219 protein-coding genes, 3 tRNA genes, 1 other RNA gene and 3 pseudogenes (2 of these 226 only partly in view) are annotated in these 225935 nt (G+C 64.8%); 127 read left to right on the top strand and 99 right to left on the bottom strand.

Annotated elements, in window-relative coordinates:
- The 10 genes from tatC to dgt all read right to left on the bottom strand — a co-directional run.
- Window positions 1–758 carry the 5' portion of a twin-arginine translocase subunit TatC gene (gene tatC, locus ACETII_RS17180; RefSeq protein ID WP_472786325.1) on the bottom strand. The gene continues 31 nt to the left of window position 1, outside the view, so the window shows 758 of its 789 coding nt (coding positions 1–758); the start codon lies at window positions 756–758; the stop codon falls past the left edge of the window.
- The gene (locus tag ACETII_RS17175; RefSeq protein WP_472786324.1) at window positions 755–1258 is read right to left on the bottom strand and encodes a twin-arginine translocase TatA/TatE family subunit; all 504 of its coding nucleotides are present in this window, start codon (window positions 1256–1258) and stop codon (window positions 755–757) included. Before ACETII_RS17175 ends, tatC begins: the two co-directional genes overlap by 4 nt.
- 96 nt (window positions 1259–1354) lie before the next feature.
- Window positions 1355–1585, bottom strand: coding sequence for a twin-arginine translocase TatA/TatE family subunit (locus tag ACETII_RS17170; RefSeq protein WP_363347962.1), 231 nt, complete (start codon window positions 1583–1585; stop codon window positions 1355–1357).
- 144 nt (window positions 1586–1729) lie between these two features.
- Window positions 1730–2482: an SMC-Scp complex subunit ScpB gene (gene scpB, locus ACETII_RS17165; protein WP_472786323.1), complete on the bottom strand. Its 753-nt coding sequence runs from the start codon at window positions 2480–2482 to the stop codon at window positions 1730–1732.
- A gap of 15 nt (window positions 2483–2497) precedes the next feature.
- Complete coding sequence (locus ACETII_RS17160; protein WP_363347958.1) at window positions 2498–3307, bottom strand: segregation and condensation protein A; 810 nt, start codon at window positions 3305–3307, stop codon at window positions 2498–2500.
- 140 nt (window positions 3308–3447) lie between these two features.
- On the bottom strand, window positions 3448–4041 hold the full coding sequence (locus ACETII_RS17155) for a Uma2 family endonuclease (RefSeq protein ID WP_472786322.1): 594 nt from the start codon (window positions 4039–4041) through the stop codon (window positions 3448–3450).
- A 9-nt stretch (window positions 4042–4050) separates the two neighbouring features.
- Window positions 4051–5055: a beta-N-acetylhexosaminidase gene (gene nagZ, locus ACETII_RS17150; RefSeq protein WP_472786321.1), complete on the bottom strand. Its 1005-nt coding sequence runs from the start codon at window positions 5053–5055 to the stop codon at window positions 4051–4053.
- 93 nt (window positions 5056–5148) lie between these two features.
- Window positions 5149–6540 (bottom strand): SPOR domain-containing protein, encoded by a 1392-nt coding sequence (locus tag ACETII_RS17145; protein ID WP_472786320.1) that lies wholly within the window; start codon window positions 6538–6540, stop codon window positions 5149–5151.
- An 80-nt stretch (window positions 6541–6620) separates the two neighbouring features.
- Entirely contained in the window at window positions 6621–8402 is a 1782-nt protein-coding gene (argS, locus tag ACETII_RS17140; RefSeq protein WP_472786319.1) for an arginine--tRNA ligase, read from the bottom strand.
- An 83-nt stretch (window positions 8403–8485) separates the two neighbouring features.
- A complete protein-coding gene (gene dgt / locus ACETII_RS17135) occupies window positions 8486–9802 on the bottom strand; it encodes a dGTP triphosphohydrolase (RefSeq protein ID WP_472786318.1) in 1317 nt (438 codons plus the stop codon).
- Window positions 9803–9901: 99 nt separating this feature from the next.
- Between dgt and erpA the strand changes: the two genes are divergently transcribed.
- The 4 genes from erpA (at window position 9902) to ACETII_RS17115 (ending at window position 12767) form a co-directional block, all read left to right on the top strand.
- Window positions 9902–10243: an iron-sulfur cluster insertion protein ErpA gene (gene erpA, locus ACETII_RS17130; protein WP_363347946.1), complete on the top strand. Its 342-nt coding sequence runs from the start codon at window positions 9902–9904 to the stop codon at window positions 10241–10243.
- Between the two features lie 92 nt (window positions 10244–10335).
- Entirely contained in the window at window positions 10336–11241 is a 906-nt protein-coding gene (locus tag ACETII_RS17125) for a PfkB family carbohydrate kinase (RefSeq protein ID WP_472786317.1), read from the top strand.
- 85 nt (window positions 11242–11326) lie between these two features.
- Window positions 11327–11402, top strand: a tRNA-Asn gene (locus ACETII_RS17120).
- Window positions 11403–11594: 192 nt separating this feature from the next.
- Window positions 11595–12767, top strand: coding sequence for a tyrosine-type recombinase/integrase (locus ACETII_RS17115; RefSeq protein WP_472786316.1), 1173 nt, complete (start codon window positions 11595–11597; stop codon window positions 12765–12767).
- A 60-nt stretch (window positions 12768–12827) separates the two neighbouring features.
- Here the strand turns inward: ACETII_RS17115 and ACETII_RS17110 are convergent, their stop codons facing one another.
- Entirely contained in the window at window positions 12828–13055 is a 228-nt protein-coding gene (locus ACETII_RS17110; protein ID WP_472786315.1) for a hypothetical protein, read from the bottom strand.
- A 231-nt stretch (window positions 13056–13286) separates the two neighbouring features.
- Here ACETII_RS17110 and ACETII_RS17105 point away from each other — a divergent pair.
- A pseudogene (locus ACETII_RS17105) lies at window positions 13287–13478 on the top strand (GDCCVxC domain-containing (seleno)protein); the annotation flags it as partial.
- A gap of 617 nt (window positions 13479–14095) precedes the next feature.
- Here the strand turns inward: ACETII_RS17105 and ACETII_RS17100 are convergent.
- The 8 genes from ACETII_RS17100 to ACETII_RS17065 all read right to left on the bottom strand — a co-directional run bounded on the left by ACETII_RS17100 (window position 14096) and on the right by ACETII_RS17065 (window position 20058).
- Window positions 14096–14344: a hypothetical protein gene (locus tag ACETII_RS17100; protein WP_472786314.1), complete on the bottom strand. Its 249-nt coding sequence runs from the start codon at window positions 14342–14344 to the stop codon at window positions 14096–14098.
- A 60-nt stretch (window positions 14345–14404) separates the two neighbouring features.
- Entirely contained in the window at window positions 14405–14914 is a 510-nt protein-coding gene (gene ssb, locus ACETII_RS17095; RefSeq protein WP_472786313.1) for a single-stranded DNA-binding protein, read from the bottom strand.
- Window positions 14915–14924: 10 nt separating this feature from the next.
- A complete protein-coding gene (locus ACETII_RS17090; protein ID WP_472786312.1) occupies window positions 14925–17108 on the bottom strand; it encodes a ParB/RepB/Spo0J family partition protein in 2184 nt (727 codons plus the stop codon).
- Window positions 17109–17158: 50 nt separating this feature from the next.
- On the bottom strand, window positions 17159–17440 hold the full coding sequence (locus ACETII_RS17085) for a hypothetical protein (RefSeq protein ID WP_472786311.1): 282 nt from the start codon (window positions 17438–17440) through the stop codon (window positions 17159–17161).
- Window positions 17441–17449: 9 nt separating this feature from the next.
- Complete coding sequence (locus tag ACETII_RS17080; RefSeq protein ID WP_472786310.1) at window positions 17450–17611, bottom strand: hypothetical protein; 162 nt, start codon at window positions 17609–17611, stop codon at window positions 17450–17452.
- 9 nt (window positions 17612–17620) lie between these two features.
- Window positions 17621–17857 carry a hypothetical protein gene (locus ACETII_RS17075; protein ID WP_472786309.1) on the bottom strand — a complete coding sequence of 79 codons (237 nt, stop codon included), beginning with the start codon at window positions 17855–17857 and terminating at the stop codon, window positions 17621–17623.
- 579 nt (window positions 17858–18436) lie between these two features.
- Window positions 18437–19222 (bottom strand): sulfite exporter TauE/SafE family protein, encoded by a 786-nt coding sequence (locus ACETII_RS17070; protein ID WP_472786308.1) that lies wholly within the window; start codon window positions 19220–19222, stop codon window positions 18437–18439.
- A 128-nt stretch (window positions 19223–19350) separates the two neighbouring features.
- Window positions 19351–20058 carry a helix-turn-helix domain-containing protein gene (locus ACETII_RS17065; RefSeq protein WP_472786307.1) on the bottom strand — a complete coding sequence of 236 codons (708 nt, stop codon included), beginning with the start codon at window positions 20056–20058 and terminating at the stop codon, window positions 19351–19353.
- A 42-nt stretch (window positions 20059–20100) separates the two neighbouring features.
- On the opposite strand from ACETII_RS17065, the gene ACETII_RS17060 reads away from it, so the two are divergent.
- The 10 genes from ACETII_RS17060 (at window position 20101) to ACETII_RS17015 (ending at window position 28926) form a co-directional block, all read left to right on the top strand.
- On the top strand, window positions 20101–20421 hold the full coding sequence (locus tag ACETII_RS17060) for a helix-turn-helix domain-containing protein (protein ID WP_472786306.1): 321 nt from the start codon (window positions 20101–20103) through the stop codon (window positions 20419–20421).
- A gap of 240 nt (window positions 20422–20661) precedes the next feature.
- Entirely contained in the window at window positions 20662–21051 is a 390-nt protein-coding gene (locus ACETII_RS17055; RefSeq protein WP_472786305.1) for a hypothetical protein, read from the top strand.
- 21 nt (window positions 21052–21072) lie between these two features.
- Complete coding sequence (locus ACETII_RS17050) at window positions 21073–21495, top strand: winged helix-turn-helix domain-containing protein (protein WP_472786304.1); 423 nt, start codon at window positions 21073–21075, stop codon at window positions 21493–21495.
- A gap of 201 nt (window positions 21496–21696) precedes the next feature.
- Complete coding sequence (locus tag ACETII_RS17045) at window positions 21697–22116, top strand: hypothetical protein (RefSeq protein ID WP_472786303.1); 420 nt, start codon at window positions 21697–21699, stop codon at window positions 22114–22116.
- 12 nt (window positions 22117–22128) lie between these two features.
- A complete protein-coding gene (locus ACETII_RS17040; RefSeq protein WP_472786302.1) occupies window positions 22129–23355 on the top strand; it encodes a DUF7146 domain-containing protein in 1227 nt (408 codons plus the stop codon).
- Window positions 23352–24974, top strand: coding sequence for a primase-helicase family protein (locus ACETII_RS17035; RefSeq protein ID WP_472786301.1), 1623 nt, complete (start codon window positions 23352–23354; stop codon window positions 24972–24974). Before ACETII_RS17040 ends, ACETII_RS17035 begins: the two co-directional genes overlap by 4 nt.
- A gap of 302 nt (window positions 24975–25276) precedes the next feature.
- Window positions 25277–25855: a transcription termination/antitermination protein NusG gene (gene nusG, locus ACETII_RS17030; RefSeq protein ID WP_472786300.1), complete on the top strand. Its 579-nt coding sequence runs from the start codon at window positions 25277–25279 to the stop codon at window positions 25853–25855.
- 254 nt (window positions 25856–26109) lie between these two features.
- A complete protein-coding gene (locus ACETII_RS17025) occupies window positions 26110–26727 on the top strand; it encodes a hypothetical protein (RefSeq protein ID WP_472786299.1) in 618 nt (205 codons plus the stop codon).
- Window positions 26728–26746: 19 nt separating this feature from the next.
- Window positions 26747–28783: a terminase gpA endonuclease subunit gene (locus tag ACETII_RS17020; RefSeq protein ID WP_472786298.1), complete on the top strand. Its 2037-nt coding sequence runs from the start codon at window positions 26747–26749 to the stop codon at window positions 28781–28783.
- Entirely contained in the window at window positions 28774–28926 is a 153-nt protein-coding gene (locus ACETII_RS17015; protein WP_472786297.1) for a phage head-tail joining protein, read from the top strand. The genes ACETII_RS17020 and ACETII_RS17015 overlap by 10 nt, the downstream gene beginning before the upstream one ends.
- A gap of 32 nt (window positions 28927–28958) precedes the next feature.
- Here ACETII_RS17015 and ACETII_RS17010 read toward each other — a convergent pair whose 3' ends face one another.
- Entirely contained in the window at window positions 28959–30239 is a 1281-nt protein-coding gene (locus tag ACETII_RS17010) for an IS256 family transposase (RefSeq protein ID WP_472785725.1), read from the bottom strand.
- Between the two features lie 205 nt (window positions 30240–30444).
- Between ACETII_RS17010 and ACETII_RS17005 the strand changes: the two genes are divergently transcribed.
- The 29 genes from ACETII_RS17005 (at window position 30445) to ACETII_RS16865 (ending at window position 52804) form a co-directional block, all read left to right on the top strand.
- Window positions 30445–31974 carry a phage portal protein gene (locus ACETII_RS17005; protein WP_472786296.1) on the top strand — a complete coding sequence of 510 codons (1530 nt, stop codon included), beginning with the start codon at window positions 30445–30447 and terminating at the stop codon, window positions 31972–31974.
- A gap of 14 nt (window positions 31975–31988) precedes the next feature.
- Window positions 31989–34064 carry a prohead protease/major capsid protein fusion protein gene (locus tag ACETII_RS17000; protein WP_472786295.1) on the top strand — a complete coding sequence of 692 codons (2076 nt, stop codon included), beginning with the start codon at window positions 31989–31991 and terminating at the stop codon, window positions 34062–34064.
- Window positions 34065–34143: 79 nt separating this feature from the next.
- Entirely contained in the window at window positions 34144–34758 is a 615-nt protein-coding gene (locus ACETII_RS16995) for a DUF2190 family protein (RefSeq protein ID WP_472786294.1), read from the top strand.
- A gap of 9 nt (window positions 34759–34767) precedes the next feature.
- A complete protein-coding gene (locus tag ACETII_RS16990; protein ID WP_472786293.1) occupies window positions 34768–35124 on the top strand; it encodes a head-tail joining protein in 357 nt (118 codons plus the stop codon).
- The gene (locus tag ACETII_RS16985) at window positions 35106–35768 is read left to right on the top strand and encodes a DUF6441 family protein (RefSeq protein WP_472786292.1); all 663 of its coding nucleotides are present in this window, start codon (window positions 35106–35108) and stop codon (window positions 35766–35768) included. Before ACETII_RS16990 ends, ACETII_RS16985 begins: the two co-directional genes overlap by 19 nt.
- The gene (locus tag ACETII_RS16980) at window positions 35765–36229 is read left to right on the top strand and encodes a hypothetical protein (RefSeq protein ID WP_472786291.1); all 465 of its coding nucleotides are present in this window, start codon (window positions 35765–35767) and stop codon (window positions 36227–36229) included. The genes ACETII_RS16985 and ACETII_RS16980 overlap by 4 nt, the downstream gene beginning before the upstream one ends.
- The gene (locus ACETII_RS16975) at window positions 36229–36438 is read left to right on the top strand and encodes a hypothetical protein (protein WP_472786290.1); all 210 of its coding nucleotides are present in this window, start codon (window positions 36229–36231) and stop codon (window positions 36436–36438) included. Before ACETII_RS16980 ends, ACETII_RS16975 begins: the two co-directional genes overlap by 1 nt.
- A 16-nt stretch (window positions 36439–36454) precedes the next feature.
- A complete protein-coding gene (locus tag ACETII_RS16970; RefSeq protein WP_472786289.1) occupies window positions 36455–37426 on the top strand; it encodes a phage tail tube protein in 972 nt (323 codons plus the stop codon).
- Window positions 37423–37974, top strand: coding sequence for a hypothetical protein (locus tag ACETII_RS16965; protein ID WP_472786288.1), 552 nt, complete (start codon window positions 37423–37425; stop codon window positions 37972–37974). The genes ACETII_RS16970 and ACETII_RS16965 overlap by 4 nt, the downstream gene beginning before the upstream one ends.
- Window positions 37971–38183 (top strand): hypothetical protein, encoded by a 213-nt coding sequence (locus ACETII_RS16960; RefSeq protein WP_472786287.1) that lies wholly within the window; start codon window positions 37971–37973, stop codon window positions 38181–38183. The genes ACETII_RS16965 and ACETII_RS16960 overlap by 4 nt, the downstream gene beginning before the upstream one ends.
- Window positions 38183–40696: a phage tail length tape measure family protein gene (locus tag ACETII_RS16955; RefSeq protein WP_472786286.1), complete on the top strand. Its 2514-nt coding sequence runs from the start codon at window positions 38183–38185 to the stop codon at window positions 40694–40696. Before ACETII_RS16960 ends, ACETII_RS16955 begins: the two co-directional genes overlap by 1 nt.
- Entirely contained in the window at window positions 40693–41361 is a 669-nt protein-coding gene (locus ACETII_RS16950) for a hypothetical protein (protein WP_472786285.1), read from the top strand. The genes ACETII_RS16955 and ACETII_RS16950 overlap by 4 nt, the downstream gene beginning before the upstream one ends.
- Window positions 41361–41954, top strand: a complete 594-nt coding sequence (locus tag ACETII_RS16945) for a hypothetical protein (RefSeq protein WP_472786284.1) — start codon at window positions 41361–41363, stop codon at window positions 41952–41954. Before ACETII_RS16950 ends, ACETII_RS16945 begins: the two co-directional genes overlap by 1 nt.
- Entirely contained in the window at window positions 41951–42298 is a 348-nt protein-coding gene (locus ACETII_RS16940; protein WP_472786283.1) for a hypothetical protein, read from the top strand. The genes ACETII_RS16945 and ACETII_RS16940 overlap by 4 nt, the downstream gene beginning before the upstream one ends.
- Window positions 42291–44252, top strand: coding sequence for a hypothetical protein (locus ACETII_RS16935; RefSeq protein ID WP_472786282.1), 1962 nt, complete (start codon window positions 42291–42293; stop codon window positions 44250–44252). Before ACETII_RS16940 ends, ACETII_RS16935 begins: the two co-directional genes overlap by 8 nt.
- 15 nt (window positions 44253–44267) lie before the next feature.
- Window positions 44268–45107: a hypothetical protein gene (locus ACETII_RS16930; RefSeq protein WP_472786281.1), complete on the top strand. Its 840-nt coding sequence runs from the start codon at window positions 44268–44270 to the stop codon at window positions 45105–45107.
- A gap of 78 nt (window positions 45108–45185) precedes the next feature.
- Entirely contained in the window at window positions 45186–45743 is a 558-nt protein-coding gene (locus ACETII_RS16925; RefSeq protein ID WP_472786280.1) for a hypothetical protein, read from the top strand.
- Window positions 45744–45784: 41 nt separating this feature from the next.
- A complete protein-coding gene (locus ACETII_RS16920) occupies window positions 45785–46084 on the top strand; it encodes a hypothetical protein (RefSeq protein WP_472786279.1) in 300 nt (99 codons plus the stop codon).
- Window positions 46085–46090: 6 nt separating this feature from the next.
- Complete coding sequence (locus tag ACETII_RS16915; protein ID WP_472786278.1) at window positions 46091–47410, top strand: phage head spike fiber domain-containing protein; 1320 nt, start codon at window positions 46091–46093, stop codon at window positions 47408–47410.
- A 4-nt stretch (window positions 47411–47414) separates the two neighbouring features.
- On the top strand, window positions 47415–47900 hold the full coding sequence (locus tag ACETII_RS16910; protein WP_472786277.1) for a hypothetical protein: 486 nt from the start codon (window positions 47415–47417) through the stop codon (window positions 47898–47900).
- A 3-nt stretch (window positions 47901–47903) separates the two neighbouring features.
- A complete protein-coding gene (locus tag ACETII_RS16905) occupies window positions 47904–49178 on the top strand; it encodes a hypothetical protein (protein WP_472786276.1) in 1275 nt (424 codons plus the stop codon).
- Window positions 49179–49184: 6 nt separating this feature from the next.
- On the top strand, window positions 49185–49493 hold the full coding sequence (locus tag ACETII_RS16900) for a hypothetical protein (RefSeq protein WP_472786275.1): 309 nt from the start codon (window positions 49185–49187) through the stop codon (window positions 49491–49493).
- A 30-nt stretch (window positions 49494–49523) separates the two neighbouring features.
- Window positions 49524–50534, top strand: a complete 1011-nt coding sequence (locus tag ACETII_RS16895; RefSeq protein ID WP_472786274.1) for a lysozyme — start codon at window positions 49524–49526, stop codon at window positions 50532–50534.
- Window positions 50535–50984 carry a hypothetical protein gene (locus ACETII_RS16890; RefSeq protein ID WP_472786273.1) on the top strand — a complete coding sequence of 150 codons (450 nt, stop codon included), beginning with the start codon at window positions 50535–50537 and terminating at the stop codon, window positions 50982–50984.
- The gene (locus ACETII_RS16885) at window positions 50929–51168 is read left to right on the top strand and encodes a hypothetical protein (RefSeq protein ID WP_472786272.1); all 240 of its coding nucleotides are present in this window, start codon (window positions 50929–50931) and stop codon (window positions 51166–51168) included. Before ACETII_RS16890 ends, ACETII_RS16885 begins: the two co-directional genes overlap by 56 nt.
- On the top strand, window positions 51165–51524 hold the full coding sequence (locus ACETII_RS16880; protein WP_472786271.1) for a hypothetical protein: 360 nt from the start codon (window positions 51165–51167) through the stop codon (window positions 51522–51524). The genes ACETII_RS16885 and ACETII_RS16880 overlap by 4 nt, the downstream gene beginning before the upstream one ends.
- Window positions 51525–51530: 6 nt before the next feature.
- Entirely contained in the window at window positions 51531–51671 is a 141-nt protein-coding gene (locus ACETII_RS16875) for a hypothetical protein (protein WP_472786270.1), read from the top strand.
- A gap of 125 nt (window positions 51672–51796) precedes the next feature.
- The gene (locus tag ACETII_RS16870) at window positions 51797–52048 is read left to right on the top strand and encodes a hypothetical protein (protein WP_472786269.1); all 252 of its coding nucleotides are present in this window, start codon (window positions 51797–51799) and stop codon (window positions 52046–52048) included.
- A gap of 222 nt (window positions 52049–52270) precedes the next feature.
- Entirely contained in the window at window positions 52271–52804 is a 534-nt protein-coding gene (locus tag ACETII_RS16865) for a c-type cytochrome (protein WP_472786268.1), read from the top strand.
- A gap of 1270 nt (window positions 52805–54074) precedes the next feature.
- Here ACETII_RS16865 and ACETII_RS16860 read toward each other — a convergent pair.
- Window positions 54075–54314 (bottom strand): hypothetical protein, encoded by a 240-nt coding sequence (locus ACETII_RS16860; protein ID WP_472786267.1) that lies wholly within the window; start codon window positions 54312–54314, stop codon window positions 54075–54077.
- A gap of 591 nt (window positions 54315–54905) precedes the next feature.
- On the opposite strand from ACETII_RS16860, the gene ACETII_RS16855 reads away from it, so the two are divergent.
- From ACETII_RS16855 to ACETII_RS16840, 4 genes are all read left to right on the top strand, one after another.
- Entirely contained in the window at window positions 54906–55211 is a 306-nt protein-coding gene (locus ACETII_RS16855) for a hypothetical protein (protein WP_472786266.1), read from the top strand.
- Between the two features lie 117 nt (window positions 55212–55328).
- Window positions 55329–55664, top strand: coding sequence for a hypothetical protein (locus ACETII_RS16850; protein ID WP_472786265.1), 336 nt, complete (start codon window positions 55329–55331; stop codon window positions 55662–55664).
- A 61-nt stretch (window positions 55665–55725) separates the two neighbouring features.
- Complete coding sequence (locus ACETII_RS16845; protein ID WP_472786264.1) at window positions 55726–56118, top strand: hypothetical protein; 393 nt, start codon at window positions 55726–55728, stop codon at window positions 56116–56118.
- A gap of 468 nt (window positions 56119–56586) precedes the next feature.
- Window positions 56587–57591: a sensor histidine kinase gene (locus tag ACETII_RS16840; protein WP_472786263.1), complete on the top strand. Its 1005-nt coding sequence runs from the start codon at window positions 56587–56589 to the stop codon at window positions 57589–57591.
- Here ACETII_RS16840 and ACETII_RS16835 read toward each other — a convergent pair.
- Window positions 57588–57788, bottom strand: coding sequence for a hypothetical protein (locus ACETII_RS16835; RefSeq protein WP_472786262.1), 201 nt, complete (start codon window positions 57786–57788; stop codon window positions 57588–57590). The genes ACETII_RS16840 and ACETII_RS16835 overlap by 4 nt on opposite strands.
- A gap of 224 nt (window positions 57789–58012) precedes the next feature.
- Window positions 58013–58132 carry a transposase gene (locus tag ACETII_RS16830; RefSeq protein ID WP_472786261.1) on the bottom strand — a complete coding sequence of 40 codons (120 nt, stop codon included), beginning with the start codon at window positions 58130–58132 and terminating at the stop codon, window positions 58013–58015.
- A 178-nt stretch (window positions 58133–58310) separates the two neighbouring features.
- Here ACETII_RS16830 and ACETII_RS16825 point away from each other — a divergent pair, with 178 nt between their 5' ends.
- Window positions 58311–58805, top strand: coding sequence for a YqhA family protein (locus ACETII_RS16825; RefSeq protein WP_472786260.1), 495 nt, complete (start codon window positions 58311–58313; stop codon window positions 58803–58805).
- Between the two features lie 87 nt (window positions 58806–58892).
- On the opposite strand, the pseudogene ACETII_RS16820 reads toward ACETII_RS16825, so the two are convergent.
- The 3 genes and pseudogenes from ACETII_RS16820 to ACETII_RS16810 form a co-directional block, all read right to left on the bottom strand.
- Window positions 58893–58988 (bottom strand): annotated as a pseudogene (locus ACETII_RS16820) (IS5/IS1182 family transposase); the annotation flags it as partial.
- Window positions 58989–59418: 430 nt separating this feature from the next.
- Window positions 59419–59745, bottom strand: a complete 327-nt coding sequence (locus ACETII_RS16815; RefSeq protein WP_472786259.1) for a hypothetical protein — start codon at window positions 59743–59745, stop codon at window positions 59419–59421.
- 148 nt (window positions 59746–59893) lie between these two features.
- Window positions 59894–61033, bottom strand: a complete 1140-nt coding sequence (locus ACETII_RS16810; RefSeq protein WP_472786258.1) for a helix-turn-helix transcriptional regulator — start codon at window positions 61031–61033, stop codon at window positions 59894–59896.
- Between the two features lie 332 nt (window positions 61034–61365).
- Here ACETII_RS16810 and ACETII_RS16805 point away from each other — a divergent pair, with 332 nt between their 5' ends.
- The 3 genes from ACETII_RS16805 (at window position 61366) to ACETII_RS16795 (ending at window position 64835) form a co-directional block, all read left to right on the top strand.
- Entirely contained in the window at window positions 61366–61707 is a 342-nt protein-coding gene (locus ACETII_RS16805) for a hypothetical protein (protein ID WP_472786257.1), read from the top strand.
- A gap of 76 nt (window positions 61708–61783) precedes the next feature.
- On the top strand, window positions 61784–64219 hold the full coding sequence (locus ACETII_RS16800; RefSeq protein WP_472786256.1) for a TonB-dependent receptor: 2436 nt from the start codon (window positions 61784–61786) through the stop codon (window positions 64217–64219).
- A 154-nt stretch (window positions 64220–64373) separates the two neighbouring features.
- A complete protein-coding gene (locus ACETII_RS16795; protein ID WP_472786255.1) occupies window positions 64374–64835 on the top strand; it encodes a TlpA family protein disulfide reductase in 462 nt (153 codons plus the stop codon).
- 4 nt (window positions 64836–64839) lie between these two features.
- Here the strand turns inward: ACETII_RS16795 and ACETII_RS16790 are convergent, their stop codons facing one another.
- The 3 genes from ACETII_RS16790 to ACETII_RS16780 form a co-directional block, all read right to left on the bottom strand.
- On the bottom strand, window positions 64840–65490 hold the full coding sequence (locus tag ACETII_RS16790) for a MotA/TolQ/ExbB proton channel family protein (RefSeq protein ID WP_472786254.1): 651 nt from the start codon (window positions 65488–65490) through the stop codon (window positions 64840–64842).
- 23 nt (window positions 65491–65513) lie between these two features.
- The gene (locus ACETII_RS16785; RefSeq protein ID WP_472786253.1) at window positions 65514–66305 is read right to left on the bottom strand and encodes a hypothetical protein; all 792 of its coding nucleotides are present in this window, start codon (window positions 66303–66305) and stop codon (window positions 65514–65516) included.
- A 191-nt stretch (window positions 66306–66496) separates the two neighbouring features.
- Window positions 66497–66877 (bottom strand): hypothetical protein, encoded by a 381-nt coding sequence (locus ACETII_RS16780; protein WP_472786252.1) that lies wholly within the window; start codon window positions 66875–66877, stop codon window positions 66497–66499.
- A gap of 172 nt (window positions 66878–67049) precedes the next feature.
- On the opposite strand from ACETII_RS16780, the gene ACETII_RS16775 reads away from it, so the two are divergent.
- Window positions 67050–67865 (top strand): 2-keto-4-pentenoate hydratase, encoded by an 816-nt coding sequence (locus ACETII_RS16775; protein ID WP_363347900.1) that lies wholly within the window; start codon window positions 67050–67052, stop codon window positions 67863–67865.
- Between the two features lie 505 nt (window positions 67866–68370).
- Window positions 68371–69876: a DUF1236 domain-containing protein gene (locus tag ACETII_RS16770; RefSeq protein ID WP_472786251.1), complete on the top strand. Its 1506-nt coding sequence runs from the start codon at window positions 68371–68373 to the stop codon at window positions 69874–69876.
- A gap of 36 nt (window positions 69877–69912) precedes the next feature.
- Here the strand turns inward: ACETII_RS16770 and clcA are convergent, their stop codons facing one another.
- From clcA to ACETII_RS16735, 7 genes are all read right to left on the bottom strand, one after another.
- Window positions 69913–71289, bottom strand: coding sequence for a H(+)/Cl(-) exchange transporter ClcA (gene clcA / locus ACETII_RS16765; protein WP_472786250.1), 1377 nt, complete (start codon window positions 71287–71289; stop codon window positions 69913–69915).
- The gene (locus tag ACETII_RS16760; protein WP_472786249.1) at window positions 71286–72173 is read right to left on the bottom strand and encodes a transglutaminase family protein; all 888 of its coding nucleotides are present in this window, start codon (window positions 72171–72173) and stop codon (window positions 71286–71288) included. Before ACETII_RS16760 ends, clcA begins: the two co-directional genes overlap by 4 nt.
- Window positions 72170–74686, bottom strand: a complete 2517-nt coding sequence (locus ACETII_RS16755) for a circularly permuted type 2 ATP-grasp protein (protein ID WP_472786248.1) — start codon at window positions 74684–74686, stop codon at window positions 72170–72172. Before ACETII_RS16755 ends, ACETII_RS16760 begins: the two co-directional genes overlap by 4 nt.
- On the bottom strand, window positions 74676–77969 hold the full coding sequence (locus ACETII_RS16750; RefSeq protein WP_472786247.1) for a transglutaminase family protein: 3294 nt from the start codon (window positions 77967–77969) through the stop codon (window positions 74676–74678). Before ACETII_RS16750 ends, ACETII_RS16755 begins: the two co-directional genes overlap by 11 nt.
- A gap of 166 nt (window positions 77970–78135) precedes the next feature.
- The gene (locus ACETII_RS16745) at window positions 78136–79443 is read right to left on the bottom strand and encodes a PAS domain S-box protein (RefSeq protein ID WP_472786246.1); all 1308 of its coding nucleotides are present in this window, start codon (window positions 79441–79443) and stop codon (window positions 78136–78138) included.
- Window positions 79444–79576: 133 nt separating this feature from the next.
- Complete coding sequence (locus ACETII_RS16740; protein ID WP_472786245.1) at window positions 79577–80812, bottom strand: M48 family metallopeptidase; 1236 nt, start codon at window positions 80810–80812, stop codon at window positions 79577–79579.
- 95 nt (window positions 80813–80907) lie between these two features.
- Window positions 80908–81963 (bottom strand): polysaccharide deacetylase family protein, encoded by a 1056-nt coding sequence (locus tag ACETII_RS16735; RefSeq protein WP_472786244.1) that lies wholly within the window; start codon window positions 81961–81963, stop codon window positions 80908–80910.
- 55 nt (window positions 81964–82018) lie between these two features.
- Here ACETII_RS16735 and ACETII_RS16730 point away from each other — a divergent pair, with 55 nt between their 5' ends.
- Complete coding sequence (locus ACETII_RS16730; protein ID WP_472786243.1) at window positions 82019–83158, top strand: GNAT family N-acetyltransferase; 1140 nt, start codon at window positions 82019–82021, stop codon at window positions 83156–83158.
- Between the two features lie 3 nt (window positions 83159–83161).
- Here the strand turns inward: ACETII_RS16730 and ACETII_RS16725 are convergent, their stop codons facing one another.
- Entirely contained in the window at window positions 83162–85249 is a 2088-nt protein-coding gene (locus ACETII_RS16725) for a GumC family protein (protein ID WP_472786242.1), read from the bottom strand.
- 228 nt (window positions 85250–85477) lie between these two features.
- Between ACETII_RS16725 and ACETII_RS16720 the strand changes: the two genes are divergently transcribed.
- The 6 genes from ACETII_RS16720 (at window position 85478) to ACETII_RS16695 (ending at window position 91492) form a co-directional block, all read left to right on the top strand.
- Window positions 85478–86074 carry a polysaccharide biosynthesis/export family protein gene (locus tag ACETII_RS16720; RefSeq protein WP_472786241.1) on the top strand — a complete coding sequence of 199 codons (597 nt, stop codon included), beginning with the start codon at window positions 85478–85480 and terminating at the stop codon, window positions 86072–86074.
- Between the two features lie 115 nt (window positions 86075–86189).
- Window positions 86190–87728 carry an undecaprenyl-phosphate glucose phosphotransferase gene (locus tag ACETII_RS16715; protein WP_472786240.1) on the top strand — a complete coding sequence of 513 codons (1539 nt, stop codon included), beginning with the start codon at window positions 86190–86192 and terminating at the stop codon, window positions 87726–87728.
- A 22-nt stretch (window positions 87729–87750) separates the two neighbouring features.
- Window positions 87751–88125: a DUF423 domain-containing protein gene (locus ACETII_RS16710; protein ID WP_363347872.1), complete on the top strand. Its 375-nt coding sequence runs from the start codon at window positions 87751–87753 to the stop codon at window positions 88123–88125.
- A gap of 92 nt (window positions 88126–88217) precedes the next feature.
- Window positions 88218–88655 (top strand): response regulator, encoded by a 438-nt coding sequence (locus ACETII_RS16705; protein WP_363347870.1) that lies wholly within the window; start codon window positions 88218–88220, stop codon window positions 88653–88655.
- 96 nt (window positions 88656–88751) lie between these two features.
- Window positions 88752–89489: a hypothetical protein gene (locus ACETII_RS16700; protein ID WP_472786239.1), complete on the top strand. Its 738-nt coding sequence runs from the start codon at window positions 88752–88754 to the stop codon at window positions 89487–89489.
- Between the two features lie 86 nt (window positions 89490–89575).
- Complete coding sequence (locus ACETII_RS16695; protein WP_472788182.1) at window positions 89576–91492, top strand: AsmA family protein; 1917 nt, start codon at window positions 89576–89578, stop codon at window positions 91490–91492.
- On the opposite strand, the gene ACETII_RS16690 is transcribed toward ACETII_RS16695, so the two are convergent.
- Entirely contained in the window at window positions 91489–91791 is a 303-nt protein-coding gene (locus tag ACETII_RS16690; RefSeq protein WP_363347866.1) for a hypothetical protein, read from the bottom strand. The two genes, ACETII_RS16695 and ACETII_RS16690, sit on opposite strands and share 4 nt — an antisense overlap.
- Window positions 91792–91894: 103 nt before the next feature.
- The gene (locus ACETII_RS16685) at window positions 91895–92098 is read right to left on the bottom strand and encodes a hypothetical protein (RefSeq protein WP_472786238.1); all 204 of its coding nucleotides are present in this window, start codon (window positions 92096–92098) and stop codon (window positions 91895–91897) included.
- A gap of 459 nt (window positions 92099–92557) precedes the next feature.
- Here ACETII_RS16685 and ACETII_RS16680 point away from each other — a divergent pair, with 459 nt between their 5' ends.
- From ACETII_RS16680 to ACETII_RS16645, 8 genes are all read left to right on the top strand, one after another.
- Entirely contained in the window at window positions 92558–92794 is a 237-nt protein-coding gene (locus ACETII_RS16680; protein ID WP_472786237.1) for a hypothetical protein, read from the top strand.
- A 1484-nt stretch (window positions 92795–94278) separates the two neighbouring features.
- Window positions 94279–95790, top strand: a complete 1512-nt coding sequence (locus ACETII_RS16675; RefSeq protein WP_472786236.1) for a terminase large subunit domain-containing protein — start codon at window positions 94279–94281, stop codon at window positions 95788–95790.
- Complete coding sequence (locus ACETII_RS16670; protein WP_472786235.1) at window positions 95781–96098, top strand: HNH endonuclease; 318 nt, start codon at window positions 95781–95783, stop codon at window positions 96096–96098. Before ACETII_RS16675 ends, ACETII_RS16670 begins: the two co-directional genes overlap by 10 nt.
- On the top strand, window positions 96083–97336 hold the full coding sequence (locus ACETII_RS16665; protein WP_472786234.1) for a phage major capsid protein: 1254 nt from the start codon (window positions 96083–96085) through the stop codon (window positions 97334–97336). Before ACETII_RS16670 ends, ACETII_RS16665 begins: the two co-directional genes overlap by 16 nt.
- Complete coding sequence (locus ACETII_RS16660; protein WP_472786233.1) at window positions 97336–97863, top strand: HK97 family phage prohead protease; 528 nt, start codon at window positions 97336–97338, stop codon at window positions 97861–97863. The genes ACETII_RS16665 and ACETII_RS16660 overlap by 1 nt, the downstream gene beginning before the upstream one ends.
- On the top strand, window positions 97863–98393 hold the full coding sequence (locus tag ACETII_RS16655; protein ID WP_472786232.1) for a hypothetical protein: 531 nt from the start codon (window positions 97863–97865) through the stop codon (window positions 98391–98393). The genes ACETII_RS16660 and ACETII_RS16655 overlap by 1 nt, the downstream gene beginning before the upstream one ends.
- Window positions 98390–99448, top strand: coding sequence for a phage portal protein (locus ACETII_RS16650; RefSeq protein ID WP_472786231.1), 1059 nt, complete (start codon window positions 98390–98392; stop codon window positions 99446–99448). The genes ACETII_RS16655 and ACETII_RS16650 overlap by 4 nt, the downstream gene beginning before the upstream one ends.
- A gap of 457 nt (window positions 99449–99905) precedes the next feature.
- Window positions 99906–100364, top strand: coding sequence for a hypothetical protein (locus tag ACETII_RS16645; protein ID WP_472786230.1), 459 nt, complete (start codon window positions 99906–99908; stop codon window positions 100362–100364).
- 590 nt (window positions 100365–100954) lie between these two features.
- Here the strand turns inward: ACETII_RS16645 and ACETII_RS16640 are convergent.
- A complete protein-coding gene (locus tag ACETII_RS16640; RefSeq protein WP_472786229.1) occupies window positions 100955–101224 on the bottom strand; it encodes an Arc family DNA-binding protein in 270 nt (89 codons plus the stop codon).
- A 117-nt stretch (window positions 101225–101341) separates the two neighbouring features.
- On the opposite strand from ACETII_RS16640, the gene ACETII_RS16635 reads away from it, so the two are divergent.
- From ACETII_RS16635 to ACETII_RS16625, 3 genes are read left to right on the top strand one after another with little or no spacing between them, the layout of a single operon-like run.
- On the top strand, window positions 101342–101533 hold the full coding sequence (locus ACETII_RS16635) for an Arc family DNA-binding protein (RefSeq protein WP_472786228.1): 192 nt from the start codon (window positions 101342–101344) through the stop codon (window positions 101531–101533).
- Window positions 101533–101718, top strand: coding sequence for a hypothetical protein (locus ACETII_RS16630; RefSeq protein WP_472786227.1), 186 nt, complete (start codon window positions 101533–101535; stop codon window positions 101716–101718). The genes ACETII_RS16635 and ACETII_RS16630 overlap by 1 nt, the downstream gene beginning before the upstream one ends.
- Window positions 101719–101721: 3 nt before the next feature.
- On the top strand, window positions 101722–102819 hold the full coding sequence (locus ACETII_RS16625; protein WP_472786226.1) for a tyrosine-type recombinase/integrase: 1098 nt from the start codon (window positions 101722–101724) through the stop codon (window positions 102817–102819).
- Between the two features lie 8 nt (window positions 102820–102827).
- On the opposite strand, the gene ACETII_RS16620 is transcribed toward ACETII_RS16625, so the two are convergent.
- The 3 genes from ACETII_RS16620 to ACETII_RS16610 all read right to left on the bottom strand — a co-directional run bounded on the left by ACETII_RS16620 (window position 102828) and on the right by ACETII_RS16610 (window position 104223).
- Window positions 102828–102901: transfer RNA gene (locus tag ACETII_RS16620), tRNA-Cys, on the bottom strand.
- A gap of 82 nt (window positions 102902–102983) precedes the next feature.
- Window positions 102984–103697, bottom strand: a complete 714-nt coding sequence (locus ACETII_RS16615; protein WP_472786225.1) for an MgtC/SapB family protein — start codon at window positions 103695–103697, stop codon at window positions 102984–102986.
- Window positions 103698–103731: 34 nt separating this feature from the next.
- Entirely contained in the window at window positions 103732–104223 is a 492-nt protein-coding gene (locus tag ACETII_RS16610; protein WP_472786224.1) for a cupin domain-containing protein, read from the bottom strand.
- 104 nt (window positions 104224–104327) lie between these two features.
- Between ACETII_RS16610 and topA the strand changes: the two genes are divergently transcribed.
- From topA to ACETII_RS16575, 7 genes are all read left to right on the top strand, one after another.
- A complete protein-coding gene (gene topA, locus ACETII_RS16605) occupies window positions 104328–107210 on the top strand; it encodes a type I DNA topoisomerase (RefSeq protein WP_472786223.1) in 2883 nt (960 codons plus the stop codon).
- A gap of 275 nt (window positions 107211–107485) precedes the next feature.
- Window positions 107486–109768 (top strand): ribonuclease R, encoded by a 2283-nt coding sequence (gene rnr / locus ACETII_RS16600; protein WP_472786222.1) that lies wholly within the window; start codon window positions 107486–107488, stop codon window positions 109766–109768.
- A gap of 117 nt (window positions 109769–109885) precedes the next feature.
- Window positions 109886–110053: a 50S ribosomal protein L33 gene (gene rpmG, locus ACETII_RS16595; protein ID WP_014892635.1), complete on the top strand. Its 168-nt coding sequence runs from the start codon at window positions 109886–109888 to the stop codon at window positions 110051–110053.
- 503 nt (window positions 110054–110556) lie between these two features.
- On the top strand, window positions 110557–110961 hold the full coding sequence (locus ACETII_RS16590) for a hypothetical protein (protein WP_363347854.1): 405 nt from the start codon (window positions 110557–110559) through the stop codon (window positions 110959–110961).
- Window positions 110958–111713, top strand: coding sequence for a 3-deoxy-manno-octulosonate cytidylyltransferase (locus tag ACETII_RS16585; protein WP_363347852.1), 756 nt, complete (start codon window positions 110958–110960; stop codon window positions 111711–111713). The genes ACETII_RS16590 and ACETII_RS16585 overlap by 4 nt, the downstream gene beginning before the upstream one ends.
- On the top strand, window positions 111710–112573 hold the full coding sequence (locus tag ACETII_RS16580; RefSeq protein WP_363347850.1) for a prephenate dehydratase: 864 nt from the start codon (window positions 111710–111712) through the stop codon (window positions 112571–112573). Before ACETII_RS16585 ends, ACETII_RS16580 begins: the two co-directional genes overlap by 4 nt.
- 19 nt (window positions 112574–112592) lie before the next feature.
- Complete coding sequence (locus tag ACETII_RS16575) at window positions 112593–113027, top strand: HIT family protein (protein WP_363347848.1); 435 nt, start codon at window positions 112593–112595, stop codon at window positions 113025–113027.
- A 156-nt stretch (window positions 113028–113183) separates the two neighbouring features.
- On the opposite strand, the gene ACETII_RS16570 is transcribed toward ACETII_RS16575, so the two are convergent.
- Entirely contained in the window at window positions 113184–114668 is a 1485-nt protein-coding gene (locus ACETII_RS16570; RefSeq protein ID WP_363347846.1) for a DEAD/DEAH box helicase, read from the bottom strand.
- A 276-nt stretch (window positions 114669–114944) separates the two neighbouring features.
- Complete coding sequence (locus ACETII_RS16565; RefSeq protein ID WP_472786221.1) at window positions 114945–115274, bottom strand: hypothetical protein; 330 nt, start codon at window positions 115272–115274, stop codon at window positions 114945–114947.
- 318 nt (window positions 115275–115592) lie between these two features.
- Here ACETII_RS16565 and clpS point away from each other — a divergent pair, with 318 nt between their 5' ends.
- The 6 genes from clpS to ACETII_RS16535 all read left to right on the top strand — a co-directional run bounded on the left by clpS (window position 115593) and on the right by ACETII_RS16535 (window position 123606).
- On the top strand, window positions 115593–115931 hold the full coding sequence (gene clpS, locus ACETII_RS16560; protein ID WP_363351360.1) for an ATP-dependent Clp protease adapter ClpS: 339 nt from the start codon (window positions 115593–115595) through the stop codon (window positions 115929–115931).
- 13 nt (window positions 115932–115944) lie between these two features.
- Window positions 115945–118386, top strand: a complete 2442-nt coding sequence (clpA, locus tag ACETII_RS16555) for an ATP-dependent Clp protease ATP-binding subunit ClpA (RefSeq protein WP_363347841.1) — start codon at window positions 115945–115947, stop codon at window positions 118384–118386.
- A 146-nt stretch (window positions 118387–118532) separates the two neighbouring features.
- Window positions 118533–119768 (top strand): glycosyltransferase, encoded by a 1236-nt coding sequence (locus ACETII_RS16550; protein WP_472786220.1) that lies wholly within the window; start codon window positions 118533–118535, stop codon window positions 119766–119768.
- Between the two features lie 63 nt (window positions 119769–119831).
- Complete coding sequence (locus tag ACETII_RS16545; RefSeq protein WP_472786219.1) at window positions 119832–120725, top strand: class I SAM-dependent methyltransferase; 894 nt, start codon at window positions 119832–119834, stop codon at window positions 120723–120725.
- A 154-nt stretch (window positions 120726–120879) separates the two neighbouring features.
- Complete coding sequence (locus ACETII_RS16540; protein ID WP_472786218.1) at window positions 120880–122163, top strand: lipopolysaccharide biosynthesis protein; 1284 nt, start codon at window positions 120880–120882, stop codon at window positions 122161–122163.
- Between the two features lie 144 nt (window positions 122164–122307).
- Window positions 122308–123606, top strand: a complete 1299-nt coding sequence (locus ACETII_RS16535) for an O-antigen ligase family protein (protein ID WP_472786217.1) — start codon at window positions 122308–122310, stop codon at window positions 123604–123606.
- Here the strand turns inward: ACETII_RS16535 and uvrA are convergent.
- The gene (gene uvrA, locus ACETII_RS16530) at window positions 123603–126605 is read right to left on the bottom strand and encodes an excinuclease ABC subunit UvrA (RefSeq protein WP_472786216.1); all 3003 of its coding nucleotides are present in this window, start codon (window positions 126603–126605) and stop codon (window positions 123603–123605) included. The two genes, ACETII_RS16535 and uvrA, sit on opposite strands and share 4 nt — an antisense overlap.
- A 131-nt stretch (window positions 126606–126736) precedes the next feature.
- On the opposite strand from uvrA, the gene ACETII_RS16525 reads away from it, so the two are divergent.
- Both ACETII_RS16525 and ACETII_RS16520 read left to right on the top strand, forming a co-directional pair.
- The gene (locus tag ACETII_RS16525) at window positions 126737–128047 is read left to right on the top strand and encodes a dicarboxylate/amino acid:cation symporter (protein WP_363347829.1); all 1311 of its coding nucleotides are present in this window, start codon (window positions 126737–126739) and stop codon (window positions 128045–128047) included.
- A gap of 564 nt (window positions 128048–128611) precedes the next feature.
- A complete protein-coding gene (locus ACETII_RS16520; protein ID WP_472786215.1) occupies window positions 128612–129877 on the top strand; it encodes a hypothetical protein in 1266 nt (421 codons plus the stop codon).
- Between the two features lie 51 nt (window positions 129878–129928).
- Here the strand turns inward: ACETII_RS16520 and ACETII_RS16515 are convergent, their stop codons facing one another.
- Both ACETII_RS16515 and ACETII_RS16510 read right to left on the bottom strand, forming a co-directional pair.
- Window positions 129929–130303 (bottom strand): hypothetical protein, encoded by a 375-nt coding sequence (locus ACETII_RS16515; RefSeq protein WP_363347825.1) that lies wholly within the window; start codon window positions 130301–130303, stop codon window positions 129929–129931.
- Window positions 130304–130548: 245 nt separating this feature from the next.
- Window positions 130549–130722, bottom strand: coding sequence for a hypothetical protein (locus ACETII_RS16510; RefSeq protein ID WP_472786214.1), 174 nt, complete (start codon window positions 130720–130722; stop codon window positions 130549–130551).
- 168 nt (window positions 130723–130890) lie between these two features.
- On the opposite strand from ACETII_RS16510, the gene ACETII_RS16505 reads away from it, so the two are divergent.
- On the top strand, window positions 130891–131553 hold the full coding sequence (locus tag ACETII_RS16505; RefSeq protein WP_472786213.1) for a hypothetical protein: 663 nt from the start codon (window positions 130891–130893) through the stop codon (window positions 131551–131553).
- 60 nt (window positions 131554–131613) lie between these two features.
- Here the strand turns inward: ACETII_RS16505 and ACETII_RS16500 are convergent, their stop codons facing one another.
- From ACETII_RS16500 to ftsH (ACETII_RS16490), 3 genes are all read right to left on the bottom strand, one after another.
- On the bottom strand, window positions 131614–132111 hold the full coding sequence (locus tag ACETII_RS16500) for a DUF1269 domain-containing protein (protein WP_363347819.1): 498 nt from the start codon (window positions 132109–132111) through the stop codon (window positions 131614–131616).
- A 369-nt stretch (window positions 132112–132480) separates the two neighbouring features.
- On the bottom strand, window positions 132481–133248 hold the full coding sequence (gene amoC, locus ACETII_RS16495; protein ID WP_363347817.1) for a bacterial ammonia monooxygenase, subunit AmoC: 768 nt from the start codon (window positions 133246–133248) through the stop codon (window positions 132481–132483).
- A gap of 245 nt (window positions 133249–133493) precedes the next feature.
- On the bottom strand, window positions 133494–135419 hold the full coding sequence (gene ftsH, locus ACETII_RS16490; protein ID WP_472786212.1) for an ATP-dependent zinc metalloprotease FtsH: 1926 nt from the start codon (window positions 135417–135419) through the stop codon (window positions 133494–133496).
- Window positions 135420–135601: 182 nt separating this feature from the next.
- Here ftsH (ACETII_RS16490) and ACETII_RS16485 point away from each other — a divergent pair, with 182 nt between their 5' ends.
- Window positions 135602–137056, top strand: a complete 1455-nt coding sequence (locus tag ACETII_RS16485; RefSeq protein ID WP_472786211.1) for a GlxA family transcriptional regulator — start codon at window positions 135602–135604, stop codon at window positions 137054–137056.
- 701 nt (window positions 137057–137757) lie between these two features.
- Here the strand turns inward: ACETII_RS16485 and ACETII_RS16480 are convergent.
- The 4 genes from ACETII_RS16480 to ACETII_RS16465 form a co-directional block, all read right to left on the bottom strand.
- Entirely contained in the window at window positions 137758–138408 is a 651-nt protein-coding gene (locus tag ACETII_RS16480; RefSeq protein ID WP_363347810.1) for an acyl-homoserine-lactone synthase, read from the bottom strand.
- A 126-nt stretch (window positions 138409–138534) separates the two neighbouring features.
- Window positions 138535–139299, bottom strand: a complete 765-nt coding sequence (locus ACETII_RS16475; protein ID WP_363347808.1) for a LuxR family transcriptional regulator — start codon at window positions 139297–139299, stop codon at window positions 138535–138537.
- A 201-nt stretch (window positions 139300–139500) separates the two neighbouring features.
- Window positions 139501–140451, bottom strand: coding sequence for an outer membrane protein (locus ACETII_RS16470; protein ID WP_472786210.1), 951 nt, complete (start codon window positions 140449–140451; stop codon window positions 139501–139503).
- A 237-nt stretch (window positions 140452–140688) separates the two neighbouring features.
- The gene (locus tag ACETII_RS16465; protein WP_472786209.1) at window positions 140689–141663 is read right to left on the bottom strand and encodes an outer membrane protein; all 975 of its coding nucleotides are present in this window, start codon (window positions 141661–141663) and stop codon (window positions 140689–140691) included.
- A gap of 422 nt (window positions 141664–142085) precedes the next feature.
- Here ACETII_RS16465 and ACETII_RS16460 point away from each other — a divergent pair.
- Window positions 142086–142175: transfer RNA gene (locus ACETII_RS16460), tRNA-Ser, on the top strand.
- A gap of 127 nt (window positions 142176–142302) precedes the next feature.
- On the opposite strand, the gene ACETII_RS16455 is transcribed toward ACETII_RS16460, so the two are convergent.
- Window positions 142303–142683: a YidH family protein gene (locus tag ACETII_RS16455; protein ID WP_363347802.1), complete on the bottom strand. Its 381-nt coding sequence runs from the start codon at window positions 142681–142683 to the stop codon at window positions 142303–142305.
- Between the two features lie 127 nt (window positions 142684–142810).
- Between ACETII_RS16455 and hflK the strand changes: the two genes are divergently transcribed.
- From hflK to ACETII_RS16440, 3 genes are all read left to right on the top strand, one after another.
- Window positions 142811–143950, top strand: a complete 1140-nt coding sequence (hflK, locus tag ACETII_RS16450; RefSeq protein ID WP_472786208.1) for an FtsH protease activity modulator HflK — start codon at window positions 142811–142813, stop codon at window positions 143948–143950.
- Complete coding sequence (gene hflC / locus ACETII_RS16445; protein ID WP_472786207.1) at window positions 143947–144873, top strand: protease modulator HflC; 927 nt, start codon at window positions 143947–143949, stop codon at window positions 144871–144873. Before hflK ends, hflC begins: the two co-directional genes overlap by 4 nt.
- Window positions 144874–145021: 148 nt before the next feature.
- Window positions 145022–146500, top strand: coding sequence for a DegQ family serine endoprotease (locus ACETII_RS16440; protein WP_472786206.1), 1479 nt, complete (start codon window positions 145022–145024; stop codon window positions 146498–146500).
- A gap of 105 nt (window positions 146501–146605) precedes the next feature.
- On the opposite strand, the gene serB is transcribed toward ACETII_RS16440, so the two are convergent.
- Window positions 146606–147505 carry a phosphoserine phosphatase SerB gene (gene serB / locus ACETII_RS16435; RefSeq protein WP_472788181.1) on the bottom strand — a complete coding sequence of 300 codons (900 nt, stop codon included), beginning with the start codon at window positions 147503–147505 and terminating at the stop codon, window positions 146606–146608.
- A 27-nt stretch (window positions 147506–147532) separates the two neighbouring features.
- Between serB and miaA the strand changes: the two genes are divergently transcribed.
- The gene (miaA, locus tag ACETII_RS16430) at window positions 147533–148444 is read left to right on the top strand and encodes a tRNA (adenosine(37)-N6)-dimethylallyltransferase MiaA (protein WP_472786205.1); all 912 of its coding nucleotides are present in this window, start codon (window positions 147533–147535) and stop codon (window positions 148442–148444) included.
- Here miaA and ACETII_RS16425 read toward each other — a convergent pair.
- Entirely contained in the window at window positions 148372–149256 is an 885-nt protein-coding gene (locus ACETII_RS16425; protein WP_472786204.1) for an RMD1 family protein, read from the bottom strand. The genes miaA and ACETII_RS16425 overlap by 73 nt on opposite strands.
- Before the next feature lie 133 nt (window positions 149257–149389).
- On the opposite strand from ACETII_RS16425, the gene fdxA reads away from it, so the two are divergent.
- Window positions 149390–149728 (top strand): ferredoxin FdxA, encoded by a 339-nt coding sequence (gene fdxA, locus ACETII_RS16420; RefSeq protein WP_363347789.1) that lies wholly within the window; start codon window positions 149390–149392, stop codon window positions 149726–149728.
- 323 nt (window positions 149729–150051) lie between these two features.
- On the opposite strand, the gene ACETII_RS16415 is transcribed toward fdxA, so the two are convergent.
- Complete coding sequence (locus ACETII_RS16415; protein WP_472786203.1) at window positions 150052–150513, bottom strand: hypothetical protein; 462 nt, start codon at window positions 150511–150513, stop codon at window positions 150052–150054.
- 415 nt (window positions 150514–150928) lie between these two features.
- Here ACETII_RS16415 and ACETII_RS16410 point away from each other — a divergent pair, with 415 nt between their 5' ends.
- A complete protein-coding gene (locus ACETII_RS16410) occupies window positions 150929–151585 on the top strand; it encodes a CarD family transcriptional regulator (RefSeq protein ID WP_472786202.1) in 657 nt (218 codons plus the stop codon).
- Window positions 151586–151664: 79 nt separating this feature from the next.
- Here the strand turns inward: ACETII_RS16410 and ACETII_RS16405 are convergent, their stop codons facing one another.
- The 3 genes from ACETII_RS16405 to ACETII_RS16395 all read right to left on the bottom strand — a co-directional run bounded on the left by ACETII_RS16405 (window position 151665) and on the right by ACETII_RS16395 (window position 154938).
- Window positions 151665–152549, bottom strand: coding sequence for an RNA polymerase factor sigma-32 (locus tag ACETII_RS16405; RefSeq protein ID WP_472786201.1), 885 nt, complete (start codon window positions 152547–152549; stop codon window positions 151665–151667).
- A 114-nt stretch (window positions 152550–152663) separates the two neighbouring features.
- On the bottom strand, window positions 152664–154142 hold the full coding sequence (locus ACETII_RS16400) for a M48 family metalloprotease (RefSeq protein ID WP_472786200.1): 1479 nt from the start codon (window positions 154140–154142) through the stop codon (window positions 152664–152666).
- On the bottom strand, window positions 154123–154938 hold the full coding sequence (locus ACETII_RS16395; RefSeq protein WP_472786199.1) for a thermonuclease family protein: 816 nt from the start codon (window positions 154936–154938) through the stop codon (window positions 154123–154125). Before ACETII_RS16395 ends, ACETII_RS16400 begins: the two co-directional genes overlap by 20 nt.
- Window positions 154939–155123: 185 nt before the next feature.
- Here ACETII_RS16395 and ybgF point away from each other — a divergent pair, with 185 nt between their 5' ends.
- The 3 genes from ybgF (at window position 155124) to ftsH (ACETII_RS16380) (ending at window position 159219) form a co-directional block, all read left to right on the top strand.
- Complete coding sequence (ybgF, locus tag ACETII_RS16390) at window positions 155124–156161, top strand: tol-pal system protein YbgF (RefSeq protein WP_472786198.1); 1038 nt, start codon at window positions 155124–155126, stop codon at window positions 156159–156161.
- 21 nt (window positions 156162–156182) lie between these two features.
- Entirely contained in the window at window positions 156183–157187 is a 1005-nt protein-coding gene (gene tilS, locus ACETII_RS16385; RefSeq protein WP_472786197.1) for a tRNA lysidine(34) synthetase TilS, read from the top strand.
- A gap of 112 nt (window positions 157188–157299) precedes the next feature.
- Window positions 157300–159219: an ATP-dependent zinc metalloprotease FtsH gene (ftsH, locus tag ACETII_RS16380; RefSeq protein ID WP_363347773.1), complete on the top strand. Its 1920-nt coding sequence runs from the start codon at window positions 157300–157302 to the stop codon at window positions 159217–159219.
- Window positions 159220–159460: 241 nt separating this feature from the next.
- On the opposite strand, the gene arsC is transcribed toward ftsH (ACETII_RS16380), so the two are convergent.
- On the bottom strand, window positions 159461–159811 hold the full coding sequence (gene arsC / locus ACETII_RS16375) for an arsenate reductase (glutaredoxin) (protein WP_472786196.1): 351 nt from the start codon (window positions 159809–159811) through the stop codon (window positions 159461–159463).
- 136 nt (window positions 159812–159947) lie between these two features.
- Between arsC and glmM the strand changes: the two genes are divergently transcribed.
- Window positions 159948–161294 carry a phosphoglucosamine mutase gene (gene glmM / locus ACETII_RS16370; protein ID WP_363347769.1) on the top strand — a complete coding sequence of 449 codons (1347 nt, stop codon included), beginning with the start codon at window positions 159948–159950 and terminating at the stop codon, window positions 161292–161294.
- A gap of 22 nt (window positions 161295–161316) precedes the next feature.
- Here the strand turns inward: glmM and ACETII_RS16365 are convergent, their stop codons facing one another.
- The gene (locus ACETII_RS16365; protein WP_472786195.1) at window positions 161317–163608 is read right to left on the bottom strand and encodes an FG-GAP-like repeat-containing protein; all 2292 of its coding nucleotides are present in this window, start codon (window positions 163606–163608) and stop codon (window positions 161317–161319) included.
- A 248-nt stretch (window positions 163609–163856) separates the two neighbouring features.
- Between ACETII_RS16365 and ACETII_RS16360 the strand changes: the two genes are divergently transcribed.
- The gene (locus tag ACETII_RS16360; protein ID WP_472786194.1) at window positions 163857–164711 is read left to right on the top strand and encodes an outer membrane protein; all 855 of its coding nucleotides are present in this window, start codon (window positions 163857–163859) and stop codon (window positions 164709–164711) included.
- 72 nt (window positions 164712–164783) lie between these two features.
- On the opposite strand, the gene uvrB is transcribed toward ACETII_RS16360, so the two are convergent.
- A complete protein-coding gene (gene uvrB / locus ACETII_RS16355; RefSeq protein WP_472786193.1) occupies window positions 164784–167351 on the bottom strand; it encodes an excinuclease ABC subunit UvrB in 2568 nt (855 codons plus the stop codon).
- A gap of 142 nt (window positions 167352–167493) precedes the next feature.
- Between uvrB and ACETII_RS16350 the strand changes: the two genes are divergently transcribed.
- The gene (locus ACETII_RS16350) at window positions 167494–167781 is read left to right on the top strand and encodes a hypothetical protein (protein ID WP_472786192.1); all 288 of its coding nucleotides are present in this window, start codon (window positions 167494–167496) and stop codon (window positions 167779–167781) included.
- Here ACETII_RS16350 and ACETII_RS16345 read toward each other — a convergent pair.
- Window positions 167758–168366, bottom strand: a complete 609-nt coding sequence (locus ACETII_RS16345) for a hypothetical protein (RefSeq protein ID WP_472786191.1) — start codon at window positions 168364–168366, stop codon at window positions 167758–167760. The two genes, ACETII_RS16350 and ACETII_RS16345, sit on opposite strands and share 24 nt — an antisense overlap.
- A 159-nt stretch (window positions 168367–168525) precedes the next feature.
- Between ACETII_RS16345 and ACETII_RS16340 the strand changes: the two genes are divergently transcribed.
- The gene (locus ACETII_RS16340) at window positions 168526–168876 is read left to right on the top strand and encodes a transposase (RefSeq protein WP_036280074.1); all 351 of its coding nucleotides are present in this window, start codon (window positions 168526–168528) and stop codon (window positions 168874–168876) included.
- Complete coding sequence (locus ACETII_RS16335; protein WP_472788180.1) at window positions 168768–169673, top strand: IS3 family transposase; 906 nt, start codon at window positions 168768–168770, stop codon at window positions 169671–169673. Before ACETII_RS16340 ends, ACETII_RS16335 begins: the two co-directional genes overlap by 109 nt.
- Before the next feature lie 124 nt (window positions 169674–169797).
- Here ACETII_RS16335 and ACETII_RS16330 read toward each other — a convergent pair whose 3' ends face one another.
- The 4 genes from ACETII_RS16330 to ACETII_RS16315 form a co-directional block, all read right to left on the bottom strand.
- Window positions 169798–170181 carry a hypothetical protein gene (locus ACETII_RS16330; RefSeq protein ID WP_472786190.1) on the bottom strand — a complete coding sequence of 128 codons (384 nt, stop codon included), beginning with the start codon at window positions 170179–170181 and terminating at the stop codon, window positions 169798–169800.
- A 128-nt stretch (window positions 170182–170309) separates the two neighbouring features.
- Complete coding sequence (locus tag ACETII_RS16325) at window positions 170310–171590, bottom strand: IS256 family transposase (protein ID WP_472785725.1); 1281 nt, start codon at window positions 171588–171590, stop codon at window positions 170310–170312.
- 74 nt (window positions 171591–171664) lie between these two features.
- Window positions 171665–172231 (bottom strand): acyltransferase family protein, encoded by a 567-nt coding sequence (locus ACETII_RS16320; protein WP_472786189.1) that lies wholly within the window; start codon window positions 172229–172231, stop codon window positions 171665–171667.
- A 182-nt stretch (window positions 172232–172413) separates the two neighbouring features.
- Entirely contained in the window at window positions 172414–174306 is a 1893-nt protein-coding gene (locus ACETII_RS16315) for an ABCB family ABC transporter ATP-binding protein/permease (RefSeq protein WP_472786188.1), read from the bottom strand.
- A gap of 122 nt (window positions 174307–174428) precedes the next feature.
- On the opposite strand from ACETII_RS16315, the gene ACETII_RS16310 reads away from it, so the two are divergent.
- Entirely contained in the window at window positions 174429–175025 is a 597-nt protein-coding gene (locus ACETII_RS16310; RefSeq protein WP_363347753.1) for an LOG family protein, read from the top strand.
- 70 nt (window positions 175026–175095) lie between these two features.
- Here the strand turns inward: ACETII_RS16310 and cimA are convergent, their stop codons facing one another.
- The 6 genes from cimA to cysS all read right to left on the bottom strand — a co-directional run bounded on the left by cimA (window position 175096) and on the right by cysS (window position 179786).
- Entirely contained in the window at window positions 175096–176691 is a 1596-nt protein-coding gene (cimA, locus tag ACETII_RS16305; RefSeq protein WP_472786187.1) for a citramalate synthase, read from the bottom strand.
- The gene (locus tag ACETII_RS16300; RefSeq protein WP_363347749.1) at window positions 176691–177191 is read right to left on the bottom strand and encodes a GNAT family N-acetyltransferase; all 501 of its coding nucleotides are present in this window, start codon (window positions 177189–177191) and stop codon (window positions 176691–176693) included. Before ACETII_RS16300 ends, cimA begins: the two co-directional genes overlap by 1 nt.
- Entirely contained in the window at window positions 177191–177325 is a 135-nt protein-coding gene (locus ACETII_RS16295; RefSeq protein WP_363347748.1) for a hypothetical protein, read from the bottom strand. Before ACETII_RS16295 ends, ACETII_RS16300 begins: the two co-directional genes overlap by 1 nt.
- A 126-nt stretch (window positions 177326–177451) precedes the next feature.
- Window positions 177452–177667: a DUF559 domain-containing protein gene (locus ACETII_RS16290; protein WP_472786186.1), complete on the bottom strand. Its 216-nt coding sequence runs from the start codon at window positions 177665–177667 to the stop codon at window positions 177452–177454.
- A gap of 92 nt (window positions 177668–177759) precedes the next feature.
- On the bottom strand, window positions 177760–178113 hold the full coding sequence (locus ACETII_RS16285; protein ID WP_472786185.1) for an endonuclease domain-containing protein: 354 nt from the start codon (window positions 178111–178113) through the stop codon (window positions 177760–177762).
- Between the two features lie 203 nt (window positions 178114–178316).
- On the bottom strand, window positions 178317–179786 hold the full coding sequence (gene cysS / locus ACETII_RS16280; protein ID WP_472786184.1) for a cysteine--tRNA ligase: 1470 nt from the start codon (window positions 179784–179786) through the stop codon (window positions 178317–178319).
- Window positions 179787–180091: 305 nt separating this feature from the next.
- Between cysS and ACETII_RS16275 the strand changes: the two genes are divergently transcribed.
- Window positions 180092–180424, top strand: a complete 333-nt coding sequence (locus ACETII_RS16275) for a hypothetical protein (RefSeq protein ID WP_363347741.1) — start codon at window positions 180092–180094, stop codon at window positions 180422–180424.
- Between the two features lie 3 nt (window positions 180425–180427).
- On the opposite strand, the gene ACETII_RS16270 is transcribed toward ACETII_RS16275, so the two are convergent.
- On the bottom strand, window positions 180428–180958 hold the full coding sequence (locus tag ACETII_RS16270; protein ID WP_363347739.1) for a CreA family protein: 531 nt from the start codon (window positions 180956–180958) through the stop codon (window positions 180428–180430).
- 300 nt (window positions 180959–181258) lie between these two features.
- Here ACETII_RS16270 and ACETII_RS16265 point away from each other — a divergent pair, with 300 nt between their 5' ends.
- Complete coding sequence (locus ACETII_RS16265) at window positions 181259–182374, top strand: DUF2865 domain-containing protein (RefSeq protein WP_472786183.1); 1116 nt, start codon at window positions 181259–181261, stop codon at window positions 182372–182374.
- 130 nt (window positions 182375–182504) lie between these two features.
- Complete coding sequence (locus ACETII_RS16260; protein ID WP_472786182.1) at window positions 182505–183662, top strand: hypothetical protein; 1158 nt, start codon at window positions 182505–182507, stop codon at window positions 183660–183662.
- Between the two features lie 12 nt (window positions 183663–183674).
- Here the strand turns inward: ACETII_RS16260 and cckA are convergent, their stop codons facing one another.
- The gene (gene cckA / locus ACETII_RS16255; protein ID WP_363347734.1) at window positions 183675–186194 is read right to left on the bottom strand and encodes a cell cycle histidine kinase CckA; all 2520 of its coding nucleotides are present in this window, start codon (window positions 186192–186194) and stop codon (window positions 183675–183677) included.
- 303 nt (window positions 186195–186497) lie between these two features.
- On the opposite strand from cckA, the gene ACETII_RS16250 reads away from it, so the two are divergent.
- Window positions 186498–187382: a hypothetical protein gene (locus tag ACETII_RS16250; RefSeq protein WP_472786181.1), complete on the top strand. Its 885-nt coding sequence runs from the start codon at window positions 186498–186500 to the stop codon at window positions 187380–187382.
- A 68-nt stretch (window positions 187383–187450) separates the two neighbouring features.
- Here the strand turns inward: ACETII_RS16250 and dksA are convergent, their stop codons facing one another.
- From dksA to ACETII_RS16230, 4 genes are all read right to left on the bottom strand, one after another.
- Window positions 187451–187867 carry an RNA polymerase-binding protein DksA gene (dksA, locus tag ACETII_RS16245; RefSeq protein WP_363347730.1) on the bottom strand — a complete coding sequence of 139 codons (417 nt, stop codon included), beginning with the start codon at window positions 187865–187867 and terminating at the stop codon, window positions 187451–187453.
- A 128-nt stretch (window positions 187868–187995) separates the two neighbouring features.
- On the bottom strand, window positions 187996–189207 hold the full coding sequence (locus ACETII_RS16240) for an NADP-dependent isocitrate dehydrogenase (protein WP_472786180.1): 1212 nt from the start codon (window positions 189205–189207) through the stop codon (window positions 187996–187998).
- Between the two features lie 146 nt (window positions 189208–189353).
- Window positions 189354–193112 (bottom strand): AAA family ATPase, encoded by a 3759-nt coding sequence (locus ACETII_RS16235; protein WP_472786179.1) that lies wholly within the window; start codon window positions 193110–193112, stop codon window positions 189354–189356.
- Complete coding sequence (locus ACETII_RS16230; RefSeq protein ID WP_472786178.1) at window positions 193113–194333, bottom strand: metallophosphoesterase family protein; 1221 nt, start codon at window positions 194331–194333, stop codon at window positions 193113–193115. It lies immediately after the preceding gene.
- Window positions 194334–194855: 522 nt separating this feature from the next.
- Here ACETII_RS16230 and ACETII_RS16225 point away from each other — a divergent pair.
- Together ACETII_RS16225 and ACETII_RS16220 are read left to right on the top strand one after the other, a co-directional pair.
- Window positions 194856–195428 (top strand): HNH endonuclease, encoded by a 573-nt coding sequence (locus tag ACETII_RS16225; RefSeq protein WP_363347723.1) that lies wholly within the window; start codon window positions 194856–194858, stop codon window positions 195426–195428.
- Window positions 195429–195454: 26 nt separating this feature from the next.
- Entirely contained in the window at window positions 195455–195961 is a 507-nt protein-coding gene (locus ACETII_RS16220) for a hypothetical protein (RefSeq protein ID WP_363347721.1), read from the top strand.
- Here the strand turns inward: ACETII_RS16220 and ACETII_RS16215 are convergent.
- Complete coding sequence (locus ACETII_RS16215; protein WP_472786177.1) at window positions 195945–196553, bottom strand: hypothetical protein; 609 nt, start codon at window positions 196551–196553, stop codon at window positions 195945–195947. The two genes, ACETII_RS16220 and ACETII_RS16215, sit on opposite strands and share 17 nt — an antisense overlap.
- A 130-nt stretch (window positions 196554–196683) precedes the next feature.
- Between ACETII_RS16215 and ACETII_RS16210 the strand changes: the two genes are divergently transcribed.
- Window positions 196684–198018, top strand: a complete 1335-nt coding sequence (locus tag ACETII_RS16210; RefSeq protein ID WP_472786176.1) for a hypothetical protein — start codon at window positions 196684–196686, stop codon at window positions 198016–198018.
- Here ACETII_RS16210 and ACETII_RS16205 read toward each other — a convergent pair whose 3' ends face one another.
- The 5 genes and pseudogenes from ACETII_RS16205 to ACETII_RS16185 form a co-directional block, all read right to left on the bottom strand.
- Window positions 198019–198306, bottom strand: coding sequence for a hypothetical protein (locus ACETII_RS16205; protein ID WP_363347715.1), 288 nt, complete (start codon window positions 198304–198306; stop codon window positions 198019–198021).
- Between the two features lie 167 nt (window positions 198307–198473).
- A complete protein-coding gene (locus ACETII_RS16200) occupies window positions 198474–199571 on the bottom strand; it encodes an ATP-dependent DNA helicase (protein ID WP_472786175.1) in 1098 nt (365 codons plus the stop codon).
- A 115-nt stretch (window positions 199572–199686) separates the two neighbouring features.
- Window positions 199687–199956, bottom strand: coding sequence for a hypothetical protein (locus ACETII_RS16195; RefSeq protein ID WP_472786174.1), 270 nt, complete (start codon window positions 199954–199956; stop codon window positions 199687–199689).
- A gap of 145 nt (window positions 199957–200101) precedes the next feature.
- A complete protein-coding gene (locus ACETII_RS16190; protein ID WP_472786173.1) occupies window positions 200102–200365 on the bottom strand; it encodes a hypothetical protein in 264 nt (87 codons plus the stop codon).
- Window positions 200366–200383: 18 nt separating this feature from the next.
- Window positions 200384–200500: pseudogene (locus tag ACETII_RS16185) on the bottom strand (CHASE3 domain-containing protein); the annotation flags it as partial.
- 230 nt (window positions 200501–200730) lie between these two features.
- Between ACETII_RS16185 and ACETII_RS16180 the strand changes: the two are divergent.
- A complete protein-coding gene (locus ACETII_RS16180; protein WP_472786172.1) occupies window positions 200731–202164 on the top strand; it encodes a DUF1254 domain-containing protein in 1434 nt (477 codons plus the stop codon).
- A gap of 188 nt (window positions 202165–202352) precedes the next feature.
- On the opposite strand, the gene ACETII_RS16175 is transcribed toward ACETII_RS16180, so the two are convergent.
- From ACETII_RS16175 to hemN, 3 genes are read right to left on the bottom strand one after another with little or no spacing between them, the layout of a single operon-like run.
- Window positions 202353–202982, bottom strand: coding sequence for a nucleoside deaminase (locus tag ACETII_RS16175; RefSeq protein WP_472786171.1), 630 nt, complete (start codon window positions 202980–202982; stop codon window positions 202353–202355).
- On the bottom strand, window positions 202979–203368 hold the full coding sequence (locus ACETII_RS16170; RefSeq protein ID WP_363347702.1) for a hypothetical protein: 390 nt from the start codon (window positions 203366–203368) through the stop codon (window positions 202979–202981). Before ACETII_RS16170 ends, ACETII_RS16175 begins: the two co-directional genes overlap by 4 nt.
- Before the next feature lie 34 nt (window positions 203369–203402).
- Window positions 203403–204749, bottom strand: a complete 1347-nt coding sequence (gene hemN, locus ACETII_RS16165; RefSeq protein ID WP_472786170.1) for an oxygen-independent coproporphyrinogen III oxidase — start codon at window positions 204747–204749, stop codon at window positions 203403–203405.
- A 196-nt stretch (window positions 204750–204945) separates the two neighbouring features.
- On the opposite strand from hemN, the gene ACETII_RS16160 reads away from it, so the two are divergent.
- Window positions 204946–205320: an AprI/Inh family metalloprotease inhibitor gene (locus ACETII_RS16160; protein WP_363347698.1), complete on the top strand. Its 375-nt coding sequence runs from the start codon at window positions 204946–204948 to the stop codon at window positions 205318–205320.
- A 103-nt stretch (window positions 205321–205423) separates the two neighbouring features.
- Here ACETII_RS16160 and ACETII_RS16155 read toward each other — a convergent pair whose 3' ends face one another.
- A complete protein-coding gene (locus ACETII_RS16155) occupies window positions 205424–205765 on the bottom strand; it encodes a hypothetical protein (protein ID WP_363347696.1) in 342 nt (113 codons plus the stop codon).
- 144 nt (window positions 205766–205909) lie between these two features.
- Window positions 205910–207451 (bottom strand): acyl-CoA synthetase, encoded by a 1542-nt coding sequence (locus tag ACETII_RS16150; protein WP_472786169.1) that lies wholly within the window; start codon window positions 207449–207451, stop codon window positions 205910–205912.
- A gap of 134 nt (window positions 207452–207585) precedes the next feature.
- Here ACETII_RS16150 and ACETII_RS16145 point away from each other — a divergent pair, with 134 nt between their 5' ends.
- Window positions 207586–209592, top strand: a complete 2007-nt coding sequence (locus ACETII_RS16145) for an acyltransferase family protein (RefSeq protein ID WP_472786168.1) — start codon at window positions 207586–207588, stop codon at window positions 209590–209592.
- Window positions 209593–209628: 36 nt separating this feature from the next.
- Here the strand turns inward: ACETII_RS16145 and ACETII_RS16140 are convergent, their stop codons facing one another.
- On the bottom strand, window positions 209629–210570 hold the full coding sequence (locus ACETII_RS16140) for a ribose-phosphate pyrophosphokinase (RefSeq protein WP_363347690.1): 942 nt from the start codon (window positions 210568–210570) through the stop codon (window positions 209629–209631).
- Window positions 210571–210778: 208 nt separating this feature from the next.
- On the opposite strand from ACETII_RS16140, the gene mnmA reads away from it, so the two are divergent.
- From mnmA to ACETII_RS16120, 4 genes are all read left to right on the top strand, one after another.
- Window positions 210779–212020 (top strand): tRNA 2-thiouridine(34) synthase MnmA, encoded by a 1242-nt coding sequence (gene mnmA / locus ACETII_RS16135; protein WP_363347688.1) that lies wholly within the window; start codon window positions 210779–210781, stop codon window positions 212018–212020.
- Complete coding sequence (locus tag ACETII_RS16130) at window positions 212017–212739, top strand: class I SAM-dependent methyltransferase (protein WP_363347686.1); 723 nt, start codon at window positions 212017–212019, stop codon at window positions 212737–212739. The genes mnmA and ACETII_RS16130 overlap by 4 nt, the downstream gene beginning before the upstream one ends.
- A gap of 42 nt (window positions 212740–212781) precedes the next feature.
- A non-coding RNA gene (gene ssrS / locus ACETII_RS16125) (6S RNA) lies at window positions 212782–212935 on the top strand.
- Between the two features lie 34 nt (window positions 212936–212969).
- Window positions 212970–213557 carry a 5-formyltetrahydrofolate cyclo-ligase gene (locus ACETII_RS16120; protein ID WP_363347684.1) on the top strand — a complete coding sequence of 196 codons (588 nt, stop codon included), beginning with the start codon at window positions 212970–212972 and terminating at the stop codon, window positions 213555–213557.
- Between the two features lie 25 nt (window positions 213558–213582).
- On the opposite strand, the gene ACETII_RS16115 is transcribed toward ACETII_RS16120, so the two are convergent.
- Window positions 213583–214200 (bottom strand): response regulator transcription factor, encoded by a 618-nt coding sequence (locus ACETII_RS16115; RefSeq protein WP_472786167.1) that lies wholly within the window; start codon window positions 214198–214200, stop codon window positions 213583–213585.
- Window positions 214201–214273: 73 nt separating this feature from the next.
- Between ACETII_RS16115 and ACETII_RS16110 the strand changes: the two genes are divergently transcribed.
- The 7 genes from ACETII_RS16110 (at window position 214274) to ACETII_RS16080 (ending at window position 222560) form a co-directional block, all read left to right on the top strand.
- Complete coding sequence (locus ACETII_RS16110) at window positions 214274–215680, top strand: histidine kinase (protein WP_472786166.1); 1407 nt, start codon at window positions 214274–214276, stop codon at window positions 215678–215680.
- A gap of 130 nt (window positions 215681–215810) precedes the next feature.
- A complete protein-coding gene (locus tag ACETII_RS16105) occupies window positions 215811–218216 on the top strand; it encodes a TonB-dependent receptor (protein ID WP_363347678.1) in 2406 nt (801 codons plus the stop codon).
- Between the two features lie 117 nt (window positions 218217–218333).
- Complete coding sequence (locus tag ACETII_RS16100; RefSeq protein ID WP_405044811.1) at window positions 218334–218750, top strand: EF-hand domain-containing protein; 417 nt, start codon at window positions 218334–218336, stop codon at window positions 218748–218750.
- Between the two features lie 64 nt (window positions 218751–218814).
- The gene (locus tag ACETII_RS16095) at window positions 218815–219993 is read left to right on the top strand and encodes an ABC transporter substrate-binding protein (RefSeq protein WP_472786165.1); all 1179 of its coding nucleotides are present in this window, start codon (window positions 218815–218817) and stop codon (window positions 219991–219993) included.
- Window positions 219990–220970 carry a YVTN family beta-propeller repeat protein gene (locus tag ACETII_RS16090; RefSeq protein ID WP_472786164.1) on the top strand — a complete coding sequence of 327 codons (981 nt, stop codon included), beginning with the start codon at window positions 219990–219992 and terminating at the stop codon, window positions 220968–220970. The genes ACETII_RS16095 and ACETII_RS16090 overlap by 4 nt, the downstream gene beginning before the upstream one ends.
- A gap of 13 nt (window positions 220971–220983) precedes the next feature.
- Window positions 220984–221730, top strand: a complete 747-nt coding sequence (locus tag ACETII_RS16085) for an ABC transporter ATP-binding protein (protein ID WP_472786163.1) — start codon at window positions 220984–220986, stop codon at window positions 221728–221730.
- Window positions 221731–221732: 2 nt separating this feature from the next.
- Window positions 221733–222560: an ABC transporter permease gene (locus tag ACETII_RS16080; RefSeq protein ID WP_472786162.1), complete on the top strand. Its 828-nt coding sequence runs from the start codon at window positions 221733–221735 to the stop codon at window positions 222558–222560.
- A 161-nt stretch (window positions 222561–222721) separates the two neighbouring features.
- On the opposite strand, the gene ACETII_RS16075 is transcribed toward ACETII_RS16080, so the two are convergent.
- The 4 genes from ACETII_RS16075 to ACETII_RS16060 all read right to left on the bottom strand — a co-directional run bounded on the left by ACETII_RS16075 (window position 222722) and on the right by ACETII_RS16060 (window position 225488).
- Window positions 222722–223540 carry a hypothetical protein gene (locus ACETII_RS16075; RefSeq protein ID WP_363347668.1) on the bottom strand — a complete coding sequence of 273 codons (819 nt, stop codon included), beginning with the start codon at window positions 223538–223540 and terminating at the stop codon, window positions 222722–222724.
- Between the two features lie 139 nt (window positions 223541–223679).
- Window positions 223680–224207: a translation initiation factor IF-3 gene (infC, locus tag ACETII_RS16070; RefSeq protein WP_363347666.1), complete on the bottom strand. Its 528-nt coding sequence runs from the start codon at window positions 224205–224207 to the stop codon at window positions 223680–223682.
- 187 nt (window positions 224208–224394) lie between these two features.
- On the bottom strand, window positions 224395–225267 hold the full coding sequence (locus tag ACETII_RS16065; RefSeq protein WP_472786161.1) for an alpha/beta fold hydrolase: 873 nt from the start codon (window positions 225265–225267) through the stop codon (window positions 224395–224397).
- Window positions 225264–225488, bottom strand: a complete 225-nt coding sequence (locus ACETII_RS16060; RefSeq protein WP_472786160.1) for an FmdB family zinc ribbon protein — start codon at window positions 225486–225488, stop codon at window positions 225264–225266. The genes ACETII_RS16065 and ACETII_RS16060 overlap by 4 nt, the downstream gene beginning before the upstream one ends.
- A gap of 138 nt (window positions 225489–225626) precedes the next feature.
- On the opposite strand from ACETII_RS16060, the gene ACETII_RS16055 reads away from it, so the two are divergent.
- A protein-coding gene (locus tag ACETII_RS16055; RefSeq protein ID WP_472786159.1) for an acyl-CoA dehydrogenase crosses the window boundary here: on the top strand, window positions 225627–225935 show its start. It continues 1425 nt past the right edge of the window; only the first 309 of its 1734 coding nucleotides appear in the window; the start codon lies at window positions 225627–225629; the stop codon falls past the right edge of the window.

The following is a 225935-nucleotide window of genomic DNA, read 5'->3' as shown; positions in this document are numbered from 1 at the left end:
CGCTTCTTCTCGACCAGCCGCACCGAATAGATCGACGCCTCGTAGAGCAGCATGCCCGGCAGCGCGAGCGCAAGCTGGGAAAAGACATCGGGCGGCGTCAGAATTGCCGCGACGACGAAGACAATGACGATCGCATAGCGCCGTTTTTCGGCGAGAAACTGCGACGAAACGATTCCGACGTGACCGAGCAGCGTGAGAATCACCGGCATCTGGAAGACGACGCCGAAAGCCAGCACCAGCGTCATGATCAGCGACAGATATTCGGAGACGCGGGGCAAGAGTTCGATCTGCGCCCGCCCCGGCTCATTGGCCTGCTGCATGCCGATGAAGAAGCGCAGCAGATTGGGCATCACGAGGAAATAGACGACCAGCGCGCCGATCGCGAAGAAGACCGGCGTCGCGAAGAGATAGGGCCGGAAGGCTGCACGCTCGTGGCGATAGAGGCCCGGCGCGACGAAAGCGTAAAGCTGCGAGAAAACGATCGGACAGGAGAGGAAAGCCGCCGCGAACAGCGCGACCTTGATCTGCGTGAAGAAATATTCCTGCGGCGCCGTATAGATCAGCCGCGCCTCCGCCCCCGCCACCTGCGTATAGGGAATGACGAGGATATTGTAGATGTCCTTGGCGAAGAAGAAGGAGAGGATGAACATCGCCAGGAAAGCGAGCAGCGCCTTGATCAGGCGCTCGCGCAATTCCATCAGATGTTCGATGAGCGGCGCCTTGCTGGCCTCGATCTCCGCCTCGTCGGCCTCGTTCATGGCGCGGCCTTCTTTTCGGATTCGCCCCCAACCTCTACGCCCGCCCCACTGGCGCCCTCATGAGGAGCGACCGCAGGTCGCGTCTCGAAGGATGCGGCCGGAGGGGCGTCGCCTTGCGCTTCCTTCGAGACGCCGCTACGCGGCTCCTCAGGATGAGGCTTCGAGACACCGCTGTGCAGATCCTCAGGATGAGGCTTCCCGCCCTCCTCGACCGCCTGCGTGATCTGCTTGCGCGCCTCGGTCAACGGATCGAAGGCGCCATCGAGCTTCACGCTGCTCATGATGTTGCGGTTGGTCTCGTCGAATTCCTTCTTGAGATCGGCGATTTCGGCCTCGCGCAGGGCGTCCATCAGCTGGCCCTGAAATTCAGCCGCCATGCGGCGCATGCGTCCCGTCGCCTGTCCGAGGGTGCGCAACACGCGCGGCAGATCCTTGGAGGGAATCGCGATGAGCGCGACAATGCCGATGACGATGAGTTTGCCGGCGTCGAAGTCGAACATTTCTCAATCCGGGACTGGGCGTGGCGCCGAGCCCATTCCTCCGTCTCCGGAGAGGGCCCGGCTGAGGGGAAGGCCGCTCGCGCTTCCGCCGCCCTCTTAGACCTTGTTGCCGTCCGGCGACTTGTCGGCCTCGATGGCGCGGCGCTCGACTGTCGTGTCAACTGGCTTCGCGGCCTCGGCCGTGTCGTCCTCGGCCATGCCCTTCTTGAAAGCCTTGATGCCCTTGGCGACGTCGCCCATCACGTCCGAGATTTTGAACTTCCCGCCGAACAGGATGAACACTACGCCGCCGACGATGATCCAATGCCAGATCGACAGACCGCCCATGGCGGGAACCTCCGAATGCGTGAAGGGCCGCGCGGCCCGAAGCTGACGGGGAACCTATGCGGCCCGCCACCCAAAAACAAGGCGAGACGACGCCGGCGGCGGCTTTTTCGGCCGATCCGCTCGCGCCCGCCTCGTGGGCGGCGTTTAACCGTCGTCGTTGAGCGGTTCGGGGACCTCAGGGGCCTCCGGCTCCTCCGGGAACTCCATTTCGAGGAGCTCAGGGGCCGCATCCTCCAGCGGCTCTTCGTCGTCGCGCAGCGCCGTGTCGTCCGAAGGCTGCGGGACGCCGAAGCCCTTTGGCAGGCGGCCGTCGAAGAGGCCCGCCGACTTGAGCTCGTCGAGGCCCGGCAGATCGCCGATCTGCTCCAGCCCGAAATGCATCAGGAACGCGTCGGTCGTGCCATAGGTGATCGGCCGGCCGGGCGCCTTGCGGCGGCCGCGCAAGCGGATCCAGCCGGTCTCCAGCAGCGTGTCGAGCGTGCCCTTGGAGATGGCGACGCCACGGATTTCCTCGATTTCGGCGCGAGTCGTCGGCTGGTGATAGGCGATGATGGCCAGCGTCTCCAGGGCGGCGCGGGAGAGTTTCTTTTCCTCCACCTGCTCGCGGGCCAGAATCCAGTTGAGGTCAGTCGCCGTGCGAAAAAACCATTTCTTGCCGACGCGAGAGAGGTTGACGCCGCGGCCGGCGTAATGGGCGCGCAGGCGCTCGAGCGTCTGCTCGAGGCTGACGCCCTCGGCGATGCGGCGGGCCATCTCCGATTCGTCCAGCGGCTCGGCCGCGGCGAACAGCATCGCTTCGACGATTCGCTCAGCCTCGCGCAGCGCAACCTCGTTGCGCGCCAGCGCCTCGTCGCTGTTGACGTCGAAGAGTTCAACTTTTTCCGCGGGCTGCGCCAATGCGCGTCCTCCTGGTTAGAGCGCGGGGCCCGCCGCCGGCTCCGCCTGCGGCGCACGGCGGCGCACCCACAGCGGCGCGAAGGGCCGGTCCTGGCGAATGTCGAAATACCCCTCCCGCACCATCTCGAGCGAGGCCGAGAAGGAAGAGGCCCGAACCGTCCGCGCCGTCTGCATGTCAACGCAATATTGCAGCAGAAAATCGTCGAGAACGGTCCATTCGGCGGCGACGCCGGCGAGACGCTCCAGCGCCTCGCGCGCTTCGGCCAGCGACCAGACGGCGCGCTGTTTGAGCACGACACGCGACACGGCCGTCTTCTGCCGCTGCCGCGCATAGGCCGAGAGAAGATCGAAGAGGCTCGCCTGATAATTGGCTTGCGAGACGGTCTCCAGCCCCTCCGGCCCGCCCCGCAGGAACATGTCGCGGCCGAGTTGGGCGCGCTGGGTGAGCTTGTCGGCGGCGAGGCGAATGAGCTCCAGCCGGCGCAACCGCTCGGCCAGCGCCGCCGCGAGATCGGCGGCCGAGGGCTCGTCGCCGGTCTTGGGCTGTTCGGGCAGCAGCAGCCGCGATTTGAGAAAGGCGAGCCAGGCCGCCATGACGAGATAATCGGCGGCAAGCTCAAGCCGGACGCGGCGCGCGGCCTCGATGAAGGCGAGATATTGCTCGGCCAGCGCCAGAATGGAGATACGGGCGAGATCGACCTTCTGGCGCCGCGCCAGCTCCAGAAGCAAATCGAGCGGCCCCTCGAATCCGTCGACGTCGACGAGAAAAGCCTCGCTTTCCGCGCGCGGTTCGTCGGACAGATCGAAGGAGAGTTCCTGGGCCATTGATTCTCCGGCGACTTGGGCAGTTTACCATTTATTCGCCCTGCCGGATCGGAGATTGTGCGGTTTACAGCGGGCCCGCAAGCGCCGCGTGGCCATTGGACGCTTCATCCACAAGATAGAGGGGTGGAAAACCGCGTCTGCTACTCTCCGTAGAGGTCGCTGAGCGAAATCTCCAGGCCCGGCGGATCGAGAACAATCGAGCCGTCGCGGATGATCTTCGTCAGGATTGTCGTCCCCTGCCCGCGTGCGTGATGGAAGACGAGCCGCGAATCCGGCGAAACGATGAGATAATGGGCCACGCTCGGCAGCTTGAAATAGGCGGCAAGCTTGCGCAGCGCGTCATTTTTGCCGGTCGAGGGCGAGAGCACTTCGACGACAACGACGGGACTCTCGACGAAGATCGCGTCCGAAGGCAGCTCTGGCCCACAATAGACTTGGGCGTCGGGTTCGAAAACCGTATCGGCCTCGATGCGCACAGCCATGCCGTCGGGAAGCGCGTGGCAAGGCAAGCTCTTGGCTCGAATCGCGTTGTGCAGGGCGAGATAGACCCGGCCCTTGATCTTCGCGTGAGCGGCCCGTTCGGACGCCTGGGCGAGAACCTCGCCGCCCACAAGCTCATAGCGTCCGGCCTGCGTCTGTGACCAGGCGAGAAATTCTTCGACGCTCATGCGCGTGTTCGGAAGGGCGGCGGCGGTCATGCAGGAAGGATAGCGCGGCGAGATGAGGCGCGCCATCGCCTCGCGTTACGCCACCACGCCCATCGCCGCCCCGAATTCGGCGAGGCCCGCAGCCACATCGAACGGCTCAACCGCCCGCGCGCAGTCGAGCGCCTTCTCGGCCCGCGCCAGCGCCTTGCCGGCGAGAAGCGGCGCGCCCTCGGCGACCGGGGTCGCCTCGGCGAGATCGCCGTTGCAATGGAGAACGATGTCGCAACCCGCCGCGATGGCCCGTTCGGCGCGTTCGCGGAAAGAGCCGGTCAGCGCCTTCATGGAGAGATCGTCGGTCATCAGCAGGCCGTCGAAGCCGATCAGGCCGCGGATGACGTCGTTGACGACAGTCTTCGACTGCGTCCCCGGCGCCGTCGGGTCGATCGCCGTGTAGACGACATGGGCGCTCATCGCCATGGGCAGATCGGCGTTGGCGGCAAAGGGCGGGAAGTCCACGGCTTCCAGCTCAGCGCGGCTCGCCTCCACCACGGGAAGCTCGAGATGGCTGTCGGCTCTGGCGCGGCCATGGCCGGGGATGTGTTTCATGACCGGCGCCACGCCGCCCGCCATCAGGCCCTCCGCCGCCGCTCGGCCGAGTTTCGCCGCGCGCGCCGGGTCGGCGCTATAGGCGCGGTCGCTGATGACGGCGTGCGAGCCCTCGGCCGGCACGTCGAGCACCGGCAGGCAATCCACGTCGATCCCGACCTCGCGCAGGTCATGCGCTATCAGCCGCGCGCCGAGCCAGGCGAGGCGTTCGGCCACGGCGGCGGTCGCGCCGGCGGCCTCGAAGCGCGCGGCGCTCGGATAGGCGCGCCAGTTGGGCGCCGTGAGGCGCTGCACGCGCCCGCCTTCCTGATCGACCAGCACGGGCGCGCATCGGCCGAGCGCGCCGCGCGCCTCATCGGTCAGCCGCGCGACCTGCTCCCGGCTTTCGACGTTACGACGGAACAGGATGACGCCCCAGGGCGACGCCTCGCGCAGGAAGGCCCGCTCGTCGGCGTCGAGGGTGAGGCCCTTCAGGCCGCAGATGAAGGCGCGCATGGGCGTATCCGGCGTTGATCGTCATGGTGAGCCCCAAAGGGGCCTTGCCGCCCCGGAGCGCGTCGCTGCGCTCGTCGCAATGGCGGGCTGGCTTCAGTTCCCCGCAACGAAGCAATTGCCGCCGCTGGCTTTCACCTTGTTGCAGACGGCGTTGGCGTTGTCCTTGCTCAGCCCGGCCGCACGGACGCGATAGACCATCTTGTCCCCGACCTTGGCGGGCTTAAAGGTGGCGCGCACGCCATATTTCTGGGAGACGCTCTTGAGAAGCATGCGCGCCTCTTCCTCGCTGCCGGCGGCGCCGAACTGGACGGCGTAGGTCCCGCTCGAGGAAGCGCTCGGCGCAGCGGCGCCGCCGTCCTCCTCGCCGGCTGCCGGCGGCGGCTCGACGGCCGCGACCTTCGGCGCCGGCTTGGGCTTCGGCGCCTGCGCTGTCGTGGCGGGCTTGGTTTGCGGCTTGGGCGTGGCGCCCTTGGGGGCGGCGTCGACAGGCGGCGCCTCGACGTTTTCGACGGCGGCCGGCGGCAGGGGAACGTCGTCCGCGCGGCTGCCGTCGGGGCGCACCGTCACGGTCTTGACCTTGCGCGGCTGGGCGCCGAGCGGCGGCTCGTGCGGCGCGTCCACCGGCCCGTCGCCGAGCGTGACGACCTTGGGCTGAACCGACGGGTCGACCGCCTGCTCCTGGCGAGTCACGACCTGTTTGACCGGGGTCGGCTCCTTTCGGTCGAGCACCGCGGCGCCCTGCTTACTGGGCGCGTCCTCGTCCGTCTCCGCAGTGGGCTTCACCTTGACCGGGCCTTCCGGCGCGGTAATGACAGCGATCTCCTTCGAGCCGCCGACGCCGTTGCGGTGCAGGAAGCCCCAGGCGATGCTGATGACTGCGACGACGCCAATGGCGGCGGCGGCGTGCCAGGGCTTCAAGAAACGGCGAATGCCGCCGGGCGTTTGCTCGGAGTCGTCATCGCCATAATCGAGATATTCGGAGTCATCCGCCCAGCCGCCCTCGGCGCCGCCGTGGTAGCCGTGGCCGTAATCCTCTTGGCCGTAGCCCGGCTCGGCGTAGCCGTGCTCCTGATGGGCCGGCTCCTGGTGCGGCGCATAATGCGCCTGCGCGCGACGCTCGTCCTCATAGTAGCGTCCCTCCGGCGCGACCTGCGGCGCGGCGTCATAGGACCCGCGCAAGGGCGCCTCCCATTGCGGCGGCGCCGCCGAAGGCTGGGGCGGCGGCGGAGCCGCGGGGCGCAGCGGCGGCGGCGGCGGGGCGACAGGCCGGAGGGGAGGCGGCGGCGGCGTCGGCCGGGCCGCGGCGCGCGGATCGGGGAGAATCTTTCCCAGCGGGTCGGCCGCGTTCTCGCCCTGCATCAACCGGGCAAGTTCGCTCAACGGATCGGATGATTTCGGCGCCGGCGGCTTGGTTTCGCGGCTGCGCATGCGCCGCTCGAACTCGCTCAGGTCGATGGCGGGACCTCTGACGGACGATTCACGCATAAAACACCTCGATCGTCTTCCCGGGCTGGAGCAGGCTGCGAGCGCGTTCACGCATGTGACCGAGAGACAGAGGTCGCGCGTCAACGCATTTCGTCGGGGGCGCTCACGCCGAGAAGCCTCAGGCCCGACCCCAGGACAATGCTTAAGGTTAATACCAAAGCAACCCGGGCGCTCGTTAAATCTCTCTCGGTTGCATTAACAAAGCGTAATTGTGGCTGATCTTTGCCGCGGTTCCAATGCGCGTGGAAGACGCTCGACAGCTCGTGCAGGTAGAAAGCGACGCGATGCGGCTCATGGGCGGCCGCCGCCGCCTCGATCACCCGCGGATATTGCGCGATCATGCGCGCGAGCTGCGTCTCGCCCTCGTCACGGAGCAAATCAAGCCGCGCCGAAGCGAGCGCCTCGCGGGAGACGTCGAGATCGGGAAACGCCGCCAGCGCCTGCCGAAGCGCGGATTTCGCGCGCGCATGGGCGTATTGCACGTAAAAGACGGCATTGTCCTTCGACTGTTCGATGACCTTGGCGAGATCGAAGTCGAGCGGCGCGTCATTCTTGCGATAAAGCATCATGAAGCGCACGGCGTCGACGCCGACTTCGTCCACGACTTCGCGCAAGGTCACGAAATCGCCGGCGCGCTTGGACATTTTCACCGGCTCGCCGGCGCGCATCAGCTTCACGAGCTGACAGAGTTTCACGTCGAGCGTCGCCTTGCGGCCGGAAAGCGCGGCGACGGCGGCGCTCATGCGCTTCACATAGCCGCCATGGTCGGCGCCCCAGACGTCGACGAGCGTGTCGAAGCCGCGGTCGATCTTGTCCTTGTGATAGGCGATGTCGGCGGCGAAATAGGTCGGCGAGCCGTCCGACTTCTTCAGCGCGCGGTCGACGTCGTCGCCGAAGTCGGTGGACTTGAACAGGGTCTGCTCGCGGTCTTCCCAGTCGTCCGGAAGCTGCCCCTTGGGCGGCGGCAGGCGACCTTCATAGACGAGGCCTTTCTCCCGCAGCCAGTCGATCGCGGCGTCGATCTTCGACGGCCCCTGCGAACGATCATGCAACGTGCGCTCGGAGAAAAAGACGTCGTGACGGATGTTCAACGCCGCGAGATCGGCGCGGATCATCGCCATCATGGCGTCGATGGCTTCGCTGCGCACGATCGGGAGCCAGTCGCTCTCCGGCTTGTCGACGAGCTCGCGGCCGTGCGCTGCGGCGAGCGCGGCGCCGACCGGCTTGAGATAATCGCCGGGGTAGAGGCCCTCGGGAATCGTAATCGTCTCGCCGAGCGCCTCGCGGTAGCGCAGGAAGGCCGAGCGCGCGAGGACGTCGACCTGGGCGCCGGCGTCGTTGATGTAATATTCGCGCGTCACCTCGCAGCCGGAGAAGTCCAGGAGATTGGCGAGAGCGTCGCCGAAGACGGCCCCGCGGCCGTGGCCGACATGCATCGGCCCGGTCGGATTGGCCGAGACATATTCGACGTTCACCCGTCCCTGCAGCGCGCCCGCCCTGCCCTTTTCGACGCGGCCGAAACTCTCCGGCCGGTTCAGCGCGGCGCGCAGCACCGTCGCAAAAATCTCGGGGTTCAGGCGGATGTTGATGAAGCCCGGCCCCGCCACTTCCGCCGTCGCGACCCCCTCGGACTGCGCCAGCTCGTAGCAGATCTCCGTCGCCAGCGCGCGCGGGCTGGCGAAATGGCCCTTGGCCTCCTTGGCGAAAACCATCGCCGCATTGCAGGCGAGATCGCCCATCGCCGGGTCCTTGGGCGGCTCCACCACGAAACGGCTCAGATCGAGCGCCGGCAGGCGGGCGTCGGCGGTCATGCCCTCGAGAATCGAGGCGATGCGGTCGTGGAAGATGTCAAAGATGTTCATAGAGGTCCGGAAGCGGTCGGAATGGGGTTGGCGGGGGTTTAGCAGAGGCCGCGCGGGCGCGCACCTTCTTCGCGCTCTCAGCCTCAGCGCGGCCCGAACAGCCGCTTGACTTCCCCGAGCGCATAGCGGTCGGTCATGCCGGCGATATAATCCGCCACCACCACCGCCCGCGCCGCGCCCTGCTGCGCCTCGGCGAGGCTCGCCCACTCGGGGGGCATCAGCGCCGGCGTCTCCAGAAACGCCGGGAACAGGCGCGAAATCGCGTCCCGCGCCCGCTCCCACACCCCCATGATGCGCGCGTGCCGATACATATTGGCGAAGAGGAAACGCTTGAGGTCGCGCTCGGCGGCGATCATCTGCGGCGAGAGGGCGACCATCGCCCCGGCCGCCCGGCGTACGTCGGCCGCGCTCCGGGGGGCGAAGCGCTCGAGTCGGGCGCGGGACGTCGCAATGGCGTCCTCCACGAAGCCGGTGATGACCCGGCGCACGAGTTCGTGGATTACACGGCCGCGGTCGAGGCCAGGGTGTTTCCTGTCAATCTCCGCCAGGAGACCCGCGACGAAGGGCGACCCGGCGGCGATCGCCTCCAGTGAAAACAACCCCGCCCGCAGTCCGTCGTCGATATCGTGGCCGATATAGGCGATGTCGTCGGCGAGCGCCGCCGCCTGCGCTTCGACGCCGGCGAAAGTCGAAAGCTCGAGCGGATAGAGCGCGTCGAATTCCAGGATATAGGGCGACACCGGCCGGAAAATGCGCGCCCCGCCGTCACTTTGACGAACCGCCGAAGGCGTCTCGCCCTCATCCTGAGGAGCCGCCGAAGGCGGCGTCTCGCCCTCATCCTGAGGAGCCGCCGAAGGCGGCGTCTCGAAGGAGCCGCCTGCGCCTGCCCCCTCCCGCGCCGCCGCCACAAGCGGCCCGTTGTGCTTCACGATCCCCTCGAGCGCCTCCCAAGTCAGGTCGAGGCCGTCATAATCGGCGTAGCGGCGCTCGAGCAGGGTGACGACTCGCAGCGCCTGGGCGTTGTGGTCGAAGCCGCCATAGGGCTTCATGCAGGCTTCGAGGGCCTCCTCGCCGGCGTGGCCGAACGGGGTGTGGCCGAGATCGTGGGAGAGGGCCACCGCTTCGGCGAGATCCTCGTCGGCGGCGAGCGCCCGGGCCAGCGCTCGGGCGATCTGCCCCACCTCGATCGTGTGGGTGAGCCTGGTGCGGAAATGGTCGCCGTCGAGCGGGACGAAAACCTGCGTCTTATGCGCCAGCCGCCGGAAAGCGGTCGAATGGATGATGCGATCGCGGTCGCGCTGGAACTCGGAGCGGGTCGGCGACGCCGGCACGGCGTACAGCCGCCCGCGGGACCGCGCAGCGTCGCAGGCGTAAGGCGCGAGAGGCAGGCGCAGCGCCACGGTTGGGCTCCAGTCGTTGAAAGGCCCGATCGACGGACCTATGTTGCAGCGCATAGCCCGCAAATTCGGGCGGTTGCAAGAAACGTTTCGGGGGAGAGCATGGCGGAGAGCACGGCTGGCGAAGTGGCGTTGACCGAACAGGCGGCGAAGCGGATCGTCGCGCTTCTTTCCAGCGAGTCGCCGGGCTCGGTCTTTCGCGTCTCCGTGGAAGGCGGCGGCTGCTCCGGCTTCCAGTATCAGTTCGCCATCGACAAGGCCCCCGCCCCCGACGACGCCGTCGTCGAGCGCGACGGCGCGCGAGTCGCCATCGACCCCGCCTCGCTCAATTTCCTGACCGGCGCGAAGATCGACTTCGTCGACGACCTGATGGGCCAGTCTTTCCGCGTCGACAATCCCAATGCGGTGTCCTCCTGCGGCTGCGGAACCAGTTTTTCGCTCTGAGACCTTTTCGTCGCAGACTTGGCTTAAGAAGACTTGGCTTAAGCAGACTTGGCTTAAGGGGCGAGGATCGTCCCTAACGCAGGAGCCCGCCATTGGACGCTCTCATCGTCGGCCACGCCTATATCGACGTCACCATGCTCGCCGACGAGATGCCGGCGGGCGACGAAAAGGCCGTGGCGCGCGACTATGCGGTTAGTTTCGGCGGCAATGCGGTGACCGCCGGTTTCGCCTGCGCCAAGCTCGGCCACGATGTGCACATGCTGACGACGCAAGCGCGCGATTGGCTCGGCCATATGTTCGCGGAGATGGCGGACGCCTATAACGTGCGCCTGCATCCGCGAAAGGTTTCGCGGTCCTCGCTCTCCTTCGTGCTGCCCAATGACGGCAAACGCGCCATCCTGCGGGCGCGCGACGATCATTACCTCCAGCCTTTCATCCGGCTCGACATCGCCCAGGCCCGCGTGCTGCATCTCGACGGCCATATGGCCGACGCCGCGATTTATTACGCCAGGGCCGCGCGCGAGAAAGGCGTCCTCGTTTCGCTCGACGGCGGCGCGCTGCGGCCGCGAATCGAGGAGCTTGTCGATTTCGTCGACGTCGCCGTCGTCTCGAAACAGCTCTGCAAGCAGATGTCCTTCAGCGAGACGGAGATGCTCTCCTGGCTGAAATCGAAGGGCTGCCGCGTGGGCGCGGTGACGATCGGCGAGAAGGGCACGCTCTGGTACGAGGGCGAGGGCGCGCCGCAGCATCTGCCCGCGCTTCTTGTCCCGACGGAGAAGGTGGTCGACACCTCCGGCGCCGGCGACGTCTTCCACGGCGCCTATTGCGCGTCCTTCCTCGAGCGCCCCGACGCTTCCTGGCGCGACCATTTCGAATTCGCCCGCGCCGCCTCCGCGCATAAGGTCCAGCGCCTCGGCAATGAAGCCGGCCTGCCCAGCCGCGAGGATATCGCGCGCGCGCTGGCGCAGTTCCGGGAAGCCCCGGAGCCCGTCGACTGACGGGTTTTCAACAGGAGCGTCACAGGCCGATCGAAGGGGCTTGGCAAATCGCCGCCCGCCTTGTATACGCCCCTCACCACGACGTTCCCCGATAGCTCAGCTGGTAGAGCACGCGACTGTTAATCGCTAGGTCGTAGGTTCGAGTCCTACTCGGGGAGCCATCGTGGTTTTTTTGCGCCTTTCGCGCCTCCCCGCCTCCCCCCGCAAATCCCCGGTAAGCTCCTGATACGTCTACGACTTCCTCCTATTTTTGGCGGATAGGCGGCCCGTCATTCCACGCCTTTACCCGTGGCTACCCGCTGCGTAACGTTGTAAAATCCGTTGTAACAAGCTCGGATTACAACGGGTGCGACATGGCCCTATCGGACGCACAAATTCGAAACGCCAAGACCTCCGACAAGCTGCTCAAGCTCTCCGACGGCCGCGGCCTGCAGTTGTGGATTTCGCCCTCGGGTTCGCGAATCTGGCGGCTCTATACGCGCGTGAACGGCCGCCAGACCGCGACGACCCTTGGGCGGCTACCGGACATGGGCCTCAAAGAGGCGCGAATCGCCGCCGATCGCGCCCGCGTTGCGGCAGTGGAGAAAGCTAATCAAGCCGTCGCCGCTGGCGCGGCCTTCGCCGAGATCAAGGCGCAGTGGCTGGATCAATTCGAGCGGTCGCACGCCTCGCGCCCGACCCAGGAAAAGGCCGTGTGGCTTTGCGGCCTGATGTGGGCGCTCGACCCGCTACCGATCGCCTCCATTAACGCCCCGCAGATCCTGGCTCTTCTCAAGCCGCTCGAGGCTGCCGGCAAGCTCGAAACAGCCCGCCGCCTGCGCGCGACAATTTCGCGGATATTTCGTTATGCAGCCGCCCACGGCCTCGTCCAAAGTGATCCGACGGCGCTTCTCAAGGGCGCGATTATCCCTCCCAAGCCACAGAATCGGGCGGCACTTGTCGACCGGGCCAGCTTCAGCCGACTAATGCGCTCCATCGCGGCTTACGGCGGCGATAGGCCCTCTGTCGTTCGCGACGGGCTGATGCTGCTAGCGCTCACCGCCGCCCGGCCAGGGGAAATCCGTCTGGCTAAATGGCCTGAGTTCAATCTTGACTTGGGGGTTTGGGAGATCCCGCCAGAGCGCATGAAAATGCGCCAGGCGCATCGGGCGCCGCTCTCAGCCCCTGCCTGTAATATCCTGAGGCGACTCGCGGAGGAAAACGGGACGAATCGGCCGGCATCGCCATTTGTCCTGGCGCCACCACGACCCGGTCGGCCGCTGTCCGAGAACGCCTTTAACGTCGCGCTGCGCGCCATGGGCTTCCGTCAAGACGAAGTGAGCGCCCATGGCTTTCGCTCGTCATTCTCGACGCTCGCCAACCAATCGGGGCTTTGGGCCTATGACGCGATCGAGCGGCAGCTCGCGCACCAAGACGCGTCCGACGTGCGCCGCGCCTATCACCGGGCGGATTATTTCGATGAGCGGCGACGCCTCATGGAATGGTGGGGCCGCGAAATCACGGGTTTTGTCGCTGGGGACGCCTAGGTCGTTATTTGGCCCCGCTTTTTACTGTCTGCAAGCTCGGACGTATCAGTTCCGTGTGCGTCAATCGCCAGGGTCTTCCGCCTTACGTCGCAAATAGTCTCGATAGGTGACATATTCCTCTTGCAGCGCTTCGAACAAGCGCAGCAGCATCATTGCTTCCCCTGGATCACAGCCACGGCGCGCAAGCTCCTCAATTAGGCGCCGCTGCTGTTCGATGTGTTTTTCAGCAAGGCTGACATGGCGCTCGGTCTGCGCCAGGCGTTGCTGCAGGGTACGGCGGCGCTTCACGCCTTTCTGTCTGTTTAGGAAAGGCTCCTATTGCAAGCGCGCCGAGACCGGGCCACGCGGGGCTGATTGACGCAGCTCAAGGAACAGATGGCCCCTTGGGGGGAATCTCGAGCCAGCGGCCATCTGAAATCGGACGCGAACCGCCGAGACTGCGCTTCGGCAATCGTTGCGGCAGCCGCAAGCTGGAGCTAAATCGGTCTGCCACTGCTCAGATTTGTTCGGGGTCGCTTTATGCAGTTTGTCTCGACCATCACTTGTCCCGCTTGCAGCCACAGATCACTAGAGAGAATGCCGGCCGACGCCTGTCAAATCGCTTACGATTGCAAGAGCTGCGGCGCGCGCCTCAACGCGAAGGCAGGGGATTGTTGCGTCTTTTGCTCCTATGGCGATGTGCCCTGCCCGCGGATTCAGGAAGCACAGAAGGATTGCGGCGATGCGGAAGCCGTTGCCTCGCCTCTCAAGCCCTCGCAAGACTTTTCCAGGACCACGCCTTCCTTGCAACAAGAGCACGCCGCTAATGATAGCTGCGCAGAAAACGAGCAAGCGCTGTTCGATGTGATCGTTTCGAGGAACGATGCAAAGATTAAGCGTGAGTTCTCTAAGTTTATTTTCGACGTCCTTGCAGACGAGAAATACATTTTTGGAAACGACCTGGATGCGTTGTTGGTATACACAGCAGTATCACGTTATTATTTAAGAGATGAGCGAGCGGGCCTAGATCCGGAGGATGATGCTTTGGGCGGCCTGGCTCTAGCGAGAATTGTGCAAACGACGAAAATTCCCCGTGAGACGGTGCGGAGAAAACTGCAGCTTCTCGAAAGCAGAGGCCTTCTCGAAAGATCCTCGCGCAACCAGTGGCGGGTGGCGGTAAAAGATGGGCAACCAGTCATCAGGACCAAATTTGCCGCCGTGTGGCAAAAGGAAATGTGGAGGATAGTGAAATTTGTCAGGGCTTTGAAGGAATATGTTTAGGCGTCTCAAGTCTGCCGGCGCTGACGTTCGATAGCCTGACCTGGGCGCGAAAGCTGCAAGCGCGCGACTCATTGTCTCTTTCCCTCCCGGGCATTCGGGAGGCGTTCAAGATAGGCGTCGAGCGAGTCGACGAAGACGACGACCTTCGTCGCGCTTATCCGCTTCGCGAAGACCTCGCCTTTCGCGATCAGTTCGTCCATCTTGGTAATGCCGCACCCGATATATTTCGCGGCCTGAGGCTTCGCGAGCACGCGCGGCCGAATGATCACGAGCGCGTCGCTGGCCTGGATGTCGCCCGGCGTGCCATGTGCAGTCATCGTTAGTCTCTTCCCTGCGCGCGAGGATCTGGAAAACGCGTTGAAAACGTCACTTCCTCATCAAAACGGAATGTCGTCGTCCAGCTGATCCGATAGACGCCCGGAGGCGGGCTTATCACCCATCGCCATGCGTGGATCGTCATAGGTCTTTGACTGTTGCGCTGCGCCACGAGTGGACTCAGAGCCGTAGCTTCCCTCTTCCGGCGCCGGCCGCGCGCCGGCGCTGTCCAAGAGGCAGAGCTCGCCGCGGAACTGCTTCAACACGACCTCGGTAATCTTACGGGCGTGACCATCCCGATCGGTGTATTCCCGGGTGCATTGCATGCCCTCAACGTAGACGCGCGAGCCTTTCTTGAGATAGTTCTCGGCGACCTTCGCGAGGCCTTCGTTGAAAATTACGATGTTGTGCCATTCCGTGCGTTGCTTGCGCTCGCCGGACCCCTTGTCGATCCACGTCTCGTCAGTCGCGATCGAGAAGCTCACGACGATTTGCCCGCCCTGGGTCGCTCGCGTGTCGGGGTCGCGGCCGAGTCGACCAACCAGGATTACTTTGTTAACGCTGCCCGCCATTGGCCCCTCGCTATGCCGCCGTCGCCGAAGCGGCGACGCCGCGAAGAGCGATGTTGAGATAATGCACGCCGTTCTTGAGGCGCTTCTTCTCAACGCCTATTTCTGAAACGATGTTGCCGAACTCTCGGAGAGACGCGGCTTTTCGCTTGGCTTGCTCGCAAAATGAAAGATAGGCGTCGTAAAGCTCCGAAGCCTTCACGCGGCCGGCGTCAAGCGCCTCATTCCCGAAGTGCACCTCTTGGCGGAGAAACTCGGCGAGGCCAGGATAGGCCGAGGCGGCCTCCGAGATTTTCTTCTCGTGGGCGTCCTTCGCCCCTGCCCTCGCCGCTTCATCGAGGTCTATCGCATCCCGCATGGCTTCGGCGGTCGAGCGCGTGTCCGGGTCCGGCGCGGCCACCTCTCCGGATTCTCCGCCGAGAGCCTCGGCGAAAACCACAGGAAGCCAAGCGCGGTCCTGGGCGAGGATCGCGGCGCGCTTCGCCAGCTCGGGCTTTTTGAGCTTGCCGGCGTCGCTCGCCGCCCCTTGGCCGTCCATGGCGCGGATGGCGTCGATCGCCTCGTCACGAGGCTCCGCCTTAAAATAGGCTTCAAAATCCATGTGCCGGCGAAGGTCGCCCGCGATGTCGCAGAACCGCGAGCAAACCGCGAGGGAGATGCGGGCCGTGTTGAATTCCGCCGCCCGCTCCGTGCTGACGAGGCCTCCCACGAGCATGGCGAAAGCGACGGGCAGCGCCGCAGGGTCTTCGATCTCGTGTCGCGCGCAGATCGCCAGCGCCTTTTCAAAGCCCTCGTGGCGGATTTCGCCGAGCAAGGCGTTCTCCGGCGCAAAGCCAGATCTAGTCGTCCCCGACGCATGGAGCGGCGAGGCGCCGTAGCCGCAGCCCAAGGCGGCGACCATGAAGAGCATCGCCAGCCGCGGATTGCGGGCGAAAGCGTCTGACAGCGCAGCGGTCGCCGCCTCGTCGAGAATGGCGCGCGTCGTCCGGCCGATCGGCTCGCTGGGCTTCACTGGCGGCGGGGTCGGCCCTGCAGACGTCCTCTCGCCGCGGGTCGTTCCGGGTTCGGAAGATTGATCGCCCTCTTCCTCTTGCGTCCTAGCCGTGCGCTGCCGAAGGGCGTATAAAACCTCGAATTCCCCCTCACCGCCGATTTCGACGAAAACGCCGAGCCTCGCCCGCTCTTCCGCTGGAATGGCGCGTAGACGGGCGCGGCCCTGGATCTCGCGCACCTCCAGATCGAGGCTGGCAATCGTGGCCTCGTCGTCGGCTTCTTCCGCCTCGGCGCAGCGGTCCTCGATTTCGTCGAGACGGGCTTGCTCGTCGTCTGTGAGATCGAAGCGCTCGACGCGATCGAAATCGAAGAACTTCGCTTCACCATAAGACGTCTCGAACCAGCCCCAGCCTTCGGCGGCGCAGAGCGCCTCGGCTCGGGCGACGAGGGCGTCGCGCGCCACGGCGTCGAGAATGGGGAGGTCGAGAATGAGGCTTTCTTCTTCGAACAGCTGCTCGTCGAGACGGCCGCCGGCTGCGACATAGGCGTCGAGCCCAGCGAAGATCACGCGAGGATCGCGGGTTGAGACGTCGTTGCCTGAGAGCGTCCGCGCGATCCAACGCGGGCTCACGGAGCCGTGGAACTGATTACCCTTGAGAAGCGCGTCCTGCGCCTCCTGATTGTCGGTCGCTGAAAAGGCCCTCGCCTGCTCGGCCGTCAATCCCGCCTTTCGCCAAGCTTCGCGAACACTAGACGAAAGGCGGGACAACCGCAGCCTGCCCTTAACGAAAGCGACAGTCTTGCCTGTCCGCGCGGCGATCGCCTGGGCGTCCAGTCCGAAGCGTTCCTGCAATTCCACAAAGCGCTCGAATTCTTCGACCGGGTGCAGATCGCGGCGGTGCACGAAGGAAATCAGTGAGACTTCGGCCGCCGCCTCGTCGTCGCCTTCGAAGAAGGTCACTGGGACGGGATAGGCCTCGCCGTTGGGGAGCCTGCTTTCGGCGACAAGGAAGCCAAGCGCGGCCAGGCGCCGGCCGCCGTCGAGCGCTCGCCAGGCTCCGTCCTCCATTCGGACGGTGAGAGGCGTCGTCACGCCGCGCGCAAGGATGCTCGCGGCCATTTCCTCAATTTCTTGACGATTGGGGGCGTCTTTGCGCGCGTTGAACTTGGAAACGCCGGAGATTTCGGAAAGCCGTAGGGTCATTGCAGTGTCTCGACTGGCGCGGGAGCAGGCTCGCGGGGTGGCCGCCGTTCCTATTTCGGGAGGAAGTAGAGGGCGAGCGCATCGCCCTCGATCGCGATCAGGCCGAAGCCGAGAAGGGCGAGACAGGCAAATTTGTTCGCGCGAGTCTTCGCGCCGCGAAGCGCCTTGCGCGTTTGGCTCAACGCGGTCTCTTGCTGGTCAACCACGCTGCGAAGGTCTCTGTTTGCGTCGGCGAAGAATCCGAGCGTGTCTAGCAGGTCGTCGTCGCTAAGGGTTTTTGGAGCAAGGAATTTAATTACGCTGGCCAAAACTGACATTGCTTTTCCTTTCATGATTTCTGGTCAGATGCTCAGGCTGAATACGAAAGCGCTCACGGCGACAACGAAGACCGCCCAGGCGATCAGCAAAAGGATGGTAGCCTTCCTTGCGTGTCCTTCTCCGTAGGCCGCCCTGGCGCGTTGCAGGACGATGTAGGAGAGCGCGGCGAGTGGGAGCGAGATCATCGCCGCCCTTCAGAACTGCGCCGCTGTCGCGGCTATGTCGAGAATTTGGTTCCGCGGCGAGGGGTCGGCGTGGTCAGCGCGCAGCGTGCGAGCCATTTCGATGATCAAAGGCAAGTCGTCGCCGATCTCAGCGCCGCGGTAGCCTTTGTGGACCAAGGCGAGCGCGACGGCGGCGCGGTCGTCGAGATTGATGTAATCGGGAATGGCTTCAGCCATCGCTGATAAAACGCCTTCGCGAGCATGCATCTCTAATCTCCTTATGTTGAATGCAGCGGCGGGCGCAGAGTGGTCCGCCAGCGCCCGCCGCCTTCGCCTGCTACGCGTGACCTTGCGCAGGCGGTGTTGGGTCAGGCGGCGAGAGCCGCGGATGAGACGAAAGGAAGTAGCGGGGCTGCGCTCGTCGGCGATCGGCGATGCGATGTGGCGCGTGCGCTTGCTGGCGCTGATGAGCAGCCGCCCAGGCGGTTCGGAGGCATTGCGCGAAGGACCAGCCCATTTGGAGCCGCACGCCCTGGCTGAGATGCGCGTCTTTAAGGACGGTCAATTTGAGGGGTGGATATGTCTCGCCCATGCGGAAACTCCATCGCCGGGGTGGCGATAGAAAGTTGCCATATGGCAAACGATGCCGCAAGCGTTTTTTTGCTAATTGGCAACTTCTCTTGCGGTCCCCCCGCCCCGCTATCCTTCGCGCAAGTTGGCGCCCCGCAACTTTAGTGGGCAGCCATCGCGTCGTTTCCTGCTAGTTGTTGTAGTCTGACGCTTGGAACCCTTTTTAAGGCTACGCGGCACGGCTTGTGTGGTTGAAGAAGCGCGGGCGTTTGTCCCTCATCCATGCCGCCAGACTTTGACGGCGGAAATGATGAGGATGGCGGCCAGCAGCGGGAGCAAAATCACGCTCGGCGCGATGCCGAGAAGCCGCCCGCCGATGAACGTCCCGACGATAGAGCCGAGCGCCATGACGAAGACAAAGGAGCGGTTTTGTCCCAAGACCGCGAAACTACGGTCGCGGCTGTAGCGGGTGAAGCCCACAATCATCGTCGGCAGGCTGACCGCGAGCGACAGGCTTCCAGCCACTTTGATATCTACGCCAAACAGAAGGACGAGCGTCGGAATAAGCAGCTCGCCGCCTGCAACGCCAAGAAGCGAGGCGACCACACCAATGATGAATCCCGCCGCCACTCCAGCGACGAGTTGGAGAGTGCCGCTTGCGAGCGCGTGTCCGCCCGCGTCCTGATCGTGGCCGAACAGCAGCAGGGCGGCAATGCCCACGAGCAGTAGAGCAATCACGCGGTAGAGGGTGGCTGATTTCAGGCGGGTTGCCCACCCTGCTCCAAACCATGCGCCGAGAAGGCTTCCCGCGAGAAGGTTGAGAATGACTGACCAATGCGCGGCGACCGCTCCGAATGGAACAACGGCAGCCCGAAAAGGTAGTGCGGAGGCGACGACCACGAGACTCGTCGCCTTGTTGACAATGACTGCTTCGAGCGCAGGGAACCGGAAAGCGCCAATAAGTAGTGGGAGGCGAAATTCAGCGCCGCCTAGCCCTATCAGGCCGCCAAGAGTTCCGATAACAGCTCCGCCGCCGAACGCCGCTGCTTTATTGTCCCGCATGTCCGCCCCTTTCTCGCGCGGTGCACGGAACATGCCACGGCGTCATGGGCGGCATGTGCGGAGAATCTTGCACATACCTCCTCTCCACTGGCATAGGGCTGCCGGTTTTCCGCGGCTCGGATGGCCCCCTAAAACATCCCCCACCTGCCAATGACGAGACCGATAACCCGGACCTCCGTGTCTTCGGCTTCCTTCATATCCGATTCAATTCTGACAACGATCGGCTTAAATTTGGGGTCGGTGGATCTTGGGCAAAATTTGATCATTTTCCCTTGAATTTCGATCTGCTTCACGGTTCTTTCGATGGCGCTGTTTCGCACCCGCTCAACCACGACGATGTCGCCCGCCCGCAGGTCTTCTCTCGCTTCGAAATACGGGACGCAGACGACGTATTCGCTGTCAAAAATACGAAGCGCGTCCATTGAGTTGCCCTTGACCAAATAAGCGAATTGACTCAGCCCCGGCCAAACCCCCGGCACCTGAGGTATAGACACCTCTCCGTGCCACTCATCTTCCCAGTGCTCGAACTCGTTCCACTGCCCGGCCTGCGTAAAGCCCCTGATCGGTATTGTGCGAGAAGAGATTGGCTGGCCATCATGGATCTTGGTTGCCTCTTCATCCTCGCTGGCTTCCATGTCTGAGAATTCCGGATAGATATCCGTAACGCTTACGCTCAGAGCGCCAGCCGCCAGTTTGACCTCATCCACACGCGGACGGCGCAGTCCCCTTTCAATCCGCGAAAGCTGGGACACAGATATCCCCATTGCCTCGGCCAGCTTCTCAAGGGTCATGCCTGGCGTGTTTTTTCTGATCCGTCGAAGGTCGCGCCCACTCATTCCCGGCACTCTCGCCGGTTGGCAAAAAACGTCCAGAGCCATATGGCAAATTCGCTTGACCGTTATCTTGCCATATGGCAAGTTTTGGGAATGACGCTATCCGAGTATCTTGCTCAGCATTCCATCAAAGTCTCTGCCTTCGCGGAAAGAGTCGGCGTTCCGCCATCGACAATCTCGCGAGTAATCAAGCGGCAGCGCGATCCTGGGCTCGACCTTCTCGCAAAGATTATGGAAGCGACGCACGGTGAGGTCACTCCGAACGATTTCCTCGCCACGCCTGACCAACGCGGGCAGTTAAGGCCATCACCTGACGCATCTGTAGAGCTTCGCGCGGTTCACTCCCGCGCGGAGGACGCAGCGTGAAAGGAGTCGAAGACTTTCCCGCTCCGTAGCCCTCCTTGGGCGTTTCCTCCCTTGACTGGCCGGCGCCCCAGCGCCGGCCCTTTTTCGGGGGGTGAGTTTGGTAAGCATGAAACTGTTCTCGTGCTGACTTTTTAGGTTTTGCGTCGACGCGCCCGGTTGCACCCGAAAGCGTCGTTCTGTGTCGGGGTCGTTTGTTGCTCGCCTGTCCATGCTCAGAGGTTGGCATGGAAGGCTTCGGAAATGTCCGAAAAATCGTCGGAGAGGAAATTGACCGCATTGTTCGAGGTCCAGGCGCTTGTTCGGGACATCGCCGGCGTCGAGCCAGGCGACACGATCAAGCGTCAAATCTCCCGGGCGGCGCGGCGCATCGGCTTTATGTCCGCGTCGCGGGTCAAGGACTGCTGGTATGCGGACGAGAGAATAAGAGTTGGCGCCGACGAACTGCGTCGTCTGCGCGAAATCGCCAACGCCAACGAGAAGGCAGAAGAAGCCCGTGCCGAATTCGCCAAACTCGAAAAACGCGTCCAGCTTCTCGAAGCTGCCCTTCGCCTTTCGGACGCGGACGCATATCGCGCTTTGGTTGATCCGCTGTGGGCAGGCACTCGGGAAGATCGTGGCATGGTGGATTGATCCGCGGGGAGCCGCGAAGCGATGATCTCCAACCGCCATCCCCAGCCATGCCCTGCCCATCAGTCGGCCGGCCCGGAGCGGCTGCGCGCGCCGCGCAGCGAAGATCGTTCTACGGTAGAGAGCGAAGCGGATGGCCACTCCGACCTCTATTTCGCGTTCCGCAATCTTCCCTCCGGCCGCCTAACGCATATGGAGGCCGAGATTGCCTCCCTGCTCTACCGGCGCTCGCAGGTTTCCAAGGACGCCCTGCTTGCGGCGACCCATGATCCGAGCAAGGGCGACGATGAGCGGACGGTCGATATCGTCAAAGTCCATATCTCCGCGATCCGTCGGAAGCTCGCCCCCGCGGGGGTGAGGATCGAGACTATCCGCCCGGGGTTTTATCGCTTCGATGCGCAAGCGAAGGCGCGCCTGCGACAGCTCTTGGGAGTCGCCGAAGCATGACGGCCCGGACCCAAAATCACAAAGGCGGGGATCTCTTCGACCGCACTGTTTCCCGCAAGGAAGAAAAGGCGGCGCCAGGGCGGCCCCTCTCTCCGGGACCGCGCCTTTGCGCCTTCTGTGGAAAAGTCGCGCCATTTGGCAAAGGCAACATCCGCGCTCCGGAAGCGATCGTCTGGGCCTGTAGGGAGCATCGCAAGAATCTTGGCTGAGATAGGCGACAAACAGCCGGCTCCGACCGGCCCCGACACTTTCGTTCCGATCGGTGAAGCTGCAAGCCACGTCGTGGGCGAATGCGCGCGCCGCGACAAGCTGCCTCAACGTCGGGGGTCTGAATCGTTCGAAACGTGGTTTGAGGGCCAGCAATTCGTCGTCACCTGCAGCCGGTTCGAAGGCGGCGGGCTCGCGGAGGTCTTCGTCAGCGCCATCAAGACGACGACGCTCTTCGACCATCTCGCCCGCGATACGGGGCTGCTGCTCTCTCTCGCCCTTCAGCATGGCGCTAAGGCCGAAACCCTGGCGACGGCCGTTTCGCGCGACAGCGAAGGAAAGCCGCAAGGTCTCGCGGGTCACGTTCTCGACGTGATTGAGAGGGGCAAAGATGTCGCGCGATTGGAAGGTTGAGAGGCGATTGATATGAGCGTCTCGGAGGATTTCGCCTGGCGCGAATGGATCGACGAAGCGCGGCGCGTGAGAGTCGCAAGCTATTGCGCCGCGCGCGGGCTGAAGATCAGGCCCGGCGACGCCGGGCAGCCCTGCCCCGGCTGCGGCGGCCGCGATCGCTTTTCCGTCAACACCCGGAAGAACGTCTGGAACTGCCGAGCGTCTGGGTTTTCAGGCGACGCGATCGCCCTGGCGCAGCATATCGACGGGCTCGACTTCCTCGGCGCCTGTGAGGCGGTGACCGGCCGCTCGCCCCCGGGCCGTGACGCGCGGGAGACGCCGGAGGAGCGGCGGGAGCGAGAGGCGCGCCTCGCCGCGCGGGAAGAGCAACGGGTCGCTGAGGAAGCGCGGCGGGCTCGGGAGCAGAACGCCTATCGTGAAGCGGAACGCCGCCGCGCCTGGGGCTTCTGGCAGCGCTCTATCCCGATCGACGGGACGCCCGCCGAGGCCTATCTCGAGCGGCGGCGAATCCGGCCGCACGCGACCTCACGACTGCGTTTCGCAGCCGAAATGGAGCTTTGGACGGAATCGAGACGCACGGTTGCGCGCAGGGGTCCGGCGATGCTCGCGGCGATTGAAGGCCTCGACGGCCGTTTCACGGGGGTGCATGTCACCTGGATCGATCTCGACGCGCCAAAGGGCAAGGCGGAAACGATCGATCCCGAGACGGGCCTGATGCTCCCGGCAAAGAAGGTGCGAGGCTCTCTCAAGGGCGGATCGATCCGCATGGTTTCCGGAGGGCAAAAGCCAAAACGTTGGTTTCTCGGCGAAGGGATAGAGACCGTCCTCTCCGTCTACTGGTCCCTCGTCGAGGCGGGCTCCGACCTCATAGAGGGCGCAGAATTTCGCACAAGCGTCGATCTCGACAATCTCGGCGGCAAGGCCAAGGGCCGCGTCAGGCATCCGACGAAGACCTTCGTCGACTCCAGGGGCCGCACCCGGCCGATTATCGCGCGCGACGACACGCCAGTGGACCCCGAGCTTGATTGGCCTGTGATCTTTATCCCGCCCAGCGTCGACGAGCTCGTCCTGCTCGGCGACGGCGACAGCGATCCGTTCACGACCCGTCTGGCGCTGTTGCGCGCGGCCAAGCGATTTTCGCGGGAATATCCCGCTCTCGCCATCAAGGTGGCGATGAGCCGGGAAGGCGTGGATTTCAATGACATGCGGATTGCCGCCTTCGAGGATTTGCCGGCGTGACGGGAAGCGACGAGATCGTCCAGGCCATTGAGGGCGCGGAAGTCGTGATTTTTCCGGGCGTCCGCCGCTTGCCCGCTGCGCAAGGCGAGGACGCGGATTTTCCTGGCGACACGCCTGCGAGCGACGGCGGCGGATCGGGACCGCCTGAAAGCGACCCGCCGCCGCCGGAGGATGATGGCGGCTCTGACGGCGACGTGATCGACGATATGAACGGCGAGTATAGCTTTGTGCTTATGGGTTCGCGCGCGGTGATCATGCGCGAGACGCCGCATGCCCCGATTGAGGACCGCACCCGCGTCCTGTCGATCGAGGCGTTCAAGGCTTACTTTCAAAACCAGCTTCGACCCGTCAAAAAGCGGGAGCGGCAGGAAGATGGGTCATACAAGACTGTCACCCGCCATATGGCGATCGCCCCCTATTGGCTCCGGCACAAGCGGCGGCGCACCTATGACGGGATCGAGTTCTTCCCCGATCCGAAGAACGCGGCCGGAACGCCCGGTTATTTCAATTTGTGGCGGGGCTTCTCGGTCTCGCCTGATGCGGCGACCCGGCCGGAAGAGCGCTGGAAAAAATATTTCACCTTCCTGGATCATCTTAAGGCCAATATCTGCGACAGCGACCCTCAGGTGTTCCGCTGGGTCTGGCACTGGTTCGCGCACATGGTGCAGCGTCCACGCGAGAGGATTGGCACGGCTATCGTGCTGCGCGGCAAAATGGGAACGGGCAAAACGATCGTCGGCGACGTGATCGGCTCGCTTTTTGCCTCCCATTATTTCCTCGTCGACGATCCTCGCTATCTGGTCGGCCAGTTCAACGCGCATATGGCGAGCTGCATCCTGCTCCAGGTCGACGAAGGGCACTGGCCTGGCGATAAGGCGGCGGAAGGGCGACTCAAGGGTCTCGTCACCGCAGAAAAGCAGCTGATCGAAGCTAAGGGCGTCGATCCGATCCGGCTCGACAATTACGTGCGCCTCCTCTTCTCCTCAAACGAGGGTTGGGTTGTTCCAGCGGGAATGGATGAGCGGCGCTTCGCCTGCTTTGACGTCGCGGATCACTGGAAAGAGGACCATAGCCGCTTTGGTCAGCTCTACGCCGAACTCAATAGCGGCGGTAGAGAGGCGCTTCTGGCCGACCTCCTCGCAGTCGATCTTAATGCGCCTGACGCCCCAAATGTGCGGGTAATCCCGAAGACGGCGGCGCTCCTCGAGCAAAAAATCCGCTCACTCGATCCAGTCGCCGCATGGTGGCTGCAAAGGCTGGTCGACGGATCACAAACGCATCGGTCGGCGCGGTGGCGCGACAAGGTGCCCGTGGCGACGCTCTTTAACGATTACCTCCGGACGAACGAAAAGATCGGCGTTCGAAGGCGCAATAGTGAGACAGAGTTCGGTATCGCGATGCGCCGGCTTGTGCCAGCGGTCGAGCGGGTTCGCGCGACGGAAGAAGTCGAAGTGTGGGACGAGAGCTCACACACGACGTCGACGGTCGTGCGTCGGGTGTGGTGCCTGAACTTTCCATCCCTTCAGGAGTGCAGAGACAGCTTCGAGGCGGCTTTGAAGCAGCCTTTCCCATGGGGAGACCCCGCGCCTGACGGCGACGGAGACGACAACCCGGTTTGAAAGTGTCCTACCTGTCCTACCTTCTCGCAGGCGCAGCATAGAGGTAGGACATAGATAACCCACTGAAACGAAAGGCCGTGTCCTACCTGTCCTACCTGTCCTACCTCTTCCTCGCGCGAGGTAGGGGGGACGAGAAGTAAAGCGATCCGTGACCCCCATGGTCGGAACGTCGAAAAAGGTAGGACAGGTAGGACAGGTAGGACAAGCGACGATAGATCAACGTGTTAGTGTGTCCTACCTCTATGTTGCAGTAGCGAAAAGGTAGGACAGGTAGGACAGCAACCACAAAGAGGCCTCCGAGTATGATGGCTTGGCATGTAATCGAGTGCTTCGATGGCAAGGACAGGGAAGTCTATGGCCGCCTGGCGGCGCTTGGATTTGAGGTATGGCGGCCCGTGCTGAAGGTCCGCTCAGCATCGCGTTGGGAGGGCCGGCCGTTAGAGGCCAAGCAACGCCGCTCGCGATACGTCGCGATCTTCGGGCGCTATCTCTTCGTCCGGGTCGACATGAGCGATTCGGTTTACAGCGCCATCAAAGAACAGCCTGGCGTCGATGCGTGGCTCTGCTTCGCAGGGTCGGATGAACCAGCGACGGTGCCTGACGCGCTGATATTGCACTACCGCCAACTAAGGCTGAATCGCGCTGATGTATCAATTGTTTTCACTAAGGGCGACGTGGTGCGCGCGTTGACGGGCCCGTTCGCAACCTTCCAGGGCGTCGTCAGCCGGGTTGACTCTCGAGGCGTGCTGTGTGTTGAAATGAGCATCTTCGGCAGACCGACGCCCATAATCTTTCCAGTCGGTCACGTCGAGCTCGTGGAGCATGGCCTACGGCTTCCGATCGAGCGCGACGTTAAGCAACGTCTGCAAAAGCGGGCGTGATGGCGAAGCCTGTCTAACATCATCTGAGCGACAGAAAGCGGCGCAACGGCGCGCCGCACTGGCGCAACCTGGGCGCCTCTCCCCATAAGATCGCCCAATGGGTGACACCCATTCGGGGCGCTTCCGGGTCCTTCCCGCCACTTACAACCAGGGAGAAGGCAGGGGTCCGGGGGTGGAAGTGTAATCCTTGTTTTCATTAGGGTTCGCAGTAGAGGGGTTCGCGATCGCGCCCCGGTTCGCGATCAAGGTTCGCAATGCAGGCGATTGACGATCAGGATTGGATTGCGGTCGACGCCCTCGCCGACCGCTATGGCGTCTCCAAGCGCGCCGTTCAAAAGCGCGTCGCCAAGTTTCGCGAGGCTGGCCGCTTGAGCGTTCGGCAAGAGGGTAAGAGCTTCAAGGTTCATGGCCCGACCTATGACCAGCTCGTCGCCGACGCCTTCGATCCTGCGCAAGAGTTGCGCAATCGTCACGTCAAGCGCCGCCCCGGCGAGGCGGGCGAGGCGCTCCCCATCGAGCCGCGCCAAGAGACCGCGCCGGAGCCGTCGCGCTTTAACGACGCGGCCGCCCGCGAGAAAAACGCCAAGGCGGAACTCGCCGAAATGCAGCTCGCCCAAAAGCGCGGCGAGCTTATTCCCGTCCGCGAGATCGAGGCGGCGGCGATCGAGACCGGGACCAAGATCACGCAACGCCTCAACGCCATGAAAGCCGTCTCTGGCCGGCTTTACGCCGCCGCCAGGGGCGGCGAAGAGGCCTTGCACATCGAATTGCTCGCCGTCGTCAACGCCGCGATCGCCGCCGTCGGCGAGGACATGGCGCAGCTCGCCGCGCGCGGCGCAACCGACCCCGACCAGGCCCAGGCAAAAAGCTAAAGGCTTTAGACAAGCTCCCATGGCTCCCCGTTACGCCTCGGCGCTCGCCATCATCGCGGGCGCGATCGCTCAAGCCGTCACGCCGCCGTCGACGCTCACGCCGACGCAATGGGCGGCGCAAAAGCTTGTCCTCGTCGAGGGGCCGCGCGCCGGGCAGATTTGGGACCCCGCCCAGGCCCCCTATATCTGCGCCATCCTGGACGGCGTCTTCTGCGGTCCCTACACCAAGGGAACCGTGCGCAAGTCGGCGCAAGTCGGCTATACGCAAGGCTTGACCGCGCTCGCCGGCTGGATCGTCACGCAAAGCCCGGCGCGCACGCTCATTGTGCTGCCGACGAGCGCGATGGCGCTGTCGCTCAACCGCGAGAAATTGCAGCCGGCCTTTGACGCGACGCCCGACCTCAAGCGGCGGCTGGCGGCGACCTCGGCCCGCGCGTCAATGGGCTCGTCGGCGCTCTACAAAGCCTTTCCCGGCGGCTCGATCTCGATTACCGGCGCGAATTCGGCGGCCGAATTGCAAATGCGCACGATCAAATACGCGCTTTGCGACGAGATCGACCAATGGCCGAAGGATTTGGAGGGCCAGGGCTCGCCCATGGCCATGGTCGACGGCCGCCAAATCGCCTTCCACGCGACGCGCGACTATCGCAAATTGCAGGGCGGAACGCCGACCCTGAAAGGCGCCTCGCTCGTCGACGCCGAATTCGAGGCCGGCGACCAGCGTTTCCAGCGCCTCCCCTGCCCGCATTGCGGCGAGCGCATTCGATTGCTTTTCGGCGGCTACGCCGACGAGCCGGGCGGCGTCGGCTTGCGCTTCAATCGCAAGCATCCGGTCGACGCGCATTATGTGGCGCAATGCTGCGGGGCGAAAATCGAGCATTGGCAAAAGGCCGGCATGATCGCCGCCGCGCTCGATCTTCCCGATTATGGCTTCGTCGCCGAAAAGCCGGAGCCGGGGCGCGCGCTGTCCTGGCATATCGACTCGATTTCGTCGAATTTTACGACGTGGGATAAGATCGCCGAGACCTATCTCGCCGCCGGCGACGATCCGCAAAAACTCAAGTCGTTTTACAATCATTGGCTCGGCCTGCCTTACGAGGAAAAGGCCGACATTCCCGATTGGGAGGCGCTGTTTCGCCGACGCGAGTCCTATGCCGAGCGGGCGATCCCCGCCGACGCGCTCATTGTCACCATGGGCGTCGACGTGCAAAAGCGCGGGCTTTATGTCGAAATCGTCGCTTGGACGCCCGATCGGCGCTCTTACACGCTTTTCGCCGCTTATTTGCGCGCCGGGGACGGGGAGCGTATGGGCGACACCGCAGATCCCGACGATGTTTGCTGGAAACGCCTGGCCGAGCTGCATCAAACGCCGCTGCCCGACGCCTTCGGCGGAAAGCGCGCGATCGACGCGACCGCGATCGACTGCCGCTATAACGCGCCCGTGGTTTATGATTGGGTGCGCCGCCATCATAACGCCTTCGCCATTCGCACGGTCGAGGGCTGGGGGCGGCCGGCGCTCTCAGCGCCGCAGCTCGTCGATTTCGACTGGCGCGGGAAGCGCATTCGCAAGGGCGTGCAACAGTGGCAAGCCGGCTCCTATAATCTCAAGGCGCGGTTCTACGCCTATTTGAACCGCGCGACCGAGATCGACCAGACCGAGCAACGCGCCCCCGCCGGCTTCTGCCATTTCGGCACCTTCCTCGACGAGAATTACTTTCGGCAAATCACCGCCGAGCATGTCAAGACCGACGACAAGGGCAACCGGATTTGGAAAGCCCATTTCGACGACAATCATTGGCTCGATTGCCGCGTCCTGAATATGGCGCTCGCCTTCGGCGCGCCGGTTTTCGACATTGGCAATCGCCCGGAAAGCTTCTGGCGCGATCTTGCTTACGAGCGCGGCGCGGGAAGCGCGATCGCGCCCTTGCTGCGGCCGGCCGCGCCGGCGCCGGCCGAGGAATTGCCGGCGACGCAAACTGATCGCGCCGCCGAACAAACGCAACAGCCCGCCGCGCCCGGCGGCGGCTGGGCATTCTCGGGGGACTCATGGCTCTAAGCGACAGCGACGTCGCCGCAATGATCTCGGCGCTCGAAACCGCGCTCGGATCAGGCGAATTAACGGTCGAATACGCGGGCCGCCGGATCACCTATCGCTCGACGAGCGAGCTGATCGCGGGGGGATGTCCCGCTTGCTGTTGAAAAGCGAGCAGCGGGCGTCGCTGGTTGAAAGACTATGCTGCCCTCGCGGCATCAGCAAGAGTTGAGCTGGCTGAAGTGACGTTCAGCTTTCGGGCGGAGAGCGCCGCCCTCAGGATCGGGAGCTGCTTGTGAGCCTTGAGCCGCCGAAAGCCCTTGGCGGCTTCTTGCATGGCTGCGCCCGCCCAACGGAGAGCCATCGACGGGGATCGCCAGTATTTCACGTTCCGGCAGACGCGCCGCAACGTCCCCATCACGTTTTCGATCATGTTCGTGCACGCGAGCGATCGCCGCAGCTCAGGCGGCAGACCCAGCCTCGTGACGGTCAGCATCTCGTCGAGCCCCTCGAGGATCGAGGCGGAAACGCCTTGCCAGTCCTTTTCAAGGCGCCGGGCGAGGTTGCGCAATAGCTTCTCGGCCTTCGAGGCGTCATTCATCTCCCATGCCTGACGCAGCACCCGGCGAACGGACGCATGCATGGATTTCGGCAGCCGGTCCAGGATGTTGCGCGCCTTGTGGATCTGGCAGCGCTGAATGGCCGCCTCGCGCCCGAAGGTCGCCCGGATCGCCTTGGCGAGCGCTTTGGAGCCGTCGATGATGAACAGGCGAGGAACAGCGGGATCGAGCCCGCGCTCGACGAGATTGTCGATCAAGGCCTGCACGGTCGCTGCGTTTTCCGTCGCGCCCTCCACCAGCCCGAGCGGATGTTTGTCGCCGCTTGCGTCAACGCCGAGCGCCGCCACGAGGGTCATGTCCTCGACCATGCGCACGCCGTCGATCTGGATCACCAACAAATCCAGGGCGGAGAGGTCCCGCGCCATCCATTCCCGCAGCCGCGCCGCCGACAGCGCCACGAACCGCCGCGACGCCGCCGATTTCGACAGGCCGGACCCGTTACGCGCCGGAACGTCGCCCTCGGGCAGCCGGACCGAACGCTTGAACCTGCGCGTCGAGACATTGATCAGCATCTGGTTCATCGCCCATTTGCCAAGCCAATCCTCGGCTTGCGCCGCCTCCCAACTGGGTAGCGCCAACTCCTTGCCGTCAAATCCGCGCAGACGCGGACGGTCGATCTCCACCTTGCCGCCATGGAAACCGATCTGGCCCCTCGTCTTACCCCAGCGATGCGCCCGTCGCCCTTTGCCGCGCCCATGCCGAGGGCCGCAGGCCGCCGTCGCGTCGCTCTCCATCATCTCGGCCAGCGCCTCCATGCCCGAGACAAGGCAGAAGCTCTCGAAACTCGCCGTCATGTTGGCCAGCGCCTGCGCCTTCCAGGCGCTCGCGGGAATCGCCGTCGATGTGATAGCTTGGTTCATGGCGTTGCTTTCCTTCTGTGGAATCAGCACCCCGAGCCTACAAGCTCAAGGTCAGCAACGCCGCTCCTCCTATTTCAACATCGTTCGGGACATCGCCGATCGCGGCGCTCGACTATTTTAAGTGGCGACTCAACGGCGTTCCTGCCACTGGCCCGGCTCCGGCGAGCGCCGATCGCGGCTCCTACGCCTCATTCGAGCGGGACTAATGAGCTTCAAGCCCTCCTTTCTCGACCGCGCTTGGCTCGCCATCGCGCCTCAATCCGGCTTGCGCCGCCTTCACGCGCGGGCGGTCGCTTCGCAGCTTATGCGCGCCTATGACGGCGCGTCGCGGGATCGCCGGCTTGGCGGCTGGATCGCGACCGGAAATTCGGCAAACGCCGAGCTTTTTGGCTCGAATGAGCGCGTGCGCAATCGCGCCAGGGACTTAGAGCGCAATAACCGCGTCGTTTTCTCGGCGATTTCGCAGTTTTCCGGGCAAGTCGTCGGAACCGGAATCACGCCGCGCGCCGTCGATCCGCGAAAGACCGTGCGCCAGGCGGCCAATGACGCTTGGGCGCGCTTCGTCGATACATGCGACCCCGAGGGCCAGCTCGACTATTATGGGCTGCAAGCGCTCGCCGCGCGCACGATGTTTCGCGACGGCGAGGTTTTCCGCGTTTGGTTGAAAGATGAAAGCGGCGTCGTCAACGGTCGCATCGTGCTGCGCGAGCCCGACTACCTCGACCAAACCCGCGATATTTTGACGGGCGCGGACGCTAAGGAAAATCTTGTCGTGCAAGGCGTCGAATTTGACGCTTACGGTCGGCGCGCCGGTTATTGGATGTTTCCAATCCATCCGGGCGAGCTGGGGTCAATCGCCATCGGCGGCCTGTTGCGCGGCCAATCCAAACGCATGCCCGCCGAAGACGTCGACCATTTTTACCAGACCTTGCGTCCCGGCCAGACTCGCGGCGTTTCATGGCTCGCGCCGTCAATTGTCGCCTTGCGCGGCCTCGACGACGTGGCCGAGGCGATGATTTGGCGCAAGCGGATCGAGGCCTGCATCGGGCTCATGATCCGCTCGCCGGAATCGCAAGGGGCGGCCCCGATCGTCGGCCAGCAAAAAACCGACGGGCGCGGCCGGATCGAAGAAACGCTGGCGCCTGGCAAGATTTTACGCTTTGGGCCTGGCGAAGAGGCGTCGACGCTCGACCCCTCGACCTCGGGCGACACGATCGACTTTGTTCGCTCGCAACTTTACGCTTTCTCGGCGACGACGGGGATTCCCTATCACGCTATCACCGGCGACGTGAGCCAGGCGAATTATTCCAGCCTGCGCGCCGCGACGCTCGCCGGCAATGTCTTGCTCGACGCCGTGCAATGGCTCGTTTTTGCGCAGAGAGAAAGGCGCGCCTGGCGGCGCGTCATGTTGCGCGAAAGTCTGTTGCGCAATGAGCCGCGCCTCGCCGACGTGCGTTGCGAATTTTCCATGCCGGTCCGGCCCTGGGTCGATCCGGTTAAGGAAATCACCGCAAAAATCATGGAAATTCGCGCCGGTTTGCAAAGCATGCCCGACGCGCTCGCCGAGCGCGGCCTCAATTGGGAGCAACAGCTCTCGGAAATCGAGGCGTTTCTCAAGGCTCTCGATCAGCCGGGAATCGTCCTCGACACCGATCCACGCAAGATCAATCACTCGGGCGCGCTGCAAACCGCGCAGGCGGCGCAAGGCGTCTCCGACGGGAATTCGCAAAACTAAAGCGGGGTTTTTCCATGCAACGCAGTAACGGCGCGGCTGGCCCAGAAGGGTTCCAGCCTGGCGGAACTTTGGCGCGCGAGCTGCGCTTTGCGCCGACGAGCTACGACTCGAAGATGCGGACGGTTCGCGGCGTCTTCGCCGCCGGCTCGCCGGTCAGGCGCTGGGGCTATGTCGAGACGCTCAGCATGGACCCCGCCGCCGTCGATTTGACGCGGGTTGCGCAAGGGCAATGCAAGCTGCTCGACTCGCACAATTCCTATTCGATCGACGCCATTCTCGGCGTCGTCGAAGAGGCGAAGATCGAGGGCGGCCAGCTCGTCGGCGTCGGCCGGTTTGCCGACACGGAAGCCGGCCGCAAGGCCGAGGGCATGGTCTCGCGCGGCGAGCTGACCGGCTTTTCCGTCGGCTATTCGGTCCAAAAATGGCTCAATATTTCTCAAGACGATACAGGGCTCGAAACCTGGCGCGCCGAGCAATGGGCGCTCTTAGAGGTGACGCTCTGCGCCGTCCCCGCCGATCCCGTCGCGACTGTCCGGGCAGTCGAGACAAATGGGCTTAACGCTCCCGGTTCGCAAGAAAGTGAGCAAGATATGACTCGATCCGCCCAGGCGGCGGCCGTTGCGGCGGCCGTCGAGAATGCGCCGTCCCCCGCTTCGGCCAATCCTGCGCCCGCCGCCGCCGCGAGCGAGGCGCGTTCCGCTGCGCCGGCTCCCGCCCCGGCTCCGGCTCCCGCGCCGGCCGCCGAGGCCGACGCCCGCGCGTCGACGCTGAGCGTCGCCGACATTCGCGGCCTCCAGCGGCTTGCCGATGGCGCTGGCGGCGACGCGCGCGCTCGCGTCGACGGCTGGATCGACGAGGGCCTGTCGCGCGCGCAGATTTTCGACAAGCTGACGCAGCATTTGGGCGCGCGCCAGGCCGACGCGCGCGAGATCGTTGTCCCGAACGCGCAAGTGACGCGCGACGAGGGCGACACGCTGCGCCGTGCGATCGAATCGGCGATCACGCTGCGCGCCAATCCGCAGGCGTTTGACCGCAACTCGGCGGAAGGCCGCGCGGCGATCGAGATGGCGAGCGAATGGCGGGGGCATGACTCGATCCTCGCCATGTTCGGCGAATATGTGCAGCGCACGCAGGGCAAGAGCGTCCGCACCTTGAATAAAATGGAGCGGGCGACGTTGGCGCTCGGCATGAACGATCCGGGCGTGCTCTATCGCGCGGGCCTGTCGACCTCTGACTTCGCAAATTTGCTGGCGAATGTCGCGTCCAAGCGGCTGCGCGACGCCTATTCGACCGCGCCGCAGCCGTGGCGCATGCTCGGGCGGCAGTCGAATTCGCCGGACTTCAAGTCGAAATCGGTTGTGGCGCTCTCGGGCCTGCCGACCTTCGAAAAGGTCCTTGAGGGCGGCGAATTCAAATATGGGAAATTCTCGGACAGCGGCGAGACCTACGCGCTCGCGACTTACGGCAAGATCGTCCCGATCACGCGCCAAGCGCTGATTAACGACGATCTCGGCGCGTTCGATCGCATTCCGCGACTGATCGGCCGCGCCGCCGCCGAGTTGGAAAATTCCGTCGTTTGGGGAATTTTCACCGCCAATGCGGCGCTTTCCGACACGGTCGCGCTTTTCCACGCCGATCACAAGAACGTCGGCTCGGCCGGCGACGTGAACGAAAACACGCTCGCCGAGGCGGAGAAACTCATGCTGGAGCAGCTCGACGCGGCGGGCCAGCCCTATTCCGGGCTCATCCCGAAATTCCTCATCGTGACGCCGAAGCGCAAAGTCGCGGCGCAGAAGATGTTGCAAGCCGTCCAGGCTACGGCGACATCGGGCGTCAATACCTTTGCTGGCCGAATGGAGCTGATCGTCGAGGCGCGCCTCAAGCCCGCGGCCGGCGCCGAGCCGTGGTTTGTCGTCGGCGACCCGAATGTGCTCGACACGTTCGAATTCGCTTACCTCGACGGCCAGGAAGGCGTTTACACCGAGCAACGCGTCGGCTTTGAGGTCGACGGGCTCGAGATCAAGGGCCGGCTCGATTTTGCGGCGAAGGCGATCGACTACCGCAACATGGTCAAGAACGCCGGCAACTAAGCGCCGCGCGCAGAACGCACCGCGCCCGCCGCCGACGACGGCGGGCCTTCGATCGGCCTCGAGATTAGGAATCTAAACAATGGCGACGAATAAAATTCAGGAAGGCGACACGATCACGGTCGCCGCCCCTTATGACGTGGCGTCTGGCGCTGGCGCAAAAGTCGGCGGCATTTTCGGCGTCGCGCAGATCGCGGCGCTCTCCGGCGCCGACGTGCCGCTCGCGCGCAAAGGCGCTTTCAAGCTCGCCAAAACCAGCGCCCAGGCCTGGGGGGTCGGCGACAAGATTTATTGGGACAATACGAACAAGGTCGCCCATAGCGTTCCCGGCGGCGGACGGCTGTTTATCGGCTATGCGGCGGCGGCCGCCGATAATCCGTCGTCGACGGGCGACGTGCTGCTCGCCGTCCAGGGAGAGGGCAGTTTGCGCCAGGCCGGCGGCCAGCATACGACCGTCACGGCGGCCGATACGATCGTCACCGGCTTGACGACGGTCCTCGGCGTCGTCGCGACGCTCGACAGCGATCCCGTCGACGACCCGGAATGGGTTTCCGCCACGATCGGCGACCAGGCCGGCGCGCCGGCCGCCGGCTCGATCATCGTCAAGACGTGGAAAAACACCGGCGGCACCGATCCGACGCCGGCCGCCGCGACGAGCTTTTCGAAAAAAGTCAATTGGCTGGCCTGGGGCTACTAAGGGCGCGCCGTGTCGGTTTTCGACGCTCTCGCCGCGAAGACGCTTTCGAGCGTCTTCGACCGCTTTGGCCAGGCGGCGGAATATCATCCGCTCGCCGCCTGGCCGGTTGCCTGTCGCGTGATCGAGAACAAGGCCGACGAGCAATCGGCGATCGGCCGCAATAATTTCGTCGCCGCGCAACGCGTGATCGAGGTTCGCGCCTCGGAAATCGCTGCCCCTGAAAAGGGCGCGCGCTTCCTTGTCGGCGCCTATCACTATGTCATCGTCGATCAGCCGCGCCGCGACGATGCTTCCGGGCTTGTCTGGTCCTGCCTATGCAGCCCCCAGCCCGCCGACGGGTGGACGCGATGGCAGCCCCTACCCTAACCGTCGACCCGAAAGCGGTCGACGCGGCGCTCGACGCCGAATTCAAGGCGCTTTCCAAGCGCGTGCGCGGGGCCATGGAGCGCACCGGCCGCGCGTCGCTGTTGACGCCGGTTCGCGACGCCACGCGCCGCGCGCTCAACTCCAGCAAATTGCCAAACACCTGGCGCGGCCAGCTCGAGCCGAAAGACGACAAGCCGACGCTCGCGCCGGCGTTTTTCGTCTGGTCGAAAGCGCCGAAGATCATCGGGGCGTTTTCGGAAGGCGCGACCGTCGCGCCGACCGGCGGGCGGCGCTATTTGTGGCTTCCGACCGAAAACGTCCCGCGCGGACGCGGCGGCCGGCCGATCAAGCCCGCCGACGTCGAGCGCAAATTCAAGAAATTCATTCTCGCGCGCGCCAAAAACGGCAATCTCGTCGCGCTTGTTATGGCGCGCACCGGCTACAAAAAGACCAGCCATCGCAAGGGCGGCGCCCCGAAAATGGTTTTCAAGCGCGCGACGAAGGCCGATCCGGGGCAGAAAATCGCGATGTTTATTCTTGTGCGGCAAGTGCGGCTGCGCAAGCGGCTCGATCCGAAGGCGATCGCCGAGGCCGCCGGCGCGAGTTACGCCCTCGCCTATCACCAGGCGGCCAATAGCCAATGACTCTCTCTGCGACAGAAACGGCGATCCTGGCGCTCACTGCGACCTTGAACGCCTCGGCCGATCTCCCCGCCGTGCGCCGCAATCCAGTTTTCACCGACGTTTTCGAGCTTTTGGGCGACAAGCCAGAAATCGGACGCGCCTTGATTGTGCGCACCGGCGACCCGGTCGACACGCAACGCACGCTCGGACTGCCGAGCGACGAGCATTTCGAGATCGTGCGCGCCGTCGACGTTGAGTTTTATCTCGGCGGGCCGGAAGGCGACGATCTCTTTGCGCAATTCGACGCCGGCGTGCTGGCGATCTTCGCCGCGATCGAAGCCGATCCGACGCTCGGCGGCGTCGTGACGCGCGCCGAAATCGCCGAACAACCGGAAATCGGCGAGGACGAAGCCGGATCGAACGCCGTCCTCACGGCGCTTATTCGCGTGCAACTCACTTATCTCTCGTCGAGGGCTTACTAATGACAGAAGACAAGAAAACGCCGGCCGCGCCGCCGTCGGCGTCAGATACCGCTCAATCGCCGAGTCATATCGTCATGCTCGACGACGTGGCGGGCTATCGCAAGGGGCAAGTGCTGCCCTACGACCCCGCCCTCGTCGCGAAGCTCGCCGGCAAGTTTCGCGCCGCCACGCCCTTCGATCTCGGCGTCGCCGGGATCATGATACGCTAATAGGAGCTTTTCACAAATGGCGACTCAAGCGATCGCGCTCGGCCAGCTCGCAAGGGCGGCCTTTGCAACGGAACTCAGCTCCTATGGCGCGCCAGCGGCCAGCGGCTACCGATACGCGCATTATTACAAATCCAATTTGCGCGCGACGAAGCCGATCGAGAGCGACCCGATCATCGGCTCCGGCTTGAATAATTACCGCGACAATGGCGCGGTCGCGCCGACCCTGACCGAGCATGGCGGATCGCTCGAATTGCCGCTTTGCCTCAATCAAATTGGCGATTGGCTGCGCCTCGTCTTCGGCGCGCCGGCGACGAGCGGCGCGACCAATTACACGCATGTCTTTTCCTCCGGCTTGACGACGCTCCCGACGGCGACGATCGAACTCAACCCGGTCTCGGGCGATTTCCGCCAGCATGTCGGTTGCGCTGTGCGCGCAATGAAACTCGATCTCGGCGACGCCGCCGGCTATCAGCGCGTCATGCTGGATATGCTCGGCTTTGGCGAAAATATCCTCGGCTCGACGGGCGCCGGAACGCCGGCGGCGGCGAAGACTTACGATAACCAGGCGCGCACGCTCGGCGAGGTTTTGCTCGGCGGCGCGTCGGTCGGCGTCTTGCTCGGCGCCAGCATGACCTATGAGACGGGTCTCATTCAGGATCGCTATATTGACGGCTCGGCGAATTTCGGCGGCGCCGTCCTCGCCGAACAGTCGCAGTTCTCGGGCGAGCTGCGCATTCGTTACACGGGCAACACGCTCGACGCGGCCGCCGTCGCCGGGACGGCGCAGGCCCTGCAGATTCGCTTCGTCAAAGGCGCCAATAACCAGATTTCCTTTGACGCGCCGGCTTGCGTCCTCGGCCGGGCGGGCGTTGCGATCGAAGGCCCTGGCGGGATCGAGCAAACGCTCCCGTTCCGTTGCAATCAAACCAGCGGCGCCGCCATGCTCGCCGTCACCCTCAAAAACCAGATCGCGGCTTACGCAGCATGATAAAGCTCGGCACAGAAAAGAAGGCGCCGCAGCGGCTCCCGCTCGCGGCTGGCGCAGCCATCCTCTACCGCCCCTTGACGGCGATCGAGCGCGAGGCCGCGCTCGCAACCGCCCGGCGCGCTTTTGAGGCGGCGCGCGACGGCGTCGCCGCCTTGGCCGACTATGGGCTCGACGAGGGCGTCGCCTGGCAAGACGACGCTGATCTCGCCTTCGGCGTCGCGACGCTGGCGCAGCTCGTCGAAATGGGCTTGCGGGCGATCGTCGCTTGGGAAGGCATAGTCGACGCCGAGGGCAAGCCGGTCCCGGTCACGCGCGCAAACCTCGCGGCGCTGTTGCGCGACCCGCTGTATTTTACTTTCGTTCAGCAAGCGCTCAATGCGCCAATTCTCGAGTTGAGCGCCGAGGGAAACGGGTCCGCGTCCTCGCCGAATGGCGCGCCGGCGGGGGCGTCGACTACTGCGCAAATTGCGTCCGACTCGGGCTCCCCTGCGCCAGCGGAAAGCGCGGGGGAAACGGCAAGCGCTGTCCCGAACAAGAGCGCCCCTTGACGGCGGAAGGCGAGATCGCGCTCGCGCTCGCCTTTCGCCCGGGCGTTATTCGCCGGGCCGGCGTGGCCGGCGTCGCCGTCGGGCTTGACTATGGCAGCGCGCTCGCGCTCGCGCCCTCTGGCTGCGATCGCGAGGCCTTGAACTTTTTGCTTATGCGCGCCGAAGACGGCTTGCTGGCGGGCTTCCGTAGAACCGAAACGGGGAACTAATGGGCGCGAACTCGGTCACGCTGCGCCTCGGCGTCGAAGGCAACCAGCAAGTCGAGGCGGCGATCAAAAAGATCGGCGCCACGACAAAGCAGCAGTTTGAGGACGCGACGAAATCCGTCGGCCTGGCGCGTCACGAAGTCGTGAATCTGACGCGCCAGCTTAATGACGTCGGCGTGTCGCTGCTTTCCGGCCAGTCGCCCTTTATGGTGCTGATCCAGCAAGGTGGCCAGGTCGCCGACGTCTTCGGATCGCGAAAGGGCGGCATGCGCGAGGGCGTCAAGGCGCTCGGCGAAAGCCTGTCGTCGCTCGCGACAAAAATCGGCCCGATCGGGGCCGTCGGCGGCGCGGTCGCCGTCGCGAGCGCCGTCGCCGTCGCCGCTTTGCTGCGCTGGCAATCGGCGCAAGACGCGCTCACCGTCTCATTGAACGGCCTGGGGCGCGCCTCGGGCCTGACGCTTGCCCAGGTCAACGCCATCGCCGGCGGCTCGGTCGCGCGCGCCGGGCTGTCGGTCAACGCCGCCCAGGGGCTCGCCGCGCAATACCTCGGCGCGGGCGTCTCGGGCGGGTCGCTCGGCGGCGCGATCGGCGTCACGCGCGACTTTGGCCGCAAGTTGGGCCTCAAAGAAGACGAGGCGGCGACGACGCTCGCCCAGGCGCTCGCCGATCCGGCCAGGGGCGCGGCCCAGCTCGCCGACAAATTCCGGCTTCTGACGCGCGCCCAGGTCCGCGAGATCGAGACGCTCGACGGGCTCGGCGACAAGTCGGGGGCGACCGCGAAGCTCGTCGAGGGCCTCGCCAAGGCGCTCGACAAAATGCCCGATCCGACCAGTCGCTTGACCGACGCTTTCGAGCGCGGCGCCGCCGCTTTCGGCGACGCGGTCTCAAAGGTCGGCGAGAAAATCGCCGGGATTCCCGGCTCGCCCTTCGCGCCGATCGGCGGCGGGACGCAAAACGATCAGGCGGCGGCGGAAGCCGAGGCGATTGCGCGCGGAACCGACGCTGCGAAGAAATTCATGCAGCCGTTCCTCAAGACGATTGAGGACGCCGACCTCGCCGCCAAAGCGATCACCGCGACGACCTATGCGCAGCGCGAGGCTGTGCTTATGGAAAAGGCCCGCGTCGAGGCGCTGCGCGATTCCGCCAATGCGCTCAAGATCAATACGCAGGCCGAGGCCGAGCGCACGCGCATGCTCGCCGAGGCGACGGCGAAGGTCGACGACTATGCGCGCTCGACGCAACGCTCGATCGAGAGCCTCGGCAAAACCTCTTTCGAGCGCGCCCGCCAGCAAGTCCGCCAAGAGCGCGACGACCTCTTGCGCCAGGTCCCCGGCGACGAGCCGCCCCGCGCCGCCATCTTGCGCGAAAACGCCGCGCGCCGCGCGCCGCGCGCGGCAAGCGCGACGAGCCGGTCGGTCAACGCGCTGATCGCCGAAGCCGAGCGGCGCGGCCTGGAGCCGACCGAAGAGAATTTCGCGAAACTCGAGGCCGAGGGCGTCGGCGCGTCGCGCATTGGCCGAGGGATTGTGGCGATAGACGACGCGGCGCCGACTCCAGCCGCCGCCCCAGCTACGCCCGCGCGCGGCGGCGGCGGCCTGTCGCGGCGTGTGCGGCGCTCGGCGGCCGACGCCGACGCGGCGATCGTGCGCGAGGCCCAGGCCGCGCCCCTGCGCCAGGCGAAGGACGATTTGGCGGCTTACAATCGTTTGCTCGACGCCCAGGCCGACGCCTTCGGCAAATCCGCCGGCGAAGGGGCGCGGCTGCAAAAAGAGCAAGAATTGCTCAACCAATATACGCGCGAGCATATCCCGATCACGGCGGAAATGCGCAGCGCAATCGGGCAGACCGCAGAAGAATGGGGCCGCTACGTCGAGCGGCTCCAGAACGTGCAAGACAAGAACGCCGAACTTGTGCAAAGCCTCGATCAGGTTCGCGGCGTCGCCTCGGGGGCGCTCTCTTCCTTCGTCGGCGATCTTGTGCGCGGCGAGAGCGCCGGCGCGGCGCTAAATCGCGTCCTCGATCAAATCTTGCAAACCGCCATCAATATCGCCGCGCAGAAATTGACCGAGGGGCTTTTCGGCAAGAGCGGGACCAATGGCGCGGACAGCCTCGGCGGCGGCTTCCTGGGCAGCCTGTTTTCGTCGGCCAAGTCGTTTTTCGGCTTCGCCGACGGCGGCGTCATGACCAGCTCGGGACCGCTCCCCTTGCGGCGTTACGCCTGGGGAGGCGTCGCCTCGTCGCCGCAATTCGCCATGTTCGGCGAAGGCTCGCGGCCCGAGGCTTATGTTCCCCTGCCCGACGGTCGCTCGATCCCGGTCGCCCTCAATATCGGCGCGGCGGGTCCTGGCGGCGACGGCGGCGGCCCGCGCATCTCGATCCAAAACTACGCCGCCGGCGTCACCGTCGAGCCCCGCGTCACGCGCGGCGAAATCCGCCTCATGATCCGCGAAGAGCAAGCGCAGAATAACGCGCGCCTCCCCGGCATGCTCGCCGCTTTTGAGAGGGCGCAGCCGTGAGGGACCCCGCCGTCAAACCCTGGCCCGCCGCGCTCTGCCCGCGCGACGTGACGCCGGTTATGGCCGACGCATCCTTTTCCGGGGGCGCGCCGATTTCGGGCGCGCCGCAAATCGTCGCCTCATCCAATGGCCGATGGCGGTTTATCTATCACGACGTGCGCTTTAAGGCGGAAAACATCTTAACGGCGCGCGCCTTGCTCGCTTATCTCGCGCGCATGCGCAAGATTTACGTCGGGCCGCAAAACGGCATTTATTCGCCCGCCCGGCGCGCCGGCGTCACGACGCCGACCTTGCGCAATTTTGCCAATGGTTTCGCTTTCACTAACGGCTTCGGCTTTGCGCAGCGCACCGCCGATTGCACGCTCGCGGCGGCCGCGAAAATCGGCGCAACTCAGATCCCCGTGACGAATTCCGTCATCGCTCCGTTGAGCGCCGGCGACTATTTCGAGATCGACGGTCGCGTGCATCTGATCGAAGAAATCTCCGGCTCGACGTGGACGATTTGGCCGTCTTTGCGCGCCGACTGCGCCTCGGGAACGATCCTCGAAATTGACGATCCGCGCATGCTCGCCCGTCTCGATCCGAAGAGCCAGGCGCTCGCCTGTCAAATGCAAGTCGGCTGGACCGGCTTAGCGACCTTCGAATTTATCGAAGAGCATTGGTAGTGCAGCCCCCGCTCGCCTTTTCCGACGCCGTGCAAGCCATGCTCGCCGAGCATGTCGTCTTGGCGCGCTTTGGCGTGCAATTCGATCTCGTTTCGGAAACGGTCTATCTCTGCCAGGGCGACAGTTTCCGCGACAATGTCGGGCGCTTCTGGCAAGGCCTCGGGCTCTTCGGCGAATTGTCGGGCCTGCAAATCGCCGCCGAGGCGGCGATCTCGCCCATACAACTGACGCTGTCGGGCCTGGTCGAGGACGATAAGACGCGAGCGAGTCCTTACGCCGCGCTCGGCCGCGCCGCCGCGGACGCCTCGGCCGAAATGATCGGCCGCACGGCTTCCGTCTTTGTGATGTTTTTCGACTCGACGCTCGGCCAGCCGGTCGACCTTCCTTATTTGCTGCAAAGTTACCAGCTCGGCGCGGCGACGCTCGAAATCGGCGAGGGACAAATCACCCTCTCCGTCCAAGGCGATCCGCTCTTCGGCGGAAAACATATCGCGCCCTTAAATCTCGTTTGCGACGAAGACCAGCAACAAAAATACCCCGGCGATCGCGTTTTCGAGCGCGTCGGCTGGCGCAAAACCGTGATTACCGCATGACGCCCGATCCGATCGCTTTCGCGCATGGCTGCGGCGCTAAGGGGCCTTGCGCGCAATATGTGGCGCAATGGCTCTTTGTGCGCGGCGTCGCCCGCGTCCCGTCGCGGCGCGAGATCATGCGCGACTGGCGGCGCTTCGGCGTCGAGGCCGGCGTCGCGCATTGGGCCGAGCGGATCGGCTTGACGCCCTGCCCGGTCGAGCCCTTGGCGATCGCGCTCGCAGCGCAGCCCGACGGCGCGCCCTTGCTCGGCGTCGTGAGCGGCGACGGGCTCTTCGTGACGCGCAGCTTTTCGCGGGTGCTGATCGCCGGCGATCTCGAAATCATCAAGGCGTGGCGTGTCTAAGATCGTCTCCCCCTTGCTCGGCCTCTTCGGCGCGATCGCCTCTTTCGCCGGCCAGCCGTGGCTTGCGCTGGCGCTCTTCGGCGCGAAAGCCGGCGTCGGCTATTTGACGGGCGATAAGAAACAACGCGGCGGCGATCAGCCGATCGCGCATCAATCGCCGCCCCCGGACTATAAGGTCACTGTCGAGCATCCACTTGCTCCGCGCGTCATTTCTTATGGGCGCGTGCAAAATCCCGGCGCGTTCATTTTCAAAGAGGCGGGGCCGGCAAAAAACGTCCTGCTCTACGGCTTCTATATGTGCGACGGGCCGATCGACGGCATAGAGTCGATCACCTGCGACGACGAATATGTCGGCTGGATTCCCGGTTCGCCCTATCTCTCGCCGGTCCCGAGTCAGGCGGGAACGATTTGGGCGCCGGGCTCGGGCGCAAAATGGGTGCAATATTCGGCCGGCGTCTTTGGCCCCCTAATCTTTATCGAAACGATCAGCGCCACCGAAGACGGTTTTCAATCTTACCTCTTGTCGCAGCTCGGCCCGAATGGCGCCGTTAATGGCGTCGTCACCGCCGACACTGGCCTTGTCAATTTTTGGGACGCCTCGCACCTCGGCAAGGGCGTAACGATGTTTTACGCCTGGGGCTATCTGCCGACGACCTATAATGGCGCTAATCGACAAACCTATTGGCCGAACAATTGGCCGCTCTATCAATACGTCTATCGCGGCGCGCCGGTTTACGATCCGCGCGACCCTGGGCAATCTCAAAACGATCCGTCGAGCGGCGCGTTCACGATCTACAATGCGAGCTGGAAATGGTCGGAAAATCCCGCGCTGATCGCCGCCAATTATGTTTCGCGGCTGATCGCCAATGGCCAAACCGCCATCAAGGGCGTCAATTGGGCGGCGATCGCCGAGGCCGCCGACGACTGCGATCGCCTCTGCCCGTGCTTTATTCGAAATTTCGGCGACGGCGGGCTCTGCTACGAGCCGTTCGCGCGCATGACCGCCAATGTCTCGCTCGATCTCGAGCCGCGCGACGTGCTGGCCAAGATCATGGCCATTTGCGACGGCGCTTATGGGCTCGATCAAAGCGGCTTCTTCTCAATGTGGATCGGCAAATGGGAAGCGCCGAACGTCGTCTTTACCGACTCCGACGTGCTGGGGATCACGCAAGAGTTTCAGCCGCCGCTCGCCGAGCAATATAATTATTTTAACATTACTTACACCGAGCCGCGCCAGCGCTATTCGCCCATGCAAGCGCCGCTCTATCAAGACAAGCAATCACAAGCGCGCATTGGCCGCAGGCAACAGGCGATCACCCTGGATTATTGCCCGTCGCCGTCGCAGGCCTGGCGCATGGTGCGCCGTCACGCCATGCGCGAGAACCGCCGGCGTATTACCGTGCGCTTGAAGGCGCGGGGGCTTCTCGCCTTCGCACAGCGCATTGTCGGGCTTAATTGCGAGAAATTTGGAATCATTGGGACGTTCCGACTGTTGCAGATTTCGCCCGGAAAGAACCTCGGCGAGTGGACGGCGCAGCTCGCCGAATTGACCGAAGATATTTTCACCGATCCCGCCGCGCCGCCCGATCCCCTAAAAAATTTCGAGGTTGTTAAAGCGCCGACATTGCCGACGCCGGTTCCCTATCTGTCGGTTGTGCCCGACGCGGCGACAGGCGGCGGCGCGGTTCGGATCGACTATGCGCAAAAGGTTTCGGTTGGGACCTTTCTACCCTTGCCGACCGTCAATCTCGTCGTCGATCCTAATCTTATGTGGGACGCGCATTATTCAACTGACGGCGGCGCGAACTACAAGCAATGCAATGTGCTGATCTCGCAATTTAGCGTGCAAACGCCGGTTCTCCCCAAGGGAACGGCGGTCACTGTGCAGGCCCGCTATATCCCGAACAATGGCGCGCCCGGCGGCTGGGGCTCGTCGGTCTCAATCACGATCTAAGACGAAGGGGAAATCATGGGCGCGCTCGACACGGCCTTTAAGAACGCGTTTCCGGCGGCGGCGGCGGCCGACACGGCCCTGTGCCGGGGGTTGGGCGCGACGATCGAGGGCTATTTCGCCGCGCCCTATAGCTTAAACGCCAACGCCGCGGCGTCGCCGACCTCCGCGCCGACGGGCATGATCTATCGGCTCATCGGCAAGGACGGCGACGCGTCGCAATCGCTCGTCCTCGACAGTTTTGGCGGCGTCGCCGAATTGATCGCGCGGCGCGCCAATAACACCGGCGCGAGCCCGACGGCGATCGGCAATGGCGACATTCTCGGCCGCTATTCTTTCGCCGGCTATTACACCTCCGGCGGCTCGGCCTATTCGGCGCGACCGGCGAGCCTGCGCGCCGAGGCGACGCAAACGCACACCTCGACGGCGCAAGGGTCGCAGCTCGTCTTGGCGACGACGCCGAACAGCTCGACGACGCCGACTGACGCGCTTTGGGTCGGCCAAGATCAATCCGTGCGCGCCAAGGGGCCGCTCGGCTATGCGGCCGGCGTCGGCGCCGGCAATACGGTTGCGCAGGCGATAAACCGCACGACCGGCGTCACGCTCAACGCCGTGACGGGCCAAATTACCCTCGTCACCGCCGCCGGCGCGTCGGGCGGCCAGCAATTCACGTTGACGAATTCCTTTATCGCCGCGACCGACATTCTTGTCGTGAGCGTCTCGGGCGCGCCGACCGGCCTTTATTATTTCGGAACGAAATGCGGCGCCGGATCGGCGCAGATTACCGTTTTCAACCCCGGTCTCAATAACGAATCCGTGACGCTCAATTTCGCGATCATCAAAGGCGCAAACAACTAAGCGCAAACCGATCGCTTTTGTAAGGGCGTGGCGCGTCTGTCTGCAACTCACTAGCGGTCTATCAAGGAGAAACTGAAAATGGAAAAGATTGACGTCGCCGACGCGATCGGCGCGGGCCTGATCGTGCGCCCCGAGCGGGCCGAGGAAATGCTCATCAAGGGCAGATACATTGTCGAATGCCGCGACAAGGACGGCAATCTCAAGTGGAAAGACGAGATCAAGAACCTCGTCACCACGGCCGGCAAGAACGACATGCTCGACAAATATCTTGCGGGCTCGTCATGGTCGACCGGAACCGTTTACATGATGCTGAAAGGCGCGGGATCCGCGGCCGCCGGCGACACGATGGCCTCGCATGCGGGCTGGTCCGAGCTGAATATCTCGGCTTCTTCCGGCGCGCGGCAGTCGGTTGCGTTCTCGTCGGCCTCCAGCGGCTCCAAGGCGACCTCTTCCCCTGTCGCCTGGTCGATCACCGCGGCGGGTCCGACGACTGTCGCGGGCGTCGCCATTGCCATCGGCGGCACAAGCGCCAACGGCAATACGACGGGCGTTCTCTTCTCGGCCGGCGATTTCGCCTCGTCGCGCTCCGTCATCGCCGGCGATACGCTCAACGTCACCTATTCGGCGTCGTTGTAAGCGGGCACTTTGGCGCGCGTGGATCACACCGGAGTCGACAAATGGACATAGAAGCAGCGAAGCGCGCCGGGGAGCTGGCGCGCGGGATCGAACAGCGACAGCCCATGCTCGCCCTTCTCGACAAGGCGATTGCCGAGGGATGGCTGATTAAGGAAGTCGTCGCGGTCAATCCGCAACGGACCGAAGAGCGCTCGCTCGTTTTGTCGGTTCTGGATGAAGCGACGAGCGGCGCGAGTCTGCAATTCATTCGGCAAGTTTATGCGGGCCAAATCGCGGCGCTGGAGGGCGATCTCGCAACAGCGGAAAACTGGACGCCGCCGAATTCCGAGACCGGGGCTTAAGGTTACATGGCCGCGATCGCTCTCACGTCGCCCTCGTCCTCGATCCAATCGGGGACGGTTCCGGCCGACTGGAATTCCAACAGCAATACGGTTCACGGGATCGGGCCGGGGGGCAATGGTTCCGGCCGTCAATCCGCGTCGATCGGCGGCGTCGGCGGCGGGGGTGGCTCCTATGCGCGTCGCGCCAATGTGGGGCTCGTCGCCGGCGAGACCTATTATTATTTTTTGCCGGCCGGCGGCTCTGGGTTGGATGCGTGGTTCAATGATCTCAACTTGCTTCTGCAATCCAATTCGATGGACCAGTGGCCCGCGTGGGATGACGACGGCGCGGACGCATACACGGGCGGGCAAACCGCGCCGGACGGCACCAGCACAGCTTGGAAATTTATGGAGAATGGGGCTTTCGGGTCCCATCGCTTCTTTACGCAATTTACGAAGCCGAACCAAACGCTTCAAATCTCTTGGGTCGTTTATGCGAAGAAAGTAAGCGATCGCCTTCTGCGTTTCATTGTTTATGACTTCGGTAGTGAATGGATCGAGATCAGCATTGATTTATCCACGCTGACCGCGACCCTCGAATCGTCCAATGGGACGCAATTCACATATTCGAGCCTGACGGCGAGCACAGACGATGTTGCGACCGGAGCTGCGGGGAACGGCTGGTATCGGGTGCATCTAAAATTTACAGCCGATGCGGCGGTCGATGATATCTCAATGATCTACGCCCTTCAGCACCCGACGAACGGCGACGACTATCAGGGCGACGGCGCGTCGCACATGATGCTTTGGCACAACCAACTGTATTACGGTTGGGGGTCAAAGCCGCGAGTGCCGACGACGACCGAGCGCCTTTATTCGGTGCTTGCGAAAGCTGGCACGAATGCAACGATCAGCGTTGCGGGCGTCGGCCAGTCGGGTTCGCAGGGCGACGCCACCTATCAAGGCGGAAATGGCGTTAAGCCTGCCTCCGGGTCGAGCGGCGGCGGCGCCGGCGGCGCGGCGGGGCCGAGCGGCGCCGGCGGCAACGCCTCCACGACGACGGGCGGCGCGGCGAACAATGCGACGACGGCCGGCGGCGCGGCGAATAACAATGGCGGCGCCGGCACGGAATTCGGCTCTAACGGGGCTGGCTCGGGCGCCGGCGGGCGTAGTTCGGCGGGCAATGGAATGACCGGCGGCAATTATGGCGGCGCCGGCTCTGGCTCATTTACGGGCGCGGCCGAGACCGGCGGCGCGGGGGCCGGCCCGATTATTTACATCTCCTATAACCCGGCATCGCTCGTCTGGAGTCCGTTCCAGCAAATCCAGCACATGATAGTGAGGTAATCCAATGGGACGCAGATACACTGCCGTCTTCAAGGCGGTCGCGGTAACAGCGGTGCAAGACCTCTTTGAGATCAAGGGGCCGGCCGACGCCGTTACTATCATTCACGGTTGGACGTTGACGCAAAGCACAGAGACCGGCGACGCGCAGGAGGAAATGCTCTTGCTGACGACCAATCGCGGCGTCGGCGCAGTAACGTCGGGCTCGGGCGGCGCCAGCGTGACGCCGCAGCCGATCGAAGACGGTGACCCCGCTTTTGGCGGCACGGTTGAGCGGAACAACACCACGCAAATGGCCGCCGGTTCCGGGTCGCTCGACACCGATCTTGAGGCCTATGCGTGGAACATCCGCGTCCCATTCATGAGGGTTTACACGCCGGAAGAGCGCCCGGTTATTTCGCCTGGCAATACGTGGACGCTGGAGCTGGAAACCGCGCCGGCGGATAGCGTGACGATCAGCGGAACGATTACCTTCGAGGAAATCGGCGGCTAACTGATGGGCCATTTTTTCCGTCCGCCCTGGCGCGCGCCGCCGCCCGTTCAAGACGCCGCGCTCGCCCTCTCTAAAGGGCAGTCGGTCTATAACGAAAGCGTTTCCGAGTCCGCTGCGGCGAGCGAGGCTCAAAGCGCGGCGGCCGCATTCCCCTGCGCGCGGGCGGAAGCCGTCTCGGCGGCGGAAGCGCAAAGCTGCGCGGCTGTCTTCGCCGCATCGGTCGCGGAAAGCGGATCGGCCGTCGAGACGCAAAGCGCGGCGGCCGCCCTAGTCGGCGCGGCGGCCGAAACGGCGGCGCCGGTCGAAGCCCAGGGCGCGACGGGGGCTTTCGTCGCGGCGGCGACTGAATCGACTGCGGCTTCGGACGGCAAAAGCGCCGCGCTCGTCTCGGCGCCGTCTCTTTCGGAAAGCGGTTCGGCGGCCGACGCCGCGTCGGGCGCGCTGATCTCGGCGCCGTCGCGCGCCGAGGCGGGCGCGGCGAGCGACGCAGAAAGCGCAACAGCGATCCTCGGGGCGGCGGCGAGCGAGTCCGGGGCCGCGAGCGACGCCGCGGCGGGCGCGCTGATCTCGGCGCCGTCGCGCGCCGAGGCGGGCGCGGCGAGCGATGCAGAAAGCGCAACAGCGATCCTCGGGGCGACGGCAAGCGAGTCCGGGGTCGCGAGCGCCGCGCAGTCCGGGCTATTGCAGATCAGCGCGGCCGCGAGCGAGGCGGCGACGGCTTTCGATGCTGGCGTCGGCGTGCTGGTCATCGGCGCGAGCGTCGCGGAATCGGGCGACGCGCAAGACGCGTCGACCGGCGCCGTCGCCGGCACAACTTACAGCCGGTCGCTCGACGAGGCCGCAAGCGCCCAGGACGCGGCAAACGCCCAGGCGGGCTTTGTCGGCGCTTGCTCGGAAAGCGCGCCCGCGAGCGAAACGCGGGCCGCGACAGGCGTTTTCGGGGCGGCGCGCTTGGAGGCGGCCGCCGCCGGCGACGCGCAATCCGCAACGGTTGTGGCCGTCGGCGTCGCTTCCGAAAGCGCCTCGGCCAATGCGGGCCAGTCGGCCTCTGTCGGCGGGGCGTCGACGATCGCCGAGACGCTGTCGGCCGTCGCCGCGCAATCGACGCTTGCTCAATTTGTTGCGGCGATCGCAGAAAGCGAAATCATCGTCACGGCCGAGGACACTGTCCAAGAGGCTTTTGTCGGCTGCTTTCATGTCGCCGTTACGGCGGCGGAAGCGCATCTCGACGTGACGGGGGCGGCCGCGCATATCTCGATCGAGGCTTGCGAGGATTAACGCGCCATGTCGACAAAATACGCAGAATTCGAACTCGGCGCCTCGATCAAGTTTTCGGGACCGTTCACGGACACCGACGGCGCGGCGTTCACGCCGCCGGGCGCGACGCTTTATCTGACCTATAAGAAATCCGGCGCGCTCGTCGACGAGACGCACGCCATGACCATGACCGGCGCTTCGGCCTCCTATCTTTGGGACTCGTCGGCCGCCGCGCCCGGCCTGGTTTCTTGGTATGCGGAAACGACGGGGCCAATCAAAGCCAATAAGAGCGGCGCGTTTACGCTCGTCGCCGCGCCGGCAAACCCCAACGCCTAGACGCGCATGCCTTTGAGCCGGGCGCAATTCTTGGCTTGCGCGGCGACGGCGTTTGCGACGGCGCAAACGCTCGACGCTCTCGCGCGGGCCTGGGCGCGCCATGTCGCCGGCGTCTACCCCTGGCTCGCGCCCGAGCTGCGCATCAAGCTCGAAACGCTTCACGCGAGGGCGTTTCTCGCTCTCTCTTTCGCACTTACGGAAAAAGGAAAAGACGACATGAAAATGAGCGCGGCCGGCCGCGCGCTGCTCATACAGCGCGAGGGTTTCAAGACGAAGGCTTACAAGGACACGAAAGGCATTTGGACGATTGGCGTCGGCCATACCGCCGCCGCCGGGCCGCCGTTCCCGGCGCCGGGAATGACGATCGCGCGCGCTGAGGTCGAGGAAATTCTCGCGCGCGATCTTGTGGCCTTTGAGGATTGCGTCGAGAGCGCCGTGCGCGTTCCCCTGACGCAAGGGCAATTCGACGCGCTCGTCTCGCTTTGCTTCAATATCGGCGGAAGCGGCTTCCGCAAGTCGACCGTCGTGCGCCGCTTGAACGAAGGCAATTATCGCGGCGCGGCCGACGCCTTTCTCATGTGGAACAAGCCGGCCGAGATCATGGGCCGCCGGCGCAGCGAATATAAGCAATTCCTCGCGGCGACGTCGAAGAGCGCGGCCGGCGCGCCCGTGCGCTTCGTCGCCGCCGAAGAGATGGAGGAAGGCGAAAGCGTCTCGCTCGACTATCTGCGCGCCGCCGGCTCGCGCACGGTCACGGCGGCCGACAAGATCAAAACCGGCGCCGTCTCGATCGGCGTCGGCGACGCGCTCGACGTCGCCAGTCGGGCCAAGGGCTATGTCGACCAGGCCCGCGACCTTGCCCAGGGTTGGGACGCCGGCGCGCCGGCCTCCGAATTGCTCTCGACCTATTCGCCGCTCTTGCTCGGGATCGGCGCCGGCCTGGCGATCGCCGCCCTCGCCTATCTCGCCTATCGGGCGGCCCAGCATATCCAAAAGGCGCGCCTTGAGGATGCGCTGCTTATGGCCGAGGTCGCCGTCTAAATGGGCGCGCTCGCCATCCTCTCGACGGCCTGGTCGCTCTCCGGCTGGCGCGACAAACTGGCCGCAATCGGGCTTGCGGCGGTCGCTGGCGCGCTTTGCTTCGGCTGGGGCTACTACCAGGCGTCAAGCGCCTGTGCGGGCCGTGAGGCCGCCCGCGAGGCCGCTGCGCTGCGCGCCCAACTCGCCGAGCAAGCGCGCCAGGCGCGGGCCTCGGCGGCGATCGCCGCGCAGGATCGGTTGCGCGCCCAGGCCTCGGCCGGAGCGGCGGCCGCCATGCAAGTCGAAATCGAACGGCTTGGAAACGACCTCGCCGCCGATCTCGCCGCCGCTTCAAAGAGAGAGCCGCCCCATGCGGAAGGAAAAACAAAGACCGTTGTCGTCGACGCTTGCGCTCTTGACGCCGCTTTTGCTCGCCGCGTGCGCCGGCTCGACACCGCCGGAAAGCGCTAGGCCGGCGCTGCCGCCGCTCGCCCCCTCGTGCAAGGGGGCCGAGCTGCCCGAGCCGACGCCTGGAAAAGACGCCCGCGTCTTCGCCCTCCAGAACCGCGCGGCGGCGATCGAGGCCAATCACGGGGTCGAGAATTGCCAGGCCTTCTATTCGGACGTGCGCCGGGATTTCTCGGCGACCCCGTGACCGCTTTAAGGGCGCGCGTCGCCCTGCGCTGGGCGGGGCTTCCGCGCCCGGCGGGGCCGGACCCCCTCGCCGCCTTTTGGCGGGCCTGGGGGCGGCTCGACGAATTGGAGGCGCTTGAGGAAAGGCAAGAAACCATGGCGCAAATGGATGATCTACAGGCGGCGGTCGGGCGGCTCGTCGCGGCAAACCGACAGCTCGTAGCGGTAGTCGGGGCGATCCGCCAGCATAACGGCAATCTGGCGGCGCAGCTCGCCGCGCAGCCGGACCCGGCGGCCGTGCAAGCCCTGATCGCCGAGGCGACAGCCGCGGCCGACGAGGCCGAGCGGGCGCTCGCCCCGGCCGTTGACGCCGGCTGAGCGCGCATGGCGTTGCTCGGCCTCAAGATCGCCGGAACCGCCGCATCGCTGTGGCTGTTTCCGGCCGCCGGCGACTGGCCGGCGCCGCACGCGGGCTTTGCGCGGCTCGCCGCCCTCGTCGTCGCATGGGCGGCAATTTGGGCGTGACGCCCAAGGAAGCGAGACGCGCCGGCGTTTGACCCCGCCCGCGCGTCTCTGGCCGCCCGAATGGATGAAGCAACGGACGGTTGAGCGCAGCCTCAACCAAAACTCTTAACGCATGGTTGGGACCAATGCCGACGCCGCAGCATCATTTGCAGAACGCCTTGGAGACGATCGCGAGTCCCGCCGCAGAGAAGATCGGCTACGTCGTGGCGGGAGGCATGATCACAACGCCCCTTTGGCGGGACCGGTTGCATGAATGGGCGAGTGTCGCGACCGACGTCGCGCCATTCCTGGGCTGCGCCTGGCTCGTCGTGCAGATGATCGCCAAGGTCGTCGAGACCGCCCGGGCCGCGCGGCAAACGGAGGAAAGTGAGCCATAGAGACGCGTCCGGCAGCATAGCCGAACACGCAAAACCCGACGTCAGCCTCAGGCTTAGACCGTCAACGAATATAGCGAGACGATAACCGCAAGTTGAGCGTCATAACAATGGCAAGGCGCGCTGCGCCAAAGCCGGGCGATTTCTTGATCCGATTGACCGAGGCGTTACTTGACAGCCGAAGGCCACACAACCGCGATCCTTGACGCAGTCAGGTTTACGGCCGTGAAATTTATTCTTGGCTACATAACAGCTCTCCTATCCGTCGTCATCGCTGCAGTTATATTCGCAGCCGCTTACGATGTGTCAGCCTCCGCGCCGGAGACGGCGGCAGAAGCGAAGATCCTGCATGCAGTTATGAAAAATTCCGTGAGCGCGCGCGCTGGCGCCCATGAGCGCGAAGCCTGGAGTGATGAGGAATTGCGCAAGGGATTTAAGGGCTATGATGAGATGTGCATTATCTGCCACTCGGCGCCGGGCAAGGAACGCAGGCCCATAAGCAAAGGCATGCGGCCCCAGCCACCGAACCTTGCCGAGGCCTCAAAGCAGTGGACAACGGCCCAGCTCTTCTGGATTATCAAAAACGGGGTCAAGATGACGGGGATGCCCGCTTTTGGGCCGACGCACAGCGACGAAGAAATCTGGAATCTCGTTGGCTTTGTTCGCATTCTACCCGAAATTTCAAGTGATATGTTCCGGGCAATGGAGAATGAGTACAAAGACCCCGGCAAGGCTGAGGAAGAAGGCCATCATCACTAAGCTTTGGCAGCGCATCCAACTCCGCCTCGATCGCGCTTGCAACCCATTTGCTCAGGCTCGGACGACGTATGAATAAGAGCTGACATTGAGGTTGGCAAAAGCGTTGATGTCCGCCTTGTCTCCCACGCAAGGCTTCCCGGTTACGAGTTAAGACTGGCGGCCGTCTAACCCAGTGGGCCTCGGCCGCCAGTCCGGCAATGCGGAGGACAATGCAGATCTGATCTAGATGCGCCCACACATGACGGCATTTGTGGGAAATACGGGGTTGCGCTTGTCTAGCTATCCTCTCGCCTGGCGGCCACCTCCGCAGAACGACGGGACCCGCCGCGAAAAATTTTCCATGCCGCAAGCTATTGTCACAAAGCGAAAGACACCCATCGACAGCACACGCCTGCCCGCTTGTGCGTCCCTGATTCTCCGGAACAAGCAAAAAGGAGCTCGCGTTGGGCGGGTGGCGTTGGGGCTTTGTCCAACATGGGCCTGGTTGACCCTAACCGAGTGGAGTTCTGGCAATGACGAACTCACGCAAGTTTCTTACAACGGCGCTCGCCGCCACCATGGCGATCAGCACGCTGTCAATTTCGACCCCCGCTTCGGCATGGGGCCGCTATGGCTGGGGTCGCCATGCTATGGGTGGTGGCTGGGGACATCGTGGATGGCGTCACGGCTGGGGCTATGGCGGAATGCGTCACGCGTGGGGCTACCGCGGAATGCGTCACGCTTGGGGTTATGGTCGCTGGGGTTATGGCCGATGGGGCTATGGCGCCGGGCTAGGCGGTTTGGCACTTGGCGCGGCGACAACTGGATGCGGCTATTATGGTTCGGCCTATCCCTCTTACGGCTATGGCGGCGGGTGCGGCACTTACGGTTCGGCCTATGGCAGCGGGTGTGGCGTTTATGGTTCGGCCTATGGCAACGGGTGCGGCACTTATGGTTCGGCCTACCCGTCTTACAGCTATGGCAGTGGGTGCGGCACTTACGGTTCGGCCTATCCCTCTTACGGCTATGGCGGCGGGTGCGGCGTTTACGGTTCAGCCTACCCGTCGTACAGCTATGGCAGCGGGTGTAGTTGCTAGTGATTTGGGGCGGCCCGGTCCTTATGGTCTGCGCCGGGCGTAGGCAAAGAGATGCAACCGCACGGAGTGCGGTTGCATCAACCGAGTTTCTCGACGTCACCTTTTCTTTTAGTTTTGCATGACGTCGTCAGCAGCACTCAGTGAACGTAAAAAGTGGAATTTTGTTGATGATGGAAATTCGAAGCGCGCGCTCGCTATGCTGCGCCAGAAGAGGCTCGCGCGCTTTTTAGCTGCCGCTTCAGGTCGTCATGCTGGGCGATCTCTTGGCTGAGCATTTCTGTCAATTTCTTCAGCCTCGCCGCAGCGTGCCCGCTGTCGAGGTCATGGCGCTCGAGCTCTGCAATTTGCCTAATCTGATCGGCGACGTTCATTTCATAGTACGCAACACGCCACTCGATTTGCCCAATTTGAGCTTCCAGCGTTTCGACATCCATGGAGCGCTCCAAGGGCGATAGCCTACCGAAGAAAAAAGCGGCCTGCCGCCCGCACGGAAGTAGACCGCCAAGTTAATCGCGTCCCCCGGGAGTCCCCCGGGCGGGCTGGAAGTAACCAGTTGAATTTCAACGGGTATAGCTGTGGGAAATACGGACCTAGCGAGCCAGCGACGGTCGCGGGCGGCTGCTCGAAGGGCGCGAGAGGCGCCCGCGGCGCGGGGAAAAGCGAGCGGCCAAGACAAACCCCGGCGGCGCTTTGGCGGTCTGTTTCATCGGCTAAACGCCGCGCCTGTCGGGGGCGAGTTGGGGCCGATAAAGTTGCCTTATCGGACATGCCGCTTCGAAGCGCCTCAAAGGACTAATAAGCCTTATTGGGCGTGAGCGGAGTCGGTCGCTATTCGGCGACCTTTCGGGGCACGACATCGTTAGCCAGATGTTGGCAAAAGCATTTCTCAGGAAAACTACTTAACCAATTTGGCTATCCTAATGTGTCGACATTTAGCCGAAAAGGCGCCTACCTGTTTTGCATCGCCAGGATAAATTCCTAGCGGGAGCTAAAAGACTTAGCTTCCTCTTCCTGGAGGGTTTTTTATGAAAAAGCTGCTTCTTGCTTCGGCCGCTGTGGCCCTTTCCGCTAACTTTGCCTTCGCTTATGACCTCAGCCAGTCGCTGAAGCTCCACCAGTCGATCGGCGACACCTCCAAGGGCGGCTTTGCCCTGAACAAGGCGTTCGTCGTGCAGGCGCAGGTTCCGGTCAATACCTCTGGACCGCACACCGACATCACCCAGAAGGCGCACATCGACCAGTCGATCGGCGACACTTCGAAGGGCGGCGACGCCATCAACAAAGCCGTGGTTATCCAGGCTCAGGTTCCGCTGAACTTCGGCGCTCCGTGAGTAGAGATCTCCGGTCTTAGTATGATCGCGGTCAATATGGCCGCGATCTTCATCTCCAAAAGCAATTGCACGGCGGCCTCTCATCGCCATCGACGACGAAAGCGGGGGAATAGAAAAATGAAATATTGGCTTATTCCCGTTCTTGCTTGCATCGGCGTGGGCCAGGCGCACGCGGGCGACTTCATCAGCGTCAAGCCAAGCTTCATCGGCGTCAACTTCGGCAACAATCCGCTCTTGAGCGCCAAGGCCGGGGTGTCGCTGGGGCAACACAACACTGACAACACCACCCAGACCAGCCTCGTCAATTTCTACGGCGTCCAACAAGTCGCCATTGGCAAGGCAGGCAGCTCACTCAGCAACGATACGACGGTCACTCAAGTCGGGAATCAAAGCTACGCGGGCGTCGGCCAGCACATTGAGTCTTTGCCTCCATTGCCATCCGGTCAACCCTAGTTTGCCCGGCGGGCCGATAGACGGGGCGCAGGACACTGACGAGGGCGCGTGGGGGTGGGTCATGGTTGAACCGAATTGGCTTTATGTCGACCATGAATGGCGCAACTCCAAACGTGCGATTTTAGCTTTCCACATAGGAGGCTGGCGCGAAGGCGAGTCGCCGCTAGACGCCCTCGCCCGCGCTCTCGGCGTGCCGATTCAAGAGATTCAATTGGAGTCGGCCGACTCTACGGCCAATGAGCTTGATCACCTTTCAGCCTGTCTGGAGGCGGGCTGGGTTGAGTTTTCAGGGCTTAATATCGCTGAGAGCGTCGCCCTCGTACTATCCGAGCTCAATGAAAAGCTCCGAGTCGTTCCGCCGGAGGTTCGCGCCTTCTTTGACGCTCCGTGCAAGCTCGAGCCCTCACCATCTACCCGTCTCTATAATTACGTGGCGAGCCAAGCGTGCGCCTAATTGGAGTTCGGTTCGAACCACTCCTTGAATGTGACCGCGGCTATCAAGGGGACGCCCCCATCACGCCCGTGCGATGGTGACGCCTCTCAGTCGACCGGCTATGCGTCCATAAGTTGCGTATGGGGACAAGGCGCTCCGACGTCCGAAGGTGCAATAGTCTTTGCTTATCGAACATATCGCCCCTACCCTGAAACGCCCGATAAAATTAAATTATCGGACATGCGCAGCTAGGGTCCGATAGGGTTGCTTTATCGGACGTAGCGCCCCTACCCTCAGCGGGCTGCCGCTAAGACTGGCGACGGTCTCTGCGCCGTCGTTTACGAGGGCCGAGCTTGCTAATGCGCCGCATATCCGTCACGCTCCTCGGCTCTCTCTGGGCGCTCGGCTGGTCTAAGGATTCTTCAAATCACCACTCAGCCTCTCGACCCGCACTATGCCGCAGTGCTCGCGCAAGCGATCGTAGACACTGTGCGCGACCCTTTGCTTGTGCTTGACTGCAATTTTAACATAGCCGCGGCTAGCCGGTCTTTCCTTCGCGACTTCAAGGTCGCTTCCGAAGATGTCGTCGACAATTCGGTCTATGAGATCTTGGGCGGCGGCTTCAATCTTGCCGGATTGGCTGAGCTGTTGGGCAAGGTCTTGCCTGAGCACGCAGGCCCGGAAAACTTTGAAGTCGAAGCGGAGTTTCCGCGTATTGGACGGCGCATCCTGGTCGTTGGCGTGCGCGAAGTGTTCTTCGCCCGCAACGTGCACAAGGCGATCTTGCTGTCTTTTCAGGATATAACGCATCGTCGTTTTATTGAAAAGGAAAAGGAATCTCTCTTAAACGAGACACGTAGGCTACTTCAAGAAAAGCAAGTGTTGCTGCTGGAAATGCAACATCGTGTCTTCAACAGCCTCCAAATCATTGCCAACATACTGATGATGAAGACGCGCGAGACGACGTCGGAAGAGGCTCGCCAGCATCTCGAGGACGCCTACTCTCGCGTTATGTCGGTAGCCACATTGCAACGGCACATCGACGATGCAGCGAAGACGAAAGTCGTTGACGTAGTTCCCTATTTTACGACGATTTGCGACAGCCTCGCGAGCTCGATGATTGGCGGGGAACGACAGATCGCGCTCCATTATAAAATTGAGGATGCCTCCGTGCCGTCGACACAGGCTGTGAGTCTTGGTTTAATCGTAACTGAGCTCGTCATCAATGCCTTGAAATACGCTTTTCCGTCGGATCGTCCAGACGCCGAGATTCTGGTCAAATACGAGACCCAGGGCACGAATTGGCGGCTTACGGTGTCGGACAATGGCATTGGACGACCGGAGCAGGGAACCGGGTCTCTTGATGGCCTAGGCAGCACCCTTGTGAAAGCGCTGACGCAACAAATGAAAGCGCAGATAGAAACGGAGAGCGGTCCGAACGGCCTATCTGTCTCGATCACGCACGCTTCCTTTAGCCCCACGCCAGCTTCTTAAGCGAATTCCGTTCGTACAAGCAGCACTTGAAATTGACGGAAGGCGCGCTGCATTGCGGCCCAGCCTCCGGCCTCGGCGCGGCGATTTATCTCGGGCTTTAAGCGCTCGACACCGCGTGCAGTCGCCTCGGGTAGAGCATTGGCGTCGTAGCCCTTGTCAGCGAGCAGCATGGCGCCCTTCGGCAGATCGGCGATCATCTCCGGCGCGTTTTCAATTTCGCTCTTTTGCCCTGCCTCAATTTGAGCTTCAGAGGCCGGTCTTTCTTATCGACGAGCGCTTGGATTTTTGTCGTGAGGCCGCCTCGGGAGCGACCCAAACATCGATCTCGATCCCCTTTTTGCCGTAGCCCTGCTGATGGACGCGAACGATGAGGTATCGATCATTTGAACGTTGCCGTCATGGGCTTGAATGATGGCAGCCGTCAGGCGATCCCAGACCCAGCATTCCGCCATCGGTTGAATCGGTTATAGACGGTCGTGCGGGGACCGTAGCGCTCGGGCAGGTCGCCCCAGGGCGCGCCCGACCGCAACATCCAGAACATGCCATTTCAGAACACACCTGTCATCGACCCGCGGATCCCCGCGCGGCTTATGGGGGACGCCCTAGAGACCATATTCTCACCAATACGATCCTTCGTGGGCAAGGAATCGCTTTTGCGGATCGCCCCACCTGATACGATGATGTTTAGATATCTTCTAACAGACCGGTAGAGGCATGCTATGCTTAGACGTCTATTCGAGGGTTATATATTCTCCATTCGCTGGTTGCTGCTTCCGTTTATATTGATGCTTAGCATCGGCGTGGTCGGCCTCATGCTGAAAGGGGCGAAAAATACGCTGAGCTTCATTCAGGAAATATACTCTGGAAAAAATGAATACATGAAAGGTGCGGTGCTAGAGCAGATTGACCTGACTCTCATTGCCGCGCTGGTAATCTTAGTTGCGATTTCGGTTTACGGCAATTTTGTTTCCACCCTCAGCCGCGAAGGTTTAGGCGGAAAACCAACCTGGATGACGGATGTGGATTTCACGAATCTAAAATTGAAGCTTCTGACCACACTTGTTGTAATATCGGCTGTAAGACTTCTTGAAGTTTTTATGGACATTCAGCGATTTGACGACCGCGATCTATATTTTTACATCTTCATGCATCTAACCCTCGTAGTTTCTCGGCTAGCCATGGGATTCTCCCAACAGGCCAGTGACAAGGGGTGATCCGGGCAGGGATTTTCAGACTGCGTTTTGCTACACCCTGGGGCGTAGAATAACCTCGCACATAAAGGCACACAGCAACGAGTTTTCCGCGCCCGACCGCAACACCCAGAAATTGCCGTTCAGAACGCACCGGTCATCGACCCGCGGAACCCCGCTCGGCTTATTGGGGAGATCCGGCTCTATCGCTAACCCCCCGCTGCGACTTCATAAGCTTTGCCGTCCGTGAAGTGCTAATCGAAATTGAGCCGCGCTACATCTCGGTCCCAGCGATGAGCATTTTGCTGTAATTTCTCTGTTAAGGATCGCTAAACCCAAAATAAATCAACGTCACTAGACTCCGGCCAGGGGCACCAAGTTCGCCCTCCACCGGCGCGGAAACCCAGTCGGCCCTTAGCGCCGCCAAGTGCCAGCTACCGGACCGAAGTGCGTCGGCTTTTCAAGTGCGACGTTGTACAATGATTGTAAAAGCCACCGAAATATCAGATAAAATCAATAGTCAATCGCTCCTACTCGGGGAGCCACTTCCACGGATTCGCGACACAACCCAAGGCCTCGCGAGAGCGCCTCTCCGGGCGTCATCCGGCCTTGCCGGACCAACTCTCACGGCGTCTCATCACGAGCACTTGCCGTGAGAATCGCAGTGCGTCGAATAGCATTCATAGTACCAGACCGAGTAATCGACTTCGTGGGCGGGGGAGCGACAATCCGGGCTCGCCGGCACGACGCATTTCTTTTTCTTCGGAGTGCAGCGCGCCTCCCAGCAATATCCGACCGCTGGCTGAGCTTTCGCCGGCTCGGAGCTTTCCTGCTTTGACGGGGCCGACGCCTTGTCTTTGTCTTTGGCGCTGGCGGGAAACGTCGCGCTGACGAAGCAAATCGCCAGCGTCGCCAAGAACCGGGCAACGGACATGACAGCCTCCGGCGCCGCCAACTCAGCCACGTCGCGGGCCCGCGCGGCAAGGACCGCTCAGGAACAATCCGCTTCGAAATGTAGAAGCTGGCGGGCAGACGACCAGCGCAGCGGCCGCACGTCTCTCGTTCCGAGCGCCGTTCGCCCGAACGGCGGCGGCCCAGCAGCGTCCCCCACCCTACCGCCGGCCGCTGGCCTTGCGCGACGGGGCCTCGAGCGACGCGGGCTCGAAGGGCGGCGAGAAGGGGGACTCCAGCGCCATGACCAGCTTGACGAGATCCGCCTGCCGGGTGGCGCCGGTCTTCTGGAAGATGCTCTTGAGATAGCCTTTGACCGTGCCTTCGCTCAACCCGAGCGCCCGCGCCGTCGCCGGCACCCCGCCGACCTCGGTGATCGACAGCAGGACGGAGGTCTCGCGCGCCGTCAGTCCGTACAATGCGGAGGCGACGCCGGCGTCGGCGTCGACGCCGAGGGAAAAGCTGCGCACGAAGAGGGCGCCGCCGCCTTGCGGGAATGGCAGCACATGAACGACGCAGCAGCGCTCCTCGCCGCTCTTGAGCATAATGGCCAGACTATCCGCCCGAGCGCTTGCGCCCGCGCTCAAGGCCGCCTGCAGAGCCTCGCGGGCGCGGGGATCGGTCACGGCCAGCGCGCCGTCGGAAACCGAAAGCGCCGGATGCCGCTCCAGCATGCGCTCCGCGCCCTGATTGAGATAGGAAACGCCCATGTCCCGGTCGAGGAGGATGATGGGCGTCGCAAGGCAATTGAAAAGATCGGTCAGTCGGCGAATGAGATCCGACTCGTCCGGGTTCGGGTGCGCGGCGCGGGCGAGGTAAGGCAGGAATTTGGACAAGGTTTCCTTTGTCTGCGCGTCGACCGGTCCGGCTCGAGCGGCGCGCAGCGCAACGAAGATGCAGGCGCCCTTGCGGGATTGATCGATCACCGCTCCGACGATGTCAGCGAGCCCGTAGGGCTCCATCCAGCGCTGAAAGAACGCGCTGTTGCGGAATCGCTCCGGAGAAACGAAGTCGGCCGAAGAGTAAACGCGTCCCACGCCCGTTTTGCACAATACGCGCGCCCGAAGAGGGGCGAGCTTCGGACGATTGCGAAGATACTCGACGAGCCATGCGCCATTCGCGTCGGTGGAATATCTCAACTCGGGCAGAGTTGACGCGCGGTCGTCGAAGATCAGCGCTGCGAATGTCGTGTCGAGCCGGCGAGCGATATGGGCCAAAGCGTCGGGCCAGCGACGGCGATCGCGACCGGCGGCGTCAATGGAAGCGATAACCCTGTCGTCGTCGCGCGTGCTCTCGATCATCTTCTCGCCGCGTCAAACCGCCGCGCCGCCACACGCAGTAACGGCGGCGGCTCGCAAGGCGCAGGCGCTTTTCTAGTAACCCAGGGAAGAAAAAGGCCTACGCCGCCTACGTAGGAAGCTGCAGCTTAGAGAAAGCGTGGCGCGGCTGCAACATAGGTTTGCAATTCGCATACGCACGGCTCTGCCCCTCCCGATCGAGGGGATTTACACTTCGCTGCTCAGCGTATCCTCAGCAAGAATCATGGCGCGTCTCGCGCTGTGGTCCAAGGTACGGAAAGAAAATGCGCGGCGGGATGTGCAGCCAGAAAGGGAAAGCGGGATCAAGCGCCGCGATGCTCGGCGTCTTACTATTCGCCCTCTCGCTTTTCCTGCATCTCGCGACAGCGGCCGAATATGCGGGGCATGGCGACGGCGCGTGGTTCTGCACGCCGCAATCCCAAGTTCATGCGCCGCTCTCCGGCGAAGCGGCCCCTGCGCAGGATCAGGGGCGCGGCGCGACCCATTGTAACGACTGCGCCCCCGGCCAATCGCCGGCGCTGCCCGCGCCTCTGGCGCTTACCGGCTTTACGTCTCCCGCCGCCGTTGCGCCCCGCGTCGCCGGCGGCCGGGTCAATCTACGCGACGCAAGGCGACCCGGCCAAGCGCTCGCGCGCGCGCCGCCCGTCTACTCCTGATCCATCGCTTTGAATTCGCGGCAGGTCGCCGCGCTGCGTTGCACCGCCCAGGAGGGCGGATCGGGAGAATTTTGCCATGTCACGTGTTACCCTTGCCGGAGGCGTCAGCGCCTGCGCCTTGACTCTCGCGCTCACTTTCGCCGCACAGGCGCAAACAGCCCTGCCGCCGCTGACTGTCGGGGCGGCCCGTCCCGCGACTCCCGGGCCGACGACCGCCCCCGCCGCGACGACGTCCAAGGAGCCGTCGCCCGACGAGGTGGTCGTCACCCAGAAGCAGATCGTGCCGGAGAAGCCGCCCCAGTCCGACACCGCGCAGATTCTCGCGCGTGAGCCCGGCGTGAGCGTTCAGACCGGCGGCGGCGTGTCCGGCCTGCCGGCCATCCGCGGCCTCGCAGACGACCGCCTGAAAATCGTCGTGGGCGGAGTGCAGACGACGTCGAGCTGCGCCAACCACATGAATTCGCCACTGAGCTACACGGACCCGAACACGATCGGCAAGGTCGACGTGGTCTATGGCGTGTCTTCCGTGAGCAAAGGCGGCGACTCGATCGGCGGCTCGATTCTGGTCACGCCCAAATCCCCCGTCTTTGCGACGCCGGTCGTCGAATTGAGCGGGTCGCCAGGCGGGAGACCCGCGCCCGCGGCGGCGCCGGTCAGTCCCTATCCGCCCGTCCCCTTCCTGCCGATTCCTGCGCCCGGGACGCTGCGCTTCGGACCCAACAAGGAAGTGCTGGCGACGGGAACCCTCTCCTCCTTCTATCGTGGCAACAACAACGGCGTCGGCGTCTCCGCCACGCTCAATGTCGCCAATGACCATTGGAGCCTGCTCTATAACGGCTCATGGCAGCGGGCCGGGAATTACAACGCCGGCGGCAATGGCGGCCCTGTGTTCTCGACGAACTTCCTGTCGGAAAATCATGCCGCGACCCTCGGCTATCAGAACGACGGGCACCTCTTCACCTTCCGCGGAACCTACCAGAACATCCCCTATCAGGGCTTCCCGAACCAGCGCATGGACATGACCCGCAACCGGGCCTATTCGCTGGAAGCCAATTACAAGGGCAACTTCTCCTGGGGCTTCCTCGAAGCGCGCGCCTATTGGAACCAGGTCTTCCACAAGATGGGCTTCCTCGAGGACCGCGCTTTCCTCAATCACCCGATGATCGCTCTGGGCCGGGACTTCGGCTATTCGCTGAAAGCCGAAATCCCCTATACGGACGTCGACCTGATCCGCCTCGGCAACGAGTTCCACGGTTACCGGCTACAGGACTATTGGCCGGCCGACTGGACCGGATATCCTCGCAACTTGTCGAGGCCCTTCTCGCAGGTCAACATCAACGCCGGGCAGCGCAACCGGATCGGAACCTACGCCGAATGGGAGCGCATCTGGACGCCGCAATGGACGACCTTGCTCGGCGTGCGCAACGATATCGTCTGGATGGACACCGGACCGGGCCTAAGCTACACGCCCTTCCGCTATCCCAACTTTGCGTTCACCAATCTGAGCGCCTTGAACGTCAACGCGGTCACGCTGTTCAACGCGCAGGACCGCGAGCGCACGGACGTCAATTTCGACATGACGGCGTTGGCGCGCTACGCGCCGGAGCCGGGCTCGCTCTACGAAGTAGGCTACTCCCGCAAGACCCGTTCGCCCAATCTCTACGAACGCTACACCTGGCCGGTGGCCGGCGCCTTCACCGCCATGTTCAACTGGTTCGGCGACGGCAACGGCTACACCGGCAACCTCAATCTGAAGCCGGAGGTCGCGCATAATTTCTCCGTGACGGCGAATTGGCGCGACACGTCGGGGGCCAACGCCTGGGAAGCGCGCGTCTCGCCTTTCTTCAGCTATATCGAGAACTTCATCGACGGCGCCCGCACGGGCCTGACCTTCAACACCTTCCCCGTGGCGAACAGCTATGTGTTCCAGATCTTGCAGTTCCGCAATTACAAGGCGCAGCTCTACGGCGTCGACGCAGGCGGCCGCCTGAAACTGCACGATTCCCCCGAATATGGCGTGCTGACGGGCTATGGCGTGTTCAGCTTCGTTTATGGCCGCAATCTCGACATCGGCAATCCGGCGCATTGCGCGCCGGCCAATGGCGTTTGCTCCCTCACCTCTTTCCTCGTGAAGCGGGGCGACGGCATTTGGAACCTGATGCCGGCGAACGCCCGCATCGGCCTCGAGCATCATTTCGGCGGCCTCGAAATGGCGGCCGAGACGCAACTCGTCGCCGCCAAGGACCATGTTTCCGCCAACAAGGGCGAGTTCACGACGCCCGCCTATGCGCTCTTGAATCTGCGTGCGGCCTATGAGTGGAGCAATCTGCGCGTCGACCTCGGCGTCGACAATGTCACAAACGCTCTCTACTCGCTGCCGATGGGTGGTTTCGATCTGACGAATTACGCCCGCACCGCCGCCTTCTTCGGCGCGGGGGCCGGTCTGCTGAGCGTCAGGCAGGTGCCCGGCATGGGACGCAATTTCTATGCAGGACTGACGGTGAAGTTCTAGAATAAGACGCGGCGCGCGACCGGCGCGCCGCGTCGCATTGGAAAACATCCATGAACCGCACGTCGGCATTCTTGCTTCTTGCACTGCTCGCACCCGCGCCGGCGGTGGCGGAAATCCTCGGCGCAAACCCCTCGCGCGCGGTGCAGAAGCGGAGATGAGGGCGTCCCTGAAGGAAATCGCGCTTGCGGATGAAAGCGGCGCGCCCTTCGATCTGCGCGCGGCGATGGCGAACGGGAAACCGACCCTCGTGTCGCTATGGGCGCATTGGTGTCCCAACTGCATTGCGGAGATTGCCGGTTTCAAAGCGATCGCGGCGACCTGCCCCCAGCGCTGGAATATTGTCTTCGTTTCGGCGCGCCCCGGCGATTACGCGAAGGATCTGGCCAAATTCAGCCGTTACCGGCTCCCCTGGCCGATCCACCGCGTCGGCGACGCTGCGAAGTCCAGCCCGGCGCAGGCGAAAGCCGCAAGGGCCTTCTACGGGACGACCGCGGACGGCGGCGTCTCGACGCCCTTGCATTATCTCCTGTCGTCCTCGGGCGTGGTGAACGCCATCGTCAACGGCAGACTGAATTTCGAAGAGCCGGCTCGACTCGCCGCCTTCTGCGCGCTCTAAGCCTTTAGGCGGCCCCCTTGGCGATTGCCTTTTTGGCAAGAGCAATCGCGTCGGTTGTCGCGAACTTCGTGATCCCCTCGCCGGCTTCGGCGAAAGCCGCGCCGATCCGGTTGTAGCCGATCGCCGCCGGAATGGCCGCCGCAAGCCCGTAGGCTGTCGCCGCCAGCGCCTCCGCAATGCCCGGCGCGACGACCGTCAGGCCGGTCTCCTGCGTGTGCGCGATGTTCGAGAAGCTGGACATGATTCCCCAGACTGTGCCGAAGAGGCCGACAAAAGGTCCCACGGAAGAGACGATCGCCAGATTCGACAGCCCGCCCCTCGCGGCGGCGAGGAATTCGCGCGCCGCCCGGTTCATTTGCTTGGAAATGCGTTCTCGCTTCTGAACTTCGGTTTCGCCCGGCAAAGAGACGCGCAGGGCGGCTTCGCCTTCGACGGCGATCGGCCATAAGACCCCGATCGGCCCTCCGGCGTCGGCGGACTTCAAAGATCGCGAAAGGCGAACGAGCACGAAGACGCCGTCGATGATCAGAAACCAGGTCCATACCGAGGCCATGATCAGCACGGCCATCACGACCTTGCTCACGGGCCCGGCGTTCAGGAACATGACCGTCGGCGAAAGCGAATTGACGATCAGCGGCGAAAGCGAATGGTCCATCGAAGTCTCTTTCTTCCGAGCGATTACTGGAAGGTGATGTGCTGGCTCGCATAGGCGGAGGCGCAATTGCCCGGGCCGCGAGAGGCCCCGACGATTCGACGCGCGAGCGCCTCGTGGGCCGGGGACGAGGCGGAGACGGAAATGCCCGAGATGCCGCCGCCAGGATTGACGTAGAAGGTCACATAAGCGGTTCCGGGACCCAGGCTCGTCGCCCCCGGCAGATGCCGGCGAATCGAGGTCGCGACCTGTACGAGGCACGCCGCCTGCGTCGCGGCCGAGCCCTGAGCCCGTCCGCCCGGCAATCCGAAGCGACCGGCGACCCGCGCCGTTCCGGCTCCCTGTCCCGCGCCGCCAGGAACGCCGTAACGACGCTTGTCCAGTGACGCTTCTCGCGATTTGGCGTCTGCAGAAGCGGCGCGCGAGGCGCGCTTCTTTTCCGGCGCCTTGGGCTTCTCTTCCTTCCGCGCGGGCGCGTCCGGAGACGGCTCGGCCGCCGCTTCCGGCTGCATGATGGGCGGCGGCGGAAGCGCCGCTTCCGGCTCTTCGACGGCGACGGCGGGCGCGTTTTCCAGCGCGCTGACGTCGAGCGTGTCGCCCTCTGGCGCGGGGTCGCCCGCGTCGAGCGAGTCCCCCTCCGGGATGAGCTCGGCGTCGATCGTCGCGAGATCCGCCACCTGGGGCGCGGGCCAATAAATTCCGGATGCGAAGAACGCGATGTGCACGAAGACGATCGCCCCTGCGAGGACCGGGTGCAGCCATGCAGGTCTCAGCGGCGGCCGTTGCGGAAAGGGGCTTTGCTCCTTTTCCGATCTCACGCTTGTAGCCAAGTCAACCATTCTTGAAGCCTCTGTCCGCGCCGCGCATGTGGCCTTCGCGCGCGCTATGGACCTTCAGCCGCGCGTCATCGCCTGCCCGCTAAGAAAGGGGATTCGATCGCCGCCCGACATACGTCGCTATCGCCAGCACCGCCTTCTCGCCGCTCGTCGCGCGACGATTCGCAAAGGCGCTAGGAAACGAGCGACGGAGGCGCTCTCGGCGCGTTTGCAGGGTTCCTCGGCGCGGGCGCGATAAACGCCGCGACGCCCGTCCATTCGTATGTATCGGGCGCAGCGAGGCGAGGCGCTGCGCAGCCATCGACGCCCTCGAGAACAATCGCGCCGAGCTCTGCGCAATGCGTCACGCAGCAGGCGTTCATGTGATGCTGGGGAAGCGTCGGAGCGGGCGTTCCCGAGTTCGTGCCATGCAGACAGGAAAGACCCGCCTCTGCGGGCGCCGCAGCGGCAAGCGGCGCGAAGGCGGCGAATGTCAGATGAAACACGGCCAACATGGCGATAAGCGCGCCGATGCGCCCCGCTTCGCCATTCAGCAATGTTCGAAATCGCGCCACTGCGAGAGGCCCTCCCAACCAGCCGAACGCTAGGTTTGATCCGACAGGGGGTCAAGACGGCGCTCGCGGCCTTTGCGAAGATCGCGTCACAAGGCCGCAGATTTCCTGTCTTGGGCCGCACAGCGCCTATAGAGCGCTTGATGGAAAGGAATGTTTCGGCGCATTCTTCGCCATGAGCTCGTACGAAGTCGCAAAGGCCGCCGAGGCCGCGCGTCGCATCTGGTCCTGCTGGCAGGCCGGGGAGACGCTGGGGGAGTTGCCGGCGGAGTGCCGGCCCGCGAACGCATTCGAAGGCTACGCCGCGCAGGCGCAGCTCCCGGAAGTCTCGGGACGTCGCGTGCTGGGCTGGAAGCTCGCAGCGACCAGCGCGGTCGGTCAGGCCCATATCCAGGTCTCCGGGCCGCTGGCGGGGCGCCTGCTCTCCGGCAAGGTCTTCGACGACGGCGCGGAGCTGTCGCTCTTCGGCAATCGCATGCGCGTGGCGGAGCCGGAGTTCGCCTTCCGTATGGGACGCGACCTGGCGCCGCGCGAGACCGCCTACAGCCAGGACGAGGTCATGGGCGCCGTCGCCGATTTGCATCTCGGGCTCGAGGCGCCGGATTCGCGCTTCGCCGTCTTCGAAAAGGCCGGCGAAGCCCAGCTCATCGCCGACAACGCCTGCGCCGGGCAATATGTGGTCGGCCCCGCGGCGCCCGCCGTCTGGCGCAGGATCGATCTCAGCCGGCACGCCGTGACAGGCAAAGTGACGAAGGCGGGCGGGGATTGCTGGACGCGGGAGGGCGTGGGGGCGGCGGTCCTCGGGGATCCGCGTATCGCCCTCACCTGGCTCGCCAACCGCCTTTCGTCGCTCGGCCTGACGCTGAAGGCCGGCGAAATCGTCACGACCGGCACCTGCATGACGCCGCTGGAAATCGAACCCGGCGACGCCGTCGAAGCGGATTATGGGGCGCTCGGCCGCGCACGGCTGCGATTCGCCGCGGAAGCCTGAGGAGCCTCAAAAGCAAAAGACCGCCAGCGCCTCGGCGCTGACGGCCTTTGAAAAACCGGACCGCTCGCTGGGCCGGTCATTCGCTTACCTGGGCGATCAGAGACGCGTCAGGGTCACAGCGGAGATGATGACCATAGCCAACATGCAAGCGGGAATCAGCCAACCCATTTGAACCTCCCTCTGGGGAACGCCATTGATGGCGTCGTTATTTGCAGCTTTACGCGGGACGCATCTCAACGGAGGGGGCGTTTTTTGTCAAGCCCTATCACGCTTCCATCCACCTGAACGACGCGGCGCGGCGATGGGCGCGCGGGCCCCCCACGCCCTTGGGGGCCTGCCTACAGATCACTGAAAAGACGAGGCTTTCGCCCGTCTGCACGGTGTCGCATGCGGTTCTGGAGCCCATGAACATTCAGCCCGCCGATGCGTTCCACGGCATCACCGATCCCAGCAAGCGCAACGGCCGCCCGCGGCGGGCGGCCCCGCTTCCGCCAAGGAGACCGCAATGCGAACAAGGCTTTTTCTCTCGGCGGCCGTAGCGACTCTGTCGCTCTGCCTCTCTCAGGGCTATGCGCAGCAGGCCGGACGCGGGCCATCGGGCGACGACGCCGCCAAGCCAGGCGAATCGACCCGCATGCAGAATGAGAAGGGTGCGACCGAGCAGCGCGGGGAGCGGCGCGACGAGCGGGCGCAGGAACAGAAGCGCGAACGCGGCGCGCGCGAGACAGGGGACGCGTCGGATCGTCCGGGCGCGGCGGCCAAGGACGAGGACAAGCGGGCTGCTGCAAAGGACGAGAGCAAGCGCGGCGCCGCGAAGGACGAGAAGAAGCAGGACGCGACCAAGGCCGAGGAGAAGCACGGCGGCGCCAAGAAGGGCGAGAAGCACGGCGCCACGACGCGGGAGGAGCAACGGGGCGCCGCGAACCAAGATCGCGACCGCGCCCCCACGGCCCAGGGCGGCCGGGAAATGGACCGCCAGGACCAGACCGGGGAAAGCGGGGCCACTCCCGGCGGGCGCACGGGGGCCGCGACCACGGACGCCGAACGCCGCGCCACGCAGGCTGAGGCCGACAAGGCCGGCCGGCCTGGCGAGCGGGCGGAGCCCGGCGCTGCCGACGCCGAACGCCGCGGAACGCAAGCCGAGGCGGACAGGACCGGCCGCGCCGGCCAGATGGAGCGCCGCGGCGAGATGGATCAACAACGCGGCAGGGACGGCTTCGACCGGCAGACGGGCGAAGCGACGCGCGGCGCGGGCCGGCGCGAGGCTTTCGAGGACGCGGGGCGCGACAGGCGGGGAGCCGGCCGCTTCCGGCTGTCTCAGCGGGAAAACACGCGGGTCCGTCAGATCCTGACCCAGCGAAACGTGCAACGAATCTCGCCTGACGTCTTCAGCCCGAGAATCGGCGCCGTCCTTCCCCCGAGCGTGCAATTCTACCCGCTGCCCGCGGATGTGATCGGGATGATCCCACGGTTCCGCGGCTTCAATTACGTCATGGTCGGCGACGACATCGCCATCATCGATCCCGGCACCCGCGAGGTCGTGACCGTTCTGGACGAAGGCGGCCCCGGAGCCGCCTATGGCTACGGATATGGAGACGACGAGCGCTACGGCTACGACCGCCGCAACGGCCGCTCTTATGGGTCGGCGCGCAGAGACGATTACCGCGCATCGCGTCGGGACGCTGACGACGACGATGACGATGATCGCCGCGCCGGGCCAAGGCGCCGGGGCGAAGCTTATGGCTACGCCCCGCGGGTGCGGCTCGACGACCGGCAGGAGCGCGCGCTCTATCGCGGGGTCATGAGCGAGGCTCGGTCGAATCTGCGGCAGGTTTGCGTGCGGGTGGGCGAGCGGGTGCCGGAATCCGTCGATCTGGAGCCGGTGCCGCGCAATATTGCGGCCCAGGCGCCGGACGCCGAGCGCTTCGACTACTTCGTGCTCAATGATCAGGTCGTGCTGGTTGATCCGGACACCCGGATCGTCGCTGACATCATCGAGCGCCCGAGGTGACGCAGGAGGGCGCCGGGGCCCTCCCCCGGCGCCTTTTCACCGGCGTAGCAGTCGTTCTCGCAACGCCTCATAGATCGGCGCCTCGCGCAGCAGCGTCGGCGCCAGCATGGCCGTAAAACAGGCGGCCAGCATCGGCAGCAGCAAGACGGCGCTGCCCGTCATCTCCGTGACCAGAACCATGCCCGTCAGCGGCGCCCGCACCGCCGCCGTGAACAGCGCCGTCATGCCCACCACGGCGAAAGCCTGAGGTTGGATGGCAAGCCCCGGCAGCAGCAGGCCGCAAACGACGCCGAAGAAGAGACCGGCGAGGGCGCCCAGCGCCAGCATCGGCGCGAAGAGTCCGCCGGGCGTCCCGGTCGCATAGGACGCCGAACCGAGGCCGAACCTCAGCATGAGCACGAAGGGCAGGATGAAGACGTCCTGCGAGCCGGAGAGCGCCGCCTGGGTGATATTCCCGCCGCCGCCGACGACGCCCGGCGCAAACCAGGCGAGCGCGCCGACCGCCGCGCCGGTCAGCGCCGCGCGCCATTTGACCGGCGTCTTGTCATAGGCCGCGAGCGTCGCGTACAGCAGCCGATTGTAGAAGACGCCCAGACAGCCCATGAGCGCGCCGAACACGAAGAACAGCGGGCCGATCGCCGGCGCGGGATAATCGATGGGCGCAAGCGCGAACTCCGGCGCGTCGCCGAGAATGAAATGCGCGGTGGCGATGGCGGTCGAGGAGGCGCCGAGCGCGGCGATGGCGGTGCGGTGCTCGAATTTCTGCACCAGCTCCTCGAGCACGAAGACCGCGCCGGCCATGGGGGCATTGAAGGCCGTGGCGAGCCCCGCCCCGGCCCCCGCGGCGAGCAGCGCGCGACAATCCCGCCAATCGCGGCCCGAGGCCTGGCCGACGAGATGGCCGATCACCGCCCCGATCTGCACGCTCGGGCCCTCGCGGCCGAGCGCGAGGCCCGAGCCGATGGCGAGGACGCCGCCGAAGAATTTTACCGGCAACAGGATGAAGGGCGCGGGCGGCGCCTGGCCGTGCAGAACCGCCTCGACGTGCGGGATGCCGCTGCCGGAGGCGTGCGGCGAGAAGCGCCGAACCAGCCAGCCGGCGAGGGCGGCGGCGAGGGCGCAGAGTCCGATCACGCACAAGAGGCCAAGGAGCGCCCTGCCCTGCGCCCATGCGACGATGAGCGTGCGAAAGTTGTCGGCGGCGTCGAGGGACAACCGGTAGAAGGCGCCGACGACGCCGGCGGCGACGCCGACGGCGAGCGCCAGCGTCGCGAGGATGAGGAGACTGATCCGATCGTCCGGCGACGCCGGCGGCTCCCCTTGCTCCCGCCGCCGCCAGAGGCTGTCGTCTCGCGGGCGTCCTTCCAGACGCCCCATGGGAGGCGCGGGCTCTGGCGGGGGCGCGTCGTTCACGACGCGCCGCTCACGGCCTTGATGTCCACGTTGACGGCGAGGGCCTGGCGCCCTGCCCCGACGATGACGCCGTCGATCGGCGACACATCCGCGTAATCGCGCCCGATCGCGACGGTGATGTGGTTGTCGTCGGCGAACATGGCGTTGGTCGGGTCCAGATGAATCCAGCCAAAGGGCTCGCCGCACCAGAGCGCCGCCCAGGCGTGCGAGGCGTCCGCGCCGTCGAGACGCGGCTGGCCGGGGGCCGGCGCGGTGCGAATGTAGCCGCTGACATAAGCCGCCGGCAATGCGAGGCCGCGCAGGCCGGCGATCATGATATGCGCGAAATCCTGACAGACGCCGCCGCGCCGCTCGAAAGCCTCGGCAAGGGGCGTCGCCACATGAGTCGCCTCGGGGTCATAGGCGAAGTCTTCCTTGATACGGGCCATCAGTTCAGCCGCGCCTTCGAGAACCGGCCGGCCAGCGGGAAAGCTCTCGCGCGCATAATCCGTCGCCGGCGGATGGAGCGGCGTCAGGCGGCCGGGGAAGAGCCAGTGCGCGGGCGTGCCCCTGTCCAGTCGTCTCAGGGCGCAGGCGTCGCGCGCGATGTTTTCCCACGGCGGGGTCAGGCCCGGCGCGGGCGGCTCGTCCCAATTGACCTCCACGCGGGCGGTCATCGCGACGCGCAGCCTTGCGTGCGGCTCGCGGATCATCGCCTCGACGACGCGATTGCCGAAGAAGTCGACGCTCTCTCGCGTCGCCTCGGGGACCGGCGTCGCCTCGATTACGCTTCTCAAGACCCGCTGGCCGCGGCCGTCGCGCGGCGTCAGCCGGATGGCGCAGCGCGTCGAGGCGACGCTCGCCTCATAGCTGTAGGTCGTGACGTGGCTGATGTCGTAGATCACGCGAATCTCGAGCGCCTGTCGGCCGGAGCGGGATCGCTGGCGTGAGAGAAATACCGTTCCGAAACGGCGTTGGCGAGCGCCATCAACCGTTGTTCGATCAGCAGCACGCGCTTGCCGTCGATGCGGCGCGCGTCCTCGGCTTCGAGATCGGCGCGCAGCGATACGGCGATGCGCCGCTGCGGCTCCATCATCCCGTCGTCGGCGAGCGCCGGCAGCGCCGCCAGATGCGCGTCGATGCGGCGGGCCTGAAAGGCCACCGAGCGCGGATTGAAAGGATCGAGCAGCGCCATGTCGAGCGTCGGCGCCAGAGCGGCGCCGGCGAGATAACGGGAACGATAGGAGATCTGCGAATCGATGAGCTCCAGGAGCGCGTCGAGCGTCTCCAGCGTCGGATCGTCGTCGGCGAACTGCCGCACGTAGCGACAGGTGTTGATGGCGCGTTCGATGCGCTTGCCGAGATCGATGAAGGTCCAACCCGACACGCGGTTGAAGTTCTCGTCCATCAGACCCGACAGCGCCGCGAGCGTATGCAGCCCTCTTTCGCACATTTCCAGGATTTCTGGTTCGAGCGGCGCGGCGGGGCCATTGAGACGCGCGTCCAGACGCACCAGCAATTGCCAGATGTCCTGCGACAGGCGCTCGCGAACAATCGAGGCGGCGCGCTTCGCCTGCGCGACAATGGCGCGCGCCGAACCGTAGCATTTCGCGTCGCTGGCCGCCGTCAGCGCGATGGCCGCGCTGGAATCGGCCGAATCGACCGGCCCCGCGGCGCCCCAGGCGACGAGCAGCCGCTCGCAGCGGTCGATCGGCTGGCGGCCCAAGATGGCGTTGCTCTGCGGCTCGGTCAGCCGATTGCACAGGCAGCGCACGACGCGCAGCTTGGCCTCCGCCCGCTCGAGATAGCGGCCCATCCAGAAGAGATTGTCGGCGGCGCGGCTCGGCAGGTTGCCGGGCACGCGCACGATGCGCGCGTCGTCGGTTGCGGGCAGCAGCGTCGTCGCCGGCTCGGGCCCGTCGTCGCCGACGACCCAGACATCCGCCGATTTGGCGCCTGCGCCCATCGAGATGGCGCGCGCGTCGCGGCGGTCGGACACGCGGCAAAATCCGCCGGGCATGATCTTCCAGCCCTCGGGCGTCGCCGCGGCGAAGACGCGCAGCGTGAAGGGGCGCGGCGTCAACGCCCCGCCGCGCCAGGCTGGGGTCGTCGAAAGCTGAACGACTTCCTGCGCCACATAGTCCATGCCGCGCCGCTTGATGGCGGCGACCAGCCGCGCGCGATGCTCGGCGTCGAGCTCGGCGCCGATCGCCGCGCGGCCGTCCTCGAGCCCCTCCGCCGTGTCGCCGAAGGCGGCGGCGATGGCGCGCTGGTCGATGTCGCGCAAAATTTCGGCGCGCTCCGCCTCCTGGCCGCACCACCAGGTCGCAACATTCGGGAGACGCAGATCCTCGCCCAAAAGCCGTCGCGCCAGCGCCGGCAGGAAGCTCATCAAGGCGCGCGACTCGACGAGGCCCGCCCCCGGCATGTTGGCGAGCGCCACGGCGCCCTCGCGGATCGCCTCGAACAGGCCGGGGACGCCGAGCCGCGACGCGGCGTTGGCCTCCAAAGGGTCGAGCCAGTCCGCGTCGACGCGCCGCCACAGCACGTCGGCGCGCTTCAGGCCAGCGACCGTGCGCACGTGCAGCTTGCCTTCGCTCGCGACCAGGTCCTCGCCCTCCACGAGAAGAAATCCGAGGTAGCGCGCCAGATAGACCTGCTCCGTATAGGTCTCGCTCCACGGTCCCGGCGTCATCAGGCAGATGCGCGGATCGGCCCGTGTGGCGGCGGCGACCAGCCCGGCGCGAAAATCGCGAAAAAAGCCCGCGAGCCGGCGAACCCGCATCTCGCGGTAGAGGCTCGGAAAGGCGCGCGCCAGAATGAGCCGGTTCTCGACGGCGTAGCCCGCGCCCGAGGGCGCCTGGGCGCGATCGCCGAGCACCCACCACTTGCCGTCGGGCCCCCGCCCCAGCTCGGCCGCATAGAAACGCAGCCAGCGCCCGCCCACGGGCTTGACGCCGCACATCGGGCGGATGAACTCGGGCGAGCCCGCCACCGCCGCCGCCGGCAAAGCGCCTTCGGACACGAGCCGCGCTTCGCCATAAACGTCGCGCAAGATGCAGTCGAGCAGCTCGGCGCGTTGCGCCACGCCCGCCGCAATGTCCCGCCACTCGCTCTCCGTGACGAGCAGCGGCAGCCGACTGAGGGGCCAGGGTCGTTCGCGCGTTTCGCCATGAACGCGATAGGTCACGCCCATGTCGTTGATGCGCCGCGCAGCGGCGGCGAAACGGCTCTCGACTCCCTCTTGCCCGAGACCGGCGAGGGTTTCGAGCAGCCGCGACCACTGCGCGCGCGGGCGGCCGTCCGCCCCGATCAGCTCGTCGGGGACGCCGGGGATCGGTTCGTAGTCCTCGATCCAGGCGGCCAGCCGCCGCGCCTCGGCGCCTGGAATCGTCGCGGCCTCGCGATCAACGGCCAAAGCGCCTCCGTAAATCCAGCGTCAGCGGGAAGTCGTCCGCCGGCTCCTCCAAGGGCGGCTCCACGCGGCCCGGCGTGTGGCCATGGTCCTGGAACCGGGAGAGACGACGCGATTCCGCCTCGTGAAAGTTGACCGGAAAGGTGTCGTAATTGCGCCCGCCGGGATGGGCGCTGTGATAGACGCAGCCGCCCAGAGAGCGATTGCTCCAGCTGTCGACAATGTCGAAGGTGAGCGGCGTGTGCACGGGGATCGTCGGATGCATGCCGGACGCCGGCCGCCACGCCTTGAAGCGCACCCCGCCGACCGCCTCACCCGGAACGCCCGTCGAGTGGAGCGGGACACGGCGGCCGTTGCAGGCGACGACATGGCGGTTCGGCACGAAATGCTTCGCCCTCACTTCGAGACGTTCGACGGAAGAATCCACATAGCGCACCGTGCCGCCGACGGAGCCTTCCTCCCCCAACACATGCCAGGGCTCGAGCGCATGGCGGATTTCGAGCGTCACGCCGCCATGCTCGACAGAGCCGGCGAGCGGAAAGCGGAACTCGTATTGCGCTTTGAACCACTCTGCCTCGAAGGCGTAGCCGGCCCGCGCCAGATCGTCGAGCACGCCGAGAAAATCCGCCCAGACGAAATGCGGCAACATGAACTTGTCATGCAGCGACGTGCCCCAGCGGACGCAGTTCCCCTCCTGCGGCTCGCGCCAGAACCAGGCGACGAGCGCGCGCAGCAGCAATTGCTGCGCAAGGCTCATGCGCGCGTCGGGCGGCATTTCGAAGGCGCGGAACTCGACGAGGCCGAGGCGTCCCGTCGGCCCGTCCGGCGAATAAAGCTTGTCGATGCAGATTTCCGAGCGATGCGTATTGCCGGAGACGTCGACGAGCAGATTGCGGTAGAGCCGGTCGACGAGCCAGATCGGATAGCCCCAATCGTCGGGTCCCGGCGTATTGGCGAGTGCGATTTCGAGCTCGTACAGCGCGTCATGGCGCGCCTCGTCGATGCGCGGGCTCTGGCTCGTCGGGCCGATGAAAAGGCCGGAGAACAGGTACGAGAGGGAAGGATGGCGCTGCCAATAGAGCACGAGGCTCTTGAGGAGATCGGGCCGGCGCAGGAAAGGCGAGTCCGCCGGCCGCACGCCGCCGAGCACTACATGATTGCCGCCGCCCGATCCGACGCAGCGGCCGTCGGTCATGAACTTGCTGGTGGTGAGCCGCGCGAACCGCGCCTCTTCGTAAAGCGTGGTCGTATTCGTCACCGCGTCGCGCCATGAGGCGGCGGGGTGAATGTTGACCTCGATGACGCCGGGATCAGGCGTCACCTTGATCACCTCGAGACGCGGGTCGACCGGCGGCGGATAGCCTTCGATGTGCAAGGGCATGCCGAGATCGGCCGCGGTCGTCTCGACGGCGACAAGCAGCTCCAGATAATCCTCGAGCCGCGTCACGGGCGGCATGAAGACGCAGAGCACGCCGTCGCGCGGCTCGACCGCGAGCGCCGTGCGCACCACGCCCTCGACGATCGACTGGCCGCGAATCTCCTGCCCGATCGCGCGCGTCTCGCTGTAGATTTTCTGAAAATGCGACGGGTCGGGAAGCGCCTCGCGCTCCTCCATCGGGTCCTGATTGTGGACGTAGGGATAGACCGAGGGCGGGACCCACGGCAGCGCATTCAAAGGCAGGCGCAGACCAACGGGCGAGTCGCCCGGCGCGAGATACAACTTGCCGCGCCGCAGCGGCCAGCGTTCCGAGACCCACCGCTGTTCGCCACGCGCGTTCCAGCGCTGCACCGGCAACACATAGCCCGCCGGCGTCGACAGCCCACGCTCGAAGACGCGCACCATGCGCGCCCGCTCTTCCGGGTCTTCGATCTTGGGATCGCTCGGATCTGCGTTGATCGGCAGCGCCCCTTCCTTCAACATCCAATGCGCCGGGTCTTCATAGGCCGGGATGACGTAATCCTTGCCGACGCCAAGCGTCTCGGAGAGTTCGAAGCAAAAGCGCGCGGCGTCGAGGGACTCGGCGGGCGCGGCGTTGCTTCCCATGCCCGAGACGAGCGCGGGGTTGTTCCAGATCGGCTTGCCGTCCTTGCGCCAATAGAGCGCGAAGGCCCAGCGCGGCAGGCTCTCGCCGGGATACCATTTACCTTGTCCGTAATGCAGAAAGCCGCCCGGTCCGAAGCGGTCGCGTAAGCGCCGGATGAGTTCGTCGGCGCGCACGCGCTTCGTCGGGCCGACGGCGGCGGTATTCCATTCCGCTGATTGGAAATCATCGATCGAGACGAAGGTCGGCTCGCCGCCCATGGTGAGGCGGACGTCCTGCGCGGAGAGGTCGGCGTCGACCTTCTCGCCAAGCGCGTCGAGCCGCTTCCAGGCCTCGTCCGAGAAAGGCGCGGTGATGCGCGGCGCCTCGCGGATGCGGTCGACTCGCATCTCGAAATTGAAATTGCATTCGGCGGGTTCGACCAGCCCCGAGACGGGCGCGCAGGAGCGGTAATGCGGCGCTCCGCACAGCGGCAGATGCCCCTCCCCGCAGAAGAGCCCCGACGTCGCGTCGAGCCCGACCCAGCCCGCGCCGGGAATATAGACTTCCGCCCAGGCGTGAAGGTCGGTGAAGTCGTGATCCGTTCCCATCGGACCTTCGATGGGATCGAGGTCTTCCTTGAGCTGGATCAGGTAGCCGGAAACGAAGCGCGCGGCGAAACCGAGCCGGCGCAGAAGTTGGACAAGCAGCCAGGCCGAGTCGCGGCAAGAGCCTGAACGCAGGGCGAGAGTCTCCTCCGGCGCCTGCACGCCCGGCTCCATTCGGATCACATAGCGAATGTCACGCTGGAGCCTGGCGTTGAGATCGACGAGGAAGTCGATCGTCCGCAGCGGCTCGCGCGCAATCGTTTCGAGATAAGCGTCGAAGGCCGGGCCCGCGGGCTCGATTTCGAGATAGGGCGCGAGTTCCGTCTCCAGTTCCGGCTTGTAGACGAAAGGAAACTCTTCGGCGTAGGGCTCGACGAAAAAGTCGAAGGGGTTGAAAACCGCCATCTCCGCCAGGAGATCGACCTCGATTTTAAATTCCCGCGCCTTCTCGGGAAACACCAGCCGCGCCTGCCAGTTGCCGTGCGGGTCCTGCTGCCAGTTGATGAAATGCGTGGTGGGGAGAATTTTCAGCGAGTAGCCGGTCACCCGCGTCCGGCAATGCGGCGCGGGTCTCAGGCGCACGACCTGCGGCCCGAGGGCTACGGGGCGGTCGTATTTGTAATGTGTGACGTGATGAAGCGCGACTTGGATCGACAAAGGGGAGCGCCTTTCGCGAAGCGGCATGGTGCGCCGCGAAAGAATTTAGCGGGAGCACAGGCGGGATCGTCAATCCGATTGGCTGAGAGTTGACGCTTTTGCCAGTAATTCCCCCAGCCTGACGGAGAGTTAGGCAGGCGGCGCCCAAGATGCGTGCGGCTGAGCGTCAGCGGATCGCGTCGAGCGGCAGCCGCAATTCATAGCGCAGCCCGCTGTCGTCGTAGGCCACGCGTCCCTCCCCGCCGAACTGCTTGGGCGAGTCGAGCAGGATGAAGCTGCCAAATCCCTTGCGCGTCGACGGGGCGGCGGGCGGGCCGCCACTCTCTTGCCAATCGAAGACGAGGACCTGCCGCCCGTCGACAGTTTCTATCTCTTTGCGAACGCCGATGCGTCCGCTGGACACAGAGAGCGCGCCATGCTTCACAGCGTTCGTCAGAAGCTCGTGCACGATGAAGGAGAAGGCCTGCCCGGCCTTGGCGTTGACGCGGACGTCGACGCCAGTGGACTGGACCTGATCCTTGAAGCCGCCGATGGCGATCTGGAACAGCCTGTCCAACGAGATATTCTTGAACAGCGATTCCGAGAGCACCGCATAAGCGTCAGCCAGAAGTTGGACGCGCTGCGTCAGAAGCTCGCCCGCTTCGGCGATGCTTCTGCCTTTTGTCAGCGTTCGGCGGATCATCGCCAGAATGACGGCGAACATATTGCCGACGCGATGCTCGAGCTCGCGGGCGAGCACGCCCTGGCTTTCCTCGTGCTGCTTTCGCTCGGTGATGTCGCTGACAACCGCCAAAACGGCTTTTTGGCCAGCCCACTCCATTGGAGTGAGACCGATCTCGACCGGAAATTCGCTGCCGTCCTTGCGTCGCCCGCAGAGATCGCGGCCGGCGCCCATCGGCCGGGTCTCGGGCGCCGCTTGAAAACCCCTGCGCAGCCCGACATGGAGGGCCGCGACAGTGCGCGGCACGAGAATCTCTACCTCACTGCCAATCAGATCGGCGCGGTTATAGCCAAAAAGCCTCTCGCCGCTGGCGTTGACCTCGACGATTTGCCCACTCGGCCCCACGACGACGATGCCGTTCGGCGTCGAATCGAAGAGCGAGCGCAGGTTTTGCTCCTGGATCGCGATGCGTTCGACCGCGTGCTGAAGCAGCGAGACGACAATGGCGATCATCAGCGAAACAAGCAGGAAGGAGCCTAGCGAGACCGCGTCTTTCCCGTCGAGCGCCCATTCATGCGCCGGCGCCAGAAACCAGTACCACGCGATGACCATGGAGCAGGCGGACGCGAACAGTCCAACCGCTACGCCGCCGACGACCGTCGCCACGAGGACGGCGGGGAAAAAGGTGAGGAACGGAACGCCTTCGACGAAGAAATCGCTCGCTTGCCAGCGAGCCCATGCGGCCAACGCCACCGCTGCAAGGGCCACGCCGTAAGCGACAGCAGGCCGTTGCCGCGCAACCATGAACGACATAAGAGCGTTCGTCGCCCTGTCTGACCGCATCGCCTGGCGCGCCTCCAATAAGGCGAAGATAGTGTCGCGCCTAGGCGAAGACGATAGGGCTCTCGACGTTGAAAAAGGCCGGGCCGAGAGCCCGAGCCGTCGTCTACCCGGCGCCCCTTAGCTGCGCCACGCGCACAGGGACCGGCGGGTGCGAAAAGTAGAACTTTGCATAGAGCGGATCGGGCGTGAGCGTCGAGAGATTATCGCGCGTCAATCGCGTGAGCGCGGAAATCATCGGCTCCTTGCCGACAATCCGCCGGGCGAAATCGTCCGCCTCGAACTCGTTCTTGCGGGAGCGCGCGGCGAGCAAGGGGCGCAGCAGATGCGAAAGCGGCTCCTTGGCGAAAAGCAGCGCGATCAGCACCACGCCGGGATCATGCGGCAGGCCGAACCATCCCGCGAAGGTCTCGGATCCAAACGCCCAGTAAAGCGCCGCGAAGCCGATGAAGGCGATGATCGCCGCCTGAAGGATCATCTGCCTGACATGGCCGAATTTGAAATGGCCAAGCTCATGCGCGAGGATGGACTCGATCTCTTCGAGCGTATGCTTCTCCAAGAGCGTATCGAAGAAGACGATGCGCTTGGCCTTGCCGAAGCCGGTGAAATAAGCATTGCCGTGACGGGAGCGCTTCGAGGCGTCCATCACATAAAGCCCCTTGGACTCGAAGCCGCATTTTTGCAGCAGCGCCTCCATGCGCGCCTTGGTCGACCCCTCCGCCATCGGCGTGAATGTGTTGAAGAGCGGCGCGATCAGCGTCGGATAGATCACGGTCATGGCGATGGTGAAGACCATGAAGGCGACATAGGCGAAAAGCCACCAGCTGTTCGGCAAGGCGCCGAGCAGCCAGAACATGCCGTAAAGCAGCGGCGTCGCAATGACGACGCCGATGAGCGCGCTTTTTGCTTCGTCCAGCAGGAAGGTCGGGAGCGTGAGCCGGTTGAAGCCGAAGCGCTCCTCCAGCCAGAAGGCGTTGGCGAGCGAGAACGGCGTTCCGAGGAGATGCAGCAGGCCCGCCACGAGCAGCACGAAGGCGACGCTGCGCGTGAGTCCGGGGTCGATGTAGGAGGCGACGAATGCGTAGACCGGGGCCATCCAGACCGCGAGCCAGAGGATGGAGAGGGCCGCGTCATAGACCGTCTCGACCATGCCGAAACGCGTGCGCGCGATCGTGTAATCGGCGGCGCGTCGGTGCTCTTCGATCGACACCTCGCCGGCGAAATCGGCCGGAACCGCGTCCCGGTTGGCCGCGACCGTGTCGACCTGGCGCTGGCGAAGATAGACCCCGAGCCCCGCCGATAAAGCGATGGCGAGGCAAATGAGAACGCCTATAAGGCTCATGGAGAAAGCTCCCGCTTCTGATCTTGGTCAAAATATACGCACTCTGGCGCAGCTTTGCGAGAGGCCAGGAGCCGCTCCCGAGCGGCCCTCCCCGCTCAGGCCGCGACGCGCCGGCCGCGATTGAGAAGCGCGAAGGGCGCGCCGCTGAGCAGAACGTCGAGAGCGGCGAGACTTTGGAACCTGCCATTGACCGAGAGGCGCGGGAGAGCCTGCAGATGCGCGCGATGCTCGGGGAAGATCAATCCCGGCCGCGTCGTGACCGCGCTCTCGAAGCCAAGCTCGGCCGCAAGATCGAATTCCCGTCGCCCCGCCGAGGTCCGGTCGCCGACCGGGTAGCAGAAATGGCGCGGCGTCACGCCGGTTTCTTCCCTGATGCGCGCCCGGCTCCCGGCCATCTCCCGACGCGCCGCCGCGGCGTCGAGTCTCGCGAGCCGCGGATGGGATAGCGAATGCGCGCCAATGGTCGCGAGGCCATGTTGCGCCAGCGACCGGATGGCGTCCCAACCCAGACAGCCGTGCGTCGCGATTTCGCGCGCGTCGACCCCTGCCCGGGCCGAAAGATCGGCCACGACCGCGAGCAGCGCCGCTTCGTCGCCGTCGCGGATCGCCCAGTAAATCTCTGTAAACGCCGCCTGCTTCTCCTGCGGGGACGCGCAGCGGCTAACGATGCGCCGCTGCGCAACGGTAATGTCGACATGCGAGAGGCGGCGGATCGACTCCTCAAGTTCGAGCCACCACAGCCGCGCGCTACGGTCCGCGAAGCCGGGAGTAAGATAGGCGATGAAAGGCGCGCGATGACGCTCCAGAATGGGCAACGCATGGTCGACAAGGTCTCGATAACCATCGTCGAAACTCAGCACCGCGAAGGGCTGTGCATGTCGCCGTGCGGATCGCACCACATCGAGCGCGTCGTCGAGCGATAGAATTGCATAACCTTGCGCGCGCAAATGATGCAGCAGGAGATCGAGAAACGGCGGCGAAATCTCAAGGCCCGCATTGGGCGCGAAGCTGTCGTGAACGGCTGGCCGGACCCGGTGAAACGTCAAAATGACGCCGCGCCCCCGCGTCAGCGGCGCGGCCAGCCGGTGCGCGCCGCTGACGTGAAGCAGCCGCAATGCCGCAGAAATCGCTCTATTGCGCCAAACGGACATCGATCCCGTCCACAACTCAAGAGGTTTTTTAGGACCGATCCGATAACGTTCTCTTATGCCGCCCTTGCCGGATCTCGCCGATTATTCGACAGTCCACGTCTTCACGCATTTCGAGGACGCGCGCGCCGATTGGCTGGCGCTGTCGCAAACAGCGAAGATCAGCCCGTATCAATCTTTCGAGTTTCTTTCAGCCTGGTTCGACGCCTTCGGGGCTTCGGAAGGCGTGACGCCCTACCTCATCGTGGCCCGCGACGCTGCGGATCGTCCGAGCGCGCTTCTGCCGCTGTGCACGATTCGCAAGGGCGCCGTGACTCTTGCCGCATTCCTCGGGGGCCGCGAAGCCAATTTCAATCTGCCGCTTTTGCGTCCCGATCGACGCCACGACGAAGCAGGTCTGCGCTGGCTCATGCGCGAAGCGGCGCGCCGCGCGCCATCGCCGCCGGATGTTCTCTTCCTACGGAATCAACCACGCCAATTCGAAGGCGCTCGCAACCCTCTCCTTTTCATGGAAGCGCGGCCGAGCGCCAGTTTCGGCTATGCGACGGCTCTGCCCGAGACGATCGAGGAATTGACGTCGCGGCTCTCGAAGGAGACGCGCAAGAAGCTGCGGAAGAAGGAGGCGCGTCTCGCGGAACTTGGCCCAGTCGCATATGAACATCAGATCGCCGGACAACGCGGCCATGAGCTCGTCACTGCCTTGCTCGAACAGAAATCCGCGCGTTTTGCGGCAGTTGGGACGACAAGGCGACGCAGCCTGTCGGCGCTTCTCCACGGTCTTCTGGAAGCTCAGGAGGATGGCGTCCTCGAGCTTCACGGGCTCTCGGTCGACGGCCGCTTCGTCGCCGCTTACGCCGGCGTGCGGCGTAATGGCCGCTTCTCGGCCATGCTCAATTCTTTCGACACGGACGAAGAGATCGCGCGCTGCTCGCCCGGTGATCTGCTGCTGCATGCGTTGATGCGCAATCTTACAGCGCGCCGGATGACGCATTTCGACCTCGGCGTCGGCGAAGCGCGTTACAAGCGCGCCGTTTGCGATGAGACGATACCGCTCTATGACGTCGTCCTCCCGCTCTCCGCGCGCGGCGTCCTCGCGGCTCCGTTGATCTCCGCCTATCTGCGTCTCAAGCGGCGCGCGAAAAATGCGCCCGCGGTCGTCCGTTGCTATTACAGGCTCGTCGCCCTCCTTGGCCGCTGAGCGCTAAGCCGCCAGATCGCCACAGGCCGACGCGTCGAGAAGGTGCGCTTCGACGCCAATCTCCGCGAGGTCTTCGCGCAGCGCCTCCGCCGCTTCGTCCTCGCCAAGCACAAAGGCGAGGTCCACATGCGGCGCAAGGCGCAGCGCCTCATCGGCCGAGGCTGCAAAAATGAGGTAGTCGTAGGCATGAGCCAGGGCGGTGACGAGAAGCGCATGGTCGCCCATGCCCGCGCCGTCCGCCACTCCGCCCGGCAGCACATGCAGCGTCGACGACTTGTCGCGATGGATCGCGTCGCCGTAGCCGGCGGAGCCGCGCGCGAGCTCTCCCATGCCGCAGGGCCGCCGTTCCGACCCGGGACTTACCAGCGCGTCGAACATCGCAGCGCCGGGATCGGCGGCGGCGAGCAGGGCGCGTCCCTGCCCCGCAAGCTGACGCGCGAGACTGACCGCCGTTTCGGCGCGCGGTCCCGTCTCCGAACAGGGCGCCACCAGCACTTTGACGCAGCCCTCGATCGCCCGCGCGGGACTGATCCGGCGCGCGACGACGGGCGTGGCGCGCCACGACGCTTTTTTGGGCGGCTCCTTGTCTTTCGGCGCGTCGCTTTCCTGTCTGGCAAAAATCGGCTCCCGCCGGTCGGGCGTGACGGCGGCCGGCGCCGGCTGCGCGGCGCTGTGCGCCGGCGGCAAGACGCGGGCGCGGCCCGTCAGCAGCTCGCCGGCGAGGATGACGCCGAGCGAAAGGATCAGACCCGCGAGCGTCGCGAAGAGGACAATGGGGACTTTCTTCGGGAAGGACGGGACCTGCGGCGCCAGCGCGCGCTGAATGATGCGCGCGTCAGCCGGCGTCGCCTTCACGCGCTCGCGCGCCACCGCCTCCTGATATTTTGCCGTTTCGCTTTCGAGTTGCTCCTTGAGAAGCCGCGCCGCGCGCTCGAGGTCCCGCAGCTTCACCTCTTCCGCGCCCGCCGCGCCGGCGACGCGCTTCTGATCGTTCAACACGCGCGTCAGATTTTCGACGCGGGCCGCGGCGATGCGCGCTTCATTCTCCAGCGTATGCGCGGCGCGCTCGGCGGCGGCGCGCCATTGCCGCTCCAGATCGGCGAGCTGCGCATCGAGTTCCTTGATCCGTGGATGCATCGGGAGGAGCGTGCGGGACTCGAGCGCGAGTTGCGCCCGCAGCGCGACGATCTGCTCGAAGATGCGCCTCAGCGACTCGTTGCTGGCGATGTCGGGGATTTCGGCGATCCGGTTCTGGCGCAGCATGTCGCGCAGCAGGCTGGCCTTCGCCTGAGAATCGGCGTGAGCGGCGCGCGCCGAGGAAAGCTGGTTGTTCAGTTCGCCGAGTTGCTGCGTCGGGACGATGGTGTTGTTCGAGCCGATGAGCAGCCCTGTCTCCGCGCGATATTTTTCGACCTTGGCTTCGGCCTCCGCCACGCGCGTCCGCAGATCGGAGATCAGCGTCGCCAGTGATTGCGCCGCGCTGCGCGCGATTTCCCTCTTCGCCTCCTGCTGCATCTCGATATAGGCCTCGGCCACGGCGTTGGCGCCGCGCGCCGCGAGGTCGGGATTATAGGAAGTGAACTCGATCGACAGGACGCGAGTCTTGGTCGGCGACAAGACGGAGAGCTTTTCGGAAAATTTTTCGAGAATGCGCTCATCCGGCGGCATGAGCGTCGGGTCGCGGACGAGACCGACGAGCGCCATGAGCCGCGTCACGGGGCCAACCCCATTCGCCAGTGGATCGAATTCGACGTCGCCTTGCAGGCCGATTTTCTTGATCGCCCGGCGCGCGAGATCGCGTGAGGTGAGAAGCTGAATCTGGCTCTGCACGCCTTCGGCGTCGGGGCCATTGGCGTCGACGCGCTCCCCATTGTCCACGCGCGCGTAGAAACTGTCCTGATTTTCGAGAAGCAGCCGCGCATCCGACGTATAGCGCGGCTTGACCAGATTGACGAAAAGGAAAGAGACCAAGAAGGCCGCGAGCGTCGGCCCCAGCACCCACCATTTCTTGACAAGGAGCACGCGGCCCAATCGCGCAAGATCGATTTCGTTTATGTCGGCGTCGATCCTGTCTTGCATTGGCGCATGCATGGCTGCTCCGGGGTGATGCGCCGGGTTTAGAGGAACATGGTTGAGACGCAGTTAAACAGCCAAGTCAAAGTTTGTTAACCATGAGCCAATAAAACAAAGGTGGCGACGAACAGGCGCCAACGTCCCTCGCGCTTCGAGACGGCCCCTCAGCAGGCTCCTCGGCGCGAGGGCTCCCTGACGCGCCAAGGCGATGAAAAACGCCTCTTGTTGATCGAGACGGATCGAAGGATGCCGAGACCCGAGGCCCCAAAGCGGATCGCCGCGACGCGCTTGCTCCTGCCTGTAGCGGCCCTCGCCAGCGCCTTCCTGTCGGCCTGCGCCGCGCCGGGCGATTACCGACCGGAACTCTATGCCGCGTCGACCGCAGAGGCTTATACGCTGTCCGCCGGCGATCGTCTGCGCGTGATCGTTTTCGGGCAGGATTCGCTTTCCAACGCCTACGCGGTCGACGGCGCCGGGCGCATCGCCATGCCGCTGATCGGCTCTGTTCCCGCACAAGGCCGCACCGTTCCCGAGGTGGAGCGTGAAATCGCCGCGCGCCTGCGCGACGGATATGTACGCGAGCCGCGCGTTTCGGTCGAAGTGGAGGCCTTCCGTCCCTTCTTCGTGCTCGGCGAAGTGACGAACGCAGGCCAGTTCCCCTTTGTGGAAGGCATGACGGTGCGCACGGCGATCGCCATCGCAGGCGGCTTCGGACCACGCGGCTATCAAGGCGGCGTCGACCTGACGCGCATCGTCGACGGCGTTCCCGTCACCGGCCGCGTGCCGCTCGACGCGCCGGTGCGTCCGGGCGACACGCTTACCGTTCGCGAGCGGATTTTCTGATTTCATGGGCGCCCGCTTGCGCGGGCTTCTTGCGAGGAAGCCCTTTCTAAACCCTTTGCGCATAATGGCAGGAGGCGCTTATCCCGCGGCTCCGGCAACAAATGGAAAGCGAGACATGGACGGCTTTGGCCTCGACGATCTGAAGAACGTCCCGCCCGATCCCAACCAAGAGGGACAAGGCCTGCACAAGACGCATGCGCTGGCGCCGCGTCTCGCTGAAATCGCCAGCAAAGGCGCGCCCGGCAAGTCCTATTCCACAGTCGTGCTGACGGGCGTCGTCCGGCTTGTCGAATTTTCGATGCTGCTCGCGGCCGGCCTGCTCCTTCATAAGCTTTACGTCGGAAGCTACTGGGAAGAATCGGTCGACTATTACGTCGCGACCCCGGTGATGTCTGCGGCCGCGATTGTCGCTTTCCAGTCTTTCGACCTCTACACAACAGCGTCCTTTCGCGCGCCGGTTCGCCATGGACTGAAAATCGCCGCGGGCTGGTCGATGGTCTTTGTGGCGGCGCTGGCCGCGGTCTTCTTCCTCAAGCTCGACGGCGTCTTTTCGCGCGTCTGGCTGCTCGGCTGGTACGGCGTCGGATTGGCCCTGCTGGCGCTGGAGCGCGCGGCGCTCGCCGTCGTGACGCGCCGGCTCACCCGTTCGGGGAAGCTCGATCGGCGTACGGTCATCGTCGGCGGCGGCGCGCTGGCCGATCCGGTGCTGCGGGCGCTCGCGGCGCAGGATGACAGCGATCTGCGCATCCTGGGGCTGTTCGACGACCGCGCCGACGCGCGCTCGCCCGATGTCGTCGTCGGCTATCCCAAGCTCGGCACGGTCGACGAGCTGGTGGAATTTGCGCGCCACACCCGCATCGATCTCATCATCTTCACCCTGCCGATCTCCGCCGAGACGCGCCTGCTGCATATGCTGCGCAAGCTTTGGGTGTTGCCGATCGACATCCGCCTCGCCGCGCATACGAACAAACTGCGTTTCAGCCCGCGCTCGTACTCCTATATCGGCGATGTTCCGGTCATCGACGTCTTCGACAAGCCGATCGCCGATTGGGACGTTGTAGCGAAATATATTTTCGACAAGGTCGTCGGCGGGCTCTGTCTCGCCGTGGCGTCCCCGATCCTGATCGCCGTTGCGCTTGCCGTGAAGCTCGACTCGCCAGGGCCGATCTTGTTCAAGCAGCGACGTCATGGCTTCAATAATGAAGTGATCGAGGTTTACAAGTTTCGTTCGCTCTACGCCGACGCTCAGGACCCTTTGGCGCAAAGGCAGGTCACCCGCGACGATGCGCGCGTGACGCGCGTCGGCCGTTTCATCCGCAAGACGTCTCTCGACGAGCTGCCGCAACTCTTCAACGTCGTGTTCAAAGGCAATCTGTCGCTCGTCGGCCCGCGCCCCCACGCCATCGTCGCGCGCGCGGGTGATTTCCTCTACAATGAAGTCGTCGACGGCTATTTTGCGCGCCATCGGGTCAAGCCCGGCATTACCGGCTGGGCGCAGATCAACGGATGGCGCGGCCAGACCGACACGCAGGAAAAAATCCAGAAGCGCGTGGAGTTCGATCTCTACTATATCGAGAACTGGTCGATTCTGCTGGACATCTATATCCTCGTCATGACCCCCTTGGCCCTCCTCAAGGTGGAGAACGCCTGTTGAGAACCTCGTCGGAGCGCTCGCTTTGAACCTGCCGTCGATCATCGCAACCATCGCGGCGCTTCAGGGCGCGGCCGGCGTGTCGCTCGCCGCCGCCGCCGCTCATGTCGACGCCAATCCCCTGCTGTCCACTGCAAGCCAATTTCTGCTGATCCACGCCGCCGCCGGCCTCGCCCTCGCGGCGCTCGCCGGCGCCGGGGCGCCGGCGCGCCGCCTTTTCGTCGCCGCGGCGCTGGCGCTTCAGACGGGCGTGACGCTGTTTTCGGCAGACCTTGCGGCGCGCGTCTATTTCGGCGGCAAGCTCTTTCCCCTCGCCGCGCCAACCGGCGGCTCTTTGACGATTCTGGCCTGGCTCGCGCTGGCGGCGTGGGGCGCCATGGGGATCACACGCCGCAGTTGAACTGCGACGAAAAAGCAACAGTCGAGGAGTTGCTCGCGGGGCACTCGCGCATATGCTGGACTTGTCCCAAAAACAGGCTCACCCTCACGGGCATGTCTGTCTCGGACGCGCCCGACCCCCGTTCTGGCGGCGCATCGAGCGATGCGGCGCAACGCCCGGGCGACCTGCTGCTCGGACGCAGGGTGCTTATTGTCGAAGACGATCCTTATATTACGCTCGCGCTCGAGGAAACGCTCGCCGACTTTGGTCTGATCGTCGCGGGCGCGGCGCGCACGATCCCGCAGGCCCTGCGGCTGGCGCAGACCTCGTCCTTCGACCTCGCTCTGCTCGACGTGAATATTGGCCAGGATAGGATCGACCCGGTCGCCGACGTGATCCACGCGCGCGGCATTCCCTTCGTCTTCACGACCGGCTACGGGCGCGCCGGTTTGCCCGAAGCCTATCTGAACCAGGCGATTGTGGAAAAACCATTCTACGTTGAAGAAATCTTGCGCACCCTGCGCGAAGAGCTGGGGAACGCCCGGAAATAGAGGGCTTTTCCAAAAAAAGGCGCGCGCGCCCTTGAAGGCGGGCGCAGGCCGGTCTAGCGTCCCCAATAGTTACGCTTGTGTTAAAAGGGGCGTCCGATGGCCAGCCTTTCCCTCGACCCGCGCGCCCGCGCCGCCAACGCGCGCTCGGCGATCGCGCTCGGCGCCGCGTGCGCGCTGTTCGGCGCCGCGCTGCTCGGTTACGACGCGCCAGTCAGCCAGGCGGCGGGCGGGCTGATCGACGCCGTCTTCAGCCGCTCGCGCCCGGCGGCCGAGATTTATTACAGCTACGTCCCGCGCTATGACCTCTTTCAGCCGCCGCCGCGCCGGCTCAGGCTCGCCAAGCGCCCGCACGACGTGCAGGCCCGCCGACGGCTGGTCGAGCGTCGTCGGTTCGTGGCCCATCGCCTCCCGTCTGCTGTCGCGCAGCGCCGTCCCGTCATGGCCGAGGCCGTTCCGATCGGGCGCAACCCGATGTTTCGCGTCTGGTCTCCTCCGACGATCGCATTGATGCGCGCCGCGCGGCGAGATCGCCCGCTACAAGGCGCGCAGCGGGAAAATCGGCTTGACCGGACGGGGGCGGCGCCTCCGGCTGCGGCGCACGGCGCGGCGGCCCCAGCAGCCGCCTTCTACGCCGATCCCACGCTTCGGCCCGGCGACACGGTGGTGACCCCGGAGGGCGTTCGCGTTCTCCGCTACGGCAGCCACGCCCCCTACAAGGAGACAGATTTCGTCTCGTTGGCGCAGGCCGGCGCGCCGCTCGCCAACAGGAGCGCGCTCAATGAGATCGACCGCGTCGTGAAAACGCCGCTTGGCCGCGCGCCGGCTGATCTCTGAACGCTCCGCCGCCCCGCCACTTTCTCGCCGCGCTTGCCCGCGAGAAAGGATGGGGACTTGGCGTGGGAGAATAGCGCTTGCCCGTCGTGGCCGAAGACCATCTTTCCCAGGCGGGGCGCCGCCCCTCCAGCGAGTCGCGCCGGCCGGCGCGCGGCTATGCGGGTGGGGTGCGGCGCCTGCTCGTCGGCGTAGCGGCAACGATTCTTGTCCTTTTCGGCGTCGCCGCGGGGCTGGCGACATGGCTCTACTCGCCGGCCGCCACGCTCGCGGCGGTCACGCGGCAGATCAATGAGGCCACCGGCCTTTACGTCGCGGCGCGCGAAGGTCCCCGGCTGTTCTTGACGCCCCGCCCGCATCTGGTCATGAGCGGCGTCGCCTTCGCCGACCGCAATAAGGCGCTTCAGATTGAGGCGACCGAGCTTCGGGGCAATCTCAAGCTGCTGCCGCTTTTTGCCGGCAGGCTGGAGCTCGACTCGGCGACGCTGACGCGCCCGCGCGCCCGGGTCGATCTCGACGCCGCGCCCATCGACGCGCCGGGGGCCGCAACGCACGCCGCCGCCGCGCAGGCCGGCAGCATGGCGGCGCAAAAAGCCGACGATTTCCGGCTTGGGCTCGTCCATATCGTCGACGGCGCGCTGCGCCTGCGGCGGGAGGGCGTCGATTACGCCGCCGATCGCATTTCAGCGACGCTCGATTGGCGCAAGGTCGGCGAGCACGCGCTTCTGACGAGCGCGCTCGATTGGCGCGGCGAGCGGCTGCAGCTGGTGTTTTGGGTCGCGCGGCCCGGCATGTTCCTGCGCGGCGACGCTTCCGTCGTCACGGCCCGGATCGACGGCGAAAGCATGCGCCTCGAAGCGCAGGGGGTCGCGCAAAGCGGCGCCAATGCGCGCTTTTCGGGACGGGTCGCCGGCTCCGCCGCGTCGGCGCGGGAGGCGCTGGCGCTCTTCACCGTGGAGGCGCCCTTTCCCGGCCCCTTCGGCGACGCCGAATTTTCGGCGCAGGCGACGATTGCGCCCCGTGAGGCGGCGTTCAGGGATTTGCGCGTGCTCGTCGACGGCAACGCCTTCGACGGGGAGCTGACGGTGCGTCAGGAAGACGGCCGGCCCTATGTGTGCGCCACGCTGAAAAGCGATTTCGTGGCCTTGAAGCCCTTGCTTGCGGACGCGCCGCCTTTGGTCGGGCCCGACGGTCAATGGAGCCCGAAGCCGCTCGACCTGCCCGATCTCACGGGGGCCGACGTCGACGTAAAGATCGCCGCGCGCCATGCGCGGTTCGGGCGGCTCACGCTCGACGGCGCCAGTATGACCGCAGCGCTTCGCGATGGGGCGCTCGATCTGTCGCTGGCCGAAGCCGAGGCCTATCGCGGCCGCCTCAAGGCGCGCTTCTCCTTCAAGCCGGCCGGGCGCGACCTCTCCATGCACGCCGTGGCCCAGACGGCCGGCGTGGACGCCCGCGCCCTGCTCTGGGACTCCTTCGGGAAGGAGGCGGTAGGCGGCGGGCTTGATTCCATGGTGACCGTCGACGCCCACGGCGAGAGCGTCGCCGATATGGTGCGCAGCCTCAACGGGCGAGCGAGCTTGACCCTGACCGACGGAGAAATCGCCGGCGTCGATTTCGACCGGGCGCTGCGCCGTTTCGAAAAGCGCCCCTTATCGAGCGCTCAGGACATTCGTTCCGGCAGTTCGCCGCTGACCCGGGCTCAGGCGACGCTGCTGATCGAAGGCGGCGTCGCGACGCTGGAGGACGGCGTCGCCAGCGGTCCCGGCTTCACCCTGAATTTCACCGGCGCCGCCAATCTCGCCGAGCGCAGCCTCGCCGTCAAAGCCGCCGCCCGCGAGGCCGACGCGATGGGCAAGCCGCGCGACAAAGGCTTACAGATCGCGTTCGATCTCGCCGGGCCGTGGGACGAGTTGAAAATCGCGCCGGACCCGAAGGCCTTCATCCGGCGGTCGGGCGCCGCTGCGCCTTTGCTGCCTGAGCCGCCGGCCGAAGAGCCGCGCTAAGCGTCTTCGACCTCGACTTCGCGGGGCGCTTCTTCGAGGAGATTGGTCAGGGAGGCCGGAAGATCGAGGTAGCGGAAGCGTCGCAATTCGAAGCCGATGCCGACAAGCCCCCAGGGCGGCGTATAGGTCTGCCACGGGGGGATTTCGCTCAAGACGACCACGTGGCCGCCATTGATCGCCGGCGCGATCCGCTCGACCGTATAAATCGCCCCACGCCGCAGGCCCCCGTCGCCAAAGCGTCCGGGCCCCGCCTCGACGCAGACGACCTCCGTTCCGGGAGGGGTGTTCGGGCTGATCATCTTTCTTCCTCGTCGCGAGCGGCGACAGGCGCCGCGCCCTCTCCCACCCTTATGGAGGGCGCGGCGACACAGGAAGCAAGTCGGGATCAGCCTTTGCGGCCGATCACCAGAGTTTCAGGAAGCTGAGCAGGCCCTTCTTGAGCTTCTTGCGGTCGAGGGCGGCGAGTTCGTTGTAGACGTTGCGGGCCTTGGCGCGCAGCTCGATCAGCTCGTCGTCCGGAACGTCGAAATTGACGGCGGCAAGGCGCAGCTGGCGGCGGGCTTCGTCGAGCCTGGCCTGTGCGTCTGCGATCAAAGCATGGAGCATTTTTCCACCTTCAGTGTAGGTTGCGAAACCGCTCTGCGACGGCGGACCTGAACAGATCGGGCGCGGCCCAAAATAAAAAGCGCCGGCGATTTTTCTGCAAAATGCCGCGCTGGAGCGTGGAGGCCTCGGAGGCACTTGCGCCTATCAGTGAATTCAATGGCTTAACCCCAAGGTGCGGGGAAAGTAGCGATATTGAATTCATTGCGGCTTTTTCCTCGGCCCCCGCACCTGATCGGCTCATATCACAAGGACCGGCGGAACCGCCAGACCCTACAAACCGAAGCGCCGCCCTGGCGGGGAACCAGGACGGCGGCAATCAGAAGACGAAGGCCTTCCACAACCTTCAGGCGCGAGAGTCTCACAGACCGTGCCTCGTTGCAATGGCCGTCTTCGCAGCGCCATACGTCCAGCTCGCCATGTCCGTCGCCGCCCTGGCCGCTCTCTCTGGAGGGCTGCGTCATGGCTGAGCCGCTCCAAACGATCGACATTTACGAATGCGTCTGCCGGGCCTTGGAAAAGGCCCGCTGTCTCGACCTGATCGCTGACGGTCTCGCAGCAAGCCACCTAGCTCCAGACGAGGCGCAGGCGCTTCAGTGGATTGCGGGCGAAATTGTGAAGGACGTCCGCGCCCTTCACGATGCGCTCGCCACTCAGCTGAAAGCCGACAAGCAGCTGTTTTCGACGGGGCAGGAATAGGCGCCGCTTAGTTGGCGCCCCCCAAGAGGGGTTGGGCGTTGCAAGCGCCTTCTTCTCAAAAAATCCCTGCCCTTTACCGGCGAAGATAGTCGTCAGGAGCCCGGCCGCGTGACGGCCGATTGAGCGAGGGACAGCGCCAAGGACCGCCCGCGCCTTACGCGCGGGCGCGCACGACGCGGGGCTTCCTTGCCGTGGAAGGGTGACACCTACGACCACGGATTCCCGGGCCGCATCGCCGCTTGAGATTGGGCGATTCAGAAGACGCGAAGAACAACGGCACGACCGTCGCGGAAAGGCGGCGGACTCACGGCGTGGAGTAAGCGCGCCGGCCGGGCGGCTGGCCCCCGATATCGGGCACGCGTCGGATACCGCGATCTCGGTTCAGCATCCCGTCTCGGCTCCGATTGGATCGGGCCGGGGACCTCGGGAAGGGGAAGCTTTGACCTAATGTACGAGAGCCGACATGACCGAGTTCGATATCTTCCTCCTAGCCTTCCCCGAGCGCTCCGGCGGTCACCATGTAGAGGCTGCTCGGCTTGCCTGGGGGCGCGCCCTGGCGCGCGCCCCTGCCTCCACGATCATCGCAGCGGCGGAGCGCTACAGGGATGCCTGCATAGGCAAAGAGCCCCGTTACGTCATGGGCGCGGCAAGGTGGCTCAGTGAAAGCCGCTGGCGCGAATTTAAGTCCCCGGAGTCCGGGGACTTAAGATCAAGCCCCGAAGTCCGGGGCTTGGTCAGACCCCCGGACTGCGGGGGTCTCATTTGGATCGAATACGGCACTCGCGAGTGGGAAGCCTGGAGCCGCTTCTACAAGGCGACGCGCGGTAAGACTCCGCCGCTGGATCAGCGCGGCGGCTGGCGCTTTCCAGGCCCTGAGCCACCGTCGTGAAAATCTTCTCTCCACACATGTCACGTCGCTGGGGAAGAGTCCTTCTCCGGCCCGTATAAACGCTATCCAAATCCAGCAAAAGGCGTTACGCCTGGGTTGTGGGGACAGTCCCTACAAGCAAGGGCTCGGCAGCTGCAACTGCCGAGCCCTCTAAGAACGGAGGTGTCCAACCATGAGCCCCGAGCTCGCGGAAGTTCTCCTGTATGGCGGCCTCTTTCTCCTGCACCTTGCCAGGTGGATGGGAGGATAGACCGGAGAGGGGTGCCTCACTGCGCAAGCGGTGGGGCATTCCTCTCATTTTTTGACACTACATAAAGCGCGGTGTCTGCGAAACGAAAATGTAATTTTTCTACACTGATTTTTGACGGCGTTCTGACGCCGAAAACGCCCCGCGCTTACCTCCAGCGTCGGGGCGTTCATATGCCGACAATGGCCATATCGGCTTGCGCGAGACCATACGCGCCACGTTTGCAGGATGCAATTCCTATCTGGTCCCAATGCCCAAAACCTTGTTTAGGGGGTGTTTTCGGCTAGGGGCTTTTCCTTTCTCGCTTTCGTGATATGAATTTGATCCGTTAGCGCGGATTACTTTCACATGAACGACGCCGCAAAGGCGATTAAATTCCTAGAGAGCCTCTCGGTCCCCGAGGGGATTCGCGCCGGCCGTCGTCTAAAGCTCGCCCCGTTCCAGAAAGCGTTCGTGCGGGGAGCCCTTGCGCCGAAGACGACCGCCGCGGCCCTTTCAGTTGGCCGCGGCAACGGCAAGAGCGCCCTGTCTGCGGGACTCGGTTTGGCTGAGCTCCTCGGGGTGTGGGATCAGCAACCCCGGCGGGAAATATTGCTCGCGGCCCGCACGCGCGATCAGGCGCAAGTCGCCTGGAATTTCGCGGCCGGTCTCTCTCGGTCCCTGCCCGATGAGAAGCAGGAACTCCTCCGCTTTCGGCGCGGGGCGAAGCTCGAAATCGAGTATGGCGGCGACGGCGGCGGGTTAATGCGCGTCGTCCCGGCCGATGGCAAAAGCATTCTCGGCTCCGCCCCGACGCTGGCGCTCTTGGATGAGCGCGGACATTGGGAGCGCGACAAGGGCGACGCCCTGGAGCACGCCATCCTCTCCGGCCTCGGCAAGCGCGGTGGCCGGGCGCTGATCATATCGACCTCGGCGCCCGACGATGCGCACCCGTTCAGCAAGTGGCTCGATGAGGAGCAAGAGGGCGTTTACCGGCAGGAGCATCGCCCGTCGCCGGGACTGCCGGCAGATGACCTCGAAAGCCTCCTCCTGGCCAACCCTGGCAGCAAGGCGGGCATCGGCTCCTCGATGGAATGGCTCCGGGCGCAAGCCCGCCGCGCCATCGCGCGCGGAGGCGGAGCCCTTACGAGTTTTCGGCTTTACAACAGAAATGAGCGGGTGAGCGGCGAGACGCGCGACCTCCTCCTGACCGTGGACGAATGGCTCCAGTGCGAGTCCTCGGATCTTCCGCCGCGACAGGGCGCCGTCGTTATCGGAATCGACTTGGGCGGCTCCGCGAGCATGTCGGCGGCGGCGTTCTACTGGCCCGAGACGGGCCGACTCGAATGCTTGGGCTGCTTCCCTGGAAAGCCCGATCTTCTCGCGCGTGGGCAGGCCGATGGCGTCGGCAATCGCTACTGCGAAATGCGGGACCGGGGCGAGCTCTCGACCCTTGGCGATGCGACCGTTCCCGTGAGCCCATGGCTCATCGAAACGCTGCGCCATGTAGAGGGCCAGCAAATCGCGGCCATCGTCGCAGACCGCTTCAAGCAGAGCGAGGTTGGCGAAGCCATCGATCGCGCCGGCATTCGGGCGCCGATCATCTGGCGCGGGCAAGGCTTCCGAGACGGCGGAGAAGACTGCGAACGGTTCCGGCGCGCATGCTTCGACGGCCGGGTGAAAGCAGCGCCGTCATTGCTCCTGCGCTCCGCCTTTGCAGATGCGATCTGCCTCCGCGACCCCGCGAACAACCTGAAGCTCGCGAAAGCGCGCAGCAACGGCCGCATCGACGCGGCGGCGGCGAGCGTTCTCGCCGTCGCGGAAGGCGCGCGGATCGCGGGACGTCCCCAGAGAACCGCGAGGACGGCGCTATGGGTCTGAGGCTCGGCTGGCGCGTCTACGGCTCGAAAAGGTGGAAGCGCCTTCGCTTTTTCGCGCTGCGCAGAGACGGCTTCCAATGCGTCAAATGCGGCGCGCGGGCTGATCTGGAGTGCGACCACATTAAGCCGCTCAGGACGCATCCCGAGCTCGCCTACGAGCTCTCGAACCTCCAGAGCCTTTGTGTCCCCTGCCACTCTGAAAAGACGAACGCGGAAATGGGGCGCCGTCCGCTCGCCGGGCGTAGCGAGTGGCGCAACTTGGTGCTCGAACTGTCTAAGAAAGGGAATGCTGAATGCTTGAGTCAGTGAAGATCAGCCGTCGCCAGAGCGAGATTCGCCAGGCGCTCGCGGCCATCGTCGGAAAGGAAAGCCCCGACGAAAATGAGACGCGGCAGATGACCGACCTCGATGCGGAGTATCACCGTAACGAGACGCGTTACCGCGCTGCGCTGATCACTGAAGATCAGGAGCGCCGCGACGCCAAGGGCGAGCTCGAAACGCGCGGCTCCAAGGAATGGGCGGAGCTCGTCTCCAAGTTCGAACTGCGACAGGTGGCGCTCTCCGTCGATGAGGGCCGCGTGCTCGATGGCCCGACTGCCGAAATCGTGACCGAGCTCCGCTCCAAGGGCGGCTATCGCGGCGTTCCGGTCCCGTGGGCGGCGCTCGAAAAGCGCACCGGCGAGACGGTCGCGAGCGGCGTTCCTGACCCCATGCGCACCATGCCGATTATTGACCGCATCTTTGCGGCCGGCGCCGCTGCGCGCATGGGCGCAAACTTCATCAATATCGACTCTGGCAGCATCGAATACCCGGTGACGACCAGCGCGGTTGCGGCCGCGTGGGCCGCGACCGAGACGGGCAGCGTCGGCGGCCCGACCGCCTACGCCACGACCGACAAGCCGATGACGCCCGCGAATAGTCTGGGCATCACCATGAAGATCACGCGCAAGTCCATGAAGCAGGTGGGCGACGCGCTGGAGCAAGCCGTGCGGCGCGACATGAACGGCTGCATCGGCGTGGCCATGGACAAGGCGGTTTTCCTGGGCGCTGGATCGTCGGGCGAGCCCGCCGGCGTGCTTGTCGGCTCCTACGGCATCACCTCGACCAGCATCGCCGCTGCGGCCTCCTGGGCGGCTTTCCGGGCCGCCGTGAAGCGGTTCCTGATCGCCAATGCGGCCGGTTCTCCTGCGGACGTTCGCTTGCTGATCCGGCCCGAGGTTTGGGACGCCCTCGACGGCACATTGATCAGCGGCACCGCCGTTTCCGAATGGGATCGACTCGCGTCGCACATTCCGCCTTCAAACGTCGTCATGTCTTCGAATGCGCTCGCCGCTCCGACCGGCTCGCCGGCCGCATCGAAGGCGCTTCTGACAACGAACGTGGGCGGCGTGCCTCCGATCTTTGTGGGCCTTTGGGGCGCGATTGACGTGATCCGTGATCCGTATTCAGACGCGGCGAGCGGCGGCCTCCGCCTCACTGCTCTTGCGACGATGGATGTTACCGTCGCGCGCGGAGCGCAATTGGAAATCCTCACGGGCATCCAATAATGGAGCGCCGCTCCTGCAATCTCGAGCTCAGGACGGTGGGGGATTTCCCCCACCGTCTCGAGGGCTATGCGGCAGTCTTCGGGACCGAAACCCGCATTGGCGACTTCGTGGAAACCATCCGCGCCGGCGCCTTCAAGGACACGTTGGCGAGCGGTCGCGACATTCTCGCGCTTGCCGATCACGACCCGCGCGCGTTGCTCGGGCGGACGCGGAGCGGAACCTTACGACTCGCGGAAGATACGCGCGGGCTGCACTTCGAAATCGACACGGCGGACACAAGCTTAGGCCGCGACATCCACGAGCTCGTGAAGCGCGGCGACATTGGCGGCGCGTCCTTTGGCTTCAAGGCGAAGAAGGATTTTTGGAACGGGCGGCGCCGCGAGCTCCGTGCGGTCGATCTTTACGAGATCTCAATTGTGCAAAGTTTCCCGGCCTATCAGGACACGAGCGTTGAGGCCCGGGCCGAGGCGCTCTTTGCCAAGCCGGAGAAGGCCATGCAGCGCGTGGCGCGCATCTGGAGGGCGTAATGGCCGAGACGCTGAAGCAAATCGAATGGGCGCCGGCGCAATGGCCGGCGCGACCGCCCAGCATGTCCGTTGAGGCCGCGATGATCGCACCCGCGATCATTTGGGCTCGCCTGGAGCACTACACCGCGCAACGCTTCAGCGCGCGCGATATCCAGTGGATCGTGGAAGGGCCAGGCAATTGGGAGGCTCCCCTTTCGCCTGCGACCATCACCACGGTTGAGCGCTGGGTGAATGGCGCATGGCAAGAAGACGCGGCGCTTTCGGCCTCGCCGCTCGGGGGTTACGTCCTGTCCGGCTGTGGGCCGTATCGGTTCACAGGCACAGTTGGCGCCGGGCCCGTGCCGGAAATCGTAAATCAAGCCTATAGGCGACTCGCGGAATATTTCGCGGCGAGCGATGGTCGCGCAGGCCTTCGCGCAGAGACGGTCCAGGACATTGGGTCTTTCGAGTATGACCTAAACGCCGTCGCCAGCGCGCTTCAGAAAAGCGGCGCCGCCGATCTTCTGCGCGGCTACAGGAGGCCACAATGAACTGGCGCTGGCCGTGGCAGAAAGTTGAAAAGCGCTCATCGGCGAGCGGATTTACGTCAGAGATAATTGCAGCCCGCGCCGCCTATATTGCCGGGCGCTCCGGCATTGGCGAACTGACCGCGACCGTCCAAAGCTGCATCGGCCTTTGGGAGCACGCCTTTGCCGCTGCGGACGTGACCGGCGCGCCCATGCTCAACCGCCGGACAATGGCGCTAGCCGCTCGCGCTCTCGCGCTACGCGGCGAGGCCGTGCTCCTGATCGACGCGGACATGCTCATCCCCTGCTCGGATTGGGATTTGTCCACGCGCAACGGCCGACCCTCCGCCTATCGCGTTTCGATCAGCGAAGCGGGCGGCGGTCGCACGATGACCGTCCTGGCGCCCGAGGTTTTGCATTTCAGGATCGGATCCGACCCGGCGACGCCTTGGGCCGGATCTTCGCCGCTCCGCCGCTCCGGCCTTACCGGTTCCCTCTTGGAATCGGTAGAAAGCGCGCTTGCCGAAGTTTTCGAGTATGCGCCGCTCGGCTCGCAAATCGTGCCGTTTCCTGAAGCTCCCAACATTGACCTTGAAACTCTCGGGCGGGGTTTCAGGGGGCGGCGCGGTCGCGTCCTCCTCCGGGAGTCCGTCGCCGTGTCGGCGGCCGGCGGCCCAGCGCCGGCCGTCGATTGGAAGCCGCAAGACGTTACCCCGAACCTTCAACAGGCAATGACGACCGAGACGCTGGAGGCGGCGCGCAACGCCGTCCTTGGCGTCTTCTTCGTGCTCCCGTGCCTTCTCGATAAAGCTGGCCAGGGCCCGGCGATCAGGGAAGCGCAGCGCCACCTTGCAACCTATGGGCTCCAGCCCATTGGCGAGCTCATTGCGGAGGAGGCTTCGCAGAAGCTCGGATCGGCCGTCGCCATTGACGTTCTGCGGCCGTTACAAGCGTTCGACGCCGGAGGGGCGGCGCGAGCCTTCTCCACCTTCGTCCAGGCTCTCGCGCAGGCCAAGGAGGCCGGCCTGGATACGGCGGCCATCGCCGGCATTCTCGCGCGTCTCGATTGGGAAAAATGACGCCGTCACAGGTAGCTCGCAATCCGATGACAGGGGGCCTCCTGCATGGCGCCAGCGACGCTCATACGGCGACTCCGACCGGATCGCCGGACAGCCATCCGCGACGCATTGGCTGCGCTAATGCGGGAGGTAGCGCCTACCCCCTTCGTGGTTGAGGGACCGGGGCGCGCCGGGGTCCGCGCGCGCCTTTGCACTGCAGGGTGGCGCTGGGGGCAAGCGGACGCCGAGGCGGCGGCCATCATTGAGTCCGCGCTGAAGAAGGTAGGGGCAAAGCGCCCGACATGGCAGCAGGGACAGTCGGAATACACGCAGGAGGGACATGCGCCGATCCTGCGCGAGCGCTGCAAGCGCTGCGCGAAGCCGCTCCCCGAGGGCGCGCTGCGCTACTGCGGCCCGGTGTGCGCCAAGGCCGCGAAGGTCGATCAGCACAGCCGGCGCGACAAGGAGGCAGTTTCCCTTGCGCTCAAAGCCTATCGTGCCGCGTGGATTGAGCGGCAACCAGAAAGAGAATGCCCGGTGTGTCGAAAAGGTTTTCGACAGAAGCAAGCCGCGCAGCAGTATTGTTCAAGAGCCTGCTATCACGACGCTCGACGACTTGCCCGACGAAATATGCCCGTGGTGTGCAAAGGGCTTTGAGCAACGGACGGGACGCGGGGGAAGGCAGATTTATTGCTCCAAGGAGTGCACACGCGCGGCGAACTATGAGGAGTTCCAGGGCTGGCGTGCGCACGTCCGCGCGGCGCTGATTTGCGTGGATTGCCGCAAGCCGATCATTGGTGCGCGGCGGCAGGATAAAAAGCTTTGCGCAGAATGTTTGGGCAGGCATCTACTGGAGAACCGCAAGGCGAGTCGCTTGCGGGCGAAGGCTGGAACGACGGGCCGGCGGGGAACGAACCAGTTCGGGCGGGTGGAGTAGGCGAGAAAGTTGACACGACGTCCAAATCCAAAGAATTTGGAGTGCCCCCCGCGAGATGAGAGCCTCGCGGGAAGGCTTGTTGAAGGTGGGAGCCTTTAACCGCCCGCTCCGTGGCTGAAGGCCAAAGCGAGATACGCTATGGCCCCAGTCGCGTGAGCGGCTGCTAAGAATAAATATACTTTGTCCATTCTTTCTCCTGTATTTGCCGAGCTATGACCGCGACGCCCGCGCGTGAATGTTGTCGAGGGCGTCGCCAACGTCGAGATAGGGACCCCTGATCTCTTGGCGTATCTAGATTGCAACGGATCGTCGGCCCGCGCAAAAGCCTTACGCCGCCGGTCAGACCATAGCGGTCGAGATGCGAGTCTTATTAACAGGCGCCGGCGGGTATCCGGCTTGCTTCGCGGATTTCGCTTGCCCTGGGCCATCGGGCGCGCCTTGATCCGGGGACGATTCGCTAGCCGGTGGCGCGGGCGCCATGGGCAACGGGCTAAGTTGAACTTAGGTCGTCAAGGCCAGTGCCGGAGCAACCAATACGGGGGAGTCGATCAGCGCTTAATTCCTCACAAAGCGAAGAATTAAGCCCCGCGCTAATTGGCGTCGGAATTGGACTTGTCTTTCTTCGACCGCCGCCGCCCTTCTATTTCCCTGCGTCGCTTTTCGAGTGCTTCGAGATCATGTGCGCGCTCCGCTACGTCACGAGAGAACTTCTCGAGAACTTTCGCCATGGTCGCGAGATGCTCAACCTCCGGATCGAACGATCGCTGAAGTCGGTTCACAATTTCGGCGTTCATCGAACGCCCGTTGGCCTTTGCGGCTTTGGCGATTTCATCCCGCATCCCGTCCGGCAGACGGAGCACGAACTTATCCTGCGGTTGTCTTGGACCTTCCTGCATTGTGGCTATGAGCCATCAAAAGCGCCTTGACGCAATAAAGGCTATGAGCCATCATGGCATTGAGCCATCATAGGAGCGACCATGCAGAGTCTCGACAAAGCCGTTATCCGCTTACCTGACGGGATGCGCGAGGAAATCAAAGGACTCGCGAGATCAAACCGCCGGTCCATGAATGCGGAGATTGTGGCAGCGATAGAGCGGCACATCAAAGCCTCGACAGGCTGGGCCATCGAGGAAAGCCGCGCCCAGCCTGCCGTGAAGGCGACCGCTTAATGTCCGGCCGTCCCTCCCGCATCACTCAGGCGGACTGGAACCGGGCTGTTAAGGCCGCTGCGTCGGCCCCCTGCCCGATGGCCGTCGAAGTGACGCCGGACGGGACAATTCGCATAGTGCCGGCCCTTGCGGTCGAAGAGAAGAAGGCGGAGCCTCGGCCCACCAAGCTCGATATCAGGCTCTAGCCCATGCCCAAGCCCCGCCTGCCCTTTCTGCAATACGAACGGTCCCGACACGGAACCCTCACTTATTATGTGCGCATGGGGAAAGGTCCGCGCCTCCGGATCAAGGGCGAATACGGTTCAGAGGAATTCATGGCGGCCTATCATGCCGCCATCGCCGGGAAGCCGCTTCCTGCGGCGCGCCCCGAGCGCGACGCCAAGTCTCTGGCGTGGCTGATCGCCCGTTATCGCGAAACAACCGCTTGGGCCGATTTCAAACCGGCGACGCAGCGCCAGCGGGAGGCGATCCTCCGCCAAGTGATCAGCCGCGCTGGGCATGTCCCCTTCAAGGCCATCGAGCGCGCCCACATCGTCGCGGGGCGCGACGAGCGCCGGGCGACACCTCACCAAGCGAACCATTTTCTGAAAGTGATGCGCCACTTGTTCGCATGGGCGAAAGAAGCGCAGCACATCGAGTCAGACCCGACCGAGGGCGTGTCGTTCGCCAAGGCGGAGACTGAGGGCCATGCGACATGGACGGTAGAGGAAATCCGGCGCTTTGAAGCGCACTGGCCCATAGGGACGCGCCAGCGTCTCGCCATGGCGGTCCTTCTCTACACCGGGTTACGGCGCGGGGACGCTGTGAGACTTGGACGCCAGCACATTCGAGACGGCTGGATTGCGCTTCCAAAGACAGAGAAGACGGGCGAGCGCATTGATATGCCGCTCGCCCCCGCCTTGGCCGACATTGTCGCCCGCTCTCCAACCGGCGACCTTGCGCTGATATCAACAGAGACCGGCGCCCCGAGGGCCAAGGCGGGCTTTGGGAACTGGTTCCGTGAGGCCTGCGATGCGGCCGGGGTGCCAGGATCAGCCCACGGATTGCGCAAGGCGCTCGCCACGCTGGCCGCAGAGGGCGAAGCAACCGAGGCGGAGCTAGAGGCGCTGTTTGGATGGCGGGACCGTCAGACGTCCACGATCTACACGCGAGCAGCTAGCAAGAAAAAGCTCGCTGCGTCGGCGCTCCGAAAGGCGTTTAGGGGTGAAGAGAGAACGGAGTTGGCCCGTACCCTATGCCAAGGTGCGGGGAATAATCAAAAAGAGAAAGGTAAATCAGATGCTTAGAAAACTCGTGGAGGCCTCGGAGGGAATCGAACCCCCGTACAAGGATTTGCAGTCCTCTGCGTAGCCACTCCGCCACGAGGCCATCCGGGCGGCGAAGGCGCGACGCGCTTCGCCTGCGACCGCTCTTACAGGAGGCCGCAACGGCCGGCAAGTGTCCCAACCGGTCAGTCCGAGGCGCGCGACGCCCAAGTCGCGTGGGAGACGTTCGCAAGCCGGGCGAGATCATCGACGAGCGCGTCGAGTTCGGCCGCGTCGACGCTCGTCGGCGCGAGCGTGGCGACGATTTCGACGCCCTCCTCCCGCTCGACGTCTCTCATTTCCAGCGCGGGATATTTGGCTGCCGCCAGCCGCTCCTCGATCAATTCGCGCAAAGCGTCGCGACTCGCGTCGTCCGTGCTCACCCGCAATTCGAAGGTCGCCTCGGTCTGGCTCTCGTCGATCGGCGCGCGCTCGATGAAATTGACGAGCGGCCGCAGGAAGGTGTTGCCCGCCAACACAAAGCCGCACATGAGCAGAGCTTCGGCCGGATGGTCGGCGCCGGCGAAGGCGCCCGTCACCGCCGAGCACCAGATTGTCGCGGCCGTGTTGAGGCCGCGGATATTCATACCCTCCTTCAAAATCACGCCCGCGCCGAGGAAGCCGACGCCCGACGCGACATAGGCGAGAACCTGGGTCGCGCCCTGATTGCCCATCAGCCGCATGCCGAGATCGACGAAGGCGGAGGCGCCCAGCGCGACCAGGGCATTCGTGCGCAGGCCGGCGTTGCGCTGGCGATATTGCCGCTCCGCGCCGATCAGCGTGCCGAGCACGAGCGCCACGATGAGCGAGACGAAGGTGTTCAAGAATTCGACGCCGTTGAAACTGATGATCCCGGCCATTGATTGGACCCCTGCCCCGCGGGGCTTTAACCATCTAATAAGGACGTCCGTCCTTGTGGAAGAACCGCCAGCGCCCGTCCGGCCCGAGGCGCGCCTCGAGATCGTCGGCGGGGTATTCCGCGCAGTCCTCCGGGGTACGGTCGCCCACCTCGAGATAGAGCGCGTCTGTGCCGGTTCGATTGACGAGCCGATGGGCGACGCCGCCCGCCGGAAAGCCGGCGCACATTCCCGGCCCAAGCTGCGTCTCCCCGTCCTCCGTCACCAGCGTCGGCGCGCCTTCGAGAATATAGACGAACTCGTCCTGCCGGCGGTGGCGATGCAGCAGCGCCGAGGACGCGCCCGGCGCAAGGCGAGTGAGATTGACGCCAAAGTTGGTGAGCCCAAAGGCGTCGCCGAGGGCGCGTTTTTCCCGTCCCGCAACCCGATCGGCGAAAGGCGCGGGATACAGCGACGGTCTGTTTCGGGGCGCCACCTCGGCCGCCTGAACGGCCCGCGGGCGGCTCTCTTTGTCGTCATTTCCGGCCATGTGGCTTCCCCTTCCCGATTCGGGTCCAATTTGACAGCCGCCGCCGGTTCTGCCCATCTTCGCGCCCCATGCGCCGGACCGGCGCGCTCCGGGATTGATCAGGAATGAACGTCGTCATCGTTGAATCGCCGGCCAAGGCCAAGACCATCAACAAGTATTTGGGCCGCGATTTCCACGTCCTCGCCAGCATGGGCCATGTCCGCGACCTGCCGCCGAAGGACGGCTCAGTCGATCCGGACGCCGACTTCGCCATGGTCTGGGAGATGGACGCAAGGGGCGCCAAGCGCGTCTCCGAGATCGCCCAGGCCGTCAAGGACGCCGACAAAGTCATTCTCGCCACCGACCCGGATCGCGAAGGCGAGGCCATCTCCTGGCATCTGATCGAGATTCTCAACAAGAAGAAGGCGCTCAAGGACAAGAAAATCGAGCGCGTCGTCTTCAACGCCATCACCAAGGACGCGGTGCGCGAGGCGATGGCGAATCCGCGCCAGATCGACCAGGCGCTGGTCGACGCCTATCTCGCCCGCCGCGCGCTCGACTATCTCGTCGGCTTCACCCTCTCGCCGGTCTTGTGGCGCAAGCTCCCCGGCGCGCGATCGGCCGGCCGCGTCCAGTCGGTGGCGCTGCGTCTCGTCTGCGACCGCGAGCTCGAAATCGAGAAATTCGTCGCGCAGGAATATTGGTCGCTCGTCGCCCATCTGAAGACCAAAGCGGGCGAGCCCTTCATCGCCCGGCTCGTCGGCGCAGACGGCAAGAAGATCGCCCGGCTCGACATCGGCAAGGGCGAAGAGGCCGAAGACTTCAAGAAGGCGCTGCTCGCGGCGAGCTTCACCGTGCGCTCGGTCGAAGCCAAGCCGGTGAAGCGGCATCCTTACGCGCCCTTCACCACCTCGACGCTGCAGCAGGAGGCCTCGCGCAAGCTCGGCCTCGCCCCGGCGATCACCATGCGCATCGCGCAGCGCCTCTATGAGGGAGTCGACGTCGGCGGCGAGACCGTCGGACTCATTACTTATATGCGAACCGACGGCGTCGACATGGCGCCCGAGGCCGTGGCCAGCGCGCGCCGCGTCATCGCAAAGGAATATGGCGACCGCTTCGTCCCCGACGCCCCGCGCAAATACTCCGCCAAGGCCAAGAACGCGCAGGAAGCCCATGAGGCGATCCGCCCGACCGACGCCGCCCGCCTGCCGAAGGACGTCGCGAAATATCTGGAGCCCGACCAGGCCAAGCTCTACGAGCTGATCTGGACCCGCACGATCGCGAGCCAGATGGAGTCGGCCGAGCTCGAACGCACCACGGTCGACATCGAGGCGAAGGCCGGCGCCCGCACGCTCGATCTGCGCGCGACGGGTCAGGTCGTGCGCTTTCCCGGCTTCCTGGCGCTTTATCAGGAAGGCCGCGACGACGACGGCGACGAGGAGAGCGGCCGCCTGCCGCCGATGAAGGAAGGCGAGCCCTGCACGCGCGAAAAGATCGACGCCACCCAGCATTTCACCGAGCCGCCGCCGCGCTACACCGAGGCGACGCTGGTGAAGCGCATGGAGGAGCTCGGCATCGGCCGCCCCTCGACTTACGCCTCGACGCTCGCGACGCTGCGCGACCGCGACTATGTGCGGCTCGACAAGAAGCGGCTGATCCCGGAAGACAAGGGGCGCCTCGTCGTCGCCTTTCTGGAAAGCTTCTTCACCCGCTACGTCGAATTCGACTTCACCGCCGACCTCGAAGAAAAGCTCGATCTCGTCTCGAATAACGAGATTGACTGGAAAGAGGTGCTGCGCGACTTCTGGCGCGATTTTTCCGCAGCGGTGAACGAGACCAAGGATCTGCGCACGACGCAGGTGCTCGACAGTTTGAACGAGCTTCTGGGCCCGCATATCTTCCCCGCGAAGGAGGACGGCTCCGATCCCCGCCTCTGCCCGGCTTGCAACGCCGGACAATTGTCGCTCAAGGTCGGCAAATTCGGCGCCTTCATCGGCTGCTCGAATTATCCCGAGTGCCGCTATACGCGGACGCTCTCGCCGCCGACCGGCGACGCCGCCGAGAACGCGCGCCCCGGCGTGAAAGTGCTGGGCCAGGACCCGGAGACCGGCGCAGAGATCACGCTGCGCGACGGACGTTTCGGCGCCTATGTGCAGGAGGGCGAGCAGGAGGACGGCGGCGAAAAGCCCAAGCGCGCGTCGCTGCCGAAAAACATCAAGCCGGACGACCTCACGCTCCAGCAGGCGCTGGCGCTGCTATCGCTGCCGCGCGAGGTCGCGAAGCACCCGACGACCGGCGAGCCGATCGTCGCCAACATCGGCCGTTTCGGCCCCTATGTGCAGCACGGCAAGACCTACGCCAATGTCGGCGGCGCGGACGATGTGCTGACGATTGGCGCCAACCGGGCGATCGACCTGATCGTGCAGAAAGAATCGGGCGCCGGCGGTTCGCGCTTCTCGCGCGCGTCGGAGCCGGGCCGCTCGCTCGGCGACCATCCCGACGGCGGCGCGGTGACGGTGAAATCCGGCCGTTTCGGCCCTTATGTGAACTGGGGCAAGATCAACGCGACAATCCCCCGCGCCGTCGATCCCGCGTCGCTGACCCTCGAACAGGCGCTGGAGATGATCGCCGCCAAGGCCGCGGGCGGCGGCGGGACGACCGGCGGGCGCGTCCTCGGCGAGCACCCGGACGGCGGAACCATCACCGTGCGCGCCGGACGCTTCGGGCCCTACGTCAATCTCGGCAAGGTGAACGCTACGCTGCCGAAAAGCCTCTCGGCCGAGGATGTGACGCTCGACGACGCGATCAAGCTCATCGAGGAAAAGGGCGGCGCGCCGAAGAAGAAGGCGGCCCCCAAGAAGGCCCCCGCGAAAAAGGCGGCGACGAAGAAAATTATCGAGGGTAGCGACGAGACGCCTTTCGAGGACGCAAAGCCGGTGAAGAAGGCCGCGGCCACGAAGAAGGCGCCAGCGAAGAAGGCGGTGACGAAAAAGGCGGCGGCGCGGTAATCTGGCCATCAAAGGCCGAGGCGGCCTCGCCCTTCGAGACGCGTGCTGCGCTCGCTCCTCAGGGTGCGGCCTGTCTTGCCGCCCGCCAGCGTAAAGCTCAAACCTAGCCCTCATCCTGAGGAGCCGCCGCAGTCGGCGTCTCGAAGGGCGAGGGCGGGCCGACAACAGCTTAAGTCACAACAGCGCGCCCGCCATGGCGTAACGGCCCGGCACACCCTATGTTTGAGCCAGTTTATTACTGGCCCGGCCCCTGAGCCGGGCGATAGAGCATGGCCTTGCCGACAAAAAAAGCACCGCAACAACCCACCCGAGACGATATTCTAGCCTTTATCGCCCGCGAGCGCGAAGCGGGCGGCCCCCGCAAGATCGGCGTGCGCGAGATCGCCCGCGCTTTCGGCCTCAAGGGCGAGGACCGCGTCGCGCTCAAGCGCATGATTTCCTCGCTCGCCGACGAAGGCGCGATCGAAAAGCGCGGCCGTCGCCTCAACCGCAAGGGCGCGCTGCCCCCCGTCGCTCTCGTCGACGTCGTCGGACGCGACAAGGAAGGCGAACTGATTGCGGTTCCCGTCGAATGGGACGAGGATGCGCTCGGCGAGCCGCCGCGCATTCTCATCCGCGCGCCGCGCCGCGCGAGGCCCGGCGAGCCGCTGCCCGGCGTCGGCGACCGCGCGCTGGTGCGCGCCGAACCCGATCCCGACGCCGGCCCCGACGAGCCCCCTTACGTCGGCCGCGTCGTCAAGCTCCTGTCGCGCGCCCGCCATCGCGTGCTGGGCGTGCTGCGCGTCGAGCCCAACGGCCATGGCCGCATCGTTCCCATCGACAAGAAACAGGCCGGCCGCGAGCTGATGGTCGCGGCGGCCGACCTTGGCGAGGGCAAGGAGGGCGATCTCGTTTCCGTCGATCTCGTCGGCAAGACGCGCTTCGGAGCGCCGCGCGCGCGGGTGCGGGAAACGCTCGGCTCGGTGACCGGTGAAAAGGCCGTGAGCCTCATCGCGCTGCGCGCCCACGACATCCCCGACGTCTTCCGCGCCGAAGCCGTCGCAGAAGCCGAACGCGCCAAACCCGCCACGCTGCAGGGTCGAGAGGACTGGCGCGAGCTGCCGCTCGTGACCATTGATCCCCCGGACGCCAAGGATCACGACGACGCCGTGCACGCCGCGCCCGACCCGACTCCGGACAATGACGGCGGCTTCATCCTCACGGTCGCGATCGCTGACGTGGCCTATTACGTAAAGCCTCGCGCGCCTCTCGACAAAGACGCGCTGGAGCGCGGCAATTCGGTCTATTTCCCCGACCGCGTGGTGCCGATGCTCCCAGAACGAATCTCCAACGATCTCTGCTCGCTGCGCGAGAACGAAGACCGGCCGGCGCTCGCCGTGCGCATGCGCGTGACCAGCAAGGGGCGCAAGATCGGCCATAGCTTCCATCGCGTGATGATGCGTTCGCGCGCCAAGCTCTCCTACCAGCAGGCCCAGGCGGCGATCGACGGAAGCCCTGACGACAAGACGACGCCGTTGCTGGAAAGCGTGCTGCGCCCGCTTTATGCGGCGCATGAGGCCCTGCAGCACGCGCGAAACTTGCGCGCCCCGCTCGATCTCGATCTGCCCGAACGCAAGATTCTCTTGAAGCCCGACGGCTCATTCGATCGCGTCGTCATCCCGCCGCGGCTCGAGGCGCATCGGCTCATCGAAGAATTCATGATCCTCGCCAATGTCGCGGCCGCCGAGACGCTGGAAGAGCAGCGCCAGCAGCTCATCTACCGCGCCCATGACGAGCCGTCGAAGGAGAAAGTCACAGCGCTCGCGGAGTTCCTGCAAACGATCGGCGTCAAACTCGCCAAGGGACAGGTGCTCAAGCCCGCCAATTTCAACGTGATTCTCGAACGCGTGAAGGGCCTGGAGCATGAGAACATCGTCAATGAGATCATCCTGCGCACGCAGGCGCAGGCTGAATACACGCATGAGAACTACGGCCATTTCGGTCTGAACCTGCGGCGCTATGCGCATTTCACCTCGCCGATCCGCCGCTACGCCGATCTCATCGTGCATCGCGCGCTGATCCGCGCGCTGAGACTCGGCGAGGGCGCCCTGCCCGACACGCCGGCGGGCGAACTGGCCGAAGTCGCCGCCAAGATTTCCGCCGCGGAACGCCGGGCCATGGCGGCCGAGCGTGAAACGGTCGACCGGCTGATCGCGCATTATCTTGCCGACCAGATCGGCGCGCGTTTCGGGGCGCGCATCTCCGGCGTCACCAAATCAGGCCTGTTCGTGCGCCTCATCGAAACCGGCGCCGATGGCTTTGTTCCGGCGGCGACGCTCGGGCGTGAATATTATTCCTACGACGGAGCGAGCCATTCGCTGACGTCGCGCTCGGGCGTCAGCTACCGACTCGCCGACGTCGTCGAGGTGCGACTCGTCGAGGCCGCCCCGATCGCCGGGGCGCTGAGATTCGAGGTGGTCGGCGGCGGCGAAAAGCGGACGCCGCCGCCATCCGCCTTCGGAAAGCGGGAGAAAGGCCCGAAAAGGGCCGAGCGTGCGCGGGTCAAGGGCCGGCGTTAGCCATTCGCCTTGACATCCCGCCCATCGCACGTATGGTGCGCGCAAATTCGTCGCCCGCCGCGACTCTCGTAGCGGCGGGGGCGTTTTTCTGTTCTCTATCAGACTGGAACGAGTGCGATGGCCAAGTCCGCCATGATCAAGATCAAGCTCCTGTCCACGGCGGACACGGGCTATTTCTACGTCACCAAGAAGAACGCGCGCACCAAGACCGAGAAGCTCGTCTTCAAGAAATATGACCCCGTCGTGCGCAAGCACGTCGAGTTCAAGGAAACCAAGATCAAGTAACGCCCGCCGAGTCGGCGCGCGCCGGCCAGCTCGAGGCGAATCCGGGCAAAACTTCGCGAAAAACGCGAGACGACACGGCTCCGCCTCTTGCGGGGCCGTTTCTGTCAGATTTATGCTAGGAAGAGTGCTTGCCGTCTCGAATGAAGGCGGCCGACTGACAATGGCTTCAAGGAGGCCACTCCAACCATCATCAGCCGGCCAACCCCACGGACCCAGGAGATGCGGCGGACCTGAGCACTCCGTAGGGTATTCGAGTTCTTGCCGTTACGCATCGAACGCTTGATTACGCCGTGGGCGCTTTTTTCAGCTCCTTCGCGGCGTCGCCAGACACGCAACTCGTTCGGCGGAGACAAGTTACCCCGGCTGCACAAAATTGCAACTCTCTGATATGTTTTTTCACAATCGGGTCATCGAAAAATCAAAACGCCGGCGACGCGCGGGATATTTTCCGCTAAAAACAACAAAAAATGCGCGCTTTCTGCGCGCCGCTTCGGAGGAAATGAATGATCATACGTCATCTGCGCCTGTTGCTGGGCCTCGCCGCCGCAATCTCGCTGGCCGGCTGCGGGAGCCATCAGCCCGGCGACGCAACGGGCGCGAAAGTGTTGCGCAATATTTTGGAGAAGAACGGCGTCGACGCCAAAATCGTCTCTTTCAAAAAGGTCAACGCTCGCGAGGTGAAGCGCGACAATGTCGACGCCTTCGAACTGATGTACGAGGCGGAAGTGCAGTTCCCGGAGGGCTTCGAGGCCAAGTGCCGGGACGAGCGCGAACGCGGCAAATGCGCTTTCCTCGGCATCGACGACGATCGCACCTTCGCCAAGAGCGAAGTGCACACCAGCGAAGGCACGCTGCACTTCGTGAAGACAGAAAAAGGCTGGATGGCCGAGGACAACAACGCCTATTGAGCCCTCAGTCTCCGCGCGCGCCGATCATTCTGATTCCGGCGCGGCTCGGCTCGACCCGGCTGCCGCGCAAGGCGCTCGCCGATATCGGCGGGCGCCCGATGATCGAGCATGTCTGGACGCGCGCCTGCGCCGCCGGCGTCGCGCCTGTCGCGGTCGTAACCGACTCGGATGAGATCGCCGGCGTCATTCACGCCGCCGGCGGCGCCGCCCTGTTTCAGCCGGGCGACTTTCGCTGCGGCAGCGACCGCATCGCCGCCGCCCTCGCGACTCTCGATCCAGAACGCCGCCATGACGCTGTCGTGAACCTTCAGGGCGACAACCCCTTTCTACCCGACGGCGCGCTCGCCGCGGCTCTGGCGCTTCTTGCCGATTTGACGGTCGACATCGGCACGCTCGCCGCGCCCGCCGTCGCTGAAGAGGCCGACGACCCCAACGCCGTAAAGCTCGTCGGAACGCCAATCGCGGCGGCGCGGCTGCGCGCGCTTTACTTCACCCGCGCCCGCGCGCCCTGGGGCGAGGGTCCGCTCTACAAACATATTGGCGTCTACGCCTTCCGGCGGGAAAGCCTCGAGCGCTTCGCCGCCTCGCCGCCCTCGCCGCTGGAGCGACGCGAAAATCTCGAGCAGCTCCGCGCTTTGGAGGCAGGGATGCGCATCGACGCGGCCGTGCTGGACAAAGCAAGTCCATCGGTAGATACCGGGCGCGACCTCGCGGCCTTGCGCGCCGCGGCGAGCCGGCAGGATCACCAGTGAACCAGTATATCGCCTATCAGGGAGAGCCCGGCGCGAACTCCGACTTCGTCTGCCGGCACGCCTATCCCGACATGACGCCCCTCCCTTGCGCGAGTTTCGAGGACGCCTTCGCCGCGATCAGCGAAGGCCGGGCGGCGCTCGGCATGATTCCCATCGAAAATTCGATCGCGGGACGCGTCGCTGACATTCATCATTTTCTGCCGCATTCGGGCCTGCACATTATCGGCGAGCATTTTCTGCCCATCCATTTTCACCTCATGGCGCCCAGAGGCGCGACGCGCGACGGTCTGCGCGCGGTCTACAGCCATGTCCATGCGCTCGGCCAATGCCGCCGCATCATTCGTGATCTGGGACTCGTGGCGCATACCGCCGGCGATACCGCCGGCGCCGCGCGCGAAGTCGCCGAGTGGAACGACCCGACCAAGGCGGCGCTGGCCCCGCGCCTCGCGGCCGAGATCTACGGGCTCGAGATCCTTGCCGAGAACGTGGAAGACGAGGCGCACAACACCACGCGCTTCATCGTTCTCTCGCGCACCAGCCAATGGGCGACCGTCGATTGCGGCCCGACCATGACGACTTTCGTCTTCCGCGTGCGCAACGTGCCCGCGGCGCTCTACAAATCACTCGGCGGCTTCGCCACCAACGGCGTCAATATGACGAAGCTCGAAAGCTACATGGTCGACGGCGAATTCGCCGCGACGCGCTTCCTCGTCGACGTCGATGGCCATCCCGAGCAGCCGCCGCTGGCGCGCGCGCTGGAGGAACTGCGTTTCTTCTCGAAGGAAGTGGAAATTCTGGGCGTCTATCCGGCGTCGGAATTTCGCGTCACAAATATCCGCGGCTTCGAATTTGGCGATTGAGCTGAACAGGGGAAACGACATGTCCGCCGCCTATGATCCCAACAATATTTTTGGCAAAATCCTTCGCGGCGAGATTCCGGCGCACAAAGTCTATGAAGACGACGTGGCGCTCGCTTTCATGGACATCATGCCGCGAGCAGAAGGCCATGTCCTGGTGATTCCGAAGGAAGGCGCGCGCGGACTTCTCGACGTCTCGCCCGCGACCCTCGGCGAACTCATGAAGCGCGTGCAGCATGTTGCCAGGGCGGTTCAGGCGGCTTTTCAAGCAGACGGCCTGACGCTGCATCAATTCAACGAGAGCGCCGGCGGCCAGGTGATCTATCACCTGCATTTCCACCTTTTGCCCCGCTGGGACGGCGTCGCCCTGCGCCCGCCGGGAACCATGGCCGATAATGAGAGGCTTGCCGAACAGGCGGGGAAGATTAAGGCGGCTCTGACGCCGTTCGAGGGATAGGCCCCCCTTTCCGTCGGCGCGACGCCTTTTTCTGCGAGCGGAACGGCGCAACCGTTGCTCGCCTGGCTTTATGTCATGATCTTGGTCGCGCCTCCCCTTCTCCCTTGCGGGAGAAGGAGGCCCCCGCCTCGGCAGGGGTCAGGAAGGCGGCTTCCCCTACTCTTCCGCCACTTTCGCGGGGCGCAGGGTCACCGGGCGCAACAGGAAGGACGGGACGTGGTCGCCGAGACCGATGACAGGCGGCCCATCGTCCTCGTGATGGCGGCGCCCGCGACGCTCCGTCGTCCGCGGACGGACGGGCTCGCTTTCCGGTCGGCGCGGCGCATGGGCGGGACGCCCCATGGCGACAGGCCCCTCCGCTGCGACCCGCTCTACGCGCTCGACTCTCTCCACGCGCTCGACCCGCTCGGTTGTCCTGCGGCTCCGCTCACTCCGTTCGCGACGGCCGCCGCGCTCGCCGCGTCCGCCACGGCGATGGTCATGCGGACGGGTCGTCTCCATGGGCGGCGGCAAAGCGTCGAAGCCCGGCCCCTCCCACTCGATCGGCTTGCCGATCAGATTCTGGATCTGATCGACATATTTGGCGTCGTCTTCGGTGACGATGGTCAGCGCGACGCCCGAGCGCCCGGCGCGGCCGGTGCGGCCGATACGGTGGACATAGTCTTCGCTATGCGTCGGCACGTCGAAATTGAAGACGTGGCTGACGTCCGGGATGTCGAGGCCGCGCGCCGCGACGTCGGAGCAGACGAGAAGCGACACGTCGCCGGTCTTGAACGCGTCGAGCGAGGCCATGCGGGCAAGCTGATCCATGTCGCCATGCAGCGCGCCCGCCGGAAAACCGTGCTTGACCAGGGAGCGGTGCAAAATCGCGACGTCGCGCTTGCGATTGCAGAAGATGATCGCGTTCTTGAGGTTTTCAGCGCCGCGGATCAGGCTGCGCAGCGTCTCGCGCTTGTCGGCGTGGCCATGTGAGGCGACGAGCGCCTGACGGATGGTCGTGGCCGTCGTGGCGGCGCGGGAAACTTCCACGCGAACCGGATTGTGCAGGAAAGCCTCGGTGAGGCGCGTGATCTCCGGCGGCATCGTCGCGGAGAAGAAGAGCGTCTGGCGCGTGAAGGGCACGAGCTTGCAGACGCGCTCGATGTCGGGAATGAAACCCATGTCCAGCATACGGTCGGCCTCGTCGATGACGAGGATCTCGATGCCGGTCAACAGCAGCTTGCCGCGATCGAAGAAGTCGAGCAGCCGTCCCGGCGTGGCGATCAGCACGTCCGCGCCGCGCATGATCTTGGCTTCCTGATCGCCGAAGGAGACCCCGCCGATCAGCAGGGCGACGTTCAAGCGATGGTTGGCGCCATATTTGGCGAAGCTCTCTTCGACCTGCGCCGCGAGTTCGCGGGTGGGCTCGAGAATCAGCGTGCGCGGCATGCGCGCGCGGGCGCGGCCTTGTTCGAGGCGGCTCAGCATCGGCAGCGTGAAGGCGGCCGTCTTGCCCGTTCCGGTCTGGGCGATGCCGAGAATGTCCCGGCCTTGGAGCGCGGGCGGAATGGCCTGCGCCTGGATGGGCGTCGGAGTGGCGTAGCCCGCAGCCTGCACGGCCGCGCGCACTTTGTCCGAAAGGCCCAATTCGTCGAATGTCATCAATTATCCTGGTTACGGCTTGCCTGGGCGGGAAGACCGCTGCGCGCCAGCCGTTTGTAAAGCGCGCAAGATGTCAGGAGAGAAGGCGCCGTCATCGCCGCGAGGACGGACTGGCTCGCCTAACCGTCGCCGCAAGAAGCGGGGGCCAAAGCCACGCCGCATGCTTGAAGAACAAATGGGCAAATGTCAATGGAAATGCGAGCCCCCCGGGCGGTTTTTCGGGAAGTTTTCAAAGGCCCAGCCTCCCGAAACCCGCCGCCGCAAGCCCGCGACGCCCTATTTGGCGGACTTGTCGGCCTTGCTGGCCTCGCCACAGGGCGACAGGGTCGCCGGCCTCTGGGAGGAGATCGCGCCCGTGACGACGGCGTCGACGCCGAAACTGTGCGTAAAAAATCGACGAGTCGATGGCTCCGCCTTCACCCCAGCGTCGCGCGCCACTTTGTCATAGCCCGCCCGCGCCAGACGTTCGCTCTCGACGAATTGGGACAAGACCTTGGCCACAAGCAGGCTGCAAAGAAAAACAGCGGCGGAAAAGGCGGCAAGGCTCCAAACGCTGCCGGCGCCGTTATGGCGTGGGTGACGGTCGTTATGTTCGTAACCGGACATCTTCGCAACCTTTTAACCAACGACCCTTTTCTAGGAGATTATCGTAAATATCTGGTTCATGGCTGAATTGCCGCGCCAGCCGGCTCCTGGCCTCTTGCCAAGGCGGCCCTGACGCAGAAGACTACGCGAGTCGCCGACGGACAAGCTTTTCGGCCCCCAGCGGCTGCGGCAAAGAAATTGCTCCATGCGCCCGTGAAAGAACTTTCCACGGGAACTACATGGAAAGGACTGAAGGACGAGACGGACGTGCCGGACTTGATATCCATCAAATCCCAGCAAGCGTTTTCGCAGACGGGCCGCGACCCGGCGCGCGCACCCATGCGAGCGGGCAAGGAGCCGAAGAAAGCCGGCGACGGTCAAGGGACCGGCACCGCGCTGATTACGCGCACGCGCCAGCAGACCCGTCGCCCGAACATGTATCGCGTGCTGTTGCTCAACGACGACTACACGACGCAGGAATTCGTCGTGATCGTCTTGCGCAAATATTTCAACAAGTCGGTCGAGGAAGCCACCCGCATCATGCTGCATGTCCACAATCATGGCGTCGGCGAGTGTGGCGTGTACACGTACGAAGTCGCCGAAACCAAGGTCACCCAAGTGATGGATTTCGCAAGGAAGCACCAGCATCCCTTGCAGTGCATCATGGAGAAGAAATAGGGGCTCGCAGCGAATGCCGACGTTCTCGCGCAATCTTAAACAGACACTGGACCGCGCCCTCGCCTCCGCGCGGGAGCGTCATCACGAATACGCCACGCTCGAGCATCTGCTGCTCAGCCTGATCGAGGACGCCGACGCCTCGGCCGTGCTGCGCGCCTGCTCGGTCGACCTCGACCTTCTCGCCAAGAATTTGCGCGACTACATCGATCGCGAGCTCGACAATCTGGTCAACGAAGACGCGGACGAGTGCAAGCCGACCGCCGGCTTTCAACGCGTCGTGCAGCGGGCCATTATCAGCGTGCAGTCGTCCGGCCGCGAGGACGTGAGCGGCGCGAATGTTCTCGTCGCCCTCTTTGCAGAGCGCGAAAGCCACGCCGTCTATTTCCTGCAGGAGCAGGATATGACGCGCTACGACGCGGTCAATTACATCAGCCACGGCATCGCCAAGCGCCCTGGTCTTTCGGACCAGACGCGCACGCCGCGCGGCGTCGAGGACGAGAGCGACCGCGCGGATGGCCGGGACAGCCGTGACGGGGACAGCCGCAAGAAGGAAGGCGCGCTGGAGGCTTATTGCGTCAATCTCAACAGGAAGGCGCGCGACGGCCGCATCGATCCTCTGATTGGCCGCGAAGCCGAAGTGCTGCGCACGATTCAGGTGCTCTGCCGCCGTCACAAGAACAACCCGCTGCTCGTCGGCGATCCCGGCGTCGGCAAGACGGCGATCGCCGAAGGGCTCGCCCGCAAGATCACCCAAGGCGAGGTGCCGGACGTGCTCGCGGGCGCCACGGTCTTCGCGCTCGATATGGGCTCGCTCCTCGCCGGCACGCGTTATCGCGGCGATTTCGAAGAGCGCCTGAAACAGGTGGTCAAGGAAATCGAGAACCACAAGAACGCGATCCTGTTCATCGACGAGATTCATACGGTGATTGGCGCCGGCGCCACGTCCGGCGGCGCGATGGACGCCTCGAACCTGCTGAAGCCCGCGCTCGCCCAAGGCGTTCTGCGCTGCATCGGCTCGACGACCTACAAGGAATATCGTCAATATTTCGAAAAGGATCGCGCGCTGGTGCGCCGCTTCCAGAAGATCGACGTGAACGAGCCGTCGATCCCGGATGCGGTGGAGATCATCAAGGGGCTGAAGCCTTACTTCGAAGAGTTTCACAAGATCCGTTACACCAATGACGCGCTGAAGGCGGCCGTGGAGCTCTCGGCCCGTTACATCCACGACCGCAAGCTGCCGGACAAGGCGATCGACGTGATCGACGAGACCGGCGCGGCGCAAATGCTGCTCACCGAGAACAAGCGCAAGAAGACCATCGGCATCAAGGAGATCGAGGCGACGATCGCGACGATGGCGCGCGTCCCGCCGAAGACGGTCTCGAAGGACGACGCCGAAGTGCTCGCCCATCTCGACGAGACGCTGCGGCGTGTGGTCTACGGCCAGGACAAAGCGATCTCCGCGCTCACCTCGGCGATCAAGCTCGCCCGCGCGGGGCTGCGCGATCAGGAGAAGCCGATCGGCTGCTATCTCTTCTCCGGCCCGACGGGCGTCGGCAAGACCGAGGCCGCCCGCCAGCTCGCCACCTCGCTCGGCATCGAGCTCGTCCGCTTCGACATGTCCGAATATATGGAGCGCCACACCGTCAGCCGGCTGATCGGCGCGCCTCCCGGCTATGTCGGCTTCGACCAGGGCGGTCTCTTGACCGACGCGATCGACCAGCATCCGCACTGCGTCCTGCTGCTCGACGAGATCGAGAAGGCGCACCCCGACCTCTACAACATCCTGCTGCAGGTGATGGACCACGGGAAGCTCACCGACCACAACGGCAAGACGATCGATTTCCGCAACGTCATCCTCATCATGACGACGAATGCGGGGGCTCAGGACCTCGCCCGCACGCCGATCGGCTTTACGCGCACCCGCGCCGATCTCGACGACAGCGAGGCGATCAACCGCCTGTTCGCGCCGGAGTTCCGCAACCGTCTCGATGCGATCGTGCCTTTCGGCCATCTGCCGGTCGAGGTCATCAAGCGCGTCGTCGACAAGTTCATCATGCAGCTCGAGGCGCAGCTGGCCGACCGCAATGTGACGATCGAGTTGACAGACGAGGCGCGCGGCTGGCTCGTCGAGCACGGCTATGACGAGGCGATGGGCGCTCGCCCGATGTCGCGCGTGATCCATCAGGCGATCAAGACCCCGCTCGCCGACGAGGTGCTGTTCGGCCGGCTGAAGAACGGCGGCGCAGTGCGCGTCGTGGTGGTCGGGGACGACAAGGGCGCGAAAAAGCTTGGCTTCGTCTTCCCTGAAGGCCCCGTGCTGCCGCGTCCCGAACGCGACATCATCGAGGCGGGAAAGAAGCGCGCCAGCGCCGAGGACCATGACCCCGACAGCCGCGAGCCCGGGACGCCAGAAGCGCCCGAGCCAGACGCCAATCCGGCCTCCATGCGCAACTGACGCGCATGATCCGACCGTGAATTGAGAGAGCGGCGCTCGCCCGGCGAGCGCCGCTCATTCTTTTTAAACCCCTCCGCAGTACTCAAGCTCAAGGAGAATGGTCAAGATTACGTTCGGCGGACCAGCCGGGCGAGAAGGGCGTTGCTGTGCTGCATTCCGCAGAGGAAGCTGACGCGCCGCTGCGCATCTTGCATGTGTTGCGGGCGCCCGTCGGCGGTCTTTTCCGTCACGTGCAGGATCTCACGCGCGAACAGATCGCACGCGGCCACAAGGTCGGGATCGTCGCCGACTCGTTGACGGGCGGCGAGATGGCGGAACGGCAATTGGCCGAGCTCTTCCCGCATCTCGCGCTCGGCCTTCTGCGGGTTCCCATTCGCCGCCTCCCTCATCCGTCGGACCTTGTGGCGGCGATCGTCATCGCCCGGCGCGTCGCGGCGTTACGGCCCGATGTCGTCCACGGCCACGGATCGAAGGGCGGCGTTTATGCGCGTCTGACCGGCCTGCTCTCCGGAAACAGAAGTCCGGTCCGTGTCTATACGCCCCACGGGGGCAGCCTGAATTTCGAGCCCGGTTCACGCCGACACCGCGTCTTCATGGCGATCGAGCGTGTGCTGGCGGCGCGCACGGACGCGTTGCTTTTCGAGAGCGCCTTCATCGCGGGTCGCTTCGAGACCTTCGTTGGCAAGCCCAAAGGGCTTGCGCGGACCATCCCGAATGGCGTTTCGCCGGCCGAATTCATCCCCGTCGAGCCGCGGCCCGACGCAGCGGATCTGCTTTATGTCGGCGAATTTCGCCGCGCCAAGGGCGTCGACACGCTGATCGACGCTCTGAACCTGCTTGCGCGCGACAATATCCGGCCGAGCCTCCTGATGGTCGGCGACGGCCCGGAAGCGGAAATTCTCGTCGCGCGCGCCGAGCAGGCCGGGGTCGGCGGCCAGCTCACTTTGCACGCCCGCATGCCGGCCCGCGACGCCTTCGCGCTGGGGCGGACAATGGTCCTCCCGAGCCGGTTCGAGTCCCTGCCCTATATTGCGCTGGAAGCGGCGGGGGCCATGCTGCCGCTCGTAGCAACCGATGTCGGCGGCATGCCGGAGATTTACGGGCCCTACGCCGATCGCCTGATCGCTTGCGACAATCCGCAAATTCTTGCGGCCACGTTGCGCGCCGCGCTCGCCGAGACCGAGGGGCGGCGCGCGAAGGCGGCGGCGCTGCATGATTTCGTCGCCTCACGCTTCACCGTCGACAGAATGGTCAATGACATTCTCCAGGGTTATCGCGACGCGCTCGCGGCGCGCGCCAAGCGGTTAGCCGCCACGCCGTCGGGTGAAGCGGCGCGCAAGAGCCGCGCGCGCCCCTTTGCGGCAGGCGTAACGCGAGATTAAACACTCGAGCTTAAGCAAGTCTGCAAAAGGCGTGATTGTCCGCGCCGCCGCATGGAGCGCCGCATGTCTTCGGTTTCCGCTTCTTCCGCGCCCAATCCCGCCAGTAACCGTTTGAGTCTCGATCGCCTGGCGCGCAGGCTGTTTCCGTCGACATCGCTGCTGACCTTCAATCCGTTGTTCAAGGCGGTGATCAACGCCTTCGACATTGCGCCGCGCTGGATCTATCCGGAGTTCCGCAACCTGCCGCCCAACCATCTGCGCGTGCGCATCGGCGTCGGCAACCGCATTCTCAACAACCAGACCCACTTTCTCGTCCACGCTCGGGATTTCTGGATGTTCGCCTTCAGCGAGGGTCTGGCGAAGCCGGATTCGACGATCCTCGACATTGGCTCCGGCTGCGGACGTTGGGCGCACTGGCTGCGCGACTACAATTTTCGCGGACGCCGCTTCAGCGGAACCTATATCGGCGTCGATATCGACGCAGAGGCGATCATCTGGTGCGAACAGCATTACGACGCCGCGCGCTTCCGATTCCATCATTCCACGGATTCGAGCGTCTCCTACCATCGAAACGGCGGCGCGACGACGCCCTACCGCATACCCGAGGCGGATGGCGCGGTCGATCTCGTTTTTTCCAACTCCTTATTGACCCATGTGCTCGAAGCGGATTTGGAAAACTACATCCGCGAGAGCTACCGTCTGCTGCGCAGCGGCGGCGCGATCATGCATTCGCACTTCAATCTCGACTATCCGCCGGCCACTTACGGAACGCGCCATACGTTCCGGCATACGATCGGCCACGCCCAGGTGGAGTCGCTCGAGCAGCCCGAGGCCGCTGTCGCCTTTCGTACCGCTTATCTGTTCAAAGTGTGCACGGAAGCGGGCTTCAAGGATTGCGAGATCGTGCACATGCCCGGCGGCGCCCAGCATCAGCCGATCCTGCTCGCCAGGAAGTGAGCGCCCCCGCGAACGCCTGCGCTGGCGTTGGCCCGTCCCCAAGTAATGATGCTCATCGGCGTCTCTACCGACGGAAAATGGAGTTGGAAACACGCCTGCGCGCGAAGGAAACGGCCGCTTCGCCGGCAGACGTCACTCCCCGACAGTCGACCCCATGAGCGGCGCCATCTCCCCGAAAACCCAGGCGCTGAACGCGTTCCTGCGCGCGCTGCCGATGGCGGCGAAGCTCGTTTTGACCCTCTACATGGGCCGCTATCTCTCGCTTGCCGAAATGGGCGTTTACGGTCTGGCCTTCGGCGCGGTCACCGTTTTGCTGACCGTGCAGGGCCAGGGGTTCGGCTATCTGGTGGCGCGCGACATCGTCGGCGTGTCGCCTTTTGTGGCGCTACACAAGATGCGCGATCAAGCCGTCCTGCTCGCGGCGAATTACGTCGTGATGGGGCTTGCCGCGGCTCTGCTGATCTCGAACGATATTTTGCCGATCGCCCCAAGAATCGTCTGGCTCATCGTCGCCCTGACGGCGCTCGAAGGATGCGCGACCACTTTATACAGCAACGCCAATTCGCTCAATCAACAGCTCGCCGCCAATTTTTTCTTCTCCATGCGCGTCGCGGTCGCGGCATTACCGCCCGTCATTTTGGGCCTCTTCTCGCCACAGTGGCGCTCCGCAGAAATCGCGCTCAGTTCCTGGGCGATCGGGTCGGCGCTGTCCGTCGGCGCCAATTTGTGGTTTTGGCGGGACATGCCATGGCGCAAGGTCTTGCTTGCGCCCATCGACTGGCGCTGGCTTTCGCGCGGGGTTGCGAAATGCCTGCCGATCTGGTTCGGCGGCATGGGGTTCACCGCGAGCCTGGTCATCGACCGTTTCGTCGTCGAACATTTTCTCACGCTCGACGACGTCGGCGTGCTCACCTTCTATTATTCCTTCGTGAACGCGCTCATGAATTTGCTGCAGAGCGGAGTCTTTGCGTTTTCGCTGCCGCGTGTGATCGCCTTGCATCGGGCCGCAGACAGCGACGCCTTTTGGCGGGAGGCGAACAGAGCCACGCGGCAGGTTGCGCTGCTCGCCGGCGTCATGGCGCTCATTCTCGCGGTCGCCGTTCCGCTCCTTGGCGTCATGGTCGGGCGCGCGGCGCTCTCCGACAACGCCCCGACCCTGTGGCTCATGCTGTTCGGCGTCTGGATGCGGCTGATCGCCGAGGCGTTCAACAATGTGTTGTATGCTCGCCATCAGGATCGCGCCATCTGGCTGGGCAATCTCCTGTCCCTGGTTCCCGCGATCGGCGGCAACGCGCTTCTCGTTCCACTCGCCGGTTTGCCGGGCGCCGGCGTCGCGGCCTGCCTGTCCGCCGCCTTCCTGTTGGGCTGGCGCTGGCGCTGGCGCTGGATCGGCGAACATGGCTGGACGCGGACTCTCAAGTCATTTGAGCATCACTAGCGTGAACTTCCACGGCGCTGGTTTTCCGGTTTGCACTCTCGTTGGATGACGTGTCCTTAACCGAGCAATGGATAAACTCGCGCCGAAGGAACCGCTCCGTCGCACGGCGGCAGGAGCACGCGGATCGGAGCCGGGAGGCGAGTGTTGACGAACGCTTCTGGGACGCGTCTCGCGCCGGCGTCCAGCGTTTCGCGCGCGCCGGGCCTGCATATCGACTATCAGAAGATCGTCAACGCGACCTTCGTGGTCTTCATCGCGTCTGGCGCCGTGGTCATCGTGGAGCCATCGCCTTACGATCTGCTTTTCTTTATCACGTTGCCAATATGGTTTGTCGGCGGCTTCAGCGTCCATCGCACCTTCTTCGTGCCGGCGTCGATCCTGTTCGGCTATACCGTCGCGGGGTTTCTGGCGCTCATTCCCTATTGGGACAACGCCGACTCGTCGGTCTTCCAATACGTCTCCGCTTTTCTGTCGTTTACGGCGCTGTTCTTCGCGGTGTTTTTCGCAAACGAGACCGAGCGCCGGACTGAACTGTGTCTCAAGGCGTATATGGTCGGCGCCTTCATCGCCTCCCTGTGCGCCATCGCCGGCTATTTCGACATCGGCGGGCTGGGCGAACTCTTCACGCGCAACGCCCGCGCGACGGGTCCTTTCAAGGATCCCAATGTTTACGGCTCCTTCGCCTTTGTCGGGGCCGTCTATCTTGCGCAGAACCTCACGCTCGGGCGCACGCGCCATCCGATTGCGTCGGCCATCGCCCTCGTTTCTATCGCCTCCGGTGTGTTTCTCTCCTTCTCGCGCGGCTCCTGGGGCGCGACCGTCGTCGCCATGACGTTGATGGCTGTCTTCGGCTTCTTCACAATGGATAATCGGAGGATGAAAAGGCGCGTGGCCATGGGCGCGCTGGTCGCCGTGATTGTCACCGCCGTAGCGCTTGCGGTGCTGCTGTCGCTCGAGGAAACGCGCGCTTTTTTTCTGCAGCGCGCGTCCGTGACTCAGGATTATGACGAAGGCGCCACCGGCCGGTTCGGCAATCAGGCCCGATCGCTTCCCATGCTGGTCGAACGCTTCTGGGGATTCGGCCCGCGCCAGTTCGAGATGGTGTTCGGCCTCGTGCCGCACAACACCTATATCGGCTCATTCGCCAACAATGGCTGGATCGGCGGCTTCCTGTTCATATTGCTTGCGACGATCACCTGTTTCGTCGGCTTTCGTCTCATGATGCGCGCTTCGCCGTTCCGTCGCCATGCTCAGGTTGTCTTCCCCTCGCTATTCGCATTTTTTCTGCAAGGGTTCCAAATCGATATCGATCATTGGCGCCATTTCTATCTGCTGCTCGGCGCCGTCTGGGGCCTCGAAGCGGCGCGCCAGCGCTGGGTCGAACGCCAATCGCGACCGGTCGAGGCTCACGTTCAGGGCGAACCAAGGCTGCGTGACTTCTAGAGCGATTTGGCGCCCGCCGCGCGCCGGCGCGTCGGCGTCTGATCGAGCGGCCGCCGCGCCATCGCCTCTGCGAGATAGCGGCCGGTGTGGCTGCGTTTGGATTTGACGATCTCGGCCGGAGGCCCCGCCGCGACGATCTCGCCGCCGCCGTCGCCGCCTTCCGGCCCCATGTCGATGATCCAGTCGGCGGTCTTGATGACTTCGAGATTGTGCTCGATCACGACGACCGTATTGCCCTGCTCCACGAGCTCGTGCAGCACTTCGAGGAGCTTGGCCACGTCATGGAAATGCAGGCCCGTCGTCGGCTCGTCGAGGATGTAGAGCGTGCGTCCGGTGGAGCGGCGCGACAATTCCTTGGAGAGCTTGACGCGCTGCGCCTCGCCGCCCGAGAGCGTCGTCGCCTGCTGGCCGACGTGAATGTAATCGAGGCCGACGCGCTTCAAGGTCTCCATTTTATCGCGGATCGACGGCACCGCCTTGAACAGCGTCGACGCCTCCTCCACCGTCATGTCGAGCACGTCGGCGATGGACTTTTCGCGATATTTTACTTCAAGCGTTTCGCGGTCGTAGCGCTTGCCCTTGCAGACGTCGCAGGTGACATAGACGTCTGGCAGGAAGTGCATCTCGATCTTGATGACGCCGTCGCCCTGGCAGGCCTCGCAGCGCCCGCCCTTCACATTGAAGGAGAAGCGCCCCGGCGCATAGCCGCGCGCCTTCGCTTCGGGCAGGCCTGCGAACCATTCGCGGATCGGCGTAAAGGCGCCCGTATAGGTCGCCGGGTTCGAGCGGGGCGTGCGGCCGATGGGCGACTGATCGATATCGATGATCTTGTCGATCTGCTCCAGCCCCTCGAGTCTGTCGAACGGGGCCGGCACTTCATGTGCGTTGTTCAGTCGCCGCGCGATCGCTTTGTAGAGCGTCTCGATGACGAGCGTCGACTTCCCGCCGCCGGAAACACCGGTGACGGCGGTGAAACATCCGAGCGGAATTTCGGCGTTGACGTCTTTGAGGTTGTTGCCCCCCGCGCCAGAGAGCTTCAGCCAGCGGCCAGCGGTCGGCTTTCTCAGCTTGTGCCGCAGCACGACTTGTTTTTCGCCGGTGAGATATTGCCCGGTGAGCGAGGCCGGATCGTCCATGATCTCCTGCGGCGTGCCTTGCGCGACGATCTTGCCGCCATGGATGCCCGCGCCGGGGCCGACGTCCACGACGTAGTCGGCGGCGAGGATCGCATCCTCGTCATGTTCGACGACGATGACGCTGTTGCCCAGATTGCGCAGGCGACGCAGCGTGTCGAGCAGCCGGTCGTTGTCGCGCTGATGCAGCCCGATGGAGGGCTCGTCGAGCACATAGAGCACGCCGGTGAGGCCCGATCCGATTTGCGACGCGAGACGAATGCGCTGGCTCTCGCCGCCGGAGAGCGTGCCCGAGCTGCGCGACAGCGTCAGATAATCCAGACCGACGTCGACGAGGAAGGTCAGACGCTCGCGAATTTCCTTCAGGATGCGATAAGCGATTTCATTGCGTTTCTTGTCGAGTTCGCCCGGCAGCTTCGTAAACCACTCCAGCGCCGCGCGCACCGAGAGTTCCGACACTTCGCCAATATGCTTGCCGGCGATCTTCACAGCGAGCGCCTCGGGCTTCAGGCGGAAACCTTCGCAGGCGAGACAGGGCGTCGCCGACATGTAGCGCCCGATCTCCTCGCGCGCCCATTCGCTGTCGGTTTCCTTGTAGCGGCGTTCGAGATTGATGACGACGCCCTCGAAGGGTTTCTTCACGTCATAGGCGCGGAAGCTGTCATCATAGGAAAAGCGGATTTCCTCGCTTCCCGAACCGAAAAGAATGACGTTCTGGGCCTTCTTCGGCAAATCCTCCCAGGGCGTGTCGAGGCGAAACTTATAATGTTTGCCGAGCGCCTCCAGCGTTTGCATGTAATAAGGCGACGATGACTTCGCCCAGGGCGCAATGGCGCCCTTGCGCAGGGTCGTCTTGGGATTGGGGACCACGAGATCGGCGTCGATCTTCTGCTCGCAGCCAATCCCGCCGCAGACCGGACAGGCGCCGAAGGGATTGTTGAAGGAGAACAGCCGCGGCTCGATTTCCGGGATTGTGAAACCCGAGACCGGACAGGCGAATTTGGAGGAGAAGACGATGTGTCCCGGCGCGTAATGCGTCGAGACATTGGCGGCTTTCTCCCTCTCGGCGTCGATCGGGGGCGCGCCGGCGAATTCGACGACCGCCAGGCCGCCTGAAAGATCGAGCGCCGTCTCGAAACTGTCGGCGAGGCGCGAGGCGATGTCCTTGCGCACGACAATGCGGTCCACAACGACGTCGATGTCGTGTTTGAGCTTCTTGTCGAGCGGCGGAACGTCGGCGATTTCGTGATAGGCGCCGTCGATCTTGAGACGCTGAAAGCCGCGCCGCGTGAACTCCGCCACTTCCTTCTTATATTCGCCCTTGCGGCCGCGCACGACCGGCGCCAGCAGATAGAGCCGCGAGCCTTCCGGCAGCGCCAGCACCCGGTCGACCATCTGCGAGACCGTCTGGCTCTCGATCGGCAATCCGGTCGCCGGCGAATAGGGCACGCCCACGCGCGCCCAGAGCAGGCGCATATAGTCGTGAATTTCCGTCACCGTGCCGACGGTCGAGCGCGGGTTCTTCGAGGTCGTCTTCTGCTCGATGGAAATCGCCGGCGAGAGCCCGTCGATCTGATCGACGTCGGGCTTCTGCATCATCTCCAGAAACTGCCGGGCGTAGGCGGAGAGCGACTCCACATAGCGGCGCTGGCCTTCGGCGTAGATGGTGTCGAAGGCCAGCGACGACTTGCCCGAGCCGGAGAGGCCCGTGAAGACGACCAATTTGTCGCGCGGGATGGTGAGGTCGACGTTCTTGAGATTATGCTCGCGGGCGCCCCGGATCGAGATAGTCTTGTCGCTCGCCCTTTGGACGGCGTCAAAGGCCTTCTCTACCGCAGCCGCGGCCTGCTTCTTGCTGCTCGCCATGTCGAGAAAACTTGCATGATCGGCGCCGGCGTCCGCACCGGCTTCGTTGAGCCCCTGTATAGCCCTGCACGGCCTGGAGCCGCAAATCCCGCTTATTGCCCGCGGCGTCCGGCCGGATTATCAGCGTTCGCATGACGACCGTCCAGACGAGACAGCCTCTCCACCGCCTGCTCTATGTGCAGGTGCTCGCGGCCATCGCGCTCGGCGCCTTGTTCGGCTGGCTCGCGCCACATGTGGCGGCGGCCGACTGGGTCAAGGCCTTGGGCGACGGCTTCGTGAAGCTGATCAAAATGGCGATCGCGCCCATTATTTTCTGCACGGTCGTCTCTGGCGTCGCCCATATCGAGGATGCGCGCAAGGTCGGGCGCGTGGGCGTCAAGGCGCTCGTCTATTTCGAGGTCGTCTCCACTTTCGCGCTCATCCTCGGCCTCCTCGTCGGCAATATTCTCGCGCCGGGCGGCGATTTTGCGGGCAAGGCCGACGCGTCGGCCATCGCCAAATATACGGAAGCCGCCGCGAAGCGGAGCGGGGTCGAGTTCCTGCTCGACATCATCCCCGACAGCGCGCTCGGCGCCTTCGCCAAAGGCGACATCCTGCAGGTGCTGCTGTTTTCGCTGCTGTTCGGCTTCGCTTTGCTTTCGCTCGGCGAGAAGGGCCGGCCGATCCGGCAATGGGTGGACGACGCCGGCCACGCCATGTTCGCCTTGATCGGCATCGTGATGAAGGCCGCGCCGATCGGCGCTTTTGGAGCGATGGCCTATACAGTGGGGAAATATGGCTCCGCGGCTTTGCTCTCGCTCGGCGGGCTCATCGGCGCCTTTTACCTCACCTCGGCGCTTTTTGTCGTTTTCGTGCTCGGCGCCATCGCGGCGGCGACGGGCTTCAGCATTTTCCGGTATCTCGCTTATTTGAAGGACGAGTTGCTGATCGTGCTCGGAACCTCCTCGTCCGAAAGCGCCTTACCCGCGCTCATGGAAAAGCTCCAAAAGCTCGGCTGCTCGAAACCCGTTGTCGGGCTCGTGGTGCCGACCGGCTATTCCTTCAATCTCGACGGCACCAACATCTACATGACCCTCACGACGCTCTTCATCGCCCGCGCCATGGGCTCGGAGCTGGACTACGCCCATCAGGCGACGATCCTCGTCGTGGCGATGCTGACGTCGAAAGGCGCGAGCGGCGTCTCCGGCGCGGGGTTCATCACCTTGGCGGCGACGCTCACGGCGGTCGACCCCGCGCTCGCGCCCGGCATGTCCTTCGTGCTCGGCATCGACAAATTCATGAGCGAGTGCCGGGCGCTGACCAACTTCATCGGCAATGGCGTCGCCACCATCGTCGTCTCCGCCTGGGAGGGCGAGCTCGACAGGGATAAGCTCAGAGCCGGTCTCTCCGGTCCTGCGACGCAGGCGACCGCGCCAGTCGAAAGCGCGGCGCCGGCCGACTGAAGCGACCGGCGCCGCGTCCGCCTCCAACTCAACGGCAGACCCAGACCCAGCGCCCGTAATGATTATGCCAGCAGACGCTATGCCTGTGCTGCCCGGGCGTGCTCCAATCCCGGTGCATGTGTCTGCCATGACCTCCCGGGGTCATCCCGTGGGTTTGCGCGTCATCTCCGCCTCGCGCCGCCGCCGGCAGCAGGAACGCCAGGACCGCTGCAGGAACGAGAAGAGCCTTGAGCATTTGCTTCCTCCTTCGGAAAACCGGGAGGATGGAACTCGCCGATATAAAAAGCAATAAAAACAGCAATATAGCGCTTAGCTTGTGGCGGCTGGCGCGCGCTAGAGCGACGCTCGGGCGGACCCTGAGAACGCGCCAAGCCCAGCGCCTGGGAGGCCGGATGCGGACGGCTTCGCCGTTTTCGTCGGCGTGCTTTTGCGCCTCGCCGGAAGCTTTGTTAGTTTCAAAAAAAATCGAGCTCACGAAAGCGTTTGCGAATGGCTCTCCATCTGCGGAAGAAACGCGGGAAGCGGCGCCCCGCCCTCAAACGAACATACACGGGGAGACGCATCATGGAGGAGAGCCTGACCAGCCAATGGACGCCGGCGGCCTATCGGGCGCGGGAAGAGCAGCGGCGGCGCGCTGAAGCGAACGAGCGCTCGGAAGAGCGGAGCGACGCCGAAATTCTTCTCAGCGACTGGACGCTCCCCGCCTATCAGGCGCGCGAATCGCAACGGCGCAGAGAGGAGCGTCCCGCGCCCCCTGCCCCTAGGCAAAACGCCATTATGGAAAGCGAATGGACGCCCGCCGCCTACAAGAGACGGGAAGAGCGCCGCCGCCTTCTGGAAAGACCGATCGTCCCGGCGACGCACGCCCACTCCCATGGGCTTAGCGATTGGACGCTGAGCGCCTATCAGGCGCGGGAGGCCGAACGGCGCAGGCAGGAGCGGTTGGAGGCTGCGAGCTCCGCCGCGCGGTCAGCGCCGGAGTTCGTGGAAGCGACGGCGCAGCCGATCCTCGTCAGCGACTGGACGCTCGACGCCTTCAGACTGCGGGAAGAGAAACGCCGGTCGACCGAGCCCACGCCGGCAACGACCCCGCCGCCCGTCCCCATCGCCCATGACGCGGGAGCAAAGCCCGTCCTCCCGGCCCAGCCCGCGCCGGCGCCGCTTGTCCAGGCGCCGGAGATCCGGCTCGATATCAGGCCCTCGCGGGACGTCGCGACCGGCGTCGGGACGCCTCGCCGAAAGGCGTTCCCGGTGAGACGTATCGCCATCGGGATTGGCGCGCTCTGCACGATTCTGGCAGGGGTCTTCCTGTTGCGCGCGCCCTCGCCGCCGATCCCGCCCGCGAGATCTTTGGCGCACAAGCCGGACGCCCTGCACAAACCATCCTCGGCCGCGCCCGTCGAGCAGGCCTCGCAACCCGCCGCGCCGCCCGCTGCGCCCGCTACGCCGCAACCGATGTCGACGGAGCCGGCAGGCGCGACGCCTGTCCCGGTCAAGGCGCCAGCGGCGCCGGCTTCAGCCGAAAGCGAGCCGGCTCCCGCCCCGGTCCCGGCCGCGGCGACGGCGCCGCCGCAAGCCCCAGTAGCGTCGCCGGCGCCCGCCGCGGCCTCGAAGAAGCTCGAGACGGAGCCGCAACGATCGCCCTCTGTTTCGGGCAGGACCACCCCGCCACAGGCGGAAACGCCGCGGCTGGCGCCGGCGAAGCCAAAAGCGGCCGCCGCCGAAAAGAAGCCGAAGCCCGGGGCGAGAAGCGAGCCGCGTCCGGCGCCCGGCCTGCTCGACCGTTTCGTGACCGCGGTCAAGCGATGGGGCCAAGGCCTGACGCGCTGACGGGCGCAGGCGACGCGGCGCTCACGAACCGCGCGCCTTGAACCCGACCAGTCAGCGCAGGCACTGGCCCCGCTCGGCCCATGCGGCTTCCTGCGCATCCGAAGGGGCTGCGGCCTGCGCGTCGCAGGCCTTGAAGACTCTGGCGCGTTCGCCCATGGAGACGCCTGCCGGGAACTGCTCCAGCGAAACATAAAAGCCGGGCTCGAGACTGGCCCCGACCGTCGCTTGCGCGCTCCTGATTTGCGGCGTGGCGGCGGACGCCTGTGGCGACGGCAGGTGATACCATCGCGCAGCGGTCGTCAGATTGCAGTCGCTTTTCGGCATGCTCTTGGGGCAAACCAAAATCCAGGTCTGCTGCCCGCCGCGCGCCGCCGCGGCCCCCGTGGTCATGGCCAGCAGCGCAGCGGCGAGAATGAGTTTCTTCATGAATCAGTTCGCTCCGTTTTCCCCGCTGGCAGTTTAAGCAACCAGAAACGGGCCACAAAGTGGAGCGCGGCCCGCGGCGGATGGCCGCGCGCGGATTTGTCGGGTTGAAAGGGCTGGGGCGCCTCACCATTCTCCCCGCGCATGATCATTCGCCCCGCCATCGCCAACGCCGTCATCGCCTCGGTGCTCTTCGCAGCCATCGCCGGCGCCGCCGTATTTTTTGTCAGCTGAGCGCGCTTGGCGCGTCACCTTCCACTGCGTTCCCCGGCCCTGTCATCGCAATGCTTCAGTTCGGCTGAGCTCGCCGACCAGTAGGAGAGCTCGCAAAGAGCCTGATACCGGCTGCCGACGTAAAGCGACCAGACTCCAAAGCCGACCATCAAAACGCCGGCGGCGAGAAGCAGCGTTATCTTCATCATGTCCTCGCGATTGAACGACTGACAGCGGCGCTAGCTCTAGAGGGGCGCCCTCGCCAAGCTGGAAAAGCGGACAGACTCCGGCGGTTGCCGACTTCGGGGGCGCGCACTATCCTCCCCGGGCTTCAAACGGCTTCCATTCCGCAAACAAAGCTTCCGAGGATCTCAACGATGTCCAACCCCCCCGATACGGCCGGCGGCGAACCGACCGACCCGCACGCGGAAAAGCCGCATCAGGAGTCGTCCTGGGTGACCGCGCTCGAAGAAGGCATCGAGGAAATCAAGACCCAGCCGGCGGAGGTGCTTTTTCTCGACGTCCTGAAGATTGATCTTCCCTACATCATCATGCTGTCCATGGCGTTGTTCGGCATCGGGCTCGTCACCTTCACGGGCCAGCCGATCGGCATGTACTGGGAATTGCTCACACTCGTCTATTGCGTTTTGTGCATCTACGTCGGCTGGCGCCATGCGCCGACTCGCCCCGAACGCGTGAAGCTCGTCTGGACTCAGGTTCTGCATTGGGCGGCCTTCCTCGCCGCCATGTGGCTCATCTACACGCCGACCATGCGGGCGCTGGTGGATGTGAACGCCACGGGCCTCAATCTCATGGTGCTGCTGGCGCTCGGCACCTTCGTCGCCGGCGTGCACGCGGAGGCGTGGCAAATCTGCGTCGTGGGCCTGATCCTGGCGCTCTTTGTGCCCGCGATCGCCATCGTGCAACGCTCGTCGCTTTTCATCATTGTCGCGCTGCTCGGCGTGATCTTCATCGGCGTGAGCCTCTATATGACCTTCCACACGCATCGGCGTGAATTGAACGAACAAGAAACGGTCTAAGCGATCAAGAAACAATAGCGCGCCGAGTCGCCTTTGGATTCGGCGCGCTTTTTTTTAAACTCAGCTCGTCGGCGTTTGGGCCGCGAGCGCCGCGCGAATGGCTTCGTCCTTGGATTTGTCGAAGGAGGTGCGCAGAACCGTGCCGCCGACGCCGCGCAGGCCTTCGAGCACCTTGTCTGTCGTCATCTTGCGCACGAGCACGAAGAGCGCGGCGCCGCCCGGCGGCACGGCTTCGGCGACGTCCTTCATGAATTTGTCGTCGATGCCGAAATCTGTCAGCGCGCCGGAGACGGCCCCCGAGGCCGCGCCCAGCGCCGCGCCTGCGAGCGGCATCATGAAGATCAGGCCGATCAAAGCGCCCCAGAACATGCCGGAGACGCCGCCGATGGCGGTCGTATTGAACAGCTGATTGAGCTTGATGTGACCCTCGGGGTCTTTGACCGCGACCACCGCGTCGCCCAGTTCGATCAAATATTCCTTCTGCATCTGAAACAGTTTCTGCCGCACTTCCTCGGCCTTTTGCTCCGAGGAAAAGGCGATGACGAGAAGATCATTCATGGAAGCTCTCCGGATAGGCGCTCGATCATGGGCTCGCGCGCTAAGGAAACGATCTAGTCGCCTGGAGGGAAATTGCAATCAGAAGAGCGAAAGCGCGACGCTTGAAAAAGCTTACCCGCGCGGCGCCGCATCTGCGGCATCGGCGGGTAGGACAGTCCGGCTGGGAGTCCGGGCGTGTCTTTAGAAGCTTCTGTCTCGCGCCCTCGTGCGCTGCTTCACCGGGACGGGGACCCGGCGCGGCGCAGCCAACCAAAAGGCAAGGGGCGAAAATAAGGACGCAACGATCAGAATAGTTGCGATCATCTGTTTGCCTCCCACTCTCTTTGGGGACCGCCCGCGCCCGAAGACGCGAGCGGATTGCTTGTCCGATTACTCGGTCAGAAGGGCGACGCCTTCCTTGCCGAGCAGCGCATGAACGCGCATCAGGATCTGCAGCACGACGCCGAAGACGCCGAGAGCCATCCAGCCGAAGAACACGAAGCCCCAGTGCAGCGGAGCGACGAACAGCTCTTCCATGAACCAGAAGGTGTGGCCCCACTCGTTCAGGCCGACGTTCGGGATGATCATGAACGGGCCGATGGCGACGATCAGGAACGCCAGCGAGTAGCCATGAGCAAAATACGGAATGCGGGTCTTCGCATAGAAGAACGCGCCAACCGCGATCACCGAATAGATCGGATAGCTCATGTAGAACTCGATGATGTGCGACGGCGTGAAGTCCGTGTCGCGAATCACCGTCATGTGCCAGGTGCCGTCCTGCTCCGTGAAGAACGACGCGCCCCAGTAAATGGCGATGCCGTAAACGACAAGCCACTGAACCAGAACCACCAGGCGGCGCATCTCTTCGCGCGGCGTCACCGCGTCGACGTTGCGGTCGCGGGTCTTCCAGAGATAGCCCGCAAGGCCCAGACCAGAGACCAGCTCCAGCGGGATCTCGGTCCAAAGGATCGACATCCAGTAGGTCTGGAACTCCGGCGCGAACGAATCCAGGCCAGCGCGCCAGCCGTAGACCTGCTCGTAAATGCGCACGATCAGATAGAAGATGTTGAGGACCGCAAGGCCGATCCACATTCCGCGAAGATCGACTATTTGTACCTCAGCAGCTGCACCAGCAGCTGCGCTCGTCGTCGAAGCCATGTTCCAAATTCCTCCTATTGGAAGCTCTCGAGGCTATTCCCTCGAAGCTGGCTCATCTTGCTTTCTGCTGTGCAGGACAACAGTGACTTTGTCGCCAATCTGATGCCAAAAACCGCCATGCCCTGGCCGCCGCAATCGATTGATTTTGCGACGCAACATCAACCCGGGCTCGGGGGTGAGACAGTTGAATGCAAATAAAAAAGGCCCGGCGTGAACCGGGCCTTTTCGGTTAGCGGCGCGCCGCTTTAGACGGGCTGGGGCGCGACCCCGTCGCCGACATCGGGCTCTGGCTTGTGTCCGGTGGTCGGCACCGCGGAGCCGCGCGGCGGCTGCGGGGTCGTGGCGCTCGTGTCCTCGCGCACGGGGCGCTTGCCCTGCAGCAGCCCGCGCATCTCCTCGCCGGTCAGGGTCTCGAACTCCAGCAGGCCATTGGCCAGCGTGTCGAGCTGCGCCCGCTTCTCGGTCAGGATCTGCCTGGCCTTGTCATAGGCCTCCTGAACCAGACGCCGCACCTCCGCGTCGATCGTCTGCTGCGTCGCCTCCGAGAGGGTCTGCTGGCGGCCGAGCGAATAGCCGAGGAACTGCTCCTGCTGCGGCTCGGCGTAGGCCACGGTCCCGAGCTTGTCCGAGAAGCCAAGCTGCGTGATCATCGCCCGCGCCACCCGCGTGCACTGCTGGATGTCGGAGGCCGCCCCAGACGTCACCTTGTCGTGGCCGAAGATCAGCTCCTCCGCCACGCGGCCGCCCATGGCGATCGCCAGCATCGCGGTGAGCTGCTCATAGGTCTGCGACACCTGATCGCGCTCCGGAAGGCCCTGCACCATGCCCAGCGCGCGGCCGCGCGGGATGATCGTCGCCTTGTGGATCGGCATCGCCCCCGGCACCGTGAGCTGCACCAGAGCGTGCCCGCCCTCGTGATAGGCCGTGAGCTTCTTCTCCTCCTCGGTCATGCTGAGCGTGCGGCGTTCCGCGCCCATCATGATCTTGTCGCGGGCGTCCTCGAACTCCTGGTTCGTCACGATCCGCTTCGAGCGCCGCGCCGCCAGCAGCGCCGCCTCGTTGACGAGGTTCATCAGATCCGCGCCCGAGAAGCCCGGCGTGCCGCGCGCCACGACCTTCAAGTCCACGTCCGGCGCCAGCGGCACCTTGCGGGCGTGCACCTTCAGGATCTTCTCGCGGCCGATGAAGTCCGGGTTCGGCACCTGGATCTGGCGGTCGAAGCGGCCCGGACGCATCAGCGCCGGATCGAGCACGTCCGGACGGTTGGTCGCGGCGATGAGGATGATGCCTTCATTCGCCTCGAAGCCGTCCATCTCGACGAGCAGCTGGTTCAAGGTCTGCTCGCGCTCGTCGTTGCCGCCGCCGAGCCCGGCGCCGCGGTGACGGCCCACCGCGTCGATCTCGTCGACGAAGATGATGCAGGGCGCGTTCTTCTTGGCCTGGTCGAACATGTCGCGCACGCGGCTTGCGCCGACGCCCACGAACATTTCCACGAAGTCCGAACCCGAGATCGAGAAGAACGGCACGCCCGCTTCGCCGGCGATGGCGCGGGCCAGCAGCGTCTTACCCGTGCCGGGCGGGCCGACCAGCAGCACGCCGCGCGGAATCCGACCGCCCAAACGCTGGAACTTGCCCGGATCGCGCAGAAACTCCACGATCTCCTGCAAATCCTCCTTCGCCTCGTCAACCCCCGCAACGTCCTCGAAAGTGACGCGGCCTTGGGTCTCGGTGAGGAGTTTGGCCTTGGATTTGCCGAAGCCCATGGCGCGGCCGCCGGCCCCGCCCTGCATTTGACGCGCCATATAGATCCAGACGCCGATGAACAGCAGCAGCGGCAGACCGTTCACGAGCAGAGTCGACAGCCAGCCCGGATTCTCGCCGCCCGGCCGCGCGCTGATCTGCACCTTCTTCGCCTCGAGCTTCTGCACCAGCGACGGATCGTTGGGCGCATAGGTCGTGAACGAGCGGTTGTCGTTGAAGTGTCCGGTGATTTCATTGCCCGCGATCGTGACGTCATGCACGCGGCCTTCATCGATCTGCACCAGCAGCTCGCTGAAGGTGATTTCGCGCGCTGGCGTGCGGGACTGCTGATGCTGGAACATCGCAAACAGAACCACCGCGACGGCGACGAAGACGACCCAAGGCAAATATTTCTTCCAATTCGCCTTCATTTGCACCTCCCTGGGCGCGCCCCGCCGACTCCGCGGGGTCGAAGCAGCCCGTATAACAGCATCATGACGGAGGACGGACGCCCTCGCCATACTCAACATGAGGTTGGCGACATCCTAGGTCAGGATGGCGAAATAGCCAAATCCAGTCCATAATTCGCCAAAAACAAAATCGGTGGGATGGCATGCTCAAGATCGTCATTGCGGGCCTGGACGGCTGTCTCGGCTCCGCTTTCATAGGCCTATCCGACTTGTTTTCGCTGGCCCAGCGCAGGATTAGCGCCGCTTTGCCGGACGATTCCCCGGGCGCCGATTTTTGCACGGTGACCGCCGGCGTCGGGGGCCGCCCGATTCAGGACGGCGCGGGAGCGCGTCACGAGGTGGAGACCTCTTTCGAGGAAATCGCCGTCTGCGACGCCATTATTATTCCAAGTTTCGCGCCGGGCCCGGAAGGCGAGGTACCGGACATGGCGCCCTTGGCCGGCGCGGCGGCGTGGCTTCGTCGACATCATTCCCGCGGCGCGCTGGTCGGCGGATGCGGCTCCGGCGTGTTCCTCCTCGGCGAAGCGGGCCTGCTCGATGGACGCCGTTGCACGACCAGCTGGTGGCACAATGAGGACCTCAAGAAACGCTACCCCCGCGCCGACCTGGCCTGGGGCGCGCGATTGATCGACGACCGTCGCGTCGTCACTGCGGCCGGGCCGATGTCCTGGATCGACGTCGGCCTCTACGCCCTCAAGGCGCTCTGCGGCGCGGAGGCGGGGCGCATCGCCGCCGATTTCACGCTCGGCGACACGACGCCCGCCAAGGGCGGCCACGGCGGCGCCTATGGCCCTGTCGCGGTTTCCGGAAGCGCGGACGCCTTTTTGGCGGAGGCGGAGCGGATCGTCCGGCAGTCCGACGCGGACTTCAACGCTCAGGGTCTGGCGCGCGCGCTTTCCACCTCCGAACGCACCCTGCATCGCAGGCTCAAGCTCGCCTGTGGCGAATCGCCGAAGAGCTTCATCGATCGCGTTCGCGTCGAAACAGCGCGCACGCTGCTCGAGACCAGCGCCAAGCCGGTGAAAGAATTGGCGGCCAGCGCGGGGTTTATCGACGAGGCGAGCTTTCGCCGCGCCTTCCGTCGCTACGCCGGCATGGCGCCCTCCGCCTATCGCGTCTGGGCGCGGGCCAAAGCGCAAGACAAGGCCCAGATTTTCTCGGTCCGCAAGGAATCGGAGCTTATTCCCGAAATCCTGACGACCATCTTCGACACCTGCGTCAATGGCGTCACGCTGACCGACCCCGATCTCGAGGACGCCCCGATCGTTTACGCCAACAAGCCGTTTCAGGAGATCACCGGCTACGCGCCAAATGAAATTCTCGGCCGGAACTGTCGGTTCCTGCAGGGCGAGGATCGAGACCAGGAAGGCCTGCAGCGTCTGCGCGAAGCGATTCGAAACCGCCAGCCGGTCGAGGTCATTCTGCGCAATTATCGCAAGAGCGGCGAGTTGTTCTACAACAAACTCAACATCACGCCGCTGTTCGACGAGCAGGGAGCGCTGATTTACTTTCTCGGCGTCCAGTATGACGTGACCAAGCAAGTCACGGCGGAAAGGGAAATTGGCGATTTACGCGAACGGCTGCAGGCGATTGCCTGAGGCCTGACCCTGGCTGGGATCGTCGCTGCGATGCGGGGGTCCCTTTTGCGCGGGAATCGATAGGGCTTATCTCAGCACGGCGGGATGCGACGCGGACGACTATCGTGCGCCGCACAACTTTTCCCGCTTGCGCCTCCCCCAAACAGGGTGCGTTAATATGTCGCGCCGCCGTTAATCGCCCGGAAAGAGCCGGTGACGGCGTCGCCGCTAGAGGCAGAGGGAAAAGTCATGAGCTCGTTCACCGCCATTGTCTCGATACTCGCCGCCGCCGCCGCCGTCACTTTCGCGATCACGGCGTACGTCAACTGAGAACATGCGCCGGGCGCGACGACGCGCGCCCGGCAAGGATGTTTTTTGGCGACTTAGCCCTCCTCGACGTGTCTCGCGGGTCTGCGTCGCGTTCGCGATAGACAGCACGGATCCCGTCGAGGGCGAGTCCTGTTCGGCGCCTTGGCAAGCGCCTCGACGTCCCAGACCAGCCTGCGCAACCAATCGCGGCTCAATTTTGCGCGCGCCTTGCGGTTGCGAAGCGAGACAATGGCGACGTCTTCAATGTCCGCGACGACGGCCACTGACCTTGCGTCTCGGCGGCGCCGATACGCTTCTTCTATTTGCAGGTCGAGCATTGGGAAGTTTCTGTAGGTCACAACTCGGATCATGATCTGCCCTTTCCTTTGTTTCTTGCTGCGATTGTGTCGGTGTCACGAGGCCAGCAGCCGCGCCCGCATCGCGCCGATGGCGTCCGGCTCCAGCGCGACATTCGCTACTCCGGCGAGGTTGCGCACGCGCGCGTCCCACCCAGGGCCAACTTCATAAAGAACGGCATAGGTTTCGACGCCGCCGATCATCTGCGGCGGACCGAGCGGATCGCCCGCGCAACCGCAACGCATCAGCATCCGGTGCATGACGCGGTCATAAACCGTGACGATATGCGAAAGCGACGCGGCCTTGCCGATTTCGTTGAGCGCCAGCCCCAGTTCGGCCGTAGCGCGGCTGATGGTCGGGACATCCACCCGCGTGTCGCCCGTCATGCGCACCGTGAAACGGCTCGATTCCCAGATCAGCGGGCTCGCGATTCGCGCGCCGTCCGGCAAAAGCTCCGGAAACGTGTCGTTGAGCATGTTGAAGCCAGTGGTCGGCAGCAGCCGAAGTCCGCCAATCACATGCTCCTGTTCGTCGAGCGACAGGACATAGAGCGGATCGAGCGCGTCATAGCCGTCGATCTCCCACCGGTTGATGACGCTCACCTGCCATTTCAACCGCTCGTGGAATACGCTGCGGCGCAGCCGGTGCATTTCGTCGATGAGCCTCGGATAGCGGTCGCGCCATTCGCCCGGTATCATTTTAATCATTGCTTAATCCCCTCATCGTAAGCTTTACGATTATGAGAAATTGAAGCAATGTCAGTGGGTTATCACCTCCCGAAAATGGGAGGTGTGCCCTTGCGGGAGGCAATTCGACCTCCCAAAAATAGGAGGTTACTGGCGTTTTTTGGGGAAGAGATGCGTCGGCTCGTAGGACATGTTGATCAAGCCGAGCGCGAGAGCCTTGGCGACCGTGTGCGTCGTATTGGCGGTGTTCAACCGCGAACGCGCGGATTCCAGGTGGAATCGGACAGTGTGCGAGCTGATTCCGAGAATCCGACCGATGTCGTCGTCCGTCTTGCCCAGCGCTTTCCATCGCAGGCAACTGGCCTCGCGGGGGGGAAGATGGACGCCCGTCTCATCCGCGACGCCGCACGCGCGCAAGGTCGCCGCGTGGAAATTGAATGCGAGAATCATCAGGTCCCGCATTAATTCGTCCTTCATGGCGCGCCATTCGGGATCCGGTTCGTTGCTGGTGACGGAAAAAAGCGCAAATTCGCCGAGGCGGCCACGCACCGGAATGGAGAGGCCATTCGCGCCGACATCGAGTTCCTGGGCCTCGCCGAAGAATTTGCGGATGATCGGGTCGCTGCGGTCGATCTGCGCCCAGTCGATCGGCAGAATCCCGCCCAGTCCCGAGCGGACGATCGGGTCGAGGTCGACATAGCCGCTCTGGGCATAGTGTTTCTGCCACTCCGCCGAATAGGTCACCGACAACAGCGGACGCGGCGCGCCAGGAGCCGGCAGGTTGAGCGCAGCATAGGCCACGTTATGCAAGCCCCACGCTCCGGTAAAATCTCGGATGATCTCGGACGCAGCCTCGATCCGGTCCGCAGCGGCGAGGCGATCGATCAGGTCGAAAAAATCATCGCGGTGCACGGAACTTTCCATCGTCAGGAATACTCTCGCTCACGCTAGTCCGCTCCGAGCCGACGCACAACCGACTGGACCGCGAAAGACATGAGCTGTCAAAGCTCGGGCGTTTCCCCTGCCCCTCCGCCGAGTCAATCGCGCCAGCGGTCCGGAATGCAAAAAGCCTGGCTTCACAGCCAGGCTTTCTATCGTCGAGATCGAGGTCGATCAGTATTTTGCGACGACCGGGGCCGGGGAACCCCAGTTGAAGTGATAGTTCAGGCCGGCGCGGACGATGTTGCCGTTGATGCGGCCACGAACCTGGCCGCCAAAGACGGCGCTGCCGCCGGTGACCGGATCTGACGTCGCGATGGCGAAGTTCTGCGTCACCGTGCCGAGATCGTAATAAAGATATTCGACCTTCGCGGACCAGTTCGGCCAGAACAGCCACTCGAGGCCGCCGCCAGCCGCCCAGCCGACCTGCGTATTCGAGAAGTTCACGCCCCCGAACGAAACCGGCTGAGCCACGGCCCAAGGGCTGGAGCCAATTGCCGAAACGGTCGTGGCCGTGTTGAGATTGACGCCGCCATAGGCGAGACCGCCCGTGCCGTAGACAAGCAGGGTCGGCGTAAAGAGCCAACCGAGGCGACCGCGGACCGTGCCGAGGTAATCGAGGCTGGCGCGCCCGCTGGTGATCGAGGCGAAGCCGTCGTCGGTGCGCCGCTGCAAGAACGAGCCAACCGAAACGGCGTTGGTCACCGAGCGGGCTCCGCTGTTGCCGGCGAGGCCCTGGATGTCGGCCTCGAGACCCACAACGAAGCTGTTGTAGAACTGCCAGTTGTAGCCGATCTGACCACCGCCGATGAAGCCGCCGTTGGCGCCGGAGTTGACGACCGAGGCGGAGGCCGCGGAGGAGAAAGCGGCCAGATACTGGCTCTGCTGGGCGCCGGCGTTCCCCCATGTCGCATCCGCGCCGACCGGGGCCACCGCCAGATACTGGCCGTTGCTATTGGCCCAGGTGCCGCCAGCGTTCAGACCGACGTAGAAGCCGGTCCACAGCGGGGGCGGCGGGGGCGGCGGAGGAAGGACCGGCGGGCCCTTGCGCGAAGGAAGATCAGCGGCGAGGGCGGAGCCCGCCGTCAGCGCCAAAGCGGCAAAAGAAAGCGCAATCTTTTTCATTTCATCCTCTTCGTCGGCTAGACGACGCAACCAATCGCGCCGCGCTCTGAAGTAGCCTCGGCCCAGTCGCGACAATCGCTCCGTGCGCCTCCCCTTCTTTTTGCTCGACCTTGGCCGTTCTTGACCTTTGCCATTTCCCGCCGCCGCTTTTCGGTCGACTGTGGCGCGAAGGACACAAAAAAAAGAGCCCGGCCTTGCGGCCGGGCTCCTGTGCTTGCCTTGAAGTGAAAGGTTAGATCAGTATTTCGCGACGACCGGAGCGGGAGCGCCCCAGTTGAAGTGATAGTTCACGCCGGCGCGAACGATATTGCCGTTGATGCGGGCGCGAACCTGGCCGCCGAAGATCGCCGAGTCGGCGGGAACGGCGAAGCCGAGAGCCTGCAGCGTGCTGTCGGTCGAGCCCAGCGCGAAGTTCTGGCGCACGGTGCCGAGGTCATAATACAGATACTCGACCTTGGCGGACCAGTTCGGCCAGAACATCCACTCGAGACCGCCGCCGGCCGTCCAGCCGACCTGCGTATTGGAGAAGTTCACGCCGCCGAAGCTCGGGCCCATGAACAGGCCGGTGATGCCGCCCGGAACGACCGACGACGCATAGTTCAGCGTCACGCCGCCGTAAGCGAGACCGCCCGTGCCGTAGACCAGCAGGGTGGGCGTGAACAGCCAGCCGAGGCGGCCGCGCACCGTGCCCAGATAGTCGAGGCTGCCGCGCACCGAGTGAATGCCCGCGAAGCTGTCGCCGAGGGCCGTGCCGACCACGCCAGGAACCGCGGCGCCGGTCGCGAAGGTGCGCGAGGCGTTGGTGCCGGCGATGCCCTGGATGTCGGCCTCGAGGCCCACAACGAAGCTGTTGTAGAACTGCCAGTTGTAGCCGATCTGGCCGCCGCCGATGAAGCCGCCGTTGTTGCCGGAGTTGAAGCCGGAGCCGGAGGCCGCCAGGGTGAAGGCGCCGAGATAGCTGGCCTGCTCGAGGTTCAGGATGCCGGGCGACCAGAACGGACCGGCGCCGACCGGGCCGACGGCCACGACCTGCTGGTTGCTGTTGGCCCAGGTGCCGCCAGCGTTCAGACCGACGTAGAAGCCGGTCCACATGGGCGGCGGCGGCGGCGGCGGCGGCAGGACCGGCGGGCCCTTGCGGTAGGGAAGATCGGCGGCAAGCGCGGCCCCAGCGGACAGCGCGAGCGCGGCGACGGAAAGAGCGATTTTCTTCATTCCAGCCTCTTTGAACAAATATTGTTGGAACCGCGCCCAAGCGCACGCTCCCAACTTCTTGGCCAGGCCTGGCCGGAGAAACGATTCTTTCCCCGCTCAGCCATGGCCCTATCCATCAGCACGCCCCCTGCACAGTCAACGGAATCCATCGATCAGGCGTAAGCTTAACCACACATTGGGATTGTGCTGTTGCGTAAAAGTCACGGGATTACAGCTAAGCTTAAGTATTAATTTGGTTAACGAGCGTTAGCTTGACAATTTATTCTTAGCCTTCACGAGCCGAAATCGTGCAGCTCGCCAGCCACAGGAGGGCGATGACTGCTTTGACAGTGTCGTAGCGAAGAATTTTGCCGGCGCGGCGGCCGCTGCTTGCCAAGAGAATGGCGCTTTGGCATATGTCGCTGACCGCGCGTCGCGCGGATGGAGACGTGGCCGAGAGGCTGAAGGCGACGGTTTGCTAAATCGTTATAGGGGAAACCCTATCGTGGGTTCGAATCCCACCGTCTCCGCCAGCCCCCTCGCCGTCGCGGGGAGGAAGGTCTGGCCGTGAACGAATTTGGAAACAGCTTTCTGATCAACGCCCTGATCGGTTTCGCCCTGGCGCTGCTCATTTCCTTCGCCTTCGTCTGGTTCGGCTGATCAGCCGACCGCGAGATAGGCGCTGAACCCCGCGACGCCGAGCACCAGCGCCGACAGCGCGATGAGCGTGACGCGCGTCGCCCCCGGCGTATGCGCGCCATCGTCCTCGAGCAGACGGGCCGTGTGCAGGAAGCGGATCGTCGCCACCATGATCAGCACGACGCCGGCGCCGACCAGCGCCATGCCGCCGTAGCGGCCGGTCGGGCTCGCGAGGCGGTGCAGCCTGAACAGGGCCGACTCTCCGGCCTCTCCGGCCATGGCGAGCAGGAACAAATTGAACCGTTCGATGACGAATCCAAGCGCGATGACGGCGACGCCGGTCCGAATCCAAGCCAGAAAAGTCCGTTCATTAGCGGCGATATTTACGTAGTCGCGAATCATCGATCGACCCTCCACCCTGTTGCATGTAGGTCGCCCGTCATTGCCGCCACCGCGCCGAATGCCTATAACATCGGAGGCGTGGCGAAGCCGCGCCTGAGGCCACATTCCTCTTTTCTCGCGAGATGAAATGCCCTGGAGCGATCACGGCGGGCCGCGCAATCAAAACAATGATCCATGGGGACAGCCTGGCGGGCCGTGGGGGCAAGGCTCCGGCGGCGGCCAGCCGCCAGACCTTGAGGAAATCCTTCGCCGCAGCCAGGAAGGGCTCAAGCAACTGCTGCCGTCGGGCTTTGGCGGCAGCGGAATCGCGATCCTCGTCCTCCTCACCCTGCTCGCCTGGCTGCTGTCGGGCTTCTACACGGTGGGGCCCAACGAGATCGGCCTCAACCTGATCTTCGGCAAATATCGCGGAAAGACCCAGGCGGGCCTCAACTACAATCTGCCCGCCCCTGTCGGCTCGGTGATCAAGCTCGCCGTGACCGACCGCAACGTCACCGACGTCGGCTTCCGCGAAGACGCCGCGCCGGCCGAGGGGCGTCGGCGTGGCCCGCAGAGCCCGCGTCTGAGCCCCGAGGCGCCGGAGGAGAGCCTGATGCTGACGGGCGACGAGAATATCGCCGACGTCAAGTTTCGGGTGATCTGGCAGATCGATCCCTCGAAGCCCGAAGATTACGCCTTCAACGTCGCCAACCCGCAGACGACGGTGAAAGCCGTGGCCGAAAGCGCGATGCGCGAGATCGTCGGCCAGTCGCAGATTCAGAAAATCCTCACCGCCGACCGCAAGCTGATCGAACCGGCCTGCCAGTCGCTGATGCAGAAGGTGCTCGACGATTATCACAGCGGCGTGCTGGTGCTGCAGGTGCTGCTGCTCTCGGTCGATCCGCCCCAGCAGGTCATCGCCGCGTTCCGCGACGTCACCGCGGCGCAGCAGGATTTGCAGCGCCTCGGCAATGAGGCGGAAGCCTACGCCAATCGCGTCGTGCCGGAGGCTCGCGGCGCCGCCGCCCGCATCCTTCAGGAAGCTGAAGCCTATCGCGAACAGACTGTCGCCGAGGCGCGGGGTCAGGCCGGCCGCTTCGAGAAGATTTACGAGCAGTACAAGAACGCGCCGGCGCTGACTCGCGAGCGTCTCTACATCGAAACGATGGAGCGGGTGCTCGGCGGCGCCGAGAAAGTCATTCTCGACGATCCCGCCAAGGGCGGCGCCAGCGTCGCGCCCTTCATGCCCCTGCCCTCTTTCGCGCCTTTCCGTGGAGGCCAGAAGTGAAAAACGGCCTTCTCTTCGTCTTCGCCATACTCGCGCTGATCGGTCTCGCCGCCGTCGGCGGCGCGCTCTTCACCGTCGAGCAGACCGAGCAAGCGCTGGTTCTGCGCTTTGGCGAACCGGTCGCCGGCCGCGGCCTGATCACCGAGCCCGGCCTGCACTTCAAGATCCCGCTGATCGAGAACGTCGTGAGTTTCGACAATCGCATTCTCGACGTCGAAAGCCCGAATCTGGAAGTGCTCGCCGCCGACAATCAGAGGCTCGAGGTCGACAGCTTCATCCGCTACCGCATCGTCGACGCGTTGAAATTCTACCAGTCCGTCAACAGCGTGCTGGGCGCCAACAACCAGCTCGGCTCGGTGCTGAATTCCGCCGTGCGACGCGTTCTCTCCGAGGCCAATCAGCAGCAGATCGTGCGCGACGAGCGCGCCGCTTTGATGGCGCGGATCAAGGAGCAGGCCGACGCGGAAGCGCGGCGCTTCGGCGTGCAGGTGGTCGACGCCCGCATCCGCCGCGTCGACCTGCCCCAGCAAATCTCTGAGAAGGTCTATGGCCGCATGCAGACCGAGCGTCAGCGCGAAGCGGCGGAATATCGCGCGCAGGGTTCCGAACAGGCGCAGAAGATCACGGCCAAGGCCGACCGCGACGTGATCGTGCTCAAGGCGGAAGCCCAGCAACAGGCCGACCAGATCAAGGGCGACGGCGATGCGGCGCGCAACCGCATTTTCGCTGACGCCTTTGGCAAGGATCCGGACTTCTTTGCCTTTTATCGCTCGATGCAGGCCTATGAGGCGGCTTTCAAGCCGGGAGAGACGCGCTTCCTGGTCAGTCCGCGTTCCGACTTCTTCCGTTTCTTCTCGGCCCCAGAAAGCCCCGCCGAGGCGACGAGCGCGCCAGCGACTCCGGAGCCGCCGCGAAAGCGATAGGCGCCGCGGAATTCGGACCGCACCCGACGGCAGGTTTGGTCGGAATTCTTCCATATTGTTGAATTGGCGCGCCTTCTTGCCGGTTGGACGCTTCCCTGCAACCGCAAAGCGCGCTAAAGGTCCAGCGTCCCACTAGGAGACAGCCCGCATGACATCCGCATTTCGTCGCGCCGCCATGGCTCTCGCGACGGCGACTTCCCTCTGGCTCGCTGGTCCGGCGTTGGCCAAGGGCCCAGATTCCCTCGCCGATCTCTCCAACCAGGTGTCCGACGCCGTCGTCAATATCTCCGCCACTCAGACGGTCGAGACCAAGCGCAAGGGCGGCGACATGCCGGGCCTGCCGCCGGGGATGGGTCCGGGCGCGCCCTTCGACGATCTCTTCGAGGAATTCTTTCGCCGCCGCCAGGGCCAGGGCATGCCCGACCTGCCGCGCCAGCGGAAGTCGTCTTCGCTCGGCTCGGGATTCGTGATCGATCCGTCCGGCGTCATCATCACCAACAACCACGTCATCTCCGACGCCAATGAAGTGACGGTCATCTTCAACGACGGGCAGAAGCTGAAGGCGGAGGTTCTCGGCAAGGACCAGAAAGTCGACGTCGCGGTTCTGAAAGTGAAGCCCGAGAAGCCGCTCAAGGCGGTGAAATTCGGCGACAGCGACAAGGCGCGCGTCGGCGACTGGGTGCTTGCGGTCGGCAATCCCTTCGGGCTCGGCGGTTCGGTGACGGCCGGCATCGTCTCGGCGCGCAACCGCAACATCGACAGCGGCCCCTACGACAATTACATCCAGACCGACGCCTCGATTAACAAGGGCAATTCCGGCGGCCCGCTGTTCAACCTGGATGGCGAGGTCATCGGCATCAACACCGCGATCCTGTCGCCGTCCGGCGGCTCGGTCGGCATCGGCTTCGCGACGCCCGCCAACACCGTTCTGCCCGTGATCGAGCAGCTCCAGCAATATGGCGAGACCCGCCGCGGCTGGCTCGGCGTGCGCATCCAGAACGTCGACGACGCCATCGCCGAGACTCTCAGCCTTGGCTCGGTGCGCGGCGCGCTCGTCGCCGGAGTCGACGACAAGGGACCGTCGAAGCCCGCCGGCATCAAAGCCGGCGACGTCATCGTCCGGTTCGACGGCAAGCCGATCAAGGAGTCGCGCGATCTGCCGAAGCTCGTCGCCGCGACGCCGGTCGGCAAGGACGTCGAACTCGTAATCATGCGCAGCGGCAAGGAAGAGACGAAAAAGGTGAAGCTCGGCCGCCTCGAGGACGGCGAGAAGGTCGCCTCGCGCGACGAAGGCAAGGAGAAATCCGAGCCGACCGGGCCGGCGGCGCAGAGCGCTTTGGGTCTCGAGCTCTCGCGCCTCACCGACGAGCTGCGGGCGCGCTATCAGATCAAGGACGCGGTCAAGACCGGCGTGCTGATCACCTCGGTCGACCCCTCCTCCAGCGCCGCCGAGAAGCGGCTGCAACCGGGCGAGATACTTCTCGAAGTCAATCAGGAGCCGGTCAACGACCCTGCCGACGCGGTCAAGAAGATCAAGGCGCTGAAGGAGTCGGGCAAGAAGACCGCGCTGCTGATCGTAGCCAACGGCCAGGGCGACGCGCATTTCGTCGCGCTGCCGGTCGACTGAGGCCGCGAGGCAAGGAACGGAGCGATCGAGCGCCACGTCACGGCCTCGATTGCTCCTTCCGGTTAGCGCCGGCGTTGGCGGAGCGACGAAGCGGTCAGCGCCGATCTACTGTTCGACAATGTCGGCCTTTCGGTAACCCTGCGCGTAAAGCAGCGCGGTGAGGTCGGCGGAGTAGATTCGCGCATGAGCGGCTTCCGCCACTTTGGGCTTGGCGTGGTAGGCGACGCCCAGTCCCGCCTCGCGAAGCATATCGAGATCGTTCGCGCCGTCGCCCACGGCGAGCGTTGCGGCCTTCGGCAGGCCGAGCCGGGCGCGCAGCTCAACGAGCGCTGCCCGTTTGCCCTCGCGCCCCTGCACCGGGGCCAGCACGTCGCCCGTGAGCGCGCGATCGACGATGTCGAGTCGGTTGGCGCGCGCCTCGTGGAAACCGAGACGCTCCGCGACCGGCTGCGTGAATTGGGTGAAACCGCCAGAGACGAGCGCCGTATGCGCTCCATGCGCGCGCATTGTGGAGACGAGCGCCCGCGCTCCCGGCGTGAGCGTGAGACGCGTAAGAAGCGTCTCGATCTCGTCGAGCGTCACCCCCGCGAGAAGCGCCACGCGCTCCCTGAGCGCCGCTTCGAAATCGAGTTCGCCCGCCATGGCGCGCGCCGTAATCTTCGAAATGCGCGCGCGCATCCCGGCGAAATCGGCGAGCTCGTCGAGACACTCCTGCTCGATCATCGTCGAATCCATATCGGCGACGAGCAGGAGTTTGCGTCGCGTCGCCAGCGCTTGCACGACGACGTCGACCGGCTCGCCCGAAAGCGCCGACGGCAGATGCGTGCGCAGGCCGGCGAGATCGACGCTGTCGAAGACCGCGTCCGCTGCGAGGCCGGGCGCGAGCCAGTCGAGCGCCGCGCCGCCGACGCCCGCCTCTTTGAGCGCGCGCCGCACGGTCGCCTCGTCGAGCGCCGCGCCCTGCCCCGCGACAAAGGTCGCGACGATTGCATCAACCTTTGACATCTCGCTCATTTACGCCGCAATAGCGCCATGTCCGCACGCGCCATTCTCATTGCAGGTCCGACCGCCTCGGGCAAGTCTGCGCTCGCCATGGATGTGGCGAAGCGGATCGGCGGCGCCGTGGTCAACGCCGACTCGATGCAAGTCTATCGCGACCTGCGCATCATCACGGCGCGGCCGACGCCCCAGGAAGAGAGCGAGGTCCCGCATCGTCTTTTCGGCCATGTCGACGCCGCTGTGAATTATTCGGTGGGCCGCTATCTCGCCGATCTCCAAATGACGCTTGCGGAGCTTGCGGCGCGCGGCGCGCCGCCGGTCATCGCCGGCGGCACCGGCATGTATTTCAAGGCGGCGCTTTACGGCCTTTCCGACATTCCGGTGGTGCCCGACGACGTGCGCGCCAGCGTGCGCGAGGCGGCGCAAGGCAAAAGCCCGCAGCTGTTGCATGCGGAGCTCGCCGCCTGCGATCCCGAAACGGCCGCGCGCCTGCGTCCCACCGATCCGCAGCGCATCCTGCGCGCGCTCGAAGTCTTCGCCGCCACCGGCAAGCCGCTCGCCTCCTTCCAGGGGCCGCGGAGCGCGCCGCTCATCGACGCCGCGAGCCCTGCTTTCTTTCTGGCCCCCGCGCGCGAGACGCTCTATGAACGCATCGACGCCCGCTTCGAGAAGATGATGGCCTGTGGCGCGCTCGAGGAAGTCGCAGCCTTGCGCGCGCGCGGACTCGATGCGACGCTGCCCGCCATGCGCGCCCATGGCGTGCCGCACCTCATCGCCTTTCTCGACGGGCGCATGTCGCGGGAGGAGGCCGTTATGCGGGGCAAGCTCGACACGCGTCACTACGCCAAGCGGCAATACACGTTTGCACGGCATCAACTTCCGGGCTTCACATGGCTTTCAGGCGCGGACCCGTGGACTGCGCTCGGTGGCTGCATCGTACGGTGACGCTGCCCGAGCGACATCTCGAAAAAGGAAAGAACGATCTCCATCGCGATCAGCACGATGATGATCCATTCCAGCCGCACGGACCGGTCGGCGTCGATCAGATCGGTCAACGCGCGCGCCGTCTCGCCGATGACGTCGATCTTGGCGTTCAACGTGCGGCCGCGCGCCTCGAGTTCATATTCGTCTTCGAGACGCGCATAGAGGCGCTCGAGATCGGGCCGGTCCCACAGGACGTCCGGTTTGTCCTCGACGGCCACGCGGCCGGACACGCGATGGCGCACGAGCAGCGTCTGGCCGATGAGCTCCAACATCGCCTTGCGGCGCCAGGGCGGGCGGCCCTTGCTGGCGAGTTCGGCGGCGAAGGGCTCGACCGTGTCGAAGACGGCGTTGACGCGTCGCTCGTCGCGGGCGAGCGCCACGCTCTTAGCCAAAGCGTCGGCGATAACCAGCAGCCGCGGCTCGGAGACGTCCTTCACCGCAAGGCGCCCGTTGGGCAACGCCTTGTCCTCGCCCTCGTGCGTCGTTTCGATCACCAGGGTCTCGTCGTCGCCGCGCGAGGCGCCGGCGACCCGCGCGCCGATTCGCGTGACGATCTCGTCCTCTTCGAGCGGCGAGAGGCCGAAGAGCACGGCGACGCCGAACCGATAGAGCACGGCGAAGCCCGCCTGCCCGGCGTGAAAGGCGAGCGGCGCGGTCGATACGAGGTCGGCGCGCTCCAGCCCGGCGGTGTCGATGCGTTCGCCAAGGAGAAGCGCGCGCGCCGTCATTGTTTGCACATGCGGCACGGTCGCTCCCAGTCCAACTTCTGTCATATGCTACCCGTCGAAAGCCGATCCTAAACGTTTGGCGCCAGCGCCCATTGCGGCATCATGCACGCCTTGCGTGACGGCGGCAAAAACGCTAGCTAGCGCAGCAATCCGCGCAGGACCCTCAAGAGATGTTCACATGACCTATGTCGTCACGGAAAACTGCATCAAGTGCAAGTATATGGATTGCGTGGAAGTTTGTCCGGTGGACTGCTTCTACGAAGGCGAAAATATGCTGGTGATCCATCCGGACGAATGTATCGACTGCGGCGTCTGCGAGCCGGAGTGCCCGGCCGAGGCGATCAAGCCGGACACGGAGGAGAACCTGGAGAAGTGGCTGCAGCTCAACGCCGAGATGGCGCAGAACTGGCCCAATATCACCATCAAGCGCGAGCCGCCGGCCGACGCCAAGGAATGGGACGGCAAGCCGGGGAAGTTCGAGGCCCATTTCTCACCCGAGCCTGGCCAGGGCGACTGACGGGGTTCGGCGCCCGGTTTCAGGGCGCCGAATCGCTTCGGCCTGTTCGAGAGGCGCCTGCGTTGGGCGCCTGAGGCTTTCCACAACATTAATTTACGCGAAACGCGTGTGTTTTTAGTGAGTTGGCGACCGCGGCCAAAGCCATTATGCTGGGCCTTGCGGGTCAATCTCTTTGATTTTCGCTGTCTTGCGTGGTATACAGTGTGGCAGGAGGCGCCGCAGCATCGACGTGCGGCCAAACCACCAGTTGCTCACAGCAGGAGAAAGCGCGCGCTTGGCTTCAGCTTCCTCAGCCCAACATCGCCGCGCCTCTAGCTAAGGTGTCAGAACCATAAACCTGCCTGGCGGGATCGGAATGATCCTGGGGTGGGTCGGTCTGTAATTCGTCCCGTCTCCACAGCGGGACGCAGAAGGAGTGCCCCGCGTATGCCGTCCGCCAAAAAGAACGAAAAATCAAAAGGGACGAGCGCAGTTGCGGCGTCCCGGCGTTCAAGCGGCCAGGCGACCCAGGCCGCGTCCAGAACCTCCCCGGCGAGAAGCGCGGCGACCAAGACTCTAGCGGCGAAAACTGCGGCGACGAAGATTTCCCCGTCAAAGGTTTCCGTGACCAAGAGCGCATCCGGAGTGGCGGACGAATCCGCAGCGAAGGCGCGGGCGACGGCTGCAGCGGCGCCCAAGAAATCAGCCGCCAAGACAGCGAAGACCGCCGCAAAGACCAGCGCGGCGGCGACCGTCCCAGCGGGGTCGGCGAGCGCACGCGCGTCTTCAAAGCCGAAGGCGGGCATCCGGGCGGCGGCCGACAAGACCGTCGAAACAGCAGCCCCCGTGAAGGCCGTCGCCAAGCCGGCAAAGAGCCCGGCGAGCCCGGCGCGTTCGGACAAGGGTGCGCCCGCCGCAAGGCCGGTCACGCCTGCCGCCGTCGCGACGGCGGCAAAGACCGCTTCGCCGGCAAAGCCGGCCGCGACGACCACGGTCGCCAGGCCCCAGCCCGCCCTTCAGCAGTCTGCGCCGAAGCCCGTCAAGTTGGTGGACGCGCCCGCTGCGAGAGTCGCTCCCACGGCTCCTGCCTCCGCCGCGGCGACGGCCGCGCGCAACGGCGCTCCCCGCTTCCCAGCCGCCCCTGCGGCGGCAGGAAAGACCTCCTCAACCCCGACAGCCGGCGAAGATAAAAAATTGGCAAAAAGAAACGAGCCCTCCGTTATGACGGCGCCCGTCGCCGCCGAAAAGACTGTGACTGAAACCAAGGCCGTCGCCAGACCGGCGCCCGCGCCGGCGAAGGCCAAGCCAGCCGGCCCGAAACATGGGTTCAAACTTAACGAGTTCATTGTCTACCCGGCGCATGGCGTCGGCCAGATCGTCGGCATGGAGACCCAGGAAGTCGCGGGCTTCAGCCTTGAGCTTTTCGTCGTGTCCTTCATCAAGGACAAGATGATCCTCAAGGTGCCGACCAGCAAAGTCGCGAACGTCGGCATGCGCAAGCTCGCCGAGACCAATGTGGTGGAAAAGGCTTTGGCGACGTTGAGCGGCCGCGCGCGCGTCAAGCGCACCATGTGGTCGCGCCGCGCGCAGGAATATGAGGCCAAGATCAACTCCGGCGATCTCGTCACCATCGCGGAAGTGGTGCGCGACCTCTACCGCTCGGACACGCAGCCGGAGCAGTCCTACTCCGAGCGCCAGCTCTACGAGGCGGCGCTCGACCGTATGGCGCGCGAGGTTGCGGCGGTGCGCAAGCTGATTGACTCGGAAGCGTTGAAGCTGATCGAGTCTTTCCTCCAGAAGGGTCCGCGCCGCGGTCAGAAGACCGACGCGGAGGTCGCCGACGAAGCGGATGAAGAGGACGTCGACCGCGCCGCTTGACTCTAAGTGAGCCGATAAGAAAAGCGCCTCGTGCTTCCCGGCACGAGGCGCTTTTTGTTTCATCATCGGTTCGCCGCCCTCACGGCGTCGGCGACGCCTCCTCGGGCCGTTCGTCGTCCTTGAGACGGGAAAGCGCCTTGCGCAACTTGGTCAGGGCGCGGCTTTCGATCTGGCGCACGCGCTCCTTCGAGATTCCGAGCTTGTCGCCGAGCGTTTCCAGGGTGACCAGATTCTCCGTGAGCCGGCGCTCCTGCACGATGCGCAATTCGCGTTCGGAGAGAATGGCGAGGGCGTCCTTCAGCCATTTGGCGCGGCGGTCCGAGTCCAGATTTTGCTCCACGACCTCGTCCGGCAAAGGCGCGTCGTCGACGAGGAAATCCATGCGCTGCGCCGATCCCGCCGCCTCGTCGTCCACGAGCTGGGCGTTGAGCGAAACGTCGGAGCCGGAAAGACGGGAATCCATCATCTCGACGTCCGCGCGCGAGACGCCCAAGGTCTGTGCGATGCTCTCATAAGCCTCGGCGGCGCTGACGGCGCCGGGCTCCCGCGATAGACGGGCGCGCAGGCGACGCAGGTTGAAGAACAGCGCCTTCTGCGTCGAGCTGGTGCCGCCGCGCACGATCGACCAGTTGCGCAGCACGTAGTCCTGAATCGAGGCGCGGATCCACCAGGTGGCGTAAGTCGAGAAGCGCACGTCCCGCTCGGGGGCGAAGCGGGCCGCGGCCTCGAGCAGGCCCACATGGCCTTCCTGCACCAGATCGGCGATCGGCAGGCCATAGTGGCGGAACTTGGCGGAGATGGCGATGACCAGCCGCATATGGGCGGCCGTCAGCTTGTGAAGCGCATGCCGATCGCCGTGTTCGCGCCAGGCGATCGCCAGAACCTTTTCCTCCTCTCGTTCGAGGAAAGGAGCGTCCGCCGCCGCCTTCATCAGCTCCCTGCCGAGTCCCGGAAGATACGCCATGGCCCAATCTCCATAGCGCGCTATCTCAAAATGGCATCGAGAGATATCCGCGCATTTGAACGAGTCTAAGCGTTCAACCCGCGGGTGCGCGTCATGTTCCGAGACGCCCCGGCGTCACTCCGTTACGATTTTGTAACGTTCAGCCGGACTAACCGACTCATTTTGATCTAAGCCATTGAGAAGCCGGAAATATTCCAGCGGTCGATTGGGCGTCGTCATCTGCGCGGCGAGGCTTTCGGCCGTGTCCCCGAGGCCTGCCGAGACAACGGTTATCTTGAGCGTATGGGCCTCGCGCGCCTCTTCCGGCGTGATTCGGCGAAACGACAGGATGGAGTCGTCGAAGCGTTTCTCCGCCTCTTCGGTCAGCGACCGCGCCGCGAAAATCAGTCGATAGAGATACTCCCCGGACTGGATGACGGCGATGCGGAAATTCCACTCGCCGGCGCGCGCGACCGCCGTGACGGCGGGAAGGCCGTTGATCTCGAGCTTTCTGACTGTGGACGCAAGCAGCCCGTCGACCCAGCCAGAGCTCAGATAGGCTTCGAGGCTCTCGAAATTGGGGCTGCGCACCGTGTCGAGACGCAGGGCTTCATTGTCGGCCTGCCGCACGCCGAAAACAGCTTCGCTCGAATTCTCCAGCAGGAACCCTTCCGGCGCGACGAAGGTGAAACGCATCCGCGGATGGGTGAATTTGCGATCGCGGACGTAGCCCTCCATCGGATCGTCGCCGAAGGCCAGGCCGTTGATCGCCGCCAGATAGCCGTTGCGGTCGCGCTGGCCGATGCCGGGCGCGCCGATCTGCCTTGCCACGGCGACGGCGCGGGCGACGCGCTCCGGCGTCGAAGGATGGGTGGACATGATGTCGAAACCCATCGAGTCCTTGCGCTTGCCGTAAAGCGACTGGCGCAGCTCGGAGGAGCGGCCGAGGGCGGTAAGAAAGCGCGCCGCGCCATAAGGGTCGTAGCCCGCCCGTGCAATCACCTTGACGCCCGCCTCGTCGGCGTCGAGCTCCTGCTGCCGCGAGAAGCTCGCCACCGATAGCCGCTGCTTGGAGCGCTCCTCTTCGCCTTTCTGCCGGTTCTGAATGACGGTGGCGGCCTGAGAGATCACCGCCGCCTCGCGCTCCTTCTCGGCGCGCAACGCGCTGTGGCGCAGCGTGACATGGGCGATTTCATGGGCCATCACCGCCGCCGCCTCCGAGGCGTCGGAGGCGAGCGCCAACAGCCCGCGGGTCACATAGAGATTGCCGGAGGGCAGCGCGAAGGCGTTGACCACCGGCGTGTTCAGGATCGTGACCTTATAGGCGGCCTGACCCGGCGTGTCGCTGGCCTGGGCGAGCTTGGCGAGAATGGCGTCGAGGTAGCGCTCGGCGGTCGGCGCCTGATATTCGCCTCCAAACTGCGCCACCAGCTCCTTGTGCTGGACAGAGGCGCGATTGTCGGTCTTGGGCGCTGCGGCTTTCTCCGGCGACGGCGTCGGGGTCGGGGAAAAGAGGCGTCCCTGCCGCTCCAATTCTGCGCAATTGGCGAGCGCGAACACGCAGGCGAGCGCCAAGCCCGCGCGCGGCAGACGCTCAAGGCGCGGCAGGCTCAAGAATCTCAATCTCGGCGGGCGACGAAATCTCGATGCGCGGTCCAAAAGCTGCCTCAACAAGTCCTCGTACGCGCACCAACCGCCCCACGAGCGTCCTGGGATCGATTCCCGACGCTTGCAAAATAGCCAAATTGCGGCGCAACACCACGACTGACGCGTTATCGGCGCGCTTTTGGCCAAAATTCAGGTAGACCGTCGCCTTGGTTTCGCCAATCGAGGTTATTCTTCCTTCCAAAAGCGTCATGCCCTTGCGGCCCTGCAGCGCCGCCGCGGCGCCCTCTCCGGCCATGACAGGGCGCGCCGCCGGCTCGGCCCAGAGGCCTCGCGCCGCCTCCCGGGCTGTCGCCTCCGCCATGCGATAATCGGCCGCGCAGGGAGCCGCGGAAAGGTCGGGTCGGAAGCGGGCGAGCCCCTCTTCGAGAAGCGCCGCGCCGACCGAGACGATCGGCGCCGCCGCGCCGTCCCCCGTCGGAGCATAGGCCCGCGCCGGCGTGCGCCCCCAGCGGTCGGTCGCGCCGCCGAAGGCGGCGACGAAAACATCCCGCCCCACGATCCAGCTGGAGAGACGTTTATGGGCGGCCGCGCGCAGATCCCGCTGCGGCGCCGCGGCGGGCGGCGGGAATTCGAGGCCACTGATCGCCGCGCGCCGTCCATCGTCGAGCAGCAGCTCGAAGTCCTCGTCGACGGCGGCGACTGTCGCCGGCGCCGCAGCGTCAAGAGAGCACGGCCCCGACTCGGCGGCCGGGGGGAGAGCGACAGCCGGGGATGCGAGGAGGCTGCAGATCGCAACATGCAAGGCCGCGCTTTGAACGACCCGGCCTCCGAGTGAAATCGCGCCCCGCATCTTTCAATGTTAAGCTTGCGTCTATGACATGACAACGCGGCGCGCCCAATTTCGGCCCCAAGCGCGCCTATCATGCAACTTACGAGCTAATTCGGCCTGGCTTCCGGCGCGGCCGTCCGATCCCCATATCCACGTCCATGAGCTCTCGCATCGCCCTTACCGCCGCCCTCCTGCTCAGCTCGGGGGCCGCGCTGGCCTATGATCCCTACGACGGCCCCAGGCCAGACCCCGGCAGATCCATGGGCCAGATCTACAACCGGCCGGCCGATTACGACGGCCCCCCCGGCGAGCCGGACGGCGGTTCGGCGGACCCGGCCGCCCAGATGACCCGCATCGACCGGCTGGAGCGGGAAATTCGTCGCCTGACCGGCCAGAACGAGGAGTTGCAGCACAAGGTGCAGGTGCTGGAGGAGCAGCTTCGCGCCGTCAAGGACGGCGGAGGCCGGCCCGTCGACGCCGGAGTTGCGGGCCACGCCGCCACGCCCGCGCCCACCGCCGCCCCCGTCCCTACCCCGGCCCCGGCGCCCGCGGCTCCGCCTTCTTCTTTGCGGCGCGGCGACGCCTTCGATCCGGCGACTGACCCAACCGCTCCCGGCGCGCCAAAGCCCATCGGCACGACAACGCCCTCGGCGCCGCTGACGACCACGCCGAAGACCGCCGCCGGATCGGTGACGACGGCGCCACCCGTGCGCGAGGTGGGCCAGCCGCTCGACATCGCCCATGGCCGGCTCGTCGGCGACCAGGCCGCCGCCGCCGCGCCGGAGATCGCACCGGCCCCGGCCGCCGCGCCCGCGGGCCCAAAGGAGGAATATGAGGAGGCGGTCACGACGCTCAAGGCGGGCAAGTTCGAGGCGGCCGAAAAGTCGCTCGCATCCTTTCTCGCCAAGAATCCGAAGAGCAAGTTCGCCCCCGCCGCGACCTTCAATCTCGGCGAAAGCTTCTTCCTGCGCGAGAGGTACCGGGAGGCCGCCGAGAGATACCTCGAGATTTCGCAAAAATTCGCTCACTCGGCGCAGGCGCCGGACGCCCTGCTGCGGCTCGGCCAGTCCCTCGGCGCCATGGGCGCCAGGGAGCAGGCCTGCGCCTCCTTCAATGAGATCGGCGTCAAATATCCCGGCTCCGCGGCGCGGATCCGCGAGGCTGCGCAGCGCGAGAGAAAAAAGCTGCAATGCTGACGTCGCCAGGCGGGCCGACGCTTGATTGATCGCGCCCTGCCCGCCCTCGATCTGCTCGCCTCGCATGGCAGCCTGCTGCTTGCCGTGTCGGGCGGTCCGGACTCGGTCGCGCTCATGCTGCTTCTCGCGCACTGGCCCGCGCGCGCCCGCCATGAGATCGCCGTCGCCACCGTGGACCACGGCCTGCGGCAGGGGTCGGCGGCGGAGGCCGAGCAGGTCGGCGGCTGGGCGGGCGCGCTCGGCTTTCAACATCATCTGCTGAAATGGGAAGGCGAGAAGCCCACGACTCGCATACAGGAGCGGGCGCGGGCGGCGCGCTACGCCCTGCTCGCCGATTGTGCAAAACGCATCGGCGCCGACGCCATCGTCACGGCGCACCATGCCGACGACCAGGCGGAAACCATTCTTTTCCGACTGACGCGCGGCTCGGGCGTCTCGGGCCTCGCCGGCATGGCGGCGCGCGCGCGCTGCGGCGATATCGACTTGCTGCGGCCGCTGCTCGGCTTGCGCAAGTCGGCGCTTATCGAAATCTGCGAGGCGGCCGGGCGCCCTTACGTTACCGACCCGTCGAACGCCGATGACGCCTATGCCCGCGTCCGTCTGCGGAAATTGGCTCCGGCGCTGGAACGGCTCGGCCTGGACGCCGATGCGCTGCTGCGGCTTGGCGCCCGCGCCGCCCGCGCCAGCGAGGCGCTGGACGCCTGCGCCGCGACCCTGCGCGCCCGCGCTGTTCTCGAGGCTGGATCGGAAGCGACGCGTTTCGACGCCGCGGCGCTGCGCGAGGCGCCGCTGGAGCTTGTGCAAAGACTGCTCGCCGTCGAGATCGCCCGGCTTGCGCCCGGAGCGCAGCTGCGGCTCGAGCGTCTCGAGCGCGCGGCGCTGCGCCTCTCGGAGGCCTTGGCCGACGGTCGTAACCTTCGGATAACGCTTGCAGGTCTGGTGCTGGACGCGGGCCCCGCGGCCGTGGCCCTGCGGCCGGCCCCGCCGCGGCGCATTCCCGCCCCCGAAGCGGCGGAAGGGTCTTGACCTTGAGCCTCGTCTCTCTTGGCAAGGAAGCAGGGCGCGCCTAGATTAATTCCAACCAGGAGCCGTCGCGGGGGAATCGTCCCGCGCGCCATGCTCCTTCATGGATTATGCAATGAACGCAAACTTCAGGAACCTCGCCCTGTGGGCCATTATTGGCCTGCTGGTGGTGGCGCTTGTCATGCTGTTCCAGCAACCGGGCCAGCGGACGCCGATCCGGGACATTTCGTTCAGCGAGCTGCTCACGCAGATTGACCAGGGGCGCGTTCATGACGTGACCATCGCGGGCAATGAGGTCGTGGGCCACTTCAATGACAATCGCCCGTTTACGACCTACATCCCGAATGACGCGAACCTCATCCCGCGTCTGCAGGCCCACAACGTCTCGATCAGCGCGAAGCCGCTCAGCGACGGCTCCAGCTGGCTGATGACGCTGCTGCTCAACGCCTTGCCGCTCGTCGCCTTCCTTGGCGTGTGGATCTTCCTGTCGCGCCAGATGCAGGGAGGGGCCGGCCGGGCCATGGGCTTCGGCAAATCCAAGGCCAAACTCCTCACCGAGACCCAAGGCCGCGTCACTTTCGAGGACGTTGCGGGGGTTGACGAGGCGAAGGAGGATTTGCAGGAGATCGTGGAGTTTCTGCGCGATCCGGGCAAGTTCCAGCGTTTGGGCGGTCGGATTCCGCGCGGCGTGCTGCTGGTCGGCCCGCCCGGCACGGGTAAGACGCTGCTGGCCCGCGCCATCGCCGGCGAAGCGGGCGTGCCGTTCTTCTCGATCTCGGGTTCGGACTTCGTGGAAATGTTCGTGGGCGTCGGCGCAAGCCGCGTGCGCGACATGTTCGACCAGGCCAAGAAGAACGCGCCCTGCATCATCTTCGTCGACGAGATCGACGCGGTGGGCCGTCACCGCGGCGCCGGGCTCGGCGGCGGCAACGACGAGCGCGAGCAGACCTTGAACCAGCTGCTCGTCGAGATGGACGGCTTCGAGGCGAATGAAGGCATCATCCTCATCGCCGCGACCAACCGTCCGGACGTGCTCGATCCGGCGCTGATGCGTCCGGGCCGCTTCGACCGCCAGATCCAGGTGCCGAACCCGGACTTCATCGGCCGCGAGAAGATCCTGAAGGTGCACGCCCGCAAGGTGCCGCTGGCGCCGGACGTGGACTTGAAGGTCGTGGCGCGCGGCACGCCGGGCTTCTCGGGCGCGGATCTGATGAACCTCGTCAACGAGGCGGCGCTGCTGGCGGCGCGGCGCTCGAAGCGGATCGTGACGAACCAGGAGTTCGAGGACGCCCGCGACAAGATCATGATGGGCGCGGAACGCCGCACGCTCAGCATGACCGAGGAGGAGAAGAAGCTCACGGCCTATCACGAGGGCGGGCACGCTCTGGTGCAGCTCACGGTGCCGGGGGCGATGCCGATCCACAAGGCGACGATCATCCCGCGCGGCCGCGCGCTGGGCATGGTGCAGGGCCTTCCGGAGCGCGATCAGGTGTCGCAGACCTATGAGCAGCTCACCGCGATGCTGGCGATCGCCATGGGCGGCCGCGTGGCGGAGGAGCTGATCTTCGGCCACGACAAGGTGACGTCTGGGGCGGCCTCCGACATCCAGCAGTGCACGCGGGTGGCGCGGGCGATGATCACGCAGCTTGGCTTCTCGGACAAGCTCGGGACCGTGGCCTACGCCGAGCCGCAGCAGGAGCAGTTCCTCGGCTATTCGCTCGGCCGCCAGCAGACCCTCTCGGAGGCGACGCAGCAGACGATCGACGCGGAGGTGCGGCGTCTGGTTCAGGAGGCCTATGACAAGGCCAGGCAGATCCTGACCGAGAAGCGGGCGCAGCTCGACACGCTGGCCAATGGCCTGCTGGAGTTCGAGACCCTGACCGGCGAGGAGATGCGCGGGCTGCTGCAGGGCAAGCGCCCCGTGCGCGAGGACACCAGCGCCACGACCCCGCAGCCGCCGCGCGGCTCCGCGGTGCCGACCACCGGACACAAGCCAGAGCCCGATGTCGGCGGGTTGTCGCCAAACCCGGTGTAAAGAAATCAAAGCCCGGCGGTTCCGCCGGGCTTTTTTTTCGTCAACAATCTCCGAGGCGGCCTCGATCCTTCGAGACGCCCCGCTTCGCGGGCTCCTCAGGATGAGGCCCCTCCAAGACGCCCGCTTCGCGGGCTCCTCAGGATGAGGCCTGTTCGTATTGGGATCAAAAGTCCCTCATGCTGAGGAGCCGCCGAAGGCGGCGTCTCGAAGCACGAGGGGCGACGTTGCTCTCGCCGCGGTTTCACCCCATCAGGGCCTCGACCGTCTCCGCCGGCCGGCACAGCGCCGCCTTCTCCCCGAACACGACGATGGGCCGCTCCATGAGGATCGGGTGCTTCTCGATGGCGTCGAAGATCTGATCGTCGGTCAGCGCCGGATTGTCGAGGCCAAGCTCCTCATAGGGCGTTCCGCGCTTGCGCAGAATGTCGCGGACATTTTTCCCCATCTTCTTCAGCACCGCCTGCAGCGTTTTGCGGTCCGGCGGGGTCTTCAAATATTCAACGACCCGCGGCGCATGGCCCGCCTCCTGCAACGCCGCCAGAACCTTTCGGGAGGTGCCACACGCCGGGTTGTGGTAAATGACGACTTCCATTCTTTTGCCCTTTTAACGAGGATTCTCTCCAACAGATGAAATGATTGCCTGACCATGTAAACTGCGGCCAGCGCCGGGACACGTTTTTCATGACGTCGCGCCCGGGAGTCTGGCTGACCCTCGAGAAGGATAGCAGATGGCCCGTCACTATTTCGGCACCGACGGCATTCGCGGTTTGGCGAATGTAAAGATCACGCCGGAGCTTGCTCTCAAGGTTGGTCAAGCGGCGGGGCTGACGTTCCAGCGCGGCGAAGGCCGCCATCGCGTGGTGATCGGCAAGGACACGCGGCTGTCCGGCTATATGATCGAATATGCGCTGGTCGCGGGCTTCGCCTCGGTCGGCATGGACACGCTTCTGCTCGGCCCCATGCCCACTCCCGCCGTCGCCATGCTGACCCGGTCCATGCGGGCGGATGTCGGCGTGATGATCTCCGCCTCGCACAACTCCTTCGAAGACAATGGCATCAAGCTCTTCGGACCCGACGGCCACAAGCTCTCGGACGAGATCGAGGCCGAGATCGAGAAGCTTCTCGACAGCGACTTGACGCGCAAGCTCGCAGGCGCGACCCAACTCGGCCGCGCGCGCCGCATCGACGACGTGCGTGCGCGCTATATCGAATTCGCCAAGCACACCCTGCCCCGCAATCTGAGCTTCGAGGGGCTGCGCGTCGTCATCGACTGCGCCAATGGCGCCGCCTACAAGGTCGCGCCGGAAGCGCTCTGGGAGCTCGGCGCCGAGGTCATCGCCATGGGCGTCGAGCCCGACGGCTTCAACATCAACCGCGACGTTGGCTCCACCTCGCCGCAGGCGCTGCGCGCCAAGGTGCGTGAATTACGCGCCGACGTCGGCATTGCGCTGGACGGCGACGCCGACCGCGTCATCCTGGTCGACGAAACCGGCGCCATCATCGACGGCGATCAGGTCATGGCGGTGGTCGCCCAAAGCTGGCGCGACCAGGGGCTTCTCGCCAAGCCGGGCCTCGTCGCGACCATCATGTCCAATCTCGGCCTCGAGCGGCATTTGAACGGGCTGGGACTGACGCTGGAGCGCACGGCCGTCGGCGACCGTTATGTCATCGAGCGCATGCGCGAGGCGGGCTATAACGTCGGCGGCGAGCAATCGGGCCATGTGATCCTGTCGGATTATTCGACCACCGGCGACGGCCTCGTCACGGCCATGCAAGTGCTCGCCGAGGTGAAGCGCCGAAATCGCCGGGTGAGCGAGGTCTGCCACTGCTTCGAGCCGCTGCCGCAGGTGCTCAAAAGCGTGCGCGCCCAAAAGCAGATGCTGGAAAAGGATTCAGTCGTCGTCGCCATCGACTCAGCCCGCGAGCGGCTCGGCGCCGGCGGAAGGCTGATCGTGCGTCCTTCCGGCACAGAGCCGGTGATCCGCGTGATGGCCGAAGGCGACGACCCCGATCTGGTCGAGACGCTGGTTGCGCAGGTTTGCAGCGCGTTGAAGGATTCTGCGGAGGCGGCCTGAACGCGCTGGCGAGTCGCGTCGCTCAGATTAACGCCAGATTGTGCTCCGCCACCGCGGAGTGGATATGGCCGATCGCCGTCGTCACCGTCGCGCCGTCCAGCGTCACATGTGCAATCGCGCGCGTCGCAGCTTGGTACGCCGCGTCGGCGACGGACTGTGCGTCCAATAGATGCCCGCCATATTGCTTCGACGCATTGGCGTAACTTTGCGAGACGGCGATTTTGTTGTCAAAAATCGTCTGGCGCTGAATGGCGGCCTGATACTCCGCCGTCGTAAGGAACGCCGGCTGGCTCGTGAGATCGTAACCAATAAAGCCCTGCACGAATTGGCCGACGATCTGCGCGCGGGCGTTCTGCACAGAAAGCCCCTGCGCCTCGAGCGTCGCGAGTTGCCCGGACCAGTATTGGACGCCCGCGGACTCGCCCGCGTTGCCGCCAATATTCTGATACAGCGCGTTGATGAACTGGCTGTCGCTGAGGCTGCCGTAAGTCTGGTCGAAGTAGGCGCTTTGCGTCGTGACGAAGAGCTTGCCAAGCAGCTGGGCGTCGGCCGTCGTTACGGGTTTGAGCGCCGCATTGGCGACGGTGACGCCCGCCGCGTCCGGCTGCTGGCCGACGAGGCCGATCCAGTAAGAGAGACCGGGAAAGTCGGCGGCGCGATTGTAAAGCGCGGCATAGAGACCGAGGACTTCCTGTTGCACGCTCGTCGCCGGGCGAGCCCCGACGACGACCTCGACAGTCGCGTCGCGCCCCCTGACCACCCAATCTTGCGCCGTGTAGGCGAAAGCGTCCGAACCCACGAAGCCGGTCTCGGGCGTGTAGACGAAGGAGCCGTCCGGGGCGAGGGTCACCGTCCCGTGAGACGGGCCTGAAACCAGCGAGGCCGTGAGTTTGTTCGCCGTCCCATTCGTGTCGTTGGCGAGCACGCCCTGCGCCGCGTTGACATGAAGCGCTGTGTTTTTGGCCGTGACATAGGCATCGTCGGTCTCACGCGGCGCCCCGGGCAAAGGCTTTGTCGCGAGCAAACCCGTCTCGATCAGCCCGCCGCTTCCTGGATATTCTTGCAACGTAAGGAAGCTGTAGCCGTTCTTGGTTTGCATGAGATGCCCGCCGCCCAGCATCCATTCGTCTCCCGGCGCGACGAGATCGCCGACTTTAATCGTATGAAAGCGCCCGGCGCCGTCGTTCAGCCAAATGAGCGGCGTCGACTGCGTGATCCGCCCGTTAAGCTCGAGGGCGAAGTCCTGAAATCCATCGTTGTTGTAATCCCCTACTCTCGCCCACGTCGCCCAGGGCGTCCCCGTGGTCTTTCCGGCTGCGCCGCCCATCGCGTCGGTCGGCGAGACTAGGCTCGATGTCGCGTCGACAAAGGTTTTGCCGCCCTTGTTCAGCAGCAACTGCACAAACCAGCCGTCGTAAAACGGCTGCCCCTGAGTCCCGACGATAATGAGATCTTTTAATCCGTCCGCATCGATGTCGATCGGCTGGATATCGAGATCGATATGCGTTGGGAAACTCTTTGTCGCCGGCAGCGGCGAAATATCCGCCTGACTGAAGGCTCCACCGCGGTTCCAGAGGATCGTGGACTGTGTGTTTCCATTATAGGCGGAGCTGGCGTCAGCCCCAATGATCAGATCCGGATAGCCATCGTTGTTTAGATCGGCCAGCGTGCTTGCTGGAAACATATGGAAAGTATCGAAGTCGAGAACGTTTCCCGGCGAGGTCGGGATGTCGCTCCTCGTCAAGAAGAACTGGCCCAACCCCTTATTCAGCAGCACATAAGGCAGAATGTGATTTTGCCCGGCGTAGCCATTTCCGACGAAAATGTCGGCGCGCCCGTCGCGATTGATGTCCCCGGCCGCCGAAGAATGGGAAAAGTCGCTCAATTGGGGAAGCGACGGCGTCGCGTCGACCCATGTCCCGTTCGGCTGCGACAGAACCAGGCGGTTTTGTTCTCCCGGAAAGGGCGAGGCGTCCCATCCGTGGCTTGAAACGAAGACATCCAAACGACCGTCGCCGTTGAAATCCGCGAAAAGGACCTTCCGCGGGTGAACGGTAAGGAGCGAACTCGCCGGAAAGACCCTCTCCGCGACGCGTGTAAAGCCGCCGTTTCCATCGCCGAAAAATACGGCCGCGGGCTGAGGCGTTGGGGACGTCGCGCCCGCGACCGGGTAAGAGGCGCCAAGGACGAGCAGATCCTGATGGCCGTCGCCGTTGAGGTCGGCGGTCTCGGGATTGAACCTAGCTTGCGGCGCATAGCTTGCGTCGATCACCCGGACGGGGATCGCGGAGAAATAGGCGCTTGAGTTTGCCATTGGCGTCTTCTCGGCTTTGAAACGCTCCGTCGACGCGATTATTCTTGAACTTGACTGCTGCAGCAAGCGCGCAGAAGCAGAGACGCCACGGGCGGAAGACGGCCTGGTCAGATCCGACGAAAAAAACTTGGTAAACGCTTGTCCTTCAATCGGTAAGGTTAACTCAGCCTTAAGCCTTCCCCGCCAATCTTTAGCTTGGCCATAAGCTGGGACCGCACCGCGGCCCGTTTTGCAAAGGGGAACTGACCATGGGCCGAACCGCCCTTCTCATAGCGGCCGCAGTCGTCGCTGGCCTCGGCGCCAGCGCGCAGGCGGCCGATCTTCTGCCGCCGCCCCCACCGCCCCCACCGCCGCCTCCGGATTTCAGCGGCTGGTATCTGCGCGGCGACGTCGGCGTCGGCGCCAATCAGATCAGCGGCGTCTCCTCGACCTTCCTCAACCCGACGATCCATGTGCCCGCGCCGATGTTCAACGCCTATTCGATCGGCGACGCGGCTTTCGCGGGCGCAGGCGTCGGGTATCAATTCAACAGCTGGTTCCGCTTCGACGTCACGGGCGAATACCGCACGGCCGCACAATACAGCGCCATCCAGAGTTACAGCGACATCTGGAGCGCGTGGGGCGCCTCCCCCTGCGGCGTCAACGCCCGCTGCCACGATCTCTATCACGCCCAGCAGAGCGCCGCCGTCTTCCTTGGCAACGCTTATTTCGATCTCGGCACCTGGTACGGCATCACGCCGTTCATCGGCGGCGGCATTGGCTTCGCGAGCAACTTCCTCGAAAACTTCTACGACATTTCCGCCCAGCCGGCAGGCGGCTTCGGCTATGCGAGCAATCGAACGCAGACCAATTTCGCCTGGCAAGTCGGCGCGGGCCTCGCCTTCAACGTCACGCCCAATCTGAAGCTCGAAGTCGCCTACCGCTACCTCGACATGGGTAATTTCAACACCAACAGGATCGTCTGCATGGGCGTCGTCGTTTGCCCCGGCGAGGTGCAGCGTTTCAACCTCGCCTCGAACGACGTGCGCGTGGGCTTCCGCTACGTCATCCCGACGCTCGTCCCGCCGCCGCCCCCGCCGCCGCCGCTGGTGACGAAATACTGAGCGCGCCGCCCTCGCTCCCGCAAACGACGAGGGCGCGCATCGCGACCATGGAGCGCTTCGTTTCGCAGCGGCCTACTTCGGTTTGCCCTTCACCGTGCGGGTGCCGGGCCTGCCGCCGGATGAGCGGCCGACGGGGCGCGGCGGGACGCGGCCAAGGGGCCGGGCCTCGCCGCCGCCGAAATTATGCGGCCCCATATCGGCGTCGGTTGGTTTACGCGCGCGAGTCGACAGACTTGCGCCGCCGCCCCCAGCCCGCCTCTCCCCCGTCTTGCTGGAAAGGGTAATTCGCAGCACCGGGCTCGCCTCCGCGAGCAGCTCCGCCTTTTGCAGGCGCTGGATTTCGTCGCGCAGCCGCGCCGCCTCTTCGAAGGCGAGATCGGCGGCGGCCTCCTTCATGCGCTTCTCGAGATCAGCGATCGTCGCCGCGAGATTATGGCCCGGCGCGAGGTCGTAGCCCGTGTCGACCGTGACATGATCCTGCTCGGCGACGCTGCCGAGAATGTCGGCGATGCCGCGCTTGATCGATGCGGGCGTGATGTTGTGCTCGAGATTATAGGCCTGCTGCTTGGCGCGGCGGCGCTCGGTCTCGTCCATGGCGCGCTTCATCGAGCCGGTGATGTGATCCGCGTAGAGGATCACACGCCCGTCAACATTGCGCGCGGCGCGGCCGATGGTCTGCACCAGCGACGTCTCGGAGCGCAAAAAGCCCTCCTTGTCGGCGTCGAGAATGGCGACGAGGCCGCATTCGGGAATATCGAGGCCCTCGCGCAGGAGGTTGATGCCGACGAGCGCGTCGAAGGCCCCGAGCCGCAAGTCGCGGATGATCTCGATGCGCTCCAGCGTGTCGATGTCCGAATGCATGTAGCGCACGCGCACGCCATTCTCGTGCAGATATTCGGTCAAGTCCTCGGCCATGCGCTTGGTCAGCACAGTGATGAGCGTGCGATAGCCGATCTGTGAAGTGGCGCGCACTTCATCGAGAAGATCGTCGACCTGCGAGCGCGCCGGACGCACCTCGACGGGCGGATCGATGAGCCCCGTCGGACGAATGACCTGTTCGACGAAGACGCCGCCCGTCTGCTCCAGTTCCCAGTTGCCGGGCGTCGCGGAGACGCTGATCGTCTGGGGCCGCATGGCGTCCCATTCCTCGAAACGCAGCGGGCGGTTATCCATGCAGGACGGCAGACGGAAGCCGTATTCGGCGAGCGTCGCCTTGCGGCGGAAGTCGCCGCGATACATGCCGCCGATCTGCGGGATCGAAACATGGCTTTCATCTGCGAAGACGAGCGCATTGTCGGGAAGATATTCGAACAGCGTGGGCGGCGGCTCGCCCGGCTTGCGGCCGGTTAGATAGCGCGAGTAATTCTCAATACCGGCGCAAGCGCCCGTCGCCTCCATCATTTCCAGATCGAAACGCGTGCGCTGTTCGAGTCGCTGCGCCTCCAACAGGCGGCCCGCGCGGTGGAGTTCGTCCAATCTCTGCTTCAACTCTTCCTTGATCGCCTTGATCGATTGCAGGAGCGTCGGGCGCGGGGTGACATAGTGCGAATTGGCGTAGATCTTGACGAATTCGAGATCGACCGTCTTCCTGCCGGTGAGCGGATCGAATTCGGAAATCGACTCCACCTCGTCGCCGAAGAAGGAGATTCGCCAGGCGCGATCTTCATAGTGAGCCGGAAACACGTCCACCGTATCCCCGCGCACCCGGAACGTTCCGCGCGTAAAATCGGCGCTGACCCGCTTGTAATGCAAGGCGACGAGATCGGTGACGAGCTGTCGCTGTTCGAGCTTCTCGCCGAGCTGCACCGAAAAGGTCATGGCCGTATAGGTCTCGACCGAGCCGATGCCGTAGATGCAGGAGACCGAAGCGACGATGATGACGTCGTCGCGTTCCAGGAGCGCGCGCGTCGCGGCGTGGCGCATGCGGTCGATCTGCTCGTTTACCGAGGATTCTTTCTCGATATAGGTGTCCGACCGGGGCACATAGGCCTCGGGCTGATAGTAATCGTAATAAGAGACAAAATATTCGACCGCGTTATTCGGGAAGAAGCTTTTGAACTCCCCATAGAGCTGCGCCGCCAGGGTCTTGTTGGGGGCGAGGATCAGCGCCGGACGCTGGGTATGGGCGATCACGCTCGCCATTGTGAAGGTCTTGCCCGAGCCGGTGACGCCGAGCAGCACCTGATCGCGCTCCTGCGCCGCGACCCCCTTCACCAACTCGTCGATCGCCGCCGGCTGGTCGCCCTTGGGCGTATAGTCGGAGACAAGCTCGAATCTGACGCCGCCCTCGGATTTTTCCGGCCGCTCCGGCCGATGCGGAACCCAGGGCTTGCGGTCGCGCAGATTCGGATCGCCAAGGCGCAGCAGTTCCGCAAGTGAATCCGCCGTGGCCTGAACGCCCGCGCCCTGCGGCGGCGACGCACCGAGCCCCCATGTCGAGAGCTCGTCCTCGCCGACGGGGACGGCGTCCGCGTCATAGGCCGCCTGCCCCATGTCTTCAAAGCCGGGCGCCAGGGCGGGATTGAGCAATTGAGCGAGATGGGGGGCGAGCGGCGCGACGTCGGGCTTGGACGCCTTGGCGCGCGTCGGACGCGCCGGGTCTTTCTTCGCCGCCTTGGGTTTTTCGGGAGACTTCGCCATGGCCGCGAATATGGGGGTTGTTGGGACGGGATGGAAGCGGGGCGATCCCCCGGCGACCGAAGCTTAACCTTTCCCCGGCCCGACCTTTACATTTCAGTTCGAACTGGCGCAAACTCGGCGACTTGCTGCGGAGGTCGAGCAGATGGACAACCGGCCGGGTCTGACCACGCTTCTTTCGGATACGCTCGTCCTGAGCGTGGCGGCGAACGCCGTCATCGCCGTCCGGCTGACCAAAATGGCCTTTGGAGTCGTCGACCCGAATCGCGAGGGCACCCTGATGGTCGCCGAGAAGATCGACGCCGCCGCCGAGGCCACTCTGGAAGCCGCCCGCAGCTTTGCCGCAGGCGAGCCGCATCACGCCGCCGGCCGCGCCGTCGCAATCTACAAAAAGCGCGTCGAGCGGAACCTACGACGACTGACGAGCGGCTGAGGGGGCGGGCTTCGCCTGCGCCGGCTTGGCCGTCTTCCCGGACTGGCCGCGCCGCCACATCGCGAGACCGACGCAAGCCACGGCAGCCGCGAGAGCGCCCGTGGCGACGGTTTGCAAATAGCTTGCGCCCACGGTGAAGTAATACTGCCCTACATATTCCTTCGCCCCGTCGTCGCTCGTGGCGCGCACGAGCGCGAGATAGTCGCCCTCCTTGGTGAAGTCGTAGGTGAAGCTCGTGGTGCCGCGCCCCTCGAGATATTTCTTTGCCGGGAGGACGGTTACGGTCGTCGCGTCGAGGTCGTCGCGCCAATCCGCCTGGCCGATGTTCTTGAGCAGACGAACCTCGATGTTCATATCCCGAAGCTCGTTGCTCTTGGCGTCGAGGATGATCATCGTCTTGCCGACGTCGCCGATGTGCTGGCAGAAGATTTCGTCGGTCTTGTTCTCCTGAAAGGCGCTGAACATCATCTGCGTCGGCCCGACGCTCATGACGCAGAAGCGCGGATGCTCCGCCTTGATCTGGGCCTGAGCGGCCGTGGCGGCGCCGAAGGCGGCCAGCGAGGAGAAAATAATTTTTTTGAGCATCGAACCCTCCCGGGGCTAAGGCGCCTTTGTCTCTGAGGGTGCGTCGGCAATTGATCTTCGGCAAAGAATAATCCTCGCCAAAGTGGAGTGGGCCCTTGAGGCCGGCAGAGGCGAGCTTAACGATTGACCGGTATGCCGGGCTTTCAGAGGAAGAAAGCCATGGCCAAACACCGCACCTACAGCGTCGAGTTCAAGCGCCAAGTCGCCCAGGAATACCTGGCCGGAGAGACGCTGCATGGTCTAGCGAAGCGCCATGACATCTGCCGGAACCTGATCCGCGTCTGGGTCCAGAAATATGAAGCGGGCGAGTTCGACGAGGACGCTCAGACGGCCGACCTTCTCCAGCAATACGAGGCTCGGATTGCCGCCCTGGAACGTCTTGTAGGCAAGCAGGCGCTCGAATTGGAGTTCTTAAAGGGGGCTCTGAAAAGCACTCCGCGGCCGAGAAGCGGGAATACATCCGTTGTTGTCGGCCCCGGGGGCTCAGCGTTGCCGAAGGATGCCGGCTGATGGGTATCGCACGCTCGACCTATTACGACACCCGGCAGGTCCCTACGGATGACATCGCGATTGTCGAGGCGATCGCAGCTATCTGCGAGGAGTGTGAAAATTATGGATGGAGGCGAGTCCGCGCCGAGCTGCGCCATAGAGGAATGGTCGTCAACCATAAGAAAATTCGGCGACTCATGCGCGAATACGATCTCCAACCAAGAACCCGTCGGCGCTACGTCACGACGACTGACAGTGATCACGACCAGCCAATTTTTCCCAATCTGGCAAGGGACATGGCTCTGTCCGGTCCTGACCAACTTTGGGTCGCCGACATCACCTACGTCGCGATCGTTGGGGGCTTCGCTTACGTGGCCGTGATCCTCGATGCTTGGTCGCGCCTCGTGGTTGGTTACGCTATCAGCCGCGCAATTGACGCGCGGCTCGCGATATCCGCCCTCAAGGCCGCAATCGAGCGCCGGAAGCCGCCCCCAGGCTGCGTGCATCACTCGGACCGCGGCTCGCAATACGCCGCCGGGCGCTATCGTGAGGTGCTTGCCGAACATGGGCTTATCGGATCGATGGGAAGGCGGGGCAACCCCTATGACAACGCCAAGGCCGAGAGCTTCATGAAGACTCTAAAGGTTGAAGCAGTCTATCCGATGGCTTACGAAACATTCGACGACGTTACCGAGGGCCTTCCCCGGTTCATCGACGACATTTACAACAGGCGCCGGCTGCATTCGGCGCTGGGCTATCTGAGCCCCCAGCAGTTCGAGGATCAACACACCCGGCAGGCGGTCAAATCAGCGGCATGACCTCTGCCCGGCCCGAGGGGCCCACTCCAAAGGGCAGGCGAATTTTGCCAGCGCGGGGTTCGGGGGCCCTTCCGGGCGCGCAATCCGTCACGTCACCGGTCGGCGCGGCGCTCAAGCCCCGGCGCTAGTCGGCATGGATCGCGCCGCGCGCCTTGGACCGCGCAGGGACCTTTCTGGACCCAGCAAGATTTAGGATTGGACGTTCAATAACCAGGTAGTAGGCGACGCCGCCAAGAACGCCGGCTAAGGTCGACCCGATCATGATGACCCAGGATCCATGAAGGATACGGGCCGCGATAGAAATGGCCAAGCCGTGCGAGAGGTAGATCGAATAGGACGCTGCGCCCAGGAAAATATAGGTGCGGGGAATCCTCAACCACTGTTCGCGTTCAGCGGCGACGATGACGGGCACGAGCAAGGCGAACCCGAGCCCGACAAGCACCGACGATTCACGGTGAAATCCCTGAAAACCCCATAGGACAAAGCAGATAAGCGCGGCCGGCGCCATTGCCACATGCCATCGCCCTCGCTGCGCCATTACAGCCGCTGCGACGCCAAAAAGGAATTCAAGATCGATGGGGGGGGATGTCCCGCTTGCTGTTGAAAAGCGAGCAGCGGGCGTCGCTGGTTGAAAGACTATGCTGCCCTCGCGGCATCAGCAAGAGTTGAGCTGGCTGAAGTGACGTTCAGCTTTCGGGCGGAGAGCGCCGCCCTCAGGATCGGGAGCTGCTTGTGAGCCTTGAGCCGCCGAAAGCCCTTGGCGGCTTCTTGCATGGCTGCGCCCGCCCAACGGAGAGCCATCGACGGGGATCGCCAGTATTTCACGTTCCGGCAGACGCGCCGCAACGTCCCCATCACGTTTTCGATCATGTTCGTGCACGCGAGCGATCGCCGCAGCTCAGGCGGCAGACCCAGCCTCGTGACGGTCAGCATCTCGTCGAGCCCCTCGAGGATCGAGGCGGAAACGCCTTGCCAGTCCTTTTCAAGGCGCCGGGCGAGGTTGCGCAATAGCTTCTCGGCCTTCGAGGCGTCATTCATCTCCCATGCCTGACGCAGCACCCGGCGAACGGACGCATGCATGGATTTCGGCAGCCGGTCCAGGATGTTGCGCGCCTTGTGGATCTGGCAGCGCTGAATGGCCGCCTCGCGCCCGAAGGTCGCCCGGATCGCCTTGGCGAGCGCTTTGGAGCCGTCGATGATGAACAGGCGAGGAACAGCGGGATCGAGCCCGCGCTCGACGAGATTGTCGATCAAGGCCTGCACGGTCGCTGCGTTTTCCGTCGCGCCCTCCACCAGCCCGAGCGGATGTTTGTCGCCGCTTGCGTCAACGCCGAGCGCCGCCACGAGGGTCATGTCCTCGACCATGCGCACGCCGTCGATCTGGATCACCAACAAATCCAGGGCGGAGAGGTCCCGCGCCATCCATTCCCGCAGCCGCGCCGCCGACAGCGCCACGAACCGCCGCGACGCCGCCGATTTCGACAGGCCGGACCCGTTACGCGCCGGAACGTCGCCCTCGGGCAGCCGGACCGAACGCTTGAACCTGCGCGTCGAGACATTGATCAGCATCTGGTTCATCGCCCATTTGCCAAGCCAATCCTCGGCTTGCGCCGCCTCCCAACTGGGTAGCGCCAACTCCTTGCCGTCAAATCCGCGCAGACGCGGACGGTCGATCTCCACCTTGCCGCCATGGAAACCGATCTGGCCCCTCGTCTTACCCCAGCGATGCGCCCGTCGCCCTTTGCCGCGCCCATGCCGAGGGCCGCAGGCCGCCGTCGCGTCGCTCTCCATCATCTCGGCCAGCGCCTCCATGCCCGAGACAAGGCAGAAGCTCTCGAAACTCGCCGTCATGTTGGCCAGCGCCTGCGCCTTCCAGGCGCTCGCGGGAATCGCCGTCGATGTGATAGCTTGGTTCATGGCGTTGCTTTCCTTCTGTGGAATCAGCACCCCGAGCCTACAAGCTCAAGGTCAGCAACGCCGCTCCTCCTATTTCAACATCGTTCGGGACATCGCCCGATGGGGCGTAGCGGAATCACATCCACTGCGCCGATCAAGCCATTGGCGGCAATTGCGCCGAACCAGAGAAATAGACCTAAGAACAGGCGACCGGAAAAGTAAAAAATCCCGAATAAAGCGTAAAACATGACTTCGTGCTGAAGCGTCCACGCGACACTGAGCGCCGGGGCGCCGATCGGCGCGAGCGTGATGGTTGTCAGCCAATTCCACTGGCGATCGCCCAGCGAAGCTCCGGGAAGCAGCCAATAGAGTATCGCTATCGCCAGCCCGATAGGGAGATAGGGAAAGTATATTCTTACGGCCCTGGACCTTGCGTAATCCGCCGGGCTCTTGGAACGACCGACAGTCGAGTAGTAAATGATGAATCCGGAAAGGACGAAAAAGAAATCCACGCCCAAGTAGCCGAGCGAAAATATGTCTTCGTATCGCAGGCCGCCGCCGAAATCACGAGCCGCTAACGCGGCGTGGTGAACGACCACCGCAATCGCAGCGAGAGCGCGGCCAGCCTGAAGGCTGTAAATCGTGGTTCGCTGTTCGGACATTAAGACTCGCGTCAGATTGGAATGCGCCTATTTGCGCCGGGCATTTTAGACAATACGCTGATTTACGCCGCGCGCCTCGAAGCCAGCGCCTGGCGCTACCGCAGACCAAACACTTTTTTTCTGGCGTCATTCTGACGGGCGCGCGAAGCCCGACTCTTGAGGGAGCGGGGCGACCCCGGGCCCTACTCCGCCTCGGCCTCCTCGCGCTCGGCCTCGAGCAGTTTGGCGCGCGCTTCGGCGGCCTCGCGCTGGCGGTTCCACATGGCGGCGTAATGGCCGCCGAGCGCCAGCAGCTCCGCATGGCGGCCTCGCTCGATGATGCGCCCATGGTCGAGGAAGAGAATCTCATCCGCGTCCACGACGGTCGAGAGCCGATGGGCGATGACGAGCGTCGTGCGGCCCTTGGCGACGCGGCGCAGCGCCTCCTGAATTTCATGCTCCGTAAAACTGTCGAGCGCTGAGGTCGCTTCGTCCAGAATGAGGATGGGCGGGCCCTTGAGGATGGTGCGGGCGATCGCGACGCGCTGCTTCTCGCCGCCGGAGAGCTTCAACCCACGCTCGCCCACCTGCGCCTCATACCCGCCCGGCACGCTCTGAATGAACGCGTCGATCTGGGCGAGCTGCGCGGCCTCGCGCACCTCCGCGTCGGTCGCGTCCCAGCGGCCGTAACGGATGTTGTAGCCGATCGAGTCGTTGAAGAGCACGGTATCCTGCGGCACCATGCCGATGGCGGCGCGCAGGCTCGCCTGGGTGACGTCGAGAATATTCCGCCCGTCGATCGTGATCCTGCCGCCCTGCGGCTCGTAGAAGCGGAACATGAGCCGCGAGATCGTCGATTTGCCGGCGCCAGACGGCCCGACAATGGCGATCGTCTGACCGGGCGCCGCGTCGAAGCTCACGCCCTTCAGGATCGGCCGATCGGAATCGTAATAAAACTGCACATTGTCGAAGACGACGCGCCCCTCGTTCACGACAAGCGGCTCGGCATCCGGCTTGTCCGAAATCTCGGGGCTGCGCGACAGGATCGAGAACATGGTCTCGATGTCGATGATCGCCTGCCGCACCTCGCGATAGAAAGTGCCCATGAAATTCAACGGTTGGGCGAGCTGCAACATCATGGCGTTGATGAGCACGAAATCGCCGACCGTGTTTTGGCCGGCGCGAATGCTGTAGACGCACATGACCATCATCGTCGTCACGCCGATGATGTAAATGACCGTCTGGCCGGCGTTGAGGATGGCGAGCGAAATATAGGAATGGGTGCTGGCCTTTTCGTAAAAGGCCATGGATCTGTCGTAGCGCTCGGCTTCGCGCCGCTCGGCGCTGAAATATTTTACCGTCTCGTAATTGAGCAGACTGTCGATCGCCTTCTGGTTGGCGTCCGTGTCGCTCTCGTTCATCGTGCGGCGGATCGCGATGCGCCAGTTGGTCGCGAGGGTGGTATAGGCGAAATAGGCCCCCAGGGTGACAATGAGCACGAGGCCGTAGCGCCAATTGAACTGATAGATGAAAATCCCCAGCACGAGCGCCATTTCGAGCGCGGTCGGCGCGCCGGTGGACATGACGAGCCGCGACAGCGTCTCGATGGCGTTGCGGCCACGCTCCAGGACGCGCGTCAACCCGCCTGTCTTGCGGCTGATGTGAAAGCGCAGGGACAGTTCGTGCATATGGATGAAAAGGTCGGTCGCCAGCCGCCTGACGGCATGCATGGCCACCGCCGCGAAAATGCCGTCGCGCGCCTGCATAAGGATGACGGACACGATGCGGATCGCGCCCATGAGCAGCGTAAAGCCGACGGCGCTCGCGCCCAGAACGGGCAGGGCCGCTGCTCCGCTTTCCGCCAGCGCATCGGTCGCCCATTTGAAAGCATAGGGCGTCATGGCGTTGAACAGCTTGCTGACGATCAGCAGCCCGAAGACGACAGCGACGCGTAGCTCCAGATCGCGCCGGCCGCGCGGCCAAATATAGGGCCACAGCCGGCGGATTGTTCCAAGGAGCGAGGCTTCGGAAAGGGAAGCGTCCTGCGGATCGGGCGCGCCATAGGCGCCCGACGCGCGTTGGCCAATTCTGAGCATTCGGAGTCCAATGATGAATGGAAGCCTCGGCGAAAGAGGCAAGTGTCATATAAGGCCTTTAACTCTTTCGCGCACCCCGCTTGACCGGCGGGCCGATGGCGCCAGTTGACGGAAAGAAGCTTATGCAGAAGATCAAGAACATTTGCGTCTACTGCGGCTCCGCCCAGGGAGACGACCTGCGCTACGCCGCGGCGGCGGAAACTTTTGGGCGCATTCTGGCCAAAGCCGGAGTCGGACTCGTCTTTGGCGGCGGCTCCTGCGGCCTCATGGGGATCACCGCGCGCGCCGTGCTGAACGCCGGCGGCCGGGTGACCGGGATCATCCCCGACTTTCTGGAAGAGCGCGAACTCGCCATGCAGGGAATGACCGATTTGATCGTCGTCGACCATATGCATACCCGAAAGCGCCTGATGTTCGAAAAATCGGACGCTTTCGTCGCCCTGCCCGGCGGCGTCGGGACGCTCGAGGAGCTGACCGAGCAGTTGACCTGGATTCAGCTCGGGCGGCATACCAAGCCGCTTGTCATCGCCGACATCGCCGGCTTCTGGCGCCCGTTGCTGACGCTCTTCGCCCATATGCACAATTCGGGCTTTATCCGCGAGGGATATGAAGTGCGCTATCTCGTGGCGGAACGCGTCGAGGACATTCTGCCGATGATCCAGACGACCGCGCGCCGCATGCCGAAAGTCGAGGAAACGGCGATTACCGAGCGGATGTGAAAACCTGCGTGCTAATCCCTCCCCCTCGCGGGGAGGGCGGCCCGCGAAGCGGGCCGGGTGGGGTCCGCCCCTAGGTCGCCCCCGAGATCAGCAGCTTGTAATTGATCGCGTCGACAATCGCCTCGAATGACGCGTCGATGACATTCGCGGAGACGCCGACCGTCGACCAGCGATTGCCCGCGCCATCGGCGCATTCGACCAGCACGCGCGTCACGGCGTCCGTGCCGCCCTGAAAGACGCGCACGCGGTAATCGACGAGGCGCACGTCGTCGATGAATCTTTGATAGGCGCCGAGATCCTTGCGCAGGGCGAGATCCAGCGCATTGACGGGGCCGTTGCCCTCCGCCGCCGAAATGCGGCTTTCGCCGTGCACATTGACCTTCACGATGGCCTCGGCGCCGAGGTCCTCGAAGCCGCCGTTCTTCGCAAAACGGCGGTCGACCGCAACGCTGTAGCGCTCGATATCAAAATAGTGCGGCGCTTCGCCGAGGACGCGCTTGGCCAGCAGGAAGAAGGAGGCGTCGGCGCCCTCATAGGCGTAGCCCTGCGCCTCCTTGTCTTTCACTTCGTCGAGGAGGCGCGTGAGCCTCGGATCCTTCTTGTCGACGTTGACGCCAAGCCGCGTCAGTTCGGAAATGATGTTCGAGCGTCCCGCCTGATCCGAGACCAGCACGCGGCGCATATTGCCCACGCTCTCCGGCGGCACATGCTCATAGGTGCGCGGATCGGTGAGCACGGCCGAGGCGTGAATTCCCGCCTTGGTGGCGAAGGCGCTCGCGCCGACATAAGGCGCGTGGCGGTTCGGCGCGCGGTTGAGCAGCTCGTCGAGCGCATGGCTGACGCGCGTGAGGTGGGTGAGCTTGTCGCGGCTCACGCCGATCTCGAACCGCTCGGCGAACTCCTCCTTGAGGAGTAGCGTCGGGATGATCGTCGTGAGATTGGCGTTGCCGCAGCGTTCGCCGAGACCATTGAGCGTGCCCTGAATTTGCCGCGCGCCGGCGCGCAGCGCGGCGAGCGAATTGGCGACCGCCTGCCCGGTGTCGTCGTGGCAATGCACGCCGACATGGTCGCCCGGAATGACCTTCACCACTTCGGCGACGATGCGCTCGACCTCATGCGGCAGCGTCCCGCCATTGGTGTCGCAGAGCACGACCCAGCGCGCGCCGGAGTCATAGGCGGCCTTGGCGCAGGCCAGCGCATAGTCCGGATTGGCCCTGAAGCCGTCGAAGAAATGCTCGCAGTCGACGGCCGCTTCCTTCTGCTTCGACACGGCGGCCTTCACGGATTGCGTAATGCCCTGGAGATTGTCCTCTTCCGTGGAGCGCAAAGCGACCTTGACCTGATAATCCCAGCTCTTCGCGACAAAGGTCACCGCATCCGCCGCGCTGTCGAGCAGCGCCGCCACGCCGGGATCGTTCTCGACCGAACGGCCCTGCCGCCGCGTCATGCCGAAGGCGGAGAAGCGGGCGCGCAGTTTCGGCCGCGTCGTGAAAAACTCCGTATCGAGCGGATTGGCGCCGGGATATCCGCCTTCGACATAATCGACGCCGAGGTCGTCGAGCATGGCGGCGATCTGCCGCTTGTCTTCGAGCGAGAAATCGACGCCTGTCGTCTGCGCGCCGTCGCGCAGCGTCGTGTCGTAAAGCGTGACGCGTTCCTTCATCATCACTGCAGTCCCCCGGCGGCGGGCGCCGCCAGTTCCTTGGTCATTGTGGTGTTGCCGAGCCATTCGCCGGCGATCGTTACAGTGTTTCGGCTCTGTGCGACATAGCCGCGCGCGGCGAAAAAGTCGCGCGCCGAATCGGACGCCTCGACGGTGAGCTTTTTCGTTCCGCGCGCCGCGGCAAGCTTCTCGATGGCGTCCGCAAGCGTGGCGCCGACGCCCTGCCCCGCGAGATCGGGTCGCACATAGAGCATGTCGAAAATTGCATTATCCTTGAGCGAGGCGAAGCCGGCGACGTCGCCGCCAAGCAGTGCGACAATCGTCAGTTCGCCGGCCAGTCGCGACGCGAAAGCCGCTTCGTCATCAGCGGCCGAGGCCCAGGCCTCGCGTTGATCGGCGTCATAATCCTCGGCCGCAAGCTCTTCGACGCTGGCGCGAAACAGCGCCGCGAGCGTTGCGGCGTCTGCCGGAAGATAGGGTCGAAGTCCCGGCGCTGTCGCCATTACACGACCTCGAACGCGCGCAGCAGATGCCAGGCTGCGACGGCGGCGAGCGCCAGCACGAAGAGCTTGAACAGGAGATAGACCGCCCAATGGCGCTTGAAGGGCAGCGTTCTTTTCCAGTCGTCATTGGACATGGCTTTCTCCTTGTCTCTCAGATTCGGCGCAGGGCGCAGTTTCAGAGGGAAGGCGCACTCGTGTGCGCGAATCCCTCCCCCTCGCGGGGAGGGTGGCCCGCAAAGCGGGCCGGGTGGGGGCCGTCATCACAACGCCTCCCCTTCAGTCTCACGCGCCCGGGCGAGGATCGTCTCGACGAAGTGAAGGCCCTCGGGCCTCAGCTTGCGCAGCTGAACCCACAGCTTCACCTCCTGCGGCGTCATGGTCTTGCGCAAAGCGCGGGCGCGGGCCACCCTCCCCGTAAAGGGGAGGGATTGGACTGCATCGAGACCGCCAACCGCCTGAAAGAGTTGAAGCTGCACAAGCCTCTCAGAAGGCTCGCCAACCTGCGTGCTCCAATCCCTCCCCCTTGCGGGGAGGGTGGGCCGCGAAGCGGGCCGGGTGGGGTCCGCCGTCACAACGCCTCCCCTTCAGTCTCACGCGCCCGGGCGAGGATCGTCTCGACGACCCCATGCAGGTTGAGATCAACCTCGCTGTTCCAGAAACGCAGCGTCCGAAAGCCTTGCGCCGCGAAATGCGCGTCCCGGCGCGTATCGTGGCGAAGGCCGCTGTCTTCCGCGTGCTGAGAGCCGTCAATCTCGACGATGAGCCTATGTTTAAAACACGCGAAGTCCAGAATGAATCCATCGACCGGCGCCTGACGGCGAAAGTGAAAGCCCTCGGGCCTCAGCTTGCGCAGCTGAACCCACAGCTTCACCTCCTGCGGCGTCATGGTCTTGCGCAAGGCGCGGGCGCGAGCGACGGTCATGCGCTAGCCCTCGAACCCCACCCGGCCCGCTGCGCGGGCCACCCTCCCCGTAAAGGGGAGGGATTGCACTGCATCGAGACCGCCAATCGCCTGAAAGATTTGAAGCTGCACAAGCCTCTCGGAAGTCTCGCCAACCTGCGTGCGCGAATCCCTCCCCCTTGCGGAGAGGGTGGCCCGCGAAGCGGGCCGGGTGGGGTCCGTCATCACCGCTTGACCTCCCACGTCGTCGTGCCGTCCTTATTATCCTTGAGCGCAACGCCCATGGCGGCGAGTTCGTCGCGGATGCGGTCGGACTCGGCCCAGTTCTTCGCGGCGCGGGCGGCGAGACGGGCGGCGATAGCCATTTCAATTATTTGCTTCTGCTCGCTGGAAAGGTCCGCATCGGGGGACTTGTCGAGCGACAAACCCAACAGCATACCCGCAGCGAGGAGGTTTTGCGCCGCTTCCTTCGCCTCCTCATCTGTTACCGAGGCTGGATAGGGGCCCCCAGGAGAGACCCCGGTCAAGGGAGAAACTCTGGACGCGCGAGCTGAAAGGCTCGACATGAGACTTAGTGCGAGATGCGTATTGAGATCGTCGCTTAGAGCATCAACGATATCTTTTGGAATTAATCCAGGCTGATCCGCACCTGCACGGCGGACCGCCCCCCTCCAGCGCGTCAAGGTGGCCTCCGCCTCTTCCAGCGCCTTCACGGTCCAATCAATTGGCTGCCGGTAATGCGTGCGCAGCATCGCGAGCCGCAGCACTTCGCCCGGCCACTTCCGCCCGCCGAATTTGTCCGTATGCAGCAATTCGTGAATCGTCACGAAATTCCCCAGGCTCTTGGACATTTTCTCGCCCTCGACCTGCAGGAATCCATTATGCATCCAGTAATTCGCCATCACGTCGCGGCCGAAGGCGCAGCAGCTCTGCGCGATTTCGTTCTCGTGATGCGGAAAGACGAGATCGATGCCGCCGCCGTGTATGTCGAAGGTCTCGCCGAGATGCGCCCAGGACATCGCCGAGCATTCGATATGCCACCCGGGACGCCCCCTGCCCCAGGGGCTCTCCCAGCCGGGCTCGCTCTCCTTCGACGGCTTCCACAGCACGAAATCCATGTCGCCGCGCTTATAGGGCGCGACGTCGACGCGCGCGCCCGCGAGCATTTCGTCGAGCGAACGGCGCGACAGACGCCCGTAAGCCTCCATCGACGGCACGTCGAAGAGCACGTGCCCGTCGGCCGCGTAGGCGTGGCCCGCGGCGATCAATCGCTCGATGATCGCAATCATCTGCGCGATGTGTTCGGTCGCGCGCGGCTGCACGTCGGGCTCCAGGCACCCGAGCGCGCGCACGTCTTCCTGGAAGACCCTGTTGGTCTCTTCGGTCAGTTCGCGGATGGTGATCCCACGCTCGGCGGCGCGGGCGTTGATCTTGTCGTCGACGTCGGTGATGTTGCGGACATAAGTGACTTTAGTCTCGCCTCTGCCGCCGTCCCAAACACCCTGCTTTGCAAGATGCCGCAGCAACCGGTAGAGCACGTCGAAGACGATGAGCGGCCGGGCGTTGCCGATATGGGCGAAATCATAGACCGTCGGCCCGCAGACATACATGCGCACATTGGCGGCGTCGATGGGGCGGAACAGCTCCTTCGTCCGCGTCAGCGTGTTGTAGATCTTGAGCGCAGGCGTCGACATGAAATCCCCTCGGGCCAGCCCGGCCGGCGCGTTTCATGTCGTTTGGATCAGGCTCTTTAGGAACGACGTGAGGCTCCGGCCAGCGATGGTCGCTAGCTGATGATGATCCGGCCGCAAATTCGGCAATAGAGCGTCAGGAAGAGCCTCATGGCCGGACCATGCGCCCGGCGCGCCGCCGCGTCAAGCGCGTTGTGGCGGCGCCGCATTCGGGCGGAATCAAGGCGGCTTAACATATATTTTACCCGGCCCCGCCACGATTGGCCGTGGCCGCCCTATCTTCCGGCGGCGCATGAGCGGGCGCCTCAATGTTCATCCAGTCGTCGAAGATCGAAAGCACCCTCTGGTTCCGGATCGCCGTGCCCCTCGTCGCCGGCGCGCTCGTGGCGGCGGCGCTGAGCGCCAATGCACAGGCCGCGCCGGAAACCTTCCTTGTTCCCGACGACGGCTATGGGGTCACGGAATGCCTCAAGGGCAAGTCCGACTGCGGCCGCATCGTCGCCGACGCCTGGTGCGAAGCCCACGGCCACGGACCCGCCCAGGCCTATGGCCGCGCCGACGACGTGACCGCCGCCATTCCGGCCGCCGCGTCGCGTCCGTCGCAGCAGACCGACGCGATGGTGATCGCCTGCGCAGACTGAGGGTTACTTGACCCAGTCCTTGCACTGCGGCGGGGTCGCGCCGCCCCAGGGCTGGATCGGGACCGCGGAGGTCGAATTTTCCGGCGAGCCTTCAATGAGCTTGTCAGAATAGATCATGTAGATCAGCATGTTGCGCTTGGCGTCGCACCCACGCACGATATGCATCTGCTTCCACAGCAGCGACCGGCGCTCGCTGATCACGAGATCTCCCTGGGAAAATTTCTCGTTTTCCTTGCGCAGCTTGACGGGTCCGTACTGATTGCAGGCGAGCGAGACTTCCGAGGTCTGCTCGGCGACGCCGAACATGCCGGCGACGCCGCCTTTTTCGTGGGCCGTATAGGCGCAGGCGACGTTTTCGATGATCGGGTCGTCGACGACATAGGTCGCGAGCTTGTCATTGGGCGTGAGCAGCTTGAAGTCGGTGGACTTGCGGAAGATCAGATCCGGCCCTTCCTGCGCCGAGACCGAGCCGGCGGCGAGCGCCGCCCCCAGGGCAATCGTGCAAAGCGAAATCGTTTCAACAGAAGACTTCATCGGGCCGATCTCCAGTGGCGTCCGCGCCGGATATGGGCGAAGACCGCGCTCAAGGGAAGGGCCGCGCCGAAAAAAGCGCGCCCGTCGCAGCCGCGCGACCGCCTTGTTACGGACAAGAAAGGCTGGAAAATCGCCGAAAGTTGATCCGCGGCGGGATTCAGCCAACACTGGCGGGGATCGGGTCCGCGCTGGCGTTTTCGGGCGAACGATCGCTTCGCCGAAAAGCGCGTCGAGAACCAAAGAGCTGGAGACCGGTCCGACCAGCGTCGGATCGAAACGAGGCTTCAGCCGGAGCAATGGATGAGGCCGATTCTGGGGCCAAGCGCCTTCCGCAAAATTTTCGTCGCTGCGTGCTGCGCCGCCGCCGTCCTGGCGCCGCTGGGCCTCGCAGCGCCGGACGCCCGGGCGGAGAGCGCCCGTTGCCTGGATCTGCGCGGACAGATCGCCAAGGCCGGCGCCGAAGGCATGGCGGCGCGCTATCGCGCCGGCGCCGCGAAGCTACGGGCAGAATACAGCCGCCTTGCGGTCAAAGGCCAGTCGATGGGCTGCGACCGGCAGACTTTCCTGTTTTTCGGCGAGCCGCCCCCGCCCCAGTGCGACGGGATCAACGCCCGTCTCAGCGCCCTTCGCGGCAACATCGCCGCCTATGAGCAGGCCGCCTTGGACGACAGCCAGCGTCAGGCCCTCATGGCGCGCTACGAGGTGGAGTGCCGCAACCCCACCATCGCCGCCCGCCAGCCCGATCCGGGAAGCTTCTTCGAAGAGCTGTTCGGCGTCCGCCCGCCGGATCAGGCTCCCGGCCTGCGCGAGGCGCCGGTCAATCCCGAGGCGGGGCTGACCGAGGACGAGACGTTCGAGCAAGGGACGCGCCGGATGGGCGGCCCTGTGGCGCTTTGCGTGCGCGGATGCGACGGCGGCTTCTTTCCCATCACTTATACGGCCAAATATTCCCAGCTCGACGACCTCGATGCGCTCTGCAAGGCCATGTGCCCCGGCGCCGAAGCGAAGCTTTACACGCAATCGCAGTGGAAAGGCCTCGAATCCGCTGTTTCGATCGACGGCGAGCCCTATGCCGACCATCCCAATGCGCGCAAATTCGAGACGCGCTACGACGCCTCCTGCGGCTGCAAGCCGCCCGGAAAAAGCTGGACCGAGGCGCTCGCGGAGGCCGAACGCATTCTCGCCGAGCGCAACAACAAGGATCAGATGGTCACGGCCGAACAGGCCGAGCAAATGTCCCGCCCGATCCTGCCCGGCGATCCGCGCGCCCGGCAGCCGATTGGCCCGGCGGCCGCGGCCGTAACGGCGCCCCTTCCTGAGGCGCGGGAGAGCGGCGTCCCCCCGGAGGTCTTCCGCGAGGTCGTCGGACCGGATGGCGCCAAGCGTCGGGTGAGGGTCGTGGCCCCCATGCTTTAGCGCAGGGCGCCGCCTCGAGATTGAAGCTTCAATTATTGCTAAATACTTCGCGGCGTGGTCTTAAAAGCTCCGCTGCAGGGGCGCGTGATTTTATCATCGCAAACGGGAATCGAAGTCCAAGAGTTTGAGAATGAAATATAAAGAAACCGGCATGGGGATGTTTGTCTCTTTCGCCACCATTGCCGTCGCCGTCGTCGGTGTCGAGGGACTATTGAGAATCGTCGATTACCCGAAGTGGGACACGGAAATTACCGCCGGCTGGCGTTCGCATGTCGAAAACGAAGCGCTCAACGAGTTCGGATTCCGCGGTCAGCCGATCCGCTACGCCGACAAGGACTTTGTCATCGTCTTGCTCGGCGACTCGCAAGTGGAGGCGGCCGCCTGCCCGCCGCAGTCCACGCCCGAGCGTCTTCTCGAACACTATCTTTCGGCCTCCGGCGCATTCAAGGTCTTCACCATCGGAACCGCGGGTTATGGAAACGACCAGGAATATCTTGCGCTGCAAGAGTATCTCGCCAAGCATCGGGCCGACATGGTGCTGCTGTGGCAGACATTCTCCAACGACGTCTGGAACAACGTCTTTCCAACTCATATGCCAAAAGACGGGGCGATAAAGCCAACTTATGTTCTCAAGGAGGACAAGCTCGAGGGTCCGAACTATCAGCTCGGCGAGGTCGTCAGGAAGCCCGCGCAAACGAAGATCGGGGTTTTTCTCAATCGGATTTTCAACCCGCAGAAGGGTCTCGACGAATATTGGGAGCGCTTTCTTCCCCCGCCCTACGCGCCGTTCGTGAATTATTCGGGGCCCGTCGCGCCGGACTGGGACCCGGCCGACCCGGAGAACAGAAATCCTTTTCTGGAAAACGAAAATCTGAAAACTGAGAAAAGCCACTTCGCCATCTCGCTGTATCCGGCAAGCAAACGCACGGCGTACGGCCTAGCGTTGACGAGAAAACTCCTCGCGAACATCGAGAGTTTGTCGAAGAGCCGCGGCGCCGCCTTCTTCGTGCTCAATGTGACGACGCCGGTCGCGGAAGGCGTAACCGCGCAGCCCGCCGTCGTCACGCACAGGAGAGACAGTTCTTTCTATCAGACCTCGTTCCAGCAACAGCGCGCCAACCAGGCGACAGTGTACGACGGCTTTCCGTCTTTCAGCGTCAACGTCACGATGGCTAACTGGCGCGTGAGCGAGACCGATGCGCATCTAAACTGCATGGCCAATGACGAAGCCATGCAAAGTCTCGCGAGAAACGTGACGGCGTTTTTGAAAAAAGACGCCGCTCCTTGAAGGCTTGCATCCTCACCCCTGCGCGGGGAGATGCGCCTTCACCGTCTCGACCAGCTGCTTGATCGAGAACGGCTTGGGCAGGAAGCCGAACTCTCCTTCGGGAAGGTTCTTGGCGAAGGCTTCCTCGGCGTAGCCCGACACGAAGATCACCTTGGCGGTCACGCCGCGTTTGCGCAGTTCGGCGTACATCGCGGGCCCGTCCATTTCCGGCATGACGACGTCGGAGACGATAAGGTCGATTTTGCCGCCGACCTCCTCTACGACCTCCAGCGCCTCGAGGCCGGTCGTTGCTTCGAGAACCGTGAAGCCGCGCGTCTTGAGCGAGCGGGCGCCGATCGAGCGCACCGCATCCTCGTCCTCGACCAGCAGAATGACGCCCTGCCCCGTATAATCGCCCTGGGGCTTCGCCTCGATCTCCTTCTTCGGGGTTTCCTTTTCGTCGGGGATGTAGCGCGGCAGGAAAATCCGGAAGGTCGTGCCCTTGCCGACGTCGCTCGACGCGAAAATGAAGCCGCCCGACTGTTTGACGATGCCGAAGACGGTCGAGAGCCCGAGTCCGGTGCCCTTGCCGACCTCCTTGGTGGTGAAGAAGGGCTCGAAAATCTTTTCGATCACCTCCGGGGGAATGCCCGCGCCATTATCTTCGACTTCGACGAGGACATAGTCGGCGGCGACGAGATGCGGCTCGTTGAAGCTCGCGCATTCCTCCTTGGAAACATTGCGGGTGCGGATCTGCATCAGCCCGCCCGACTCGGGCATGGCGTCGCGCGCATTGGCGAGCAGATTGATGATCACCTGCTCGAACTGCGTGAGATCGGCTTTCACGTACCAAAGATCGCGGCCATGGCGCAGTTCGAGCTCGTTCTTCTCGCCGACGACGCGCAGCAACAGCAGTTGCAGTTCTGAAAGCGCGTCGCCGAGCTGAAGCACTTGCGGCCGCAGGGTCTGGCGACGCGAGAAGGCGAGCAGCTGGCGGGTGAGGCCCGCCGCGCGCTCGGCCGTCGCCTTGATCTGACGAATGTCCTTGAAGCTCGGATCGGTCGGGCGATGGCTCGACAGCAGGAAATCGGAATAGCCGATGATCGCCGTCAACATATTGTTGAAGTCGTGCGCGATGCCGCCCGCGAGTTGGCCGACCGCGTTCATCTTCTGCGACTGGGCGAATTCCTCCTGCAGTTTGCGCTGCTCGGTGGTGTCGAGCGCATAGATGGTCGCGCCCTTCTGGCCGCCGTCTTCCGCGGGCGACACGAAGAAGCGCGCCGAACGCGGGCCGGCGCCCTCGTCGAAGGAGACATTCACGGGCTTGACGTCGCCCTTGCCGTCGATCGCGTCCTCGATGGCCTTGCGCAGGGCCTCGGCGTCGCGCTCGCCGAGCCCCGCGAGAAGCGACCAGCCCTCTTTCGCCGCGCCGGCCTTGAGCGCCCTCGGCAGCAGCTTGGCGAAAGCGGCGTTGGAGTCGAGCACGCGCCCGTTCGCGTCCAGCGTTGCGATCGCCATGGGCGTCGAGTTGAAGAATCGCGCGAATCGCACCTCGGCCGCGCGCAGCCCCTCTTCCGACTTCTCGCCAGCGGCGCGGTTGAGCACGAGCGTGCGCGACGGACCGGCCGCGCCGTCCTGTCCGAAAGCGACCTGATGTAAGAGCCGCGCCGGCAGCGGCCGGCCATCGCGGCAGCGCAGATCGAGGTCGATCTGCTCGGTGAGCACCTCGCCCGGCGCGCCGGACACCGCCGCGAGCAGCGCCGCGCCGTTGTTGGCCACGATCGAGGCGATCGTCGCGCCGCCCGATCCGACCTGCGTGAGATCATAGCCGAGCCAGGTGGCGAGCGTCCTGTTCATATACGGCACGGCGCCGTCGGGCGCGGCCGAGAAGAAGCCGGCTGGCGCATGGTCGAGAAAGTCGATCGCGTGCTGAAGCTCCTGGAACACGCCTTCCTGCCGTTGGCGCTCGCCGGTCACGTCGGCGACCCGCCACAGCGACGCCCGCGACCCGGACTGCGGCAGCGGCCGCACCTTGATCCGGTACCAGCCGACGGCGGCGCCGCCGGTGAGCGGCGGCGACAGGCGCAGCTCCTCGACATGCGGAGTTCCGGCGCGGGCCGCCTGGGCAAGCCGGTAGATCGCCTCGGAGACCTCCGGCGGCCCCGAGAACAGCCGCTCGACGACCTGGAGGCCCGATGCGTCTCGGGCGCCGCAGAGGTCCATATAGGCCGCATTGGCGTACACGATCTGCCTGTCGCCCCTCGTGACGAGCAGGCCCTCGGTCGTGGATTCGGCGATGAGCCTCGTAATGTCGTTGCCCGCGACGCGCGGCGAGACCTGGATCAGCCCAACCGCATAGGCGAACAAGAAGAAGACGCCGGCCACGGCGAACAAGGCGAGGGCGAGCAGGACGAAACGCGGCGTCAGGGTCGCCGGGGCGAGAAAATAGGCGCCGAGAACCGCGAGAATCGCGAGGGCCAGCGCGAGCACGAGCCCGGCGCTGCCGGGGCGCTCGCTTCGGTCAAATGCAGACGACGCCGTCCTGTCGGTCATCCTGAACGCTCTGGGTCCCGCGCCCGCAGCATAGCGATCCGGGCTATTGGATTGTGCATGCCAGACTATGGTTAATGAAGGCGCAGCTCCAAATAAGCCCAGCCTCGTCCGTTTGAAATCCACGCGGGGCGCGGAATCGGACGAAAGAATGGCGGTCAACGACCGTCATGGCAACGGCTCCGAAAGAGGGTTGCGGGGTTTTCCGAGCTAAATTAACCAATAATTAACCTTTTGGCGCAGGCTTGCCCGAAATACTGTTAAATTGGCGACGTCAAAGCGCGTTCGAAGAGAGACCCTCACTTCATGCAAGACCGATTCTCCCAACTGCTCCCAATTCTTGGGGCAATCGTGGCGTTCCTCATCGCCGCGCTCCTCGTCCTCTATATCATTCGTCTGCTGTTCGGGCGCCGGATCCGCTCGGCGGCCCCCAAGAAGGGCCCGCGCCGGTTGGACGTGGTCGACGTCTTCGACCTCGATCGTGAACGTCAGCTCGTCATTGTGCGCCGCGACGACACCGAACATCTGCTGTTGATCGGCGGCCCCAACGACCTCCTCGTAGAGGGCTCGATTTCGCCCTCCGAGGCCCTGGCCGCGCGCCCGGCTCGGGAGGCGCGGCCTGCGCAGCCCGCCGCCGCAGGGTGGCCGCCCGGTCCCTCCCCCGAGCCCGCGCCGCCGGCGCCTGTCCCGGGGCCTAAACCCGCCCTCGGGCCTGCGCCCAAACCCGCCGCCGTCGGTCCGCTCAACCTGCCGCCGGATCTCTTTGCGCCCGCGCCGAGCAAGCAGGGGCCGTCCGAGCCTGCTCCTGCGCCGGCGCCCGCGGCGAGCGCGCCCCCGCCGCCGCCCGCCCCGCCGCCGCCGCCGCTGCAGCGTCCCGCCGCGCCGCCGCCGCGTCCGGCCGCGCCGCGCCCGGCGACGCCGCCGTTCCTCGCCCGGACGCAGCGGACCATCCAACCCAGACCGGACACGCCGCCGCCCCCGGCGGCCGCGACGCCGGCTCCGCCGGCGGGACCTGGGGCGCCGGCCACGCCGCCCTTAGGCGCCAGACCCCCGGCTCCCCCAGCCGCCCCGCCGGGCCCGCCGCCTGCGGCTCCGCCGCCCCCTTCCCCGCCCGCGGCGCCCGACGTCGATCCGCTGGAGTCGCTCGAAGCGGAAATGGCCCGCCTGCTCGGCCGGCCCGACAAGGAATAAAAAGAAAGGGCGTCGCGCTTGGCGACGCCCTTTTCTTTCCAAATGGGCAGCGAAGAAGAACGGACCCGTCAGTCGTCGCGATAGACTTTCTCGCGCCGCTCGTGACGCTCCTGCGCCTCAATCGACAAGGTCGCGATCGGACGCGCATCGAGGCGTTTCAACGAAATCGGCTCGCCCGTCTCCTCACAATAGCCGTAGGTGCCGTCTTCGAGACGGCCCAGCGCGGCGTCGATCTTGGCGATAAGCTTTCTCTGCCGGTCTCGGGCGCGCAATTCGATCGCCCGATCGGTTTCGGAAGACGCCCGATCGGCGAGATCGGGATGGTTTTCGTTTTCGTTCTGGAGGGCCGCGAGCGTCTCGCGGCTTTCGTGGAGAATGTCTTCTTTCCAGGCCAGCAGTTTGCGACGGAAATATTCGCGGTGCCGGTCGCACATGAAAGGTTCGTCTTCCGACGGTTTATAGGTCTCGTCCAGATCCACCGTCATTGCCGCAATTCTCCCGTAGGGCCATAGGCGGCGCCTATATAGACGCGCCGTGCAACAGACACAATCGAAGTTTGCAACGAAGCTGGCCCGAGGCCGGCCGAAATCCGCGGCTTCCGCATCGATCGACCTCAGACCATCGCCTTGCGGAGATTTTCATCGACCTTGTCGAGGAAGCCGGTCGTCGACAGCCACTTCTGATGGTGGCCGACGAGCAGCGCCAGATCCTTGGTCATATACCCAGATTCGACGGTCTTGACGCAGACCTCCTCCAAGGTCTTCGAGAAGCGCGCCAGTTCCTCGTTGCCGTCGAGCTTGGCGCGATGGGCGAGGCCGCGCGTCCAGGCGAAAATCGAGGCGATGGAGTTGGTCGAGGTCTCGTGACCCTTCTGGTGCTCGCGATAATGGCGGGTCACCGTGCCATGCGCCGCCTCCGCCTCGACGGTCTTGCCGTCCGGGGTCATCAGCACGCTCGTCATCAGGCCGAGCGAACCGAAACCCTGCGCGACGATGTCCGACTGCACGTCGCCGTCGTAGTTCTTGCAGGCCCAGATGTAACCGCCCGACCATTTCAGCGCCGACGCCACCATGTCGTCGATCAACCGATGTTCGTACCAAAGGCCCAGCGCCTCGAATTGCGACTTGAATTCCCTCTCGTAGACCTCCTGGAAGATGTCCTTGAAGCGGCCGTCATAGGCCTTCAGGATTGTGTTCTTCGTGGAGAGATAGACGGGGAATTTGCGCTGCAGGCCGTAGTTGAACGAGGCGCGCGCGAATTCCAGAATGGACTCGTCGAGGTTGTACATCGCCATGGCGACGCCGGCGCCTGGGAATTTGAAGACTTCCTTCTCGATGACCTGGCCATCCTCGCCCTCGAATTTGATCGTGAGGCGGCCTTTGCCCGGAACCTTGAAGTCGGTGGCGCGATACTGGTCGCCATAGGCGTGACGGCCGACGACGATCGGCTGCGTCCAGTGCGGCACGAGCCGCGGGACGTTGGCGCAGATGATCGGCTCGCGGAAGATGACGCCGCCCAGGATATTGCGAATCGTGCCGTTCGGCGACTTCCACATTTCCTTGAGGTTGAATTCCTTCACGCGCGCTTCGTCGGGCGTGATGGTGGCGCATTTCACGCCGACGCCATGCTGCTTGATCGCGTTGGCGGCGTCGACGGTGACCTGATCGTTGGTGGCGTCGCGATTCTGGATCGAGAGATCGTAATAAAGAAGATCGATGTCGAGATAGGGCCGGATCAGCTTGTCCTTGATGAAGGCCCAGATGATGCGGGTCATTTCATCGCCGTCGAGTTCGACGACGGGATTGGCCACTTTGATCTTCTGCATGTCTGATCGATCCTCGAACTGCGCGCCCGCCTTATAGCCCTGCCCCGACGCCAAAGAAAGCGGCGACAAGGGGGCCGACGACCCGCGCGCGGGCGCCCCAAGCATCAAGGGCGCCAGACCCCGCCAGCTTCGTCTTTGCCGGACGCTTACGCGAAGTCCGCGGGGGCGGGCGCCCGCAGGCGCACAGCGCTGATCCCGCCGCCGCGCCGCTCGACGCAGATTTTCGTCGCGATCCGGCTCTGCAGCGATTCGACATGGCTGATGACGCCGACCTTGCGGCCCTGACCCTGGAGATTTTCCAGCGCGTCGATGGCGACGTCGAGGGTCGCGGCGTCGAGCGCGCCGAAGCCCTCGTCGATGAAGAGCGTATCGACGAATGAGTCGCGCCCTTCGAGCCCGGCGAGCGCCAAGGCGAGCGCCAGCGAAGCGAGGAAGCGCTCGCCGCCCGACAGGGAGCGCGTCGAACGCCGCTCCTCGCCGAGATCGCGGTCGACGATCTGAAGCCCGAGCGCGCCCATCTCGCCAGCGCGCTCCAGCCTGTAACGCGGCGACAGGAGCGCGAGCCGTTGATTGGCGAGGGCGACCAACTGTTCGAGCGTCACGCTCTGCGCGAAGCGGCGGAACTTGTCGCCCTCGCGAGAGCCGATCGCGGCGTTGATTTCCTCCCAAATCGTGCTGATCGCACGCGCCTCCGCAATCTCGCCGGAGAGCGCTTCCATGCGCGCGAGCGCCGCATCGTCCTGCACGAGCTGCTGCTGCAACACGCCGAGGCGCGTGAGCAGGGATTCGATCTGCGCCGCGCTTTCGGCCCGCAGGGTCTCGAGTTCAGCCTGTGGGGTCTGCGGCAGACCCTGGGCCTCCGCTTCGGCGAGATCGGCGCGCCGCTCGGCGGCCGCCCGCTCCGCCGAGGCCAGTCTGGCTTTCGCCGCGTCGACGCGCTGGCGCATCGCCTCGGCCGCCTGCGGCGAGATTGCGAGGAGCGGCGCCGCGTCTTCTTCCGTCAAGCCCGTCCGCGACAGCGCCGCTGCAAACTCCGCCTGTCGGGCGTCGAGAGCCGCGTGGGCGTTGGCGAGATCCTGCGCGGCGGCGAAACTACGGGCGTCGCAAGCAGCTTTCTCTTTATCCGCCGCGGCGAGCTTATCGCGCGCCGCGTCGTAACCCCGCCGCGCAGCCGCGTTCCTTTCTTCGACCCGCGCGCGATGTCGCGCCGTCGCCTCGCCGCCGAGCAAACGCCCACGCTCGGCCTCGAGCCGCGCGAGCGCGTCGCGGCGGGCGCCATGGGCGGCGACAGCCTCCGCCGCCTTTTCCGTTCCGGCGCGCGCGTCAACTTCCAGCGCGGCGGCGCGCCGCTCCCCCTCTGCGAGGCGCTGCTCGGCGCCCGCCAGTGCGGTCTCGGCCTCTTTGAATTTCGCGCCCGTCGCGGCGAGACGCCGTCGCGCCGCCTGCGGGTCGCGGTCGAGATCGGCCGCCACGAGATCGCAGAGGGAAAGATGCTCCGCCAGCGCGCGGTCAATCGACTCGACGCGCTCCTGCGCCCCAGCGACCGCCTGCGCGAGCCGGGCGCAAGCCTCTCCCGCCTGCCGGGCGCGCGCCTCTTCCGCGTCGCGCATGACCCGGCGCACGTCGAGCGCCGACCGCCTCTCCTCGGCGGCCTTGGCGAGCCATTCGACGTCCGCCCCGAGCTTCTCGTCGGTCTCGATGATTTTCTCCTGCGCGTCCCGCAGGGCCTCCGATTCCGCGAGCAAAGCCTGAATTCTTTTGGCGGCGCCGGCGATCGCCGCGGGCGCGGCGTTGAGCGGATCGCGGGCAAGCCGCGCCGCATAGTCTTGCGCTGCCTGAGAAAGCGCCGCCTGCGCCTCGTCGCGCCGCTGCGTCGCCTCCTCGTGGCGCGCCAGCGCTCTTGCTTTGGCCGCCGTCGTCTCAGCTATCTCGACTTCGGTCGTCTGGAGGGCGCGGCGCGCGGCGTCGCGCTTGGCCCGCAAGGCCTCGACCAGTCGATTGGCGGCGTCCTGCGCCTTCGCGAAAGGATGATCCGTCGCGCCGCACACGGGGCAGGGCTCGCCCACTTCGAGCGAAGCGCGCAGTTTCAGCGCATGGGGATCAGCCGCGGCTTCAGCCAGTTCGCCGAGACGCTCGGCCTCCTCCTTGCGCGCCGCCTGCGCCGCGCGCCTCGCCTGCAGATCGGATAAGGACGCGGCGCGCTCGCACGCTTCTTCGGCGAAGCGCGTCATATCAGCCGTCGCCCGGGCGGCCTTGTCCTGCGCCTGATCGTGATCGCGCGACAGACGCGCCAGCGCCAGCAAGGCGTCGAGCGCGCGCAGGGCCTCGGCGTGGCGCCGTCGCGCCGCCGGGGCGTCGAGCGCCTCGCGCGCCGCCAGACGCTCGCCGCGCTGCGCGAGCGCTTGCGCAAGCGCGGCGCGGTCTTTCTCGTCAGCGAAGTCGAAGGCCTGCCGCGTTTTCCCCGACTGCGCCAGGATCTCTTGCGCCTTACGTAAGTCGTCAGCAGCTTCGCGCCTGTCCCGCGCGACCTCCGCGCGTTTTGCAAGCTGGTCGTCGATCTCCTGCCAGCGCTCGCTCAGCGGCCGCGCGGCCGCGACCGCGTCGAGAGCCGCACGCGCCGCGTCGCGCGCCGTCCGCGCGGCCTGCGCCTCGGCGCAGGCCTGCGCCAGCAGGTCGGCTTTTTGCGCGGCGACCTGCTTCGCCAGCTCTTCAGCGGCGCAAGCCTGCTCGACCTCCTGCTTCTGGGTCCCGATCTGCGCATCGAGCGCGGCCGCTTTCTCCCAGAGCGGCTTCATCGCCTCGATGTCTTTCTGGCTCGCATCGAGCGCTTCGGCCGCCAGACCCGCCTCTTCCTGCGCAGCGACGAGCGAGGCGCGCGCAGCGTCGGCTTGTTGCGCCGAGCGCGCCGCAGCCGCCTCCTTTTCCGCAAGGAGATCTTGAGCCTTTTTTGCCTCCTCGCGCGGCCCGCGCAAGGGACCCACGCGATCGAGCGCGTCGAGCGTTTGCCCCTCCGGCGCCAGCTTGGCGAACGTCTGCGCGGCGGCCGCACAATCGGCGTCAGCCTGCGCCAATTTTGCTGCGGCCTGCGTATGCGCGTCGAGGCGGCGCAGCGCCTCGACGACTACGCGCTGTTCGGCGTCGAGCGAGCCGCGCCTTTCTGCAAGACCTTCTTTCTCGGCGACGAGCGCCGCGCGCTCGTCCTGGCTCATCGCGCCGATCTCTCGGCGGCTCTCTTCAAGGCGCGCGACCTTGTCCCGCGCCTCTCGCGCCTTTTCGAATGCGCGCGTTGAAAGGCGGCCGTAGATTTCCGCGCCGGTAATCTTCTCCAGAAGATCGGCGCGCTCCTTCGCGTCGGCGCGCAGAAACGCGTCGAAGTCTCCCTGCGCGAGGAGCGCCGTGCGACGGAACTGGTCGAAGGTGAGATCGGTGAGCTCGACGACGCGCCGGTTGACGGCTTCGACGCCCGACTCGATCGCCTCGACAACCTCGCCGCTCTCGTCGATCCGCCACAGGCTGCGCGCGCGATTTTGCAGCCTGCCAGCCGCCCTCCCCCTTGCGCGCAATAAGTCGCAGCGCGCCCGATAACGCCCGCCATCGCGCGCGACGAAATCCGCCTCCGCATAGCCCCGCCCAGCGCCGCGCCGCAGGATTGCGCGCGGATCGCCGGAGGCCAGCGTCTCGCCGGAGGGATCGGGCGCGCCCTCATTGCCTCCCGCCGCAACGACGCGCGGAAACTTGTCGTAAAGCGCCAGACACAGCGCATCGAGGATCGTCGACTTTCCCGCGCCCGTCTCGCCCGTGATGGCGAAGAGCCCGGCCGAGCGCAGCGGCTCGCGTTCGAATTCGAGCGCGAAGGGCGCGGCGAGGCTTGCCAGATTTTCGCCCCTGATCGCGAGGATGCGCATTCAGTCTTCCTCCGCGAGCTGGCCGAAAAAACGCAGATGCTCTGCGGACGGGGTGGCGCAATGCGTCGCCTCGAAGGCCTCGCGGAAGAGATCGACGGGCTGACGCTCGGCGAGGCGCAGCGGGAGGACGGCAGGCGCGTCCGACGCGCGCGGCCGCTCGACGGCGAGCGACACGAGGCGAATAGGATATTTCTCGCAGATGGCGTCGATCTCTGATTTGAGGCCAGCGGCGGGCCCCTCGACCCGCACGGTCAGATGGACGAAGGGCCGCGCTGCGTCGGGCGTTCGCGGATCGAGCGCCAGCGCCGCAAGCGCCCGCTCGACATCGGTCAACGCCAGCGCGCCCGCAGCGGGCAGGCGCAAATGCGGCACGCTGCGCTCCAGGGGGACATGCTCCGCCGTCGCCTTGCCCGCCGCGTCGATCTCGACGAGCGTCACCCCGTGCCGATAAGCAATCTCGGCTTTCGACATCGGGATGAGCGCGCCGCTGTAGCGAATGGTGTCGCGGCCGACGCTTTGCGGGCGGTGGAGATGGCCGAGCGCAACATAGGCCGCGTCGGCAGGGAAGATATCGGGCGGGGCGGCATGTTCGCCGCCGACCAGGATGCGCCGCTCGGCGCCTTCCGACTCGAGCCCGCCCGCGACATGGAGATGGCCGGTGAGGACCAGCGGCGCGCCGCCGATTTGGGCGCGCGCGGCGGCGACCGCCTCGCGATAGAGCGCGCGCACGCCCCAGACGACCGAGGAGCCGACGACATCTTCCCCGGCCACCGGCAGATCGGACGCGCGGGGGTACGGCAAAGCCAGCAGATAGGCCCCGATCGCGCCGGAGACGTCGCGGATCGGCAACACATGGCGTTCGGGATCGACCGCGCCGTCGCGACGGGCCACGACGCCGACCGACCGCACGCCCGCCATTTCGAACAGCGCGCGGGGCGCCTCGAGGCGGCCGGCGGGATCGTGATTGCCGGCCAGGAGCGCAATGGCGGCGCGCGGACAGGCGGCGCGCAGATCGCTCAGCGTGTCATAGAGCAGCCGCTGCGCCTCGGCGGAGGGGTTGAGACTGTCGAAAATGTCGCCGGCGACGATCACGGCGTCGACGTCGCGCGCTTTCGCGAGCGCCACGAGCTGGGCCAGCGCAGCCCGATGCTCGGCCTCGCGCGACCAGCCCTGCAGCGCCGCGCCAAGATGCCAGTCGGCGGTGTGGAGGAGTCGAATCACCTTGGCTTCAGTTAGACGCAGGCGGCAGGCCGGAGGCAAGCAATATGCTACGCGCCTGCTTCGGCCTGCCGTCGCTCCCTCGCGATCCACGCCCGCATTCGTAGCTGTGCGGGAGAGGGCGCGAGAAAGATCGCCCGCTTCAATCGCATTCTGCGCCAAGGCGGCACAGAAACCGGCGCGCGGGCAACCGTGACCATGGCTGCTGCAACGTCGGCGCCGCCGCAAGTCGCCGGGGCGCGGCGCAGAGCGCTGGCAACGTCTATACCTATGATATCGCTTGATTTTCGTAGATTTTGCGACGGCCGGGCGCGCCGACGCCGACCCCGCGCCGGATGGGCCGTGACGCGCAGGCGGTCGGAAGGACGAGGTTCAGAGCCCCAGAGTCGAGAGACCCGCGGCGAATCCGCCCAGACGCCTTCACAACCGCGTCGTACTGCCTGTAAACTATGCGCCGTCGCAAAAGGCCTTTTGGACCTTGGCGCGGTCCATTCAGGCCCTTCTCGCAACCGAGAGGCTGGCAGGGTGACCGCTCACTTCAGAACACAAAATGTCTCGCCTCAGGCGTGTCCGGCGTTGGTGCTCAACGCGGATTACAGGCCCCTGAGCTATTATCCGCTCTCGCTCTGGGGCTGGCAGGACGCGATCAAGGCGGTCTTCCTGGATCGGGTCAACATCGTCTCGGAATATGACAAGGTGGTTAAGAGTCCGAGCTTCGAAATGCGCCTCCCCTCCGTGGTGTCGCTCAAGGAATATGTAAGGCCGGCCCGTCAGCCGGCCTTTACTCGTTTTAACGTCTTCTTGCGCGACCGCTTCACCTGCCAATATTGCGGCGCGCACGATGAGCTGACGTTCGATCACGTGATTCCCCGCTCAAAGGGCGGAGCGACCACGTGGGAAAATGTCGTCGCGGCCTGCTCGCCCTGCAATCTGCGCAAGGGGGACCGGCTGCCGCATGACGCGCATATGACGCCCGCGCAGAAACCGTTTCAGCCGACCATCGTCGATCTGCATCGCAACGGCCGGCTGTTCCCGCCCAACTACCTGCACGACAGCTGGCTCGATTATCTCTACTGGGATACGGTGCTGGAGCCCTAGTAAAGGCCCGCCCGGAGAACAGGCCCATGCTGCGCCGGATCGTCGTGATGATCTTCGGCTATCTCATCGCCGCCGGCGTCGGCGCGGTGTTTCTCATCGTCTCCGCGCTCTTCGACCCCGCGACGCGCGAATTGGGACTGGCCTCCGTCATGACGGGGCTTTTCGCCGCGTTCGACCAGGCGCTGATCGATGGCGATCCCGCGGACGCCCTCGGCGCCGTTGGCTTCGTGATCTGGGCGGTCATCATCGCGACATGCGCCGCGCCGCTCGCCATTGCGGCGCTCATCGGCGAAGCCGCTGGCGTGCGGTCTCTTGTCTGGTATTCCGGCGCATGCGGCCTGCTGGCGGGCGCGTCGCCGTGGATCGCGCGCGCGGCGAAAGGGCTGGAGCGCTCGCAGGCAATGACCGACGCCGAGGGGCGCCTCGCTTTGCTGTTTTTCCTCACCGGCGCGCTGACCGGGGCGATCTACTGGCTGATCGCGGGGCCGGGGCCAAAGCGCGCCCCAGTGGAAGACCTTACTTCTTCTCCTTGATCTCGCGTCGCAGGTCGGCGGCGTGTCGCCAGTAAACGAACGCCGCCCCGCTCAGAAACACGCCAGCGAGAATCGCCGTCGCGTAGAACTGCAGGAACCCGCCGATCGTGAAGCCGAATCGCGTGGTGCGTTTCGTGCCCGAGTGTTCGGTGACGGTGATGAAGGCGGCGTATTCGCCGCTCTCGTCGAACACATGCTCCACAGGGACCGCGCCGCCTGGATAGAGGCGCGGCGCGACATAGGCGACCGTGAAGGGCGTCAGATCGTCCTCTTCGCTGAGCGGCCCTTTCGGCTCCTTGACGATGCGCACCTCGATGGGAAGTTCGCGCAAGCGCTCGGCGATAAGGTCGATGGTCAGGATAATTCGCCCCGGCGCCGGGAACTCGCCACAGAATCGATCGCGTGAGCGATCAGGCATGTAAGACACAATGCCAATGAGGTCTGGCCCGATGGAGATTTCGCACTGGTCGCGGATGGTCGAGGACTTGTCCATGCTGATGGCGCGCGCCGGCAGCGGGGCAAGCAGAGCGACGAGAGCCGCGGCGACGAGAAACGCTGGCGCGGGGCGCGCCAGCGAAGCGAACGAACACATAGTCTATCTCCAACGTCACAGGCGGCGCCCGCGTCGGGTCGAGCGCAAGCGCGCTGGAATCGCCGGTTTTTCGCGGTTTTGCAAGGGACTCAGGATTGACGCCCCCCCTGGGAAATGCTCTTAACCCGCCATGGCTGACTATTATTCGCTGATCTCCCGCGCCATTTCTGGACTTGCGCAGCAAAGGCCCGACGCAAGACAGGCGGTCTATGACCGGGCGCGAAAGGCGCTGCACAGCCAGTTGCGGGGCATCCAGCCGCCGGTCCCCGACGCGGACATCGCCGCCGAAGGGCGCGCGCTCGAAGAGGCGATCACCCGGGTCGAACTCGAATATGCGGGCAAGGGTCCGCAGACGCCGCCGACGCCCCCCGGCGCCGGCAAGCCCGCCGCGACAAAGCCCGCCGCGACGACCGCGCCACCCCCCGCCAAGCCCGCTCCGACGAAGCCGGCGGCCTCGACTCCGGCGCCCGCAAGAGCCGCGCCCGCCAAACCGGCGCCCGCGAAACCGGGCGTTTCGAGACCCGCGACGCCCGCGCCGGCCACCGCCCGCATCCTGGAGCCGGCGAATGGCGCGTCGCCCGAGCCCGCGCCGTCGCGCACCGTCGAAGACGCCTGGCGCGACACGCTCGCCGAGACCGCGCCGCCGCCTCAGCCGCGCGAGGCCCAGCGGCCGGCCGCTCCCCTGCCCCGCCCGCCGAAATCGCAGCGCCCGCCGGCGCGGATGCTGGCGCTCGGCGGCGTGCTCGTGGCGCTGCTCGTGGTCGTCGGCGTGCTCGCGTGGTATCTGCGCGAACGCCCCGAAGACCTCGCAAAGCTCAAACCCGCGGAAAACGCCGCCGCCGGCGCGGAGGGCGGGAAATTCGGCGACCGCGTCGAGGGCGGCGCCACGCAGGCGGGGCCCAAGCGGGTCACCTCGATCCCCGTGGCGCAGAAGGCCGAACTCTGGGTCGCTTCGCTGCAGGAGCCCGACAAGGTCGACCGCATCTACAATGGCTCCATCGTCTGGCGGCTCGAGAATGTCGGCGGCGGACCCGGCCAGCCGATGACGTCGGCGATTCGCGGCGAGCTCGACATTCCGGACGCCAAGCTCAAAATGAGCCTGCTGTTCCAGAAGAACACCGACACGGCGCTGTCGGCGTCGCATACGATCACGATCTCCTTCAAGCCGCAGGCCGGCAGCCCGCTCGGAAACGTCAAGGCCATTGGTCCGATCCAGATGCGGCGCGCCGATGCGCAGGCGGGCGAAAAGGTCGTCGGCATTCCCGTTCCGATCACGGAAAACAACTTCCTCATCGGTCTGATGCGCGGCGACCGCGAGGTTCGCAACGTGCAACTCCTCCGCTCGCTCGCGGTCCTGGACCTGCCGCTGCAATTCGCCGACGGCCGCGCCGCGACGATCAATATGGAGAAGGGCGCCTCGGGCGAACGCGTGTTTGCGGACGCGATCGACTCCTGGGGTCGATAGTCAGCTTTCCGCGAAAGCAAGCTCGTAGACGAACGAATGCGCGCCCTTGCGGCTGACCCAGACGCCTTCGGGCGGCGTTGCGCCCTGCTCGTCGACCGGAATCTCCCAGGGGCGGCCCATCAAAGCCTGCTCGCCGGCGTCCCAGACGATCCAGCCGAAGGCGGGCTCGTGGAGAATCCAGACGTCCTTGTCCGCCCGCTTGTAACGCGGAGAACCGTCGTCGCCGGCGGGCGCGGGATGGAAGCGATAAACGGCGCCGTCAGAGAGGCGGCGCATTTCGATGAGCATCTGCGTTTCCCTCCGTGCTCGCGGCCCATCCTTCGAGACGGCGGCTTCGCCGCCTTCTCAGGATGAAGATTTTGATGCAAGCCCACGCCCCCGGACTCTAATAATCCCTCACCTTAAGGAGGCCGCGAAGCGGCCGTCTCGAAGGGTCCGCCAACAACCGCAAACCCCTACATCACGAGCGTCAGCTTCTTCGCCGCCCGAGTCACGCCCGTATAAAGCCAGCGCGCGCGATGTTCGCGAAAGGCGAAGGATTCGTCGAAGAGCGCGACGCTGTCCCATTGCGAGCCCTGCGCCTTGTGCACGGTCAGCGCATAGCCGAAATCGAATTCATCCGACTCCTTGCGCAGCGCGTAGGGAATCTCTGCCTCGCCGCCCTCGAAGAATTGCGGAATGACGGCGACGCGCTGGAATTTGCCGGCCTCGCCTTCTTCGGGCGTCACGAGCATTCTTATCTTGCCGCGCCTCAGCGCCCCCGCGCTTTTCACCGTGAACAGAGCGCCATTGAGCAGGCCTTTCTTGCGATTGTTGCGCAGACACACGAGCTTCTCGCCCGATTGCGGAAAGGCGCCGGTGAAGCCGCGCAATTCGCGCAGACGACCGTTATAGGCGCGCCGTGTCTTGTTGAGGCCGACGAGCACCTGATCGGCGCCGGTGATCAGCGCCGGGTCGAGCCCCTCGCGCGCGACGATCTGCGTCTCGCCATAGACGCCGCGCGTGAGCGCCCCGCCCTCGCGGATCGTCATGGAGAGGCGGATGATCGGATTGTCGGCCGCCTGACGATGCACTTCCGTCAGCATCACCTCCGGCTCGGCCTCGGTGAAGAAGCCGCCGCCCTTCACCGGCGGCAGTTGCGCGGGATCGCCGAGCACCAGAACCTTCTTGCCGAAGGAGAGCAGATCGCGGCCAAGCTCCTCGTCGACCATGGAGCACTCGTCGATGACGATGAGCTTGGCGTGGGCGGCGTCGCTGTCGTCGTTCAGGACGAAGCTGGGCTCCTCCGTCTCCGAATCCGTTGCGCGATAGATCAGGCTGTGAATGGTGCGGGCGTCCTTGCAGCCCTTGGAGCGCATGACCAGCGCCGCCTTGCCGGTGAAGGCCGCAAAAGCGACGTCGCCGTCGACATGGTCGGCGAGATGCAGCGCCAGCGTCGACTTGCCCGTGCCGGCATAGCCGAACAGGCGAAACACCTGCGGCCCGCCCGGCGTCGCGAGCCAGCGGGCGACCGCTGTCAGCGCATGATCCTGCTCGGGGGTCCAGACGGGCATGAGTCGCGAAAGTCGGTCGAATCGGGAGAGGCACGATGCAGGAGCGCGCCGCCCGTCACAAGGCCGCCGGCCAATCCTCTTAGTAGGCGCTTGCGCTACGTCCGACGACTGTCGCTCAGGCGGCGGGTTCGCAACCGATCGCGCCGGCCCCCTCGACCTCGGCGACGAAGCAGTCAAGAACGATGGCCAAATCCGCCGCGTAGCGGTTCGCGCCCATTTCGGTGAACCGGCGCAGATCGCCGGCGATCATGCTGCGGACGGCGCCGACGCCCCGGTCCAGATTCAACAAATAGCTGTCCAGCAACCGGCAATGCCGTTCCGAGCGAGCAATGTGACCTCCCGCGCCCCAATTTCCACCTTCGCGGTTCACACATTCGCCCTTCATCTCGAACTCCCGATTGCCTGTCCACATGCGACAGCTTGCCGCATATGACCGCATTCGATAGAAATCTTCAATCACGTGATAGTACGTACCGCACCCTCGACGGCGCGAGTCTAGTCCCTCCGGAGAACCGTCGAGAGCATCTTGCCTAGTTGTTCGATCGAAAACGGCTTGGCCAGGAAATTGACGCCGGAATCGAGCACGCCGTGGTGATGGCCGCGACGAGTTTGTCGACGTCGACGACCTGCGGCGCGAGCGGCTGCTGGCGCGAAAAGGCCAGCAGGCTATGCGTGAGCTGCGCCGTCCCGTCGACGCATTCATTGGCCTTGCCGATCAGCGGCTCCATGTCGCCTTCGCCGCCGCGCGCGCCTCGTCCATGCGCTGCTTGTTCGCCTTGAACCTTATCGCCCACGAACAGACTCCCCGAGAGCGCAAACCCGCGCTCGCCGGTTTCGGCGTCCTGAAGCGTTGACAGCGTCTCCAGCAAAGGGGTTCGGACGGCCAGCGTATGCTCGACCCAGCCCTGCGATCCGCCAGAGCTCCACAGTCAGAAAATGTGCGCCGGCTGGCCAACTTAGACAAGGCGCGAGGGGGCGGAAGGGCAAGCGCGGGCGGTCGGTTGGGCTTGGACGCCAGCGGCTGGAGCGTCACCGCGCGCCCGACTGGAATTCATCCAGGTAGGCCCGCGACGTATTGGGGTATTGCTTTCGCTCAAGCTGAGCGTAACGATCACGCGCGTTTATGCGGAGTTCACGCCAAGGCCTCGAGGAGAAACGTATGAAATTCACACGCCGCGCCGCCACGCTTGGGGGGGTTAGTCTGATCGCTGCGGGCGGCCTTCCGTCGCGGGGCTTTGCCTGGGACAGGATCTTGCTCGACGCAATCGAGGATGTGGAGGCCTTTAAGATCGCGTCCGACGCCTATGTCTACGGCTATCCGCTCGTGACGATGGAGATGACGCGGCGTGTCATGACCAATGTTGCAGCGCCCGAAGGGACGCGGGCGCCAATGGGTCAGCTGATCAAGTTGCGGTCTTACCCAGACGCCTCATTCCGAGACGTCACGGCGCCGAATGCAGACACGCTCTACATATCGGCTTTCTTCGATGTTGGCGACGAGCCTTGGGTGCTCGACGCGCCTGATATGGGCAACCGCTATTTCCTGCTTCCGCTGCTCGACGGCTGGACGACCGTCTTCGACGCGCCCGGCTCCCGCACGAGCGGAGAAAAGGCTCAAACCTATCTGATCTCCGGCCCCGGCTGGAAAGGGAAGGTCCCCGCCGGCTTAAAGCATGTCGAGTCGCCGACGAGCATTGTCTGGCTATTGGGCCGAATTTATTGCACGGGCACGCCGGAGGACTACGCGGCCGTCCACGCTCTTCAGGACAAATTCAAGCTCTATGCCTTCAGCGCGTGGGGCAAAGATTGGACGCCGCCGCCCGGAAAGGTCGATCCGTCGATCGACATGAAGACGGCTGTCCGGGATCAAGTGAACCGGATGACGGCGACGCAGTATTTCACGCTGCTTGCGGAACTGATGAAACGAAATCCGCCGTCTCCCAAAGACGCGCCGGCGCTGGAGCGCTTCGCCAAGATCGGCCTCGCGCCCGGCAAGTCTTTCGACCGCAAACTGATTGACGGCGCCTGGGAGACGCGGATCCCGAAAATTTCTTTCGACCGCATCATGATGCACTTCAAGTTCAGCGATGGCGACGTGACCAACGTTAACGGCTGGGGCTACACGACTAAGACGGGGCTTTATGGCGCGGACTATATCCAGCGGGCGCTAGTCACGGCGATCGGGCTCGGGGCCAATAGACCGCAGGACGCCGTCTATCCGACCTCTTTGAAGCCTTCGATCTTGGAGTCTTACGACGGATCGAAGAAATGGGTCATGCGGTTTCCGCCGGGTCAGCTGCCGCCGGCGAGAGGCTTCTGGTCGCTCACAATGTATGACGAACAGTATTTCTTCGTCGCGAACCCCATCAACCGTTATTCCATGAGCATGCGGACGAATCCCACTCTGGAGAAGGACGGTTCGCTGGTGATTTACATCCAAAACGAGTCGCCGGGGCCGGACAAGGAAGCAAACTGGCTTCCGGCGCCGAAGGGAAAATTCGTGCTGATGCTTCGTCTATACTGGCCCAAGGAACACAAACCGTCGATCCTGGATAATTCTTGGGTCATACCGCCGGTGAAGGCCGTGAGCTGACGCAATTTACGGAACCGAGAACGTCCCGCGCCACCTACGCGCTCGGGGCGTTCTCGCGTCGTCGAGCTCTCAGATTCAACCCGGGCGCGACGAATATCGCAAATAGAAACGCAAATCTTTTCATCCGGGCGACGCAAATCGCTCGCGACAGCGCGAGATTCAACCCAACACTTACGCCGGCTGTCTCGTCAGTCGCCCCCGATCGGCCGCAACGCGACCGTCCCCCCAAGCGCATCCAGATTATAGTTCAAAATATCCACCGCCAGTCCCGGCAGCGGCGCCCGCGTCTCGGCGCGCGCGAAGCGGCAGCGCTTTTCCATCGCGCGCCAATAGTCCGGCATCAGATGCGCGCGCCGCGCCATGCCGCCAGCGTCGTCGTCGGCGACCCAAAAGACGCGCGCAAGGCCTGAAATGAGGATGCGCGTATAGCACATCGGGCAAGGTTCGAGAGAGGTGTAAAGCGACAGGCCGGTCTTTTTGCAGTTTGGCCAGCGCGTCTCGAAGTCGGAGATGACGACCATTTCCGCATGAGCGTCGCTGCGAAAGCGCGGGGCGCAGATTTCATTGTGGCCGTAAGCGAAGACCCGGCCTTCGTCGTCGACGATCAGCGCGCCAACGCCAAAATTCCCGTAACACAGCGAATCGAAGGCGAGCACGCAGGCCGCCCAGCCGGCTTCGTCGCTCAAGGACAGAAACCCTTCGGCCGCGTAGGCGGCGAGACGCTCTTTCAGCGCGGCCTGGCGCGCATCCTTCGGCTGCGCCTCCTCGAGCAGCTTGCGGCCCACCGCCTCGAGCTGAGGAACGTCCGTCAAATTCACGCGGCGACGCCGCCGATGAACAGCGCCGCGCCGAGAAGCGAGGAGACGAGCGCGTAGAGCGGCAGCTTTTCCTTGAAGCGCATCCACGCGATGGCGCGGCGCAGCGCGCCCGTCGGCAGGAACATGGTCGCGACGCCGCTGAAAAAGGCGATCCAGCCGATGAGCGACACCAGGGCCTCGACCCAGCCGTCCCAGCGGTTATGGCCAACGATGATCGCAAGGCCAACGGTCAACCGCAGCGTCCCGATCATCGACTCGAAGACGGGATCGCTGGAGAGGCGGTCGATGAGCCCGAGCGCCGCCTCGCGGCGGAAATAGAGCCAGGCGGCCGCAAACAGAGAATAGGCGCCCATGAGCTTGGCGAGATAGACCGTCGTCGGCGACATGCCGCTCTCTCCTGATCGCCCCCGCCCGGCGGCTTCAGACCGCGGCCGAATGGCGCGCCGCTGACGCCTCCAGATAGGCGTCGAAGGCCGCGGCGGCAAGGCGCACGAAAGGCCGGCCGCGCTCGGTCACCGTGACGCGCCGGTCGATCACCTCGACCACGCCGTCGCTTTCGAGCCGCCGCAACGACATGCGCGCGTCGTCGAAAGATTCGGCGGCGAAGCCGTGCTCCTGCGCGATGGCGCCGTAGTCGACGGCGAAATCGCACATCAGCCGCTCGATGATCTCGCCGCGCGCCAGGTCCTCGACCGAAAAGGCGAGGCCGCGGGTAATGGGGAAGCGATCCGCCTCCACTGCGCGTCGCCAGCCGGCGAGATCGGTGGCGTTGCCGACGAAGCCCTGCGGCAGGCGGCCGATGGAGGAGACGCCGAAAGGCAGCAGCGCCGTCGCCGCGTCGATCGTATAGCCCTGAAAGTTGCGGCGCATGCGCCCTTCCCGCGAAGCGACCGCGAGCGGATCGTCCGGCCGCGCGAAATGGTCGAGCCCGATCGCCTCGAAGCCCGCGTGCTCCAGCGTGCGGCGCACGGCCGCGGCCTGAGCGAGACGCTCGGCCGCGCCGGGGAGCGCCACGGCGTCGATGAGCTTCTGATTGGCCTTGAACCAGGGCACATGGGCGTAGCCGAACACGGCGAGCCGCTGCGGCTCGAGCGACGCCGCCATCGCCGCCGTGCGCGCCACATCCTCCACGCTCTGCTCGGGCAACCCGTACATCAGATCGAGGTTGATCGCGGTAACGCCCACGCCGCGCAGCAGCGCCACCGCCCGCGCGACGATCTCGAACGGCTGCACGCGGCCGGCCGCCTCCTGAACGTGTTCGTTCAGATCCTGCACGCCGAAAGAGGCGCGGGTGATCCCCGCCCGCGCCAGGGCCTCGGCCATGGGCGCGTCGAGCAGGCGTGGGTCGAGCTCGATGGCGTGCTCAATCTCGGGCGAGAAGTCGAACAGGTCGCGCAGCCGCGAGATGATTTCGCCGAAGCGCGCCGGGCCGAGAATGCTCGGCGTCCCCCCGCCCCAATGGATGCTCGCGACCGACCGCGCGCGCGTCGCCTGCGCGGTCATTTCGATTTCCCGCAGCAGCGTTTCCTTATACGCCGTGAGCGGCGCCTCCTGCCGCACCGCCTTGGTGTGGCAGCCGCAATAGGCGCAGATTTCCCGGCAGAAGGGCACGTGGAAATAGAGCGAGAGCGACGCGTGCGGATCGAGCGCGGCGAGCCAGTCGCGCATCTCGGCGTCGCCGATCTCCTTGGAGAAATGCGGCGCGGTCGGATAGCTCGTGTAGCGCGGCGCGGAACGTTCGGCGAGAGCGAGAGCGGCCGGGTCCATGACGCTCGGTTCTCCTTGTGCTGATGCTCCCCGAGCTTACCGCACGGGCGCCGCTTGCGCACTGCTACACATTACCGCGCCCGCGCAGCGCCCCCCCCCCAGTAAAGGGCCTTTTGGCGAATCGGCCCTGGCCGCTCCTGTGCTAAAAGAGGAGACTTGATCGCGATTCCCTCCTTGTTCTTGGAGCATGAAGTCGATGTCGACGAAGATTTCCGGCCCGAGAAAGCTGCAGCGTCTCGGCCTGCTGGCGGCGCTCTTTCTTTTCCTGCCAGCGGCGGGCGCTGTGGCCGCCGGCGACGGCGCGGGGCGCTATTCAGTGCTGCGCGAGGACAAGGACACCGGCTGCATGCTGACGCTGTTCGGCGGGGGCAAGGCGCAACTCGCGCCGGCCTGCCGCGACAATGGCATCGTCGTCTTCGACCCGGTGCGCTGGGCCATGGATCACGGCCGCCTGGCGCTGACCGCCCGCAAGGGCCACAAGGCGCATTTCGAGAAGGACGACGCCGGCGTGTGGCGCCGGGACGCCAAGGAGGGCGGCAAGTCCGCCCTCGCCTTCAAGCCCATTCCTTGAGAAAAAAGCCTCCCGGATCGCTCCGGGAGGCTCGTCGTCCGCCGCCATGCGAGGGGGCGGGGAGGGAGGCGGCGGAAACGCTGACAAACGCGAACGGGATACGCTACTCGCAGACTTCGACGCTGCGGTAATCCATGACGTCGCCCCACGCGTCGACGACAGGGCGCTGAACAATGTAACAGCCGCCATATGGGGGCTGCGCCATGGCGCCGGCCGTCGCGCCGAGCGCGAATCCGCCCAGCGCGGCGGCGGCGGCGTCGCCGCCATTGTCCCAGCCGCGACGGTCGCCCCAGCCGCGGCGTCCCCCATCTTCGTCGTCCCAGCGACGCTCGGGGCCCCAGTCTCGATAACCATCGTCCCAGTCAGCGGCGGCGGCGGGGAGGACGCCGGCGCCAAGAACGGCCGCGAGAGCAGCGGCGGAGATCACACGAAACTGTCGGCCCATGGGGAGCTCCACTCGCGAGAGGCCGCCGGGGGTTCGACCTCATGACGCGATCCTGGAGCAACGCGCCTGAACGGGGCCTGTCTGCGCCGTTCATTTTCGGGTCAGATTCGGGCGCTGACGCTTGCCGCGCGTCGAGACGCCGCCTTACGGCAAGGCGCGGCGATCGAGCTTGCCGTTGGCGTTGCGGGGCAAAGCGTCGAGAAAGACCACGGCGCGGGGGCGCTTGTAGGCGGCGAGATGCGCTTGGCAGTGGGCGAGGAGCGCCGCCTCGTCATGGGCGGCCCCGTCGCGCATGACGACATAGGCCTTGATAATGGTCGCATCGGCGTCGCGGCCCGGTCGCTCGGCGGCGGCGGCTTCCGCCACCTGGTCGAAGGTCAGCAGGCATTTTTCGACTTCCGCGGGCGAGACGCGATAGCCGCCGGCGTTCATCACCTCGTCGGCGCGGCCGTGGTGATGCATGTAGCCCTCGGCGTCGAAGGCCACGAGATCGCCCGAGACGAACCAGTCGCCGCGAAACGCCTCGCGCTCCTCCTCCGGCCGGCTCCAATAGCCGAGCATCAGCCCCGGCTCGTCGCGGCGCACGGCGAGCACGCCGGTCTCGCCCGGCGCCAGCGGCGTCTCGCCGCCCTCCGGCGGCAGCGCGGCGACCACCCTGCCCGGCTGCGGACGCCCCGGCGAGCCCGGATGAACCGGCGTCGTCGGGCCGCTGGAGATGAAGGTCGAGCATTCGCTCATGCCGAACGCTTCATAAATCTCCTTGCCGGTGCGCGCGCGCCATTCGGCGAGCAGGCTCGGCGCGAGCGCGGCGCCGGCGGAAAGCCCGTGGCGCAGGCTGGAGAGATCGGCCTCCTCCGGCGCGGCGTATTTCAGGATCTGCCGATAAACGCCCGGCACGGCGGCGAAGACGGTGGCGCGGCGCTCGGCGATGAGTCGGGGCCAGACGGCGGGGTCGGGATGGCCGTTATAAAGCACGGCCGAACCGCCGGCGGAGAGCGGATCGACGATGCCCACGCCCAGCGTATAGGTCCAGTTGATCGCCCCCGCATGCAGCATCACGTCGCCGGGACCAAGGCCCGTCCAATGCGCGCGCATGGGCCGGCGTCCCCAGGCGGCGCGATGGGCGTGCAGCACGCCCTTGGGCCGGCTGGTCGTGCCGGAAGTGTAGACGAGATAGGCGGGATCGTCGGCCGCGGTGTCGGCGTATTCGTCGAGCGGCGCGTGGTCGGCGAGACGCTCGATATCGGCGCCGCGCAGCACGACAAAGCCGCCGCCATGCGCCTCCTCCTCGAAGGCGACGCCCAGCGCCAGCACGGCCGCGCCGCAATCCTTCAGCAGGAAATCCGCCTCCTCGAAAGTGAGCTGGGAGGAAGCCAGCAAGGGGACGAACCCCGCGGCAATGGCGGCGAAATAGAGGAGCGCAGCGTTGGCTTCATTGCCCATGCGGATCATCACCCGCGCGCCGGGTTCAAATCCGAGCGACGTCAGACCCGCGGCGAGGCGGCGCACTTTGAGATCGAGCGCCGCATGGGTCCAGCGCTGCGCGCCGGCGTCGCCGACCACCGTGAGAGCGACGGCGTCCGGCCGCACCCTGGCGTTCTCGGCCAGGCAGTAGCGGGCGAGGTTGAACCGGGCGGGAACGGGTTCGCGGGCGGAGATCGATAACAGCACGGCTTCTTTTTGCATCCGCCCAACGCCGCGGCAAGCCCCGCGCCCCTGCTGTTGACGAAAGCGCTCGTTAGGCTGGATATCTCTCATCGAGCAACGCCTTAGCTTAGCCCTGGCAGTAAGCTGGCAGTCACGGAGCCACGCAAGTCTTAATGAAGTATCGAGCCGAGATTGACGGTCTTCGCGCCATCGCCGTCGTGCCAGTTATCCTTTTTCACGCCGGCTTTTCTCTGTTTCGAGGCGGCTTTGTCGGGGTCGACGTTTTTTTCGTAATCTCGGGTTATCTCATTACCTCCATCATTGTCGGCGAAATGACGGACGGCGCGTTTTCGTTCGCCCGCTTTTACGAGCGCCGAGCCAGGCGCATTTTGCCGGCGCTCTTCGTGGTCATGCTGGCCTGCATCGCCGTCGGATGGCGGTGGATGCTTCCGCGCGAGTTCGACGAACTCGCCAAGAGCGCCGCCGCCACAACGCTTTTCGTTTCGAATTTCTTTTTCTGGAGCCAGAGCGGCTATTTCGACACGGCGTCCGAACTCAAGCCGCTTCTCCACACATGGAGCCTCGCAATCGAGGAGCAATTTTATATCCTGTTTCCTTTGGCGCTGTTGGCGGCGTGGAAATATGGGCGCGCCGCCGTCATCTCGGTTATCGGCCTGTGCTTCTTTCTAAGCCTGGCCTATTGCCAGCACATGTCGCGGCTGGACCCCTTCTTTAACTTCTATCTCGCGCCGACGCGCGCATGGGAGCTTGCGGCGGGTTCGCTCGCCTCTTTCGTTGTGGTCAAGCGTCGGGCCGCGCTCGACAACGGCCTGTCGATTTTGGGCCTCAGCCTCATTCTCGCGTCGATTTTCCTCTTCGATAAGACAACGCCTTTCCCCTCATTGTATGCGCTTGCGCCTGTCGTCGGGGCCTGTCTCATGCTCATCTACGCCGTCGAGGGAACGGCTGGCGCACGGCTCTTGTCACAACCCCTCTTTGTCGGCGTCGGCCTCATCAGTTACAGCCTGTATCTCTGGCACCAGCCGGTGCTCGCTTTCGCCAGGCTGCGCCTGCAATCGACCCCGACAACCGCAACGACGCTGCTGTTATTTGGCCTGATCACGGCGCTTGCCGTCTTGACATGGCGATACGTCGAGACGCCGTTCAGGAATTCGCGCCGTTTCTCGCGACGCGCTATATTCGCAAACGCCGGCTTCGCCGCGGTGGCCCTCCTCGGCTTCGCCGTCATCGTCGGCGCGAGCGGCGGCCTGCCCAACAGATATTCCCCCGAAATGGCGGCGCTGGCGACGGAAGTCGACTATCGCGTGCCCCGGGTCAGCGAATGTTTCGGCGACGTCCTCAGTTTCGTGCCGCCGGAAAAATCTTGCGTCTATCATGCGCAGGAGGCGAGAAAAGTGGCTATATGGGGCGATAGTCACGCCGCCGCCCTGGCCAATGATCTTGCCGAGCAGCTCGGTGAAGCGCACGCGTCGCTCCAGCAATTCAGTTTCTCAGGGTGCCCGCCAATTCTCGGCGTTCATTTCGCGGAAATCGAACGCCAACTTTGCCCGGAATATAACAGGGCCGTCTTCGACTATCTGAAGGCGCACACCGAATTCAAAGACATCGTCCTCGTCGCGCGCTGGCCCGTCTATTTCGAGGGCTTCGGATACGACAATGGCGAAGGCGGGGTAACGGAGGGAGCGAAGAAATATTTTCTCGCTTTGCCGAGTTCAAAGGGCGCGGAGTTTTATAAGGACTCCGGCAGAATTGCTTCTGTCGGAGCGATCTTCCGAGAAAGCGTCGACGACCTGCTGCGCATGGGCAGAAACGTCGTCTTGGTCTATCCCTTGCCAGAGGCGGGTCGGGACGTCGCCATCTCTTTCGCGCGCAACAAATTATTCGGCGCGGCGGGAGAGGCGCCCTTCAGCGTCAGCTACGCGTTCTTCGAAGAACGCACCCATGCCTTCACGGAGCAGCTCGACCTGCTCGGCGACAACCCGTCGCTTCTGCGCGTCAGGCCGTCGGAGCTGTTTTGCAACTCGCTCGTCGCCGGGCGCTGCATCTTCGAGCGCGGCGGTCTGCCGCTCTTCATTGACGACAATCATCTGAACAAGCATGGCGCCACGCTGGTCGCCAAACAGATCGTCGCGGCGATGAAGCAGAAGGGTTGGCTTTGACGGGCCTTGCCATCCGCTAAGACCGCCCCGAGCGGGCTAGTCGAACAGGCTCGACACGCTCTCTTCGCGCGCGGTGCGGGCGATCGCCTCGCCGATCAGCGGGCCGATCGGGATCACGCGGATGTTGTGCGCCGCCTTCACCGCCTCCGTTTCGCGGATGGTGTCGCTGATCACCAGCTCCTTGAGCTTGGAGGCGGCGATGCGTTCGACCGCCGCGCCGGACAGCACGCCGTGGGTGATATAGGCGTGAACCGACTCGGCGCCCGCGGCGAGCAGCGCCTCGGCGGCATTGCAGAGCGTGCCGCCGGAATCGACGATGTCGTCGACCAGGATGCAATTGTGGCCGCGCACGTCGCCGATGATGTTCATCACTTCGGATTCGCCGGCGCGCTCGCGGCGCTTGTCGACAATGGCGAGCGGGGCGTCGATGCGCTTGGCGAGGGCCCGGGCGCGCACCACGCCGCCGACGTCCGGAGACACAACCATGACGTTCTTCAAGAGGCGATGCGCCTTGATGTCGGCGACCATGACCGGCGCGGCGAACAGATTATCCGTCGGAATGTCGAAGAAGCCCTGCACCTGGCCGGCGTGCAGATCCACGGTCAGCACGCGGTCGGCGCCGGCGCGGGTGATGAGGTTGGCGACGAGCTTGGCCGAGATCGGCGTGCGCGGCCCTTGTTTGCGGTCCTGCCGGGCGTAGCCGAAATAGGGGATGACCGCCGTGATCCGCCGCGCCGACGCGCGGCGCAGCGCGTCGATCATGATGAGCAGCTCCATCATGTGGTCGTTGGCCGGGAAGGACGTCGACTGGATGACGAAGGTGTCCTGCCCGCGGACGTTTTCCAGGACCTCGACCCATATCTCCTGGTCGGCGAAGCGGCGCACATGGGCCCGGCAAAGCGGGACGTTGAGATGCGCTGCGATCGCCTCCGCGAGCGCCCGGTTCGAGTTGCCCGCCAGAAGTTTCATCGCACCCATGGACTTGTCCCCACACCCCGCTACAGCTCGCGGCGTCTTAGCAGCCATGCGTCCGGGGAACAATATGACGCGAGGATGTCGGCGGGCCATCTCGCAGATGCGATTGCGTCTCAGACGCATAATGCTCTAAATGTCAGTGTTCCGGCGCCAGCCCATTGTGGGCGGAGCGGCGGGGCTCGTATCCCTCGAACGCGTATCCTCCTCAAAAATGACGTTATGCACCCCTGTTTCGGACGAACTGCCGACCTTGCCGGCGTCCCCAGGAGAGACGCGCGTCGTCGTCGCCATGTCCGGCGGGGTGGATTCGAGCGTGGTCGCAGCCCTGCTCAAGGAACAGGGCTATGACGTCGTCGGCGTCACGCTTCAGCTTTACGACCATGGCGAAGCCACGCACCGCCGGGGCGCCTGCTGCGCCGGCCAGGACATCCAGGACGCCCGCGCCGTGGCGGCGCGGCTCGGCATCCCGCATTTCGTGCTCGATTACGAGCGCCAGTTCCAGGAGAAGGTGATCGACGAATTCGCCGCCTCCTATGCGAGCGGCGAGACGCCGGTCCCCTGCATCGCCTGCAACCAGTTCATCAAATTTGCCGACCTCTTCGAGACCGCCAAGGACCTCGGGGCGCATTTTCTGGCGACGGGCCACTATATCTCCTCGCGCGACGACGGCGAGGGCGGACGCGCCCTTTACCGCGCCAAGGACGCCTCCCGCGACCAGAGCTATTTCCTGTTCGCGACCACCCGCGAACAGTTGAAGATGCTGCGTTTCCCGCTCGGCGACTTCACCAAAGCCGACGTGCGCGAGATGGCGCGGCGCTTTTCGCTCGAGGTGGCCGACAAGCCCGACAGTCAGGACATCTGCTTCGTCCCGAGCGGCAAATATACGGACGTCGTGCAGCGCCTCGCCCCCGAAGCCGTCGTGCCGGGAGAGATCGTGCATGTCGACGGCCGCGTGCTCGGACGGCACGCCGGAGTGGTCCACTACACGATCGGCCAGCGGCGCGGGCTCGGGCTCGGCGCGGCCGTCGCGGGCCGCGACGCCCAGCCACTTTTCGTCGTCCGTCTCGACGCAGCCAAAGCGCAAGTCGTCGTCGGCCCCCGCGAGGCGCTGGAAACGCGCGCCGTGGCGCTGCGCGATGTGAACTGGATCGGCCCCGGCGCGTTCTCAAAACTGCCGCCGCAAGGGATCGACATCATGGCCCGCGTCCGCTCCACCCGCCCGCCCGTGCCCGCGCGGCTCATTGCGCGCGAGGGCAATGAGGCGACGGTCGTGTTCGCGGCGGGCGAATTTGGGGTTTCTCCGGGCCAGGCCTGCGTTTTCTACGACCGCGCCGATGACGCCGCACGCGTGCTGGGCGGCGGCTTCATCTCCGCCGTCGAGCCTGCAAAACAAACAATTTCAGTCATGGCGCCGACGCCGCGCGCCGTAACCGCGCGAGGGGCGCCCAGATGAGCGAAGCCAGAGATTACACCCGCGAGTCCGAAACGCTCGACAATTGCGACGTCGAGGCGGCCTATGCGCGTTGGGCGCCCATCTATGACCTGACCTTCACCGCCATCCTCAAGCCCGGCCGCCGCGCCGCCGCCGCCGCCGCCTCGAAGGCCGACGGCCCGATTCTCGACGTCGGCGTCGGCACCGGCCTCGAACTGCCGATGTTCGAACCGCACACGGAGGTCTATGGCGTCGACCTCTCCGAACCGATGCTGCGCCGCGCCGCCCAGCGCGTCGATCGCGAATCGCTGCGTCATGTCGCCGGCCTCTCCAAGATGGACGCCACGCGGATGGCCTTTGCCGACGGCGCCTTCGCCTGCGTCGTGGCGCCCTATGTGCTGACGGTCGCGCCGGAGCCCGAGGCCATGCTCGACGAACTGGCGCGCGTGGTGCGCGTCGGCGGCGAGATTGTTCTCGTCAACCATGTCAGCCGCAAGGACGATCCTTTGGCGATTCTGGAGACATGGCTCGACCGGCATGTCGCCCCCAAACTGGGCTGGCGGCCGCAATTCCCCTGGTCGATCATCGGCGACTGGGTCGACCAGCGCGCCGATATGCAGCTCGTCGAGCGCCGCCTGCTTCCGCCCTTCGGCCTGTTCACGCTCATCCGCATCAAGCGCCTGCCGGTCGACGTCACGGCGCAGCCGCAGGAAACGCCGGCCGAACCGGAATACGCCTGAAGCGCGCTGGCGCCGAGCCGCGCCTTGCGCTAAATGTTGAGAGCGGCGCTGCGGGGTGCGTGCAGGACTTTATTCCCCGGGGCCTTATCGATCCTGAAGGGAGCTGTCCCTGGCCTTGCCCGTGGGCTTGGCTATACGGCGCCCACCTACGTTGTAGGTTCCCGGGATCGACGTCCCACGGCTCACGTGGCCCGCGCTTTCATCTTGTCTCTTCCCCGGCCTGTTTCCCGATGACCGATCCGAAAACCGACCTGCGCCGGCATGCCCTGGCGCGCCGCGACCTCGTGACCCCGCAGGAAGCCCATGCCGCCGCGGCCGCCGCCGCCGCAAGGGGGCTGGCGCTGGTCACGAAGATCGCCGCCAAGGCCGGCGTGGCCACGCCGGTCATCTCGGTTTATTGGCCGATCCGCAGCGAGCTCAACACGCGCCCGCTGATCGACGCGCTCGCCGCAAGGGGCTATGGCGTCGTCCTGCCGGTCATGCACAAAGTGAGGCATCCGCTGGTGTTTCGCGACTTCACGCCCGGCGACGATCTGGTGAAGGGGCCCTTTGGCCTGTCCGAGCCTTCCGAGGACAAGATCGCGCGCGATCCCGACATCCTCTTCTCGCCGCTCGCCGCCTTCGACCGGCGGGGCTTTCGCCTCGGCTATGGCGGCGGCATTTACGACGCGACCCTCTCCGAACTGAGATCGAGGAAACAGGTCACGGCGATTGGCGTCGCCTATTCCTGCCAGGAGACCGACCACGTCCCGACTGAGCCGCATGACCAACGGCTCGATTATCTGCTGACCGAGCGCGAGACCATCGTCCCGGCGTGACCGCGCATGGCCGCATGGACAGGCCTTACGCGAGCTTCTGCTCCAGCGCGATTTTCATCAGCTCCATCGGCGTGCGGGCGCCGAGCTTGCGCTTCATGATCGAGCAGCTGTTGGCGATGGTCTTGTAGGACACCTGCGTCGCCTCGGCGATTTCAGCCATGCCGAGGCCAGATCCGAGCATGCGCAAGATCTCGAGCTCACGCGCCGTGAGCGACCCGAGCGGGCCGGCGCCGCCGCCTTTCTCGAAGGCGAGCTGATTGGCGATCTTCGGCATCAAAAACACGCCGCCGGCCGCAACTTCGCGCACGGCCTTCAGCAGCAGATACGGGTCGTCGTTCTTGGTGACGTAGCCTTTGGCGCCGGCCTCGATGGCGCGCGCGGCGAAGATCGGGTCGTCGTTCATGCTGAAGACGACGATGCGGGCCGAGGGGTCCTCCTGCAAAATCCGGCGCGTCAGTTCCAGCCCCGAGACGCCTGGCATGGCGATGTCGACGACCGTGACGTCGGGCCTGTGCGCGACAAAGGCGGCGAGGCCCGTCTCCGCGTCGCGCGCGTCGACAACGTCAATGTCGCCTTCGCCCGCCAGCATGGCGGCGCAGCCGGCGACAATGATGGGATGATCGTCGACAATCAGAACGCGCATCGTGCTCCTCGAGAGCGAGATTGACCAAAGGCGCGCCCTTCGTAAAGTCCCGGCCTCTGGAAGGAAAGCGGCCATGGTTCACTGTCTGTCGTTGCGCGCCCGGCTCTCGCTCCTGCTCGGGGGCGTCCTCCTCGCGGGCCTCGCTTTCGGCGTCGGCCTGCTGATCCTCCATGCCGGGGCGCGCGTCAACGCCGAGGCTGACGGCGCGACCCGGCTCGCGCGCGATCTCGTCGAGGCCACCCTGCCCCGCCTCGGCGCCGCGAAGGACCCCAGGGCCGAACTCGCCGACTTACTCGCCGACGCGCGCAGGTTGCGCCACGTGCGCGTCAGCGTCGAAGGCGGGTCCGAGGCGGCGGGACCGGCGAAAAATCCCGCGCCGGACTGGTTCAGCGCGCTGGTCTTTCGCGCGCCGCCCGCCACACGCATCGCGACGCCGCTCGGCGCCCTCGAAATCGCGGCCAATCCCGCCGACGAGATTGCGGAAATTTGGGAGGAGATCGTCTGGCTCGCCATCGGCGCGGCGGGCGTCGCCGGTTTGGCCTTCGCGCTCGTCTCCTATGTCGTCTCGCGCACGCTCAGCCCGATCGGCGCGCTTTCCGACGCCCTGCGGCGGCTGGAGCAAGGAGACTATGACGTGCGCGCGGGCGCCGACGGCGCGCCCGAGTTCATCGCCATCGCTGAGCGGATCAACGCCCTCGCCGCCACGCTGAACCGGCTCGACGATGAAAACCGGCGGCTGGTGCGCCGCATGATTCATGTGCAGGACGAGGAGCGGCGCGATATCGCGCGCGACCTTCACGACGAGATCGGCCCCTTCCTTTTCACCATTCGCGCCGGCGTGGGCGCGCTGGCGCGCAAAGTCGGCGCGGCCGGGGCCGATCCGGCGCTTCTGGCCGAAGATTGCGCGAAGATCGACGCGCAGATCGCCGCACTCCAGCAGGTCAACCGCCGCATCCTCGGCCGGCTGCGTCCCGCGGCGCTCTCTGAAATGGGTCTCGCCGACGCGCTGGAGGCGCTGGCGCGCGGCTGGCGCGAGACGCGGGCCGACGTGACGATTGACCTCGCGTTGGAGGGCGCGCGCGGGCCGATCGACGAAACGACGGCGCTCACCGCCTATCGCGTGGCTCAGGAAGGCTTGACCAACGCCTTCAGACATTCGGACGCGAACCGCGTCGGCCTCAGCGTGACGCGCGACGGCGGGCGCTTAACGGTCGACGTCCTCGACGACGGCGCCGGATTGCCCGCCACGCCGGGCGGCGGCGGCCTGGGCCTGAGAGGCATGAGCGAACGCGTCGCGGCGCTCGGCGGGACGTTGACGCTGGCCAACCTGCCCGCTGGCGGCGTCAGGCTCTCCGCCTCTCTCAAACTGGAGTCGCCTGCCGGAGCGGCCCCGGCCTTTTCAGGGCCGGACGGGTCGGGAAATTTTCCCGACCAGCACAGGACTCAATCCCGCGAAAAGCGTTATATTTCAGAAGTGTAGCGAGGGCGCCACAGCGCGGGAATATTGCCGCTTGGGCCAGCTGGCCGCGATACGGGTGCGGGGATTGGCGCTATAAGCCGAGTATCCGATTTCCTTAACGTTGACCCGGCAAATGGCTCGACTCAGATCTTTGACCGCTCTCAGCGCCGTGCTCTTGTCGTCGACGGCGCTGGCGCAGCAAACGCTCCCGACCATCGAAGTCGGCGGCGCGCCGCTCCGCTCCACGACGCCGCGCCCCGCGAAACCTTCCACAGCCCAGGGCCCGAGCCGCCCCGCCGCGGCGCGGGCGACGCCGACGCCGGCGCCAAGCGCTGAAGTCGCCCCCGTCTCGCCCGTCGTCGTCCAATACGCTGTCCCGGCGGCGACCTACACGCTGTCTTCGAAAGAGCTGCAGAACACGCGCGGCTTCGAAGTTGTCAACAATCTGTTTCGTCAGGCGCCGGGCGTCAGCGTCAATGACGTCGCCGGCAATCCGCTTCAGCCGGAAGTGGATTTCCGCGGCTTCGTGGCCTCGCCCATCGCCGGCACGCCGCAGGGCCTCGCCGTCTATCAGAACGGCATCCGTATCAACGAGGCCTGGGGCGACAACGTCTATTGGGATATGATTCCCAATATCGCGATCGATCGCTCCACTGTCGTCACCGGCAACCCGCTCTTCGGCCTCAACGCCATCGGCGGCGCTGTGGTGCTCGATATGAAGAATGGCTTCACCTACCAGGGATTCGAAATCGACGGGCGCGGCGGTAGCCGCGGCCGCCGGCAGGGCTACGCCCAATATGGCGTGCAGGCCGGCCCCTACGCCGGCTATCTCGCCATGGAGGCCTTGGGCGACAACGGCTACCGCTACTTTTCGGGCGCGCATATCAAGCGGCTCTACGGCGACATCGGCTATCGCGGCGACAGCGGCGAAATTCACGCCAACATGACGCTCGCGGGCAACAAGATCAACGGCACCGGTCCCGCGCCGGTGGAGGACGTGACGCGCAATTCCTGGGCTGTCTACACGACGCCGCAGTCGCAAAAGAACACGCTGTCGATGTTCGACCTCAACGGCAACGTTCAGGCGAGTCCGACGTGGAAGCTTTTTGGCGACGTCCATTACCGCGCCTTCGATCAGGCCCGCGTCGACGGCAATACGACCGAATTCGAATGTGAGCCGCCGGAGGAAGGGGAGGATCCAGAACCCTTCTGCGAAAACGATCTCGGGAATCCGACCTCGATTCCCAATTTCTTCAACGGGCAGGTTCAGCTCGGCGCGGTCGACCGCACGTGGACAAGGTCGCGCACGATCGGCGGCACGGTGCAGGCGACGAATGAGGACGTCTTTTTCGGCTTCCACAACAAGATCACGTTTGGCGCGAGTCTGGATCAAGGCTGGTCATATTTTGCCGCCAGCCAGGAGCTCGGCGTCATACCGGCCAATCTCTATGTGAACGGCTTCAACTATTATGTCGATGAGCCCGGGAGCGGCGTCGCCCCCGTCAACGTCACCGCGGGCAACTCCTATCTCGGCGTCTATGCGCTCGATACGCTCGACGTCACCGACCGGCTGAAAATCACCGCGGGCGCGCGCTTCAACCGCGCGGGCGTCAGCCTTTACGACCTGCGCGGCACGGCGCTCAACGGCGCGGATGTTTATACCCGCATCAATCCCATCGCTGGCGCGACCTATGAGGTGCTGCCGAACACCTTCGCCTATGGCAGCTATTCGGAAGCCAATCGCGCGCCGACGCCGCTGGAGCTCGGTTGCGCCGATCCAGCGCGTCCTTGCCTCATCGACACCTTCCTCGTCGCCGATCCGCCGCTCAAGCAGGTCGAATCGAACACGACGGAACTCGGCATGCGGGGCACGGTCGAGGTCCCGAAGGTTCTGCCCTATGGCGGCGACTATTTCCCCGGTCTGCTGACATGGAGCGCCGGCGTCTACCGCACGAACAACTTCAACGACATTCTGGCGGTGCCGAGCTCCATCAACGGCCGCGGCTATTTCACCAACGCCGGCGCGACCCGCCGCGAAGGCGTCGAGGTTGCGCTTCGCTACGGCGACGAACGCCTCTCCGCCTATATGAACTATACGATGACGATCGCGACCTTCCGGTCGAACATCGTGCTCGGGGCCCCGGATAATCCGCTGGCGCAGCTTTACGGCAACGGCTCGATCATGGTGACGCCGGGGGCTAATCTGTCGTCCGTCGCGCCCCACCGCTTCAAGGCCGGCGCCGACTACGCGGTTACCCCTCAGTGGAGAGTAGGCGCGGACGTGCAATATACGGCAGGCTCCTACATCCGCGGCGACGAGATCAACATTGGCGCCAGGCTCCCGTCCTACACCTTCCTCAATTTGCGGACCTCTTACCAGATCACGCCGAACCTGCAGGTCTACGGTCTGTTCGAGAATGTCACCAACACCCGGGCTCGGACCTTCGGCACGTGGTTCGACACGAACGACATCGCCTTCCTGACCTACACCAATCCGCGGATGGTCTCGCTCGGCCCGCCGACGGGCATATACGGCGGCATCACGTTCACCTACTGACCTCGACTGACTGGGCGGCCTCTCGGGGCCGCCTTTTTTTGTCGCACGGCGCGCTACTGGCGAAGCGCGCGCAGCTCCAATATATCTTGGGCGTTCTTCCCGAATACGGAGCTGACAATGAGAGTGAACAAATTGCTTCTCGCCGGCGCAGTCGCGCTTTCCGCGGTGCTGGCGGCGCCGCTCTCGCCTGCGCTCGCAAAAAAGGCGCCCAAGGCTTCGCCTGTCGCGACGCTCGATACGGACAATGACTCGACCGTCGATTTGAACGAGCTGAACAAGGCGGCGGAAGCGCTGTTCGGCAAGCTCGAGAAGGACAATGACGGCACGCTGGACAAGAAGGAGCTCCAGGGCCGCCTGAGCAAGGAGGCCTTCGCCTCCGCCGATCCGGACAAGGACGGGACGCTCACCAAGGATGAATTCCTCTCGGCTGTCTCCTCGCTCTTCAAGGGCGCCGATCCGGATAACGACGGAACGCTCGACGATAAGGAGTTCGCTTCCAAGCAGGGCAAGGCGGTGCTGCGCGTCACCCGCTGATCCTCGCGCCAGCGCGCGGGAGACGTGACTTGATCCCGCGCGCCAAAGCGGCCATTTAGGAGGCATGAAAAGCCTCGCCGCCGCTTTCTTTCTGCTGCTTGCCGCCGCGCCCGCCACGGCGGAGACGCTCGCCCTCAAAGTCGGCGTTCTGCGACAGGAGCATTCCCGCGAGACGCTCTCCATTCTCGACATTCCCGCCGCCGACGACACGCTCGCCGGCGCCCTTCTCGGCGCGGCGGACAATAACACCACCGGCAAATTCACCGATCAATCGTACCAGGCGATCGACGAGAAGCTCGATGCGGAGGCCGACGTTGGCGGCGCGGTCGATGCGCTCGTCGACAAAGGCGCGCGTTTCATCATCGCCGACCTCTCGGCCGATCGCCTGCTTGCGGCGAGCGAACGCGCCAAGGCGAAAGGCGCGCTGCTGTTCAACGTGTCGGCGCCGGACGAGCGGCTGCGCGAAGAGGACTGCCGCGCCAATGTGATCCATGTGGCGCCGTCGCGCGCCATGCTCGCCGACGGACTTGCGCAATATCTCGTCTGGAAGCAGTGGCGCAAATGGCTGCTCATCAAGGGATCGCATCCGGAAGACGAGTTGCTGGCGCAGGCCTATCGCCGCGCGGCGAAAAAATTCGGCGCAAAGATCGTCGAAGAACGCGTCTATGAAGATACCGGCGGCGGGAGGCGCAGCGACTCCGGCTCGGTGCAGACGCAGCGTCAGATGCCGGCGCTCACTCAGAACGCGGCCGCTTATGACGCGCTGCTCGCCGTCGACGAGAGCGACGTGTTCGCCGGCTATCTTCCCTATCGCACATGGGATCCGCGTCCCGTCGCGGGTTCGGCCGGCCTCTATCCCACGAACTGGGACCCGGCTCATGAGCAATGGGGCGCGCATCAATTGCAGAACCGTTTCATGGCGACGTTCCGCCGCCTGATGAATGCGCGCGACAACAACGCCTGGCTCGCCATGCGCATGGTCGGCGAAGCGGCGACGCGCACCAATTCCGACGATCCCGAAAAGCTGCGCGCCTTCATGATCGGCCCCGAGTTCTCGATCGCGGCGTTCAAGGGCGTGCGGCAGACGCTGCGCGCGTGGAACCAGCAGTTACGTCAGCCGATCCTTCTCTCCGACGGCCGCATGACCGTCTCCGTCTCCCCGCAGGAAGGCTTCCTGCATCAGGTGAGCGAACTCGACACGCTGGGCTTTGATCAGCCCGAAACGAAATGCAGGTTGAAATGAAGAAGACCCTTTCCCTGTGCCTGCCCTGCGCCGCGGCGCTCATTTGCGCCCCCCTGCCGCCGGCGAACGCCTACACGGCCTATGTCAGCAACGAGAAGGGCAACTCCATCACCGTCATCGACACCGACAAGCTGCAAGCCACGGCGACGGTGAAAGTGGGGCGGCGTCCGCGCGGAATCGCCCTCAACAAGGACGGCTCCGAGCTTTACATCTGCGCCGGAGACGACGACGCCATTCAGGTGCTCGACACCAAGACCTTGAAGCTTACGGGCAAGCTGCCGTCCGGTCCCGATCCGGAGTTGCTCGCGCTCAGCCCCGGCGGCGACACGATTTACGTCTCGAATGAAAACGACAATCTCGTCACGTTGATCGACGTGAAGCGCAAGGAGCAGATCGGCGACATTCCGGTCGGCGTCGAGCCCGAAGGGATGGCGGTGAGCCCGGACGGCAAGCTGCTCGTGAATACTTCCGAAACGACAAATATGGCGCATCTCATCGATACGCAGACGAAGCAGATCGTCGCCAATATCCTCGTCGACGGACGCCCGCGCTTCGCCGAATTCAAAAAGGACGGCTCCGAGCTTTGGGTGTCCTCCGAGGTGGGCGGGACGGTCGCCGTCATCGATCCCGTCAAGCGTGAGTTGAAGCAGAAGATCAGCTTCGAAATTCCCGGCATGTCGAAAGAGGCGATCCAGCCCATCGGCATTTCCATCACCAAGGACGGCAAGCGCGCCTTCGTGGCGCTGGGCCCCGCCAACCGCGTCGCAGTGATCGACGCCGAGACGAAGAAAATCGAAAAATATCTTCTCGTGGGTCAGCGCGTCTGGCATCTGGCCTTCACGCCGGACGAGAAATATCTCATCACGGCCAATGGCGTCTCCAACGACGTCTCGGTGATCGACCTCGCCAGTCTCAAGGTCTTGAAGTCGATCCCTGTCGGCTCCTTTCCCTGGGGCGTCGTGGTGGCGCCGCAATGAGAGCGGCGCGGTCATGAGCGTCCCCGCCCTCAACATCAAGAACGTCAGCCATTCCTACGGGACGCGCAAGGCGCTCGACGACGTCTCCTTCATCGTCGCGCCCGGCAGTTTCACCGTGCTGCTCGGATTGAACGGCGCGGGCAAGAGCACGCTGTTTTCGCTGGTCACCCGGCTCTATGCGGCGCGAAGCGGCGAGATCGAGATTCTGGGCGCCGACGTCATGCGCGCGCCGGGGGCGGCGCTGCGGCGGCTCGGCGTAGTTTTTCAGGCGCGCACGCTCGATCTCGAATTGAGCCTCATGCAGAATTTGATTTATCACGCGGCGCTGCATGGGATCGGTCCGCTCGAGGCGCGCCGTCTCGGGCTCGAGGCGCTCGCACGCGCGGGGCTCGCCGAGCGCGCCAACGACAAGGCGCGCGCGCTCTCCGGCGGTCAGATGCGCCGCGTCGAAATCGCCCGCGCCTTGTTGCACAAGCCGCGTCTGTTGCTGCTGGACGAACCCACCGTCGGCCTCGACATCAAGGCCCGCGCCGATCTCCTCGCCCATGTGCGCGGCCTCGTGCGCGACGAGGGGCTCGGCGTTTTGTGGACGACGCATCTTATCGACGAAATCGCGGAGGATGATCCGGTCGTCATTCTGCATCAGGGCAAGGTGCTCGCGACGGGGCGCGCTGCCGACATTGTCGCGCAAAGCGGCGCCGACACGATCGGCGCCGCCTTCGCAAGGATCACGGGCGTCGACGCCCGCTCAGAGGGTTAGGGATGAACACGCCGAGCGAGGGCGGCTTTACGCCCCGCCAATATCTCATCTGTCTCATGGGCGTCGTCTGGCGCGAGGGCTTGCGCTTCCTGCATCAGCGCGAGCGTTTCGTCTCGGCGCTGGTGCGGCCGCTCGTCTGGCTCTTCATCTTCGCGGCCGGCTTTCGGCAGGTGCTCGGCGTCTCGATCATCCCGCCCTATGAGACCTATGTTCTTTATGAGGTCTATATTGCGCCCGGCCTCATGGCGATGATCCAGCTCTTCAACGGCATGCAGTCGTCGCTCTCCATGGTCTACGACCGCGAGATGGGCAATATGCGCACTTTGCTCGTGTCGCCCTTTCCGCGCTGGTTCCTGCTCGGCGCGAAATTGATGGCGGGCGTCGCGGTGTCGATCCTGCAGGTCTATGCGTTTCTCCTCGTTGCTTACTTCTGGGAGATCGAGCCGCCGACGAAATGGGGCTATCTCACCGTGCTGCCGGCGCTCGCCCTCGCCGGGCTCATGCTTGGCGCGCTCGGGATGCTGCTGTCGTCGCTGATCAAGCAGTTGGAGAATTTCGCGGGGGTGATGAACTTCGTCATCTTCCCGATGTTCTTCGCCTCCTCCGCGCTTTACCCGCTCTGGCGCGTGAAAGAATCGAGCCCGTGGCTCTATTATGTCTGTCTGGCGAATCCCTTCACCCACGCCGTGGAGCTCATCCGCTTCGCCTTCTATCAACAGGTCGAGTGGACTTCGCTTGCCGTCGTGTTGGCTTATACGAGCCTGTTCATGGTCGGCGCGATCATCGCCTATGATCCGGCGCGCGGGATGCTGATGCGCAAGGGCGGCTGAGGCGAGCATACAAACTGCCGAAGCGGCAATTGTCCTTCGAGACGCGAGCTTCGCTCGGTCCCAGGATGAGGCCAGGGTCTATGATGCAAAGACCCTCGCGCCCCTCATGCTGAGGAGCCGCCGGAGGCGGCGTCTCGAAGCATCCCTTGCGACGACGCGCGTTACTTTTTCTTCGCCTTTGCAGCGGTCTCCTCGGCGGCGACCGTCTCCGCATAACCCTCGGGCAGCTTCACGCCGCCCGCGAGCTGCGCGCCGAGCGCGATGACGCGGGCTTCGGTCAGGCGCAAGGCGCAATAGCCGAAATCGGATTCCCTCGCGTAGGAGCGGCAGACTTCCTCGCGCCAGGACGAAAAGCCCGCCTGCTCCTTCACCACGAAGCTGCGGACCGGCTTGTCCTTGCTGTTGCGGTCGTAGAGCGCGCGGAAATCGGAGCGCACCGTTTTCTCGACGCTGGCGCGGGCGCCGAGCATTTCCTCGGCCTTCTTCGGATCGAACTCGTTTTCGGGCATGCCCCAGAGACCGCTGGGATCGGCGCGGCAGTCGGCCTCCTTGATCTCGCAGGCCTTGCCCTCATTGGTCACGAGGATGGCGCCGTCGAGAACGTCGAAGGTGAAGGGACAGGCCGCCAGGGAGGCGATCTGGTAACGACGCAGCCCGGCGCCGCTGTCGCGCGGCGTCAGTTTCAGCGGCATGCCGGTGACATCGACGCGGCAGGCTTCGCCCGAGCGCGTGAGTCGGTCGCCGACGAGCGTAAGTTTTATCGCTTGCAAATCGGAGCCGTTGCGGGCGACTTCGATGGAGCTGCCATTGCCGTCGAGCTTCAGCGTCTTGCCGAGGATGGTGTCCTCAGAGGGCGCCTTGGGCATGACGACGGGGCCGCGCGCCGACCCCATCTCGCCGCTGCTCAGTTTTTTCTTGGGTCGTCCCGGCGAGGTCACCGTGCCTTCGGGCGTCGGCTCCACAGCTCCGGGGAGCGCCATCTGTGCGGGAGCCGTCGGCGCAGAGGCGCATAAAAAGACGGCTGCCCCCGCCGCCCGAGCAATGACAGTCCAGGACGGCGCAATCGACATTCTCAAACAGCCCCCTTCAAACCCGCCGGCGCGCCGGCGAGCGCTATTATCATCTCGGCGCCAGAACCATCACCATCTGCCGCCCTTCCATGGAGGGCTCGAGCTCGACCTTGGCGAGGGTCGCCGTCTCCGCCTTCACGCGCGTGAGCAGACGATAGCCAATGTCCTGGTGGGCGATCTCGCGGCCGCGGAAGCGCAACGTCACCTTGACCTTGTCTCCCTCCTCGAAGAACCGGCGCACCGCCTTCATCTTGACGTCGTAATCATGCTCGTCAATGCCGGGACGCAGCTTGATTTCCTTGACCTCGACCACCTTCTGCTTCTTGCGCGCCTCGGCGGCCTTCTTCTGCTCGGCGAAGCGGAAGCGTCCGTAATCGAGGATCTTGCAGACGGGGGGCGTGGAGTTCGGCGCGATCTCGACGAGGTCGAGGCCCGCCTGCTCCGCCAAGCTCAGCGCGTCCAGCAATTGAACGACGCCGTGATTCTTGCCTTCGGAATCAATCAGCTGCACTTCTCGCGCGCGAATCTCGCGGTTGGTGCGGGGCCCTTCCTTCTGCGGCGCCGCGATGCTCTTCATTGGCCTGCGAATGGATCGTTCTCCTTCGAGTGGCCGAAACGCTCGGCCGTGATCAAAAAATAGCGCCGTTTCAGGCGCGGAAAGCTCTTTTCGGACCCGAGTCCGAAGTACGGGAGATTCTCACGAAAGTGCGGCAAGTCAACCGTCGATATCGGCCCAAACCCGATTATTGACGGGAAAGCGCGCATTAAAGGAAATTCTCCATCAACGCAACGAGCTTCTCCGGCGCGTCCTCGGGCGAGAAATGGCTCACGCCTGGGAGAAGCTCGATCCGAAGCTGACGGGCGTAGCGGTCGGTCCCCTCCAGGCAAACTAACGCCAAGGCGGCGTCGTCGGTTCCCCAGACGACAAGGACTGGAACGTCGATCGGCGCGGCGAGGTCGGCGGCCGCGAAGAGTTCCCGCCCGGCCGCGCGATACCAGTTGAGCATGGCGGTCGCGCCGCCGGGGGCGGCGGCGTTATCGCGGTAAAGCGCGAGCACTTTCGGCGGAATCGCCTCGGCGCGGCGGGCCGCGACGCGGACGAGAAGCCCCGTCAGATATCCCTGTCCGGCGGAGAGCAGCCAGTCGGGCAGAACGGGAATCTGGAAGAAAGCGGCGTAGGCGGATTTCAGCTTCTGCCGAAAGCCCCGCAGCGCGGCCCGGAAACAGAGCGGATGCGGAATATTGATGACGACGAGCCGGTCTAGCGGCCGCAGCTTGCGGATCGCCACGACCCAGGCGACCATGCCGCCCCAGTCGTGGCCGATGAGCGTAACCGACGGCGCCCCAGAGGCGTCGATCAGCGCCGCGACGTCGCCCGTGAGCGCGGCCAGTGCATAGTCGTCGCGACTGCGCGGCCGGGTGGTGGCGCCATAGCCACGCTGATTGACGGCCCAGACCCGGTAACCCTTGGCGACGAGCGGCGCGACGAGATGGCGCCACATCACGGCTGTTTCGGGAAAGCCGTGCAGCAGCAGCGCCAGCCGCTCCCCCTCCCCCGCCTCGAAGACCTCGAAGGTCAGCCCATTGGCGGGAACGAGGATGCGGCGCGCGCCGAGCAGGCTCTCCGCGTCCGTCAACCGGCGAGCGCCGGACAGCTCGGACAGGGCGCGCCCCCGCTCATGGCGGCGCAGCTCTCACCGGGTCCGGCGTCGCCGCCAGCGGCGGGCTTGGCGATCAGCGACAGCTGGCGCTCGACATGGGCCGCGCCGCAGGCGGGGCACGCCGGGGTCTCCTCGAAACGCGCCAGCGTTTCGAATTCATGAGCGCAGTCCTGACAACGAAAAGCGTAGAGCGGCATGCAAGCGGCCTCGAAGCGTTGACGAAGTCTCGCACTTTACCGCGCCGACGCCGTCCGAAAAAGCCGGGGCGCCGCCGCAGGCGCGCGCAGGGCGCCGGCGCCCTAAATTCACCGCATGATTCGCTTCGAGAGGCAGGAATGACTTACCGCGCGCCGCTTCAGGACCTCATCTTTTCCCTGCGCCTCGCCGCCGGCCGGGAGGCGCTGCAAGCGGACGGGCTCTACGCCGACATTTCCGGCGGCGTCGCCGAACAGACGCTTGCCGAGGCGGCCAAATTCGCCGAGGGACAATTACTGCCGCTCGACCGCGCCGGCGACCGGATCGGCGCACGCTTTTCGGACGGAGTCGTCACGACAGCGCCCGGCTGGCGCGAGGCCTATGCGCAATGGCGGGAGGGCGGCTGGAACGCCATCGCCGCGGCGCCGGACTATGGCGGGATGGGGCTC

The organism is Methylocystis sp. NC52PC, from assembly GCF_055698645.1.
This window is presented reverse-complemented; position numbering and strand designations above follow the sequence as displayed.

Coding starts and splice junctions, on each gene's coding strand:
- ACETII_RS16315 (WP_472786188.1), bottom strand. CDS start 174,306: ATGCTCAGAATTGGCCAACGCGCGTCGGGCGCCTATGGCGCGCCCGAT.
- ACETII_RS17155 (WP_472786322.1), bottom strand. CDS start 4,041: ATGGCGCGCCTCATCTCGCCGCGCTATCCTTCCTGCATGACCGCCGCC.
- ACETII_RS16145 (WP_472786168.1), top strand. CDS start 207,586: ATGAAGTATCGAGCCGAGATTGACGGTCTTCGCGCCATCGCCGTCGTG.
- ACETII_RS17025 (WP_472786299.1), top strand. CDS start 26,110: ATGCAGGCGATTGACGATCAGGATTGGATTGCGGTCGACGCCCTCGCC.
- ACETII_RS17075 (WP_472786309.1), bottom strand. CDS start 17,857: ATGCATGCTCGCGAAGGCGTTTTATCAGCGATGGCTGAAGCCATTCCC.
- nusG (WP_472786300.1), top strand. CDS start 25,277: ATGATGGCTTGGCATGTAATCGAGTGCTTCGATGGCAAGGACAGGGAA.
- ACETII_RS16215 (WP_472786177.1), bottom strand. CDS start 196,553: ATGTGTTCGTTCGCTTCGCTGGCGCGCCCCGCGCCAGCGTTTCTCGTC.
- ACETII_RS16265 (WP_472786183.1), top strand. CDS start 181,259: ATGAGGCCGATTCTGGGGCCAAGCGCCTTCCGCAAAATTTTCGTCGCT.
- ACETII_RS16085 (WP_472786163.1), top strand. CDS start 220,984: ATGAGCGTCCCCGCCCTCAACATCAAGAACGTCAGCCATTCCTACGGG.
- ftsH (WP_472786212.1), bottom strand. CDS start 135,419: ATGAAGGCGAATTGGAAGAAATATTTGCCTTGGGTCGTCTTCGTCGCC.
- ACETII_RS16275 (WP_363347741.1), top strand. CDS start 180,092: ATGTTCATCCAGTCGTCGAAGATCGAAAGCACCCTCTGGTTCCGGATC.
- ACETII_RS16805 (WP_472786257.1), top strand. CDS start 61,366: ATGCTCGGCGTCTTACTATTCGCCCTCTCGCTTTTCCTGCATCTCGCG.
- ACETII_RS16440 (WP_472786206.1), top strand. CDS start 145,022: ATGACATCCGCATTTCGTCGCGCCGCCATGGCTCTCGCGACGGCGACT.
- ACETII_RS16295 (WP_363347748.1), bottom strand. CDS start 177,325: ATGTCCAATGACGACTGGAAAAGAACGCTGCCCTTCAAGCGCCATTGG.
- ACETII_RS16330 (WP_472786190.1), bottom strand. CDS start 170,181: ATGGCGCCGGCCGCGCTTATCTGCTTTGTCCTATGGGGTTTTCAGGGA.
- uvrB (WP_472786193.1), bottom strand. CDS start 167,351: ATGGCGAAGTCTCCCGAAAAACCCAAGGCGGCGAAGAAAGACCCGGCG.
- ACETII_RS16310 (WP_363347753.1), top strand. CDS start 174,429: ATGCAGAAGATCAAGAACATTTGCGTCTACTGCGGCTCCGCCCAGGGA.
- ACETII_RS16500 (WP_363347819.1), bottom strand. CDS start 132,111: ATGAATGATCTTCTCGTCATCGCCTTTTCCTCGGAGCAAAAGGCCGAG.
- ACETII_RS17010 (WP_472785725.1), bottom strand. CDS start 30,239: ATGAACCAAGCTATCACATCGACGGCGATTCCCGCGAGCGCCTGGAAG.
- ACETII_RS16810 (WP_472786258.1), bottom strand. CDS start 61,033: ATGATCGAGAGCACGCGCGACGACGACAGGGTTATCGCTTCCATTGAC.
- ACETII_RS16115 (WP_472786167.1), bottom strand. CDS start 214,200: ATGCGCGTTCTGATTGTCGACGATCATCCCATCATTGTCGCCGGCTGC.
- ACETII_RS17055 (WP_472786305.1), top strand. CDS start 20,662: ATGTCCGAAAAATCGTCGGAGAGGAAATTGACCGCATTGTTCGAGGTC.
- ACETII_RS16570 (WP_363347846.1), bottom strand. CDS start 114,668: ATGACATTCGACGAATTGGGCCTTTCGGACAAAGTGCGCGCGGCCGTG.
- ftsH (WP_363347773.1), top strand. CDS start 157,300: ATGAACGCAAACTTCAGGAACCTCGCCCTGTGGGCCATTATTGGCCTG.
- ACETII_RS16715 (WP_472786240.1), top strand. CDS start 86,190: ATGGACGGCTTTGGCCTCGACGATCTGAAGAACGTCCCGCCCGATCCC.
- ACETII_RS16770 (WP_472786251.1), top strand. CDS start 68,371: ATGCGAACAAGGCTTTTTCTCTCGGCGGCCGTAGCGACTCTGTCGCTC.
- ACETII_RS16800 (WP_472786256.1), top strand. CDS start 61,784: ATGTCACGTGTTACCCTTGCCGGAGGCGTCAGCGCCTGCGCCTTGACT.
- ACETII_RS16520 (WP_472786215.1), top strand. CDS start 128,612: ATGGAGGAGAGCCTGACCAGCCAATGGACGCCGGCGGCCTATCGGGCG.
- ACETII_RS17080 (WP_472786310.1), bottom strand. CDS start 17,611: ATGATCTCGCTCCCACTCGCCGCGCTCTCCTACATCGTCCTGCAACGC.
- ACETII_RS16850 (WP_472786265.1), top strand. CDS start 55,329: ATGAAATATTGGCTTATTCCCGTTCTTGCTTGCATCGGCGTGGGCCAG.
- ACETII_RS16970 (WP_472786289.1), top strand. CDS start 36,455: ATGGCGACTCAAGCGATCGCGCTCGGCCAGCTCGCAAGGGCGGCCTTT.
- ACETII_RS16825 (WP_472786260.1), top strand. CDS start 58,311: ATGCTTAGACGTCTATTCGAGGGTTATATATTCTCCATTCGCTGGTTG.
- ACETII_RS16675 (WP_472786236.1), top strand. CDS start 94,279: ATGAACGACGCCGCAAAGGCGATTAAATTCCTAGAGAGCCTCTCGGTC.
- ACETII_RS16610 (WP_472786224.1), bottom strand. CDS start 104,223: ATGGCCGGAAATGACGACAAAGAGAGCCGCCCGCGGGCCGTTCAGGCG.
- ACETII_RS16690 (WP_363347866.1), bottom strand. CDS start 91,791: ATGATCAGCCCGAACACCCCTCCCGGAACGGAGGTCGTCTGCGTCGAG.
- ACETII_RS16270 (WP_363347739.1), bottom strand. CDS start 180,958: ATGAAGTCTTCTGTTGAAACGATTTCGCTTTGCACGATTGCCCTGGGG.
- ACETII_RS16130 (WP_363347686.1), top strand. CDS start 212,017: ATGAGCGAAGCCAGAGATTACACCCGCGAGTCCGAAACGCTCGACAAT.
- ACETII_RS16340 (WP_036280074.1), top strand. CDS start 168,526: ATGGCCAAACACCGCACCTACAGCGTCGAGTTCAAGCGCCAAGTCGCC.
- ACETII_RS16845 (WP_472786264.1), top strand. CDS start 55,726: ATGGTTGAACCGAATTGGCTTTATGTCGACCATGAATGGCGCAACTCC.
- ACETII_RS16150 (WP_472786169.1), bottom strand. CDS start 207,451: ATGCAAAAAGAAGCCGTGCTGTTATCGATCTCCGCCCGCGAACCCGTT.
- ACETII_RS17160 (WP_363347958.1), bottom strand. CDS start 3,307: ATGGCCCAGGAACTCTCCTTCGATCTGTCCGACGAACCGCGCGCGGAA.
- ACETII_RS16790 (WP_472786254.1), bottom strand. CDS start 65,490: ATGGACCATTCGCTTTCGCCGCTGATCGTCAATTCGCTTTCGCCGACG.
- ACETII_RS16205 (WP_363347715.1), bottom strand. CDS start 198,306: ATGCTCATCGAAATGCGCCGCCTCTCTGACGGCGCCGTTTATCGCTTC.
- ACETII_RS16835 (WP_472786262.1), bottom strand. CDS start 57,788: ATGATCGCCGATCTGCCGAAGGGCGCCATGCTGCTCGCTGACAAGGGC.
- ACETII_RS16120 (WP_363347684.1), top strand. CDS start 212,970: ATGACCGATCCGAAAACCGACCTGCGCCGGCATGCCCTGGCGCGCCGC.
- ACETII_RS16860 (WP_472786267.1), bottom strand. CDS start 54,314: ATGGATGTCGAAACGCTGGAAGCTCAAATTGGGCAAATCGAGTGGCGT.
- ACETII_RS16240 (WP_472786180.1), bottom strand. CDS start 189,207: ATGCAGAAGATCAAAGTGGCCAATCCCGTCGTCGAACTCGACGGCGAT.
- ACETII_RS16425 (WP_472786204.1), bottom strand. CDS start 149,256: ATGACAGAAGTTGGACTGGGAGCGACCGTGCCGCATGTGCAAACAATG.
- ACETII_RS16485 (WP_472786211.1), top strand. CDS start 135,602: ATGCTCAAGATCGTCATTGCGGGCCTGGACGGCTGTCTCGGCTCCGCT.
- ACETII_RS16300 (WP_363347749.1), bottom strand. CDS start 177,191: ATGGCGACAGCGCCGGGACTTCGACCCTATCTTCCGGCAGACGCCGCA.
- ACETII_RS16525 (WP_363347829.1), top strand. CDS start 126,737: ATGACGACCGTCCAGACGAGACAGCCTCTCCACCGCCTGCTCTATGTG.
- ACETII_RS16510 (WP_472786214.1), bottom strand. CDS start 130,722: ATGATGAAGATAACGCTGCTTCTCGCCGCCGGCGTTTTGATGGTCGGC.
- ACETII_RS16930 (WP_472786281.1), top strand. CDS start 44,268: ATGGGCGCGCTCGACACGGCCTTTAAGAACGCGTTTCCGGCGGCGGCG.
- ACETII_RS16080 (WP_472786162.1), top strand. CDS start 221,733: ATGAACACGCCGAGCGAGGGCGGCTTTACGCCCCGCCAATATCTCATC.
- ACETII_RS16405 (WP_472786201.1), bottom strand. CDS start 152,549: ATGGCGTATCTTCCGGGACTCGGCAGGGAGCTGATGAAGGCGGCGGCG.
- ACETII_RS16965 (WP_472786288.1), top strand. CDS start 37,423: ATGATAAAGCTCGGCACAGAAAAGAAGGCGCCGCAGCGGCTCCCGCTC.
- hflK (WP_472786208.1), top strand. CDS start 142,811: ATGCCCTGGAGCGATCACGGCGGGCCGCGCAATCAAAACAATGATCCA.
- glmM (WP_363347769.1), top strand. CDS start 159,948: ATGGCCCGTCACTATTTCGGCACCGACGGCATTCGCGGTTTGGCGAAT.
- ACETII_RS16685 (WP_472786238.1), bottom strand. CDS start 92,098: ATGCTCCATGCTTTGATCGCAGACGCACAGGCCAGGCTCGACGAAGCC.
- ACETII_RS16565 (WP_472786221.1), bottom strand. CDS start 115,274: ATGTCCGGTTACGAACATAACGACCGTCACCCACGCCATAACGGCGCC.
- ACETII_RS16090 (WP_472786164.1), top strand. CDS start 219,990: ATGAAGAAGACCCTTTCCCTGTGCCTGCCCTGCGCCGCGGCGCTCATT.
- ACETII_RS16680 (WP_472786237.1), top strand. CDS start 92,558: ATGGCTGAGCCGCTCCAAACGATCGACATTTACGAATGCGTCTGCCGG.
- dksA (WP_363347730.1), bottom strand. CDS start 187,867: ATGACGGTGGATCTGGACGAGACCTATAAACCGTCGGAAGACGAACCT.
- ACETII_RS17085 (WP_472786311.1), bottom strand. CDS start 17,440: ATGAAAGGAAAAGCAATGTCAGTTTTGGCCAGCGTAATTAAATTCCTT.
- ACETII_RS16235 (WP_472786179.1), bottom strand. CDS start 193,112: ATGCGCATCCTCGCGATCAGGGGCGAAAATCTGGCAAGCCTCGCCGCG.
- ACETII_RS16455 (WP_363347802.1), bottom strand. CDS start 142,683: ATGATTCGCGACTACGTAAATATCGCCGCTAATGAACGGACTTTTCTG.
- erpA (WP_363347946.1), top strand. CDS start 9,902: ATGGCGGAGAGCACGGCTGGCGAAGTGGCGTTGACCGAACAGGCGGCG.
- ACETII_RS16220 (WP_363347721.1), top strand. CDS start 195,455: ATGCTGCGCCGGATCGTCGTGATGATCTTCGGCTATCTCATCGCCGCC.
- ACETII_RS17005 (WP_472786296.1), top strand. CDS start 30,445: ATGAGCTTCAAGCCCTCCTTTCTCGACCGCGCTTGGCTCGCCATCGCG.
- ACETII_RS16260 (WP_472786182.1), top strand. CDS start 182,505: ATGAAATATAAAGAAACCGGCATGGGGATGTTTGTCTCTTTCGCCACC.
- ACETII_RS16155 (WP_363347696.1), bottom strand. CDS start 205,765: ATGGGCCGACAGTTTCGTGTGATCTCCGCCGCTGCTCTCGCGGCCGTT.
- ACETII_RS17145 (WP_472786320.1), bottom strand. CDS start 6,540: ATGCGTGAATCGTCCGTCAGAGGTCCCGCCATCGACCTGAGCGAGTTC.
- ACETII_RS16910 (WP_472786277.1), top strand. CDS start 47,415: ATGGGACGCAGATACACTGCCGTCTTCAAGGCGGTCGCGGTAACAGCG.
- ACETII_RS16730 (WP_472786243.1), top strand. CDS start 82,019: ATGCCGCCCTTGCCGGATCTCGCCGATTATTCGACAGTCCACGTCTTC.
- ACETII_RS16705 (WP_363347870.1), top strand. CDS start 88,218: ATGTCTGTCTCGGACGCGCCCGACCCCCGTTCTGGCGGCGCATCGAGC.
- ACETII_RS16975 (WP_472786290.1), top strand. CDS start 36,229: ATGACAGAAGACAAGAAAACGCCGGCCGCGCCGCCGTCGGCGTCAGAT.
- ACETII_RS16915 (WP_472786278.1), top strand. CDS start 46,091: ATGGCCGCGATCGCTCTCACGTCGCCCTCGTCCTCGATCCAATCGGGG.
- cysS (WP_472786184.1), bottom strand. CDS start 179,786: ATGTCGACGCCTGCGCTCAAGATCTACAACACGCTGACGCGGACGAAG.
- ACETII_RS16345 (WP_472786191.1), bottom strand. CDS start 168,366: ATGCTCAAAAAAATTATTTTCTCCTCGCTGGCCGCCTTCGGCGCCGCC.
- ACETII_RS16320 (WP_472786189.1), bottom strand. CDS start 172,231: ATGTCCGAACAGCGAACCACGATTTACAGCCTTCAGGCTGGCCGCGCT.
- ACETII_RS17070 (WP_472786308.1), bottom strand. CDS start 19,222: ATGCGGGACAATAAAGCAGCGGCGTTCGGCGGCGGAGCTGTTATCGGA.
- ACETII_RS16075 (WP_363347668.1), bottom strand. CDS start 223,540: ATGGCGCTCCCCGGAGCTGTGGAGCCGACGCCCGAAGGCACGGTGACC.
- infC (WP_363347666.1), bottom strand. CDS start 224,207: ATGAAGAGCATCGCGGCGCCGCAGAAGGAAGGGCCCCGCACCAACCGC.
- ACETII_RS16670 (WP_472786235.1), top strand. CDS start 95,781: ATGGGTCTGAGGCTCGGCTGGCGCGTCTACGGCTCGAAAAGGTGGAAG.
- miaA (WP_472786205.1), top strand. CDS start 147,533: ATGTCCGCACGCGCCATTCTCATTGCAGGTCCGACCGCCTCGGGCAAG.
- ACETII_RS16630 (WP_472786227.1), top strand. CDS start 101,533: ATGTCCGGCCGTCCCTCCCGCATCACTCAGGCGGACTGGAACCGGGCT.
- ACETII_RS16250 (WP_472786181.1), top strand. CDS start 186,498: ATGCAAGACCGATTCTCCCAACTGCTCCCAATTCTTGGGGCAATCGTG.
- ACETII_RS16480 (WP_363347810.1), bottom strand. CDS start 138,408: ATGATTAAAATGATACCGGGCGAATGGCGCGACCGCTATCCGAGGCTC.
- clpA (WP_363347841.1), top strand. CDS start 115,945: ATGCCGACGTTCTCGCGCAATCTTAAACAGACACTGGACCGCGCCCTC.
- ACETII_RS17170 (WP_363347962.1), bottom strand. CDS start 1,585: ATGGGCGGTCTGTCGATCTGGCATTGGATCATCGTCGGCGGCGTAGTG.
- ACETII_RS16415 (WP_472786203.1), bottom strand. CDS start 150,513: ATGCCCGCCTTCGGCTTTGAAGACGCGCGTGCGCTCGCCGACCCCGCT.
- ACETII_RS16830 (WP_472786261.1), bottom strand. CDS start 58,132: ATGTTCTGGATGTTGCGGTCGGGCGCGCCCTGGGGCGACCTGCCCGAG.
- ACETII_RS16210 (WP_472786176.1), top strand. CDS start 196,684: ATGGCTGACTATTATTCGCTGATCTCCCGCGCCATTTCTGGACTTGCG.
- ACETII_RS16590 (WP_363347854.1), top strand. CDS start 110,557: ATGATCATACGTCATCTGCGCCTGTTGCTGGGCCTCGCCGCCGCAATC.
- ACETII_RS16160 (WP_363347698.1), top strand. CDS start 204,946: ATGTCGACGAAGATTTCCGGCCCGAGAAAGCTGCAGCGTCTCGGCCTG.
- ACETII_RS17115 (WP_472786316.1), top strand. CDS start 11,595: ATGGCCCTATCGGACGCACAAATTCGAAACGCCAAGACCTCCGACAAG.
- mnmA (WP_363347688.1), top strand. CDS start 210,779: ATGACGTTATGCACCCCTGTTTCGGACGAACTGCCGACCTTGCCGGCG.
- ACETII_RS16200 (WP_472786175.1), bottom strand. CDS start 199,571: ATGCCCGTCTGGACCCCCGAGCAGGATCATGCGCTGACAGCGGTCGCC.
- ACETII_RS16795 (WP_472786255.1), top strand. CDS start 64,374: ATGAGGGCGTCCCTGAAGGAAATCGCGCTTGCGGATGAAAGCGGCGCG.
- ACETII_RS16180 (WP_472786172.1), top strand. CDS start 200,731: ATGAAATTCACACGCCGCGCCGCCACGCTTGGGGGGGTTAGTCTGATC.
- ACETII_RS16365 (WP_472786195.1), bottom strand. CDS start 163,608: ATGGCAAACTCAAGCGCCTATTTCTCCGCGATCCCCGTCCGGGTGATC.
- ACETII_RS16350 (WP_472786192.1), top strand. CDS start 167,494: ATGGACAACCGGCCGGGTCTGACCACGCTTCTTTCGGATACGCTCGTC.
- ACETII_RS16625 (WP_472786226.1), top strand. CDS start 101,722: ATGCCCAAGCCCCGCCTGCCCTTTCTGCAATACGAACGGTCCCGACAC.
- ACETII_RS16890 (WP_472786273.1), top strand. CDS start 50,535: ATGGGCGCGCTCGCCATCCTCTCGACGGCCTGGTCGCTCTCCGGCTGG.
- ACETII_RS16325 (WP_472785725.1), bottom strand. CDS start 171,590: ATGAACCAAGCTATCACATCGACGGCGATTCCCGCGAGCGCCTGGAAG.
- ACETII_RS16995 (WP_472786294.1), top strand. CDS start 34,144: ATGGCGACGAATAAAATTCAGGAAGGCGACACGATCACGGTCGCCGCC.
- ACETII_RS16615 (WP_472786225.1), bottom strand. CDS start 103,697: ATGGCCGGGATCATCAGTTTCAACGGCGTCGAATTCTTGAACACCTTC.
- ACETII_RS16870 (WP_472786269.1), top strand. CDS start 51,797: ATGCCGACGCCGCAGCATCATTTGCAGAACGCCTTGGAGACGATCGCG.
- ACETII_RS16655 (WP_472786232.1), top strand. CDS start 97,863: ATGGCCGAGACGCTGAAGCAAATCGAATGGGCGCCGGCGCAATGGCCG.
- arsC (WP_472786196.1), bottom strand. CDS start 159,811: ATGGAAGTCGTCATTTACCACAACCCGGCGTGTGGCACCTCCCGAAAG.
- ACETII_RS16140 (WP_363347690.1), bottom strand. CDS start 210,570: ATGGGTGCGATGAAACTTCTGGCGGGCAACTCGAACCGGGCGCTCGCG.
- ACETII_RS17060 (WP_472786306.1), top strand. CDS start 20,101: ATGGCAAATTCGCTTGACCGTTATCTTGCCATATGGCAAGTTTTGGGA.
- ssb (WP_472786313.1), bottom strand. CDS start 14,914: ATGGCGGGCAGCGTTAACAAAGTAATCCTGGTTGGTCGACTCGGCCGC.
- ACETII_RS16505 (WP_472786213.1), top strand. CDS start 130,891: ATGTCCAACCCCCCCGATACGGCCGGCGGCGAACCGACCGACCCGCAC.
- clpS (WP_363351360.1), top strand. CDS start 115,593: ATGCGAGCGGGCAAGGAGCCGAAGAAAGCCGGCGACGGTCAAGGGACC.
- ACETII_RS16725 (WP_472786242.1), bottom strand. CDS start 85,249: ATGCATGCGCCAATGCAAGACAGGATCGACGCCGACATAAACGAAATC.
- ACETII_RS16920 (WP_472786279.1), top strand. CDS start 45,785: ATGGACATAGAAGCAGCGAAGCGCGCCGGGGAGCTGGCGCGCGGGATC.
- ACETII_RS16060 (WP_472786160.1), bottom strand. CDS start 225,488: ATGCCGCTCTACGCTTTTCGTTGTCAGGACTGCGCTCATGAATTCGAA.
- ACETII_RS16285 (WP_472786185.1), bottom strand. CDS start 178,113: ATGACCGTCGCTCGCGCCCGCGCCTTGCGCAAGACCATGACGCCGCAG.
- ACETII_RS17090 (WP_472786312.1), bottom strand. CDS start 17,108: ATGACCCTACGGCTTTCCGAAATCTCCGGCGTTTCCAAGTTCAACGCG.
- ACETII_RS16540 (WP_472786218.1), top strand. CDS start 120,880: ATGAGCGGCGCCATCTCCCCGAAAACCCAGGCGCTGAACGCGTTCCTG.
- rpmG (WP_014892635.1), top strand. CDS start 109,886: ATGGCCAAGTCCGCCATGATCAAGATCAAGCTCCTGTCCACGGCGGAC.
- ACETII_RS16635 (WP_472786228.1), top strand. CDS start 101,342: ATGCAGAGTCTCGACAAAGCCGTTATCCGCTTACCTGACGGGATGCGC.
- ACETII_RS16170 (WP_363347702.1), bottom strand. CDS start 203,368: ATGTCGCCGACGACGGTCTATCTCGCCAAGCTCATGGGCGCCTATTCT.
- ACETII_RS16110 (WP_472786166.1), top strand. CDS start 214,274: ATGGTTCACTGTCTGTCGTTGCGCGCCCGGCTCTCGCTCCTGCTCGGG.
- amoC (WP_363347817.1), bottom strand. CDS start 133,248: ATGGCTTCGACGACGAGCGCAGCTGCTGGTGCAGCTGCTGAGGTACAA.
- ACETII_RS17020 (WP_472786298.1), top strand. CDS start 26,747: ATGGCTCCCCGTTACGCCTCGGCGCTCGCCATCATCGCGGGCGCGATC.
- fdxA (WP_363347789.1), top strand. CDS start 149,390: ATGACCTATGTCGTCACGGAAAACTGCATCAAGTGCAAGTATATGGAT.
- ACETII_RS17065 (WP_472786307.1), bottom strand. CDS start 20,058: ATGAGTGGGCGCGACCTTCGACGGATCAGAAAAAACACGCCAGGCATG.
- ACETII_RS16660 (WP_472786233.1), top strand. CDS start 97,336: ATGGAGCGCCGCTCCTGCAATCTCGAGCTCAGGACGGTGGGGGATTTC.
- ACETII_RS17100 (WP_472786314.1), bottom strand. CDS start 14,344: ATGACTGCACATGGCACGCCGGGCGACATCCAGGCCAGCGACGCGCTC.
- ACETII_RS16100 (WP_405044811.1), top strand. CDS start 218,334: ATGAGAGTGAACAAATTGCTTCTCGCCGGCGCAGTCGCGCTTTCCGCG.
- ACETII_RS16955 (WP_472786286.1), top strand. CDS start 38,183: ATGGGCGCGAACTCGGTCACGCTGCGCCTCGGCGTCGAAGGCAACCAG.
- ACETII_RS17000 (WP_472786295.1), top strand. CDS start 31,989: ATGCAACGCAGTAACGGCGCGGCTGGCCCAGAAGGGTTCCAGCCTGGC.
- ACETII_RS16740 (WP_472786245.1), bottom strand. CDS start 80,812: ATGAGCCTTATAGGCGTTCTCATTTGCCTCGCCATCGCTTTATCGGCG.
- ACETII_RS17050 (WP_472786304.1), top strand. CDS start 21,073: ATGATCTCCAACCGCCATCCCCAGCCATGCCCTGCCCATCAGTCGGCC.
- ACETII_RS16665 (WP_472786234.1), top strand. CDS start 96,083: ATGCTTGAGTCAGTGAAGATCAGCCGTCGCCAGAGCGAGATTCGCCAG.
- ACETII_RS16875 (WP_472786270.1), top strand. CDS start 51,531: ATGGCGTTGCTCGGCCTCAAGATCGCCGGAACCGCCGCATCGCTGTGG.
- ACETII_RS16360 (WP_472786194.1), top strand. CDS start 163,857: ATGGGCCGAACCGCCCTTCTCATAGCGGCCGCAGTCGTCGCTGGCCTC.
- nagZ (WP_472786321.1), bottom strand. CDS start 5,055: ATGCGCGCCTTCATCTGCGGCCTGAAGGGCCTCACCCTCGACGCCGAC.
- ACETII_RS16720 (WP_472786241.1), top strand. CDS start 85,478: ATGCCGAGACCCGAGGCCCCAAAGCGGATCGCCGCGACGCGCTTGCTC.
- ACETII_RS16985 (WP_472786292.1), top strand. CDS start 35,106: ATGGCAGCCCCTACCCTAACCGTCGACCCGAAAGCGGTCGACGCGGCG.
- ACETII_RS16650 (WP_472786231.1), top strand. CDS start 98,390: ATGAACTGGCGCTGGCCGTGGCAGAAAGTTGAAAAGCGCTCATCGGCG.
- ACETII_RS16095 (WP_472786165.1), top strand. CDS start 218,815: ATGAAAAGCCTCGCCGCCGCTTTCTTTCTGCTGCTTGCCGCCGCGCCC.
- ACETII_RS16575 (WP_363347848.1), top strand. CDS start 112,593: ATGTCCGCCGCCTATGATCCCAACAATATTTTTGGCAAAATCCTTCGC.
- ybgF (WP_472786198.1), top strand. CDS start 155,124: ATGAGCTCTCGCATCGCCCTTACCGCCGCCCTCCTGCTCAGCTCGGGG.
- ACETII_RS16905 (WP_472786276.1), top strand. CDS start 47,904: ATGGGCCATTTTTTCCGTCCGCCCTGGCGCGCGCCGCCGCCCGTTCAA.
- ACETII_RS16940 (WP_472786283.1), top strand. CDS start 41,951: ATGACGCCCGATCCGATCGCTTTCGCGCATGGCTGCGGCGCTAAGGGG.
- topA (WP_472786223.1), top strand. CDS start 104,328: ATGAACGTCGTCATCGTTGAATCGCCGGCCAAGGCCAAGACCATCAAC.
- ACETII_RS16925 (WP_472786280.1), top strand. CDS start 45,186: ATGGAAAAGATTGACGTCGCCGACGCGATCGGCGCGGGCCTGATCGTG.
- cckA (WP_363347734.1), bottom strand. CDS start 186,194: ATGACCGACAGGACGGCGTCGTCTGCATTTGACCGAAGCGAGCGCCCC.
- hemN (WP_472786170.1), bottom strand. CDS start 204,749: ATGGACCCGGCCGCTCTCGCTCTCGCCGAACGTTCCGCGCCGCGCTAC.
- ACETII_RS16195 (WP_472786174.1), bottom strand. CDS start 199,956: ATGAAGGGCGAATGTGTGAACCGCGAAGGTGGAAATTGGGGCGCGGGA.
- ACETII_RS16545 (WP_472786219.1), top strand. CDS start 119,832: ATGTCTTCGGTTTCCGCTTCTTCCGCGCCCAATCCCGCCAGTAACCGT.
- ACETII_RS16470 (WP_472786210.1), bottom strand. CDS start 140,451: ATGAAAAAGATTGCGCTTTCTTTTGCCGCTTTGGCGCTGACGGCGGGC.
- ACETII_RS16410 (WP_472786202.1), top strand. CDS start 150,929: ATGACGGCGCCCGTCGCCGCCGAAAAGACTGTGACTGAAACCAAGGCC.
- ACETII_RS16980 (WP_472786291.1), top strand. CDS start 35,765: ATGACTCTCTCTGCGACAGAAACGGCGATCCTGGCGCTCACTGCGACC.
- ACETII_RS16735 (WP_472786244.1), bottom strand. CDS start 81,963: ATGTCCGTTTGGCGCAATAGAGCGATTTCTGCGGCATTGCGGCTGCTT.
- ACETII_RS17175 (WP_472786324.1), bottom strand. CDS start 1,258: ATGTTCGACTTCGACGCCGGCAAACTCATCGTCATCGGCATTGTCGCG.
- ACETII_RS16775 (WP_363347900.1), top strand. CDS start 67,050: ATGAGCTCGTACGAAGTCGCAAAGGCCGCCGAGGCCGCGCGTCGCATC.
- ACETII_RS16465 (WP_472786209.1), bottom strand. CDS start 141,663: ATGAAGAAAATCGCTCTTTCCGTCGCCGCGCTCGCGCTGTCCGCTGGG.
- ACETII_RS16900 (WP_472786275.1), top strand. CDS start 49,185: ATGTCGACAAAATACGCAGAATTCGAACTCGGCGCCTCGATCAAGTTT.
- ACETII_RS16855 (WP_472786266.1), top strand. CDS start 54,906: ATGAAAAAGCTGCTTCTTGCTTCGGCCGCTGTGGCCCTTTCCGCTAAC.
- ACETII_RS16515 (WP_363347825.1), bottom strand. CDS start 130,303: ATGAAGAAACTCATTCTCGCCGCTGCGCTGCTGGCCATGACCACGGGG.
- serB (WP_472788181.1), bottom strand. CDS start 147,505: ATGTCAAAGGTTGATGCAATCGTCGCGACCTTTGTCGCGGGGCAGGGC.
- cimA (WP_472786187.1), bottom strand. CDS start 176,691: ATGATGAAGGAACGCGTCACGCTTTACGACACGACGCTGCGCGACGGC.
- ACETII_RS17040 (WP_472786302.1), top strand. CDS start 22,129: ATGAGCGTCTCGGAGGATTTCGCCTGGCGCGAATGGATCGACGAAGCG.
- ACETII_RS16700 (WP_472786239.1), top strand. CDS start 88,752: ATGGCCAGCCTTTCCCTCGACCCGCGCGCCCGCGCCGCCAACGCGCGC.
- uvrA (WP_472786216.1), bottom strand. CDS start 126,605: ATGGCGAGCAGCAAGAAGCAGGCCGCGGCTGCGGTAGAGAAGGCCTTT.
- ACETII_RS16745 (WP_472786246.1), bottom strand. CDS start 79,443: ATGTCGTTCATGGTTGCGCGGCAACGGCCTGCTGTCGCTTACGGCGTG.
- argS (WP_472786319.1), bottom strand. CDS start 8,402: ATGAACATCTTTGACATCTTCCACGACCGCATCGCCTCGATTCTCGAG.
- ACETII_RS17015 (WP_472786297.1), top strand. CDS start 28,774: ATGGCTCTAAGCGACAGCGACGTCGCCGCAATGATCTCGGCGCTCGAA.